The 182,561-nt window shown below is 61.9% G+C and carries 170 protein-coding genes and 1 tRNA gene; 60 read left to right on the forward strand and 111 right to left on the reverse strand.

Annotated elements, in window-relative coordinates; genetic code table 11:
• Positions 1–135: 135 nt before the first annotated feature.
• The 3 genes from C8E00_RS12605 to C8E00_RS12615 form a co-directional block, all read right to left on the reverse strand.
• On the reverse strand, positions 136–1,230 hold the full coding sequence (locus C8E00_RS12605; protein WP_133697878.1) for an AI-2E family transporter: 1,095 nt from the start codon (positions 1,228–1,230) through the stop codon (positions 136–138).
• Positions 1,231–1,374: 144 nt separating this feature from the next.
• Positions 1,375–3,186 (reverse strand): acyl-CoA dehydrogenase C-terminal domain-containing protein, encoded by a 1,812-nt coding sequence (locus C8E00_RS12610; protein ID WP_133697879.1) that lies wholly within the window; start codon positions 3,184–3,186, stop codon positions 1,375–1,377.
• A 149-nt stretch (positions 3,187–3,335) separates the two neighbouring features.
• A complete protein-coding gene (locus C8E00_RS12615) occupies positions 3,336–3,947 on the reverse strand; it encodes a LysE/ArgO family amino acid transporter (RefSeq protein WP_133697880.1) in 612 nt (203 codons plus the stop codon).
• 107 nt (positions 3,948–4,054) lie between these two features.
• On the opposite strand from C8E00_RS12615, the gene C8E00_RS12620 reads away from it, so the two are divergent.
• Positions 4,055–4,963: a LysR family transcriptional regulator ArgP gene (locus C8E00_RS12620; RefSeq protein WP_133697881.1), complete on the forward strand. Its 909-nt coding sequence runs from the start codon at positions 4,055–4,057 to the stop codon at positions 4,961–4,963.
• Positions 4,964–4,984: 21 nt separating this feature from the next.
• Here the strand turns inward: C8E00_RS12620 and C8E00_RS12625 are convergent, their stop codons facing one another.
• From C8E00_RS12625 to C8E00_RS12635, 3 genes are all read right to left on the reverse strand, one after another.
• Positions 4,985–5,290 carry an MTH1187 family thiamine-binding protein gene (locus C8E00_RS12625; protein WP_133697882.1) on the reverse strand — a complete coding sequence of 102 codons (306 nt, stop codon included), beginning with the start codon at positions 5,288–5,290 and terminating at the stop codon, positions 4,985–4,987.
• Positions 5,291–5,404: 114 nt separating this feature from the next.
• Positions 5,405–6,040 (reverse strand): outer membrane lipoprotein periplasmic chaperone LolA, encoded by a 636-nt coding sequence (gene lolA / locus C8E00_RS12630; RefSeq protein ID WP_133697883.1) that lies wholly within the window; start codon positions 6,038–6,040, stop codon positions 5,405–5,407.
• Between the two features lie 134 nt (positions 6,041–6,174).
• Entirely contained in the window at positions 6,175–9,357 is a 3,183-nt protein-coding gene (locus tag C8E00_RS12635; RefSeq protein ID WP_133697884.1) for a DNA translocase FtsK, read from the reverse strand.
• Positions 9,358–9,606: 249 nt separating this feature from the next.
• Between C8E00_RS12635 and aat the strand changes: the two genes are divergently transcribed.
• From aat to infA, 3 genes are all read left to right on the forward strand, one after another.
• The gene (aat, locus tag C8E00_RS12640) at positions 9,607–10,332 is read left to right on the forward strand and encodes a leucyl/phenylalanyl-tRNA--protein transferase (protein WP_133697885.1); all 726 of its coding nucleotides are present in this window, start codon (positions 9,607–9,609) and stop codon (positions 10,330–10,332) included.
• Positions 10,329–11,084, forward strand: a complete 756-nt coding sequence (locus tag C8E00_RS12645) for an arginyltransferase (protein WP_133697886.1) — start codon at positions 10,329–10,331, stop codon at positions 11,082–11,084. Before aat ends, C8E00_RS12645 begins: the two co-directional genes overlap by 4 nt.
• 163 nt (positions 11,085–11,247) lie before the next feature.
• Positions 11,248–11,466, forward strand: coding sequence for a translation initiation factor IF-1 (gene infA / locus C8E00_RS12650; RefSeq protein ID WP_011507732.1), 219 nt, complete (start codon positions 11,248–11,250; stop codon positions 11,464–11,466).
• A 121-nt stretch (positions 11,467–11,587) separates the two neighbouring features.
• Here infA and clpA read toward each other — a convergent pair whose 3' ends face one another.
• Complete coding sequence (gene clpA / locus C8E00_RS12655) at positions 11,588–13,849, reverse strand: ATP-dependent Clp protease ATP-binding subunit ClpA (RefSeq protein WP_133697887.1); 2,262 nt, start codon at positions 13,847–13,849, stop codon at positions 11,588–11,590.
• 111 nt (positions 13,850–13,960) lie between these two features.
• Positions 13,961–14,356, reverse strand: a complete 396-nt coding sequence (clpS, locus tag C8E00_RS12660; RefSeq protein ID WP_133697888.1) for an ATP-dependent Clp protease adapter ClpS — start codon at positions 14,354–14,356, stop codon at positions 13,961–13,963.
• 226 nt (positions 14,357–14,582) lie between these two features.
• Here clpS and C8E00_RS12665 point away from each other — a divergent pair, with 226 nt between their 5' ends.
• The 8 genes from C8E00_RS12665 (at position 14,583) to aceA (ending at position 22,307) form a co-directional block, all read left to right on the forward strand.
• A complete protein-coding gene (locus C8E00_RS12665) occupies positions 14,583–15,176 on the forward strand; it encodes a pseudouridine synthase (RefSeq protein ID WP_133697889.1) in 594 nt (197 codons plus the stop codon).
• Entirely contained in the window at positions 15,173–15,622 is a 450-nt protein-coding gene (locus C8E00_RS12670) for an NUDIX hydrolase (protein ID WP_133697890.1), read from the forward strand. The genes C8E00_RS12665 and C8E00_RS12670 overlap by 4 nt, the downstream gene beginning before the upstream one ends.
• Before the next feature lie 87 nt (positions 15,623–15,709).
• Positions 15,710–16,864 carry a tRNA 2-thiouridine(34) synthase MnmA gene (gene mnmA / locus C8E00_RS12675; RefSeq protein ID WP_133697891.1) on the forward strand — a complete coding sequence of 385 codons (1,155 nt, stop codon included), beginning with the start codon at positions 15,710–15,712 and terminating at the stop codon, positions 16,862–16,864.
• On the forward strand, positions 16,861–17,505 hold the full coding sequence (gene hflD / locus C8E00_RS12680) for a high frequency lysogenization protein HflD (protein ID WP_133697892.1): 645 nt from the start codon (positions 16,861–16,863) through the stop codon (positions 17,503–17,505). The genes mnmA and hflD overlap by 4 nt, the downstream gene beginning before the upstream one ends.
• Positions 17,506–17,550: 45 nt before the next feature.
• The gene (gene purB / locus C8E00_RS12685; RefSeq protein ID WP_133697893.1) at positions 17,551–18,915 is read left to right on the forward strand and encodes an adenylosuccinate lyase; all 1,365 of its coding nucleotides are present in this window, start codon (positions 17,551–17,553) and stop codon (positions 18,913–18,915) included.
• A gap of 183 nt (positions 18,916–19,098) precedes the next feature.
• Entirely contained in the window at positions 19,099–20,292 is a 1,194-nt protein-coding gene (locus C8E00_RS12690; RefSeq protein ID WP_133697894.1) for a cupin domain-containing protein, read from the forward strand.
• Positions 20,279–20,710, forward strand: coding sequence for a GNAT family N-acetyltransferase (locus C8E00_RS12695; protein ID WP_133697895.1), 432 nt, complete (start codon positions 20,279–20,281; stop codon positions 20,708–20,710). The genes C8E00_RS12690 and C8E00_RS12695 overlap by 14 nt, the downstream gene beginning before the upstream one ends.
• A gap of 286 nt (positions 20,711–20,996) precedes the next feature.
• The gene (aceA, locus tag C8E00_RS12700) at positions 20,997–22,307 is read left to right on the forward strand and encodes an isocitrate lyase (RefSeq protein WP_133697896.1); all 1,311 of its coding nucleotides are present in this window, start codon (positions 20,997–20,999) and stop codon (positions 22,305–22,307) included.
• 72 nt (positions 22,308–22,379) lie between these two features.
• On the opposite strand, the gene asd (C8E00_RS12705) is transcribed toward aceA, so the two are convergent.
• The 4 genes from asd (C8E00_RS12705) to leuC form a co-directional block, all read right to left on the reverse strand.
• A complete protein-coding gene (gene asd, locus C8E00_RS12705; protein ID WP_133697897.1) occupies positions 22,380–23,495 on the reverse strand; it encodes an aspartate-semialdehyde dehydrogenase in 1,116 nt (371 codons plus the stop codon).
• A 56-nt stretch (positions 23,496–23,551) separates the two neighbouring features.
• Complete coding sequence (leuB, locus tag C8E00_RS12710; protein WP_133697898.1) at positions 23,552–24,631, reverse strand: 3-isopropylmalate dehydrogenase; 1,080 nt, start codon at positions 24,629–24,631, stop codon at positions 23,552–23,554.
• Between the two features lie 177 nt (positions 24,632–24,808).
• Complete coding sequence (gene leuD / locus C8E00_RS12715) at positions 24,809–25,456, reverse strand: 3-isopropylmalate dehydratase small subunit (protein WP_133697899.1); 648 nt, start codon at positions 25,454–25,456, stop codon at positions 24,809–24,811.
• Positions 25,457–25,458: 2 nt separating this feature from the next.
• The gene (gene leuC, locus C8E00_RS12720) at positions 25,459–26,922 is read right to left on the reverse strand and encodes a 3-isopropylmalate dehydratase large subunit (protein WP_133697900.1); all 1,464 of its coding nucleotides are present in this window, start codon (positions 26,920–26,922) and stop codon (positions 25,459–25,461) included.
• A gap of 208 nt (positions 26,923–27,130) precedes the next feature.
• Between leuC and C8E00_RS12725 the strand changes: the two genes are divergently transcribed.
• The 9 genes from C8E00_RS12725 (at position 27,131) to C8E00_RS12765 (ending at position 37,195) form a co-directional block, all read left to right on the forward strand.
• Positions 27,131–28,024, forward strand: a complete 894-nt coding sequence (locus C8E00_RS12725) for a LysR family transcriptional regulator (RefSeq protein WP_133697901.1) — start codon at positions 27,131–27,133, stop codon at positions 28,022–28,024.
• Between the two features lie 211 nt (positions 28,025–28,235).
• Positions 28,236–29,402: an aromatic ring-hydroxylating oxygenase subunit alpha gene (locus tag C8E00_RS12730; protein ID WP_133697902.1), complete on the forward strand. Its 1,167-nt coding sequence runs from the start codon at positions 28,236–28,238 to the stop codon at positions 29,400–29,402.
• Complete coding sequence (locus C8E00_RS12735; protein WP_133697903.1) at positions 29,399–30,166, forward strand: SDR family NAD(P)-dependent oxidoreductase; 768 nt, start codon at positions 29,399–29,401, stop codon at positions 30,164–30,166. Before C8E00_RS12730 ends, C8E00_RS12735 begins: the two co-directional genes overlap by 4 nt.
• 67 nt (positions 30,167–30,233) lie before the next feature.
• The gene (locus C8E00_RS12740) at positions 30,234–31,193 is read left to right on the forward strand and encodes an ABC transporter substrate-binding protein (RefSeq protein WP_133697904.1); all 960 of its coding nucleotides are present in this window, start codon (positions 30,234–30,236) and stop codon (positions 31,191–31,193) included.
• Positions 31,194–31,222: 29 nt separating this feature from the next.
• Positions 31,223–32,887: a choline dehydrogenase gene (locus tag C8E00_RS12745; protein ID WP_133697905.1), complete on the forward strand. Its 1,665-nt coding sequence runs from the start codon at positions 31,223–31,225 to the stop codon at positions 32,885–32,887.
• 12 nt (positions 32,888–32,899) lie between these two features.
• Positions 32,900–33,853 carry a PDR/VanB family oxidoreductase gene (locus C8E00_RS12750; RefSeq protein ID WP_133697906.1) on the forward strand — a complete coding sequence of 318 codons (954 nt, stop codon included), beginning with the start codon at positions 32,900–32,902 and terminating at the stop codon, positions 33,851–33,853.
• A gap of 51 nt (positions 33,854–33,904) precedes the next feature.
• Entirely contained in the window at positions 33,905–35,419 is a 1,515-nt protein-coding gene (locus tag C8E00_RS12755; protein ID WP_243833192.1) for an aldehyde dehydrogenase, read from the forward strand.
• 35 nt (positions 35,420–35,454) lie between these two features.
• The gene (locus C8E00_RS12760; protein ID WP_133697907.1) at positions 35,455–36,189 is read left to right on the forward strand and encodes a class II aldolase and adducin N-terminal domain-containing protein; all 735 of its coding nucleotides are present in this window, start codon (positions 35,455–35,457) and stop codon (positions 36,187–36,189) included.
• Entirely contained in the window at positions 36,182–37,195 is a 1,014-nt protein-coding gene (locus C8E00_RS12765; RefSeq protein ID WP_133697908.1) for a GlxA family transcriptional regulator, read from the forward strand. Before C8E00_RS12760 ends, C8E00_RS12765 begins: the two co-directional genes overlap by 8 nt.
• Before the next feature lie 12 nt (positions 37,196–37,207).
• Here C8E00_RS12765 and phaC read toward each other — a convergent pair whose 3' ends face one another.
• The 5 genes from phaC to prmB all read right to left on the reverse strand — a co-directional run bounded on the left by phaC (position 37,208) and on the right by prmB (position 42,189).
• Positions 37,208–39,064, reverse strand: coding sequence for a class I poly(R)-hydroxyalkanoic acid synthase (gene phaC / locus C8E00_RS12770; RefSeq protein WP_133697909.1), 1,857 nt, complete (start codon positions 39,062–39,064; stop codon positions 37,208–37,210).
• A 95-nt stretch (positions 39,065–39,159) separates the two neighbouring features.
• A complete protein-coding gene (locus tag C8E00_RS12775) occupies positions 39,160–39,597 on the reverse strand; it encodes a phasin family protein (RefSeq protein ID WP_133697910.1) in 438 nt (145 codons plus the stop codon).
• A 106-nt stretch (positions 39,598–39,703) separates the two neighbouring features.
• The gene (locus C8E00_RS12780; protein ID WP_243833193.1) at positions 39,704–40,099 is read right to left on the reverse strand and encodes a hypothetical protein; all 396 of its coding nucleotides are present in this window, start codon (positions 40,097–40,099) and stop codon (positions 39,704–39,706) included.
• Positions 40,100–40,132: 33 nt separating this feature from the next.
• Complete coding sequence (aroC, locus tag C8E00_RS12785) at positions 40,133–41,218, reverse strand: chorismate synthase (RefSeq protein ID WP_133697911.1); 1,086 nt, start codon at positions 41,216–41,218, stop codon at positions 40,133–40,135.
• 17 nt (positions 41,219–41,235) lie between these two features.
• Positions 41,236–42,189: a 50S ribosomal protein L3 N(5)-glutamine methyltransferase gene (gene prmB, locus C8E00_RS12790; protein ID WP_133697912.1), complete on the reverse strand. Its 954-nt coding sequence runs from the start codon at positions 42,187–42,189 to the stop codon at positions 41,236–41,238.
• 127 nt (positions 42,190–42,316) lie between these two features.
• On the opposite strand from prmB, the gene C8E00_RS12795 reads away from it, so the two are divergent.
• Positions 42,317–42,907, forward strand: a complete 591-nt coding sequence (locus tag C8E00_RS12795) for a Smr/MutS family protein (RefSeq protein ID WP_133697913.1) — start codon at positions 42,317–42,319, stop codon at positions 42,905–42,907.
• 28 nt (positions 42,908–42,935) lie between these two features.
• On the opposite strand, the gene C8E00_RS12800 is transcribed toward C8E00_RS12795, so the two are convergent.
• Positions 42,936–43,973, reverse strand: a complete 1,038-nt coding sequence (locus tag C8E00_RS12800) for a patatin-like phospholipase family protein (RefSeq protein ID WP_133697914.1) — start codon at positions 43,971–43,973, stop codon at positions 42,936–42,938.
• A gap of 14 nt (positions 43,974–43,987) precedes the next feature.
• Entirely contained in the window at positions 43,988–44,869 is an 882-nt protein-coding gene (locus C8E00_RS12805) for an alpha/beta fold hydrolase (protein WP_133697915.1), read from the reverse strand.
• A 274-nt stretch (positions 44,870–45,143) separates the two neighbouring features.
• On the opposite strand from C8E00_RS12805, the gene C8E00_RS12810 reads away from it, so the two are divergent.
• Positions 45,144–46,091, forward strand: a complete 948-nt coding sequence (locus C8E00_RS12810; RefSeq protein WP_133697916.1) for an AEC family transporter — start codon at positions 45,144–45,146, stop codon at positions 46,089–46,091.
• Positions 46,092–46,200: 109 nt separating this feature from the next.
• Positions 46,201–46,728, forward strand: coding sequence for a YgjV family protein (locus C8E00_RS12815; protein WP_133697917.1), 528 nt, complete (start codon positions 46,201–46,203; stop codon positions 46,726–46,728).
• 18 nt (positions 46,729–46,746) lie between these two features.
• Here the strand turns inward: C8E00_RS12815 and C8E00_RS12820 are convergent, their stop codons facing one another.
• The 19 genes from C8E00_RS12820 to C8E00_RS12905 form a co-directional block, all read right to left on the reverse strand.
• On the reverse strand, positions 46,747–48,336 hold the full coding sequence (locus C8E00_RS12820; protein ID WP_133697918.1) for an ABC-F family ATPase: 1,590 nt from the start codon (positions 48,334–48,336) through the stop codon (positions 46,747–46,749).
• A 214-nt stretch (positions 48,337–48,550) separates the two neighbouring features.
• Entirely contained in the window at positions 48,551–50,128 is a 1,578-nt protein-coding gene (locus tag C8E00_RS12825; protein ID WP_133697919.1) for an aldehyde dehydrogenase (NADP(+)), read from the reverse strand.
• 45 nt (positions 50,129–50,173) lie between these two features.
• The gene (locus C8E00_RS12830) at positions 50,174–50,896 is read right to left on the reverse strand and encodes a FadR/GntR family transcriptional regulator (RefSeq protein WP_133697920.1); all 723 of its coding nucleotides are present in this window, start codon (positions 50,894–50,896) and stop codon (positions 50,174–50,176) included.
• A 63-nt stretch (positions 50,897–50,959) separates the two neighbouring features.
• Positions 50,960–52,285 carry an enolase C-terminal domain-like protein gene (locus C8E00_RS12835; protein WP_133697921.1) on the reverse strand — a complete coding sequence of 442 codons (1,326 nt, stop codon included), beginning with the start codon at positions 52,283–52,285 and terminating at the stop codon, positions 50,960–50,962.
• Positions 52,286–52,345: 60 nt separating this feature from the next.
• A complete protein-coding gene (locus C8E00_RS16635; RefSeq protein WP_166638320.1) occupies positions 52,346–52,498 on the reverse strand; it encodes a hypothetical protein in 153 nt (50 codons plus the stop codon).
• Positions 52,499–52,517: 19 nt separating this feature from the next.
• Positions 52,518–53,834 (reverse strand): TRAP transporter large permease, encoded by a 1,317-nt coding sequence (locus C8E00_RS12840; RefSeq protein ID WP_133697922.1) that lies wholly within the window; start codon positions 53,832–53,834, stop codon positions 52,518–52,520.
• Positions 53,834–54,385 carry a TRAP transporter small permease subunit gene (locus C8E00_RS12845; protein WP_133697923.1) on the reverse strand — a complete coding sequence of 184 codons (552 nt, stop codon included), beginning with the start codon at positions 54,383–54,385 and terminating at the stop codon, positions 53,834–53,836. Before C8E00_RS12845 ends, C8E00_RS12840 begins: the two co-directional genes overlap by 1 nt.
• Before the next feature lie 69 nt (positions 54,386–54,454).
• Positions 54,455–55,528: a TRAP transporter substrate-binding protein gene (locus tag C8E00_RS12850; protein WP_133697924.1), complete on the reverse strand. Its 1,074-nt coding sequence runs from the start codon at positions 55,526–55,528 to the stop codon at positions 54,455–54,457.
• Positions 55,529–55,678: 150 nt separating this feature from the next.
• A complete protein-coding gene (locus tag C8E00_RS12855) occupies positions 55,679–57,019 on the reverse strand; it encodes a glucarate dehydratase family protein (protein WP_133697925.1) in 1,341 nt (446 codons plus the stop codon).
• A gap of 19 nt (positions 57,020–57,038) precedes the next feature.
• On the reverse strand, positions 57,039–57,962 hold the full coding sequence (kdgD, locus tag C8E00_RS12860; RefSeq protein ID WP_424948550.1) for a 5-dehydro-4-deoxyglucarate dehydratase: 924 nt from the start codon (positions 57,960–57,962) through the stop codon (positions 57,039–57,041).
• Between the two features lie 180 nt (positions 57,963–58,142).
• Positions 58,143–58,451: an antibiotic biosynthesis monooxygenase family protein gene (locus tag C8E00_RS12865; protein WP_133697926.1), complete on the reverse strand. Its 309-nt coding sequence runs from the start codon at positions 58,449–58,451 to the stop codon at positions 58,143–58,145.
• A gap of 12 nt (positions 58,452–58,463) precedes the next feature.
• On the reverse strand, positions 58,464–58,949 hold the full coding sequence (sixA, locus tag C8E00_RS12870; RefSeq protein WP_133697927.1) for a phosphohistidine phosphatase SixA: 486 nt from the start codon (positions 58,947–58,949) through the stop codon (positions 58,464–58,466).
• Positions 58,950–58,951: 2 nt separating this feature from the next.
• Positions 58,952–60,022 carry an NAD(P)H-dependent glycerol-3-phosphate dehydrogenase gene (locus tag C8E00_RS12875; RefSeq protein WP_133697928.1) on the reverse strand — a complete coding sequence of 357 codons (1,071 nt, stop codon included), beginning with the start codon at positions 60,020–60,022 and terminating at the stop codon, positions 58,952–58,954.
• A gap of 150 nt (positions 60,023–60,172) precedes the next feature.
• The gene (locus C8E00_RS12880) at positions 60,173–61,615 is read right to left on the reverse strand and encodes an NAD(P)(+) transhydrogenase (Re/Si-specific) subunit beta (protein ID WP_133697929.1); all 1,443 of its coding nucleotides are present in this window, start codon (positions 61,613–61,615) and stop codon (positions 60,173–60,175) included.
• An 18-nt stretch (positions 61,616–61,633) separates the two neighbouring features.
• Positions 61,634–63,205 (reverse strand): Re/Si-specific NAD(P)(+) transhydrogenase subunit alpha, encoded by a 1,572-nt coding sequence (locus C8E00_RS12885; protein ID WP_133697930.1) that lies wholly within the window; start codon positions 63,203–63,205, stop codon positions 61,634–61,636.
• Positions 63,206–63,789: 584 nt separating this feature from the next.
• On the reverse strand, positions 63,790–65,253 hold the full coding sequence (locus tag C8E00_RS12890) for a protein adenylyltransferase SelO (protein ID WP_208291935.1): 1,464 nt from the start codon (positions 65,251–65,253) through the stop codon (positions 63,790–63,792).
• 125 nt (positions 65,254–65,378) lie between these two features.
• A complete protein-coding gene (locus C8E00_RS12895) occupies positions 65,379–66,215 on the reverse strand; it encodes a protein bax (RefSeq protein WP_133697932.1) in 837 nt (278 codons plus the stop codon).
• Positions 66,216–66,345: 130 nt separating this feature from the next.
• The gene (gene htpG, locus C8E00_RS12900; RefSeq protein ID WP_133697933.1) at positions 66,346–68,244 is read right to left on the reverse strand and encodes a molecular chaperone HtpG; all 1,899 of its coding nucleotides are present in this window, start codon (positions 68,242–68,244) and stop codon (positions 66,346–66,348) included.
• Between the two features lie 182 nt (positions 68,245–68,426).
• Positions 68,427–68,759, reverse strand: coding sequence for a YkvA family protein (locus C8E00_RS12905; protein ID WP_133697934.1), 333 nt, complete (start codon positions 68,757–68,759; stop codon positions 68,427–68,429).
• Between the two features lie 135 nt (positions 68,760–68,894).
• On the opposite strand from C8E00_RS12905, the gene C8E00_RS12910 reads away from it, so the two are divergent.
• Complete coding sequence (locus C8E00_RS12910; protein WP_133697935.1) at positions 68,895–70,883, forward strand: transglycosylase SLT domain-containing protein; 1,989 nt, start codon at positions 68,895–68,897, stop codon at positions 70,881–70,883.
• A gap of 54 nt (positions 70,884–70,937) precedes the next feature.
• Here C8E00_RS12910 and C8E00_RS12915 read toward each other — a convergent pair whose 3' ends face one another.
• From C8E00_RS12915 to C8E00_RS12925, 3 genes are all read right to left on the reverse strand, one after another.
• Positions 70,938–71,579: a LysE family translocator gene (locus tag C8E00_RS12915; RefSeq protein WP_133697936.1), complete on the reverse strand. Its 642-nt coding sequence runs from the start codon at positions 71,577–71,579 to the stop codon at positions 70,938–70,940.
• An 80-nt stretch (positions 71,580–71,659) separates the two neighbouring features.
• On the reverse strand, positions 71,660–72,235 hold the full coding sequence (locus C8E00_RS12920) for an exopolysaccharide biosynthesis protein (protein WP_133697937.1): 576 nt from the start codon (positions 72,233–72,235) through the stop codon (positions 71,660–71,662).
• A gap of 60 nt (positions 72,236–72,295) precedes the next feature.
• A complete protein-coding gene (locus tag C8E00_RS12925) occupies positions 72,296–72,718 on the reverse strand; it encodes an NINE protein (protein WP_133697938.1) in 423 nt (140 codons plus the stop codon).
• Positions 72,719–73,179: 461 nt separating this feature from the next.
• Here C8E00_RS12925 and C8E00_RS12930 point away from each other — a divergent pair, with 461 nt between their 5' ends.
• Positions 73,180–73,386, forward strand: coding sequence for a cold-shock protein (locus tag C8E00_RS12930; protein ID WP_133697939.1), 207 nt, complete (start codon positions 73,180–73,182; stop codon positions 73,384–73,386).
• Positions 73,387–73,485: 99 nt separating this feature from the next.
• Here C8E00_RS12930 and C8E00_RS12935 read toward each other — a convergent pair whose 3' ends face one another.
• The 4 genes from C8E00_RS12935 to C8E00_RS12950 all read right to left on the reverse strand — a co-directional run bounded on the left by C8E00_RS12935 (position 73,486) and on the right by C8E00_RS12950 (position 76,645).
• Complete coding sequence (locus C8E00_RS12935; protein ID WP_133697940.1) at positions 73,486–73,881, reverse strand: prolipoprotein diacylglyceryl transferase; 396 nt, start codon at positions 73,879–73,881, stop codon at positions 73,486–73,488.
• A 225-nt stretch (positions 73,882–74,106) separates the two neighbouring features.
• Positions 74,107–75,054, reverse strand: a complete 948-nt coding sequence (yegS, locus tag C8E00_RS12940; RefSeq protein ID WP_133697941.1) for a lipid kinase YegS — start codon at positions 75,052–75,054, stop codon at positions 74,107–74,109.
• Between the two features lie 72 nt (positions 75,055–75,126).
• Positions 75,127–75,417, reverse strand: coding sequence for a YciI family protein (locus C8E00_RS12945; RefSeq protein ID WP_133697942.1), 291 nt, complete (start codon positions 75,415–75,417; stop codon positions 75,127–75,129).
• Positions 75,418–75,475: 58 nt separating this feature from the next.
• Positions 75,476–76,645, reverse strand: a complete 1,170-nt coding sequence (locus C8E00_RS12950) for a multidrug effflux MFS transporter (protein ID WP_133697943.1) — start codon at positions 76,643–76,645, stop codon at positions 75,476–75,478.
• A gap of 181 nt (positions 76,646–76,826) precedes the next feature.
• On the opposite strand from C8E00_RS12950, the gene C8E00_RS12955 reads away from it, so the two are divergent.
• Positions 76,827–77,498 (forward strand): hypothetical protein, encoded by a 672-nt coding sequence (locus tag C8E00_RS12955; RefSeq protein WP_133697944.1) that lies wholly within the window; start codon positions 76,827–76,829, stop codon positions 77,496–77,498.
• Between the two features lie 14 nt (positions 77,499–77,512).
• Complete coding sequence (locus tag C8E00_RS12960) at positions 77,513–78,079, forward strand: FlgO family outer membrane protein (protein WP_133697945.1); 567 nt, start codon at positions 77,513–77,515, stop codon at positions 78,077–78,079.
• A gap of 65 nt (positions 78,080–78,144) precedes the next feature.
• Here C8E00_RS12960 and C8E00_RS12965 read toward each other — a convergent pair whose 3' ends face one another.
• Positions 78,145–78,840, reverse strand: a complete 696-nt coding sequence (locus C8E00_RS12965) for an MgtC/SapB family protein (protein WP_133697946.1) — start codon at positions 78,838–78,840, stop codon at positions 78,145–78,147.
• A gap of 110 nt (positions 78,841–78,950) precedes the next feature.
• On the opposite strand from C8E00_RS12965, the gene C8E00_RS12970 reads away from it, so the two are divergent.
• Positions 78,951–79,787 (forward strand): formate/nitrite transporter family protein, encoded by an 837-nt coding sequence (locus C8E00_RS12970; protein WP_133697947.1) that lies wholly within the window; start codon positions 78,951–78,953, stop codon positions 79,785–79,787.
• Between the two features lie 239 nt (positions 79,788–80,026).
• Positions 80,027–81,007 (forward strand): tripartite tricarboxylate transporter substrate binding protein, encoded by a 981-nt coding sequence (locus C8E00_RS12975; RefSeq protein ID WP_133697948.1) that lies wholly within the window; start codon positions 80,027–80,029, stop codon positions 81,005–81,007.
• Between the two features lie 59 nt (positions 81,008–81,066).
• Here C8E00_RS12975 and C8E00_RS12980 read toward each other — a convergent pair whose 3' ends face one another.
• Positions 81,067–82,758 (reverse strand): 2-isopropylmalate synthase, encoded by a 1,692-nt coding sequence (locus C8E00_RS12980; RefSeq protein ID WP_133697949.1) that lies wholly within the window; start codon positions 82,756–82,758, stop codon positions 81,067–81,069.
• Positions 82,759–83,077: 319 nt separating this feature from the next.
• Here C8E00_RS12980 and C8E00_RS12985 point away from each other — a divergent pair, with 319 nt between their 5' ends.
• From C8E00_RS12985 to C8E00_RS12995, 3 genes are all read left to right on the forward strand, one after another.
• Positions 83,078–83,587, forward strand: coding sequence for an Lrp/AsnC family transcriptional regulator (locus C8E00_RS12985; protein WP_133697950.1), 510 nt, complete (start codon positions 83,078–83,080; stop codon positions 83,585–83,587).
• 96 nt (positions 83,588–83,683) lie between these two features.
• Positions 83,684–84,454: an HpcH/HpaI aldolase family protein gene (locus C8E00_RS12990; RefSeq protein ID WP_133697951.1), complete on the forward strand. Its 771-nt coding sequence runs from the start codon at positions 83,684–83,686 to the stop codon at positions 84,452–84,454.
• 59 nt (positions 84,455–84,513) lie between these two features.
• Positions 84,514–85,125 (forward strand): hypothetical protein, encoded by a 612-nt coding sequence (locus tag C8E00_RS12995; RefSeq protein ID WP_133697952.1) that lies wholly within the window; start codon positions 84,514–84,516, stop codon positions 85,123–85,125.
• 52 nt (positions 85,126–85,177) lie between these two features.
• Here the strand turns inward: C8E00_RS12995 and C8E00_RS13000 are convergent, their stop codons facing one another.
• A complete protein-coding gene (locus tag C8E00_RS13000; protein WP_133697953.1) occupies positions 85,178–85,381 on the reverse strand; it encodes a putative motility protein in 204 nt (67 codons plus the stop codon).
• Positions 85,382–85,573: 192 nt separating this feature from the next.
• Entirely contained in the window at positions 85,574–85,843 is a 270-nt protein-coding gene (locus C8E00_RS13005; RefSeq protein WP_133697954.1) for a DUF1127 domain-containing protein, read from the reverse strand.
• A gap of 436 nt (positions 85,844–86,279) precedes the next feature.
• Here C8E00_RS13005 and C8E00_RS13010 point away from each other — a divergent pair, with 436 nt between their 5' ends.
• Complete coding sequence (locus tag C8E00_RS13010; protein ID WP_133697955.1) at positions 86,280–86,573, forward strand: hypothetical protein; 294 nt, start codon at positions 86,280–86,282, stop codon at positions 86,571–86,573.
• A gap of 142 nt (positions 86,574–86,715) precedes the next feature.
• On the opposite strand, the gene pepN is transcribed toward C8E00_RS13010, so the two are convergent.
• The 5 genes from pepN to C8E00_RS13035 form a co-directional block, all read right to left on the reverse strand.
• Positions 86,716–89,355: an aminopeptidase N gene (gene pepN, locus C8E00_RS13015; protein ID WP_133697956.1), complete on the reverse strand. Its 2,640-nt coding sequence runs from the start codon at positions 89,353–89,355 to the stop codon at positions 86,716–86,718.
• Between the two features lie 144 nt (positions 89,356–89,499).
• The gene (locus C8E00_RS13020; protein ID WP_133697957.1) at positions 89,500–89,934 is read right to left on the reverse strand and encodes a YbaN family protein; all 435 of its coding nucleotides are present in this window, start codon (positions 89,932–89,934) and stop codon (positions 89,500–89,502) included.
• A 254-nt stretch (positions 89,935–90,188) separates the two neighbouring features.
• Positions 90,189–91,751 carry an AMP-binding protein gene (locus C8E00_RS13025; protein ID WP_133697958.1) on the reverse strand — a complete coding sequence of 521 codons (1,563 nt, stop codon included), beginning with the start codon at positions 91,749–91,751 and terminating at the stop codon, positions 90,189–90,191.
• 130 nt (positions 91,752–91,881) lie between these two features.
• Positions 91,882–92,367 (reverse strand): YajQ family cyclic di-GMP-binding protein, encoded by a 486-nt coding sequence (locus C8E00_RS13030; RefSeq protein WP_133697959.1) that lies wholly within the window; start codon positions 92,365–92,367, stop codon positions 91,882–91,884.
• Positions 92,368–92,369: 2 nt separating this feature from the next.
• A complete protein-coding gene (locus tag C8E00_RS13035) occupies positions 92,370–92,936 on the reverse strand; it encodes a GNAT family N-acetyltransferase (RefSeq protein WP_133697960.1) in 567 nt (188 codons plus the stop codon).
• A gap of 183 nt (positions 92,937–93,119) precedes the next feature.
• On the opposite strand from C8E00_RS13035, the gene C8E00_RS13040 reads away from it, so the two are divergent.
• The gene (locus tag C8E00_RS13040; protein ID WP_133697961.1) at positions 93,120–94,604 is read left to right on the forward strand and encodes a RimK family protein; all 1,485 of its coding nucleotides are present in this window, start codon (positions 93,120–93,122) and stop codon (positions 94,602–94,604) included.
• Between the two features lie 266 nt (positions 94,605–94,870).
• The gene (locus tag C8E00_RS13045; RefSeq protein ID WP_166638321.1) at positions 94,871–95,236 is read left to right on the forward strand and encodes an EF-hand domain-containing protein; all 366 of its coding nucleotides are present in this window, start codon (positions 94,871–94,873) and stop codon (positions 95,234–95,236) included.
• 152 nt (positions 95,237–95,388) lie between these two features.
• Here the strand turns inward: C8E00_RS13045 and C8E00_RS13050 are convergent, their stop codons facing one another.
• Positions 95,389–96,723 carry an NCS2 family permease gene (locus C8E00_RS13050; protein WP_133697963.1) on the reverse strand — a complete coding sequence of 445 codons (1,335 nt, stop codon included), beginning with the start codon at positions 96,721–96,723 and terminating at the stop codon, positions 95,389–95,391.
• A 163-nt stretch (positions 96,724–96,886) separates the two neighbouring features.
• On the opposite strand from C8E00_RS13050, the gene C8E00_RS13055 reads away from it, so the two are divergent.
• A complete protein-coding gene (locus tag C8E00_RS13055; RefSeq protein WP_133697964.1) occupies positions 96,887–97,717 on the forward strand; it encodes a sulfurtransferase in 831 nt (276 codons plus the stop codon).
• Between the two features lie 147 nt (positions 97,718–97,864).
• Positions 97,865–98,686, forward strand: a complete 822-nt coding sequence (asd, locus tag C8E00_RS13060; RefSeq protein ID WP_166638328.1) for an archaetidylserine decarboxylase — start codon at positions 97,865–97,867, stop codon at positions 98,684–98,686.
• Positions 98,687–98,796: 110 nt separating this feature from the next.
• Here asd (C8E00_RS13060) and epmA read toward each other — a convergent pair whose 3' ends face one another.
• Positions 98,797–99,792: an EF-P lysine aminoacylase EpmA gene (gene epmA / locus C8E00_RS13065; RefSeq protein WP_243833194.1), complete on the reverse strand. Its 996-nt coding sequence runs from the start codon at positions 99,790–99,792 to the stop codon at positions 98,797–98,799.
• A 62-nt stretch (positions 99,793–99,854) separates the two neighbouring features.
• On the reverse strand, positions 99,855–100,421 hold the full coding sequence (gene efp, locus C8E00_RS13070) for an elongation factor P (protein ID WP_133697966.1): 567 nt from the start codon (positions 100,419–100,421) through the stop codon (positions 99,855–99,857).
• Positions 100,422–100,531: 110 nt separating this feature from the next.
• On the opposite strand from efp, the gene epmB reads away from it, so the two are divergent.
• Positions 100,532–101,602 carry an EF-P beta-lysylation protein EpmB gene (epmB, locus tag C8E00_RS13075; RefSeq protein ID WP_133697967.1) on the forward strand — a complete coding sequence of 357 codons (1,071 nt, stop codon included), beginning with the start codon at positions 100,532–100,534 and terminating at the stop codon, positions 101,600–101,602.
• A gap of 13 nt (positions 101,603–101,615) precedes the next feature.
• Here the strand turns inward: epmB and C8E00_RS13080 are convergent, their stop codons facing one another.
• From C8E00_RS13080 to pgi, 12 genes are all read right to left on the reverse strand, one after another.
• Complete coding sequence (locus C8E00_RS13080) at positions 101,616–102,206, reverse strand: DUF4202 domain-containing protein (RefSeq protein ID WP_133697968.1); 591 nt, start codon at positions 102,204–102,206, stop codon at positions 101,616–101,618.
• A 70-nt stretch (positions 102,207–102,276) separates the two neighbouring features.
• Positions 102,277–102,738, reverse strand: a complete 462-nt coding sequence (locus C8E00_RS13085; protein ID WP_133697969.1) for a DUF3465 domain-containing protein — start codon at positions 102,736–102,738, stop codon at positions 102,277–102,279.
• Between the two features lie 7 nt (positions 102,739–102,745).
• Positions 102,746–104,461 (reverse strand): 2-isopropylmalate synthase, encoded by a 1,716-nt coding sequence (leuA, locus tag C8E00_RS13090; protein WP_133697970.1) that lies wholly within the window; start codon positions 104,459–104,461, stop codon positions 102,746–102,748.
• Positions 104,462–104,474: 13 nt separating this feature from the next.
• Complete coding sequence (locus tag C8E00_RS16640; protein ID WP_166638322.1) at positions 104,475–104,648, reverse strand: hypothetical protein; 174 nt, start codon at positions 104,646–104,648, stop codon at positions 104,475–104,477.
• A gap of 174 nt (positions 104,649–104,822) precedes the next feature.
• Positions 104,823–105,173 (reverse strand): protealysin inhibitor emfourin, encoded by a 351-nt coding sequence (locus C8E00_RS13095; RefSeq protein ID WP_133697971.1) that lies wholly within the window; start codon positions 105,171–105,173, stop codon positions 104,823–104,825.
• Positions 105,170–106,213, reverse strand: a complete 1,044-nt coding sequence (locus tag C8E00_RS13100; protein ID WP_133697972.1) for a M4 family metallopeptidase — start codon at positions 106,211–106,213, stop codon at positions 105,170–105,172. The genes C8E00_RS13095 and C8E00_RS13100 overlap by 4 nt, the downstream gene beginning before the upstream one ends.
• Positions 106,214–106,314: 101 nt before the next feature.
• Positions 106,315–108,027, reverse strand: a complete 1,713-nt coding sequence (locus C8E00_RS13105) for an HD domain-containing phosphohydrolase (protein ID WP_133697973.1) — start codon at positions 108,025–108,027, stop codon at positions 106,315–106,317.
• A gap of 116 nt (positions 108,028–108,143) precedes the next feature.
• Positions 108,144–109,370: a phosphoserine phosphatase SerB gene (gene serB, locus C8E00_RS13110; protein WP_133697974.1), complete on the reverse strand. Its 1,227-nt coding sequence runs from the start codon at positions 109,368–109,370 to the stop codon at positions 108,144–108,146.
• 109 nt (positions 109,371–109,479) lie between these two features.
• On the reverse strand, positions 109,480–111,735 hold the full coding sequence (gene parC / locus C8E00_RS13115) for a DNA topoisomerase IV subunit A (RefSeq protein WP_133697975.1): 2,256 nt from the start codon (positions 111,733–111,735) through the stop codon (positions 109,480–109,482).
• Positions 111,736–111,890: 155 nt separating this feature from the next.
• The gene (parE, locus tag C8E00_RS13120; protein ID WP_133697976.1) at positions 111,891–113,771 is read right to left on the reverse strand and encodes a DNA topoisomerase IV subunit B; all 1,881 of its coding nucleotides are present in this window, start codon (positions 113,769–113,771) and stop codon (positions 111,891–111,893) included.
• Between the two features lie 10 nt (positions 113,772–113,781).
• Positions 113,782–114,417, reverse strand: coding sequence for a YqiA/YcfP family alpha/beta fold hydrolase (locus C8E00_RS13125; RefSeq protein WP_243833199.1), 636 nt, complete (start codon positions 114,415–114,417; stop codon positions 113,782–113,784).
• 52 nt (positions 114,418–114,469) lie between these two features.
• Positions 114,470–116,149: a glucose-6-phosphate isomerase gene (pgi, locus tag C8E00_RS13130; protein WP_133697978.1), complete on the reverse strand. Its 1,680-nt coding sequence runs from the start codon at positions 116,147–116,149 to the stop codon at positions 114,470–114,472.
• Positions 116,150–116,289: 140 nt separating this feature from the next.
• Between pgi and cmoA the strand changes: the two genes are divergently transcribed.
• The 3 genes from cmoA (at position 116,290) to C8E00_RS13145 (ending at position 118,876) form a co-directional block, all read left to right on the forward strand.
• The gene (gene cmoA / locus C8E00_RS13135) at positions 116,290–117,033 is read left to right on the forward strand and encodes a carboxy-S-adenosyl-L-methionine synthase CmoA (RefSeq protein WP_133697979.1); all 744 of its coding nucleotides are present in this window, start codon (positions 116,290–116,292) and stop codon (positions 117,031–117,033) included.
• Positions 117,026–118,027 carry a tRNA 5-methoxyuridine(34)/uridine 5-oxyacetic acid(34) synthase CmoB gene (gene cmoB, locus C8E00_RS13140; RefSeq protein ID WP_133697980.1) on the forward strand — a complete coding sequence of 334 codons (1,002 nt, stop codon included), beginning with the start codon at positions 117,026–117,028 and terminating at the stop codon, positions 118,025–118,027. The genes cmoA and cmoB overlap by 8 nt, the downstream gene beginning before the upstream one ends.
• A gap of 63 nt (positions 118,028–118,090) precedes the next feature.
• Entirely contained in the window at positions 118,091–118,876 is a 786-nt protein-coding gene (locus tag C8E00_RS13145; RefSeq protein WP_133697981.1) for an ATP-binding cassette domain-containing protein, read from the forward strand.
• Between the two features lie 2 nt (positions 118,877–118,878).
• On the opposite strand, the gene C8E00_RS13150 is transcribed toward C8E00_RS13145, so the two are convergent.
• The 9 genes from C8E00_RS13150 to C8E00_RS13190 all read right to left on the reverse strand — a co-directional run bounded on the left by C8E00_RS13150 (position 118,879) and on the right by C8E00_RS13190 (position 128,169).
• On the reverse strand, positions 118,879–120,954 hold the full coding sequence (locus C8E00_RS13150; protein WP_133697982.1) for an LTA synthase family protein: 2,076 nt from the start codon (positions 120,952–120,954) through the stop codon (positions 118,879–118,881).
• A 188-nt stretch (positions 120,955–121,142) separates the two neighbouring features.
• A complete protein-coding gene (epsC, locus tag C8E00_RS13155; protein WP_133697983.1) occupies positions 121,143–122,054 on the reverse strand; it encodes a serine O-acetyltransferase EpsC in 912 nt (303 codons plus the stop codon).
• 185 nt (positions 122,055–122,239) lie between these two features.
• Positions 122,240–123,667, reverse strand: coding sequence for a sulfate adenylyltransferase subunit CysN (gene cysN, locus C8E00_RS13160; RefSeq protein WP_133697984.1), 1,428 nt, complete (start codon positions 123,665–123,667; stop codon positions 122,240–122,242).
• A gap of 73 nt (positions 123,668–123,740) precedes the next feature.
• Positions 123,741–124,085: a four helix bundle protein gene (locus C8E00_RS13165; protein ID WP_133697985.1), complete on the reverse strand. Its 345-nt coding sequence runs from the start codon at positions 124,083–124,085 to the stop codon at positions 123,741–123,743.
• Positions 124,086–124,263: 178 nt separating this feature from the next.
• A complete protein-coding gene (gene cysD / locus C8E00_RS13170) occupies positions 124,264–125,181 on the reverse strand; it encodes a sulfate adenylyltransferase subunit CysD (RefSeq protein ID WP_133697986.1) in 918 nt (305 codons plus the stop codon).
• A 377-nt stretch (positions 125,182–125,558) separates the two neighbouring features.
• Positions 125,559–126,281: a metallophosphoesterase gene (locus tag C8E00_RS13175; protein WP_133697987.1), complete on the reverse strand. Its 723-nt coding sequence runs from the start codon at positions 126,279–126,281 to the stop codon at positions 125,559–125,561.
• Positions 126,281–126,727, reverse strand: coding sequence for a DUF1249 domain-containing protein (locus C8E00_RS13180; protein ID WP_133697988.1), 447 nt, complete (start codon positions 126,725–126,727; stop codon positions 126,281–126,283). The genes C8E00_RS13175 and C8E00_RS13180 overlap by 1 nt, the downstream gene beginning before the upstream one ends.
• A 3-nt stretch (positions 126,728–126,730) precedes the next feature.
• Positions 126,731–127,360, reverse strand: coding sequence for an NUDIX domain-containing protein (locus C8E00_RS13185; RefSeq protein ID WP_133697989.1), 630 nt, complete (start codon positions 127,358–127,360; stop codon positions 126,731–126,733).
• A gap of 125 nt (positions 127,361–127,485) precedes the next feature.
• Positions 127,486–128,169 (reverse strand): tetratricopeptide repeat protein, encoded by a 684-nt coding sequence (locus C8E00_RS13190; RefSeq protein ID WP_208291936.1) that lies wholly within the window; start codon positions 128,167–128,169, stop codon positions 127,486–127,488.
• Between the two features lie 198 nt (positions 128,170–128,367).
• Between C8E00_RS13190 and greB the strand changes: the two genes are divergently transcribed.
• Positions 128,368–128,907: a transcription elongation factor GreB gene (gene greB / locus C8E00_RS13195; protein WP_133697990.1), complete on the forward strand. Its 540-nt coding sequence runs from the start codon at positions 128,368–128,370 to the stop codon at positions 128,905–128,907.
• 212 nt (positions 128,908–129,119) lie between these two features.
• On the opposite strand, the gene C8E00_RS13200 is transcribed toward greB, so the two are convergent.
• Both C8E00_RS13200 and C8E00_RS13205 read right to left on the reverse strand, forming a co-directional pair.
• Positions 129,120–130,115, reverse strand: coding sequence for a class I SAM-dependent methyltransferase (locus C8E00_RS13200; protein ID WP_133697991.1), 996 nt, complete (start codon positions 130,113–130,115; stop codon positions 129,120–129,122).
• Positions 130,112–130,879, reverse strand: coding sequence for a methyltransferase domain-containing protein (locus C8E00_RS13205; protein WP_133697992.1), 768 nt, complete (start codon positions 130,877–130,879; stop codon positions 130,112–130,114). Before C8E00_RS13205 ends, C8E00_RS13200 begins: the two co-directional genes overlap by 4 nt.
• 259 nt (positions 130,880–131,138) lie before the next feature.
• Here C8E00_RS13205 and C8E00_RS13210 point away from each other — a divergent pair, with 259 nt between their 5' ends.
• The 5 genes from C8E00_RS13210 to C8E00_RS13230 all read left to right on the forward strand — a co-directional run bounded on the left by C8E00_RS13210 (position 131,139) and on the right by C8E00_RS13230 (position 136,373).
• Positions 131,139–133,646 (forward strand): sensor domain-containing protein, encoded by a 2,508-nt coding sequence (locus C8E00_RS13210; protein ID WP_166638324.1) that lies wholly within the window; start codon positions 131,139–131,141, stop codon positions 133,644–133,646.
• Between the two features lie 15 nt (positions 133,647–133,661).
• Positions 133,662–133,738: transfer RNA gene (locus C8E00_RS13215), tRNA-Arg, on the forward strand.
• 134 nt (positions 133,739–133,872) lie between these two features.
• Positions 133,873–134,388, forward strand: a complete 516-nt coding sequence (locus C8E00_RS13220; protein WP_133697994.1) for a peptidase associated/transthyretin-like domain-containing protein — start codon at positions 133,873–133,875, stop codon at positions 134,386–134,388.
• Positions 134,389–134,547: 159 nt separating this feature from the next.
• Positions 134,548–135,258, forward strand: coding sequence for a DUF2201 family putative metallopeptidase (locus C8E00_RS13225; protein ID WP_166638325.1), 711 nt, complete (start codon positions 134,548–134,550; stop codon positions 135,256–135,258).
• A gap of 80 nt (positions 135,259–135,338) precedes the next feature.
• The gene (locus C8E00_RS13230) at positions 135,339–136,373 is read left to right on the forward strand and encodes a helix-turn-helix transcriptional regulator (RefSeq protein WP_133697996.1); all 1,035 of its coding nucleotides are present in this window, start codon (positions 135,339–135,341) and stop codon (positions 136,371–136,373) included.
• A gap of 142 nt (positions 136,374–136,515) precedes the next feature.
• Here the strand turns inward: C8E00_RS13230 and C8E00_RS13235 are convergent, their stop codons facing one another.
• From C8E00_RS13235 to C8E00_RS13260, 6 genes are all read right to left on the reverse strand, one after another.
• Positions 136,516–137,655: a porin gene (locus C8E00_RS13235; protein ID WP_133697997.1), complete on the reverse strand. Its 1,140-nt coding sequence runs from the start codon at positions 137,653–137,655 to the stop codon at positions 136,516–136,518.
• A gap of 472 nt (positions 137,656–138,127) precedes the next feature.
• Positions 138,128–138,901, reverse strand: coding sequence for a ProQ/FINO family protein (locus tag C8E00_RS13240; protein ID WP_243833195.1), 774 nt, complete (start codon positions 138,899–138,901; stop codon positions 138,128–138,130).
• Positions 138,902–139,042: 141 nt separating this feature from the next.
• Positions 139,043–139,591 (reverse strand): dihydrofolate reductase, encoded by a 549-nt coding sequence (locus tag C8E00_RS13245; protein WP_133697998.1) that lies wholly within the window; start codon positions 139,589–139,591, stop codon positions 139,043–139,045.
• Positions 139,588–140,382 carry a thymidylate synthase gene (locus tag C8E00_RS13250; protein ID WP_133697999.1) on the reverse strand — a complete coding sequence of 265 codons (795 nt, stop codon included), beginning with the start codon at positions 140,380–140,382 and terminating at the stop codon, positions 139,588–139,590. The genes C8E00_RS13245 and C8E00_RS13250 overlap by 4 nt, the downstream gene beginning before the upstream one ends.
• Before the next feature lie 61 nt (positions 140,383–140,443).
• Positions 140,444–141,250: a prolipoprotein diacylglyceryl transferase gene (gene lgt / locus C8E00_RS13255; RefSeq protein WP_133698000.1), complete on the reverse strand. Its 807-nt coding sequence runs from the start codon at positions 141,248–141,250 to the stop codon at positions 140,444–140,446.
• Between the two features lie 85 nt (positions 141,251–141,335).
• Entirely contained in the window at positions 141,336–143,390 is a 2,055-nt protein-coding gene (locus tag C8E00_RS13260; RefSeq protein ID WP_133698001.1) for a response regulator, read from the reverse strand.
• A 151-nt stretch (positions 143,391–143,541) separates the two neighbouring features.
• Here C8E00_RS13260 and C8E00_RS13265 point away from each other — a divergent pair, with 151 nt between their 5' ends.
• The gene (locus C8E00_RS13265) at positions 143,542–144,327 is read left to right on the forward strand and encodes an NRDE family protein (protein ID WP_133698002.1); all 786 of its coding nucleotides are present in this window, start codon (positions 143,542–143,544) and stop codon (positions 144,325–144,327) included.
• A 39-nt stretch (positions 144,328–144,366) separates the two neighbouring features.
• Here C8E00_RS13265 and ptsP read toward each other — a convergent pair whose 3' ends face one another.
• Together ptsP and C8E00_RS13275 are read right to left on the reverse strand one after the other, a co-directional pair.
• The gene (ptsP, locus tag C8E00_RS13270; protein ID WP_133698003.1) at positions 144,367–146,628 is read right to left on the reverse strand and encodes a phosphoenolpyruvate--protein phosphotransferase; all 2,262 of its coding nucleotides are present in this window, start codon (positions 146,626–146,628) and stop codon (positions 144,367–144,369) included.
• Positions 146,629–146,748: 120 nt separating this feature from the next.
• Positions 146,749–147,246, reverse strand: coding sequence for an RNA pyrophosphohydrolase (locus C8E00_RS13275; RefSeq protein ID WP_133698004.1), 498 nt, complete (start codon positions 147,244–147,246; stop codon positions 146,749–146,751).
• 160 nt (positions 147,247–147,406) lie between these two features.
• On the opposite strand from C8E00_RS13275, the gene C8E00_RS13280 reads away from it, so the two are divergent.
• The 3 genes from C8E00_RS13280 (at position 147,407) to C8E00_RS13290 (ending at position 152,580) form a co-directional block, all read left to right on the forward strand.
• On the forward strand, positions 147,407–148,063 hold the full coding sequence (locus C8E00_RS13280; protein WP_133698005.1) for a histidinol-phosphatase: 657 nt from the start codon (positions 147,407–147,409) through the stop codon (positions 148,061–148,063).
• A 204-nt stretch (positions 148,064–148,267) separates the two neighbouring features.
• Positions 148,268–149,779, forward strand: coding sequence for a malate dehydrogenase (quinone) (mqo, locus tag C8E00_RS13285; protein ID WP_243833196.1), 1,512 nt, complete (start codon positions 148,268–148,270; stop codon positions 149,777–149,779).
• Between the two features lie 260 nt (positions 149,780–150,039).
• Positions 150,040–152,580 (forward strand): membrane-bound PQQ-dependent dehydrogenase, glucose/quinate/shikimate family, encoded by a 2,541-nt coding sequence (locus C8E00_RS13290; protein ID WP_243833197.1) that lies wholly within the window; start codon positions 150,040–150,042, stop codon positions 152,578–152,580.
• A gap of 83 nt (positions 152,581–152,663) precedes the next feature.
• On the opposite strand, the gene C8E00_RS13295 is transcribed toward C8E00_RS13290, so the two are convergent.
• The 7 genes from C8E00_RS13295 to nrdR form a co-directional block, all read right to left on the reverse strand.
• Positions 152,664–153,137, reverse strand: coding sequence for a phosphatidylglycerophosphatase A family protein (locus C8E00_RS13295; RefSeq protein ID WP_133698007.1), 474 nt, complete (start codon positions 153,135–153,137; stop codon positions 152,664–152,666).
• On the reverse strand, positions 153,134–154,093 hold the full coding sequence (gene thiL / locus C8E00_RS13300) for a thiamine-phosphate kinase (RefSeq protein WP_133698008.1): 960 nt from the start codon (positions 154,091–154,093) through the stop codon (positions 153,134–153,136). The genes C8E00_RS13295 and thiL overlap by 4 nt, the downstream gene beginning before the upstream one ends.
• A gap of 1 nt (position 154,094) precedes the next feature.
• Complete coding sequence (gene nusB, locus C8E00_RS13305; protein WP_133698009.1) at positions 154,095–154,595, reverse strand: transcription antitermination factor NusB; 501 nt, start codon at positions 154,593–154,595, stop codon at positions 154,095–154,097.
• Positions 154,592–155,074 (reverse strand): 6,7-dimethyl-8-ribityllumazine synthase, encoded by a 483-nt coding sequence (gene ribH, locus C8E00_RS13310; RefSeq protein WP_133698010.1) that lies wholly within the window; start codon positions 155,072–155,074, stop codon positions 154,592–154,594. The genes nusB and ribH overlap by 4 nt, the downstream gene beginning before the upstream one ends.
• Positions 155,075–155,262: 188 nt before the next feature.
• Complete coding sequence (ribBA, locus tag C8E00_RS13315) at positions 155,263–156,423, reverse strand: bifunctional 3,4-dihydroxy-2-butanone-4-phosphate synthase/GTP cyclohydrolase II (protein WP_133698011.1); 1,161 nt, start codon at positions 156,421–156,423, stop codon at positions 155,263–155,265.
• A gap of 187 nt (positions 156,424–156,610) precedes the next feature.
• The gene (ribD, locus tag C8E00_RS13320; RefSeq protein ID WP_133698012.1) at positions 156,611–157,750 is read right to left on the reverse strand and encodes a bifunctional diaminohydroxyphosphoribosylaminopyrimidine deaminase/5-amino-6-(5-phosphoribosylamino)uracil reductase RibD; all 1,140 of its coding nucleotides are present in this window, start codon (positions 157,748–157,750) and stop codon (positions 156,611–156,613) included.
• A gap of 41 nt (positions 157,751–157,791) precedes the next feature.
• On the reverse strand, positions 157,792–158,277 hold the full coding sequence (nrdR, locus tag C8E00_RS13325; RefSeq protein WP_133698040.1) for a transcriptional regulator NrdR: 486 nt from the start codon (positions 158,275–158,277) through the stop codon (positions 157,792–157,794).
• Positions 158,278–158,563: 286 nt separating this feature from the next.
• Between nrdR and C8E00_RS13330 the strand changes: the two genes are divergently transcribed.
• From C8E00_RS13330 to C8E00_RS13340, 3 genes are all read left to right on the forward strand, one after another.
• Positions 158,564–160,375 (forward strand): sugar phosphorylase, encoded by a 1,812-nt coding sequence (locus C8E00_RS13330; protein ID WP_133698013.1) that lies wholly within the window; start codon positions 158,564–158,566, stop codon positions 160,373–160,375.
• A gap of 223 nt (positions 160,376–160,598) precedes the next feature.
• On the forward strand, positions 160,599–160,997 hold the full coding sequence (gene crcB, locus C8E00_RS13335) for a fluoride efflux transporter CrcB (protein ID WP_133698014.1): 399 nt from the start codon (positions 160,599–160,601) through the stop codon (positions 160,995–160,997).
• A complete protein-coding gene (locus C8E00_RS13340) occupies positions 160,994–161,329 on the forward strand; it encodes a DUF190 domain-containing protein (protein WP_133698015.1) in 336 nt (111 codons plus the stop codon). Before crcB ends, C8E00_RS13340 begins: the two co-directional genes overlap by 4 nt.
• Positions 161,330–161,331: 2 nt before the next feature.
• On the opposite strand, the gene C8E00_RS13345 is transcribed toward C8E00_RS13340, so the two are convergent.
• Positions 161,332–161,856 (reverse strand): DsrE family protein, encoded by a 525-nt coding sequence (locus tag C8E00_RS13345; protein WP_133698016.1) that lies wholly within the window; start codon positions 161,854–161,856, stop codon positions 161,332–161,334.
• Between the two features lie 147 nt (positions 161,857–162,003).
• On the opposite strand from C8E00_RS13345, the gene dsbD reads away from it, so the two are divergent.
• Positions 162,004–163,947, forward strand: coding sequence for a protein-disulfide reductase DsbD (dsbD, locus tag C8E00_RS13350; protein ID WP_243833198.1), 1,944 nt, complete (start codon positions 162,004–162,006; stop codon positions 163,945–163,947).
• A 49-nt stretch (positions 163,948–163,996) separates the two neighbouring features.
• On the opposite strand, the gene C8E00_RS13355 is transcribed toward dsbD, so the two are convergent.
• From C8E00_RS13355 to C8E00_RS13380, 6 genes are all read right to left on the reverse strand, one after another.
• Positions 163,997–164,410, reverse strand: a complete 414-nt coding sequence (locus C8E00_RS13355; RefSeq protein WP_133698018.1) for a DUF6691 family protein — start codon at positions 164,408–164,410, stop codon at positions 163,997–163,999.
• Positions 164,407–164,865 carry a YeeE/YedE family protein gene (locus C8E00_RS13360; RefSeq protein ID WP_133698041.1) on the reverse strand — a complete coding sequence of 153 codons (459 nt, stop codon included), beginning with the start codon at positions 164,863–164,865 and terminating at the stop codon, positions 164,407–164,409. The genes C8E00_RS13355 and C8E00_RS13360 overlap by 4 nt, the downstream gene beginning before the upstream one ends.
• Positions 164,866–164,947: 82 nt before the next feature.
• The gene (locus C8E00_RS13365; protein ID WP_133698019.1) at positions 164,948–165,388 is read right to left on the reverse strand and encodes a protein tyrosine phosphatase family protein; all 441 of its coding nucleotides are present in this window, start codon (positions 165,386–165,388) and stop codon (positions 164,948–164,950) included.
• Between the two features lie 41 nt (positions 165,389–165,429).
• Positions 165,430–167,223, reverse strand: a complete 1,794-nt coding sequence (locus C8E00_RS13370) for a SulP family inorganic anion transporter (protein WP_133698020.1) — start codon at positions 167,221–167,223, stop codon at positions 165,430–165,432.
• A gap of 61 nt (positions 167,224–167,284) precedes the next feature.
• Positions 167,285–168,553 carry an NAD(P)/FAD-dependent oxidoreductase gene (locus tag C8E00_RS13375; protein ID WP_133698021.1) on the reverse strand — a complete coding sequence of 423 codons (1,269 nt, stop codon included), beginning with the start codon at positions 168,551–168,553 and terminating at the stop codon, positions 167,285–167,287.
• A gap of 58 nt (positions 168,554–168,611) precedes the next feature.
• Positions 168,612–169,523 carry an MBL fold metallo-hydrolase gene (locus C8E00_RS13380; protein WP_133698042.1) on the reverse strand — a complete coding sequence of 304 codons (912 nt, stop codon included), beginning with the start codon at positions 169,521–169,523 and terminating at the stop codon, positions 168,612–168,614.
• A gap of 345 nt (positions 169,524–169,868) precedes the next feature.
• Here C8E00_RS13380 and C8E00_RS13385 point away from each other — a divergent pair, with 345 nt between their 5' ends.
• From C8E00_RS13385 to C8E00_RS13395, 3 genes are all read left to right on the forward strand, one after another.
• A complete protein-coding gene (locus C8E00_RS13385) occupies positions 169,869–170,627 on the forward strand; it encodes an amino acid ABC transporter substrate-binding protein (RefSeq protein WP_133698022.1) in 759 nt (252 codons plus the stop codon).
• Between the two features lie 61 nt (positions 170,628–170,688).
• A complete protein-coding gene (locus C8E00_RS13390) occupies positions 170,689–171,363 on the forward strand; it encodes an amino acid ABC transporter permease (RefSeq protein WP_075370516.1) in 675 nt (224 codons plus the stop codon).
• Positions 171,360–172,106, forward strand: a complete 747-nt coding sequence (locus tag C8E00_RS13395; RefSeq protein WP_133698023.1) for an amino acid ABC transporter ATP-binding protein — start codon at positions 171,360–171,362, stop codon at positions 172,104–172,106. Before C8E00_RS13390 ends, C8E00_RS13395 begins: the two co-directional genes overlap by 4 nt.
• Positions 172,107–172,121: 15 nt before the next feature.
• Here C8E00_RS13395 and C8E00_RS13400 read toward each other — a convergent pair whose 3' ends face one another.
• The 9 genes from C8E00_RS13400 to C8E00_RS13440 all read right to left on the reverse strand — a co-directional run bounded on the left by C8E00_RS13400 (position 172,122) and on the right by C8E00_RS13440 (position 181,275).
• The gene (locus C8E00_RS13400) at positions 172,122–173,342 is read right to left on the reverse strand and encodes a glycosyltransferase family protein (protein WP_133698024.1); all 1,221 of its coding nucleotides are present in this window, start codon (positions 173,340–173,342) and stop codon (positions 172,122–172,124) included.
• On the reverse strand, positions 173,339–174,226 hold the full coding sequence (locus tag C8E00_RS13405) for an HAD-IIB family hydrolase (protein ID WP_133698025.1): 888 nt from the start codon (positions 174,224–174,226) through the stop codon (positions 173,339–173,341). The genes C8E00_RS13400 and C8E00_RS13405 overlap by 4 nt, the downstream gene beginning before the upstream one ends.
• Before the next feature lie 257 nt (positions 174,227–174,483).
• The gene (locus C8E00_RS13410; RefSeq protein ID WP_133698026.1) at positions 174,484–175,395 is read right to left on the reverse strand and encodes a 2-dehydro-3-deoxygalactonokinase; all 912 of its coding nucleotides are present in this window, start codon (positions 175,393–175,395) and stop codon (positions 174,484–174,486) included.
• Positions 175,392–176,078: a 2-dehydro-3-deoxy-6-phosphogalactonate aldolase gene (locus C8E00_RS13415; RefSeq protein WP_133698027.1), complete on the reverse strand. Its 687-nt coding sequence runs from the start codon at positions 176,076–176,078 to the stop codon at positions 175,392–175,394. The genes C8E00_RS13410 and C8E00_RS13415 overlap by 4 nt, the downstream gene beginning before the upstream one ends.
• A gap of 70 nt (positions 176,079–176,148) precedes the next feature.
• Entirely contained in the window at positions 176,149–177,297 is a 1,149-nt protein-coding gene (gene dgoD, locus C8E00_RS13420; RefSeq protein WP_133698028.1) for a galactonate dehydratase, read from the reverse strand.
• 101 nt (positions 177,298–177,398) lie between these two features.
• Positions 177,399–178,700 (reverse strand): TRAP transporter large permease, encoded by a 1,302-nt coding sequence (locus C8E00_RS13425; protein ID WP_133698029.1) that lies wholly within the window; start codon positions 178,698–178,700, stop codon positions 177,399–177,401.
• Positions 178,701–179,297 (reverse strand): TRAP transporter small permease subunit, encoded by a 597-nt coding sequence (locus C8E00_RS13430; RefSeq protein ID WP_133698030.1) that lies wholly within the window; start codon positions 179,295–179,297, stop codon positions 178,701–178,703.
• Positions 179,298–179,407: 110 nt separating this feature from the next.
• Complete coding sequence (locus tag C8E00_RS13435) at positions 179,408–180,481, reverse strand: TRAP transporter substrate-binding protein (protein ID WP_133698031.1); 1,074 nt, start codon at positions 180,479–180,481, stop codon at positions 179,408–179,410.
• An 11-nt stretch (positions 180,482–180,492) separates the two neighbouring features.
• Complete coding sequence (locus tag C8E00_RS13440) at positions 180,493–181,275, reverse strand: FadR/GntR family transcriptional regulator (RefSeq protein ID WP_133698032.1); 783 nt, start codon at positions 181,273–181,275, stop codon at positions 180,493–180,495.
• Positions 181,276–181,795: 520 nt separating this feature from the next.
• Here C8E00_RS13440 and C8E00_RS13445 point away from each other — a divergent pair.
• The gene (locus tag C8E00_RS13445) at positions 181,796–182,209 is read left to right on the forward strand and encodes a hypothetical protein (RefSeq protein WP_133698033.1); all 414 of its coding nucleotides are present in this window, start codon (positions 181,796–181,798) and stop codon (positions 182,207–182,209) included.
• The last annotated feature ends 352 nt before the right edge of the window (positions 182,210–182,561 follow it).

Here is a 182,561-nt window from a genome sequence, read left to right on the forward strand (position 1 = left end):
GTACCACTTGCCACTTAAACTGGTCGCTGTACTGGTTCCTCATAGAAACACCCCGAAGGTTGGATTGGGTGTCCAACTTTCGGGGTGCAGTTCACAACGCGGGGCGTTGTCCGTTATGCGGGATCTTCCCGCACGCTACTCGTCGTGGGTCGGCTTCGGCGGTATCTCCACATGTCGGCGCCGTGAGCGCTCGGCAGGACTCAACAATTTCGCCAGCCAGCGTGTCTCGGGGTGACTATCCAGGGCGATCTTGAGCGTCATGGTCAACGGCACCGACAGCAGCATGCCGATCGGCCCGAATATCCATCCCCATACCACCAGCGACAAGAACGCTACCAGCGTGGAAAGCCCCATGGTGCGCCCCATCACGCGCGGCTCGATGATATTGCCCATGAGGAAATTGATCGCCAGATAGGCCCCTGCCAGCAATGTCGCCTTGAAGGGTCCGCCCTCCGGCATCGCCAAGGTCAGAAGCACCGCGGGGACGGCAGCCAACGCCGAGCCGATATTGGGAATGTAGTTGAGACAAAACGCCAAGGTTCCCCATAACAGCGCGAAGTCGACGCCAATGACCAGGCATGTGCCCCATACCAGCACCCCAGTGATCAGGCTGATCACCGTCTTGATGGCCAGATAGCGCTTGAGATTGCGACTGAACTCAGTGAAGCGCTGGAGGCTCGGCGCCGGATTGAGCAAGGCGCGCGACACCTTGTTGCGAAATTCCAGCGTCTCGAACAGCATGAAGATCACCAGCAACATGATGACGATACTCTGCGAGAGCAGATTCCCCACACTCCCCAGGAAGACAGGCACCCAGTCGGTCGCCCGGGAAGCATCGAGTAGACGCGATACAGCCTTAGGGTCGATGGAGATTCCCTGCCCCGCCAGCCATTGCAACGCTGTCAAGTAATACGCTTGCAACTGCTCTTGTAGCTTGGGCAAGGCGTCCATGAAGGTCGCGAAACTATTACCGAGCAGCGCGCCCAGCAGGGTCATCAGCACACCGAGTATCAACAGCGTGACCAGCACGGATAGGCGCATGCCCAGGCCACGCTCATGCAGCCAATGCACCGGTGATGTACAGATGACGGCAATGAACAACGACAGCAATATCGGGATCAGCAGGTCGGAGCCAGCCTGCATGCCGCCCACGATGATGACCAAAGACGCGAGCGTCAGCATCAGGTTGAGGGGGAGGTTCTGAGAACCGGGGTCGTGTCCGGGGGACATGGGGCGTTCGCATCCTTGACGAAACCAAACGCCTATTTTGCCTGGCAGGGGAAGATGGCACAAACGTCGCGACACGCCTTGCCAGACGAAAAAGGCGGACCTGGATGGTCCGCCAAGCCCTTCAAATTGACATCCCTGCCACGTTCAAAGATCGAAACCGCGTCCGAAGTCCTCAGCCTGCATCGCCATCAACGTCTCGCTGCCCGCACGTATCATCTCGGCATGCCCGCGAGTACGCGGCAACAGGCGTTGATAGTAGAAACGCGCGGTATCGAGCTTGGCCCGATAGAACGCCGCGTCATCGGGATCGTCGGCCAGCGCCTGTTGCGCCGCCTGCGCCGCGCGCGCCCAAAAGTAGGCCAGCGTCACGTAGCCGGCATACATCAGGTAATCGACGCTCGCGGCACCGACCTCCTCGCGGTCCTGCATGGCCTTCATGCCGACCGCCATGGTGAGATCCCCCCACTCAGCGTTGAGCTTTGCCAAGGGCGTGACGAACTCCGACATGGCATCATCCGCTTCATGGGCCTTGCAGAATTTGTGAATCTGCTTGGTAAAGGGCTTGAGCGCTTCGCCTTGACTCATCAGCACCTTGCGGCCGAGAAGATCCAGGGCCTGAATGCCCGTGGTGCCTTCATACAACCGCGTGATGCGGGCATCGCGCACGTACTGCTCCATGCCCCATTCACGAATGTAACCATGCCCCCCGAAGACCTGCATGCCCTCATTGGTGGCCTCGAAGCCCACCTCAGTAAGAAAGGCCTTGACGATTGGCGTCAGCAAGCCTAACTCGGTTTCGGCCGTTTCCCGTTCAGTCTCGGAGGTCGTGCATTCGACGCTATCCGCGAGCTGCGCGGCATGCAGCACCAGCATGCGTCCACCTTCGACCAGGGCCTTCTGGGTCAGCAGCATGCGCCTTACATCGGGATGCGAGATGATCGGGTCGGCGGGCTTGTCGGTATTTTGTGCCCCGGACAGTGCCCGCATCTGCAGGCGCTCACGGGCATAAGCCAAGGCATTCTGGAAGCTTACCTCCATCAGCCCCAGCCCCTGAATGCCGACACCGATACGCGCCACGTTCATCATGGTGAACATGCAGGCCAGTCCCTTGTGAGGTTCACCGACGAGAAAGCCCCGGGCGCCGTCGAAGTTCATCACGCAGGTAGCGTTGCCATGAATGCCCATCTTGTGCTCCAGGGCGCCACAGCTCACCGCGTTACGCTCGCCGAGGCCCCCCTCGGCGTCGGGCAGGTACTTGGGCACCACGAACAAGGAAATTCCCTTGGTGCCTTCCGGGGCATCGGGCAATTTGGCCAGAACCAGATGCACGATGTTCTCGGCCAGATCATGTTCGCCCGCGGAGATGAAGATCTTGGTACCGGTGACCCGATAACCTTCTTCCCCGTCGGGACGCGCCCGGGTCTTGATCAATCCGAGGTCAGTGCCGCATTGCGGCTCGGTCAGACACATGGACCCCGTCCAGGTACCCTCATTGAGCTTGGTCAGATACTGGGCTTTCTGTGCGTCGCTACCATGGTGGCGAAGCGCATCGGCGGCCCCCTGCGAGAGCCCCGGATACATGCCCCACGCCAGGTTGGTGGCACACACCATCTCGGACAACACCATCCCCAATGATGTCGGCAAGCCTTGCCCATCATAGGCCGGGTCGCCGGACAGACTCGGCCAGCCGCCCTCGACGTACTGTGCATAAGCCTCTTTGAATCCCGGCGGCGTCAGCACCTCGCCACGTTCGAGACGACAGCCCTTCTCATCACCGATCTGGTTGAGCGGCAGCAACACATCGCGCGTGAAACGCGCCCCTTCTTCCAGTATCGCGCTCACCACATCCGGTGTGACATCGTCGGCCTGCGGAAGGCTCGCATAGTGCCGGGGATAGTCGAGGACTTCGTCCATCGCGAAACGCAGATCGCGCAGCGGTGCCTGATAACTGGGCATCTTGAGGCTCCTGAGTGTTACGAGCGAGTGTCTCGGGGAGAGTCAAACATTTGTTTGAAATTAAGCCGCGCTCGGCACCAAGTCAAGCGTTCGTTTTAATCCATGGACATGAACAGAATAGAAAATACCGACGCACGCGAGTGCGCCACTCATGCAGCACCCAAGGGCGTCGTCGCCAACTGCCACGCCACCAGCAGCAAGACAGCGCAGATCGCACCCTCTATGGCTTGCCAATAACGCGGGTCGGCCAAGCGAGGGGCCAACCAAGCGGCACCGCCAACGAGCCCGAAAAACCACGCCAACGACGCCATCGACGCGCCCACGACGAACGCCAGGGGCACCGCCTGCTGCGCGCCGATGGCCCCGAGCATGATCAGCGTGTCCAGATACACATGGGGATTGAGCAATGTCACCGCCAGGGTGGTCATCAAGACGCGCCAGAGGCGGGGCGATGCCTCACCACCGGCCTGCAACGCCACAGGATGGCGAACACGCTGCCAAGCCTGCCACGCTTGCCAACTCAAGAACGCCACCCCAGCCCAGCGCGCCACTTGCATGAGCCCCGTATGCGTGGCAAGCAAGGCCCCAAGCCCCAGCACGCCCACGCCGATCAACACGAGATCACAAAGCGCACAGACAGCCGCCACCCACCACGGATATTCGTTCTTGAGCCCACGCTGCAGCACGAAGGCATTTTGCGCACCGATCGCGATGATCAACCCCGCCCCCACCAGCAGGCCATTGAGCCAAGAGCCCCACATATCCGCCTCTCCCTTTTCAGTCGGGATACGTTGATAAGTGACGCAGAATACGCTTGACTGCAGGAATAAGTTAAATTAATTCAAGGAATGGGTGATAACGTCTACTGATGCTCGACTACAAACTTCTCGAAGCACTCGCCGTCGTGGTCGATCAGGGTGGGTTCGAACGCGGCGCACACCATCTGGGTCTCACCCAATCGGCCGTCTCGCAACGCATCAAGTTACTCGAAGCACGACTCGGCCAGCCGGTGCTGGTGCGCACCCCCAAGCTCGCCCCGACCCCGCTGGGACGTCGATTGCTCAATCACGTGCAGCAGGTGAGATTGCTCGAACACGACCTGCTCGATCAGATTCCCGCGCTTGGCGAACGCGAGCAACGACTGCGGCTGGCCATCAACGCCGACAGCCTCGCCACCTGGTGGTCGCCGACCACGGGCGACTTCTGTCGACGCCAGGGCGTTTTGCTGGACTTGATCGTCGAAGATCAGGATGTCGCGCTCAAGCGCATGCGCGATGGCGAGGTCGCCGGTTGCATCTGCGCCACCCCGCGCCCCGTCCAGGGCGCCCGCGCACACGCCTTGGGCAGCATGCGCTATCGTGCCATCGCCAGCCCTGACTATGTATCACGCCATTTCAACGAGGGGCTGACGCACGACGCCTTGCGCAAGGCGCCCGCCATCGTGTTTGGGCCCGATGACCGACTCCAGCATCGTTACCTGGAGATGCGCGGCTACAAGGAATCGTTTCCGCACCACCTATGTCCGTCCTCTGAAGGCTTCGTCCATCTGGCGCTGGCCGGCATGGGCTACGGCTTGATTCCCGAGCGGCAGGTGAAGCGTGAGCTAAACGAGGGGCGCCTGGTCGATCTCGATGCCGAAAGTTACATCGATGTACCACTTTACTGGCATCACTGGCGTCACGGCGGCGATACCCTGGACGCTTTGACCGGCCATTTGCTCGACATGAGCAGCGCCTGGCTCATGCCGCCCTCGCCAGAGTCTCAGCCACTGCTCTAGACGCGTCTCGAGACCCAAGCATCAGCGCGACTGCAGGTGCTGTTCGACACTGGATACCTTGTCATCCATGTGTTGCTCGCGATCGATGCGTGTGCCCATCTTCAGCGTCGTGGTAATGCGCGGCGCGCCCATCTCGTGCACGCGCTGATGACACGCCTTGACCACCGCCATGACATCGTCCCACGGCCCCTCGATATTGGTGCCGTAAGCATGCATGCGATATTCGAGCCCCGCAGCGTCGATGACACGCTGACAGGCCGCAATGTATTCCCCTACCGAGACGCCCACGCCCAACGGCACGACGCATAGATCGACGATGACATGCATGGCACTTCACTCCTGGATTTGACCGCCTGCCTGGCGCAATCGCCTTCGGCACACGCGCTGAACAAAACGAAACGCCAGGCCACGCTGGCCTGGCGCATCAGTGAGCGACGTCGATCAACCGCCTTCGCGGATGACGTCCGCTCCCTCGGGAATCTCGAAATCGAAACGCGATGCTGCAATATCGCCATTGAGTTCGATATTCTCGAAACCTATAGCAGTCCGTTGTCCGGTGCTATCCGCCATCTGCAAGCCCTGCAGACGCCCTTCCTCGAAAGTGAGCTCGAGACTCTCGAACAGCGTATCGGGGGACGTCGGTATGAGTGTAAAGGTCTCGAGACCGGATGTTTGCCGGCGCGTGACCTCGTAGGTCTCGGTCAAGGCATCGGTACTTCCCGAGAGCAACAACGCTGGCGTATGCGTCACCCGCTTGTCGAGCGGACGAATACTGACCTGCTGTAGATCAGGATCATAAAGGTAAACCTTGTGACCATCTGACACCACGACCTGCTGGTACGGCGCACTGACCTTCCAGTAAAACTTGCCAGGCCGCGACAGCCACATATGACCTTCCACTTTCTGCAGACGCTGGCCGCTGTCGTCGAGAATCTGCTGTTCGAAATCCGCCGAATAGGATTTCACGGGCTCCAGCAAATTCGCCAGGCGAACCGCCGCATCCCCGGGGTTTGCCTGTGCCATCAGCGGCAACGCAAGCGCTACTCCCAGTACCAACGCCAGCTTCAATATCCTCATTACGACTCCTTGTTTACTCGTCCTGCGTTACACGGTGAGACGCTGCCACAGGCAAAAAGTTGCGCCACACAAGCAACGGTCACTGTCTTGACGCTTGACCGGTCCTCGACTTGGCGGGACGCTTCACAACACGCTCAATGATCAGGAGCGGGCGGCGAGGCCAGCACTTCACGCGCACCATTGGTGCCCATCGACGACACCACACCGGCCGCCTCCATCGCCTCGACCAGGCGTGCGGCCCGGTTGTAGCCGATCTTGAAACGACGCTGCACCGCCGAGATCGAGGCACGGCGTGACTCGGTCACGAATTGCACGGCCTCATCGTAGAGCGCGTCGCGCTCGGCGTTATCGCCTTCGCCGCCGTCAGCCTCGAGGCCCGTCAGGGCATCGGCCGAGACACCGCCCGACAGAATCTCATCGACATACTCCGGTTCGCCCCGCCGCTTCCAATCCTCGACGATGCGATGCACTTCGTCATCGTCGACGAAGGCGCCATGCACACGCGTCGGCATGCCGGCCCCGGCTGGCAGATAAAGCATGTCGCCATGACCGAGCAGGTTCTCCGCCCCGCCCTGGTCGAGAATGGTGCGTGAATCGACCCGCGAGGACACCTGAAACGCCATGCGCGTGGGAATATTCGCCTTGATCAGCCCCGTCACCACATCGACCGACGGCCGCTGCGTCGCGAGAATCAAGTGAATCCCTGCCGCACGCGCCTTCTGGGCCAGGCGGGCGATCAACTCTTCGACCTTCTTGCCGACGATCATGAACATATCGGCGAACTCGTCGATCACGACCACGATGTACGGCAGCTTCTCGAGCACCGGGGGCGGCTGATGCATTTCCCAGGGTTGCGGCTCCCAAAGCGGATCGGCGACCTGGGCACCGTGCCGTTCGGCCTCGTCGAGCTTGGCGTTGAAGCCGGCCAGGTTGCGCACACCCATCGCCGCCATCAGCTTGTAGCGCCGCTCCATCTCGGCCACGCACCAGCGCAACGCGTTGGCGGCCTCCTTCATGTCGGTGACCACCGGCGCCAGCAGATGCGGAATGCCATCATAGACCGACAGTTCCAGCATCTTCGGGTCGACCATGATCATGCGCACCTCGTCCGGCGTCGCCTTGAGGAGCATCGAGATGAGCATGGCATTGACGCCCACCGACTTGCCCGACCCCGTGGTACCGGCCACCAGCAGGTGTGGCATCTTGTTGAGATTGGCGACCACCGGATTGCCGCCGATATCCTGGCCCAGCCCCATGGTGAGCGGCGACTCGGCTTGCTGATAGACATCCGAATCGAGTACTTCGCGTAACCGGATCATGGCGCGATTGGGATTGGGAATCTCGATCCCCACCGTGGGGCGCCCGGGTATGATCTCCACCACGCGCACGCTCTTGACCATCAGCGAGCGTGCCAGATCCTTCGACAGGTTGCTGATCTTGGAGACCTTGACCCCGGCGGCGGGCTTGATCTCGAAGCGGGTGATGACCGGCCCCGGCCAGGTATCGACGACCTCGGCCTTGACGCCGTATTCACGCAGCCGCGTCTCCAGCAGCTCGGCCATGTCCGCCAGCTGCTCGTCGGTATAGTTGGGCTTTTGTTCGCCGGTGGGCGTCAACAACCGCAACGTCGGCAATGCCCCTTCGGGCTCGGTCGACGGCACGGTTTCGGGACGCTGGTTTTGCAGGTGCTCCACCGTCCACAACGCCGGCGCCTCGTCATCGGTCACCGGCTCGCTCGGCGACGGCTCGGCAGCAGGCGTGTCGGGCGTTTCTCCGGGAGCATTTTCCACCTGACCTCGCGGCGCTGACGGTGGCGCATCCTCAGGAGATGCCGCCGGCGCATCCGGGATCTCGGGCTCGGGGGGCGCCGCGGCCGGCACCGCTGAGCGCGCTTGCGGCGCGTCGTCGTCCCAGCTGATACGCGGGCGTGGCGCCTCGGGGGGTGTCTCGGGAGCGGGATCCGGCTGCGTAGCGTCCTCGGAAGCCGTCGTCGAAACGTCGTCCGTCTCGTGCGGCGGCGGGGGGGTGGGCGCCACGCCGACATCATCGTCGTCGCGACGGGCCTGGATCCCCCAATCGCCGAGCGGGACGTCGTCATCGTCGTCGGCCGTCAACGGCTCCGGAATGGGATCGGGAATACGTCGCCGCGCCACATCGGCACGCATGTCCGACACAGGTGCCTGCGTAGCGCCTTCGGAACGTTCGGGATCTCGCCGCGCCGGCGATGTATCGGACGTTTCTTCCGCCTGAACAGGGGCGGATGGAGCGGATGCTGCCCGGGGCGCGGTCCGTTGCTCCTCATCGGCGCGCTGATGCGACGTGTAGGCAGCCTCCGGGCGCTTGGCGGAAGGCGTGTACTCGGGAACCTCCCAGGGAATATCGGTCTTGCCGTCATTGCGCCACTTCGAGGTGTCGAGTGCCGGCTCGGCGGTATCCAACGAAGGCGCCACGCGTGGCTCACTGGCGGCGGCATACGCCGGCTCGGCGGCACCCGACAGTTGAGGTGCCCGACGAGATGCGCGCCAGCGCTGCCACCATGAGGCGTGCTTTTCACCGTCCTCTGGCGGCGCATCGTTCTCCGCTTCCGGCGCCTCTTCGTCATCCACCATGTCGTCATCATCGTAGGCGTCACGCCGCTGCGCCTGGCGATGCCGAATACCACGCAATTTGGCGCGGCTCCAGGACAGCAGGCGATACATGCCACGCCCCAGTTCATCCATGACCGCCAGCCAGGTCATGCCGGTAAACAAGGTAAAGCCGCACATGAAGGCGACCAATGACACCAACGTGGTGCCTTGCATATTGAGCAACGGCTTTAGCGCGCCGACCAATCCTTCCCCCAGGATGCCGCCCGCCGCATAAGGCAACTCGCTGTCGGGTTGATAGAAATGCAGTGCACCCAGCGTGGTCGTACTCAAAAGCAGCAGCACCAGGCCACTGGTGCGCACTGAAAGCGCTGTCGGGTCCCAGGCGATGTTGACTTCCCGGGCGCGCAGCATTCGCCAGGCGGCAAAGCCGAACATACCCGGCCACCAAAGGGCGCTGGCACCGAACATTGAGTACAACACGTCCGAGAGCCATGCACCGACGGGCCCCATCCAGTTGTTGATCGATTGATCGGGGCCACTGTGCGACCAGCCCGGATCCCCGGGCGCATAGCTGAACAGCGACAGCAGCAGGAAGACGCAGATAGCAAGCAGCACGATGGCCGCTCCCTCACGCGTCACTCCCTGCAAATGCATCACGACCCGACGTGCTTGCTCCTTGGCCTGGGCCGTCGTTTGTCGGCGTTCGTTGCGTTTTTCGTTGACACTCAAGTGGCTATCCCCCTTGCGCCACGTATGGCGATACCCATGTTGCCGACACCGCCCAATGGACTATTGCGACGCTTTCTGCGTTCGCCATCATACCCACCCCATGCGCTGCGTCACAGGGGGAAAAGCCCTCGCTGCTTGTCGCCGAAAGGCGACGCCATGCGGCCGAGAGGCGAAGCGGGTGGTTATCCATCCCGCCACTGGCGTACGCTGAAAGCCTGTTTTCACGATCATCAGCAGAGACACGTCCCTATGCTGCCTTGGCTGCCTCCTCACCGGGTCGCTTTCCCCCCCGTCGAGCACGCCCTACGCGAGCCCGATGGGCTGCTTGCCGCGGGTGGCGAACTTTCGCCTGACTGGCTGCGTTGTGCTTATCGACACGGCATATTCCCATGGTTCGCGCCCGGCGAACCCATTCTGTGGTGGAGTCCCGACCCGCGCCTCGTACTGTTTCCCGACGAGATCCACGTGCGACGAAGCCTTGCCAAACGCCTGCGCAATGCCGGGTTCACGGTCACCTTCGATCACGCTTTCAGCGCCGTCATCGACGCCTGTGCCACGCTTCGCGAAAAGCATGAAGGAACCTGGATAACCCCGGAGATGCGTCAAGCCTACTGCCGCTTGCATACCGACGGCGACGCCCACTCGGTCGAAGTGTGGCGCGATGGCGACCTGGTCGGTGGGCTCTATGGCATCGGTCTGGGAGGCGTGTTCTTCGGCGAGTCGATGTTCAGCCGCATCGCCGATGCATCGAAGGTCGCCTTGGTACACCTTGCCCGGCATTTGGCGACACACGGTGGGCGCTTGATCGACTGTCAGGTACATACGCCTCATCTGGCCAGTCTTGGCGCACGAAGCATCGCCCGCTCATCGTTCATCGACTATCTTGACCAGTATGCGGAGGCCCCCGTGTCACCGATGCTGTGGTCTTCCGCCAGGTCCGATCATTTCTCAGTCGAAGAGCCAAAGCCAACGTGAGCAGCAACACGCCGTCCCAACTCACGCGCGATCTGCGTTTCTTCCTCACGGTTCCGCATGGATGCAGCTATCTACCGGAGCGCGAGGCGACCACGCTATTTCTGGATCCCCAGGAACAGCCTGGCCAAGGCGTCTACGACGCGCTGTCACTCCTCGGCTTTCGGCGCAGCGGCCGACACCTCTACCGCCCGCATTGCGAAGGGTGCCGAGCCTGCATTTCGGTCCGCATTCCGGTGCAGGAGTTCACGCCTACTCGCACGCAGCGCAAGCTGATGTCGCGCAATGCCGATCTTGAGATACGCATGCGACCGGCGGCCTTCCATGAAGAACACTATGCGCTTTACGCGCGCTACATTCGCACCCGCCATGCCGATGGCGACATGTTCCCCCCCAGCCATGAGCAGTATCGCACCTTCCTGACCCTGGACCATCCCTACGCGCGCTTGATCGAGTTTCGTCTGGAAGGCCAACTGCTTGCCGTGGCAGCGACGGACATGCTGAGCCATGGCGTGTCAGCCATTTATACCTTCTTCGATCCGGGGGCGGAATTCGAGCGTCGCTCTCTCGGCACCTATGCGATTCTCCACCAGATCGAGTTGGCACGCCGCTTCGAACTGCCCCATGTCTACCTTGGCTACTGGATTCGTGAGTGCCGCAAGATGCGCTACAAGCAGGACTTTCAGCCCCTCGAATACCTCGATGGCCGATACTGGCGGCGTCGAATCCCCATGGTCGATACCCCCCTGGCATAATGATCGCCCGATATCATGCACATGATTTTTGCCTTAACACTCGGCATGCGGCAGAATATCGGGCTATCTTCAGAACCGATACCGACTTCGGTCGGTCACTGGCGTCGTCAATCGTGACGCACTTTCGAAGACGCTTTCAACGCAATACGAGGAAACGCCTAATATGGCACGTGAAGACCATATTGAAATGGAAGGGGTCGTGGTCGACACCCTTCCCAACACCATGTTCCGAGTCGAGCTGGAAAACGGCCACGTCGTGACGGCACACATTTCCGGCAAGATGCGCAAAAACTATATCCGCATCCTGACCGGCGACAAAGTCAAGGTCGAGCTGACCCCGTACGATCTGTCCAAGGGGCGTATCGTCTACCGCGCTCGCTGAACATCAAGCACGGCACGCGCCATGTGCTTGCCACTGCTTGCCATCACGGCCATGAAAAACGCCCCGTCATGATGACAGGGCGTGAAGCATGCGACGTTACGGGGGTGCGCTGAGCGGTCGCTCAGGCGACGGCCGCCTCCGTCTCCAGATGCAGTTCGCCTTCCTCGAGAGTGACGTGCACCACGCCTCCGTGTTCGGCAAGATCGCCGAACAGAATCATCTCAGCAAGCGGCTTCTTGAGCTTCTCCTGGATGACACGCCCCATCGGACGCGCGCCCATTTCCGGATCATACCCTTCCTCGGCAAGCCAGGCGCGGGCCGACTCGTCGACATCCAGTTGAACGCGCTTCTCGTCGAGTTGCGCCTGCAATTCGACCAGGAACTTGTCGACCACGTTGCGCACCACCGAAGGTGACAGGCCGTGGAACTGGATGATGCCATCCAGACGGTTGCGGAACTCGGGCGAGAAGGTCTTGCGCAGCACTTCCAGGCCATCCGAGGAGTGGTCCTGTGTCTGGAAACCGATGGAACGACGCGCGATCTGCTCGGCCCCGGCATTCGAGGTCATGATCACGATCACGTGACGGAAATCGGCTTCGCGGCCGTTATTGTCCGTCAGGCGCCCATGGTCCATGACTTGCAGTAGCAGGTTGAACACCTCGGGATGCGCCTTCTCGATCTCGTCGAGCAACAGCACACAATGCGGCTGCTTGGTAATCGCCTCGGTCAGCAGGCCGCCCTGGTCGTATCCCACATAGCCGGGAGGCGCACCGATCAGCCTCGAAACGGTGTGACGTTCCATGTACTCGGACATGTCGAAGCGCACCAGTTCGATGCCCATCAACTGCGACAGTTGGCGCGCCACCTCGGTCTTGCCGACCCCGGTGGGTCCCGAGAACAGGAAACTGCCCACCGGCTTGTCGGGCGACTTCAGACCCGCGCGCGATAGCTTGATCGCCGCCGAGAGGCTGGTAATGGCTTCATCCTGGCCGAACACCAGCATCTTGAGATCACGCTCGAGATTCGACAGCAACGCCCGGTCCGAACTGGAGACGCTCTTCGGCGGGATCCGCGCGATGGACGCCACCACCGCCTCCACCTGATCGACATCGATGGTCGCGACGCGCATTTCCGGCGGCAACAAGCGCTGATGCGCCCCGGCCTCGTCGATCACATCGATGGCCTTGTCCGGCAGGAAACGGTCGTTGATATAACGATCGGCCAGACGAACTGCGCTGTCCAGCGCGCCATCGGTGTACTTGAGCGCATGATGCTCCTCGAAACGCCCTCGCAGCCCCTTGAGGATGCGAATGGTGTCGTCCACCGTCGGTTCGGGCACATCCACTTTCTGGAAGCGCCGTGCCAGGGCACGATCCTTTTCGAAGATGCCACGATATTCCTGGAAGGTGGTCGACCCGATGCAGCGCAACTCGCCCGACGACAGCAACGGCTTGAGCAGGTTGGACGCATCCATGACGCCACCCGAGGCCGCGCCGGCACCGATCACGGTATGAATCTCGTCGATGAACAGGATCGAATTGGGCTGTTTGCGCAACTCCGCCAGCAGTCCCTTGAGCCGCTTCTCGAAGTCACCCCGGTACTTGGTGCCGGCCAGCAGAGTGCCCATGTCCAATGAGTAGACGACGCCATCGCTGATCACCTCGGGAACATCTTCCTCGACGATCCGCTTGGCCAGGCCCTCGGCGATGGCAGTCTTGCCGACGCCGGCCTCGCCTACCAGCAGAGGATTGTTCTTGCGCCGCCGTGCCAGGATCTGAATCACGCGCTCGAGCTCTTGATCGCGACCGATCAATGGATCGATCCTGCCCAGGCGCGCCTGCTCGTTGAGGTTGGTGGCATAGCCGGTCAGCGGATCGGTACTGCCCTCCGATACGCCCTCTTCGGCCTCTTCACTTTCATGCGAGGACGCCGACTGGCCATGTCCGGCCACCTTGGAGATGCCATGCGCGATGTAATTCACCGCATCGACGCGCGCCACATTCTGTTGCTTGAGGAAGTAGACGGCCTGGCTTTCCTGCTCCGAGAAGATCGCGACCAGGACGTTGGCCCCCGTGACTTCCGATTTTCCCGAGGATTGCACGTGGAAGACGGCGCGCTGCAGGACACGCTGGAAGCCCAGCGTGGGCTGCGTTTCGCGATCTTCCTGATCATCAGGAATCAAAGGCGTGGTGGAGTTGATGAAATCCTGCAGATCGGCACGCAGCTTTTCGAGATTGGCGCCGCAGGCTCGCAGCACATCGGCTGCGGAGGCATTGTCCAGCAACGCCAGCAGCAGGTGTTCCACGGTCATGAACTCATGACGCTTGGAGCGCGCCACGGTAAAGGCCGTGTTTAGGGTGAGTTCAAGTTCTTTGCTCAACATGGCAATCCCCTCTTAGCCGCCTATGGCGTCTGTCGGCACTTTCACAATCGGGCACAAACAGAGGTTATGCAAGTGCTACCTTGGACCACGATTTAACGCAGCAGTGCCATCTCAGTCCGCCTCATCGATATCGCACAGTAACGGATGCTCGCATTCGCGTGCGTACTCATTGACTTGATGACATTTGGTTTCCGCGATATCACGGGTAAAGATGCCACAGGTCGCCTTACCATGCGTATGCACGACGAGCATGATCTGTACGGCTTTTTCCCGCTCCAACGCAAAGAAGGTTTGCAGCACCTCGACGACGAACTCCATGGGCGTGAAGTCATCGTTGTGCAGCACCACCTTGTACATCGGCGGCTTGGCCAGCTCAGGGTCCGCCGATTGGACCGATACATCGCCCTCCGGGTCTTCGTGGGGATCCTCGCCGGGCGGTCGCGTCATGCCAAGGATGACCGTCGCGTCAGGCGCTCGAGGTACGAATGGAATTACTGATTCAAACATAGATGGAAATTTCCGTAAGTGCGCGCCGGATGGTCAGTACGATGCGCCCGCAGGGCAACACCGCCTTCTATCTCCGGTGACTTCAATGTGCGGTCGGCGAGGCCTGTATGCAAGGTAAGCGCCATGAAAAAGCCCATGCCTGGCACCGTTAAGTATGGCATCGTGGCCCGAGTGCAGAGTAGGCTTTGAGCCTAGCCGCCGCTTGTCGAAAGGTCCGAAACCGCTCATGAGCTCGCTTTATCTGTTGCACAAACCCTACCAAATGCTCTCGCAGTTCACCGATACGCAAGGTCGGGCAACCCTCGCCAGCGTCATCGATGTGCCTGGCATTTACCCTGCCGGACGGCTCGATTACGACTCGGAGGGCCTGCTCCTGCTGACCGACGACGGCGCCCTGGCGCACCGCATCAGCCATCCGCGCCACAAGCAGCCCAAGACCTACTGGGTACAGGTCGAAGGTACTCCCAAGGATGCGGCCTTGCATGCGCTACGCAGCGGCGTCAGGTTGAAAGACGGTCCGACGCGGCCCGCCCAGGTGCGACGCCTCGAGGCACCCGGCATCGCACCACGTCAACCGCCGGTACGCTACCGCGAGGCCATTCCCACCGCCTGGCTGGAGATCGTCCTCGACGAAGGCCGCAACCGGCAGGTACGCCGCATGACGGCACATGTCGGCCACCCAACGCTGCGTCTGATTCGCGTCGCCATCGGTTCCTGGCGCCTCGGCGATATGGCGCCCGGGACATGGCGCAGGGAAACCCTGCATGCGCCGCGTCGCAAGGCGCCCATGACGACCAGACGCCATCGGAGCCGTCGATGAGTCGCTGGACACCCCATGTCACCGTCGCGAGCGTCGTCGAGCGCGCCGGCCGTTACCTGCTCGTCGAGGAGGACAAGGGCGGCCCGTTCAGCCTCTTCAATCAGCCCGCCGGCCATCTCGAGCCCGGTGAACGCCTGACCCAGGCGGCCGAACGCGAAACTCGCGAGGAGGCCGCCTGGCACATCACGCTGACCGACTACCTGGGGCTGTACGTCTATACGGCACCCGACGATGTGACCTTTCACAGCCATGCCTTCGTGGGCATCCCCCTGGCACACCTGGGGAACGCTCTGGACAGCGGCATCGTCGCCGCCCACTGGCTGACACTCGACGAAATCGAGGCCTTGGAGCGATCACACCGCCTGCGCAGTCCGCTGGTGCTCAAACGCATTCGCGATGCCATGGCCGGGCGGCTGTTTCCACTCGACGTGATTCACGAACGCTGACGCCCCCGAACTCGAAGCACGGAGCCGGTTTCAGGTATAATGCCGCTCCTAACATTCAATCCATCCTCAACCCATTCGAGAGTGACCATGTCTCACGCTACGGAATCCTCCGCTGCGGGGGCCGCGACCGCGTGCAAAGTCATCGTCGGCATGTCGGGCGGTGTCGATTCGTCCGTAACCGCCCTCGCCTTGCTGGAGCAAGGCTACGAGGTCGAAGGCCTGTTCATGAAGAACTGGGACGAGGACGATGGCACCGAGTACTGCACCGCCAAGGACGATCTTGCCGATGCCCAGGCCGTGTGCGACAAGCTCGGTATTCGGCTGCACACCGCGAACTTCGCCGCCGAGTACTGGGACAACGTCTTCGAACATTTTCTCGCCGAGTACCAGGCCGGCCGCACGCCCAACCCGGACATCCTTTGCAATCGCGAGATCAAGTTCAAGGTCTTCCTCGAATACGCCGAAATGCTCGGCGCCGAGAAGATCGCCACCGGACATTATGTGCGCAACGGCGAGCGTAACGGGCGCGTGCGCCTGCTCAAGGGCCTGGATGCCAACAAGGACCAGAGTTACTTCCTGCATGCCGTGCCTGAAGCCGCCATCGCACGCACGCTGTTCCCGGTCGGCGAGATGGAGAAAAGCGAGGTCCGCGCCATTGCCGAGCGCCATGGTCTGGCTACCGCGCGCAAGAAGGATTCCACCGGCATCTGCTTCATAGGCGAGCGGCGCTTCGGCGATTTCCTGAAGCAGTACCTGCCCGCACAGCCAGGCACGATCGAGACGCCCGAGGGCGAGGTCATCGGCGAGCACATGGGGCTGATGTATTACACCCTCGGCCAGCGCCAAGGCCTGGGCATCGGCGGGCTGCCCAATCACCCCGACGCGCCCTGGTACGTGGCCGCCAAGGACCTCGCGCGTAACGTTCTGGTCGCCGTGCAGGGCAAGCATCATCCGTTGTTGTATACCGACAGCCTGCGCACCGAGCCCGTGGAATGGGTCGCCGGCCAACCGCCGGCACCGGAGGCACGTCTTCAGGCCAAGACCCGCTATCGTCAGCAGGACGTCGCCTGCCAGATTCGCGTGCTCGAGGACGGCGGTGTCGACGCCTTTTTCGACGACCCCCAGCGCGCGGTGACGCCAGGCCAATCACTGGTGCTTTACGACGGGGATACCTGCCTGGGCGGTGGCGTCATTCGCCAGACATGGAACCGACACGCGCGCCAAGGAGACAACGCCGCATGACGCCCACCCCGATCCAAAGCGCACCACAACGTGCCGTCGCCCGCCAGACGTTGGCGCTGGCAGGCGTTTTCCAGGCCGCCGCGGTGGTCGATGAACTGGCGCGTACCGGGCAGTGCGACGAACGTGCCTGGAACACGCTGATTCGCGCTACCCTGGACACCAATCCGGAAAGCTTTGCGGCTATCTATGGCGGTCATCACAACAACTTGCGCCTGGGCATCGACACCCTCAGCGCCGTGATGAACCGCCAGCGCAATGACCCCGCCGTGATGCGCTACGGGTTCTCTTTAGTGCTATTGATGCAAAAGCTGCGCAAGGACGATGCCATGCTGGCCTCGCTGGGAGAACGCCTGCAGCGCGTTCAAGGCCAGGCCGAGCACTTCGGCGAGACGCACGAAAACGTGATCGCCAGCCTCGGGCAGCTTTATCAGGACACGCTGTCCACATTTCGTTACCGCATCGTCGTACAAGGCGATCCCAGCCTGCTGCAAAGCCGGATGATGCCCGAGCGCGTGCGTACCGCCTTGTTGACGGGCGTACGCTTCGCCCTGCTCTGGCACCAGCAGGGAGGCCGCCGCTGGAAGTTGCTGTTTCAGCGTCAAGCCATCAAGAAATCTCTGAATGCCCTCGACGACCGCTGACGGTCCTCGCCACGCGATTCGATTCACGACCCGGAAGACGACACCATGGAACTTTCCGCCCTTACCGCTCTATCTCCAGTCGATGGTCGCTATGGCGCCAAGGCTGCCGCCCTGCGCGAACATTTCAGCGAATACGGCCTGATCCGCGCCCGCGTGATCGTCGAAATCCGCTGGCTGGAACGTCTCGCCGCGCATCCGCAGATCGTCGAAGTCCCCCCGCTGTCGGCGCAGGCCACGGCTTTTCTCGGCCAACTGGTGAGCGACTTTTCGGTCGCCGACGCCGAGCGCATCAAGAACATCGAGCGCACCACCAATCATGACGTCAAGGCAGTGGAATACTTCCTCAAGGAGAAGGTCGCCGAGGTTCCCGAGCTGCATGCGATCACCGAATTCATTCATTTCGCCTGCACCAGCGAGGACATCAACAACCTCTCCCACGGCGTGATGCTGCGCGGTGGTCTCGACACCCTATTGCCCACGCTGCGCGAGATCGTCACCGCGGTCGAGCGCCTGGCCCACGAACACGCCGAGCAGCCCATGCTCTCGCGCACCCACGGCCAGACCGCCAGCCCCACCACGCTGGGCAAGGAAATGGCCAACGTGGCCTATCGCCTGCGCCGCCAGCTCAAGCAGATCGAGGCCGCCGAGATTCTCGGCAAGATCAACGGTGCGGTAGGCAACTACAATGCCCACCTCACCACCTATCCGGACATCGACTGGGCCGCCAACGCCCGCACCTTTGTCGAAGGGCTGGGACTGAGTTTCAATCCCTATACCACGCAGATCGAGCCGCATGACTATATCGCCGAGTTGTTCGACGCCATCATGCGTTTCAATACGATTTTGATCGACTTCGATCGCGACGTCTGGGGCTATATCTCGCTGGGCTACTTCAAGCAGAAGACCGTCGAGGGTGAAATCGGTTCCTCGACCATGCCTCACAAGGTCAATCCCATCGACTTCGAGAACTCGGAGGGCAATCTCGGCCTCTCCAACGCCCTGCTCGGCCATCTCGCCGAAAAACTGCCGATTTCCCGCTGGCAGCGCGATCTGACCGACTCCACGGTGCTGCGCAATCTCGGCGTAGGACTGGCATACGGCTTGATCGCCTATCAGGCCACCCTCAAGGGCATCGCCAAGCTGGAGGCCAATCCCGCACGTCTCGACGAGGACCTCGATCAGAACTGGGAAGTCCTCGCCGAGCCGATCCAGACCGTGATGCGCCGCTACGGTATCGAAAAGCCTTATGAAAAGCTCAAGACGCTGACGCGTGGCAAGCGCGTCGACCAGGCCGGGTTCGCGGCCTTCATCGACTCGCTGGAACTGCCCGACGACGTCAAGACCGAGCTCAAGGCACTGACCCCGGCCACCTATATCGGGAATGCCAGCGAGCAAGCTCGCAAGCTATAAGCTATAAGCTGGAAGCTGGAAGCTGGAAGCTGGAAGCTGGAAGCTGGAAGCTGGAAGGCAGCATGAGCTCGCCACCCACGGTGCCAAGCCGTTTCTTCCGGCTTCCAGGCGCGCAGCGCCGCTCTTCAAGCTTCACACATGATCGCGGTTGCCCACTCATCCTTTTCGAGTCCCGAGAGTCTTATGTCGAGCGACACTCCCCTATCGATACTCGGCGGCTTGACCGCCGAGACTTTCCTGCGTGACTACTGGCAGAAAAAACCGCTGCTGGTTCGTGGCGCCTTCCCCGACATCGCGTCGCCGCTTGCCCCCGAGGAACTCGCCGGCCTGGCCTGCGAAGACGGCATCGAGGCCCGGCTCGTCGAAGCCCAGGGTCCCGACAAGCCCTGGCAGGTCAGCCACGGGCCTTTCGATGACGCCACCTTCGCGCGCCTCCCCGACCGGGAGTGGACGCTGTTGGTCCAGGCCGTCGATCACTACGTGCCCGAGGTCGCCGCCCTGCTCGACGCCTTCGATTTCCTGCCGCGCTGGCGCCTCGACGACGTCATGGTCAGTTACGCGCCGCCCGAGGGCAGTGTCGGCCCCCATGTCGACAGCTACGACGTCTTCCTGCTCCAGGGCAGCGGCCAGCGGCGCTGGCAACTCGGCGGCGAGCAGCCCGACGACGCACCCATCGTCTCGGGCGTCGACCTGCGCATGCTCGAACGCTTCGAGGTCACCCCTGGCGAGGACTGGGTACTCGAGCCCGGCGACATGCTGTATCTACCACCGCGTATCGCCCATCACGGGATCAGCCAGAGCGCCGACTGCATGACCTATTCGATCGGCTTCCGCGCGCCCTCAACCGACGAAATCATCACCTCGTTCGCCGACTATCTCGGTGAAATGCAGTCCGAGACCGCGCGCTACACCGACCCGGATCTGCGCCCCATCGAACACGCCGGCCGCGTCGATGACGACGCCATCGCGCGTCTGCGCACCTTGGTGCTGTCGGTAATCGACGATCCGGCGCAGATGACGCAATGGTTCGGACGCGTCATGACCCAACCCAAGTATGCCGATCAGCTTGCGCCCCTCGAGACCCCCACCGGCAGCGATGCCATCACCGAAGGATTGGCGCAGGGAGACTACTTGGCGCGCGCCCTGGGCTCGCGCTTCGCGTTTCACGAGGAGAACGGCCGCGCCACGCTGTTCACGGATGGTGACGGCCATGACTGCCCACCTGGTCTCGCGCGTCTGCTGGCCGATACCACGCCACTGCATGCCACCACGCTGGCATCTCACCTCGACGATCAGGCACTGACGCTCCTCGCCGAGCTGGTCAACCGTGGCAGCCTCCACTGGCAAGACGAGACACCGCAAGATGACGATGCGTGAATGGCATGTCGCCAGTGGCAATTGGGAAACGCTGGGAACGGCTTGCAGTGCGATACGCAAGGTCGTGTTCATCGAGGAGCAACACGTTCCCCAGGCGGAAGAATGGGATGGCCGTGACCCGCAATGCCGACATTTTCTGCTCCATGTGGGAGATCGCGCCATGGGCACGGCGCGCCTGCTGCCGGACGGCCATATCGGGCGCGTCGCGATTCTCGCGGAAGCCCGCGGCCAAGGGCTGGGGCTACGTCTGATGGAAGCCGTGATGGAAGAGGCGCGTCAGCAAGGTCACGACGCCGTGCATCTCGATGCCCAGACCTACGCGATTCCCTTCTACGAACGTCTCGGCTTTGTCGCCCACGGCGAGACCTTCCTCGACGCCAACATTCCCCACCGCCACATGAGCCTGACTTTTCAATAGCTTGTCGTCGCTCGCACTGTCCTTCCCGAAACAGGGCTACAAGACGCCGCTGCATGGCGGCATCTTGTAGTCAAACTACAACGAAATCTGCGCCTAACTACGCATTGTTGCCACGTCTCGTGTGCGTCATATTTTTCGCAAAGCCGACGTTAAAACGGTTGTTCTACCGCAGCGCAATATTCTCGCCATCATGGGCGCCGCAGCGGAAAAGAACTACGTTCGGCTGAACGTGAAATGCCCTATCGGGTACGCCTTCAACGCTCACGATGACCAAGAGGCAAGCGACATGTCCCAGACACGCGAACAGCAAATCGCCGCATTGGAAAAGGATTGGAACGAGAATCCACGCTGGAAGGACGTCATGCGTCCGTACAGCGCCGAGGAAGTCGTAAGGCTTCGTGGTAGCGTCAATGAAGCGCATACGCTCGCCACGATAGGCGCCGAAAAGCTCTGGCGCCTCGTCAACGGCGAGGCTCGCAAAGGCTACGTCAATTGCCTCGGCGCGCTGACCGGCGGCCAGGCCATGCAACAGGTCAAGGCGGGTATCGAGGCGATCTATCTCTCGGGCTGGCAGGTCGCCGCCGACAACAACAGCTACCTATCGATGTACCCCGACCAGTCGCTCTACCCAGTGGACTCGGTGCCCAAGGTCGTCGAGCGCATCAACAACAGCTTCCGCCGTGCGGATCAGATCCAGTGGCAGAAAGGCGCCAACCCCGGCGATACCGACTTCGTCGATTACTTCGCGCCCATCGTCGCCGACGCCGAGGCGGGATTCGGCGGCGTGCTCAACGCCTATGAACTGATGACGGCCATGATCCGTGCCGGTGCCAGTGGCGTGCATTTCGAGGATCAGCTCGCCGCGGTCAAGAAGTGCGGCCACATGGGCGGCAAGGTGCTGGTGCCCACGCAGGAGGCCGTGCAGAAGCTGGTCGCCGCCCGCCTGGCCGCCGACGTCGCGGGCACGCCGACGCTGGTCATCGCGCGCACCGACGCCAATGCCGCCAACCTGATCACCGCCGACGTGGATGATTACGACAAGCCCTTCATCACCGGGGAACGCACCGCCGAAGGCTTCTATCGGGTCAATGCCGGCCTCGATCAGGCCATCTCGCGAGGCCTGGCCTACGCGCCCTTCGCCGACATCATCTGGTGCGAAACCGCCAAGCCGGATCTCGACGAAGCCAGGCGCTTCGCCGAGGCGATCCATCGCGAATATCCGGGGCAACTGCTGGCCTATAACTGCTCGCCGTCCTTCAACTGGAAGAAGAACCTCGACGACGCCGAGATCGCCGGCTTCCAGAAAGCCCTGGCCGAGATGGGCTACACCTACCAGTTCATCACCTTAGCCGGCATTCACAACATGTGGTACAACATGTTCGATCTCGCCCACGCCTACGCCCAAGGCGAAGGCATGAAGCACTACGTCGAGAAGGTCCAGCAGCCGGAATTCGAAGCGGCCGAGCGTGGCTACACCTTCGTCGCCCACCAGCAGGAAGTCGGCACCGGCTACTTCGACGACATGACCAACATCATCCAGGGCGGCGTATCGTCGGTGACCGCGCTCAAGGGCTCCACCGAGGAAGCGCAGTTCTGACACGCCGCACACGCCCCAAACGAGAAGGGCGCCCCATCGGGCGCCCTTCTCGTTACCTGACCGGCGACCCGATCAACGCTGCTCGCGGAGGATACCGAGCATCCGCTTGAGCGGTTCCGCCGCCCCCCACAGCAACTGATCGCCCACCGAGAAGGCGGAGAGATATTCGCCGCCCATGGCCAGCTTGCGCAGGCGCCCGACCGGCACGTCCAGCGTACCGGTCGCCGCGGCCGGCGTCAGGCCGCTCAAGGTGGCATCCTTGTCGTTGGGAATCACCTTCGCCCACTGATTGTGCTTGGCCAGGCGGTCTTCGATCTCGTCGAGCGGCACATCCTGCTTGAGCTTGATGGTGAACGCCTGGCTATGCGAACGCATCGCGCCGATGCGTACGCACAAGCCGTCGATGGGGATCGGCGAATCGCCGGTGGCAAGAATCTTGTTGCTCTCGACTCCGCCTTTCCACTCTTCCTTGCTCTGACCGTTGTCCATCGCCTTGTCGATCCACGGCAACAAACTGCCGGCCAGCGGCTCGCCGAACTGCTCGGTGGGAAAATCAGCGCCGCGCATGGCCTGCGTCACCTGACGGTCGATATCCAGGATCGCGCTGCTCGGATCCGCCAGCGCCGACGACGCCGCACCATGCAAGGCACCCATCTGGGAAAGCAACTCGCGCATGTGCTTGGCCCCAGAGCCCGACGCCGCCTGGTAGGTCATGGACGTCATCCACTCCACCATATTGGCCTCGAACAAGCCGCCCAGCCCCAGCAGCATCAGGCTGACGGTGCAGTTGCCGCCCACGAACGTCTTGCCGCCGTTGGCGAGACTACGCTCGATGACGTGGCGGTTGACCGGGTCGAGCACGATGGTCGCCTCGTCCGCCATGCGCAACGTGCTGGCGGCGTCGATCCAGTAGCCTTGCCAGCCGGCCTCGCGCAGCGGGCGGTAGACGCTTTCCGTATAGTCGCCCCCCTGAGCGGTGACCACCACATCGAGACTCTTGAGGGCCTCCAGATCGCGAGCATCCTTGAGGGGCGGCACTTCGACCCCGATGTCGGGACCGGGCTGGCCGACCTGAGAGGTGGTGAAGAACACCGGTTCGAGGCCCGCGAAATCACCATCCTCGCGCATGCGTTGCATGAGGACAGACCCCACCATTCCCCGCCAACCGACAAAACCGACTCTAAGCATGTGTCGTCCTCCTGAAATCTACGAATGGGCGTATGGCCATGATACGTGAGCCGCGCTCATTGCGCCTGGAATGCCGCCAACACGGCATCGCCCATCGCCTGGGTCGAGACAGGCGTCGTGCCCTCGAAGGCGATATCGGCGGTACGCAGCCCCTGGTCGAGCACCGCCCCCACGGCACGTTCGATGCGCTCGGCGAGCGCCGGCGCCTCGAGGGAGTAGCGCAGCATCATGGCCACGGACAGGATCGTCGCCAACGGGTTGGCGACGCCTTTCCCGGCAATATCCGGCGCGCTGCCGTGACAGGGCTCGTACATGCCCTGACGTTGTTCGTTGAGCGAGGCCGAGGGCAACATGCCGATCGAGCCCGTCAGCATTGCCGCCGCATCGGAGAGGATATCACCGAACATGTTGCCGGTAACGATGACGTCGAACTGCTTCGGCGCGCGTACCAGCTGCATGGCGGCGTTGTCGACGTACATGTGCGACAGCTCGACATCCGGATACGCCGGTGCCAGTCGCTCCATGACCTCGCGCCACAGGATGGTGGCCTCGAGCACGTTGGCCTTGTCCACCGAGCAGAGCTTGCCACCGCGTGCGCGCGCCATCTCGAAGGCCACGCGGCCAATGCGCTCGATTTCGTGCTCGGCGTAGATATAGGTATTGAAGCCGACCTTCTCGCCGTCGCGCTCCTCGATGCCTCGCGGCTGGCCGAAGTAGATGCCGCCGGTGAGCTCGCGCACGATCATGATATCCAGCCCGGCGACGATCTCGGGCTTGAGGCTCGAAGCCGAGGCCAATTGCGGATACAGCAGCGCCGGGCGCAGATTGCCGAACAGGTTGAGGCTCTTGCGCAGCCCGAGGAGCCCTTTCTCCGGACGCTTGGCCAGATCCTCGATCTTGTCCCACTGGGGGCCGCCCACGGCACCCAGCAACACCGCATCGGCGGCCTTGGCGCTCGCCAGCGTCTCGTCGGGCAGCGGCACGCCATGGGCGTCGATGCCCGCGCCGCCGACCAAGCCTTCCTCGACGCTGGCGTCCAGACCCGCCTCGCGGCACGCGTCGAGGATCTTGACCGCCTCGCGGGTGATTTCCGGGCCGATACCGTCGCCCGGCAGAACGAGAATCTTGCGACTCATGGCGTACTCTCTCGCAACTCGACACATCATCATGAATGACGTGATGATTGGTTCGTGGGTGGCCGACGCCGCAACGTCGACCACGGGAAGATGGGCGTTCCCTGCCATCCCGACTCATTGAGCCGGGTCTCCCTGTCGATTGTGTCCAGCGTTGTTGTTATTCAAAGGCCGCCAGCGTCATCCAGCCTGACGGAACAACCACGGCCGCGCCTGACGATGACGTTTTTCGAAGTCATCAATAGCGTCGGCGTCTTTCAACGTCAGGCCGATATCATCCAGCCCTTCGAGCAGGCATTGCTTGCGGAACGCGTCGACCTCGAAGGTAAGTGTCTCACCGCTGGGGGTGATGACTTGCTGGCTTTCGAGATCGACATCCAGACGATAGCCTTCTTCGGCCTCGGCTTCCTGAAATAGCCGATCCACCGTGGCCTCGTCGAACGTGATCAGCAACAGGCCGTTCTTGAAGGCATTGTTGAAGAAGATATCGGCGAAGCTCGGCGCGATGATCACGCGAAACCCGAAGTCTTCCAGTGCCCAGGGGGCATGCTCGCGTGAGCTACCGCAGCCGAAGTTGCGGCGTGCCAGCAATACGCTGGCACCCTGATAACGCGGCTGATTGAGCACGAAATCCGGATTGAGCGGACGCGTGGCGACGTCCTGTCCCGGGTAACCTTCATCCAGATAGCGCAGCTCGTCGAACAGGTTGGGACCGAAGCCGGTACGCTTGATCGACTTCAAGAACTGTTTGGGGATGATCAGGTCGGTATCCACGTTGGCGCGATCCATGGGCGCCACGAGGCCCTGATGGCGATCGAACTTGCGCATGCTCACGCCTCCTGTACTTGGCTGTCATCGTTGGCGGCGCCCTCGGCCCCGAAATCGCGCACATCGACGAAGTGCCCGGCGATGGCGGCGGCGGCCGCCATGGCGGGGCTCACCAGATGCGTGCGGCCGCCGTAGCCCTGGCGACCCTCGAAGTTACGATTGGACGTCGAAGCGCAATGCTCGCCGGTCCCCAGCTTGTCGGCATTCATCGCCAAGCACATGGAACACCCCGGCTCGCGCCATTCGAAGCCCGCCTCGAGGAAGATCTTGTCCAGCCCCTCCTCCTCGGCCTGGCGCTTGACCAGTCCGGAACCGGGCACGACCATCGCCAGCTTGATGGAATCCGCGACCTTACGGCCCTCAGCGACCTTGGCCGCCTCACGCAAGTCTTCGATGCGCGAGTTGGTGCACGAGCCAATGAAGACCTTGTCGAGCTGGATATCGGTGATCTGCTGCCCCGCATGCAGCCCCATGTACTCGAGGGCACGCGAGACGCCGCGCTGCACGGTCTCGTCGCCGGCGGCGGCGGGATCCGGTACCTGTGCGCCGACACCGGCGACCATTTCCGGGCTCGTGCCCCAGGTGACCTGCGGCTCGATCGCGGCGGCGTCGAGTTCGACGATCTTGTCGAACGGGGCATCGTCGTCGGAGACCAGCTCACGCCAGTCGGCGACCGCCGCATCCCAATATTCTTCGCTGGGCGCGAAGGGGCGACGACGCAGATACTCGACCGTGGTCTCGTCCACCGCGACCAGTCCCACGCGCGCGCCGGCCTCGATGGCCATGTTGCAGATGGTCATGCGGCCTTCCATGGACAAATCGCGAATCGCGCTACCGGCAAACTCGATGGCATAGCCTGTGCCACCGGCGGTGCCGATCTTGCCGATCACCGCCAGCACGATGTCCTTCGCCGTCACGCCGAGACCCAGTTCGCCCTCGACGCGTACCTGCATGTTCTTCATCTTGCGCTGAATCAGGCACTGGGTCGCCAGCACGTGCTCGACCTCGGAGGTGCCGATGCCGTGCGCCAGGGCCCCGAAGGCACCGTGCGTAGCGGTGTGCGAATCGCCGCAGACCACCGTCATGCCCGGCTGCGTAGCACCTTGCTCCGGTCCTACCACGTGCACGATGCCCTGACGCGCGTCGTTGATGCGAAATTCCTCGATGCCGAAGCTGGTGCAGTTGTCGTCCAGCGTCTCGACCTGGATGCGCGAGACCGGATCGACGATGCCCGCATTGCCCTCGGAACGCTCCTTGAGCGTGGTCGGCACGTTATGGTCCGGCGTGGCGAGGTTGGTATCCAGTCGCCACGGCTTGCGCCCGGCGAGGCGCAGGCCTTCGAAGGCCTGCGGCGAGGTCACTTCGTGCAACAGGTGACGATCGATATAGATCAACGCCGTGCCGTCGTCGCGTTCCTTTACCAGATGCCGCGACCAAAGCTTGTCGTAAAGAGTCTGGCCTGCCATGGGATCTCCTCCACTCATGCCTCCCCGACCGGGAAGATTGGGCGATGACGCTCTGTGTCGTCTTGCCACATGTCGCTAGCTACGCGCCGCGATAACCGGCGCAACCTTGATGTCCACAAGCCTAAGAGGGCTTATGGATAAAAGCAATTCATGTTATTTATGCTTTGGATTCCAAAATAGAATACATGCCCGATAACAGAGCGCGCTCATGGATACGCAAAGCCTGCAAGCCTTCCTCGCGGTCGCCGATCACGGTTCGTTCTCGCTCGCCGCGGAACAGCTCCACCTGACCCAGCCTGCCGTCAGCAAGCGCATCGCGGGCCTCGAGGGACAGGTCGGCGCACAGCTCTTCGACCGTCTCAACCGCCGCGTGACGCTCACCGAAGCCGGTCGCACCCTGCTACCGCGTGCCCGCCAGATCCTGGTGATGTTCGACGACAGCCGTCGTGCGCTGTCCAACCTCAGCGGCGACATCAGTGGCAGCCTGACCATGGCCACCAGCCATCATGTCGGCCTGCACCGTCTGCCGCCGTTGCTCAAGGCCTATACCCAGGCCTATCCGGACGTACGCATGGACATGCGCTTTCTGGACTCGGAACAAGCCTATCAAGGTGTGCTGGACGGCGACCTGGAGCTCGCCGTGGTCACCCTGGCGCCGGTCCCCGACCCGGCGCTGACGGTGGTGCCGGTGTGGATCGACCAGTTGCGCTTCGTCTGCGGACGCGAGCACGCCCTCGCCGGGCGCGACACGGTCGCGCTGTCGGCACTCTCCGATCACGACGCCGTGCTGCCGGGACATCTGACCTTCACCCGGGGCATCGTGGTGGACACCTTCGCCCGCGACGGCCTGCAGGTGAACGTCTCGCTGTCCACCAATTACCTCGAAACCCTCAAGATGATGGTCGCCATCGGCCTGGGCTGGAGCGTACTGCCCGACACCATGATCGACGACGAGATCGAAGTCATGCCCATCGATCACCGCCCCATCCAGCGTCCACTGGGCTATCTGTTCCACAAGAGCCGTACGCTTTCCAATGCCGCACGAGCCATGCTCGAGATGCTGGATGCCGCCCGGGACACGACGGCCCGGCAATGGATGTGACGCCTCATGTCGTGAAACATCAAGACAACCCATGAGATAGCTAGGGGGCTCGCCTTTTTTCGTCACGCCGATTTGATCGATAGCGACGCAAAAACGCCGTTTATTATCAACCTGATCGTGACGTCGTGTCAGAAAACATCATGTGGGCTGTTCGGCGCCGCCTTAGCCTTGTGCCAGACCAACGACACAAACCGCTTGCATGAGGCAGGACATGACCGACGCGACTCCCCACGCGTGGGCGGAACAGCCCACCGAAACGGCACTGACCCTTCCATCCCGTTATTTCTACGACCCGAAACTCTTCGACGCCGAACGTGACCGCATCTTCATGGGCGCCTGGCATTTCGCCTGTCACGTCAACGAGCTGGCCGAGCCCGGCGCCTTCGTGGTGCGCGATATCTTCGATCAGAGCGTCATCGTGATGCGGGACCGTCAGGGCGAGCTGCACGCCTTTCACAATGTCTGCCAGCACCGTGGCAACCGCCTGCTCGACAAGACGCGCGGCGTGCAGAAGAGCGTCATCCGGTGTGCCTATCATTCCTGGTGCTACGGGCTGGACGGCAGCCTGCGCGCCGCGCCGCGCAGCGATCGGATCGCGGCCTTCAATGTCGACGATTACCACATCCCGCCGGTACGCCTGGAAGTCTTCGCCGGGGGCGTCTACTTCAATCTCGATCCCGACGCGACCGACATGCAGACGCTCTTCCCCGGTGCCGAGGCCGCCATCCGCGAGGCGATTCCAGGCCTGGACGCCATGCAGCTGATCCAAGAAGACGACGTCATCGTCCCGGCCAACTGGAAAGTGATCATGGACAATTCCATCGAAGGCTATCACTTCCAGCTTTCAGGCCCCCACCACGTCGACCTGGCCGCCTTGATCGATTTCGATGGCTACCGCCTGACCCATCACGACAACTGGTGGACCTATGGCGCGCCGCCCAATGCCGATGCCAAGCAGGCATACGGCGTGCCGCTGGACCGCCCGCCCGGCAACGGCGATGGCTTTTTCAACATTGGTATCTGGCCGCATAACACCTTCTATCAGTTCCCGTTCTCGCAGTGCATGGGCACGTTCATGATCATCCCGCTGGATGCCGAGCGCTCGATCCTGCGCTTCGGGTATTACACCCCTCACGACACGCTGCCGGAAGTGACCAGGGCCAGCATGCGCTGGATGAACGAAGAGCTCGGCCCCGAAGACATCGAGCTCAACATCAGCGTGCAGAAAGGTCTGCACTCGCTGGGCTACGATCAGGGCCGCTACATGATCGATGCCGCACGCAGCAATGAAAGCGAGCACCTGGTGCTGCACTTCCACCGGCTGGTGTTCCAGGCCTTGCATGGCGACGCCACCACGCCCCAGGAGGTGCCGTCATGACATTCACCGGACAACGCGTACTGGTGACCGGCGGTGCCCGCGGTATCGGCGCCGCCACGGCACGGCGCTTTCTGGAACAGGGGGCACGCGTCGCCATCGGCGCGCGCCGAGAGGCCTCCGTAGACGCGTTTCGCGATTCGCTGGCGAATACCGACCTTACCACGGCCACGGTGGAAGCCGCCGTCGGCGAGATCGGCCCCCAGGACGAATCCCGGGCAGTCGTGGAAACCGCCGTCGCGCGTCTCGGTGGACTCGACATCCTGGTCAATTGCGCCGGCGTCTTCGAGGAAGTGCCCTTCGAGAAAGTCTCGCAGGAACACTGGGACAGCACCTTCCGCGTCAACGTGGGCGGCACCTTCTTCTGCCTCCAGGCGGCGCTACCGCACCTGGAGGCCAGTGGCGGCAACGTCGTCAATCTGGGCTCGGATGCCGGCTTGATCGGCTTTCCGCCGAGCAGCGTCTACTCCGGCGCCAAGGCCGCCGTGGTCAACCTGACCCGCGCCTTGGCCCTCGAGCTGGCCGGCCGCATACGGATCAACTGCGTGTGCCCGGGCAATGTCGAGACCGACATGATCCAGCACGCCGCCGAGACCAGCGACGATCCACACGCCTACCTGGACGCGGCCCATCGACGTTCGCCCCTGAAGCGCATGGGGCAACCGCAAGAGATCGCCGATGCCGTGCTCTATCTCGCCTCTTCCCAGGCCGGCTTCACGCACGGCGCCATCCTGTCCGTCGACGGTGGCGGCGTGTGCGGCTTTTGAGCTCGCGCACCGCATCTGACGGCAACACAACGACAACACAACGACAACACACCACGAGGAGACTGCCATGACCGCTATCCCCCGACACCGCACCCCGCTGGGCCGCTTGACGTCCACGCTGCTCGGCGTCGCCATGAGCGCGCTACTGCTCGCGCCTTTCGGGATCGCCCAGGCCGAAGACGACATGGTCCGCTTCGGCACGCCGCAATGGCCCGGCGCCACCGTCAAGTCGGAAGTGGCGCGGCAACTGCTGGATACGCTCGGCTATCACACCACCCTGCGGGAAGCCAGCTCGTCGATCATCCTGGAAGCCATGGCGAGCGGCGATCTCGACGTCAACATGGCGCTCTGGCGACCGTCGCAAAGCGGCATGCTCGATCCTCGCCTGGAGGCCGGCGAACTGGTCGAAGTCGTCAAGAACATCGACGGTGCGCGCTTCCAGCTCGCAGTGCCCGAATACGTGTGGGACGCCGGTGTGCACTCGATGGCCGACCTCGCCGAGCACGCGGAACGTTTTGACCGCACCTTCTATGGTATCGAGCCAGGCAACGTCGGCAACGAACTGATGCACAAGGCCATCGTCAACGGCACTTATGGCCTGGATGACTGGCAGGTCGCGGCCTCCAGCGTGACCGGCATGATGTCTCAGGTCGCAAGCGACATTCGTAACGGCCAATGGATCGCGTTCCTGGGCTGGGAACCGCATTGGATGAATGTCGACTTCGACATTCGCTACCTGGAAGACCCCGAGAACCTCTGGGGCGACGCCAGCTCGGTGTCCACGGTGGTCGCCAGCGACTTCGCCGAGCGTCACCCCAACGTCATCGCCTTTCTCGACAACATGCGCGTGCCCATCGAGGTCCAAAACCAATGGGTCTACGCCTATAGCCGTGAGGACCAGCCGCTGAAATCGGTCGCCGCCGACTGGATCCAGTCGCATCCCGAACGGGTCAACACCTGGCTCGAAGGCGTAACCACGGCGGATGGCGAGACCCGCGCGCAAGACGCCTATCAGGCCTCGCGTTGACCTTCCGCCCTCCGCCTCAGGATGCCTGCATGACGACTCAACGAGATTACGACTACATCATCGTCGGGGCGGGATCGGCCGGCTGCGTGCTGGCCGACCGACTCACCGCCGATGGCGAATCCCGGGTGTTGCTGCTCGAAGCCGGCCCCCGCGATCGCTCATGGACCATCGACATGCCGGCCGCCATGGGGGCGGCCATCGATGGACCACGCTTCAACTGGCACTATTGGTCGGGGCCCGAGCCCTACCTCGACGGACGGCGCATCGCCACGCCACGTGGGCGCACGCTGGGCGGCTCGTCGTCGATCAACGGCATGGTGTACATCCGCGGTCACGCCCGCGATTACGATGCCTGGGAAGACGCCGGCTGTCCCGGCTGGGGTTACCGGCACGTCTTGCCCTACTTTCGCCGCGCCGAGACCCACGAACTGGGCGCCGATGCCTACCACGGCGAGACGGGGCCGTTGCATGTCAGTGCCGGACGCCCCGAGGATCCCCTGGCGAAAGCCTTCCTGGCCGCCGGCGAAGAAGCCGGCTACGCCACCAGCGACGACCTCAACGGCTATCGTCAGGAAGGCTTCGGCCGCGTCGATCGCACGACGCGCGCGGGCAGGCGCTGGAGCACCGCGCGTGGCTACCTGGCGCGCGCCGAGACGCGCGCCAACCTGACGGTCATGACCCATGCGCTGGCGCAGCGCGTGCTGATCGGCGAGACCGGTGCCGAAGGCATCGAATATCGCCACGCCGACACGCTGCACCGGGCACGCGCCACCCGCGAGGTCATCCTGGCAGGCGGCGCCATCAACAGCCCCCAGTTGCTGATGCTCTCCGGCATCGGCCCCGACGACGAACTGACCCGCTGGGGCATCCCTCGCGTGCATACGCTCGAGGGCGTGGGCCGCCGCCTCAGCGACCACCCGGACACCGTCGTGGCATATCGCTGTCGCCGGCCGGTCTCGCATGCCCCCTGGACCCACGCTCCCCGCAAGTGGTGGCTGGGCATGCGCTGGTTCCTCGACCGGCGCGGCCTCGCGGCGAGCAACCAGTTCGATGCCGGCGCCTTCATCCGCTCGCGGGCAGGGGTCGAGCATCCCGACATCCAGTTGACGTTCATGTCTCTGGCCATCGCGCCCGGCACCACCGAAAGCCTGCGCGAGCATGCATTCCAGGTGCACATCGACTTGATGCGCCCCACGAGCATGGGCCGCCTGCGCCTCAGGAGCGCGGACCCCGCACAGGCGCCGGAGATCGTCTTCAACTACCTGGCCACCGAGCGCGACCGCGCCGACATGCGCGCGGCCGTGCGTCGCGTCAGGGAACTGATCGAGCAGCCGGCATTCGCGGATTTGCGGGGCGAGGAAATCTCCCCCGGTGCCGACTGCCAGAGCGATGAGGCGCTGGATGCCTGGGCGCGCGCCACCACCGAAACCGGCTATCACGCCGCCGGCACCTGCAAGATGGGGCCGGCCGACGATCCGGAGGCCGTGGTCGACCCCGAGCTTAGCGTGCATGGCATCAATGGTCTGCGCGTGGTCGATGCCTCGATCATGCCTCGCGTGGTCAGCGGCAACACCAATGCGCCGACCGTCATGATCGCCGAAAAGGCCAGCGACATGATCCTCGGCCACGCGCCGCCGGCGCCCTCGGATGCGCCCTTCTGGCTGCATGACGACTGGCAACACCAGCAACGTTGAGGAGGACATGCCATGACCGCGACGCCATTCAAGGTCGTGATCGACAGCCACCAGCGGCTATCGAGCGCTATCTACCAGATCGCGTTGGTCGCCGCCGATGGTGCCGCCCTGCCGCCGGCCCCGGCGGGCGCTCATCTCGAGGTGCGCCTGCCCAATGGCCTGATACGTCACTATTCGCTGCTGGACGACGCGCGTCACGGCCGCTATCGCATCGGCGTGCTGCATGACCCGGCATCCCGCGGGGGCTCCGCCTTTCTGGCCGAGCAGGCAAGCGTCGGTACGCGGCTGCGCGTCTCTGCGCCCCGGGACCGCTTTCCCCTCGCCGACGACCGGCGGCACTACCGGCTGATCGGGGGCGGGATCGGCATCACGCCGCTCGTCGCCATGGCGCGCCAACTCGTCGAGCGGGGCGATGCGGTCGAGGTGCATTATCTGGTACGTCACCGGGACGAGGCGGCGTTCCTCGACGAACTTCGCGCGTTCCTGCCCGCATCGCAGTTGCACCTGCATGCCTCCGCCACGCAGGGAAGGCTCGCCCCGCGTGCGCTGCTGGGCGACTACACGCCGGAGACCGGCGTCTATGCCTGTGGCCCCGAAGGCCTGCTGGACGCCTTGACCGACGCGGCACAGGCGTGGCCCCCGGGCGCACTGCAAATGGAACGCTTCCGCGGCGCATCGCAAGCGCCGGCAGCGCGTACCACGCCTTGTCGGATCGAGCTCGCGCGCAGCGACAAGCAGTTCACGCTCGCCGAGGACGAAACCCTGCTCGACGGTCTGGCGCGCGCCGGTGCGGCGCCGGACAGCCTGTGCTGCGAAGGCGCCTGCGGCACCTGCGGCATCCCCGTGCTCGAAGGCGAGGTCGAGCATCGCGACGTTCTTCAGTCCGATGCCGAAAAAGCCACCAACGACATCATTTACGTCTGCGTTTCGCGCCCCAAGGGGGAGCGCCTGGTGCTCGACCTGTAAGGTCGGCGCGAGCGCTTTCCACGCCCATTCGACAACCGCCAAGGTATGGTCATGTCTTCCACCTCTATGTCTTCCCCTCCCACGCCTCCCACTCACGCCGACTGGCAACACCGTGCCGCCACCCTCTCGCTGGAGGGCGCCGCCTACATCGACGGTCACCGCTATGTGACGCGCCAGGGTGAATCCCTCGCGTCGATCAACCCCATGACGGGCACGTCGCTGACGGCGATCGCGGCCTGCGGCCCGGCGGATATCGACGTCGCGGTCGACGCGGCACGCCGCGCGTTCGAGCTCGGTGCCTGGTCACGTGCCGAGCCGACGACACGCCGCCGGGGCCTGCAGGCGCTCGCCGCGCAGGTGCGCGACCACGCCGAGGAACTGGCCCTGCTCGACAGCCTGGAGGTCGGCAAGTGCATCCACGAAGCCCTGGACGACGTCGAGGAGGCGGCCCTGCTCTTCGACTGGTTCGGCGAGCTCCAGGACAAATGCTACGACCAGCTCGCGCCCAGTCCTAATAACGTACAAGCCACGGTGGCCCACGAGCCCCTCGGCGTCGTCGCCACCGTGGTCCCGTGGAACTTTCCCCTGCATAACGCGGCGGTGAAACTGGCGCCCGCGCTGGCCGCCGGCAACAGCGTGGTGCTCAAGCCCGCCGAGGAGTCGTCGCTCTCCGCGCTGCGCCTGGCGGAACTCGCGACCCAGGCCGGCCTTCCGCCCGGGGTGCTCAATGTCGTACCGGGATACGGACATGTCGCCGGCGAAGCGTTGGGTCGGCATGCGGGTGTCGACGCGCTCGGCTTCACCGGCTCCACCGAAATCGGCAAACGCTTTCTGGTCTACTCGGGCGAATCCAACATGAAACCCGTATGGCTGGAATGCGGCGGCAAGAGTCCGCATCTGGTGTTCGACGATTGCCCCGATCTGGAGGCCGCCGTGGACAACGCCGTGGCCGGTATCTTCACCAACGCCGGCCAGGTCTGCTCGGCGCATTCGCGCCTGTTGCTGCAAGAGGGCATCGCCGAGCGCTTTCTCGAGGCCCTGCAGGCACGTATCGCGACGCTCGTGCCGGGAGACCCGCTCGATCCGGCGACGACGCTCGGCCCGCTCGTCAGCCAGGCACAGTTCGACAAGGTCCGCGACTACCTGGCGGTCGGCAAGCATGAGGCCACCCTGTTGTGCGGCGGCGAGACGCTGCAGGCGGCGGGCGGTGCCTTGTTCGTCGCCCCCACGGTATTCATCGATGTCGAACCGCATCACCGGCTCTTCCAGGAGGAGATTTTCGGTCCCGTGCTCAGCGTGACGCGCTTCAGCGACGAGCGCCAGGGCGTGACATTGGCCAATGCCAGCCAGTATGGTTTGGCAGCGTCCCTGTGGACCGCCGACCTGGGACGCGCCCATCGCCTGTGCGATGCCCTGCAGGCCGGCACCGTGACGGTCAATGGCGTCGATGCCGTCAGCCCGCAGACGCCTTTCGGCGGCATGAAGCAATCCGGCATCGGCCGTGACTACGCGCTGGCCGGCATGCACAAATACATGGCGCTCAAGACGCGCTGGATCCACTATTGATGGCCTCGGTTTCGCCATCGCCACAGGAGCGAGACATGACGACCGCTACCGAGCTTCCCGGTACCCTCCGCGAACAGCTGGCCTGCGCGTTCCGCTGGCTGGCTCGCCTCGACATGCACGAAGGCGTCGCCAATCACTGCAGCCTGGCCACCCAGGCGGACGGCAGGCGCTTTCTGGTCAACCCCGAAGGGCGTCATTTCGCGGAAATGCGTGCCAGCGACCTCGTCGAGGTGGATGCCAGCGCCGCACAACGTCCCGAATCCATCGACCCCACCGCCTGGGCCATTCACGGCGCCATGCACCGCCAGGGCCGCGGCGTGGGGTGCGTGATGCATGCCCACTCGCTCTACGCCACCGCCCTGGCCTGCCTGGAGACACCGGAGCTGCCCCCGGTGGAACAGAACGCCATGCGCTTCTTCGAGCGGGTGCACATCGATACCGGATTCGATGGCATGGGACTCGACGAAGAAGCGGAACGCCTCGGCAAGCTGGCCGGCACGGCACCGATCCTGCTGCTCGGCAATCATGGCGTGGTCGCCACCGGCCACGACGTCGCCGAAGCCTTCGACCACCTCTATTACTTCGAGCGTGCCTGCCGCTCCTATCTGGTGGCCCGTGCCAGCGGCCTTCCCGTGCGTCCTGTCGCGCCCGAAGTCGCACGCAAGACCGCCCAGCAATGGGAAGACTATCTGGCACAAGGCTCGGCGCACATGCACCTTGCCGCCTTGATGCGCCTGCTCGACCGCGACGCCCCCGATTACCGTGATTGACACGCGACGCCCGACGCCCGGGCCGGAGCGCATCGCGATCCTGCTGATGCCGCAGTTTTCCTTTGCCGGTCTGGGGGCGATGCTGGACCCGCTGTTCATCGTCAACTGGCTGACCCAGGAATCGCGCTTCAAGTGGCAGTTGCTGGGCAGCGATGCCACGGTCGCCGCCTCCAACGGCGTCCCCCTGAACGTGGATACCGAGTGGCCGGCACCAGCCGATCTGGACAGCGTGTTCGTCCTCGCCAGTTTCGAGACCAAGACGTATACCGGCGACAAGCGCATCGCCATGTGGCTGCGCCAGTGTGCGGCGGCCGGGGTGGCATTGGGCGGCATCGAGATGGGCAGCGAAGTACTGGCCGCAGCGGGCGTGCTCGACGAGCATCAGGTGGCCGTGCACTGGGATAATCTGGAAGGCTTTCGCGAGCTTTATCCACGCATCCAGGCCACCAGCGACCTCTATCGCATCGCCGGCCAGCGGCTGAGCTGCGCCGGTGGCACCGCCGTGCTCGACATGATGTTCGCCTGGCTCACGCCACGTGTGGAGCCGCCCTACATGGAGGAATTGCGCAATCACTTGCTGGAACGCCGCCAGCGTCGCGACGACAGCGAACAGTTGTCGGCGGCCCCCGAGCACCATGTCGAGACGTCGGCGCAGTTGCGCAAGGTGATTCGCACCATGCGCCGCACCCTGGAAACCCCGCTCTCGGCACCGGCGCTGGCCGCCCTCGTGGGGCTCTCGCCGCGCCAGCTCGAGCGGCGCTTCAAGGCCGAGCTCGGCGTCACGCCGATTCGTTATTACCTGTGGCTGCGTATCAATCGCGCGCATCGACTACTGCAGCAGACCGACCTGAGCGTGGCAGAGGTCGCCAATTGCGCCGGCTTCGGCTCTCTGGAGCATTTCTCCCGTGCCTACCGGCGCTTCTTCGGCTGCGCGCCCAGCGACGACCGCCTGCAGTCGCGAGACGCCCCGGTGGTCCCGGTGCGACTCTTTCCGATCAAGCGCTGAGGGCACTCACCATCATGACGTCGAGGCGTCGTCATCCGCAGGATGGAGACCCAACACTTCGGGAATGGTTTGCCGTACATAGCGGCCCGGCGCGGGTTCGATGGGGACCAACTCGCCATCGCCGGGGTGGCGCGCCGCCACGCTCTTGTCGGGATCGGCGTAGCGGTTGTCGGTCATCCAGGCCTGCCAGTGCGGCCACCAGGAGCCCTCGTTAAAGGTCGCTTCCTCGAGCCAGGCATCGGGGTCGTCGGGGATCTCGTCATGCGTCCAATAACCGTACTTGCGTTTCGCCGGTGGATTGACGATCCCCGCGATGTGCCCGGCCCCCCCCAACACGAAGGTGCTAGGTCCCTTGGGCAGGCGAGCCCCCAGGTAGCTGCTTCGCCATTTGGCGATGTGATCGTCGCGCGCAGAGACGAAGTAGCTCGGTGTCGACACCTTGCGCAGGTCGATCTTGACGCCATCCAGCTCTATGCCGCCGGATTGAGCGAGACGATTCTCGCGATACATGTGACGCAGGTACCAACCGTGCGTGCCTGCCGGCAGGTTGGTGCCATCGCTGTTCCAATACAGCAGGTCGAAGGCTGCCGGCGCCTCACCCTTGAGATAATTGCTGATGTAGAACGACCAGAAAAGGTCGTTCTCACGTAGCAAGTTGAACGAGAAGGCCATGGCACGGCCATCGAGATAGCCGTCACGCGCGAGTTGGCGCTCGATGCCGGCCAGCACCGGCTCACTGAGAAAGACACCGATTTCGCCGGGATCGCTGAAATCCTGCAGCGTCGCCATGTAGGTGACCGAGCGGACCTTGCGTCCGCGCCGGCTGCTGGTCAGATAGGCGACCGTGGTCGCCGCCAGCGTGCCACCGATGCAATAGCTCAACAGGTTGACGGACTTCTCGCCGCAGGCTTGCTCGATGGCTGCCATCGCGGCGATCGGCCCCGACTGCATGTAATCGGCCCAGGTCACATGGCGCTGCTCGGGCCCGGGGTTGCGCCAGGAAATCATGAATACCGTATGGCCCTGCGCCACCAGCCACTTCACCAGCGAGTTATCCGGACGCAAGTCAAGCACGTAATACTTGTTGATCCAGGGGGGGACGATCAACAGTGGCGTCTTGAAGACCTCGTCGGTACTCGGATGATACTGGATCAGCTGCATCAACTCGTTTTCGAAGATCACCTCGCCCGGCGTAATGGCCAGGTTTTCTCCTAGCCGGAAGGCACTTCGATCACTCATCGCCACATTGAGGCCTTCGGCGGAATTGGCCAGATCCTCACGCAGTCGCTTGATCCCCTCGACGAGATTCTGTCCACGCGTTTCGAGGGTCTTGCGTACCACTTCAGGGTTGGTGGAGACGAAGTTGCTCGGCGCCAGCGCATTGACGTATTGCCGCGCGTAGAATTCAAGCTGATGGCGCGTCTCGGGCGTCAAACCGCCCAGATGCGTCAACAACTCGTTGACGGCACGCACGAACAGCAAATACTGCTGCAAGATATAATGATAAAAGGGATGGGAATGCCAGGCATCGTCCCGAAAGCGTCGATCCTCGGGACTCGGCTCGATCACTGCTGGAGGGCGCTCACCCATGAGTTCCCGCAGGGTATTTTGCCACACGCGTAACTGATCCTGGGCCAGACGCATCTGCACGGTATACACCGCCGGCGCATTGACGACCATGGCCTCGGCACCAATACGCAGGCTCTCTTGCATGTCGGCATACACCGACGCGCCAGCGTCGCTGGGCCATAGACGATTGAAGGCCTCTTGCATGAGGGCTTGGTATTGCTCACCGAACGCACTCACCTGGCGCTGCCAGGCGTGCGGGTCACCGAAGACATCCTCGCCCTCTTCAGGCCCTTGCCACATACGTCATCTCCCCCGCATAGCACAACGGTTCACGCCCCTGTGCGCCGTCGGCAGCCGCTATGCTTCGCGACTGCCGGGAGCACGGCACGAGATGTTTACTGTTTGCTGCTACCGCGTGAAGAAGACGATTGGCTATTGCTGCTCGCCGCCTTGGCGGGTTCGGATGCCGCCTTCATGTTTTCTGATGCCTGATCGGCGGCCTGTTGCCCTGTTTCCGACACCATCTCTTCCAGGTCGGCCTTGAACTTCAGGCTGATGTCGGCCATCGCACGGGCGTCTTCGAGCATTTGCTTGGACAGCGAATTCAGCATGTCGGCCTGTTGCGCGGTGAAATCGCGTGCGTCATCGGCGTCCTTGACCTCGGAGGCCGCCCGCATACGCTCCACGCCCAACTGGCTATAGCGCTTCATGGCATCGAGCTGGTATTCGGTCATTCGCTCCATGTTGTCCAGCATCAGACCGTTGAACTTGCGCATGGGCTCGAAAAAGCCACGCGTCTGTTCTGAAAAGGCACCAAACATTTTGTCCTGCATGACGGATTCCTCCTGGAGGATCTAAGGCAAGGCCAGTGCACTTATGCTGCACTGCACAAAGGATAGCCTCCCCCCTCTTGGCTTGCAATTGCCATATGTCAAGACCCTAGGACTTTTTTCGTTTCGAATTGTGTGACTCTGCGCCACCCTGTGCATCGGCCTGGCGCAGCATATCCATCAACATCTGCTGATAATGGCCGAAGCTGGCGACACCCTGTGCCATGCCCTGCTGCTGGAAGGGCTGCATGAGGCTCCAGGGGTCATAGCCCTCCACCCCGGCTTCCATCTGCTGGCGGATGTGGGCCATGAGCTCCTGCTGAAAGGTTTCGACATCCGGCAGCCCCATCGCCTGTCGGAATTCAGCAGGGGTAAGATCGAATTCGACATGTACTTTCATGAGACGCTCCCATTGCTGGCTCCTTTCAGTGTAGCGAGCCTGGCGCAAAACGAGCGTCATCGCTACGAAAAAGCCCGCCTGGGCAAGGCGGGCTACGTGATGCATGACGCTCATCAGGCAAGGGGAACAAGACGGCATTCACCTCAAACGTGGCGTGTCCACCTCGACGCCCGCGTTTTGGGCGCGCTGACGCAAGAAATGATCCATCAAGGTGAGCGCCATCATCGCCTCGGCGATCGGCGTGGCCCGGATCCCCACGCAGGGATCGTGGCGTCCCCTGGTGACCACCTCGACGGCCTCTCCATGCACATCGATCGAGCGTCCGGGCTGGGTAATGCTCGAGGTCGGTTTGAGCGCCAGGTGCGCCACCAGCGTCTGACCGGAGCTGATGCCACCCAACACCCCCCCGGCGTGGTTGGAGAGAAAACCGTGCGGCGTCATCTCATCGCGGTGCTCGCTGCCGCGACTCGCCACCGCCGCAAAGCCGTCACCGATCTCCACGCCCTTGACCGCATTGATGCTCATCAGCCCATGGGCCAGTTCGGCATCCAGGCGATCGAAGACCGGCTCACCAAGCCCCACCGGTACGCCCTCGGCGACGACGGTGATGCGCGCGCCGACGCTGTCCTGATCGCGGCGCAACTGATCCATGAAGGCCTCGAGCTCGGGGACCTTGTCCGGATCGGGGCAGAAGAACGGATTGCTGTCGACCGCTTCCCACTGTTTGAAGTCGATGCCGATGGGACCCAGTTGGCTCATGTAACCGCGCACGCGAATGCCCTGCGATGCCAGAAACTTGCGGGCGATCGCGCCGGCGGCGACGCGCATCGCCGTCTCACGTGCGCTCGAGCGCCCGCCACCGCGATAATCGCGGATGCCGTACTTGTGATGATAGGTGTAGTCGGCGTGCGCCGGCCGAAACTGATCCTTGATCTTCGAATAGTCCTTGGAGCGTTGATCGGTATTTTCGATCAACAGGCCGATCGGCGTGCCGGTGGTCACACCCTCGAACACTCCGGAAAGAATACGCACCTGGTCGGGTTCGCGGCGCTGGGTGGTATGCCGCGAGGTACCCGGGCGGCGCCGATCCAGATCATGCTGCAGGTCCGAGGCGTCGAGCTCGAGCCCCGGCGGGCATCCGTCGACGATGGCCCCCAGCGCTTCGCCGTGGCTCTCGCCGAAGGTCGTGACGGTAAACAATTTGCCAAAGGTATTGCCGGACATTCCGCGCTCCTCAACGATCAGGCAAACGATGCCGCATAGTGGTCGAGCTCGGCGGCGGTCAGCGCGAACACGCCTTCCCCCCCCCGTTCGAACTCGAGCCACAAGAACGGGACTTCGGGAAACGCCGCGTCGAGATGTCGCGCGGAATTGCCCACTTCGACGATCAATACGCCCTCGTCGGTCAAATGCTCACGCGCTTCGCGCAACATGCGGCGCACGATATCCAGACCATCGTCGCCCGCCGCTAGAGCCAGGCTCGGCTCGTGGCGGAACTCGGCCGGCATGCCCGCCAGGTCACGCGCATCCACATAAGGCGGGTTGGAGACGATGATGTCATAGCGCTGACCGGCAACGCCGGCGAACAGATCCGACGTCACCGCGCGCACGCGCTTGCCAACATCGTGATGCACGATGTTGGCCTTGGCCACCGCCAGCGCGTCGGGGCTGATATCCACCAGGTCGACCTCGGCCGTGGGCAGATACAGCGCCGTGGCGATGCCGATGCATCCCGACCCGGCACATAGATCCAGCACCCGCGCCGGCGGCCATTCAGGGAACCAGGCTGCGAAACCGTCCTCGACCAACTCCGCTATCGGCGAGCGCGGGATCAGGACTCGTTCATCGACCTCGAAAGGATGACCGGCGAAGAAGGCCTCACCCAGCAGATACGGCAGTGGTGTGCGCTGCTCGATGCGTTGGCGTACCAGGCTCACGACACGACGACGCTCGATCGGCAACAGGCGGGCATCGAGCACGGCGGGATCGACATCCCAGGGCAGATGCAACGCGCCCAGCACCAGCGCCACGGCCTCGTCCCATGCGCTGGCCGTACCATGTCCGAAATGCAAGCGGTGGGCATTGAATTCACTGGTCGCCCAGCGCAAGCAATCGCGCAGCGACACCAGCCCGTCGGCCAGGGACGCGTCGTCGAGAGTCAGCGTGGAATCGTCGGTCGGTCGGGAAGCGGGCACGATGCGTCCTGTTTAGCGGCTCCATGGAATCGGCGATTGTACCCGGAGCGCGCGCCGGTTCACAGCCGTAGGCAAGTCGCTATACTGGTGCCCTTTCAACCGACCGTGCCGCCTGGGGAGTTTCGTCATGAGCCGACGCCGTGGCCAGCCCGACGACGCAGAGATCAACGTGTTTCGTCAAGCGCTGGAAGACGCCGGTGTGCATCGCCTGCATACCAATCGCGCCGATACCGGGCGTTCGCGCCGCCGCGACGACGAGGGCATGGCGGAGCGCCGTGCCGCCGCCACCAGCGCCAACACTCAGGCCCCCACCAGTCGCACCAGTGATGGGCGCGTCGAGCCGGTGCGTCCCAGCGAGGCACTGGAATTCGCCGTCCCCGATCTCCCCTACCGCACACGGACGCAACTCAAGCGCGGCAATATCGAGTGGGAAGCCGGCCTGGACCTGCACGGCTACACCGTCAGCGAGGCTCGTGAGCAACTCGAAACCTTCCTTCACGACGCCCACGGGCAACGCTGGCGCTGTGTGCTGGTGGTGCATGGCAAGGCACGCACATCGCTGCTCGGCGAGGGCGACGATTACCCGGTCATCAAGAGCCACGTCAATGCATGGCTACGCGAATGGCCTGCCGTGCTGGCCTTCTGCTCGGCACGCGATGCGGACGGCGGCACCGGCGCGGTGTATATCCTGCTCCGCCGGCGCGGCGATGACATATGACCGCCCGCGGACAACGAAGGCGTGAGCCTCAGCGCGGCTTGCGTCGAGGTGTCGTCAAGAGATGGTGCTTGGCATCGCTCACGTCCGCCTCGGTCATGGTCATGTCACGCTTGCCTTCGTAACGATCGATGGCCTGTGCCGCCAGATAGTGACCTAGCTGAATCAGCGCTTCGGCGCGATGGAATTCATAGGCACCGCACACGCTTTTGGGCACCTCGATCAGGATATCGGGAGGATAGCCGGCCACCTTGTATTTGGCTAACGCCGCCTGGGTGATATCGAAGGATGCCAGCATCATGTCGAGCTTGCCCCAGGCGCGCTCGGTCGCCGCTTGCTCGGAAAGTTCATGCTCTTCGCCATCTTCCTGGCCGTTGCCGAACATGTGCTGCACGCGCTCGCGCACGCCGCCCAGCCAGCCACTGAACCCTTGTCCGCGCGACTCCCGCTCGCGTTCCCGCGCCACTTCCTGGGCCGCTTCCTCGGGAGGCAACATTTCCTCGAGCGTCACCTGCCGGGAGGTCTGCGCGGTGGAGTTGACCGCCACGACCAGGTCGGCGTGAACCGCCACGGTGGGAATGATCGGCAACGGGTTGAGCAAACCGCCATCGACGAGAACCTGCCCATCCACATGCACCGGCGTGATGATACCAGGAACCGCGATGGAAGCACGGATCGCACGCAAGAGTGGGCCGCTCTGAAACCAGATTTCCTTCTGCCGATTGAGGTCGGTGGCCACGGTCGTCAGCGGGATGCTCAAGTCTTCGATACGGATATCCCCGATCAGGCTCTCGAGCTTGTTCATCACCTTGCTGGCGCGCATCGCGCCCATCGGGCTCCAGGTCACGTCGACCAGCTTGAGCACATCGAAGTAATCCAGCTGGCACACCCAGTCACGGTACCCATCGAGCTGGCCGGCGGCATAAATCCCCCCCACCAGGGCGCCCATCGAACACCCCGAGATGGCGGCGATCTCGTATCCGCGGGCCACTAGCTCGTCGATCACACCGATATGCGTATAGCCCCGCGCACCACCACTGCCCAGTACCAATGCAACTCGTTTACCCATATCAGCGTTCTCCTTCACACATGACGCCTCGTCGTCTTCTGCGCGTCGCTGACGATGGCCTCGGCCACAGCACCGACGGCGTGCGCCTCGAGGTGAAGATGATGCCCACCGGGCAGCACCACCCGCGTGAGCCGAGCAATGGCGTCACGAGCTTGCTGGGCATAGGCACGTTCGGCCAGGATGCCCTGCTCGCCTTCGATCAACAGCACCGGGGCTTCGATGTTGCTCAGCAGCGACAGCATCTGCTCGGTGGTGAAGCGCACCAGCGAGGGACGTAGCAAGCGACCGTCGGAGCGCAAACGCACGTGGCCATCGTCCTCCTCATCCAGGTTGCGGCGTACCAAGGGCGCGGCCGTCTCGGCATCGATGGGCGTTACGCCACCCGCCACGCGTGCCGCAATGGCGGTGGCCTCGTCGGGATAGCGCGGCACCTTGGAACGCGCGCGTCGGCGCTGGATCAAGCCCATGCGAAGTTGCTTGGTCGTGTCGTCGACCTCGGTGGTCAAGGTACCCAAGCCATCGATCAGCACCAACCACGTGACACGTTCCGGCATTGCGGCCGCTACCAGACACGAAACGGCCGCTCCCATCGAATGGGCCAGTAACGGCGCGCTATCGAGCCCTAGTGCATCGAGCGCGTCCAACACGTCCAGCGTATATTCCCAGATCGGATAGTCGCCGCCGTCGGCGCGCGGCTGCGATCGCCCATGGCCAGGGAAGTCGATGGCGACGATGCGAATCCCCAGACGCTCGACCAGCAACGGTGCCAGGCGCGAAAAGCTCTCGGCATTATCCAACCAGCCATGCAGCGCCAACCACACTGGCGCATCGGGGTCGCCCCAGGCCAGGGCTGCGAGGCGCCCATGGGCCAGACTCAGTGATTCGGGTTCGTGCATGAAGACTCCCACGGTTGATCGGTCGACGGCCCATACGCCACACCGCCGTCTTCATCGGTCAGGGCACCTTTGAAGCGCGGCACTGGGCCTAGCAGGCTAACGGGTTTACCATAAACCTTTTCGTTTCCCAAGCCGACCAAGGAACAAGGAATCCTGCGTGCCAAGATCTCGACCGCCCCGCCCCACTCGCCTGCGCAATACGCTATTCTGGCTCGTCGTCACCGCCGCCATCATCGTGGGCTTCGTCCTCGCCAGACAAGGAAGCTGATCGCCCATGGACCTGCTGGCCGTTTTCTCGCATACGCTGCAAGTCACGCTGCCCGTTTTCGCCATGGTGTTTCTGGGGATCGTCTTCAAACGCATCGGCTGGATCGATGCGCATTTCATCTCCATGGCGTCGGCATTGGTGTTTCGCGCCACCATGCCGACATTGATTTTCCTGAGTATCGTCCGCGCCGATCTGGACGTCGCCCTGCAACCAGGGCTGATCGTCTATTTCCTGGTTTTTTCGGTACTTAGCTTCTTTCTCGCCTGGGGCTGGGCCATCTGGCGTTGTCCCCATGCCGAACGCGGCGTCTTCACGCAAGGAGCTTTCCGCGGTAATTGCGGGATCGTCGGCTTGGCCCTGGCCGCCAACCAATACGGCGATTACGGACTCTCGCTGGGCAGCATCCTGGTCGGCGGCATCATCATCGTCTACAACGTGCTCGCCGCGATCATCCTGGCCTATTACAGCGAAAACACGCGCTCGGGCATCGGCGCAATTCTCAAACATATCGCCAAGAATCCACTCATCCTGAGCGTCTTGCTGGCGATTCCCTTTGCGTATTTCGATATCGACCTGCCTGAATGGCTGCTCACCTCGGGCGACTATTTCGGCGCCATGTCTCTACCGCTGGCCCTGGTCTGCATCGGCGGGACGCTGTCGTTCACGTCCGTTAAACGGAGTAGCAGCCTGGCCCTGGATGCCAGCCTATGGAAGGTCGTATGGCTCCCCCTTATCGGCGTGCTGGGTGCCTTCGCGCTGGGCTATCGCGGACGTGAGCTGGGCATTCTCTTTCTTTTCTTCGGCAGTCCCGGTGCCGCAGCGAGTTTCGTCATGGCCAAGGCCGCACATGCCAATGCCAAGCTCGCCGCCAATATCATCGTCATCACCACCGTCGCCTCTCTGTTCACTCTTAGCGCCGGGGTATTCATACTGAAATTGGTAGGCTGGATCTAAAACCGGCCATTCACTAGGCACCTCGCTCACGGTATTTGTCATGGGTTTGCGGCCCTTGTCGCAAACGGCGATTGAGTGAATATGGCAATGACAAGGAGTCAACCGCGTCATGCTCGACACCTACAGCGCCCTGGCCGGCCAGTTTTTCGGCGTGGTCTCGTTGATACTTTGCCTTCTGGCCTTCTCCAGCAAGCGGGACGAGCGGTTGATGATGCTGTTGCTCTCCGCCAACGTGGCCTTCGCGCTACAGTTCGCGCTCTTCGCGAGCTGGACCGCGGCGGCGTTGACGGTGCTGGTAATCGTACGCATCGCGCTCGCCCGTCGTTATCCGGGCAGCAAGGGCGTCATGGCGGGGGTGCTGGTCGCCAGCGGCGTGGCGGCACTGTTGACCTGGCAAGGGTGGGCGGACGTGCCTGCCATCGTGGCGATGACGGTGGGAACGGTGGGCATGTTCCTGTTTCAGGGTATTGCCATGCGCATCTGCCTGGGACTAGCAGCATTGTCATGGTTCCTTAGCCATGCCCTGGTGGGGTCGGTGGGCGGCATGCTGGCCGAGGCGCTGGTATTCGTTACCAACGCCATCACCATCTATCGGCTGGCCCGTGCCAGGCGTCGCTATCCACAAGCGTTCGACTAACATTGGCAACCGCTGCGTTTACGCGTAGATAGCCTGACTGCGCAGATAATCATCATAACTGCCGCTGAAATCGACGATATCGTCGTCCTTCATCTCGATGATGCGGGTGGCCAAGGAACCGACGAATTCCCGGTCATGGCTGACGAAGATCAAGGTGCCGGGATAGTTTTCCAGCGCCAGGTTGAGCGCTTCTATCGATTCCATATCAAGATGGTTGGTGGGCTCATCCATCACCAGCACGTTGGGTTTCTGCAACGCCAGCTTGCCGAACAGCATCCGCCCCTGTTCGCCGCCGGAGATCACCTTGACCGACTTACCAATGTCATCGTTGGAGAACAGCATGCGGCCCAGCGCACCACGAACGGTCTGCTCGCCTTCCGTGGTCCACTGCTGCATCCATTCGAAAAGCGTCTCACCGCCGTCGAAATCGTCGGCGTGATCCTGGGCGAAGTAGCCCACTTCTGCCGCATCGGTCCATTTCACCTCGCCAGAATCCGGTGCCATGGCACCCACCAGACAATTCAGCAGGGTCGTCTTACCAATCCCGTTGGGCCCGATGATGGCGATTCTCTCTCCCGCTTCGACCTGCAGGCCGAAACGCTCGAACAGCACGTTGTCGTCCCACGCCTTGGAGAGTTTCTCTACATTCAGCGCATGGCGATGGATCTTCTTGTTCTGTTCGAAACGGATGAACGGACTGACACGGGAGGACGGCTTGACCTCCTCGAGCTGAATCTTGTCGATCTTGCGTTGGCGCGAGGTCGCCTGCTTGGCCTTGGACGCATTGGCCGAGAAGCGACTGACGAATTGCTGCAGTTCGGCGATCTCTGCCTTCTTCTTGGCGTTATCGGCATGCAGACGCTCCCGCGCCTGGGTAGCGGCGGTCATATACTCATCATAGTTACCCGGGAACAGCGTCAACTCGCCGTAGTCGAGGTCCGCCATATGGGTGCAGACGCTATTCAAGAAGTGGCGATCGTGCGAAATGATGATCATCGTCGAGCTACGTGAACGCAGAATCTCTTCCAGCCACCGGATCGTGTTGATATCCAGGTGGTTGGTGGGCTCGTCGAGCAGCAGCACGTCGGGATCACTGAACAGCGCCTGGGCCAGCAGCACGCGCAGTTTCCAGCCCGGTGCCACCACGCTCATCGGCTGGGTATGCTGCGCGAGTGGGATGCCGAGACCCAGCAGCAACTCTCCTGCGCGCGCCTCTGCCGTATAGCCGTCGAGTTCGGCGAAGCGCACCTCCAGGTCGGCGACCTTCATGCCATCTTCCTCGGACATCTCGGCCTGCGAATAAATACGCTCACGCTCGGCGGTCACCTCCCACAGCTCAGCGTTGCCCATGATCACGGTGTCGATCACGCGCTCATTCTCGAACGCGAACTGGTCCTGACTCAGCTTACCGAGCCGTGTGGTGGCGTCCTTCATCACTTGGCCGTTGGTCGGTTCCAGGTCGCCCCCCAGAATTTTCATGAAGGTAGACTTGCCGCAACCATTGGCGCCGATCAGGCCATAGCGGTTGCCCTGTCCAAACTTGACGGAGACATTTTCGAATAGCGGCTTGGCGCCGAACTGCATGGTGATGTTGGCGGTAGAAAGCAAAGTCGGGGTTCTCGCGGGAAACGGCGTGAATGAAGCGACGGCGGACCCGGCGTTACGAGCCCCACCCTATGTCGAGGCGGCATTGTACGCGCTGGCAACGATCGGCGTCAGTGCCCTCCCCTAATTACGAACGCTGGTTCGTGATACGCCAGCAAAAAGACCACTCCGAAGAGTGGCCTTGAGTACCTGAACGGTGTCCTATCGACGCTGAGAATCAGCGCTCGCGTTTACCGTCGACCAGACGATCCAGCTTGAACGGGTTGCTCTCCTTGAGTGCTTCCGGCAGCAGAGCGTCGGGCAGGTTCTGGTAGCAGACCGGACGCAAGAAGCGATAGATCGCCGCCGTCCCCACGGACGTCGTGCGCGAGTCCGACGTTGCCGGGAACGGCCCGCCGTGAACCATCGCGTCACATACCTCGACACCAGTCGGCCAGCCGTTGGCCAGAATGCGTCCCGCCTTGCGTTCAAGCGTCGGCAACAACTGGCGCGCCACATCGAGATCGGCGTCATCCATTTGCAGCGTCACTGTCAGTTGGCCTTCAAGATGCTCGGCGACCTTCGCAAGTTCGGCCACATCGGCACATTCGACGACCAACGAGGTGGCGCCAAACACTTCGCCCTGCAACGCCTCGTCACTCAAGAAGTCCTGCGCCGAGGTCACGAACAAGCCGGTTTGGCACTGGTTCGGGCCTTCACCCTTCTCGCCGCGCGCCACTTCTTTAGCCTTACCATTGCTCACCAGCGCACCGACACCGCTCTCGTAGGCTTCATGAATGCCCGGCGTCAGCATGGTTTGCGGCGCGCTGCCCTTGACCGCGTCACCAGCAGCCGAGAGGAACGCATCGAGTTCCGGTCCCTTGATCGCGATGACCAATCCCGGGTTAGTGCAGAACTGGCCCGCGCCCATGTTGAGCGATCCCACGAAGGCCTTGCCCATCTCCTCGCCGCGCGCCTTGAGCGCCGCCGGCAGAGGGAAGACCGGATTGATCGAACTCATCTCGGCATAGAACGGGATCGGCTCAGCGCGCGACTGAGCGGCTTTCCACAAAGCCAGACCGCCGCTGCGCGAGCCGGTGAAGCCAGCCGCCTTGATGCGAGAATCCGTGACCAGGGCGGTGCCCACCTCGCGGCCAGAGCCGAATATCAGCGAGAAGACGCCTTCCGGTAGACTGCACTTCTTGACGGCGGACTGAATCGCGCGCCCCACCAGCTCGCTGGTGCCCGGGTGTGCGGCATGTGCCTTGACGATGACCGGACAGCCTGCCGCCAGAGCGGAGGCGGTGTCGCCACCGGCGACGGAAAACGCGAGTGGGAAATTACTGGCCCCGAACACGACCACCGGCCCCAGACCGATGTGACGCTGGCGCAGGTCGACACGCGGCATCGGGGTCCGTTCAGGTAATGCCGGGTCGACACGGACGTCGAGCCATTCACCGTCACGCACGACGCGAGCGAACATGCGTAGCTGACCGCAGGTACGGCCGCGTTCGCCCTGAATGCGTGCCTGGGGCAGACCTGACTCGGCCACGGCGCGCTCGATAAGCTCGTCACCGATCGCTTCTATTTCATCGGCGACGGTTTCGAGAAACTTGGCACGCGCCTCGAGCGAGGTCTCGCGGTAAGCCTCGAAGGCGCTCCAGGCAAGTGCGCAGGCACGCTCGACGTCCACTTGCGTACCGCCCGGATAAGCCGGTTCCAGTGTCTCGCCCGTAGCCGGGTTGACGGCATCAATCGCAGTCCCGGTGCCATGCACGGCCTGCTGGCCGATCAATAAACTACCTTCCAGTGTCATGATCTACTCCTTGTGCGGATTGAATACGTATATAAGCAATCCCCATCACTCCCGATAGGAGGCATAGGTATTGCTCGCACGGCTCAGATGGTGGCTCATCGCATCGCGTGCCGCATTCGCGTCGCCAGCGATAATCGCCTCGAGAATATCGGCATGCTCATCAGCGACACGCTCCAGATAACGATGCGTCGCCGCTGTATCGAGTTCGACGGAAAGCAGCTTGGCACGGGGGATTGCCCCCAGGTTCAACTGCTCGTATACCGTTGTGAAGGCCGGATTATGCGTGGCTTGCGCCACCGCGAAGTGAAAAGAGAAATCTTCTTCCCGTGCCTGGGACTGATGCTGGAACGCCTCGATGAATCGCGCATGTGCCTGACGAAGCCGCTCGATATCCGCATCGTCCCGCCGTGATGCCGCCAGCGCGGCGGCTTCAGGCTCCAGCGTCAAGCGCAATTCGAGAATTCCCAGGATATCTTCGACCGTGGTCAGGCTGATTCGCTTGGCAGGATACGCTTCCTCCGGTGCGCAGCGGAGCACCCGAGTGCCGATACCGCGCCGCGTCTCGACCAGCCCCAGCGACTTGAGATGCGTAATGGCCTCACGAACGACGGTACGGCTGACGCCGAACATCTCGCACAAGCCATTCTCGGGCGGCAGCTTGTCACCAACGGCAATCTCGCCCGCTGCAATAATCGCCTCGAGCTGCTGAGAGACCTGACGGGACAAGCTCCCTTGCTGGGAGACACGCTTAACGCCAAGTGAGTTCATAGGTCATGGTCATGTGTCGCTTGCATGGGTATTCACTCATTGTTCATTCAACCATTCAACCATTCAACGCACCAATGCGGGTCGCTTGGGGTCGAATTCCCAGCCTGAGATCAAGTATTGCATTGCCATGGCATCATTACGGCTGGTGACATCCAAGTGCTTGTACCTTTCGTGCGCTTCCATCAACTTGCCTTCGTCCAACTCGACGCCGAGCCCCGGCGCGGACGGTACCTTCAGCTTGCCATCGCGAATCAGGAATGGCTCTTTGGTGATACGTTGACCGTCCTGCCAGATCCAGTGCGTATCGATGGCAGTAATCTCTCCTGGGCAGGCCGCCGCTACATGCGTCATCATCGCCAACGAGATATCGAAGTGATTGTTGCTGTGCGACCCCCAGGTCATGCCCCACTCATTGCAAAGCTCGCCGACCATCACCGCGCCCTGCATGGTCCAGAAGTGACAATCGGCGAGGGGAATGTCAACTGAATTCAGCTGCACGGCATACTGTAACTGTTTGAAGTCGGTGGCGATCATGTTGGTCGCGGTGGGCAAGCCGGTGCGCTTCTTGAACTCCGCCATGGTCTCGCGGCCGGAAAACCCACCCTCCTGACCGCAAGGGTCCTCGGCATAGCTGAGCAGATCCTTGATCGGATCCAGCACCCGCACCGCTTCATCGAGCGACCAGGCACCATTGGGGTCCAGGGTCAGCCGCGCCTCGGGAAACGCCTCATGGAGCGCGCGAACGCAGTCGGCTTCTTCCTCCCCGCGCAGCACGCCACCCTTGAGCTTGAAGTCTTTGAAGCCGTAGCGGTCATAGGCGGCCTTGGCCAGATTGGCCACGGCCTCGGGCGTCAATGCCTCCTGGCGCCGTACTTCATCCCAGGCATCCTGCGGATTCTCGGTCTTAGGATAAGGCAGGTCGGTCTTGTCCGGATCACCGAGCAGAAACAGATACCCCAATGCCTCAACTTCGTCGCGCTGGCGACCGTACTGGCCCAGCAGATCCGACACCGGCATACCCAACGCCTGACCGAAGAGGTCTAACAACGCCGACTCGATAGCAGTGATGACATGCACCGCCACCCGCAGATCGAAGGTCTGACGCCCCCTCTCCTCGCGTCCGTTCTTGGCCAACAACAAACGCACGCGATTGAGCGTCTGCTTGACATCGTTGACGCGTGAGCCCTCCACCAGTTCCCGGCACTGCTCCAGCCCCTTGAGAATGCCATCGCTCGAAGGAATCTCGCCCACGCCCTGGTTACCCGCCTCGTCTTCGAGAATGACAATACAACGAATGAACCAAGGCGCATGACCGCCACTCAGGTTGAGAAGAAAGCCATCGTGGCCGGCCACCGGCACAATACGCATGCGTTTGATTGTAGGATGCATGTCCAATTCCTGTCTGAAAATTGATAAATATTGATAGAGCCTTCCCGACGAGTGGAAGATCTATTGAAAAATCACCCAGACAATGATCAGCGCCATTATCAGCCCAACGATCTCGGGCCAGTAACCAAACTTGAATTCATTGACCTCTTCCGGAGAATCGCTGACCGTCAACTCGTCGTCCTGGCGAGTCAGGTTTTCGTCATTGGATTGCATATACTTTCCTTCCCTTCAATCAGTTAAACATCAGGTTAGGTAGCCATAACGCCAGCTGCGGGAAGAAAAGCACCAGCACCATGCCAATCACCTGCAGTGCGATGAACGGCAACACAGCCACAAAAATATGTTGCAACTCGATACCTTTGGGCGCCACGCTCTTCAGGAAAAAACAGGCCGGGCCAAATGGCGGTGACAGATAATAGATCTGGATATTCATCGCGAACAGCACACCGAACCAGACCGGATCGAAGCCCAGACCAACAACCACCGGCGCAAAGATCGGCACGGTAATGAAGATGATTGCAATCCACTCCAAGAATGTGCCCAGCACCATGACAATTGCCATCATGATCGCGATAATAGCCAGCGGATGCATATCGAGGCCTTTCAGGAAATCTGTCAGGAAGCTAACCCCACCGATCAGATTATAAATACCAACCAGACTCACTGCCCCTAGCACCAACCAAATAATAGAACCTACAGTCAGTGCAGTCTGGCGCATGGCATCTCGAATCATGCGATAAGAGAACTGCTTGAGAATAGCCGATACGATCATGGCGCCCACAGCTCCCATGGCAGCTGCTTCGGTAACGGTCGTGATGCCTGTATAGATCATCCCTAGCACCATACCGATCAATAGAAACGGTAGGATAGCCCCTTTCAGATACTTGAGACGCTTATAGAGAGGCAACGCTGTTTCAGGAATATCGTTAATCGGCGCCAATGACGGGTTAAGCTTGCAGCGTATAATTATATAGACAATAAATATGCTGGCCAAGAGAACACCTGGAATGGCGCCTGCGGCAAACAGTTTGGTGATTGATACCTGAGCTGCAAGGCCATAGACAATCATTACTACCGAGGGAGGAATGAGTGTCGCTAGGGCACCGGCAGCACAGATGATACCAATCGATAAATTACGATCATAACCGAGACGTAACATCTGCGGCAGGGCAATCAGGCCGAGCATCACAATCTCACCGCCCATGATCCCACTCATCGCTGCGAGAATAACGGCTACCACGCAAGTTTGGACAGCTACCGAGCCACGAGCACGTCCACCAAGAATGGACATACTATCAAAGAGCGCGTGGGCTATGCCCGATCGTTCTAGCACGTTAGCCATGAACACGAAGAAAGGTACCGCGACTAGCTCGTATTTTTCCAGAACATGATAAACGTTAGAGGCTACCAGGAATAAGCCATTGGTACCGTAGTAGATCAGTGCTGTAACGACTGACACTAAAAGTGTAGTAACACCAAGCGGAATACCAAAAGCCATTAACGCAAGCAATGCTAGAACAATTAATAATGTAACGACTTCGATACCCATTAGTCGGCATCCTTTTCATCATGGATGGCGGACGTCACCAGGTGGTTACGTTCCTCCGCACGGTCTTCAAACCAATGCACGACATTGGCTAACAATTGCAAGACATAAATAAATGCTCCCACTACTAGTGTCGGCTTAAGATAAGCTGGTAGCGGTGAATTGAAAGCACTGCCGCTTCTTTCGATGCCTTGTATTGCATGAACTGCAGGCCCCCAACCAGCCCACACCAACATCGACAGAGCGAAGATGGCGGCTACCAGTGATACCAACTCCATTTTTTTCCATACAGATGCAGGTACCAACAGCTCAACCATGGTAATCGCTATGTGACGCTTGCGCTGGGTAACATAGCCACTTGTCAGCACCCAGCCAGTGGCACATAGCGCCATGACAGTCTCGAATGTCCATAGCGTTGGTGAGTCAAACACATAACGCATAACAACTTCGAGAGCGGACAGCACAATACACGCAAAAAACAAAACGGCACATGCATAACCGATAAAAACACTGACCCGGTCCATACCGGCCGCCAAGCGACTTAAAAAGGACATATAGAAATTCCCCGAATAAGAAGGGCCGTGACAGTCCATACCGTCACGACCACAAGCTAATATAAGACTTTAGCCCTGACCGGAAGATTCATCGCCAGTAGGCTTAGCAGCTTTATCCTTTAGGAGGCCTTTTGACTTCATATACTCCAGGTGAGCGTCCAACGCTTGTTGAGCCAATTTACTTTTCTCACCAAAATTCTCCCATGCACCACGAGCGATCTCACGAAGCTGATCACGCTCGGCCTGCGGCCAATCAATCACCGTGATATCACCTTCGGCCTTGTCGCGTGCCACAAGCTTCTCATCTTGTTGGTGGACGGCATCAGCCAAGTCATTGAATGATTTGTAGAACCATTGATGCAGTGCCTGCTGATCCTCTTGACTCAATGACTCCCATGTATTGCGATTCACCGTAAACTGCTGAGATGACATGGAATGTATACCCGGATAAATCGGATATTTTGCAATGTCGTTGAGGCCGGAAGCGTCATTATTTACGTAAGCTGAGGCATCAGCGGCATCTACCACCCCCTGTTGCAGTGCAGTATAAACTTCAGAAAAAGGAATATTGACTGGTGTGGCCCCGGCACGCCTAAAGACAGCTGCCGCGAGTCCCTCAGGTGAGCGAATTTTCACACCCTGAAGATCTTCAACACTACGAATGGGGACCGCTGAGACCAGCGCCTCACGCTTATAAGGACCGCAACCAACAACCTTTACGCCATCGACTTGGGCATTAATAGCTTTTTGCAGTATCTTCTCGCCACCACCATTTTTGCAAAATCCAAGGAACTGTGAAGGTTTATCATAGCCGGCCACCAGATCTCCCATCAGAGCAAAAACAGGATCTTTACCCGTAAAATAAGCAGGTGCTGTTAAGTCACCATCGAGAAGCCCCATGGAAACGGCACTCATGGTTTCCTTATAGGGAACCACGCTACCAATGGGCATGAGATTTATACTAACATCTCCTCCGGTCATTTTTTTTAGCTTTGGCACCCAATTATCTTGCAAATATTGATAAGCATAATCACCAGAGTTGAAAGATGTCTGCACCTTCAATTCAGTCGCCTGCGCATAAGAGGCCGAGAACATTGCGGCAGAAGCCAAGGAAATGGAATAAACGAGCGTGCGAATTTTCATATTAACCACCTTTACTATTGTCATATTTAATATGGCTTTTACTGCATGAAGCAGCAACCTCAGATGCAAAGAGATCCGACACTTTCCGAACCGCACTTCTACACCTCTTTCTCATCATCGCGCGGCTAGATGCCACACATATGAAGTCTTTTAACGAGTAAGCGCTGGACGCTTTGGATCAAACCTCCAGTCGCGAATCAAATGTTGCATTGCCATAGCGTCATTGCGTCCTCCGACCGGTAGCTTGCGATAGATTGCATGGGCCTGTTCAACCTGTTTCATATCGATTTCAATTCCAAGCCCTGGAGCATCAGTAACGGCGACCTTGCCATCAATGATCTGTGGAGGATTACGAGTCAAACGTGAATCTCCCTCCTGCCACATCCAGTGGGTATCCAGCGCCGTAGTACGACCTACTGCTGCGGCGCCGACCTGAGCAAACATTGCCAGCGAGACATCAAAGTGATTATTGGAGTGTGACCCCCAAGTCATACCGTGATCCTGGCAAAGTTGCGAAACCCGTACCGCGCCAGAGAGGGTCCAGAAATGAGGGTCAGCCAAAGGAATATCTACCGAGCGCAGCATCAGCGCGTGGGCCATCTCACGCCAATTAGTGGCCACCATGTTGGTGGCTACTGGTAAGCCGGTAGCATGCCGAAACTCAGCGAGAATCTCTCTACCTGAAAACCCATGCTCCGCACCGCATGGATCCTCTGCATAGGCAATGACGCCATGCAGGTTGTTGCACAGTTGGATCGCTTCATTAAGCGACCAAGCACCATTAGGATCAATGGTCGTACGTGCATCAGGGAAGGTCTTATGAAGCACAGTGACTGCTTCAGTTTCTTGCTCGCCCGCTAGAACTCCCCCTTTAAGCTTGAAATCTTTGAATCCATAACGATCCTGAGCGGCTTGTGCTTGCTCGACGATACGCTGTGGGGTCATTGCTGCTTCATCTCGCAGACGATACCAATCATGGCCTAGACCTTCAGTCCCACGGCGATAATCCAGAGGTGTATCATGACCATTACCGACGAAGAACAAATAGCCCAATACATCGACACTGTCGCGTAGCTTGCCATTACCCAGCAGCTCTGCCACTGGTACACCTAGAAACTTACCCATGAGGTCGAGTAGCGCTGCCTCGAGCGCGGCAACGGCATTGATACGTAACTCAAAAGTCCAGGAGCCTTTGCCAAAATCCTCAAAGTCAGCGTTGCGACCAGCACACTGTAAAGATGAAACCATTGAACGTAGCTTGCCAATAGACTGGTTAATGACTAGCTCACGTGCTTGCTCAATAGAGTGCTGAATCGTCTCGCCACCCGGCGCCTCCCCCACTCCAATATGGCCGGCGCTATCTTCGAGAATAAGTAGATTACGCGTGAAGTAAGGAGAATGTGCCCCACCAATGTTGAGCAACATACTGTCACGACCGGCGACCGGAATAACTCGCATTCCAGTTATTTTAGGTGTTTCATAAGACAACATCAGCAGTCTCCATAAGCTTTTAGAGGGACCTGGACTGATCGACAAGCGTCTTCAAAATGACCAGCTCGTCATCATCGGGCATCACCAGCGGTTTACGTACATCCCCCGCCGGCATGCCAATGATGTCAGCCCCTGCCTTGATGAGACTGACGGCATAGCCCTTTTTCCGATCACGTAGATCGACGAAGGGAATGAAAAACTCGTTGGTGATTTTCTTTACCGTGGCGCTGTCTCCCGAGCGCAGTGCGCGATAGAACGTGAGTGCCATATCCGGCACGAAGTTGAAGACGGCGGATGAGTAAGTATTGACGCCGATAGAAAGGTACGCTTCGGCAAAAATCTCGGCCGTCGGTACACCACCGACGTAAACAAGACGATCGCCGACGGTCTTGACGATCTTGTTGAGCAATTGCATATCGCCCTTGCCGTCCTTGAGCCCGATCAGGTTAGGGCATTTATCGGCAAGCTGTTGGACCGCCGGCGCTTCCAGCACACCATTGCCACGGTTATAGTAAATGACATTGACCGAGGTGCTGTCACAGATCTGGCGCGCATACTCGACCAACCCTTCTTGCGGGCACTCAGTCAGATAGGGCGGCATCAGCAGAATGCCATCCGCGCCGGCTTCTTCCGCAACACGCGCGAATTCCTTGCCACTTTCGACGCTCAACCCGGCGCTGGCAATGATGGGAACTTGGCCGCCGATGGTTTCGACAGCGGTACGCACGATATCGCCAAATTCAGTGAGCGATAGGTTGAAAAACTCTCCCGTGCCGCCAGCAACGAAGACCGCGGAAACATCATGACTCACGAACCACTCAAGCCGCTTGCGATAGCTTGCCGCATCGAACCGCCCCGCGGCATCGAAGTCGGTCACTGGAAAGGAAAGTAAGCCATCGCCAATCGCCGCGACCGTTTGTTCTTTGGAAAAATGCACCGTCATGTCCCTCGCAACTGTCTTGTTGAACGTGATGACTTGGTTACTTCATGTCATACATCATACAACTGAGACGATAGGCACAGCCGCGATGTCACACAACACCGACATTGGTCGATTAAACCAAGGTCTTAAACTAGAAATAACATTGCCACCATGCATTACCATGATGGCTTATAGGACGGATTATGCTTGGGTGCCCTCGACAATCTCGAATTGCTCGAGACCACCCCCCTCGGAAAAGGCCTCCGCGGGCATGGGGTTAGCATGGGCTTGCTTGAAGTCATCACTGCCCACCCAGGCGCGAAAGGCATCCTGGTCTTCCCATTCCGTCTCGACGAGATAAGGCGTTTGGTTGCCCTGAGGCCGCAATACCCGCATGGCCTTGAAGCCAGGCTGTTTGTCGACCTCGCTGGCGCGTTGCTGGAACCGGCGCTCGAACTCGGCTTCATACCCCGCATTGACGAAAACGCGGTTGATGACGATAAAACTCATTCGTTCTTCTCCTTAGCCAAGCAGTTCACAGGGCGACTGCCACTGGCGTAACGTGGCACAGCCCGCCGCCCAGACATCGGCCTCCAGCGCCGCCACGGTCGCCGTCGGCATCGGTTGAGAAGCCCGTACATCGCCCTCGACCAGACGCCCGACCAGGGCACCGACCAACGGCATGTGGCTAACTAGCAGGCACGGCGTATGCGCGACTTCCTGCTGGAGCCAGTCGAGAAGCGGCTCCAACGGATCGTCCGGGGTGATGATCGGGAGCGTTTCGACCGGGCGCTCCAAGGGCGTCGCCATCCACTGCGCGGTCTGCTGGGCACGTCGATAAGGGCTGGCGACGATCCGCAGTGTCGTTCGTACGTCCCCGGGCAGCATGTCACTCAGCCATGCCGCCATTGCACGCGCTTCCTGCTCGCCATGCTCGGTGAGCGAACGCTCACTATCCGGCCGGCCTGGCGCGGCTTCGCCATGGCGCATGATATAAAGTCTCGACACGCTCACGTCTCCTCTGCACCGGGTTCCATCCGACGCGCCTCGAATACATCCTGACGCGGCAAGATGAACTCTACGTCGCTGCTTTGTTCCTGCTGCATGAGCATCTGTGCCATCTGGCGCGCCGGCACGCCATTGAACAGCACCTGATAAAGCCCTTCAGCCAAGGGCATGTAGATGTCTTCACGGCGCGCCTTTTCGCGTACCAGACTGACCGTGTTGACGCCTTCCGCCACCTGGCCCAATGACTCGATGGCTTCTTCGAGCGTCTTGTCCTCGCCCAGGGCAAAGCCGACGCGGTAATTGCGCGAGAGCTTCGACGAGCAGGTCACGATGAGGTCTCCTACGCCCGCCAACCCGATGAACGTCAACGGATTGGCGCCCAAGGCCACCGCAAATCGGCTCATCTCGGCCAGCGCTCGTGTCATCAGCATGCTACGTGTGTTCTCGCCCATGCCCAGCGCTGCCGCCATACCTGCGGCAATGGCATAGATATTTTTCAGCGCACCGCCCAGTTCGACGCCATAGCGATCGTTGCTGGCATAAACACGAAAATAGTCGCAACCGAGTGCCGATTGTACTCGTGCCCGCGTATAGGGATCGTCGCTGGCGATGACCGTTGCCGTGAGCTGTTTCTGGGCGATTTCCGACGCCAGGTTAGGCCCCGACAGCACACCGATATGCGGAAAACCGGTCTCTTCCTCGAGAATCTGGCTCATCAGCTTGAAGCCTTCTTCACGGATGCCCTTGGTGGTACTGACCAGGATTTGCGACGGATCGAGCCACGCCATAGCCTGACGCACGACGTCTGAAAAAGCGCTCGAGGGAATGGCGATGAAAACCACCTCCGCCGCTCGTAGCACCGCATGCATATCGTCGGACGCAACCACCGAGGGATTGATGGCGTAATCCGGCAAGTAGCGTGGATTGCGATGCTCATGGTTGATCTGCTCGATCAATGCCGGATCACGCAACCACTGGCGCACACGGGCTCCGTTGTCGGCAGCAATGCTGGCGATGGCCGTGCCGAAACTGCCGCCGCCTAGCACGGCGACTTGAAGTCGTTCGTCGGTCATGGAGGTTTCCTGGTGGCCTGCGAAATGACGCCATTGTAACGGACCTGACGCGTCACGCACGCCCGATCATCGCCTGACGGCAAAAGACGACACCGCCCGTGGGCGGTGTCGTCGTGCTACTCGCTACACTGCCGCCAGGCAGCAGGTCGATCAGTCGATCATCGGTAACAGGGCATCGATACTCGACTTGGCGTCGCCGTAAAGCATGCGCGTATTCTCCTTGAAGAACAGCGGATTCTCGATCCCCGAGTAGCCCGTGCCCTGGCCACGCTTGCAGACGAAGACGTGCTTGGCTTCCCAGACCTTGAGCACCGGCATGCCGGCGATGGGGCTGTTGGGATCTTCCTCGGCGGCCGGATTGACGATGTCATTGGAGCCGATCACGATCACCGCATCGGTTTCCGCGAAATCGTCGTTGATCTCGTCCATCTCCAGCACGATGTCGTAAGGCACCTTGGCCTCGGCCAGCAGCACATTCATATGTCCCGGCAGACGCCCCGCCACGGGGTGAATCCCGAAACGCACGGTCTTGCCGGCGGCGCGCAACTTGCGTGTCAATTCGCTGACCGCGTTCTGGGCCTGCGCCACCGCCATGCCGTAGCCGGGCACGATGATCACGCTATCGGCCTCGTTGAGCGTACTGGCCACACCGCCGGTATCGATGGCGACCTGTTCGCCCTCGATCTCCGCAGCCGGCCCTTTGCTGCCACCGAAGCCGCCCAGAATCACGTTGACGAAGTTGCGATTCATCGCCTTGCACATGATGTAGGAGAGGATGGCACCGGACGAGCCCACCAGGGCTCCGGTGACGATCAGCAGGTCATTGGACAGCGTGAAGCCGATGGCCGCCGCTGCCCAACCGGAGTAGCTGTTGAGCATCGAGACCACCACCGGCATGTCGGCGCCACCGATGCCCATGATCAGGTGGTAGCCGACGAAGAACGCCAGCAGCGCCAATAGCAGCAGAGCCCAGAAGCCCGCACCGTTGAGATAGGCGATCGCCAGCAACAGCGACACGATGGCCGCCGCGGCATTCAACAGATGCCCGCCAGGCAACTGCCGCGGCTTGCCATCCACCTTGCCCGCCAGCTTACCGAAGGCGACCACCGAACCGGTAAACGTCACCGCACCGATGAAGACCCCCAGTACCACTTCGACCTGCAGGAAGGTCAGCTCAGCCGGCGTCTTCTCGGCCACCAGCGCGGCGAAAGCCGAAAATCGCTCGCCAGCGTCTCCAGCGAGTTGCGCGGCCATCACCCGGCGACGCTCCAGGTCAGCATTGAAGCCGATGAACACCGCCGCCAGACCGACGAAACTATGCAGCGCCGCGACCAATTGGGGCATCTCGGTCATGTCGACCTTCTTGGCCAGGTAGACGCCGATGCCGGCACCGATCACCATCATCGGGATCATCCACCCATAGCCGCCGACATTGGGGCCGAGCATGGTAAAGATTACTGCCAGTGCCATGCCGACGATGCCATACCAGACGGCACGCTTGGCTTTTTCCTGATTACTCAATCCCCCCAGTGAGAGGATGAACAACACACTTGCCGCCACCGCTGCGGCGGACACCAATCCTTGACTCAACATCGTCTTTTCTCCGCCGCGTTAGGATTTCTGGAACATGGCAAGCATTCGGCGCGTCACCAAGAAGCCACCCACGATATTGATGGTCGCGATCAGTACCGAAATACCGGCCAACAAGCCCACCAGCCAACTTCCCGAGCCGACCTGCAACACCGCACCGAGCACGATGATGCCCGAGATGGCATTGGTGACCGCCATCAGCGGCGTATGCAACGAGTGACTGACGTTCCAGATCACCTGGAAACCGACGAAGCAGGCCAGCACGAAGACAATGAAATGCTGCATGAACGAGGTCGGCGCGACCAGTCCCAGCAAGCCCATCACCGCCCCGCCGACGGCGAGCATGCCCACCTGACGCTTGGTCTGGGCGAGGAAGGCGGCATGCTCGGCCGCCTTCTTCTCTTCCGCAGTCGGCTCCTTGGGTTTCTCCTTGGGCGCCGACTGCCCGATGGCCTTGACCTTGGGCGGCGGCGGCGGAAAGGTGATCTCGCCATGATGGGTCACGATGACCCCGCGAATCACATCGTCTTCCATGTCATGCACGATCACGCCATCCTTCTCCGGCGTCAGGTCGGTGAGCATGTGACGGATGTTGGTGGCATAGAGCAACGAGGCCTGCGTCGCCATGCGCGAGGGGAAATCGGTATAGCCGACCACGACCACGCCGTTATCGGTGACGATACGCTCGTCGGGTACGGTGAGATCGCAGTTGCCGCCTTTCTCGGCCGCCAGGTCGACAATCACCGAGCCCGGTTTCATGGCCTGGACCATGTCCTCGAGCCACAGCTTGGGTGCCGGCTTGCCCGGAATCAGTGCCGTGGTGATGACGATATCCACCTCGGGCGCCTGCTCGCGGAACAGTGCCAGCTGCTTCTCGCGGAACTCGGGACTGGAAGGCGCCGCATAGCCACCGGTGCCCGAGCCATCCTGGCTGTCCTCGAAATCGAGAAACAGGAACTCGGCGCCCATCGACTCGATCTGCTCGGCGACCTCCGGGCGTACGTCGAACGCGCGCACCACCGCGCCCAGGCTGGTCGCAGTGCCGATGGCGGCCAGGCCGGCGACGCCCGCCCCCACCACCAGCACCTTGGCCGGCGGCACCTTGCCCGCGGCCGTGACCTGGCCGGCGAAGAAGCGCCCGAACTGGTTGCCTGCCTCGATCACCGCGCGATAGCCGGCAATGTTGGCCGTGCTCGACAGCGCATCCATCTTCTGGGCCCGCGAGATGCGCGGCACCATGTCCATGGCGATGACCGTGGCACCGGTGGCACGGCAACGCTCGAGCAGCGCCTCGTTCTGCGCCGGCCAGAAAAAGGCGATCAGCGTCAGCCCTTCACGCAAATAGCCGACTTCTGCCTCGCTGGGCTCGCGCACCTTGATGACGACCTCGGCGGTCGTCCATAACGCGTCGGCCCCGTCGACGACCTCGACACCCGCGTCGCGGTACGCATCATCGTCGAAACCGGCCGCCTGCCCGGCGCCCGATTCGATGATGCATTCATGGCCGAGCTTGTGGATGTGCTGAGCACTTTCCGGCGTCAGCGCCACCCGCGCCTCGCCCTGGGCACGCTCCTTGGGAGCCCCTATTTTCATGCCGCACCTCCTCTTTCGTGTCGGATGGCACCTAGCCAAGCATCGCTTGTCGCATATTTCTTGATGTTCATCCTTGACTCCTGGCTCGTCGCATAGAGTTCTTCATCATGAAATCTCGTGTCATACCCAACTCGGGAACATGGTCATCGTAACGACCTTGCCACGCACCGTAATACTGATGCAGCACGTATCAATGAGTCTTGCTTATTTAATGAAAAACATTTTGAAAATCAACATTAAAATCAAAAATATCCATCATAATCATTGAGTTATAGCATCCATAACACAGCTCTTATGCTTCAAGCTGAACGATAACCCGTTGTTTTTATTTTATTTTATGGCAAAAAACATGACCTACTGATTTCCTTATGCAAACCATAAACGATAGGTTATTCACGATTTCACTTAGTTAATGCCAGCGCATATTGAAGGCCTGAAAACCAGCCTTGGGGCCGCGATATTCAATAATCTCGACACCAGACTTCCACGTCCAGAACCTCAAGTGTCTGGCATGCGGGAAGCGCCAGCCCCCAGGCAACGATCGAGCAACGCCCCAAGACACCGTCATGCGACGCCGCGGAATATCATGACGAGCAGGAAAGGCAAATCACCGAGGCTTCCGGCGCCGGGGCAGCCGCCCAACGCGCCATGCCTGGCTGCGGGGAGAACGGGTCGGCGAGCAAGGCCCGAAATTCGGCCAGTGGCGCCATATCGCCTGCTTCCGCCGCCTCGATGACCTGCTGAATGAGGTGCGTGCGCGGGACATAAAGCGGATTAACCGCCTGCATGGCCTCACGCCGCGATGCAGCGTCGCGTGGCTCGTCCTCGAGGCGTTGACGATAGCGCGACAACCAGGCTGCCAGGCCTTCGGCCGGCACCTCGTCATGCAGCCACGCCCCCTCATCGACACTCCATTCGCCCAGCGCACGGAAGGCGCGATGATAGTCAGCACCGACGTCGGCCAGCAGCGTTAGCCAGTCCTGAACCAATTGTGCGTCGCCTTCTTGTACCCGCTCGAGCCCCAGCCGTGCCCGCATCAAGCGCGCATATTCCTGTTGCAGCGTGGGTTCATACTCAGCCAATTGAGCGCGCAACGCGTCTGGATCCACCAGTGGCGTCAGCGACTGCCCCAGCACCGAGAGGTTCCAAAGTCCCACGCCGGGCTGTTGATCGAAGGCGTAACGGCCAGCGGTATCGGTATGATTGGGCACCAGGGTGGGGTCGTAACGATCCATGAAGGCGTAAGGCCCGTAGTCCAGCGTCAACCCCAGGATCGACATGTTGTCGGTGTTCATCACCGCATGCACGAAGCCATAGGCTTGCCAGGCGGCGATCAAGCGTGCCGTCCGCGCGACCGTATCGCCGAACAAGGCCTCCGTCGGCGACTCGCGCTCCGCCAGGGCCGGTCGATGACGCGCGATGACATGGTCGACGAGACCTTGCAAGTCCTCGTTGCGCCGCGCCTGATACAGCCACTCGAAGTGTCCGAAGCGCACGTGACTGGGGGCCAGGCGCAGCAAGGTCGCCCCGGGCTCGACGCGTTCCCGCTGGACCTTTTCATCGTTGGCCGCCAGTGCCAACGCCAGCGTCGTGGGAATGCCCAGGCCCAGCATGGCCTCGCCGGCGAGATATTCACGAATCGTCGAACGCAGCACCGCACGGCCATCGCCGAAACGTGAATACGGTGTTTGTCCGGCGCCCTTGAGATGCAGATCCCAGAAGCCCTCGTCGGTCTCCACCTCGCCCAGCAACAGTCCGCGACCGTCACCCAAGGCAGGGTTATAGACCCCGAACTGATGCCCGGTATACTTCTGCGCCAAAGGCTCCATCCCCGGCAACACGGTTTCGCCCCCCAAAAGCTGACGCAGGGTCTCGCGCGCCTGGGCATCGTGCTCGAAAGACGCAGGATCAAGGCCCAGCGCGCGACAACCGCTCGGGCTGATATCCACCAATCGCGTGTTTTTCCAGCAAGTGGGGCTGACCCGCGTGAAGAAGTCGTCGGGCAGACGCGCCCAGGCGTTATCGAAACGCAGCGAATCGAGCGTCATGGTGACCTCGCGAAGGAGCATATGAATTCACTCTACACGCCCGGCGACGGCGGATAAAAGCGTGCCGGACAACTTGAAACGCCGCCCGCAGGCGACGTCCAAGGACGCATGATGGCAGCGATGTCTCAGGCAGGGCTGTCATCGCCCTCACTGTGCTGACGAATCAAGTCCGCATTGGTACGCAACAATGCCAACAGGACATCGAAATAGTCATCGCTGACGGAGTAGTTATCCAGCGTATGAATTAACGACTTGGCGGTGACGGACTCACCACTGGCGGTCAACGCGGCACGCTTTTGGCGTAACGCTAGATAGGCTTGGTGCGTGTTCAGGTTATGCAGGTAATACTCGACGCTTTCCTGAACGCTGGCAAACTGCTGATAGCGACGTTCACTCCCGGCTTGAGCCAGGCCACAGCCATCACTGAAGCAGCGCAGGCCGAACAAGTTGTTGCCTTGGCGAGCATAGCGCGAGGTCCCCCAGCCCGATTCCTCCACGGCCTGGATGGCGACCATTTCCAGTGGCACGGTGTCGACACGCGAGAGAAGGTACTCAAACGTATTGGGGGTGCCGCACTCGATCTCGTAAGCGGTGCATAGCCGTTGCAGGTGAGCCTGTTCAGCGTCACTCAGCGCGTCCTGCTGTGCACGCGCCTCGAGCAGCCAGTCTCGCTGGGCCTGAATCTCGGCATTTTCGGCTTCGACAAGCGGCACCAGCAGCTCGAAAAAAGCCCTCTTGCGCTCGGGACCCGCCGCATATTGACGCAGGTCCGGCATCTCCGTGATGGGATCCGGCGCGCGCATCTCGACATGACTGTCGCTTGACCGTTCGTCTTGCGCGGGTGACGCGGCATGGGCATTCAACGGTGGTGGCGCCACCGCCACGCCAAAGGCGCCCAATAACACCCCCGCGACACCGCCACGCCATCGCCGGGAAGACAACAAGTGGTGTCGAATCGCCATACGACGACTCCTTGAACATGTAAACGTCAGTCTAGCAACAACGAACGTCCATGTTGAGTCAATATTGCTGCCATCAAAATAAAACGGGCCGGCACATGCGGCCGGCCCGGTAAGCGAACACCAACGCCAATCAGCTGCTCAGGAGCTTGTTGAGACGCTGCACATAGGTGGCGGGATCCTCGAGGTGCCCCCCTTCGGCGATGATCGCTTGATCGAGCAGGACCCGAGCGAGGTCATCGAACCTCGAATCGTCGGCACCTTCAAGCCGTGCGACCAGGCTATGCTCGGGATTGAGCTCGAGGATCGGCTTGACCTCCGGCAGCGGCTGACCGGCCGCTTCCATCAAGCGACGCATCTGATAGCCCATGTCATGTTCCGAGAGCACCACGCAAGCCGGCGAGTCGGTCAAACGGTGCGTGATACGGACTTCCTGCACCTCATCGCCCAGCGCCGTCTTGACGCGCTCGAGCAACGGGGCCTTGGCCTTGGCCGTTTCTTCCTGGGCTTTCTTTTCTTCCTCGTCGGCCATGTCATCGAGGTCGAGGTCGCCCTTGGCGACATCGGCGAAGGACTTGCCATCGTATTCAGTGAGATGGCTCATCAGCCACTCGTCGATACGATCATGCAACAGCAGCACCTCGATGCCCTTCTTGCGGAAGATTTCCAGGTGCGGACTGTGACTGGCCGCATTGAAACCGTCGGCCACCAGGTAGTAGATCTTCTGCTGGCCTTCCTTCATCCGGCTGACATAACCGGCCAGCGACTGATCCTGGGTGGCGCTGTCGGTGTGCGTGGAGGAGAAACGCAGCAATTCGGCGACCTTGTCGCGGTTGGCGAAATCTTCCGCCGGCCCTTCCTTCAGCACATTACCGAAGGCGTTCCAGAACGTCTGATAAGCCTCTTCGTCCTTGGCCAGCTTCTTGAGCATGTCCAACGAGCGCTTGGTCAGTGCGGACTTGAGCTTGTCGACCTGCGGATCTTTCTGTAACAGCTCGCGCGAGATGTTCAGTGACAGATCCTTGGAATCGATCACGCCCTTGATGAAGCGCAGGTACAACGGCAGGAACTGCTCGGCGTCGTCCATGATGAACACACGCTGTGCGTAGAGCTTGAGGCCGCGCACGCCTTCGCGCTGATAAAGGTCGAACGGTGCACGCCCCGGCACATACAGCAGGCTGGTGTATTCGAGCGTGCCTTCGACCTTGTTGTGGCTCCAGGTCAGCGGATCGCTGAAGTCGTGCGCCACATGCTTGTAGAACGCCTTGTACTCGTCGTCGCTGATCTCTTCCTTGGGGCGTACCCACAGCGCGGTCGCCTCGTTGACGGTTTCCCAGGTAACGGTCTCGCTGCCCTCGATCTCGTTGCCTTCTTCATCGTGGGCCTTCTCGACCTTGGGCATGCGCACCGGCACTTCGATATGGTCGGAATAGGTGCGCACCAGATGCTTGAGGCGCTCGGCGTCGGCGAATTCCTTGGCGTCCTCCTTGAGATGCAGGACGATTTCGGTGCCGCGCTCGGGTTTGTCGATATCGGCGATGTCGAACTCACCCTCGCCGCGCGAATGCCATTCCACGCCCTGCTCCTGATCGACCCGGCGCGTACGCACGGTGATTTCGTCGGAAACGATGAAGCCGGAATAGAAACCCACACCGAATTGGCCGATCAGCTTGGCGTCCTTCTGCTTTTCGCCGGACAGCTGCTGGAGGAATTCCGCCGTGCCGCTGCGCGCGATAGTGCCCAGATTCTGGATCACTTCGTCGCGGCTCATGCCGATGCCATTGTCACGCACGGTGACGGTGCCCGCCTCGGCATCGTGCTCGATTTCAACGCGCAACTCGCTGTCATTGCCGTATAGCGCATCGTTGTCCAACGCCTCGTACCGCAACTTGTCGCAGGCATCCGCGGCGTTGGAGATCAGCTCGCGCAGGAAGATCTCCCGATTGGAATATAGGGAGTGAATCATCAACTGCAAGAGCTGTTTGACTTCGGTCTGGAAGCCCAGCGTCTCGGCGTGAGTGGCGGTAGTCATGGTCGAAATTCCCCTGTGGCCATAACGAATGCATGTTAAACGTTGAGAAAGGTGACGACAGATGTCGTCATGCGCACCGATATGGGGGCCGCGCGAGACTTTTCAAGCGCTTGAGGTCACGCATCCGTATGACCCGACCCGACGTTCTCCCTTCAACTCCGCATGGAAATGACACCGCTGTCTCAAGGCGCGGCATCGGGAGGCTCCATGCCCTTCCAACGCCGGTAAGGCGCAAGCGAGCGATCGACACGCGTCAGCAACCAGCCGACGATGAAGACGTCATCGATGACCCCGATGAGCATCAAAACGTCGGGAATGATATCGAACGGCATGATCAGATACGCCAGCGCCACTGCCATCCAGCCACACGCCGCCCAAGGCACGGGGCGATAGCGACCAATGATCACGTCACCTAGCATGGGAACGAACACGCGTAGCGCTCGAGCGATACGCGTCAACGCGCCGCCACGCTGCTTCAACCGTGACCACATGGCCAGTCCTCGCATGAATTTCATGGAATGCCTCCTTGGCAGTGCGTTCTTGCTGGCGTCACCCGGGGTGTCGTTTTTCGGCAACACTACCCAAGGCGGGTTCCCTGAGCGAGGATGATCGCATCATTATTCCGCCAGGCAAGCAAGGAGACAGGCAAGATGCCCGCATCACGATTTCGTCGTCGTGGGATGACATTACTCTCGGCGATAACGCTGAGTCTGGCGCTTCACACCATCGGCGCCCAGGCACAATCCGACATGCAGACGCTGGCGCCCGAGGATCGAGCCATGAAGGACGCCCTCGATGCGGCCCGAGCGCATCGATGGTCACGCATCGATGACGCCGCCATCGACAATCACGTGTTAGCGGGTTATGTGGAATACCATCGCCTTAAATCACGCTTGCCGAATGTCACGGCGGTAGAAGTGCAACGTTATCTGTCACGCTATGCCGACTCCCCCCTGTCCAACTGGATGCGAGGGCAGGCACAGATCGCCTTCGGCCGCGCAGGACGCTTCGATGACGTGCTGGCCATCAGCGATGGCGAACCCCCGGGCACCATTCGCCAATGTTACTACTATACGGCGTTGCTCGACCGTGCCCCCGAGAAAGCGGCCGAGGGGGGACGAGTGCTATGGAACGTCGGCGACTCGCAACCCAGTGAATGTAACCCGCTTTTCGACACCCTGCGTCAACGTGGCGCCATCGACGATAACGATATCTGGACGCGTCTGACGCTTGCCTGGCAGAACGGCGAAAGTCGCCTGGTCGATTACCTGGCCGGTTTCCTCGGTCCCCAATGGCAGACCGGTATCGCGGCACTCGAGCGCCTGCGCAGCAACTACGCCGCCATCACCGACGTGCCCACCCGTATCGGCCCTTCGGGAGAGGGCGCCGGGGCCCTCTTCGCCGCGGCCATGCACAACTTCACGCGCGCCGATACGGAAGCCGCGCTTGAAGCCTGGCGCAAGATCGCCCCGCACCTCACGCTCAGCGAGACCCGACGCCATGCAATAGAGCATGACCTGGCGTTCTATTCCATGGTCCGCGAGATCGACAACAACGCCGGCTGGGTCGACGACGTCCTGCCTGCTCTCGCGGATACCGACTTGTACGAACTGCGCGTCCGCAAGGCATTGGCGTCACGTCACTGGGGCGAGGTCATCGAGTGGATCGATGCCATGCCGCAGGACACGCGGCAAGAGGCACATTGGCAATACTGGCTGGGCCGAGCACTGCAGCAGCGTGGCGATACCCAGGCCGCAGAAAATGCCTGGCGGCTGGCGTCCCAAGAACGTAGCTTCTTTGCTTACGCCGCGGCCGACAGGCTGGGTCGGCCATATGACCTCGACATGAACATGCCTGACTTGACGCCCCTGCAAAAGGAACTGGTCGCCATGCGGCCCGTCGTCAAACGCAGTGAAGCGCTGCGGCGCATTGGCGAACGTGGTCTCGCGCGTAGCGAATGGTTCCATGCCATCAAGCAAGCCAGTGCGACCGAAGCTGCCGCGCTCAACGCCTACGCCCTCGATCAAGGCTGGTTTAATCTCTCCATACATGGCGCGATTATCGCTGAGCAATGGGATGCGCTCGATTGGCGCTTCCCTCCCGCCGCCTACCGGGATGCGTTCACCACCTGGGGCCGGCGCAATGGTGTCGATCCCTACCTGCTGATGGCAATTTCGCGGCGGGAGAGCGCCTTCAACCGACAAGCGGTTTCACCGGTCGGGGCGCGTGGACTCATGCAGTTGATGCCAAGCACCGCCGATCATGTCAGCCGTCAATTGGATATCGATGCGCCGAGCCTCGGTGAACTCTTCGAGCCCACCACCAACATCCGCTTGGGAAGCGCCTATATCCGCGACATGATGGAACGTTATCGGGGCAACCGTATCGCAGCGGCAGCAGCCTACAATGCCGGCCCCGGCCGGGTCGATCGCTGGCTGCGCGATTCGCCCGATGCGTTCGATCTCTTCGTCGAAAGCATTCCCTTCCATGAAACTCGCGCGTACGTGCAGGCCGTGCTGACCTACCGGGTCATTTTCGAGAGCCTGGCCAAGCAAGGCGATACGCAAGGCGTTGCGCTATTGACCCAGGCCGAACGCGAAGGCGCCTACGACGCCACGCTCTTGGCGCGCAATCCCTGACTGCAGGCACCGACGCCCTGGCCTACGGGGCGTCGGTGCATGGCTCAGGCGTGCTCAGGGACGCTGTGTCAGTGCCAACTTGATACCGAAGAGTACCAACACCGTGCCGGTGGCACCTTCCAGCATGCGTGACACCCAACGCTTGGCCAGCCATCTGGCGGCACTCCCGACCATCAACACGATGCCGATCTGCCAGAGATTGGCGATCACGAAGTGAATGCCCGCCAACCACAACGACTTGACCAACGCCGGGTCTCCCGGTGCGATGAACTGAGGCAAAAACGCCATGTAGAACACAACCGTCTTGGGATTGAGCACATTGGAGAGAAAGCCTTCACGCAACGGTATCCAGACGCTTACACGTTCCTTATGAACGCCCATGTCGGCCATCGGCAAGCTGCCGCCGCGGCGCGCACTGGCCAGGCTCCTGACGCCCAACCAGATCAAGTATCCCGCGCCGAGCAGCTTGAGTACGTTAAAGGCCCATGCCGACTGCAGCAGGATCAGCGAGATGCCAAGCGCCGAGACGGTGGCATGCACGAACAGTCCGGAGCAGATGGCCAAGCTGGTCAGTACGCCATCACGCACGCCGCCGCGCGACGTATTGCGAATGACGAGCAGCGTATCCACGCCCGGCGTCAGAGTGAGCAATGTGATCGCAACCAAAAACGACCAGAACTGGGTGTCTAAGAACATAGCTGTTTCCTGAATGGACGCGTGGTACGCCACGCTAGCGCGTGCCCGCTACTCGACCTATTCCGCGGTACCCGGCGCGTCTACCAAAGCCAGACGCCACATAAGGCCATCCCCAGCGTGACCAGCAACCCGATCAAGAGCAACAGGCCATCGTCTGCGGCCATGCCCAGCCCGAGAATCGTGACCGCCAATGCCGGCATCGCCGCCGCGAAAGGGAGCAGTTCCAAGGGAATCATGCTCAACGACAACAGCATGACGATAACCGCCACGAATCGGTACGCGGCGGGTTGTTGCAAGATCGTCAAGCGTTGTGCCAACAACTTGTCGATGCGCACTGTCCAAGGACGCGCCCTTTCAATCGCGCGATGCAACTTGGCATGACTGACTCCCCGTTCGCGGAGTCTTCTCGGCAACCATGGCGATGGCCGTCCACACAACTGCTGCACGGCCACCAACGCGATGAACATGCCACATAATGATGGCACGCCTGGGATGGCCCCCGTGGGTAACAAGGCAATCAACGCCGGCAATGCAATCAAGGGGCCGAAACCACGCGAACGAAACGTCTCGACGACGTCCTGCAGGCGGACGGTCTTGCCGCCATTGGCCTCGTCGAGCGTTTCCAGTAACTCGGTCAAACGGATGCGCGATTCCATGCGCCATGTCTCCTTGGGAACGGCAGCCAACGTCCGTTAACGGTAGTGGGAAGCATGCTGTCAGCCGAACAGGCCACGCTTGGCATGTTTCATCGAGATTTGATCATTAAGCGTCCAGAAATCATACAGAACGCCCAACAAGAACAGCCCACCGGTGACGAGATACAACAACCCGGTCAGCCATTTCCCCATATACATGCGGTGTAGCCCGAAGACGCCCAGAAACGTCAGCAATACCCAGGACACCGTGTAACTGGTCGGCCCCGCCCGGAAACGCATATCCGCCTGACGGTCCATCAGCGGAATCAGGAAGAAGTCGATCAACCAGCCAACGCCCAACAAGCCTAGCGTGAAGAACCAGATCGTACCGGTAATGGGCTTGCCATAGTAGAAACGATGCGAGCCGGTGAAGCCGAATATCCACAGCAGATAGCCTACGACCTTGCTATGTGTATCGTTCGCGGCGACGACGGTATGTGACACGTGACAATCCTCCAAAATGAAGCCAGCGCGACCCGCACCCGTGCCCGGGTGCGCAATCACCATGACAGACCCCCATGTTGCGCCAATGTCGCCGCCGCGCCATTGGCGCTGACCGCGTGGTAGCGCGTACTCGCCGTGCGGCCTTTAGCGTCGACATGATGCTCTCCATCAAGACATCATGCATGACTTACGGCACGCGCACATTGACGTTCTGGACGCCCCCGAGTTTTCGATCTATGGTGCATATGCGGCGCATGATACCGGGAAAAGGCCTTCGGTAAGAAGCTTGACGCCTACTCCAGGCTCATGCATGCTCCGCTGCGTAGGTTTGCAAGTCGAATGTCGTCAGCTGCTAATCGAATTCTCGATGTCCCTTGCGCATTCCCTCCTTGTATTACCCACGTACCATGGTCGCCGATGGGTCGGCCTGCATCACTACTTCGCAAGTTAAGGAATTCGAAATGGCAACTGGCACGGTCAAATGGTTCAACGACACCAAAGGCTACGGCTTCATCTCTCCGGAAGATGGTGGCGATGACCTGTTCGCACACTTCTCCGAGATTCAGGCCGAGGGCTTCAAAACGCTGCAGGATGGCCAAAAAGTGAGCTTTGAGGTCACGCAGGGCAAGAAAGGTCTGCAGGCGTCCAACATCAAGGTGGTCGACTAACGTCGACACCCAGGCGGTCGTGAGACCGGCACCGGACTCCGAACGCATGAGCCCACCGTCAGGTGGGCTCTTTTGTCTGCGTTTCATCCCATTTCAGGATTAATTGGCATTGTCGGCCGCCTTATCCATCTCGTCGGCAGCCTCATCCATTTCTTCAGCCGCCTGGTCGGTCATTTCATCGGCCGCCTGTTGTGCGTCGGTCGCAGCGTCACTCAACTCATCGCCGGCCTGCTCAAGGGCTTGAGCCGTATTTTCCTGGGCGTTGTCGAGTGCTTCCCCCGTCTCGTTCATGGCTTCAGACGTCTCGTCCGCCACGTCACTGCTCATGTCCTGTACTTCATCACTCGCTTCATCAGCGGCTTGCTGGACTTCTTCAACGGCCTGTTCACTATTATCGGCCGCTTCCTGCGCCGTGTCGTCACCACTATCGCAGGCCGCCAGGCCCAGTGCCATCACCAATGCCAAGGCACTCATCATTCCTTGCTTATACGTCATTCTATCACTCCTTGAATCGCTCATCAGCGCCGCAAGACGGCACCTTCCTTGACGCCCATGAGGCTATACAAGGCTCATGGGACGAATGTGGCAAGCCCTGGGGCTGGATGCGCCGCCGACCTCGGCGGGCACATACTCACGACAACGATATGCGGCTTTCTAGCCTGCTTTCCAACTGTCGGCGCCTTGAGACACCTCGCTGCCGATATCGCGTGACAGCATGCGTCAGCTGCCAGCACTCCCATGCGAGAGCAGCATGGAGGACGCAGGCACGGCCAGGGCAAGCGCTCCGGGCACCAACTCGGCACGAAAACGCTTGTGGAAGCACGGCTCGCCGTCGAGATTCAGCGGCAAGGCCGCCTCCCCCTCGAACTCCACCCAAGGTACCTGCAAGTATTCGACGAATTCACCGCTTTCGGGAAGATTTTCGAGTTCGTCGATCAGCTGCTTCATTTCCCTTAGCGACGTGAAATGGCGCACCATGAGCAATTCCATTAACCCGTCATCGACCTTGGCCAACGGCGCCAGCTGCTGACCGCCTCCGGCCTGGCTCCCATTGCCGAGCGCAAGCAAGAACAAGGGAATGTTTCGCTCGCCCTCGGGGAGCCGCAGGCACCCTCGGTAGGGCTGGTAATTCCAGGCCTTGAGCATCCCCATCAGCGAGTAGGCGCCGCCTCCCAAGAGGCGCTTGAGAGGGGCAGGCGTCGAGTTGGTGATCTGGGCGCCGAAGCCACCGGAGGCAAGGTTGATGAAATAATCGCCCCCCAGACTGCCGACATCCACCATATGGGAGGTAGCATCCAGAGCCACGCGTAGCGCCTCCAGAGGCTCTAAAGGCAACTCCAGACCCCGCGCGAAGTCGTTGGCGCTGCCCAGGGGCAGAATGCCCAGGGCGGGACGCACTTCCGGCGCCAATCGCATCAGGCCACCGACGATCTCGTTGACCGTGCCATCACCGCCACCGGCAATGATGCGCTGAATACCCGCTTCACTGGCTTCCCGCGCCAGACGCACACCATCTCCAGCCTCCCAAGTCACCCGTACCGCTAAGTGGTGGCCCTCTTCGCGTACGCGCCCCACCGCCTCACGAACATCCGGTAGCTGGGCGGATTTGCCATTGAGAATCAGCCAAGCATCGCCGTCACGTGCGTCAGGCTGAAGAGCGTCACTCATCGCGTCATTATCCTCGTTCCTTGAGACACAACGGCCTCTCGTCTCGTCATGTGCATCGTGCACCTCCAGGCCTCATATTTCTTTGAGCACCTCGAAACCGCTACCCACCGTCGTCGGCAGGAATTCCTCGACCTGATATTGCGCCACTCCGGCGACGATAAAAGGGTCCTCGTCAAGCCAGGCCGTCAAACGCTCCCGCGAGGTCGCCCGGGCCAGGATGATACCACCGCTCGGCGGCGATTTACGCCCCGAGGCGATGAACACGCCACGCTCGAACCCTTCACGCACCCAGGCCATGTGCGCCATGCGATACGGCTCGACCGTGTCCGGATCGCCCACGTACTCCAATGATACGATGAACATGCCTGCTCCTTGATCTCTTCCCCGGGCACGCCGCTCGGCTACTCGTATCTTTATAAACTCATGCCGCCGGCGCAACTCGCCAGGATAACCACAGCAAAGGTGATACCAGTACGATACCGATCATTGCCAGGGCCCATTGCGGCGCCAACGGCGTCGCCAGCAGTAACGTGGCCAACAACGCACCACCGCCCAGTTGCAAGGCGCCCAGCAAGGCGGCCGCCGTCCCGGCACGCTCCCTGAACGGCTCGAGTGCCAGACTCGAGGCCGCGCCCAACGCCAATGAGAACCCGACGGAGAGCACCCCGATGGGCCCCATGAACCCCAGGGTCGAAAGCGGCAACGCCGTGACGATCAGCGCCTGAAGGATCCCCGAGACGACGATCAGTCCCAGCCCCAGGCGCACGGTCCCGACGCGCCCGAGACGATGGATGATACGGGGAGCAAAGAAAAACGCCATGATGTTGACCAGGGCGTTGGCACCGAACCACCCGCTGAACGCCAGTTCCGAAAGCCCCAGTTGATCCACGAGTATGACCGGCGCGCTCGACACATAGACCAGGATCGCCGACATGATGACGCCGGCCAAGCCGGCAAAATAGACGAAACGAACGCTGGTCAGCACCGGTCGATAGCGGGCCCAGTGATAAAGACGACGCTCGATGACCGTGTCCCGAGGCCGCGTCTCGGCGAAGCACCATGAGGCGGCCACGCCCAGCACCGCCGCAAAGGCGAACATGAACGCGAAGTTGCTGCGCCAACCGAAGGTGACCGCCAGGCTACCGCCAATGACCGGCGCCAACGCCGGGATGATGCACAGCGCACCGTTGAGATAACTGTATAACTTCGCGCCTTGCTCGGCGGTGAAGCAGTCACGGACCGCCGCGAAGGCAACCGTCATCGTCGCGCACGCCCCCAGGCCTTGCAGTACGCGCGAGACATAAAGCGGCCCGAGTGACGTCGCCGTCATGCCCACCAACGCGCCCAGCATGTAGATCACCACACCGCATAATAGCACCGGACGGCGCCCCAAGCGGTCGGTCAAAGGACCGACCATGATCTGTCCCAGGCCCACACTCAACAGCAACAATGTCACGGTGAATTGCAAGCGACTGAAGGGAGCGTCGAACGCTTCAGCCATCACCGTCAACGACGGCAGGTAGATGTCGATCGCCAGTGGCGACAACATCACGCAACCCACCAGCAAGGGAAGCAACCGGGCAACCGACATGGAACCTCCGCAGCAACAAAAGAACGCCACCTTACCCCGTACAGGCCAGGATGCAATACGCTTCCCGTCGCCATGCTACCCCGAGCCTAAAGTTGAACTTCCTGCCGCCGATATCTCCCTTCAGGGCAGCGCGTGAGCCAGTACCTTGTGTCCGCCGATCATTCAACGAACAGGAATCGCCATGTCATTCCGCACCTGGGGAGTCGTGCTAAGCGCCGTCCTATTGGGCGGCTGCTTCGAGGTCAATACCTCGCAGGCCCCCATCGCCACGACCTATCCGATCAGTGAGCAGCAGCGCATGCAGGCCGCGCATCATTGGGAGGTGCTTGCCAAACACGAGGCGCGCGAGATCATTGCCAAGCGCGACTTGTGGGGCAAATCGCTGTATGTCGAGAAGCAGGAGCGGGAAACCGCCTTCAGTCGTGGGTTTCGCTCGCTACTCACCAGCGCGCTGGTACAACAAGGCGCCATCGTCAGCACCGAGCCCGACGCCAGCGCACATGTCACCTTCGACGTGCAGGTCATCCGCCATGAAGGCCGCGGTTTCATACGACCGCCCAGAGGGGCCCTGACAGCGCTGGCCACAGGCATCGCCGTGGCGACCATTCCGTTCAATAACTGGACCGAACCCGCCTTGGGCCTCATTCCCGCCGCCGCGCTGGCCGACACCTTCAGTGGCAGTTGGACGTCCCCTAGCCCGGAGGAAGTCATCATCACGACTCAGGTCAGTCAGTACGATACGCTGCGTTACTCGTCCTCGAACCTGTATTACATCAATGCAGGCGACAGCGAGCATTACGGCGCGTCCCAAACCGGCGATCAGGCCGGCCTACCGCTATCATCCGACTGGTGAGGAGATCGCTCGACATGTCATCCGCCCCATACCGCACCGGGCGCCGTGCATGGCGCCTGCTGACACTGGCCAGCCTGGCGCTGATGCTTTCCGGCTGCAGCCTTCTCCCGAACCAGCAGGCGGCGGCCCCCGAACCCAGCATGCTGATGCGCGTCGACGACGCCGCCGACAAGCTTCTCGCCACCAGCAGCGAGCAACTCGGCAACCAGGCGCCGATCATCGCCACGACCTTCGTCAATGTCGATCAACTCGATCAATCGTCGACACTCGGACGCACACTGTCGGAAATGTTTACGTCGCAGCTCGTCCAGGGCGGCATGAACGTCATCGAGGTCAAGATGCGTGACAGTCTGTACATCGAGCAGGAGACCGGCGAACTGATTCTGTCACGCAACGTGCAACGCCTGAGCGATAACCACGATGCCAAGGCCGTGTTGCTGGGAACTTATGCGCAGGGCGAGAACACGCTCTTCGTCAACGCCCGACTGGTGCGCATCGCGGACCGTCATGTGCTGGGCGCCTCGAGTTTCGAGGTTCCTCTGGACAACGACATCAGGGCCTTGCTGCCATCTACCTGGTAAGCGTGATACGGCAACGTAACGCGCCCGCCGGCACCCAGCCGTCGATACTGGCGGCTTCAGCCTCTTCAATCGCTGGTCGGGGATAATCGAAACTCCCGCAGTGCCGGGTGATGGCGCAGGTCGGCGGCCAGCCGCGGGAGATAATCATGATCATGCGTGCGCAGCATCATGTGATATTCGAACTCGCGGCCTTCGTCGCGTGTGCGGTAGCTGAGACTTTCGATGTGAAATCGGTGCCGGCGCATCAGTTCGTGGACCTCCGGCTCGTCGAGTACCCGCTGACTGTCGAAGCGCAATATGCACCGCGCAAAGATACGGCTCGGCATACGTGACTCGACCAGCCGAAACAACGATAGGGTCAACAATGTCAGCATCGTGGCCGCCACCCCGGGGAGCCAAAAGCCAATGCCATAGAGGATACCTAGCGCCGACGTCATCCAGATCGACGCCGCCGTCGTCAGGCCGTGCACCGTCAACCCTTCCTTGAAAATCACCCCGGCGCCCAGAAAGCCGATGCCGGTCATGATGCCCTGCGCCATGCGCGTGGGATCGGTTCTAATCGTCTCCTCCGGCACTCCGCTGCCCAGCCATTGCCATTGATAGACGGTCACCAGCATCAATAACGCCGAGGCCACACAGACCAGCGCATGCGTGCGAAATCCTGCGGGACGCCCATGAAAGGTACGCTCCAGCCCGATCAGGCTTCCTGCCAGCCAGGCCGACCCCAAGTGCAACAATATCATCCCGGTGTCCACTGACATTCGCCTCTTCCCTCTACTGCGTTTTCGTCTATCGTGTCAGCATAGCGGCTGCCACTGTATCCCACCGAATCCACGGCAGTTTTTCATATTTCGACAGAAGGATTGTGCGCGTGAGCCAGCCCTCCAATCTCACACCACCCTGCCGGGTGGAAGAAGACGAACACGATTTGCATCTCAACGGCGGTCCCCGGCAATCACGCGCGGCAGCCGTCCATGAATCCATCCGCGAAGAAGGCGAAACGGAACTCAAACGCGCCGCGTCGGCATTGCTGTGGTCGGCGATCGCCGCCGGCCTGTCGATGAGCTTCTCCATGCTCGCCAAGGGATTGCTGCACGCACGGCTACCGGATAGCGACATCGGCTACCTGGTCGAGTCGCTGGGCTACACCATCGGGTTTCTCGTCGTGATCCTCGCCCGCCAGCAGCTCTTCACCGAAAATACCGTCACCGCAGTGCTGCCCGTGATGAGCACGCCACGCATCATGCAGTTTCTCAAGTTGCTGAGGCTTTGGGGTATCGTCCTCATCGGTAACCTGATGGGCGTGGCAATCTCCGCGTATGCGATCCTCTATATGCCTTTGTTCGACGCCGAGACTCACCACGCCTTTCTCAGCCTGGGCCATCACATCATGGCGAATACAGGTAGCCAGATGTTCGCCAAGGGCATCGTAGCCGGCTGGATGATCGCCACCATGGTCTGGTTGCTCCCCGCCGCCGGTGGCGCCAAGATCTGGGTCATCCTGATCGTCACCTACCTCGTCGCGCTGGGTGGGTTCACGCATATCATCGTCGGCTCCGCGGAAGTGATGTACCTGATGTTCGCCGGGCAAACCAGTCCAGGGGAATATCTCTTTCATTTCGCCTTGCCGACGCTGGCCGGCAACCTGATCGGCGGCACTTTCATCTTTGCCCTCATCAGCCACGCGCAGGTTCGCAGCGATTCCTGAGTGAGTGCCCGCTTGGCACGCCCGAGCATTCGGCGTGCCAAGCTCATCCATTCGTCTATGCCGTTTGACGCATCCTTACCGACGCAGCACCAACCAGTGCCCAGCCGCGCTTACTGATAAACAAAGGTTATCGACGCTTGGGGTTTCGGAATTAGCGCCGCGCCCGAGTGCCTGTTAAAGCTTAAATGGCTGATACCGCTCACCCGGCTTGACCGGATCGATGACGAGGGACAAGAACAATGGGACACGCCACACCACGCACACCGTATTGGCTTGCCGCGGCACTGGCCATGGGACTCGCCACCCCCGCGCTCGCCGATTACCCCGAGAAACCCATCACGCTGATCGTGCCCTGGGCCGCCGGCGGCGGCACCGACGCCACGGCACGCATTATCGCCAAGGCGCTCGAGGAAGAGCTCGGTGAAACCATCAATGTCGTCAACCGCACGGGCGGTAGCGGTGTCGTCGGGCATACCGCCATCGCGCGCGCCAAGCCGGATGGCTACACGCTCGGCCTCGGTACGGTCGAGATCAACATGATGCACTGGCAGGGCTTGACCGATCTCACCTACCAGGATTTCACCCCGATCGGCCAGATCAACTTCGATGCCGCCAGCCTCAGCGTGGCCGATGACGCCGACTACCAAGGCCTTGGCGATTTGATGACGGCCATCCGCGAAGCCCCGGCGGGCACCTTCACTGCCTCCGGCACCGGTTTGGGCGGTATTTGGCACGTCGCGCTGGGCGGGTTGCTGATGGATCTCGGCATGCCCGCCGACAAGGTTACCTGGGTGCCTAGCCAAGGGGCCGCTCCGGCGATGACCGAACTCGCGGCTGGCGGCGTCGACATCGCCGCCACGTCACTGCCCGAGGCGCGCTCGATGATCGAAGCCGGACGCGTTCGCAGCCTGGGCGTCATGGCCGAACACCCTTTGGAGCGCTTCCCCGATGTTCCGACCGTGGCCTCACAGGTGGACAGTGACTTCACCACCGGCGCCTGGCGCGGGGTCGTCGGCCCTCAAGGCATGCAAGATGCGCTCGTCGCCAAATTGGAAAGCGCCCTGCATGAGGCCTACCAAAGCGAGATGTATCAGTCATTCATGGCCAAACAAGGCTACGGGGTGCAGTGGAAGGACTCAGAGGCCTTCGGCACCTACATGAAAGAAAGCGACGCGCAATTCGGCGAGATCATGAAGGGAATCGGCCTCGCCAAGCAATAAGCGGCAATTCACGAGTCATGACCGCGCTCCCGGTCACGCGGTCATGACTCATGAGCCTGTTACGCCAGGGCCTGTGCCTCGGCCGCCAGCCCCGACGCCGCCCCCTCCTGCCCCGCACGATTGAGCGCGCTCAACACGGCCTTGAGCGACGCACTGACGGTGTCGCCGTCTTCGGCCATGCCACTGATGCGCTGTCCCGCCACATTGAGTTGCACGAAGGCAATCGCCACGGCATCGCTGCCCTCGCCGAGCGCATGCTCGCTGTAATCGACGACGCTCACCGATTGCCCGGTATGCGCCTGCCAAGCGCTCATGAACGCCGAAATGACACCATTGCCTTGCCCGTTCAAACGCACTGTCCGCTCGCCGTCGTTCAGCGATACCATCAAGCATTCGGCGTCGTCACGGTCCAACCGATAACCGTTCAGCGAGAGCGGTTCATGGCGGAAGAAGGTGTCGGTCAGCACGTCGCGAATCCGCTGGCTGGAGAGTTCGCCACTCACCGTCTCGCTCACCGCCTGCACCGCCGGAGCCAGCTCCAGCGCCATCCAGCGCGGCAGGCTGATACCGTAATCGCGCTCGAGCAGGAACGTCATGCCGCCCTTGCCCGACTGGCTGTTGACGCGAATCACCGCCTGGTAGTCGCGCCCGATGTCACGCGGGTCGATCGGCAGATACGCCACCTGCCACGGCTCGTCCGCTTGCTGCTTTCTGAGCGACTTGCGGATGGCGTCCTGGTGGCTGCCGGAAAATGCGGTATAGACCATTTCCCCCACCCAAGGATGGCGTGGATGCATGGGGATACCGGTACATTCCTGCACTACTTCGATGATCTCGTCGGGACGCGACAGATCGAGCTCGGGATCGATACCCTGGCTGTACAGATTCATCGCCAAGGTGACGATGTCCATGTTGCCGGTCCGCTCGCCATTGCCCAGCAACGTGCCTTCGACACGCTCGGCACCGGCCAGCAGGGCGAGCTCGGCGGACGCCACCGCACCGCCGCGGTCATTGTGGGTATGCACCGAGATGATCACGCTGTCACGGCGGCTGATATGCTGGCAGAAATACTCGATCTGATCGGCATGGTGATGCGGCCCTCCGACCTCGACCGTGGTCGGCAGATTGAGAATGCACTTGCTGTCGGGCGTCGGCTGCCAGACATCCATCACCGCCTCGCAGATGGCCAGCGAGAAGTCGATCTCGGTGCTGGAGAAACTCTCGGGCGTGTATTCGAAACGCCACTCGACCTCCGGATAGCGCGCGGCACATGCCTTCACCCAAGTAGCGCCCTGCACCGCGATATCGACGATGCCGGCGCGATCCATCTCGAACACGCGCTCGCGCTGCACGGTCGACGTGGAATTATACAAGTGCACGATGGCCCGCCTGGCGCCGACCAGCGACGCGAAGGTGCGCTCGATCAAATGCTCGCGGCATTGCACCAGCACGGCGATGGTGACGTCGTCGGGGATCTGGTCTTCCTCGATCAGCCAGCGCACGAAATCGTAATCGGGCTGACTGGCTGACGGAAAGCCGACCATGACCTCCTTGATGCCGACCTTGATGATCTGGTGCCACAGCCGCTGCTTCTGTTCGACGCTCATCGGTTCAAGCAGCGCCTGGTTGCCATCGCGCAGGTCCTCGCTGACCCAGGTCGGGGCCGCCACCAGATCACGATCCGGCCACTGACGGTGAAAGGCGGGCACTCGGGGAGCGGGGCGATACTTGCGATGGTCGAAGCGGCTCATGACAGGCGTCCTGCGAAAAATGAAGTGACGGAGCGCTACGATTCGACCGCTCGACCGGCAGGCGGTGACACGACCGAATCGTAGAAAGCGGAGCGTTTCCGGTAAGAAACGGGCACCGGGCCGGATCGGCATGAAGGTGCTGATAGCGCCGGCACTTGTGGTGCCGACGGTCTCGCGGGCCAGCCATCGCGGCGAGCCCATCGCTTGTGGCAATGCACATAGTTTACGTCGTCACACCCCGCAGGGGATTGCAAATTCGACCTTCATTCGCGTCACTTTTGGCATATAATTTTACCAAAACATCGTTAAGAGACATTTCATGCCAAACAGCAACTCCCCGGCCGCCAACGTGACGCTCGATCGCTACGATCGTCAGATACTCGACATTCTGCAACGCCACGGACGCATCAATAATCAGGAGCTGGCCGAACGCATCGGCCTGTCGCCCTCTCCCTGCCTGCGTCGCGTGCGGGCCCTGGAGGACAATGGCATGATCACCGGCTACCGTGCCCTGGTGGACGCCAAACGGTTGGGCCATAGCCTCACGGCGCTCTTGCATATCTCCATGGACCGGCATACACCGGAACGCTTCGCCAACTTCGAAGCCAAGGTCGCGGCACTGCCCCAGGTGCAGGAATGCCTGCTGATCACCGGCCAGGAGGCCGACTATCAGCTCAAGGTCGTGGTCCACGACATGGATGACTACCAGAACCTGCTGCTCAACCAAATCACGCGTATCGAAGGTGTCACCGGGGCGCATTCCAGTTTCGTCCTGCGCCGAGTCCTCGAGCACCGCCCAGTGCCCGCGTATTCGGATGCGCCACACTGACACCGCATATTAGACCCTGGTGCAATGGCTGGTTAACAGAAAGGCTGTTACGTTTTTTGCATGCAATAGTCATCTACCGACAACAGGACATGAGCCATGCAACTGCCCCGCAACCCCTTCAAGGCCTCCCTCACCGGCGATACCCGCTACGGCTGCTGGGCCGGCTTCGCCACTGCTTACGCCACGGAGATCCTCGCGACCACGGGCTTCGACTGGCTCTTGGTCGATGGCGAGCACGCGCCCAATACCGTGCCCACCATCCTCGCGCAGTTGCAGGCGCTGGCGCCCTATGCATGTGCAGCGGTCGTACGTGCCGTCAATCACGATCCGGCACTGATCAAGCAATTGCTCGATATCGGTACCCAGACGCTGATGATCCCCATGGTCGATACCGCCGATCAGGCGGCGCAACTGGTGGCCGCCACGCGTTACCCGCCACAGGGGTTTCGCGGCGTCGGCGGAGGCCTGACGCGCGCCACGCGCTGGGGCGAAGTGGAAGACTACATGGCGACAGCCCATGAAGAACTGTGCCTGATCGTGCAGGTGGAATCTCGCAGCGGGGTAGACAACGCCGAGGCCATCGCCGCCACCCCCGGCGTCGACGCCGTTTTCGTCGGCCCGTTCGATCTATCCACCGACATCGGGCATATCGGCAACCCCCATCACCCCGAGGTCCAGGCGATGATTCGACACACCCTGGACGCCACCCACGCCGCCGGAAAGGCCGCCGGCATTTTGGCGCCCGTCGAGGCGGACGCCAGACGCTATGCCGACTGGGGGTTCGATTTCATCGCCGTGGGCATCGATATCAGCCTGTTGCGACAAGCTGCCAAGGCGACCGTGTCACGCTACAAGGGCGCGGAATAGACTGATACGGTGTGAACGTTCGCTATCATGCAACTCGCTAACAAACTAAGAGTCCGCGCATGAAACGGAAATTCGTCGCGACCGCCATGGTGGCTGCATTGGGAGGCGCCATGACGCTTGCTGCCTGTACGTCCGAACCACGCAAAACACCGTCTCCCCCGACCAACGAAGAAACCACGGACTTCACGCTGTCGCCCTACCCCGTCAGGCTGCGCGCCGATGCCTCGCTCGAGCGTCTCACCGCGCCACAAACGGGGTACTTCGATACCGGCCACTGGCAGATCGCGGACGATGCCCCGGGCGAGCGTCTGATCACGCTGGCATTGCCGGGCTCCAACGACATCACGGCCGCGCACTGGCGCCTGGGTGCGAGCCATGACACTAAAGCGATCGCTCACTGTCTGACACCGCCACCCAATGCCCACCCGCGATCCACCGCGAGCATCGATGGTCATGATGTCCAGGCCTTCACGCTCGACGACGCCGGCATGAGCCACTTTCAACAAATTAGGGGCTACCGCGCCGTGGTCGCCGACACGTGCTATGCCATCGACCTGATCGTCAACGGCACCCGCGGCAACGTCTACGACCCACCTCGCGAGCCGCCTTTCTCCCCCGATCACGCCATGCAGCGCCTGCGCGAGATCAACGCAGGGCTCTCGCTGCCATGAAAATGCCGTGGCCAAAAGGCCACGGCATCGTTTTACCCTAGGCTTGCGGCGCTCAAGCGTAGGTATTGACCTGCGTGCCCACGGTGCCCGTCACGGCCAGCGACTGCTGCGGCGACACGGCCTCCATCAACTGCGACACGTGTGACGCCTGATTGTTGAGCGACTCCTTGAGCAGACTCGCCTGCGCCTGCTGCTCAGCATTGTGCTGTTGCAGCGCCATCGCAGTGCCCACGGCCGCGTTCACGGATGTATCCATGACACTTCCTCCTTGCTATGAATGAATGCGCTTTACGCCCTCATGTTATCGGCTAGGACGCTACAAACTTTCATTGCCGTCGGCCGAAAGCGCACGAATGACGGTTCAGCATGTACCAAGCGCGCCATGAAGGCCACTTCCCTCCACGACAACGACACTGGCCGCGACCGCCTCGGACAGCCGCGGCCACGTCTACGTCAGCGCCTCTCCACAGTGGGGACAGTAATCCGCCCGTGCGCGACGTGCCCCCGGTGGGGGCGTGCCCGTCATCGGCGCGTGGTCATCGTTTTCGAGCTGCAACGCCAGCGGCTCGAGCGGATGCACCACGCCCCCTTCACGGTACAATCCCATGTCGCGCAGCAAACGCGCGTCCAGGTGCGCCAAGTCATCGAATGTCTGACGATCACGGCGGTTCCGAGTCGCCGCTTGCTTCATTCCCCGAAGGATTTCCCTCAATGTCATCACGCGGTCTCCTGATCGAGGCCGAGATCCTGGCGGGAAACACAATCGAGGGGGGTGATCGAGTCTGGCCGCGTTAGGATCCGCGGCCAGTGGAGAGTTCAGTCGATGGCACACGGACAGGCACGGGCTCGCAGGTCATGATTCATGACTGCGCCGCTGTTGCCTGTCCACATGGCTTGCATCGGTGGCATATCGAACTGCCTCTCATTGGGTGAAAGAAGGCTGAATAAGCCTTCACTTATTATTTTTAGACCCCGCGAGACGCGCCGTCAAATCTCAGGACAAAACAAATCGCCCCACTGCCATGGATGTCTGCCCGAGCGGACGCCCCTGCCATCTCGTGCCGTTGCCGCATAGAATGACGGTCCCCGACCATGCCCCTTCATAGCGCATGGAGCGCCAGGCTCATACAAGCACGCTCACAAAAGGATGTGACATGCAGATCGACAGATTCTTCCATTGGCTCGGCGAGTTCCTCGGCGATGCCTTGCGCGTCGTGGTCGACGCACTCTCCACCCTGTTCGCGGGGCTGTGGGTCGCCATCGATCGTTTCTTCGACGGTCTCGCCGGCTCATTGGGCGTCGCCCCCTCGCTCATCAATCTGATCGTGCTGATCATCGGCGTGTGGATGCTTTACCGGGGCATCCGCGCGCTCGCCCGACGTGCCTTCGTCGGCGGTATCCTATGGCTGTTCCTCGGTCTGCTCGTGCTCGGCTGGCTCATCCGCTGAAGCCCTTTCTCTAGAGGACGTTCTCTTGGGCACCGTCCTCTGACATGCTTCGATACAACAGTCCACGCAAAACGTGCCCACGTAAAAACGCCGCTGCCAAGGCAGCGGCGTTTTGCCGTCACGTTCGTGCCACAGTCGGCGATCAGGCCTCGGCCAGTGCCTGCTCGACCATTTCAAAGACGTTGGGCGAGAGCTCCTCGGCACGAATGCGTTCGAGTTCGGCTTTCATCAACGCCTGACGCTGCTCGTCGAAGCGCTGCCAACGGGTCAGCGGGGTGATGATGCGCGCGGCGATCTCGGGATTGAGGCTGTTGAGCTCGATCACCACATCCGCCAGCAGGCGATACCCCTCACCGTCGAGCCGATGGAAGTTGATCCGGTTCTGCGCTGCGAAGGCACCGATCAGCGCGCGCACCTTGTTGGGATTCTTGAGCGAGAACAGCGGATGCGCCATCAGGTATTTGACGCGTTCCAGCACATCCGCCTGCGGGCGTGTGACCTGGATGGTGAACCACTGGTTCATCACCAACGGATCATGCGCCCATTTCTCGCCGAACGCCTTGAGCGCCGGTTCGGCGATGTCACTACGCGAGCTGTGTACCAACATCGTCAAGGCGGCGCGCACATCGGTCATGTTGTCCTCGGCGTCGACCTGTGCCTCGGCCAGTGACACGCCTTCATCGTCCTCGATGCTCATCAGGTATTCGAGCGCCACATTCTTCACCCGACGCCGTGCGATTTGCTCCGGCTCCGGCGCGTAAGGCGCGTCGCTGCGGTGGGCTTCATGAATGGCCAGGAACTCGTCGCGCAGGGCCGTGGCGAGCGACTGCTTGACGAAGACGCGCGCGGCGTGGATGGCATCCACATCGACCATCGGCTGCTGCTCGGCGATGTAGGCTTCCGAGGGCAGCGTCAGCATCTCGGCGAGCACTGCCTTGTCGTCGGTCTCGGTGGTCAACAGACGTCGATAGGCATCGATGACACGACTGTCCATGACCTTTTCAACCCCATTGCGATGCGCCGCAATGAGGTCGTCGAGAGCCAGCATGGTCAGCCGTTGTCCCGCGTCCCAGCGGTTGAAATCGTCCGCGTCGTGGGTCAGCAAAAAGGACAGTTCCTCGCGCGAATACGGATAGCGCAGGTAGACCGGCGCCGAGAAGCCGCGCAGCAGCGATGGCGTCGGCGCCTCGTCGATGTCGGTGAAGACATAGGTCTGTTCGCTGTCGCGCAGGTGCAGCACCGTCTCATGACCCAAGGCCTCGCCATTCAGCGTCAGCGATAGATCTCGTCCGGACTTGGTGCCCACCAGCCCCATGCGCACCGGGATATGCAGCGGCAGTTTCTCCGCCTGACCGGGCGTGGGTGGCGTACGCTGGGAAAGTCGCAAGTGATACTCGCACTTGGCGTAATCGTATTCGCCATGGGCGTCGATCTCCGGGGTGCCGGCTTGCGAATACCAGCGCATGAACTGGCTCAGGTCGAGCCCTGAGACTTCCGCCATGCAATCGACGAAATCCTCGATGGTCACCGCCTGGCCGTCGAAGCGTGCGAAGTACAGATCCGACCCCTGACGGAATGTCTCCCAACCGAGAAGGTGACGCAGCATGCGTACGATCTCGGCCCCCTTCTCGTAAATCGTCAGCGTATAGAAGTTGGAGATCTCGATATAATGGTCGGGACGCACCGGGTGTGCCGTGGGTCCGGCATCTTCGGCGAACTGCGCCGTGCGGAAGAAAGAGACGTCCTCGATGCGCTTGACCGGCGCGGAGTTGGTATCGGCGCTGAAGGTCTGGTCACGGAAGACCGTGAAGCCTTCCTTCAACGAGAGCTGGAACCAATCACGGCAGGTCACGCGGTTACCCGACCAGTTATGGAAATACTCGTGTGCCACGATGCCTTCCACACGCTGGAAGGCCGCGTCGGTGGCGGTCTGTGGATGCGTCAGCACCGCCACCGAGTTGAAGATATTGAGCCCCTTGTTCTCCATGGCGCCCATATTGAAGTCGTTGACGGCGACGATCATGAAGCGGTCGAGATCGTATTCGCGACCGTAGGTCTCTTCATCCCACTGCATGGCGCGCTTGAGCGAGGCCATGGCATGGTCGGTCTTGTCCAGGTTCTCCGGCTCGACCCAGATCTGCAAGGTGACGTCACGCCCGCTCATCGTGGTGAACCGATCCTCGACCTTCTCGAGCTTGCCCGCCACCAGGGCGAACAGATAACTCGGCTTGGGATGCGGGTCTTCCCACGTCACGAAGTGCCGGCCATTCGGCAACTCACCGCTTTCCACCGGATTGCCGTTGGAGAGCAGCACCGGCGCCTCGGTCTTGTCCCCGATCACCGTGGTGGAAAAGGTCGCCATGACGTCCGGGCGGTCGGGGTAGAAGGTGATCCGCCGAAAGCCTTCCGGTTCGCACTGGGTGCAGAACATGCCGCTGGACACATAAAGTCCCTCGAGGGCGGTATTGGCGGCCGGGTCGATCGACACCTCGGTATCCAGCAAAAAGCGCTCCGGCACGCTGGCGATGGTCAGCCCCTCGTCATCGACCTCGTACTCATCGGCCTGCAGCTCCTGCCCATCCACGGCAATGCGCACCAGCGACAGCTTGTCGCCGGCAAAGCGCAGCGGAAGTCCTGCCTCGCGCTCAGGGTGGCGCTCGACATGCAGGCGCGCCGTCACCGTGGTGGCCGAGGGGGCCAGGTCGAATTTCAGCTCGGTATGCGTCACCCGATAGGCGGGCGGCAGGTAATCCTTGAGATAGGTCGCTTGCGGTTCGGACATCGATCGACGCTCCTTGAGATCGGGGCATGCACTCGCCCCCAAGACATCGCCTCGCGCACAAAACGCGAGGGGCATGCCGGGCATTGTACGGCGTCCGATGGAGTCGGCTCAAAAGTGCGGGCTAGACCGCGCCTCGTCTGGTCCTCAGCGGGACTCCTGGCGCTGGCTGGAAGAGGATTCCTCGAAGGATGACAACACCGGGCACCGCCCCGGCGACGGTGTGGGGCGGGTCACGATCCATACCGCGATGCCCGCCAGACCCACGATCAACGCTACTCGCAGCGCGAGTGAATCGACCGTGAAGGCAATCACGCCCATCGAGACAGCCAGCATGGCGCATGCCATCCATTTGGCATGGCGGGGAATGGCGCGTTCGCGTTCCCAGGCGAGAATGGAGGGACCAAAGCGCGGATGACACCGAATCCAGTTGGCGAAACGCGGTGAGCTCTTCGAAGCCGCCCAGACCGCTACCAACATGAAGCACGTCGTCGGCATGACCGGCAAAAACAAACCGACCACCCCCAAAGAGAAGCTGACGCCAGCCAAGCAGATGAACAATAGTTTGCGTATATCGTACATGCGCCGCGCCACCTTGCCTTGATAGAGGGAAACGCCGAGCTTCACGCGAGATCGCTGGCAGGCATGGCGAAGCCCGACGCCACCTCTTTCATTAGAAGCCCGAATAGCGTATCCAGAGAAATCGTCCCTTGCTATCGAGGCGATTATCGCCAAGGACTGGACACGTGCGTTCATTCTAGCGCAAAGCGAGGGGCCAAGACCAAGGCGGCGGCCTCATCGGCTCACGATCACAAGCCTTCCTCCTGCAGTCGGCATCATCCCATCGTCACGTTGGCCTGCTGCGTCGGTGCGCCCTGCACCCCGGATGTTACGCTCTGCACGCGCAGCACGCGACGCAAGACCTTGCCCACTGGCGACTTGGGCAGCTCCTCGATGAAACGATAGCTACGTGGACACTTGAAGCGCGTCAGCCCGGCATCCAGACAATAGCTCCCGAGTTCCCGCTCATCGAGGGCGCTGCGTGCCTTGATGAATGCCGTCACCGCCTGCCCCCATTTTTCGTCGGGAAGACCCACCACCGCCACTTCCTCGATCTGCGGATGCAGCGACAGTACGTTTTCGATTTCCAGCGGACTGATGTTCTCGCCGCCGGAATTGATCAGGTCGTCGACGCGCCCGGTAACGAACAAATCCCCGTCGTCATCGAAATACCCGGTGTCTCCGGTGAAATACCACCCCTCCCTGACGGCTTTGTCATCCGCTTCGGGACACGCCCAGTAGCCTTCGAATGCCTCGTCCCCGCGCATGTCGGCGATGATTTCGCCTTCCGCACCGGGTGACACGCACATCTGCGGTGAGGTGGACCCGATCTTGATTATCCGCAACCGCTGGTTGAGCGCCGCACGTCCCGACGAACCCGGCTTATGGTTGGCATGCTGATCGACGGTCAAGGCATAAAGCTCCGAGCAGCCATACTGGTTGACGAACAGGCTGGGTTGGAAGGCGGCCTCGACGCGCGCGATCAGCCCTGCGCTCATCGGCGCGCCAGCAAAACCGACCTTGTCGATGCTGGCCACCCGATGCCGAGAGAACCCCGGCGCTTCGAGCAGCATGTGATAGAGCGTCGGCACCAGGTTGAGGCTCGTGACGCGCTCACGTTCGATGGCGTCAAGCGTCGCCTCCGGCTCGAACTTGGGGATGCACACGAAGCGTCCGTCGACCATCGCCATCGCCTGCAGCGCGCGTACGCCCGTGGCATGATAAAGCGGCATCACGCCCAGCACGGTCTCGTCATGGCGATACAGGTTCTGAGCCACGTACGCGGCCGTCGCGGCCCGCTCGACACGATGACGACGCGGTACGCCCTTGGGCCTGCCGGTAGTCCCCGAGGTATAGAGCATCATCGAGTAGTCGTCGGGCGTCGCCATCAGTAACGTGTCGCCGGTCGAGCCAAGCATCGAATCAAAGGCAATGGCGCTTGGCGGCATGGCAGTACCGACCACGATCTGCGGTATCCGATGAGCCTCGGCGCACGCCAGCACCGCCTCGGCGGCCGCATCGTCATAGGCGATGACCCCGGCCCCCGAATTCTTCAGATAGTAACGAATATCCAAGGCGGTCGAACGCCAGTTCACTGGTGTAGCAATGATGCCCGCAAACTGGCAGGCCCAGTACAGGGTGGCCATCTGCCAACGGTTATGCATCGCCATCAGCAGTCGATCACCCTTGCCGAGTCCCAGCCATCCGAGGTGACGCGCCACGCTCTGGATGTCCGCATACCACTGCGCGTAGGTCTTGTGCGTCCCGCCATCGCTGATCGCCACGGCATGCGGCCGCCGCTCGACCGTGGCAAGAAAGCCGCGTCCCAGGTCAAACATGTGCATTCCCCCCGTCGCTCGTTATGTTCTGTCGCGGTTGTTATGGCGATAGAATCGAGCGATGAGGGGCGAGCCGCAACGTCGGTCAAACGTTAGGTTGATGGCCATCAAGCCTGGGTGACAAAAGCGCTCAATCGCGAAAGTTCGTGTACTGGAGGGCCAGTTCGGGGCCGGCGTCGCTCTTGAGCAGCGCGATCGCCTGCTGCAGTTCGTCGCGCTTCTTGCCGGTGACGCGGACCTTGTCGCCCTGGATCTGCGCCTGCACCTTGAGCTTGGCCTCCTTCAAGCGCTTGACGATGTCCTTGCACTCCGGCTGTTCGAGCCCCTGCTTGAGCACGACCTCCTGATGCGCCCGCACGCCGCTCGTCACCGCTTCCTTGATGTCCATGCAGCGCGCGTCGATCCCGCGTGCGATCAGCTTGTTGCGCAGCACGTCGAGCATCTGCTTGAGCTGGAAGTCCACCTCGGCCTCGAGCGTCACCGTCTCGCCCTCCAGGGTGAAGCTCGCGGTCACGCCCCGGAAGTCGAAACGGGTCTGGATTTCGCGGTTGGCTTGGTCGACGGCATTGCTGGCTTCATGCTTGTCGAACTCGGAGACGATATCGAAAGACGGCATGTTCACTTCCTCGCTGGGCTTAGATCGGGCGCGATTCTAGCATGCTCCCGGCAGTCTCCGTCCTGGCGTTGCCCGTCTGCCGGCGTGTCCGGTGTCGTCGCATCTCGTCCGGTCGCAGGCAATGCCTTGTCCATCTGCCAGGCCGCGCAGCCATCGACGTAGTACTCTTCCAGCCAGCGCCGCGGCGAGAAGCCCATGCGCCGATACAAGCCCAGTGCCACGCGGTTATCCGCGCGCACCTCCAGTTGCATGCGGGTCAGGCCGCGCCGACTGACCTCGCGCTCGAGCGCTTCGAGGAGCGCACGCCCCACCCCGCCGCCGCGTGCCTCCTGGCTCACGCAGAAGGAATACAGGCGTGCGGTCTGGCTATTACGTCGGAACAAGAGTGTCGCGTACCCCACGGCACGCTCGTTGTCGGTGGACACGGCCACGAGCGTATGGGCATTGGCACGGGCGAGAAGGTAACCCAATTGGCGGCGTGTGAAGCGATCGCCGTCGAAGCACGTCGCCTCGAGTTGACACAGGACATCGAGGTCGGCAACGACGGCGGGCCGCAGCGAGCAAAGCATGCTGAAGTCTCCCTGTTTGCGCGGATTGTGAGTAGCGCCACGACGTCTGTCACGTGCCCTCGCCATGAAATTATTTCAAGATAAGGCTATTGTTTTGCGGGCAGGCCACTGCGCATTCTAGGCGGGTATTCGACAGGGCGAACGACGCCTATCGCCGTTCCTTTTCCCCTACGAGGAAGGTTCATGTCCCGCCTGCGCATCGTCGTCGACCGCCGCGACGACTGGTCCCCCTATTACCCCACCGACGACCTGATCAGTGCCGCCGACTTTCTGGCCCAGGCGTCGACGTCACCGGACAAGACGCGCGACGCGACGCATGTCATCAACCTGTGCCGCAGCCTCGATTACCTGGAAACCGGCTACTACGTCTCGCTGCTGGCCCAGGCCCGCGGCCAACGCGTCCTGCCATCGGTGGAGACGCTCAACCAGCTGTCGCGCAAGGCGCTGGTCGACCTGCAGCTCGAATCCCTCGAGCCGATGATGTGCGATCTTGAAAGACGCGGTGCGCTGACGGGCGAAACGCTGCACCTGACGTTGCTGTTTGGCGAATGCGAGCACGACGGGCTTGGCCGCTTGGCACGACGCCTCTTCGAGCGTCTGCCGTGTCCCTTGCTGGAAGCCAAGTTCCAGAAGCGTCATGGCACATGGCGGCTGACCCGGCTCAAGCCCCTGGCGCTCACGTCCTTGCAGGGCGGCGAGCAGGACCGCTTCGCGGCCGCCCTGAACCGTCACTCGCGCAAGGTCTGGCGCACGCCCAAGGCGCGGCGTCGCTACCGTTTCGACCTGGCGATTCTGATCGATCCGAAGGAGGCGCTGCCGCCCAGCAACAAGAGTGCGCTCAAGCAGTTCATCCGCGCCGGCCGACTGCAAGGCATCGACGTCAGCCTGATCACCCGCAAGGACGAAGGCCGTCTGGCCGAGTTCGATGCGCTATTCATCCGCGAGACCACCCGCCTCGACCATCACACCTATCGCATGGCCAAGCGCGCCGAGCATGAAGGCCTGGTGGTGATCGACGACCCGCAATCGATATTGCGCTGCACCAACAAGGTCTACCTGCATGCCTTGCTCGCGGCACGCGGCGTTCCCGCGCCCGAGGGACTATTGCTCAGCCGCGACGATCTGGCGAATCTGCCGTCCAAGATTGCCGAGCTCGAATTTCCCATGGTGCTCAAGATCCCCGACGGCGCCTTTTCGAAGGGCGTGGTCAAGATCAACTCGCTCGATGAACTCAGGCAGGAGGCCTCGCGTCTGTTCGCCGCGTCCGCCTTGCTGTTGCTGCAGGAGTGGCTGCCTACCGATTTCGACTGGCGGGTCGGCATTCTGGATGGCGAGGTGCTGTTTGCCAGCCGCTATTACATGGCACGCGGGCATTGGCAGATCTACGACCACTCCCGGCAAAAGGTCCGCAGTGGCGGCTTCACCACGCATCCGCCCTCGGAAGTGCCGCAGGCAGTGATCAAGGCCGCGCTGAAGGCGACCCGGCTGATCGGCGACGGCCTCTACGGCGTCGACCTCAAGCAGATCGGCGAGCGCGTCGTGGTCATCGAGGTCAACGACAATCCCAATCTGGATGCCGGGGTCGAGGACGCCCACCTGGGCGCCGCGCTCTATGCGCGGGTGATGGACGTCTTTCTGACACGAATGGCGCGTCAGCCACAGGCATGATGAATCGGCACAAAAGAAATACGTCCTTGCCTGACTATATACCAATACATTCTGCACTTAATTAATCTGAATCAAGAACTTTATATCCTTTAATTACCGACATTACCGACTAACGATACATGCGACTATTTCATCTTCTTATCGGATTTACCCTTTGACACAGCATCTCCTGTCTTCTAAAAATGGGGGTGTCGCTTTCGGAAGAAAGGACACCAAAAGCCGCAATTACTCAATGTCCCAAGGACTTGGAACTAAAGGAGTTTCTCATGCGCAAGGAAATCATCTTCGGTATCGCACTGGCCTTTGCATCCACCAGCGCTTTTGCAGCTTTCAGCGATCAGGATGCCAACGGAAACGGCCAGCTCAGCAAGGATGAGTTCTACGGCACCATGGCCGATCAAGGCACATTCTCGGACTGGGACCTCAACAGCGACGGCCTGATCGACGAAGACGAATTCAACGAACTCGGTTACGACTGGGATTACGCCACCTGGGATGCCAACGATGATGGCTACCTGGATTCAGGCGAATTCTACGACGGCGTCTACACCACTTATGACGCCGACGAAAATGGCCATTGGGACGACGGCGAATGGGATGACGCCGGCGATGCAGGCATCCTCGACGTCTAAACCACAAGCTTGAATGGCAAGAAATCTAAAGGCGGCTTTTACAGCCGCCTTTTTCGTTGCCTGAGTCTATTTTCTATCACACTTTGACTACGCCGCGTGCCTCGAGAATCACAACACGCAACCTTCCCGCTATCCGTTTAGATCGATCTTTTCTACCCTTCGAACAGCAGCAATAGCGAGAGCGCGAACAACACCCACATGGTGGGTTTGATTTCCTGGGTTTTGCCCACCGCCAGCTTGACGACCACGAAGGCCAGGAAACCGAACGCGATGCCATGCGTGATCGAATAGGTAAAGGGAATCAGCACCATGGCCACGAAGGCCGGGATGGCGTCGTCGAACTGGTGCCAATGAATCTTGCGGATGGGGTCCATCATGAACACGCCCACCAGGATCAAGGCCGGTGCCGTGGCGATCGCCGGCACCAGCGATAACAACGGCGACAGGAATAGGAACGGCAGGAACAGCACCGCCACCACCACCGCGACGAGCCCGGTACGACCGCCCTGGCTGATCCCCGCGGCGGATTCCACATAGGCGTTGGCCGGGCTGGTGCCCAGCGGCCCGGAGATGAGCGCGGCGCTGGCATCGACGATCATCGAGCGCCGAATGTTGCGCGGGTTGCCATCGGCATCCTTCAGGTTGCCCGCCTCGGAGACCCCCATGAAGGTGGAAAGCGCGTCGAAAAAAGTCGTGAACAGCAACACGAAGATGAACGGCCAATACGCCACTGACAGCGAGCCCCACAGATCGAGTGCCATCAGGCCGCTGAGATCCGGCATCGAAAAGACGCCGTTGAAGTTGACCAACGTCGGCGTCGCCAGCTCCTCGGGGAAATAGCGGCTGCCATCGCCCCACCAGCGGCCGATCGGCACGCTGGCCAAGGTGGTGAAGACGATGCCCAGAATCAGCGCGCCGGGAACGTTACGCACCACCAGCCAGGCGGTAACCGCGAAGCCGATCAGAAAGGTCACCAGCACCGGGTCGAGCGAAGCCATGCCCACCACCGTGACCGGATTGGGCACGATGAACTGTGCGTTGACCAGCCCGATGGTGGTGATGAAGAGGCCGATGCCGCAGGCGATGGCATAACGCAATTGCGCCGGAATCGCATCGATCACCAGCTGACGCGCATTGAAGGCCGCCAGCAACGCGAAGATCACCCCCGCCCAGAACACGCAGCCCAGCGCGGTCTGCCATTCCATGCCTGCCCCCAGCACCATGGTGTAGGCGAACAACGCGTTGATGCCCATGCCGGGCGCCACCAGGATCGGGTTCTTGGCGTAAAACCCCATCATCACACTACCGAAGAAACTGACCAGCACGGTCGCGGTCAAGGCACTGGAAAAGGGCACGCCGGCATCGCTGAGCACCGCCGGATTGACGACGATGATGTACATCGAAGCCAGAAAGGTCGCGATCCCCGCCAGGATCTCGGTGCGCGGGGTACTCCCCTGAGCCCGGATGCCGAAAAGTCGTTCGAACACGTCGCGTTCTCCACACAGGTTGGGTTGGGATGAGACCTCGCGCAGTATAGCCAATCTCGCCCCTCATGCTCATCCCCGGCCACGCATGGCTGCACAAGGCCGTGTGCTTGTGCCATGCTCTGGTCAGCATTCACGCGCCCAACGTTACCCGTGGGAGAAGACCATGAGTTCCGAAGACAATCTGTTGCCGCTGATCGTCGAGCCCGAGCAGCTCGCCGAGCATCTCGGCGCCCCCGAACTATTGATCGTCGATGTACCGCTCAAGGCCGACAGCTACACCGACGGCCACGTACCCGGCGCGGTGTTCCTCGATCATCGCCGCCTCCTCGTCGGCAGCGGCACGGTACCCAACGACATTCCCGACGAAGAGGCGCTTTCCGCGCTGTTTTCCGAACTCGGTCTGACCCGCGACACGCATGTCGTCGCCTATGACGATGAAGGCGGCGGCTGGGCCGGGCGCCTGCTGTGGACGCTGGAGCTGATCGGCCATACCCGGTATTCCTACCTCAACGGCGGCATCCATGCCTGGCGCGCCGACGGGCAACGCGTCGAACGCGAACCCAGCGCGCCCACGCCCAGCGATTACCAGGCGACGATCCATCATCCCCAGGCTCAGATCCGTCGTGAGGAACTCATCGAGCGTCTGGGTGAGCGTGAACTCGCGGTCTGGGATGCTCGCTCGCCGGACGAATATCGCGGCGAAAAAGGCAAGAACGCCCATATGGGACATATCCCCGGCGCCGTCAATTTCGAATGGACCGACGCCATGGACCCCGAACGCCACCTGCGCCTGCGCGATTACGCCGAACTCGTCGCCGAACTCGAGGCGAAAGGGCTGACCCCGGACATGGAGATCGTCACCCACTGCCAGAGCCACCACCGCAGCGGCTTCACCTGGCTGGTCGGCAAGGCCCTGGGCTTCGAGAAGATGCGCGCCTATCCAGGTTCCTGGCAGGAATGGGGCAACCGAGACGACACACCCATCGAGCGCTGAGCCCCGGTGACTGGACGAGGGAAGCGCGTTCGATCCTCCCGTCGCCGTCAATGAAGTATTGCGACGCCCCGCCGCTGCGACTAAGGTGGCGGGTTCTCTTCCGTTGCCGTGGATACGCCCGTGGATCGCGACGAACTCTTCGCCAGAATGCAGTACCCCCTTCCCCACCACCTGATCTCGCGTGGAGTGGGCAAGCTCGCCGAGAGCCGCACGCCATGGCTCAAGGACTGGGCGATTCGGCGATTCATTCGCACCTTCGATGTCGACATGAGCCAGGCGCTCGACAGCGACCCCGAGGCTTACGCCTGTTTCAACGACTTCTTCACCCGGGCGTTGCGCGCGGATGCCCGGCCCATCGGCGAGGGCGTGGTCTCGCCGGCCGACGGCAAACTCTCGCAGTTCGGCGCCATACGCCAGGACACCCTGGTCCAGGCCAAGGGGCATACCTACTCGCTGAACGCCCTGCTCGGCGGTGACGCCGCCCGCGCCGCGCCGTTCCGGGAGGGCAGCTTCGCCACCGTCTACCTGTCCCCGCGCGACTATCACCGCGTGCACATGCCCGTCACCGGCACCCTGCGCGAAATGGTCTACGTACCGGGGCGGCTGTTCTCGGTCAACAAGGCCACCGCCAGCCACGTGCCGGGGCTCTTCGCCCGCAACGAGCGCCTGGTCTGCCTGTTCGACACCGAACACGGTCCGTTGGCGATGGTGCTGGTCGGCGCGATGATCGTCGCCGCCATCGAAACGGTCTGGGCGGGTCAGGTCACCCCGCTCAGCGGACGTGTCCAGACGACGCGTTTCGACGAGCCCATCGTGATCGAGAAGGGTCAGGAAATGGGTCGCTTCAAGCTCGGCTCCACCGTGGTGATGTGCTTCGGCCACGACGTCGCATTTCGCGATGTCTGCACCGACGGCCTGGTGGTCAGCATGGGCCAGTCCCTCGCTTCCTGTGCGCCTCGACCAGGATAGAATCGCCAGGCAAGGCGAAGCGAGGGCCTTTTAGCCGGGGATGGAAAAGTAGCGCCGGGGAAGGGTTACAGCGCCCCGCTGGGGCTGGCTCCGCCAGGCTGGGCTCGGCGCTAGCAACGCGGCGTGGCAAACGCCATCACCTCCGCCACGCTTTCCTTGCCCAGCGCCAGTTGGATCAAGCGATCCATGCCCAGCGCCACCCCGCTGCCGGAAGGCATGCCGGCCGTGAGCGCCGCGAGCAGATGTCGGTCGATATCGACGTGGGGCTTGCCCAGCGCCTGACGCTGGCGGTTGTCGGCCTCGAAGCGAACGGCCTGCTCGGCGGCATCGGTGAGTTCGTCGTAGCCGTTGGCGAGCTCGAGCCCGGCGAGATAGATCTCGAAGCGCGCCGCGACCTCCATCCCATCCTCGGGATCGCGATGCTTGCGGGCCAGCGCGGCCTGCGAGGCGGGATAATCGATGACGACATCGACACCGCCTCGCCCCAGTTCCGGCTCGATCACCAGGCTCATCAGCAGGTCCAGACACCCATCGCGGTCGGCATCGCGCATGGATAGTTCCCCGATCGTTTCGGCACGCGCACGCAATGCCTCGAGCGGTGCCGTGAACGGATCGAGATCCAGCGCATCGCGGAACAGCTCGCGATAGCGACGACGACGCAAGGGGCCCGGGTCACCCGACAAGACATGACGGATCAGCGCATCGCCTTCGGCGATCAACTCATCCAGCGTGACGCCCGGCCGATACCACTCGAGCATGGTGAACTCGAGGTTATGGCGCCGCCCCGCCTCGCCGTCGCGAAAGCTGCGCGCCAGTTGAAAGATCGGGCCACTGCCCGCCGCCAGTAGCCGCTTCATGTGGAACTCCGGTGAGGTCTGCAGCCAGAGCCGTTCACGCCCACCCGGGGTCGTCGCCTCCAGCGACAGGCTCGCCAGGTGCGGGTCGGTGCTGCCGCCATGCCCCAACACCGGCGTTTCCACCTCCAGCACATCGCGCTCGGCGAAGAAAGCTCGCACCCGCGCCAAGAGCCGCGCCCGCTCGCGCAGCATCGCGATTTCGGCTGAGGGATGCCAGTCACCATCACCCATCCAAGCATCATCACTCATGAGGTTTCTCCATCAAAAACGCCGAGCGATGAGCTCGGCGTTTTCGACCTTCCATGCCCAACTCAGGCGCGGCTGACATATTCCCCTTTGCGGGTGTCGACCTTGAGCACTTCGCCTTCGTTGATGAACAACGGCACACGCACCACCGCGCCGGAGGACAGCGTGGCCGGCTTGGAGCCACCCTGTGCCGTGTCGCCCTTGAGGCCGGGGTCGGTCTCGACCACTTCCAGCTCGATGAAGTTGGGCGGCGAGACGGCAATCGCGTTGTCGTTCCACAATGTCACGGTGTAGACGACCTGTTCCTTGAGCCACTTCTCGACATCGCCGATGGCCTTCTTGTCGACCGCATACTGTTCGAAGGAGCCGTCGGTGCGCATGAAGTGCCACATGTCACCGTCGCTGTAGAGGTACTCCATGTCCAGCTCCAGCACATCCGCACCTTCCAGCGACTCGCCGGACTTGAAGGTCCGGTCCCAGACGCGTCCGGTGATCAAGTTACGTAGTTTGACGCGGCTGAATGCCTGGCCCTTGCCTGGCTTGACGAACTCGTTTTCGAGGATGCTGCACGGATCCCCGTCAAGCATGACTTTCAGACCGCCCTTGAATTCATTGGTAGAATACGTCGCCATGATGCCTCGCTAGTTGCATGCGTCGTAGCGTGCGCTACGCAGATTGCTCGATGCGCCTCGTCATGGGATGACACCACCGCCATCACGAGGCCCATAGGAAATAGCCGCCCATGATAACCCGAACATCCATCGCTTTGCAGAGCGAGAATGCCGAGCACGACGATGGCGCCTCCAAAGGTGCCACGTTGACCCCGCGTCAGCGCTCCCAGGACTGGCAAGCTCAACTGAGCGACGCGGTGCGCGACCCGTACGCGCTGTGTCGGCACCTGGGGCTCGATCCGGCCTGGCTGCCGGGCGCCGAGGAGGGCCATGCCCTGTTTCCGGTACGCGTGCCGCACGCCTATCTATCGCGCATTCGCCATGGCGATCCGGACGACCCCTTGCTGCGCCAGGTGCTGCCCCTCGAACGGGAAAGCGACAGCGTCGCCGGTTTTGTCAGCGATCCACTCGAGGAAGCCGAGCACCGTCCCCGGCCGGGGCTGATCCACAAGTATCGCAACCGGGTGCTGTTGATCGCCAGTCCGGCGTGCGCCATCAACTGCCGCTACTGCTTTCGCCGCCACTTTCCCTACGCCGAGAACTCGCCCTCGCGCGGGCAGTGGGAGACCACGCTCGACTATCTGCGTCAGGATACCTCGATCAACGAGGCCATCTTCTCCGGCGGCGACCCCCTGGCCTCGCCCGACCGTCGCCTGGCCTGGCTGGCCGAACGCCTGGCGGACATACCGCACCTCAAACGCTTGCGCCTGCACACGCGCCTGCCGGTGGTGATTCCCGACCGCGTCGATGGCGCCCTGCTCGACTGGCTGGCCGCCACCCGCCTGCAGACGGTGATGGTGGTACACATCAACCATCCCAACGAGATCGATACGCATGTCGCCGAGGCGATGGCGCGCTTGCGCGGCGCCGGCGTCACCCTGCTCAATCAGAGCGTGCTGCTGCGCGGCATCAACGATGACGTCGAGACGCTCGCCCGGCTCTCAGAGCGGCTTTTCGAGGTCGGCATCCTGCCGTATTACCTGCACGTGCTCGACCCCGTCGAGGGTGCCGCGCATTTCGACGTCCCCGATGCCGAGGCGGTCACGCTGGTCGAGACCCTGCGCACCCGGCTCGCCGGCTTTTTGATGCCGCGCCTGGTGCGCGAGATTCCCGGGGAGGCCAGCAAGACGCCACTGGCCTAGGTTCTCGATGGCCTCACGCCGACAGGGCGCGCGCCACGAGCTCGCGTTCCCGCTCGGGCAGCGTCAGCGCTGATGCCAGCTCGTGTCCGCGCGGCGACATCTTGCGCCAGGTCTTGGCGACGATGCGCACCAGCTTGTCGTCGTCGTGCTCGTGGGCGAAATCGCTGAAATAATGGGCCATGAAGACCAGACAGGCGGTATCCTCGAGCGCCTGGGTGTCCGCATCGCGCTTGAGGTTCTCCTTGCGGATCAAGGCGCCCACATGCTGTACCGCCGCCTCGTCGTATCCCGCCTCGCGCACGATCGTCTCGGCCAACGCCGCCTGGCGCCGCCCCAGATCCCGCCGCCAGGCCAGGTAGCCGGGACGATCCTGCGGGTAGTCGCCGCGCGGCACTTCCCAGCGCCGCAGATGCTGGGCGCGTACCGCCAGTTGCAGCGGTTCCGACGCATGCGGGGCGACACGCGCCAGCCACTCGCTCATGCGCTGGGCGTACAGAAGCTCGGCGGCCACCTCGCCGCTATCGGTCACTTCGCGTCGCGGGTCCTCGGCATGCGCGGCGTCCAGGGCCTCGAGAGCGTGCTGGAAGCGGGAATGCTCGGGCATGTTCGTCTCCTTGCGGTTCATGCATCGCTCCAGCCTACGCCACTGCCGGGCAGGCAGGAAATCGCGACGTTCAGTGATAGCGCCGTCCCTGGTACTCGAGCCACCCGCCGGGATGGTCGCCGCCAGGGTCGTGATGCGTCCAGTGCACGACGCCGCCCTCGGGGTTCCATTCATATTCACCGAAAAAGCCCACCTTGTCCCCGGCTTGCAATCCCTCGAGCCTGGGCGCCAGGTCGATGTTGTGGGCGATGAGCACGGTCTGGCCGCTCGACAGGCGCAGGATGAAGCGCTGATGGCGACTGCCATCGTCGTCGTCCGGCAACAGGCGAATCACCTCGCCGCGTGCCTCGACCTGCAGCCCGCTGCGATGCTCCCGGTAGGCCTCGCGCAGCGTCACGACGCCCGAGCGCGCCCCCTCGCCGGCCGAGGGGGCCGCCCCCGAGGGCGCCAGAACCGCCAGCGCCCCGGCCAGCACGAGTACCGCCACCGCGAACGTCAGGCCGAGGAGGAGCGCGCGGCGACGCATGCCCATGCCGGCCTCAGGACTCGCCGAGCGTCTCGGCGGTGACGTTGGGCGCCGGCGCCTGCTGAGTACGCCAGTGGCGATTCAGCGCGCCGAGTACCGCCTTCATGGAGGCGCTGGTGATGCTCTCGTCGACACCGACCCCGAACACCGGCGTCTGCTCGACGCGCACCTCGACATAGGCCACCGCCTCGGCATCGGCGCCCTGGCCGCGCGAGTGCTCGTGATAGTCGATGATCTCGACGTCCAGTCCATGTGCCGCCAGCGCCTTGATGAAGGCGGCCAGCGGACCGTTGCCCTCGCCGGTGACATGGCGGCGCTCGCCCTGCTCGTCGATCTGGGCGTCGAGGCGTACGCGCGGGCTATCGTCGTCCGAACTCAGGCGATGATTGATCAGCGCATAGGGGTCGCGGCTGGTGAGATATTCGTCCTCGAAGGTGCGATAGATCATCTGGGAGGTGATCTCGCGCCCGGTACGCTCGGCCACCGTCTGCACCACCTGGCTGAACTCGATGGACAGACGACGCGGCAACTCGATGCCGTGCTCCTGCTCCAGCAGGTAGGACACCCCGCCCTTGCCCGACTGGCTGTTGACGCGGATCACCGCCTCGTAGGAACGCCCCACGTCGAGCGGGTCGATAGGCAGATACGGCACGCTCCAAAGGCTGTCGGGATTGTCGCGGCGCTCGGCCATGCCCTTCTTGATGGCATCCTGATGCGAGCCCGAGAACGCCGTGAACACCAGGTCACCGACATACGGGTGGCGAGGATGCACCGGCAACTGGTTGCAGTGCTCCACCTCGCGCATCAGCGGCGTGATGTTGGAAAAGTCGAGCTGCGGATGCACGCCCTGGGTATACATGTTCATCGCCAGGGTGACGATATCCACGTTGCCGGTACGTTCGCCGTTGCCGAACAGCGTGCCTTCCACACGGTCGGCGCCGGCCATCAACGCCAGCTCCGCCGCCGCCACGCCGGTGCCGCGGTCGTTGTGGGGATGGACGCTCACCACCAGGCTATCGCGCCGCGCCACATGACGGCAGAACCACTCGATCTGGTCGGCATAATGATTGGGCGTGGCAATTTCCACCGTCGCCGGCAGGTTGACGATCATCGGCTTGGCCGGTGTCGGTGCATAGACCTCGCTGACGGCATCGACGATATCCACGGCGAAATCCAGCTCGGTCGACGTGAAGAGTTCCGGCGAGTACTGAAAGGTCCAGTCGGTCTTCGGGCGTGCCGCCATCATGTCCTTGATCTGTGTCGTGGCGTCGGTGGCGATCTTGATGCATTCGGCCTTGTCGACGCCGAACACCACGCGCCGAAACACCGGATCGGTGGCGTTGTAGACATGCACGATGGCGCGCTTGACGCCTTCCAGCGCTTCGAAGGTGCGCTCGATGAGATGCGGCCGCGCCTGGGTCAGCACCTGGATGGTCACGTCGTCGGGGATCGCATCGTCCTCGATCAGCTCGCGCACGTAATCGAAGTCGATCTGCGAGGCCGAGGGAAAACCGACCTCGATCTGCTTGAAGCCGGTCTTGACCAGCAGGTCGAAAAACCGCCGCTTGCGTTCGAGGTCCATGGGGTCGATCAGCGCCTGGTTGCCGTCGCGCATGTCCACGCTGCACCACACGGGCGGATGCGTTATCCGCTGCGCCGGCCATTGACGGTCGGGCAGGTCGACGGCCTCGAAGGGGCGATATTTGGTGGAAGGGTCCTGGAGCATCATGGCGTTGCCTCCTTCAGCGATAGGCGTTGTGGAAATCGCCCCGCCCGAACACGACGACGCCCCGCGGCTCGAAGGCGTCGCGGGGCGCGGTGAGGCGGTGAATCGACGCGCGGACGGCATCGCCGGACATGGGCGAACGCACGGAAAAGGCGCGGTAAACATTCGGGGCGGTGGCGGTGTTCGACATGGCGGATTTTTCTTCGTTGGACCGGGGTCACTGTACCGGAAGGGTGACGATGCGCGGGGCATCCCGTCGGCTCATAGGCCGATGGTAAGTCGTAGGTCCAGACGTGGTAGTCGCATGTCGAAAGTCATCATGTGGTTAACTAAACAGCTGCATGCACGGCGTGTCAACCCGACCTTACGTTGCCGGGTCGTCCTCGTCGAGCGCGCTCTCGCCATCGCGCCACAGGCGTACCAGCCAGGCCGGCGCACATGGCTCGTCCAGCCGACGCTGCCAGCAGGCCTCGCCGGTGCGTCGCGAGCTCAGCGTCAACCGAAAGCAGCGACGATCGGCCCCGGTGGTCGACGCCTCGGGAACATTCGCCAGCCTGCTAAGCCACTCGCCGAGCCGGGCGCACTTGTCATCCGAGAGCCGCTCGCACTCGATCTCGCGCGGGGCGGCCAGTCCCGGCAGATAGGCAAAGCCGCCCTCGCGACTGATCGCCAGGCGCATGTCGTGCGACAGCAACGGCACGTCGACGCGGCTCATGAGACGACGCCCACCTCGCGCCAGGCGTCATCCACCGCACGCGCCTCGCGACTTCCCTCTCCATGCTGGCGCCGGGCATGTGCCACGGTGAGTGCCGCGAAAGCCGCGAAATCCGATTCCCGGCTCAGGGCGTCATCGCGCATCGCCGCATACCACACGGGCGCGACGCTCTCCCACGCCGGCGCCTCCAGGGCTACCGCCGCCAGGTAAAAGGCCCGGTTGGGTATGCCGGAGTTGATGTGAACGCCGCCGTTGTCGGCCTGCGTATCGACGAAATCGCGCATGTGGCCCGGTTGCGGATCGCGTCCCAGCACGGGGTCATCGTATGCCGTCCCCGGCGCTGCCATGGAGCGTAGTGCACGGCCTTGCACCCGGTCGGTCAACAGCGCCGCGCCGATGAGCCAATCGGCCGCTTGGGGCGATTCGTCGGCATGGTACTGCTTGACCAGCACCCCGAACACATCGGCCAGCGACTCGTTGAGCGCCCCGGCCTGATCGGCATAGACCAGGCCGACATCGCGCTCGATCACACCGTGAGTCAATTCGTGCGCGACGACTTCCGGCGCCGCCGTGAACCGCCGAAACAGATCGCCATCACCGTCGCCGAAGACCATCTGCGAGCCGTTCCAGAATGCATTGTCGTAATCACGAGCGTAATGCACGGTGCCGATCAACGGCATGCCCTTGGCATCGATGGAGTCGCGCCCGAAGACCTCCCAGTAGAACCGGTAGGTCGCACCCAGCCATTCATAAGCTTCGTCCACCGCTGGATCGCCACTCGCTGGCTGGCCTTCGTCGCGCACCAGGCGCCCCGGCAGCGTCTGCTCATTCTCGGCACTGTGAATCCGGCGGTCGGGTCGCCCGGCGACGGCTCGCGCAGCATCCCGCTGCGGTGCCGACGCGCCACGCTGGCGAAACCAGTGATCGGCCTCGAGCGTCTGCTGGGCACAACGGCGTAGACGTACCGAGCCCTGCGCCGCGACGCGCTCGAGTACGTGAGGCGGCATGAAGCCGCAGGGTGTCGCCACTGTTCTTCCCATGAACCACTCTCCCTGGTCGACTGAGCGTCTTCATCAGCAGTGTGGCTCATATGGCGCCGTCAAGCGCAACGAAACGCCACGCGAGCCAGACCGAATGCTCGCTAAACCGGCGTCAACCGATAGCGCGCGGAATTGACGGTGTCCTTCAATGCCCCCAACTGGTCGAGGTCGGGACCGCTCAGCGGCTGGTCGAGACGCCGCTTGGGACTATGGGTATTAAGCACCACATGCACCGCGTCGGGATTGCCGCGCGCGTCATGATGCTTGACCCATGCCAGGGCGCCGTTGGCGTACAACGCCAGAGAACCGATCGGCGCCACGCCGAAGCGGCGAATATAGCGCTGCACCCAAGTGTTGTCGAAGGCGTCGGCATGCGTGAACAGGTGGCGATAGACATCGCGCTGCGTCCAGGCGGCACGTCCCGGGCGCGGCCGGGTCATGACATCAGCGACATCGACCACCGCCATCATGCGCGCCAGAGTCGGCAGCGACTCGCTCTCGAGCCCAGCAGGATAGCCACTACCGTCGAGACGCTCGTTGGCCATGCCGATCACTTGGGCCGCGACATCCTCATCCAGCCAGCGACACTCGCCGAGACGCTCGCGTATCAATCCGACATGACGATGTAACTGAGTCTGCTCGGCATCGCTCAATGTCTCGTCGCGTAGCAAGCTGTCCGGAAGCAGCCCCTTGCCGAGATCATGAACCAGCGCACAGGCGACCACGGCCTTGAGGCGCTCCGAGGGCAGGCCCCGGGATTGCCCTAAGTCCAGCATGCGCACGGCCACCGCCAGACTGTGCTGAATCAGGCGCGACTCGTCCCGCAGACACGCCACGGCATACAGCAGGGCCTGTCGGTCCTGCTGCCACAACGTCAATAGCGTATCGGTACTGCGTGACAACTGTGTCGAGGCCACCGCCTCGCCACTCTTCAACTGCACCAGTTGCGCATTCAGATAGTCGGCGACCTTCTGCAACCTGACCGCCACGGCACCTCCCGGCTGCGGCTGCGTTTGCCGTTGGCGAGCGGCTTTCTGCTGGGTCTCGCGGGGCGATTGAAACAGTGACGAGGGCTCCAGGGGACGTCCGTCATGCATGGCGCTGCGCGCGCTCTCACGCTCGATCTCTTTCACGCAATACCACACCAGGCGTTCCATGGCCGGCGATAGGTCGGCGAACTCACAACCGGCCTGAGCCTGCGTCCACCCTTCATCGGTGCGCACATGGCGAACGCATGCCGGCAACTCGAAATGGCGCTGATTGGGAAACGCCAGACGAATGCTATCGATCACCTGCTCAGGCTTGAGCGCCGCCGCCGCGGCCAGTGGCAATTCCACCAGGCAGCCGCCCATGGACAGATTGCCGAGCCGTCCCTCGAACGGCGTATCCTCACCCGCCACTCGCAGTGTGACGGCTACCTCCATGCCCGCACGCAAAGAAGCACGAAAGCTGCTGCGCCGATGCAGCAGCGATGCCGCTTGCGGATAATCGCAGACGACTTGCAAGCGCGCGTCGGATTCACGCCACTCTTGCACGTCAAGCGTCTGGGTGGTGATCACTGCGCCGTCGGCCTGTCCCATCAGGTGAAACGGTTCGCCTCGCCGCAAGCGCGGCACGATCTCACGCACGGCCGACACATCCACGCTCAACGCGACGTCCTGTTCGACGTCCATGACCACCACCGGCCACGGCGCGCCATCGCCCGTCTCGAAACACAGGCTTGCACCACCCGGTCGCATTAACGCCTCGATGAGCCCCAGCAGCTCACCTGGATGTGTGACATCTTGGGAAGATACGGAGTCGGATGATGGCATCTGAGTCTCTGTACTGACGAAACGAAAACGAGCACTCCGCTGCGAGGGTGCTCGTGTAAGGGCATGTCATCCATTATCGACGATATCATGCAAGACTTGAATAGTGTCTGGCAGCACTACAGGAGGCGAGCCAACTCATCCTCATGATAGCCCAGCAAGTACAATACGGCGTCCAGCCCCAACGTACTGATCGACTGCCGCGCCTGCTGACGCACCAACGGCTTGGCGCGGAAAGCAATGCCCAGTCCCGCGCTTTCCAGCATCTTGAGGTCGTTGGCCCCGTCGCCCACGGCCACCGTCTGCGCCATGTCCCAGCCTTCGCGACGCGCAATCTCGCCCAATAGCCAGGCCTTGCGATCGGCATCGATGATCGGCTCGCGCACCTCACCGGTGATCTTGCCTTCGTGAATCACCAGCTCATTGGCGTGTATCTCATCGAACCCCAGGCGCGCCTGCAGGTAGCGCGCGAAATAGGTGAAACCCCCGGAAATGATCGCCGTGCGATAGCCCAGGCGCTTGAGATGCGCCATCAAGCGCTCGACGCCATCCATCAGCGGGAGGTTTTCGGCAATCTCGCGCAATACCGACTCATCGAGCCTCTCTAGCTTGGCCATGCGCTCGCGAAAGCTCTGCTTAAAGTCCAGCTCGCCACGCATGGAACGCTCGGTGACAGCGGCCACCTCATCGTAGACACCGTGCCGCCGGGCCAGCTCATCAATCACTTCGGCCTGAATCAGGGTCGAGTCCATGTCGAAGCAGACCAGGCGGCGGTGGCGGCGCCACAGGCTGTCCTCCTGAATGGCAATATCCACACCATGCCGCGCGCCCAGCGCCAATGCCCGTTCACGCAGGTCGGGCAACGCGACCGCCGGGCCGCGCAGGAGGCACTCCACGCAGGCGCCGAAGGATGTTTCCTCTTCCAGCGAGGTCACGCCCGACAGGCGCTGCATGTGTTCGATGCTCAACCCATGCGCCGCCGCCAGTTCACCGAGCTCGGCCAGCATTGTCGTCGGCAGCCGTGGCCCCATCAGCGACACGATCAAGCGCGGCATCTCGGCCTGAGCCTTCAAGTTTTGCCCTCTATCCGCCGCTACCGCCTCGACCTCGACGGCAAGTCCCCGTTGGGCCAGGCCTTTCGCGGCGAGATGCTCGTTCAGTTGCGATGTGAAGGCATTGGCGCCTACCTCAGAATTCACCAGCATCTCGAAGGTAATGTGGCCCAACGCACTGTGCTGGTGAATGTCCACAAGCCGCGCTTGGCATTCCATCAAGGCCGCGCCTAGCGCTGCCAACTGGCCCGGATGGTCGGGACCGCCGGCGCGAATCAATAACCGCTGTGTCATATCACCTCTGGATCTAGATGTAAGAAGAAAGAACGGCGCCACGCGCCTGAAAGCGGGAAGAAAACCACAATATCCCACCTTGCGTCTTTCATCTTCTGCCTTCCTTCTTCTATTTCTCTTCGACCTCTAAGCGGTCGACTTTCTGGAAGCCACGCGACAACTTGCTGCCCCGACGTCCGCGTTCACCGACGTAATAGTCGAGATCGCGGCTCGAGAGCGTCTGCTTGCGTTTACCGGCGTGAACCACCAGCGAAGCGCCGGCGGGCAGCATGGCGAGATCACGCACGAACTCTTCCCGGTTGGCGGCCCGCGCGCCGGGAATATCGATCATCTTGTTGCCCTTGCCCTTGGCCATCACCGGCAACTGCTCGAGCGGGAACACCAGCAGACGCCCCTCGTTGGAGACCACGGCGATGCGCGTATCCTCGCCTTCCGGCACCGCCACCGGCGGCAGCACATTGCACCCCTTGGGCACGCTGAGCGCGGCCTTGCCCGCCTTGCTCTTGCCGATCAGATCGTCGAGCCGGGCGATGAAGCCATAGCCCCCATCCGAGGCCAGCAGGTAACGCGCCTCGGGGACATCGAGCATGACACCGACCATGCGCGCGCCGGCGCCGGGATTGACGCGCCCGGTGATGGGCTCGCCCTGACTGCGCGCCGAGGGCAGATTGTGCGCGGTCAGCGTGTAACTGCGGCCCGCGTCGTCGAGCAGCACCAGCGGCTGATTGGACTTGCCGCGCGCGGCCAGGTGGAAGCGGTCACCCGCCTTGTAGGACAGGCCGGCGGGATCGATCTCGTGCCCCTTGGCGCTGCGAATCCAGCCCTTCTCGGACAACACCACGGTGATCGGGTCGGCCCCGATCAGCTCGACCTCGGAGAGCGCCTTGGCCTCGCCGCGCTCGACCAACGGCGCGCGGCGTGCATCACCGTAATCGTCGGCATCCCGGCGCAATTCACGCTCGATCAGGTCGGTCAAGGCGGCATCGTTGCCCAGCAATTCCTTGAGGCGGTCGCGCTCGGCGAGCAACTCGTCCTGCTCGCCACGAATCTTGAACTCCTCGAGCTTGGCCAGGTGGCGCAGGCGCAATTCGAGAATCGCCTCCGCCTGGCGCTCGCTGAGCCCGAAGGCTTCGATCAACGCCGGCTTGGGCGCATCGTCCTCGCGGATGATGCGGATGACCTCGTCGATGTTGAGATACGCCGTGAGCAGGCCTTCGAGGATGTGCAGGCGATCCTCGACCTTGTTGAGGCGATGCTCGAGCCGCCGCCGGACCGTCGCCCGACGAAAGCGCAGCCATTCATCGAGGATGGCATTCAGCGCCATGACCCGCGGGCGACCGTCCAGCCCAATGACGTTGAGGTTCACGCGCACATTCTTCTCGAGGTCGGTGGTCGCGAACAGATGCGCCATCAGCGCCTCGACATCCACCCGATTGGAACGCGGCACCAGCACCAGCCGGGTGGGCGTCTCATGGGTCGACTCGTCGCGCAGATCCGCCACCATAGGCAGCTTCTTGGCCTGCATCTGCGCGGCGATCTGTTCCAGCACCTTGGCGCCACTGACCTGATAGGGCAGCGCGGTGACCACCACGTTGCCCTCCTCCAGCGTATAGCGCCCGCGCAGCTTCACCGAGCCGCGCCCGCTCTCGTAGAGCTTGGCGAGATCGCTCGGCGGGCTGATGATTTCGGCCTCGGTGGGGAAATCCGGCGCCGGCACGTAAGCCATCAGGTCGCTGACAGTGGCCTCGGGATGGCGCAGCAGATGGCAGGTCGCGTCCACGACTTCGCGCACGTTATGCGGCGGAATGTCGGTAGCCATGCCCACCGCGATACCGGTCGCGCCATTGAGCAGCACGTGCGGCAGACGCGCGGGCAGCACGGCCGGCTCGTCGAGGGTGCCATCGAAGTTGGGCGTCCAGTCGACCGTGCCCTGGCCGAGCTCGGAGAGCAGCACTTCGGAGAATTTCGACAGTCGCGCCTCGGTGTAGCGCATCGCCGCGAACGACTTGGGATCGTCGGGGCTGCCCCAGTTGCCCTGGCCGTCGATCAGCGGATAGCGATAGCTGAACGACTGCGCCATCAGCACCATCGCCTCGTAACAGGCGCTGTCGCCATGCGGGTGGAACTTGCCCAACACGTCGCCGACGGTACGTGCCGACTTCTTGTACTTGGCGCTCGCCGTCAGCGACAACTCGCGCATGGCATAGACGATACGGCGCTGCACCGGCTTCATGCCATCGCCGATATGCGGCAGCGCCCGGTCGAGAATCACGTACATCGAATAATCGAGGTACGCCTTCTCGGTGTATTCCTTGAGGGAGAGACGTTCGACGTCGCCCTCCTCCACATGGATGTCCATGGTCATAGCAAAGTGACCTTTTTCACGATCGTGGCATCGTCAAGGGCCGTGCCCTCTTCAACCTCTGTGATGAGCTGGAAGCTCAAAGCTGGAAGGGCCCCAGGCAAGGGCTCCCTCTTCCAGCTTCAAACTTACCGCTTAAACCTCCCGGCGGAGCCGGGTCATACCTCGATATCGGCGAGGTTGCCGTAGTCCTCGAGCCAGTTCTTGCGGTCGCCGGCGCGCTTTTTCGCCAGCAGCATGTCCATCATCTCGCGGGTGCCGTCATCCGCCGCGAGAGTCAACTGCACCAGGCGGCGCGTATCGGCGGCCATGGTGGTTTCACGCAATTGAAGCGGGCTCATTTCGCCAAGGCCTTTGAAGCGCTGCACGTTGGGGGTGCCGCGTTTGCCTTCCAGACGCTTCAGGATGGCAGCCTTCTCGCTTTCGTCGAGGGCATAGTGCACTTCTTTGCCCAGGTCGATGCGATACAGCGGCGGCATGGCCACGAACACGTGCCCGGCATCCACCAGCGCGGGGAAGTGACGCACGAACAACGCGCACAGCAAGGTCGCGATGTGCAGGCCGTCGGAGTCGGCGTCGGCGAGGATGCAGATCTTGTGATAACGCAGCTTGGTGAGATCGTCACTGCCGGGGTCCATGCCGATGGCCACGGCGATGTCGTGGACCTCCTGGGAGCTGTAGATATCGTGCGCCTCGACCTCCCAGGTATTGAGGATCTTGCCGCGCAGCGGCAGGATCGCCTGCGTCTCGCGATCGCGCGCCTGCTTGGCACTGCCGCCGGCACTGTCGCCCTCGACCAGAAACAGCTCGGACGCCGCCGGGTCCTGCCCCGCACAGTCGGCGAGCTTGCCCGGCAAGGCGGGACCGGAGGTCACTTTCTTGCGGGCGACCTTCTTGGCGCTCTTCTGACGCCGCTGCGCGGCATTGATCACCAGCTCGGCGAGGGCCTCGGCCTGGTCGACATGGTGATTGAGCCACAGCGAGAAGGCATCCTTGACCACGCCGGAGACGAAGCCCGCCACCACGCGCGAGGAGAGTCGCTCCTTGGTCTGGCCCGCAAACTGAGGATCGAGCAGCTTCACCGAGAGCACGAACGAGACGCGCTCCCACAGGTCGTCGCCGGTCAGCTTGACCCCGCGCGGCAACAGGCTGCGGTATTCGCAGAATTCACGCAGCGCGTCGAGCAGCCCGGAGCGCAGACCGTTGACGTGCGTGCCGCCGAGCGGCGTGGGGATCAGATTGACGTAGGATTCCTGCAGCAACTCACCGCCTTCCGGCAGCCACTGGATGGCCCAGTCGACGCCCTGATCGTCGTCCTCGAAGTGACCGAGAAACGGCGAGGAAGGCAACGTCTCGACATCGTCGGTGGCCTGGGCCAGGTAGTCGCGCAACCCATCCGCGTACTGCCAGACGCTCTCGGTACCATCGGCCTCGGTCAGCGTGACCTCGAGTCCGGGGCAGAGAACCGCCTTGGCGCGCAGCAAGTGCTTGAGACGCGGCAACGCCAGCCTGGGGCTATCGAAATAGCTCTCGTCCGGCCAGAACCGTACCACCGTTCCCTTGGCCTTCTTGGGGCAGCTGCCGATGACGGCGAGGTCTTCCACCTTGTCGCCGTGGGCGAACGCCATGCCATGCCGGTCGCCGTCGCGACAGACCTCGATTTCCAGGCGCCGGGACAGGGCGTTGACCACCGACACCCCGACTCCGTGCAGGCCGCCCGAGAAGCGATAGCTCGACTGCGAGAACTTCCCGCCCGCGTGCAGCCGGGTCAGAATCAGCTCGACGCCGGAGACCCCATGCTCGGGGTGCATGTCGATGGGCATGCCACGCCCGTCATCGGAGACCTCGATGCCGCCGTCATCATGCAGGCGCACGCGGATGTGGCTCGCGTGGCCGGCCAGCGCCTCGTCGACGCTGTTGTCGATGACCTCCTGGGCGAGGTGATTGGGGCGACTGGTATCGGTGTACATTCCGGGGCGCTTGCGCACCGGATCGAGTCCCGACAGGACCTCGATGGAACTGGCACTGTATTGCGTCATGCGTTGTCCATTATGTGGATTCGTCAGAGCGCGTTGGCGATCGTGGGGGTAGCGTCCACCCCCCGTGCGCGAAAATGGCCGGCAGATAATCGGCCAGCGCGCTGAAGCCGTGGTCGCCGCCGGGATGCACGAGCATCGAGGCACCGGCATAAAAAGCCAGCGCATCACGGCAATCCAGCGTTTCGTCGGCGCTGCCCAGCAGCACGCGATAGCGTCGCGGGTCAATGACACCGCTCGGGGTCATCGCCTCGAGCGCGGCGCCGTGTTGCGCGTCGATGGTGAAACGTTCATGGGTGTAGGGGTTCTCGAACGCCGCTCCCTCCCATTGCGCCACCAGGCGCGCCGGCCGCACCGCAGGATTGATCAACACCGCACGTAATCCGGCGCGTTCGGCCAGACAGGTGGCCAGGAACCCGCCCATCGAGCTGCCGATCAGCAAGGTGTCCTCGCCCAGTGCACGCAATTCGCGCTCGGCGCAGGCCAAGGCTTGATCGGGGCGGTGCGGCAATTGCGGCGTAACGCACCGAGGTGCCCCCCCTCCTTCGCTGGCCAGACGCTCGCAGCTGGCCGCGATCAGCTGCGCCTTGGGCGACGCCGCGCCGCTGTTGAAACCGTGCAGATAAAGAATGTCGGTCACGGACGTCATAGTCGCCACGGGCGTCACCAGCATACCGCAAAAACTGTACAAACAACCAGCCTCATGTCGCGTCCTGCGCCTGCCAGACGACATCGAGCAACCCACGACTGGAATCGTCCAGCGCCTCGGCGCCACGCCGCGACGCCAGAATCTGCTCGGTTTCGGTGGCGATCTGCTTGCCCAGCTCCACGCCCCACTGGTCGAAGGGATTGATGTCCCAGATCGTGGCCTGCACGAACACCTTGTGCTCGTAGAGCGCGATCAACGACCCCAGCGTGCGCGGCGTCAGGCGGTCGAGCAGCAACGTGGTCGAGGGCTGGTTGCCGCGATAGCGCTTGTGGCTGGGACGCGGGGCATCGCTGGGCAAGGCCTCGTCGCCCAGCATCAAGACCCGCGACTGGGCGATGCAGTTGGCCAGCGTCAAGCGGTGCTGGGCCTTGAGGTGGGCGCGCGTGGCGGGGTCTTCCACCCGATCGTAACGACGTACCGGCGCGATGAAATCGCACTCCACCGCCTGGGTCCCCTGGTGCAGCAGCTGATAGAAGGCATGTTGCGCATTGGGGCCAAGCTGTCCCCATAGTACCGGACAGGTGGAATACGGCGTGATCTCGCCGTCATTGGTGACCGACTTGCCGTTGGATTCCATCTCCAGCTGTTCGAGATAGCTGGCGAAATACTCGAGCCGGCCATCGTAGGGCAGAATCGAATGCGCACGCACGTCGAGGAAGTTCACGTTCCAGATCCCCGCCAGCGCCAGCAGCACCGGCAAGTTGTCTTCTAGGGGCGTGTCGCGGAAATGACGGTCCATCTCGTGGGCCCCCGCCAGCAGCTCGCGGAAGTTTTCCATCCCCACCGCCAGGGCGATGGGCAACCCGATGGCGCCCCACAGCGAATAACGCCCGCCGACCCATTCCCAGAAGCGCAGTTGATGACGCGGATCGATACCCCACTCGCTCATCTTCTCGGGCTTGGCCGAGACACCGACGAAATGCTGGCGCATCACCAGCTCGCCCATCTCGGTGTCCTGACCGCCGTCGGCCAGGCGCGTCATCAACCAGTCGCGCGCGGTCGAAGCGTTGGACAGCGTGTCGATGGTGGTAAACGACTTCGACGACAGCACGAACAGCGTCGTGGCGGGATTGAAGCGAGTCAAGTAATCGGCGAGCTGCGAGCCGTCCATGGTCGAGGCGAAATGAATATCGACCTGGTGCACGTCGCGTGGCCGGTAATCGGCCAGCGCATGGGTGACCATCAGCGGCCCCAGGTCGGAGCCGCCCACGCCGAGATTCACCACATCGGTGATCGGTCGCCCCGTGGCACCGCGCCATTGTCCCGCGTGACATTTTTCGACCATCGCCTGCATGCGCGCCAGCGTGTCATGCACGTCGGGCACGACGTCCTCGCCTTCGACCACCAGACGGGCCTCCGGCGGCAAGCGCAGCGCGGTATGCAGTGCCGGACGATCTTCGGACAGGTTGACGCGCTCACCGTTCTGCAAGCGCGCAATGGCGCGCTCGAGGTCCGCCTCGCGGGCCAGTTCGAGCAGCATCGCCAGCGTCTCGTCACGCCAGCGATGCTTGGACAGGTCCAACGTCAGCCCTGCGCCGCGTCGGGTGAAACGCGCATGACGACCGGAATGCTCGGTGAACAGGCTCGTTAGATGCACGTCGCGCATGTCGGCGGCATGCGCGACGAGCCTTTGCCAGGCCGGCGAATGGTGGATCATGGTTGACTGGCTCATGAAGCGTACTCTCCTTGACAAGCTCGCTGACGGCCCGCTGATGCCGCAGAGGCCCCTGCGGATGCAGAGCCATGACGCGGCGCGTACAATACTGCCACTTCCTGTGGCCTCGGCCACGCCTCGACACGATTGACTGGCTCATGAGTGACGCATCTTACCGTGACGCGATCTTTTCGACACCCCTCGACCGGGTGGCCAACTTTTCCTTCGACGAACAGGTCGTGGCCTGCTTCCCCGACATGATTCGCCGTTCGGTGCCCGGCTATGGCCAGATCCTCGGCATGCTGGGCCTGATCGCCGAACGTCATCTGCGTTTCGGCGCCCACGTCTATGATCTGGGCTGCTCGCTGGGCGCCGTGAGTCTGGCGCTCGCCGGCCGCTTGCCACCGGAGGCCTTCACCCTGACCGGCGTCGACCTGTCGCCGACGATGGTCGCCCGGGCGCGTGAAACGCTCGGCGAGGAATGCCCCGATCATCGCATCGATATCGTCGAGGGCGATATCCGCCATGTCGACTATCAACCCGCCGGCATGATCGTGCTCAACTTCACGTTGCAGTTCCTGCCCCCGGAAGACCGGCGAGCGGTCATCGAGCGCCTGTACGCCGCCCTCGAGCCCGGCGGCGTGCTGGTGCTTTCCGAGAAGATCGTGCTGCCCGACGAGCAGGAAAACGCCTGGCTGGTGGAACGCTACCACGATTTCAAGCGCGCCAACGGCTACAGCGACATGGAAATCAGCCAGAAGCGTACCGCCCTGGAAAACGTGCTGGTGCCGGACACCCTCGACGCACACCACGAGCGCCTGCACGAGGCCGGCTTCACCCGTGTCAGCACCTGGTTTCAGTATCTCAATTTCGCTTCAATGGTCGCGTTCAAGGATGCCTGATCGCTCTCTGCCCCCTGCCCAGCGTGCCCTGTTCGATGCCTTGCTCGATCACGGCCTGAGCGAATGGGTCGCCCGCCTGCCCGCGCAACTCGCCGCTGGCCTGGACCGCAAGCGCTTCGGCGACCTGGCCGCCTGGGAAAAGGCCGTCGCCAAACTGCCCACGCTGCCCGAGGCACGTGATGTCGCGCTCGACAGCGACAGCGTGCGTGTCGATCTCGCACTCACCGAGAGTCAACAGCGTCAGTGCGAGAACCTGTTGCGCAAGTTGATGCCCTGGCGCAAGGGACCCTACACCCTGGGCGGCATCCATATCGATACCGAATGGCGCTCGGACTGGAAATGGCAGCGTGTCGCACCGCACCTGTCACCACTCGAAGGACGCCGCGTGCTGGATGTCGGCGGCGGCAATGGCTACCACGCTTGGCGCATGGCCGGGGCCGGCGCAGCGTTGGTGCTGGTTATCGACCCCTCGCCACGCTTCTATTATCAATTTCAGGCGGTGCGTCATTTCGTGGGTGATGCCGACGCATGGCGCACGCATTTCCTGCCCGTCGGTATCGAGGACGTTCCCCCGCAACTCGACGCGTTCGACACTACCTTCTCGATGGGGGTGCTCTACCACCGCCCCTCTCCCCTGGAGCACCTGATGCAGCTCCGCGATACCCTGCGCCCGGGGGGCGAGCTCGTCCTCGAGACGCTGGTGGTCGAAGGCGACGCGAATACGGTCTTCATGCCCGGCGAACGCTATGCCGCCATGCCCAACGTGTATTTCCTGCCCTCATCAAAGGCGCTTGCGCACTGGCTACGACGCTGTGGCTTCGAGGACGTCCGTGTCGTCGACGAGGCCCCGACATCGCTGGAAGAACAGCGCAGCACCGAGTGGATGAGCTTCCACTCACTGGCCGACTTTCTCGATCCCGAGGATGCGACGCTGACCCGGGAAGGCTATCCGGCACCACGACGGGCCGTTCTGGTGGCACGCAAGCCAGCGTGACTTGCGCTTCTTCGGCACGCGAACGATAATACTTATCATTATCGATGTCGTAGGAGACTCATCATGCTGTCGCTCTTCAACACGGCCTTGGATGAGGCGCCACGCCTGGTGCCGTTCAGCGGCCGCCTGGTGCCCGGCGAATTGCTCGGTATCTGCGGACCGCATGGCGCCGGCAAGAGCACCTTGATCGGCTTGCTCGCCGGCCTCTACCGCCCCACGCGGGGCAGTATCTGCCTCGACGGACAGCCGCTGCACTGCTGGCCCAGCACCTATCGTGCCCAGCGCATCGCGCATGTCCTCGCGCCGCCGCAAAACATGGCCGATTGGCGCATACGCGACCTGATCGGACTGGGCCTGCTGGAGGGATGCTCGCGCGTCACGCAACACGGTGCCTCATCACCGCCCTGCCTGCCGCTGGCGGTGGAGACGGCACTCAAGGCGCTCGATCTGCAAGCCATGAGCGACCGCCCTCTGGGGACACTCGATCCCGCGAATGCTCAGCGCGCGATGATCGCACGGGCGCTGTGCCAAGTCTCGGCGGCCCCCCACTGTCCCTGTCGCCAGCGCCGTGACAACGGTATCCTGCTGCTCGATCTCGAGCCTCTCGCCCCCGATGAAGAGCAGCGGCTCTTGGTCGACCTGAGCGCCGTTTCCCGGCGCCATCGCCTGTGCATCGTGCCGGTCGTCAGTCAATGCGATGCCAGCCTCGCATGCTGCGACCGCGTGTGGTGGATGGATGCCGGCACACGCTGCGCCGACCTGTCGCCCTCGGTGCGCCATGTGCTGAAGGTGCAGGTAACGCCGGAGCCGGAGACATCACATCCCAAGGCGCAGGATGCCAGGCCTTGACGTCAATCGGCGGCGCCCGCGTCGGCCTGCAGGGCCTCACGCCGTATGCGCCAGTCTTCCAGCGCCATACGCGCCCGTGCGCGCTGCGTCTGCTCCTCGAGGGCTCGCGAGGGAGACGCCACCGACTGCAACGCGTCGCCCGACCAGCGGTAATAAGTCGGGTCGGCGAGACGCGTGGCAGCGCCAGCGTCGCTGACCATGACACCTCGTCCACCATCCTGGCGATTGAATGTCAGTGCCATCGGCGCTGCTTGTGGCGTGTACAGATCGCGCCCCATCCACGGCACCTGAGCATTGGACAGTGAATGCGCCCATAGCGTCGGGAAGATATCCCGATGGCTGGTCCAGTCGTCGACCTGCGCCTCGCCACCATTTCGGTAGGCCGGTGGAATCCACATCAGAATCGGCACGCCGAATTGATCGAACAGATCATGTCCATCGGGGTACTGAATGAGCGAGCGCGTATTGTGATCACCGGTGGCCGCGAACAGCGTATGGTCCATCAATCCATCGGCTTCGAGATGATTCAGGAAGCGCCCCATACTGTCATTGGCGTATTGATAGGTTTCGAGAATCGAGGTGCCCAACTCCGTCGAGACGGCCAGTTCATCGCCAAGACGCGAGACATTCAGGGGGGCGGGATCGTAATGCTCGGGAATCCGGTAAGGCGGGTGATTGGTGATCGAGAGCATCACCAGCATCAGCTTCTCGTCGTTGGCCTCGGCTTGCTGTAGAAGCTCCTCGGCGTAACGAAACATCCACTCGTCATAGAGCCCCCAGGTGCTGCCTTTGGCCGCGGGGAAGCGCTCACGGATCGCGCTTTCGCCCAATACATCATCGAAACCTTGGCGCATCAGCGCATCGTCAAGATCACGCCACTGCGTCGAACCTGCGGTCAGAAAGACGGTGTGATAGCCCGCCCGTTCATACGGCAGCACCGTCGACGTCGAATACTGACGATAGCCATAGCGACTTTGCGTCAATGGACTGATCGGCGTGTCGAAGAGGAGACCTTCCAGGGAAGGATGCGTTCCGTTTCCCGACGACAAGGCATGCGGAAAAAAATCCGCCTTTTCCTTCACCCAGGGACGCAAGCGGCCCAGTAGATCGTTATACTCGGCATCGTCGAAATCCAACGGATGACGTCCCCAGCTTTCCATCACACTCAGTACGACATGTGGCGGTTCCTCTTTTGCTATGGGAAGCGTGGGGGTCGTTTCGATCATGTGGTCGAGAACCGCCTGTGGGCTATTAGCCTGTGGCCAACCCAGTGCCTCTGCCGCCGCCATCGGGGAGCTGAAGCCGTAACGCGCCAGCCCCGACTGCGGATCGTCACCGATCCGGTTGGCCTGACGCTCCTTCCAGGCCAGATAAAGCGCTTCGGGGCCGCTGGGCACCAGGTCGTTGACGAAGGCATTCGCCGACACCGACATATGCATCTCGCGCAATGGAAACGTCCCCAGAGTGCCGCGCCCCAATCCGATCAATGCCACCCAGGATGCGATCACCACCAGCGTGGCACGACGCCATCCCAGTCGACGCCGGGCATGCCGACGGCCGCGCCGCATCAGGGCAATCTGGGTTCCCGTCATGCCGATCAAGGCGATCAACAAGGGAATAAAAGGATAATCGCTCCAGATCGTCTCCAGCACCGCCTGGGTGTCGTCTTCGAACAGCCCGAAGATCAGCGAATTGATCGGCCCCTGATAAAAATTGAAAAAGAAATGATTGATCAACGCCAGAAGATTGACCAAGACCATGATCGCGATGGCCCAGACCAGCCACAAGCGACGCCAGCCGGCCAGAAGGATGCGCGGGAAGGGGAGCAACGCCGTGGCCACTATCAGCCATGGCCCCAGCAAGACCGCCATGATCTTGGCATCGAAACGCATCCCCATCCAGAAGGCTTGCCATATCTCGCCGGTGGGGACGTCCAGGGTTGAAGGTGCATTCAATTGCCACAGCAGAACACGCATCAAGGTCAGGCTTGCCACACCGACCAACCCAAGGCGCCAGAGCTGGCGGTTCAATTCGCGCCAATGCTGCCAACGCGATAGCGTCACGGAATCGTTATACATTTGTCATCTCAATCTGGTAAGCGCGCACACTATACCGATATTGAGACTCGCTGACGATATGTTAGCGGACTAACGGGGGCGTCAAAAAGGGAAGCGGGAAGCGACGCATCGGCGCAGTGAACGGGGACCCACGAACGACGACGCGCGGCCGAAGCCGCGCGTCGCGATACCCGTCTGCCCCTGCCGTATCACGGGCAGGGACCGCTTTGCAGGTTGGCCTGCGTCACGTTGCTGCCCGGCTCCACGTCGCGTGTCAGCCAGACATTGCCGCCGATGATCGAGCCCTTGCCGATGGTGATCCGCCCGAGGATCGTGGCCCCAGCGTAGATGACCACGTCGTCTTCGACGATGGGATGGCGCGGCAGGCCTTTTTCGAGGTGGCCACGCTCGTCCGCCGGAAAGCGCTTGGCCCCCAGTGTCACCGCCTGATAAAGACGCACGTTGTTGCCGATGATTGCGGTTTCGCCGATGACCACGCCCGTCCCGTGATCGATGAAGAACCCCTCGCCGACCGTGGCTCCCGGGTGGATATCGATGCCCGTATCCGAATGCGCGATTTCCGCGATCATCCGCGCCAGCAACGAAAGATCCTCCTGGTAGAAGTAGTTGGCGATACGGTGATGGATGACCGCATGCACCCCCGGATAGCACAGCAGCACCTCATCGACGCTACGCGCTGCCGGATCACCATGATAGGCCGCCATCACATCGGCATCGAGGCGGCGGCGCAGCTCAGGCAAGTCGGCTGCGAACCCCTGCACGATGGCCACCGCGCGCGCCTCGGTATCGCTGGCATCCTGCCCCAATTGCCGGGCGATGTACTTAAGCTCCAGGCACACCTCGTGGCATAACGCATTGAGGGTGGCATCCAGCGTGTGACCGACGTAGAAGTCTTCGCTCTCGCGACGCAGGTCACTGGGCCCGAGGCGCATCGGAAACAACGCCCCGATCAAGTCGTCGGTAATGGCGCGAATGGCACTCCGCGACGGCAGTTCACGACAACCACGCTCGCGCGAACGTCCATGACGCTCGCGCCAGGTTTCGCGGGTAGCTTTCAACTGCGTCACGATTTCCTCAAGCTGCCAATCGACGTTATGCATACCTCACCGTGTCCTCAATGAATGCGAGTGACTCATGATAAGCCGCCTCATGATCGAGTGCGACCTCGATACCGCGTACTTTCGTCGCGCGACGCCTGTCTGATGGCACTTCCCCCACCCCCCGATGCAAAATACCCTTTCCCGCATGACGAGAAAGGGCATCAAATAGGCCGGGCGGACGACTATCAGCGTCCCAGCAGCGTGCGCACGTCTTTTGCTTCCCAATGCGGGAAATGCTTACGGATCAAGGCATTGAATTCGACCTCGAAGGCTTGCCAATCCACCTCGCCAGTGCCCGTACCGGTCCCTTCGGCGGCACCACGCACCATGCCCGCGCCCACGGTCACGTTGGTCAGCCGGTCGATGACGATGAAGCTGCCGGTGCCGGGGCTCACGCGGTAGTCGTCCACCGGGAGCGTACCGGCGACCTCGACACGGCAACGGCCGATGGCGTTGAGCCCCAGATTCTCGGCGGCGTGGTGCTCGAGCGTGTTGACGTCAATCTGGTAGTCGATCCGGCTGATCTTGCCCGCCAGGTCCCGCGTGGCGAGCTTGAGGTCGTACAGCCGTCCGGGCTCCAGCGCGGTATCGTGCATCCACACGATGTCCGCCTCGAAGGCGTCGGCCAGCGGCACCTCGGCGTCGGCGGCCACCAGCCAGTCGCCCCGCGAGATATCGATCTCGTCGTCGAGCGTGACGGTAATCGCCTGCCCCGGATACGCCACCTCGAGATCGCCGTCGAAAGTGACGAGGCGCGCCACCGTGGAGCGCTTGCCGGAGGGCAGCACCTTGACCGCCTGACCCGGCCGCAGGATGCCGGCCTCGAGCGTGCCGCAGTAGCCGCGGAAGTCGAGGTGCGGGCGGTTGACGTACTGCACCGGCAACCGCAGATCCGTGAGGTTCTGATCGTGGGTGACCTCGACGGTCTCGAGCAGTTCGAGCAGCGCCGGCCCCTCGTACCAGCTCATGGCCTCGCTCTTGTTGACGACATTGTCGCCTTCCAGCGCGGACAGCGGCACGAAGTGGATGTCCGGGGCATTGAGCTTGGCGGCGAAGTCGCGGTACTCGGCGACGATCTCGTCGAAGCGTGCCTGGGAATAATCGACCAGGTCCATCTTGTTGACCGCGATCACCAGGTGCTGGATGCCTAGCAGATCGGCGATGAAGCTGTGCCGCCGGGTCTGGGTCTGCACGCCGTGGCGGGCGTCGATGAGGATCACCGCGAGGCTGGCCGTGGACGCACCGGTGGCCATGTTGCGGGTGTACTGCTCGTGCCCGGGAGTGTCGGCGATGATGAACTTGCGCTTGTCGGTGGAGAAGTACCGATAGGCGACATCGATGGTGATGCCCTGCTCGCGCTCGGACTGCAGGCCGTCGACGAGCAGTGCCAGGTCGACCTGGTCGCCGGTGGTGCCGCTGGTCTTGGAAGCCTGGGTGATCGCCGCCAGCTGATCCTCGTAGATCATCTTGGAATCGTGCAGCAGGCGTCCGATCAGGGTCGACTTGCCGTCGTCGACGCTCCCGCAGGTGATGAAGCGCAAGAGATCCTTGTTTTCATGCTCGTGCAGGTAGGACTCGATATCCTCGGCGATCAAATTCGATTGGTGTGACATACCCATTCCCATAGCTGAAAGCTGGAAGCTAGAAGCTGGAAGAACCCCCAACCCCACGTAGCTTCCTGCCGATTCATTCGTTAGCAAGCTTGCCGATCAGCCCCGAAAGCATGGCGGCAACCTCATGTGTTTCCTGTAACCACCGGTTCCCGCACGCTTTATCGATGTAGCCAATGTCGATACCGATGTAGATTTGTGTTCTGAGCTCAGCGCATGAGCCCTTCGCAATCAGGAGAAAGTGACGCTTGTCCTTAGGTGTTCCTCGCGTCATCCCTTCTGCAATGTTGCTGGGTACCGAAAGCCCGGATCGCGTAATCTGATCCTTGAAACCGAAGTCCCGCAGGTCGCGCATCGACTTATAAAGCTCTGCCGACAGCCTGGCAGAACGCTTCCAAACCTGAAGTTTTTCGAAGTCCATAAGATGTCTATTTGCTTTTTCTTCTAACTTCCCGAACAAGCTTGAAGAGCGCCGCTGCGCGGCTGGAAGCTTGAAGCTGGAAGAGACCCCAAAGTCAAAACCACGCCCCAATGGCAGGAGCTAGTGGTTTTTCTTCCAGCTTCTAGCTTCCGACTTCCGGCTCTTCTGAGCCTTCGGCTCAGAAGTACCCCTCCCGCTTCTTGCGTTCCATGGACCCCGCCTGATCCTTGTCGATGGTGCGGCCGGAGCGTTCGCTGGTCTTGGTCAGCAGCATTTCCTGGATGATCTCGGGCAGCGTGTCGGCTTTCGATTCCACGGCGCCGGTGAGCGGGTAGCAGCCCAGGGTGCGGAAGCGGACCCATTTCTCTTCGGGAACCTCGCCTTCTTCCAGCGGCATGCGCTCGTCGTCGACCATGATCCAGGTGCCGTCGCGCTCGACCACCGGACGCGGGGCGGCGTAATACAGCGGGACGATGGGGATCGATTCCAGATAGATGTACTGCCAGATATCCAGCTCGGTCCAGTTGGAGAGCGGGAAGACGCGGATCGACTCGCCCTTGTTGATCTTGCCGTTGTAGATGTTCCACAACTCCGGACGCTGGTTCTTGGGGTCCCAGCGGTGGTGCTTGTCGCGGAAGGAGTAGACGCGCTCCTTGGCGCGGGAGGCTTCTTCGTCGCGGCGCGCGCCGCCGAAGGCCGCATCGAAGCCATGCTTGTCCAGCGCCTGCTTGAGCGCCTGGGTCTTCATGATGTCGGTATGCTTGGCACTGCCGTGATCGAACGGGTTGATGCCCGCCTCGACGCCTTCCTGGTTGATGTGCTCGATCAACTCCATGCCCACCTCGGACGCCATGCGATCACGAAACTCGATCATCTCGCGGAACTTCCAGGTGGTGTTGACGTGCATCAACGGAAACGGCGGCGTGCCGGGGTAAAACGCCTTGCGCGCCAGATGCAGCATCACCGACGAATCCTTGCCGATGGAATACAGCATCACCGGGTTGGCGAATTCGGCGGCCACCTCGCGGATGATACGGATCGACTCCGCCTCAAGCTGCTTGAGATGGGTCTGGCGTTCGGGAGTTATCTCAGACATCTGAAAACCTTGGTTGTTAGAAACGGGTGTTGAGGCGATTTGAAAGCCAGAGATGGAAGAAGTAAGACGTAAGACATAAGAGGGAAGACGTAAGAAGGAAGAAAACACAACTGCAACCCCTCGATACCTTGGCCTTGATCTTGGGGTTTCTTCCCTCTTCTAGCTTCCAGCCGCGAAGCGGCGCTCTTCCACCTTTGTTCAAAATCCCCACACCAGCGGTACGAGCCCGATGACGATGCTGCCGACCAACAGGCTCATGGCCCGTTACTCTACGCGTCATGGCGCTCACGGTACCCAGTGACACACGATAACGTCAAAGAATTAAGAAATATCTTTTAAGTACGAATAGGAATAAAAATTGGCTATGACGGCTACGCTCAAAGGTCGACGCGCTCGACCCAGGTCGACAACCGCTGCCCCACCAGATCGACTACCCGAAAGCCGGGGCGAGAGGCTTCGTCGAGCGTGAAATCATGTTGCCGAGGAAGAAACTGATCGGCCGTCGCGGGGCAGCCATAAACGGCAATGTCGCCATGGCGTGCCGCAAAAGCCTGATGAATATGTCCGCACAGCACCGCCCGCACCTGAGCATAGGCAGCCAGCGTCTGCCATAGCGCTTCGCGGTCCGCCAGCCCCAGCGCATCCATCCACGCCGAGCCGACCGACAGGGGTGGGTGGTGCATGGCCAGCAGCGTAGGACGATCATCCTCTTCGAGGCGCACGGCCAGGTCCTGCAAGGCGGCTTGGCCCAGCTCTCCCCCAGCCTGGCCGGGTATGCGGGAATCCAGCAACAACAGGCGCCACTCGCCAAGGTCGAGTTCGTCGTGGAAAGGATGCAACTCCTCCATGAACGCCGGATGGTCATGATTGCCGGTCATCCAGAACCAGGGGCATTGGAATTCAGTGAAGGTCTCGAAGGCATGGCGATACGCGGCCGGGGATTCGTCGTGGCCGATATCGCCGGTCACCAGCACGATGTCAGGGCGCAATTGCTGCGCTTGAGCGACGACGGCACGCAACTGGCGTAGCGGATAGCCAATGCGCGAGCGTGCCTCGGGATTGGCGCAGAGATGGCAATCGCTGATCTGGATCAGGCGCATCAAGGCAGCTCCGGCATGTCCGCGGTCAGTCCGTGGGCCAAGCCATGCTCCAGCCACTCCCCCAGGAACCGATTGAGCTGGAGCTTTTCATCGGGCTGATGCATGCGGGCATTGGGATAGCGATAGCGACCATGGAAATGCCGCTGGCGCTGGAAGTCGGTGACTTCCGCCATGCGTGCATCGTGATACAGATGCACGCGCATGCGCGGCGACTCGATGATGCCGTCCAATACGCCACTCTGCGACACTCGACAAATGGTGGTGTAAGGCGCGCATTCGAGCACTTCCAGCCATAGCGAGCCGTAGCGGTGATGCTCGCCGGCCAGGGCGACCTCACGAGTGTCACCGGCCTCCATGTCACCGAGCAGGCGACTCAGGCGCAGGTAATTGGCCGTGCATTCGCCCTGCAGGGACTTGAGGTCGTTGACATAGGCTGTTTTCGCCATCCTCTACCTCCTTGCCCGTAGTGAGGCGCGCTCACGCACCAACCAGTTCAAGGCGATCAAGGACATCGCGTTGTCGATGACGCCTTGCTCGAGCAGTGCCCACGTCTGAGCAAAGGACAGCACGTGGACCTGAATGTCTTCATGCTCGCTCTCGAGTCCGTGCACGCCACCCACGCCGTCGCTATCCACCAGTCCACAGAACAAGGTGACCCGCTCCGTGCACGCGCCGGGGCTCGGATAGTACGTATAGAGCTCGATCAACTCGCCGATATCGCACCCGGCTTCTTCTTGCGCCTCACGACGGGCGACCTCGGCGGTGGTTTCACCTGCGTCGACCAACCCGGCCACAGGCTCCAATTTCCAGGGACTGCGCGGATCGTCCAGTGCGCCGGCACGTATCTGCTCGACGTGCACCACACCATCGCGCTGCGGATCGTAAAGCAGCACACCAACCGCATCGTGGCGCACATGGACTTCGCGGATGACTCGCTCGCTCCATCGGCCATCGAAACGACGATGCCGGTAATGACGCCGCTCGAGACTGAAAAATCCCGTCTGCAACGTTTCATCGAAGCGTTCTTCGACCGATTCATGCGCATAACGCGGCGTGTAGGGGGAGAACTGTTCGGCCATGACGCCTCCTGACAGTAAAACCGCACACGAGGCGACAGGCGCCAAGGCGCGTCGTCCCGATACACGGCACAATGCGCCTCATTATCCCGACGCAGCATGGCAATGCCAACCGCGCCGGGCATCATCTATGACAATTCGTCCAATAGCCGTCGCGCTTTCTCGCGCAACGCCTGGTCAGAATCACGCCCCTTGCGGGCTTGGCCGTTCACGGCCTGCTGCGCGTGGCGACGGGCCTCGGCAAGGCGTCCCTCGTCGCGAAGATAGGTGGCATAGAAATAATGCGTGTCGATGCCTTGGGGGCGAATTTTCAGTGCGCGTCGCAGCAGTTCACCGGCCTTGTCGTCGTCACCGAACGATATCGGCCAGCCCGGCGCACGATCGTAAAGCGCTCCCAGCGTCACATAGGCGGCGCCGTCATCGCCGCGCGGATCGAGCGCGATGGCATGTTCCAGCGCCTTGCGTGCGCGCGTCGCCAGATCCAATGCCCCCAGGCCACCCTTCGCCTTGGCGTAGGAGGCAAGGATCACGCCCTTGGCCGTCAACACATGCGGATCGTCGGGATGCGCACCGGCGAGCGCATCGGCTTCCTGTGCCAGGCTTGCCAGCGCCTTTTCCTGTGCCGCGCCCTGCATCCCGTACTCGACGTTTCCCCATCGCGACATCAGTGGATACACAGCGACAGACGCGGCGTCGGCCCACGCCAGAGCGCTACTGAACGTGCCGATCAACACGGCGCACAAGACCACATGAAGACGTGCCGATATGAAACGGTATCGACGGTTGGTTCCCGCGACTTGACGATGCTGCATGACAACCTCCTGGCGTGCTGCGCCGTTGCGATAGTAGGCATGTTCACTCGCCCTGAAATGTAACGAACGTTTGAATCAACCGCTAAGTCGATTCGTCGTAGGGCAAGGCATCGTCTCGACGAGCCGTGCAATGGGCAGCGGGGTTGGCGTGCCGGCAAGGCTTGCGTAGGGTAAGCATTCCACGCTCTGGAGGTAGGCATGAAAGGCCGCAACATGACCCGCTGGCGCGACCCCGCCAAGGACCCGCGCCAGGAAAAGAAGAGTCCGCTGATCACGGCACAGGGCTATGCTCGGCTCAAGGGCATCCATGAGCATCTTTCCCGTGTCAAACGTCCCGCGCTGTCCGCCAAGGTCGGCGAAGCCGCCGCTCAGGGAGACCGCAGCGAAAACGCCGATTACACCTACAACAAGAAAGAACTCAACCGTGTCATCGCGCGCATTCGCTATCTCGGCAAGCGCCTGGACGAGGTGCAGGTCGTCGACCGTCTGCCCGCCGACACCTCACGGGTATACTTTGGCGCCTATGTCACGCTCGAGGATGAAGACGGCGAGGAACTGGCGATTCGCATCGTCGGCCACGACGAAACCGACACCGACAGGCATTGGGTCAGCGTCGATGCCCCGCTCGCCCGCGCCTTGCTCGGCAAGGGACTCGACGAGGACGTTACCGTCAACGCCCCGGCCGGCGACACCACCTATGTCATCACGGATATCGCCTACGCCGATCCCGATGCCTGACAACGCCCTTCACCGCCGAGTGCTGCAACCGCCTCGACATCCATGCTTTCAGCGTTTTGAAAGATGCGCTAAGAGGGTGTTTACAAAAGGGCTGCACTCGACAATCCAGCGTTAAAATCGGCCTCAAAATACTCATTTACCCCACGTAAACTCCGTTATTTCAGCCAATTTTGCCTTGTCTTGACTTCGCTCGCCTGTTTTGTAAACGCCCTCTAACGCTTGATGGCGCGATAAACCCGGAACCGCCGGTCGTCTGCGAGGGTCGTGACGTCACCGAAGGTGTCTGCCAACACACGGGGATACGGCAAGAAGGCGTTGGCGACCAGAATCAGGCTGCCACCCCGCACCAGCTTGTCGGGTGCCTCGCGTATCAAGCGCGCCGCCGGACCGTAGTCGACGGCACGCTCCTGGTGGAAAGGTGGGTTACTGACGATCGCGTCGAATGGCCCCGTCACGTCGCCGAAGACATCGCTCTGCCACACGTTCCCCGCCACCCGGTTGGCCTCTAGCGTGCGGCGCGTCGCGGCCACCGCGAAGGCGTTGCTATCCACCGCCGAGACGCTTGCACCTCGTATCCCCAGCCAGGCAGCGAGAATGCCATCACCAGATCCCATATCGAGCAGATGACGCCCCGCCGGGTCACCGAGCGCGCCGGGCAATGTCTCGAGCAGCAAGCGCGTGCCGTCGTCGAGCTTGCCATGACCGAATACGCCGGGATGGCTCGCCACGTTGAGCCCCGCGGCCTCGAACGTGGTCCAGGCCGCGTCCGGTGACAGCGACAGCGGCGCCGTACGCGTGGCATACAACGTGCAACGTCGCGCATTATCCACCTTGCGGCACCCAAGCCCCAGTGCCGCCAACGACTTGAGCACACGCTTGACCCCGCCCTGGTGCTCGCCGACGACCTGCAACGGCGTCCCCTCGGGAAGCGCGGCACACAGCGCCAGCAACCACCACTCGCCCAACGCATGCGTCTTGGGCCAGAACAGCACCGCGCCGGGCACCGGCGCGGTCAACGTCGGTGCCAGCTCAGCATGCACGGGACGTCCGCGCGCGCGCCAGGCGTGGCAAATCGCGGCATCGGCACTCCACACACTGCCGCCCACGGTGTTGAGCCATGCGTCGTGAGGCGGCGCGACCCACAACCAGTCGCGGTACGTCTCCGACTGACGCTCGAGCAATTGACAAGGGGGCGTCTCGGCGCTCATGACGCGGTCTCCGGTTTGAAGAGTGTATAATGCAGGTAACGACCCAGCCGCCAGTGGGGGTCTTGCCGACAATGACGGCACTCGAGCTCGAGGAGCTTATCGAGCGAGACATCGCGATCGGCTAGATAGTCATGAAAGATACGCACGCCGGTGACCGAGACCAACGATAGTCCTGCCTCCGCGCTCCATGCACGCACCTGGGCATCGGTGAGCGGGGAGATTGGCGTCAGGCGCTGGCGTTTGCCGAGCCCTTCCAGCCGATCGTCGAGTGCCTTATCCAGATTGCCTTTGATCACGTTGGAGAACCGCAATGCATCGCGGTTGAAGACCATCAGCGACAGATACCCGCCCGGCGCCAGCAATGTGGCGAGTTGCGTGAAGGCAGCCTCCGGGGCCGCCAACCACTCCAGAACCGCATGGCATACGATCAGCCCCCAAGGTCCCGGTGCGCGTTCCGGCAATGCCTGCCAAGGGGCATCGACGGGCGTGACAGCCAGGCCACTTATGTTCGCGATGGCACGCTCGCGCATGTCCCGCGAGGGCTCGACCATGGTCACCGCATGGCCGCGCTGCGCCAGCCACATGCTCATTTGGCCCAGACCGGCGCCCACATCCAATGCAGGACGCCCATCGGTGGGCAGTTCGTGCGATAACACGTGCTCCAGCACCGCCAGACGAATCGTTCCTCGCGGCGTCCCGTAGAGGCCACGTTCAAACTTGTCGGCCAGGCCGTCGAAAATACGATCGTGGGTGACCAATGACATCCCCTATCTATCCAGCTTTTTCTAAAATGTCGGCGATTGAAGACACTTTTCCGCCCAAAGCCTGGCACTGGAATGTAAAAAAGGGATAGTCTAGCGGTGCTGGGCGTACGCCTCCAGCGCATACCATACGGGGCTTTCATGCAAGACATATGGCATTGGCCCGACACGCATGATGTCACTCGACCGTGCTCCGTCCGAGTGGCCAGTAAAACAGTGCCATCCCCACGCCTCGCGTGGCTGTCGTAGAGGACACGAAACCTTGGCCCCACATACCTTGCCTCAGTCACTGTTCGAGTTGCTGGAAGTGCCAGGCACTGCACTCACGATTGCCGATGGCGACCAGCCCGGCTGCCCCTTGGTATTCGTCAACGAAGGTTTCGAGCAACTCACCGGCTTTACGCGCGAAGAGGTCCTGGGGCGCTCCTGCCGCTTACTGCAGACAGGTGACCCGGGGTCAGAGGCCAACCGTCGCTTGCAACACGCCATCAATGAACGCACGCCGCTGACGCTGACCCTGGAAAACCGCCGCAAGGACGGCACGCGCTTCGACAGCGAACTGATACTGGCGCCGTTGTACAATCAAGAGGGGCATTGCTACCTGATCAGCGTGCAGCGCGACATCGATAAGCCGCATCGATCACGCCCTCGGTGGCGCATCCAGGGGGATCTCCTCGAACAGCTCAGTGCCCAGGCACCCGGCGTGCTGTTTCAATATCGGCAGTGGCCCAACGGACAGAGCGGCTTCCCCTACATCAGCCCCCGGCTGGCCGACTATTGCGGCATCGACCGCGATGCGCTGCAACAAGACCCCGAGACGCTACTGGCACGGATCAATCCGCAGGACCGACAGCAGATGCGTGACGCATTCGAATGCGCCACCACATCGCTCAGGCTTTGGCAAAGCAGCTTTCGTTATGACCACCCCACCCGTGGGCAACGCTGGCTGGAATGCGCCGCCATGCCCACACGACTGGCCAACGGGGGCATGCTATGGCATGGCTATCTCACCGATATCACCGCGCGCAAGCTCGCCATGGAGCGCCTGACGCTGGCCGAGGCAGTGTTCGACAGCACCCATGACGGCATCCTGGTGACCGATGCCGAAAAGCGCATCATCGACGTCAACCCCGCCTTCACGCAATTGACGGGATATAGTGCCGAGGAAGCCGTGGGACGCACGCCCCATCTGCTGTCTTCGGGAAAACACGATGCGCAGTTCTATGCCAGTTTGTTTACCACCGTGCACCAACAAGGGTACTGGACAGGCGATATCTGGAGTGTCCGCAAGGATGGCCGTCAGCTCATCGAGAACGTCACCATCTCGGCGATCCACGACGTCCATGGCACCATCACGCATTACATTGCCGTGTTTCGCGACATCACTCAGAAACATCTGAGACAGGCACGCCTCGAACGGCGCGCCATCTACGATCCGCTCACCAGCCTGTTCAATCGCGAGCATTTCGGGGGAGCGCTGGAAAACCTGCTATCCGGACTTTCCTACACCGGCATCGGCGTCGCCGTGTTGTTCATCGACCTCGATGACTTCAAGCCGGTCAACGATACCTACGGCCACGCCACGGGCGATGAAGCGCTGGTGATCATCGCTCAGCGGCTCAAGCAGCAGACACGCAGCACCGACCTTGTCGCCAGACTGGGGGGCGACGAGTTCGTCATTGCACTGGCGGGCATGCGCAGCGCGGAAAAAGCCGAAAAGGTCGCGTGCAAGATCCTCGACGACTTGATCAGTCCCATCAACCTGCGCAGCGGACACAGCATCACGCTCTCCGCCTCGGTGGGGGTCGCCTATACCGAGGATAGCCAGTATGCCGCGAATGCGCTGATCGCCGCCGCCGACAGCGCGATGTACGAAGCCAAGGGACAAGGCAAGAACCGCGTCGCGATGAGCAAGCGTCACCCGCGAGATGGATACGACCTCTACACGCGCTTGCAGAGCGCCCTGGAGCAGGAAGAGTTAGCGCTGTTCTATCAGCCCATCCTGTCGCTGGCCGATGAGTGCATCGTGAGCTTCGAAGCGCTGGTGCGCTGGCATCACCCCGACCAGGGCCTGCTCGAGCCTCACCATTTCATCGATATCGTCAATCACTCGTCGCTGGAGCATGCCTACAGCACCTGGCTCGTACATCAGGCCGCGCGCACCGCGCAACGCTTTCAAGCCTGCCACATGGCCGTTACCGTCAGCATCAACGTCACCCGCGATCAGGTCGAATCCGGCCAGCTCGCCGACGACATGGCGCAAGCACGCCAGCACCATGAACTCGTCTCGCCGTTTCTCAATGTGGAAGTCGTGGAAACCACCCAGTTTCATGACATCGACCTGGCCTATAACCAGCTCCAGCATGCGCGACGCCTGGGCGCCCAGATCGCCCTCGACGATTTCGGCTCCGGCATCTCGTCATTGACCTACGCCAGCCAGCTGCCCATCGATATCGTCAAGATCGATCAGGCCGTCATTCGCCATCTTGTCGAGAGGCCCCAACAGCGCCGTTTCGTCAGCGGTATCATCGATATGGCGCATGCCATGCAACGCACCGTTCTCGCCGAAGGCGTCGAAACGCCCGAGCAACTCGATGTGCTGCGCCATCTGGGCTGTGACATGGCGCAAGGCTTTCTGATCGGCCATCCCATGCCACAGGAAGAACTCGAAGCATACTACCTGGTCGGCAAGACGCCACCGCGCTATCCGCTGGCCAATCCCAACCCGACGCATGGCACGGGTTTATCCCGAGCCCCGGGACGCTTATAATGCTCACCCCGCTCCGCCCCTATAGCTCAGCTGGATAGAGCGTCCCCCTCCTAAGGGGAAGGTCTCAGGTTCGAATCCTGATGGGGGCGCCATCATGCCTTGCGCGCCTTCCAAAGCGACATTAATTCGAATTTTTATTATAAAATATTGCTAATATTTCGCCAATTGCGTAATATCCCGCCGCCTCTCAAGGCTAATTAAAATTCGATTTACGCAAGGGAACATCATGAATCTAAAAATGACTGCCGCAGCTATCTGCGCAGCGGGTATGGTGTCGCTGTCTGGTTGCGCCAGTATCGTCGGTGACAAGGACCAGCAAGTAACGATCAACAGTACGCCTTCCCAGGCACAGGTTGTGATCACCGACGAGACAAATAAAGACATCTTCCAGGGCGAAACGCCGACGACCGTCACGCTCAAAAAAGCGGATGGCTCTTATTTCGGAGGCAAGCACTATAGCGTCACGCTTCGTAAAGATGGCTATGAATCACGCACCATTGCCATCTCCAGTTCGCCCAATGGCTGGTATATCGGTGGCAACCTCGTCTTCGGTGGCCTCATTGGCTGGTTGATCGTAGATCCGCTGACAGGCGCCATGTACACGCTCAGCCCCAATGAGATCCATCCTACCTTGGGAGAGAGCGTCGCCCAGCGTGAGGGGGCTCAGGAACTAAACCTGGTACTGATCAAGGACGTTCCCGACGAGTTGCGCAGCAACATGCAGCTCCTGGGACAAATTTAAGCTGCATCGGGGCCGCGCGCTCGCGGCCCCGATAGCGCCTTTATCCCCAGACAGATGCCTTTTCCTGATAGCAAGCGGCTGCCAATTCCCAATGCGACATCTGTTGTCGCTACTTCCCTCGATACTTCTTGCATACCTCAACGTGCACAGGAGTTCGCTATGAGCAAGGGAGTGGTGACGCCGCTGGCGTCGTACGCCGCACGCCAACAAGCCAATACCGTGAGGCTGAAAGAAGAGCAGCTCGCGTCATGGGTGGCGGATCGTGAACACTGGCACGATAGCTGCCCGTTGAATGCCGATCTCGCCGATAGCCTCACGCTCGTTCCCGTCATCGATGATCGGGTCGTGACAGCCACTACCGACGGGCGCTGCATCTATTTCGATGCACGCTTCAGTGCAACACTGGAAGCAGCGCATCGCCGTTATCTGCAAGCGCATCTGGTCTGGCACTGCGCCTTGGGCTACCTGCTTCCGCCCCCGTCTTCCCGCACTATGTGGCACCTGGCTTGGGACCATGAAATCAACAGCCTGCTACTACAGCAGGGGTATATGCTACCGACCTCGGCGGTACTGTTTTTCTCGAAGATCCCCCACCCCGCTCACGAAGTCCATGACTGGCTACTCACTCACCCTGCACTGGAACAGGAAGCCACGACCGACCGGCTGCACGCAGAATGCCGCGTTCACGCCCCGACATCACGGACACGTCTCGACCCGGATTTCACGCCAACACCGCCGGACAGCAGACTCATCGAGACATGGCGCTCTCATACCCGAATGCTCGCCCTGGATTACCAGTGGACGCACCACCTTCCCCTGCCTATCGCGACCCGCATGAAACACCTGGCGTCATTCAATATGGCGGACTAAATACCCGAATCTTCTAAAGCAACGTCCAGTCGTGCCGATAACCCTTATGTAATAAAACGTAACCATTCTTCGAGGACCTCATGGCTCACGTTCGCGATACGCTATTTCGCTATCTGACTCTATTGCAGCTAATCCCGCGTAGTCCGGGCCGCATCTCAACCCCCGTACTGCTGGAAAAGCTTCGCGAACGCGGCTTCATGGTCGATACTCGCTCGCTGCAACGCGACCTGCGTGACAAATTGGCGTTGCATTTCCCTTTGATCTGCGACGATACCCAAAAGCCCTTTCGCTGGTATTTCGACCGTCAGTTTCAAAGCAGCCTCCCGGCGCTGGATTTACCCAGCGCCCTCACATTCGTTCTCGCCGAAGAATATCTCAAGGGCATTCTGCCACCCGTCGTCCTGGGACAGCTCTCCCCACAATTCGCCGACGCCCATCGTCTACTCGACGACCTGGAAGGCAACAGCTTGAGCCAGTGGAGGAAACGAGTGCGGGCCATTCCCAACGGCAAAGCCCTGCTCCCCGCCTCCGTCGACGCCTCCATATGGCAATGCGTGACGCATGCCTTGCTGGAAAACAAGGCCATCGACGTATGCTATCTCTCGCGCAGTCGTGAGGAGCACAAGGCCATGGTTCTGCATCCCCAGGGGCTCGTCAGCCGTCACAGCGTCACTTATGTGGTGGCGACCGTAGGGGAATACAGCGACCTGCGTCAGTTTGCACTCCACCGGATACATCGAGCGACCCTCAGTCAGGTGCCGTGGCGAGAAACGCCAGCGTTCGATATCGATGCCTATATCGCGGATGGCGCCTTCGGTTACCGGCAATCGTGCGAGGCTATCCACCTGCTTGCCAATGTCGCCCCGCAGGTCGCCTGGCTACTCGCCGAGACACCGCTGGCAAGCAAGCAGACACTGACGCCACTGCCGCATAGTGATTGGCAACGGCTCAGCGTCGAATTACACGACGACCAGCAAACCTTGTGGTGGCTGAAAGGAATGGGCGCCAACGTCGAGGTTCTGGAACCCAGTGCCTGGCGCGACGAGATACGCGACGATGCCCGCCGTATCCTGGCGCAGTCATCCTCGGCGACGGCCACGAATCAAGCGACGTAGCATTCGCCACCTTACGGCACCCTGAGGCGACAAACGTCCGCCACGGCTCTCATCGACTATTGAAGACCCATTAAAAAGCCGGCTCATGATGAGCCGGCTTCGTTTTATTCGCGACCGTCAAGATCGCTGGGGCATCGACAGCTTAGAAGCTGTAGACGGCACCCACGGCCACGCCGTCATCCGCATCTTGCTGTTTATCATACCAAGCAGCTTCGACGAAGGTATACATGGCCGGCGAGATGTTGTAAGTGGCGCCCAGCACGATCTCGTTGCGAGAATCGACGTTATCGCCAATTTGCGCTTCGTCAGAGAGCGTATCGGCGAGATCGCCGCCACCCACGTCGACGTACTGGTAGGAACCGTAGATGTCACCCATGCCATAGCCGTAACGCGCGCCCAGCGCATAACGGTTCTCATCGGGGAGATAGTCGGTATTGCCGGATTCGTAACGCTCGTATTTGGCAGCGAGACGCAGTGCTTCCATGGTGTACTGGAACGTCACACCAAACTGGTCGCCAGCATCGAAGTCATCACCAGCCTGCGGACCGCCAGAATAGGTGCTACCAGTGATTTCGCCGTCGTAGTTATCGAGGTTGTCATAGACACCTGCGACGGAGAAAGAACCAACAGTGTACTTGGCACCACCAAAGAATGCGGCGTTACCAGAACTTGAGACGTTTTCACCTACGGGATTACCCTCGTCGTCGAAACCGCCTTCAGCATCACCTTTGTACTGTGCACCCACCGCAAACTGCAGGCCACCGAAGACAGGTGACATGTACTGAATCTTGTCGCCTTCACGATCGGTGTCAGAATTCTGCGTATTTACACCGTCGTCCCCAGCAATCAGCGAGTTGCTGTCAGTGACGTCGAAGTATTCGTTGTTGGAGATCGGATCCTGGACCCAGTCGTCGATCAGCGCATCCCAGGAACCCACGCGGGCATCACCGAAGTTGCCCTTCAGGCCCAGATACGCTTGGTCGCCGGAACTGAGACCACCCTCAGACTTTTCTTCATCGGCTGTATGTTCGAACTCGGCCTTGAAGTAGCCCATCAGCCCCGGGTTGATGACATGCTGACCCTTGAAGCCGACCGTCGAGCCGTTGTCGAACAGCTCGTCTTCGGTATCACTACCGGTGTCGATTGATTTGTAGGCAATCTGGATATTGCCGTAGATATCGAGCTGAGTGCCGTCTTCGTTGTAAACAGTGGCCGCCTGGGCAGCACCTGCTGTAGCACCGATGGCGCCGGCAACGGCAGTCGCTAGGAGTGTCTTTTTCATCGCGATAGGTTCCTTAACTAGCTTACTGTTCGATCGTGTCTGCAAATGCAGTCGGCTTTCGACCCGATTATTTCTCGAGATGCCCTGGGCAATGTCGAGACGAGTTCATAAAGCCTTGTTGTTATCCAATGCTCGCAGGGAAACCTTATACCGGTCTTTTGGATAACGCAACAAGAAAAAAACACTGTTTTCCTTCCGCGCTTCCTGACGATCCGGTCAAGGTCACCTCTCCCGCCAGCCGGCCTTGAAAGGCCTGATGCCACTTTACGCCGCCAATATGACATTGGCGTGACGCCTGAGGCACTTCTCATCTTTACGACTCAGGCGATGGCTGGCAAGGGGCTAGCGTGTCGAGCGGGCGTATTTTGCTACAAAAGTCGTATGCCATTGATCATGACCTTGCGACACACGTGGCGTCACGACACGAAAAAAGGGGCCGTTGCCCCTTTTTTCCAATACGTGCATTGCAGTGTCATCGACCGTGCTTGGCGAGTAACTGACTCAACTTGCGTTCCAGCTGCTCGGATTCCTTGCGCTCGTTATGCTGCTTCTGCTGTTTTTTCTGCTTCCTGGTGAGCTCATCGAGCTGTTTGCGGGCGTGGCGCGCCTCGCTCTCGGTCACGGCGCCCGCCGACTGACCGTCGAGATCCACCCGCATGACGCCCGCACGCACCGCCTTGAGATAGCGCGGCAGATGCACGTAGCAGGCCAGGGCACGACGCACGAGCTTCTCCGGCCAGGGTTCACGTGCCACCAAGTCGAGATGAATGCCCGTCTTGAGCGGTTGCGTATGGCCCTTGAAGAAGGTTTCCGGATAGCGCCGGTACCACTGCGCCAGCAGCGCCTGAGGCGACGGCGGCTCATGTTCCGCCCCCAGCGCCAGGTGTGCCTGATGAGCCTCGCCCCCCGCGTCGCCCGTGGTATTGCTTTGATCGCCCAGCGGGGAGGCAGGGGCGGAAGATGCATGCGCTTCTGCGGCCTCTCCCGCCGACCGACGCGGGCCACGAAACGCGATGGGGCCCAGCCCTCTGGCTTTCGCGCCGGCGTCGGGCAGCTCCGCCTGGGCGACGGGTGTTGCGGCGGCGTCGGGCTCCAGCTCGGCAAGCGCCAGGAGGCGCTCACGCAGGGCGCGGTTTTCCGACTCGAGCGCCGCGACCTGTCCACGAGCCGCCTCGAGCTCGGCACGGCAAGCCTCGGCCTGATGTTCCAATGCCCTGAACAGGGCGTCTGCGTGGTCGGTCAGCAAGGCGTGCACTCCCTGATTGCCTTGAACGAACGCTGGGCCTCGAATCGTCTGCGTAGCGATATATGACATCGACACGGTAGACAGGCCCGGCCCATGCGGGCTACCGAGTAAGTCTGTGCCAGCTTCGCCGTGCTGGCAACCTCACCGACGCGCGTACTGCACGAACGCGTAGTCGGGCTTGCCGTCGCCACCCTGTCCCGGCACACGCTGGGTTTCCTGCCACTGCGTGGCATCGAACGCCGGGAACCAGGCATCGCCATGCACCGATACATCGACCTCGGTCAGGTAAAGCCGCGTCGCGCACGGCAAGGCTGCCGCGAAGATCTCGCCACCACCGATCACACAGATGTCCTCGACGCCCTCGATGATAGCCTGGCTATCGGCCACTTCCAGGGCGCTGGCCAGGTCATGACACACCTGAAGCCCGTCGTGGGCCTTGTCATGGAGATAGCCACGATCGCGCGTGACGACGATGTTCAAGCGCCCAGGAAGCGGCCGGCCAATGGACTCGAAGGTCTTGCGCCCCATGACCAGCGGCTTGCCCATGGTCACGGCCTTGAAGAACTTGAGGTCCTCCGGCAAGTGCCAGGGGAGCGCGTTGTCGACGCCGATGACCCGGTCGCGCGACATCGCCGCCACCAGGGCGATGGGCACCACGGTATCGACACGGGTGTGCGTCGGCTCGCTCATACGGCCACCTCTGCCTTGATGTGTGGATGCGGATCGTAGTCTTCGATGGCGATGTCATCGAAGGTGAAGGCGAAGACATCGTCCACCTCGGGATTGAGTACCAATCGTGGGCGCGCACGCGGCGTACGACTCAACTGCAGGCGCGCCTGATCGAGGTGATTGAGATAAAGATGCGCATCGCCCAGGGTATGAATGAACTCGCCCGGTGCCAGGTCGCACGCTTGCGCGATCATGTGCGTGAGCAGCGCATAGCTGGCGATGTTGAACGGCACCCCGAGGAAGATATCGGCGCTGCGCTGATACAGCTGGCAGGACAACCGTCCCTCGGCGACATAGAACTGGAACAGGGCATGGCACGGCGGCAATGCCATCTCGTCGACCAGTGCCGGGTTCCAGGCGGAGACGATCAGCCGGCGGGAATCGGGATTGCGCTTGATCTGCTCGACGACATTGGCGATCTGATCGACATGCCCGCCGTCCGGGCGCGGCCAACTGCGCCACTGATAGCCGTACACCGGCCCCAGCTCGCCCTCTTCGTCGGCCCAGGCGTCCCAAATGCGAACGCGATGTTCCTTGAGATAGGCAATATTGGTATCACCGCGCAGGAACCACAGCAGCTCATGAATGATCGAGCGCAGGTGGAGCTTCTTGGTGGTCACCAATGGAAAGCCATCGGCCAGGTCGAAGCGCATTTGATGGCCGAAGACGCTGCGCGTCCCGGTCCCCGTGCGGTCGCTTTTTTCCACGCCATTGTCGAGCACATGGCGCATCAGATCGAGATAAGGCTGCATGTCATCCGAACATTGAACGATGAAGGCGCAGCAACGCCGCGCCGGGATTGGATACCTGCGCTCACGCCGTCGGCGACGTTGCACGCGCATCGTCGATTGGCTGGCGACGCGACCAGACAAGCAAGGCGATGCCGGCCAACGCCATGGGGACCGTCAGCAATTGGCCCATGGTCAGCCAGTCGAAGGCGATGAAACCCAACTGCGGGTCGGGCCGGCGCACGAACTCCACCGAGAAGCGAAACACCGCGTAAAGCAACAGGAACAGGCCGGATATCATACCACGCCGACGCGGCCGGCTAGAGACCCACCACAGCACCACGAACATCACGACGCCTTCCAGCACGAACTCATAAAGCGGTGAGGGATGACGCCCCTCGGGCCCCAGTCCGGGATACACCAGCGCCCAGGGAACGTCGGTCACGCGCCCGGGCAGCTCGTGATTGATGAAGTTGCCGATACGGCCGGCGCCGAGACCGATCGGTACCATCGGCGCCACGAAATCGGTCAGTTGGAAGAACGCCAAGCGATGCTTGCGCGCGAACAACCAGGCGGCGATCAGAACGCCGATCAAGCCGCCGTGAAAGCTCATGCCGCCGTCCCATACCTGGAAAATCCATAGCGGATCGGCCATCAGGCGCTCGAAGCCGTAGAAGATCGCATACCCCACGCGCCCACCGAGGACGACCCCCAGCGCCCCATAGAACAGCAAATCCCCTATATCATCGGCCTTGAGACCGATACGCGCGGCGCGCTTGCGCCCCAGCCACCATACCGCCAAGAAGCCAATCACATACATCAGCCCGTACCAATGCACCTTGAGGGGACCCAAGGAAATGGCGATGGGATCGATATCGGGATAACTGAGCATGCGCTCTCCTTGCATACGTTCGGGTCGGCGTGGGCTCGACACCTTACGACAGCGGCCGCCGAGCGGCAACGATGCTCGGTCTCGGCTACTGTTTGGGCCTTACGCCTGCGCCTATCCAGCGATGCACCACGGCGACCAGATCGCTTGGCCGGTAAGGCTTGGCCAGGTAGTCATCCATGCCCGCCTGCAGAAAGGCTTCTTGATCGGCGTCGGTCACATTGGCGGTCAATGCCACCAGCACGCTGGTATGCCGTCTCGCCAGCCGACGCTCCAAGCGCCGCCAACGACGACTGGTTTCCAGGCCGTCGAGGCTGGGCATATAAATGTCCATGAATACCAACGCGAATGCTCGGTGCTCGGCCAGCGCCAGCGCCTCTTCGCCATTCGTCGCAGTCTCGACATGATACCCCTGGCGTTCGAGCACGCCACAGGCCAACAACGTATTGACGGGACCGTCGTCGACGACGAGTACCCAGGGGCTGGCATCGCCTTGGTGTGCATCGGACGCCGGCTTTCCCTCCGACAAGGTGTCGAGCAACAGCATGACGTCTTCCAGGCGTTGACGCAGCGCTTCCCATTGCGGTGGAGGATGAGGCGTACCGGCGTCGGAGGGCATGCGCAACCGTTGCACGCAGGCGTCGAGTTCCTGGCGCAGATGCGCCAGATATCCCGTCTTGAGACGCGCATCCTCACGCGCCTGATCACGCGCAAGGCGCTCACGATGCAAGGTTTCGCTCACTTGGGTCTGATCGATCAACGCCCAGACGGAATATTCGCCCTGCACGGCCAGACACTCAAGGCGATATTCGCGCGCCCCCCCTGCAGCGTCGGTGAGCCGCACCCGCCGTCGTTCATCATCGATGAGCCGGGGGTTCAGCCACTCAGCCAGCAGCACATCGCGTCGCGCTTCGGGACGCTCACCGAGCAACCGCGCCAAGATGGCATTCAGGGTGACGATGGCATCGCCGTGGGTCAGCAAGGCGGGTAACTGCAGCATGTTGAGCCATGCCGGCAGGTCCCACGCCTGATTCGGTGCGCGGCCACCCAATGGCGGCTCGAGACGCGTCAACAGCGCATTCAAGGTGGCCGGCGAGACATCACTGACGTCCGGCACATCGTCCTGCGTTCGAGGAAGCCAGCCGGCGAGCCTGCCCAGCGCCGCCTGCCAGGCATCCTGCTCACGCTGCAGCCGCCAGTAAAGAACGGTGACGAAGCCTGCGAAGATCAGCACATTCCCCAGAATCAAACCGATGCTCAGCCAGGGCAACGCTGTCTGCCAGGCACTGTCGTCGGGCAGGCTCAGGCGACTCACCAGCCGCCAACCGGTCCCCGGGAGCGTGTCCCAGATCAATGCGCGGCGCCCTTCCTCCAGCCATTGCATGCCATAGCGCCCCGCCGCGTCCGGCAGCACGCGGGGCGCATCGTCACGCATCAAGGCATGCCCGGCGTCATCGACCAGCCAGTGCTCTCCGGTGTTGCCCGTTTCATCATGCAGCAACCGCTTGAGTCGTGGCTGGGATATCGCCATCCCTACCCGCGCGAGATAACGCTCGTTCCACACGACATCATGGGTGGCGACCAGCCGTTCCGGTGGCGTTTGCGCGCCGCTCCACCACGTCACCTTCTCCGCATCGGTGGACGTGCGCGCACGTTGATAAGGCGGGAGGTCGCTGTCGATATCGTCCTGCCCTTCAGGAACGCTGAAAGCACGCATGCCCACCGGCAGGATGAAGAGCCGGGTGACCAGGGCATCCATGCCATAGTAGTCGTCCAGCAGTCGCGTCAGGAGTCGCTGGGTATCGTCGTGCGACAGCACGGCCGGCAGCCCCGGGGACGCCTCCGACAAGGTCGAGGCATTCTCGGCCATCGATTGAAGAATGCGGCGCGAGCCACGCGCCAGCATCAAGAGATGCTGTTGCTGGGAGGTCAGACGCGCATCCAATTGACGTGCATAGACACTGTGCGACGCCTGCAAGCGAGCCAGCGCGTTTTCCGATTCGCGACGGTCGCTGGCTTGCCAAATCAAGGCCCCTGCGCCGAGGCACACCAACGTAAAACCCACCTCGGCCAGCAACAACGGCCACAATAATGCCTTCCAGCGCGAACGCTGGCGGCTCGATGAAGTCGCGGCTTTGTGCATTCCCTACCCTGCTCGTGACAATCCAGCGAGTGTACGCGCTCGCTTACCGGCTGTCATGACAGGTGCGGGACCGGGTGCGAGACGTTAGGCTGGCGTAATATGCCTGCGCGGTGGCAGGTCAACGCTGACTATTCGATGAGAGACACATGGCATGTGCTTGATCGTCTTCGACTGGCGCCCGGGCAGCGACATCCCCCTGCGCCTGGCTGCAAACCGTGATGAGATTCACGCCCGCCCGACACAAGCGCTGGCCCCTTGGCCGGACGCCCCCAGCATTGTCGGCGGTCGTGATCTGCGTGCCGGTGGCACATGGTTGGCGGCCTCGCAAACGGGCCGCCTCGCAGCAGTGACCAACGTCCGCGATGCACACGCCGCCGCACCGCCCTCACCGCCCAGCCGCGGTGCGCTGCCCTACCAGGTGCTGGCACACGCCGCCCCCCTCGACTGGCTCGAGGCCCTCGCGACGCATGAGGCACGCCGCTATGCCGGGTTCAATCTGCTCTATTGCGACGGTTCCATGCTGATGCATGTTCACCACGGCCCGACAGGGACAACACTCACTCAGGTTTCCCCCGGCGTGCATGGCCTTTCCAACGCCACCCTGGACACATCCTGGCCGAAGGTGGTCCGCGCCCGTGACGGCTTCGAGCGCGCACTGACGCAAACCCCATGGCAGAGAACTGCCCTGGCGCTGATGAACGATACCCAGTCGGCGCCGACATCAGAGCTTCCGGATACGGGCGTGGGCCTGGAAATGGAACGCTTTCTGGCGCCGATCTTCATTCGTGGAGAGCGCTACGGCACGCGCGCCACGACGCTCGTGGAATGGCGGCCCACCCGCATCGAATTGCAGGAATCGCGCTTCGGCCCGAACGGCGTCGGGCATGGGAGCCGCCGGCATTCACTCAGCCTGACGGAAAGCAGCAGTCTTCCTTGACGCGCCCTGCCTGCCATGTGCAGCGCACTCCGACAGGGATCAATCGTCGGGGGGCAGCAAATGGGCCAGCTTCCACTCGCCCATGCGCCGGCGCAAGTGCGCCCGCACCGCCGCCGTGGTAGGCAGCGCCAAGGTTTCGTCGAGCAGCGTTCGCGCGTCGGCAAGAGACACACGCCGGATCGCCGCACGCACGCGGGACAGGCTGGGCGCATTCATGGATAACGCCTCGAAGCCCATGCCCAGCAGCAGCAGGGCGCCGGCGGGGTCGCCGGCCAGCTCGCCGCATACCGACGCCGGGACCTGCAAGCGTCGCGACTCGCTGGCGAGATGTGACAAGGCCCCCAGCACGGCAGGGTGACAGGCATCGTAGAGGCTCGCCACGCGCGGATTGTTGCGATCCACGGCCAGCAGATACTGGGTGAGGTCGTTGCTACCCACCGAGAAGAAATCGACGCGAGCGGCCAACGCATCGAGCTGATAAAGCGTTGCCGGCACCTCGATCATCACCCCGACCCGAGGGCGCGCCAGCTTGACGCCTTCCTCGGCCAGCTCCCGCTGGGCCCGGTCGATGAGCTTGAGCGCGGTATCGACTTCTTCGATGCTCGAAATCATCGGCAACAGGATGCAAAGATTATCGAGTCCCACCGAGGCACGCAGCATGGCGCGCAACTGGACCATGAGCACTTCCGGATGATCGAGCGTCACGCGGATCCCGCGCCATCCTAGAAAGGGGTTGGCCTCGTCGATGGGAAAGTACGGCAGATCCTTGTCACCGCCGATGTCCAGCGTGCGCATCACCACCGGGAGCGGGGCGAAACTGTCGAGTTGATCGTGGTAAAGCCGTGTTTGCTCCTGTTCGCTGGGAAAGCGCTCGTTCATCATGAACGGCACTTCGGTGCGGTAAAGGCCGACACCACTGACCCGCGACTTGAGCGACGCCACCGCTTCCACGGCCAGCCCGGTGTTGACCATCAAGGGCATGTGGTAACCGTCGGAGGTTTCGCTGGGGCGGTCCTGTTCATGCTCGAGCACCTCGCTGAGCGCGCGCTCCTCGGCGATCAAGGTCTCGTAATGGTGCTTGCGTTCGGTGTCAGGGCGCACGAACAGCCGACCTCGATGGCCATCGAGAATCGCCTGAGCACCGTTGAGTCTCGGCAAGGGTAAATCGACCATGCCCAGCACGGTGGGAATCCCCATCGCGCGCGCCAGAATGGCCACATGCGAGGTACTCGAACCGCGAATCGACACCAGGCCCACCAGCTTGTCACGTGGCACCTCGCCCAGTGACGCGGCACTCAACTCATCACCGATGAGGATGGTCTGCTCGGGGAACGTCTCCGGTGTGCGCGGGCTGTCTTCCTGCAAATGGGAGAGCACGCGCCGCCCCAGATCGCGAATATCCGCAGCGCGCTCGCGCAAGTAGTTATCATCGACGCGCTCGAGATACTGGACATGACGCTTGACCACATCGGCCAGCGCGCCGGGCGCCCACTGCCCTTCGCGGATGCGTTTCTCGACCTCCTGGCCCAACGCTTCGTCGCCCAACATTTGCTGGTAGACATCGAACAGCGCCACTTCCTGCGCCGAGATACGCTTGACCAGGCGTGCCGCCGCGACACCGATTTCCTTGCGCACGTTGGCGATTGCTTCATGCAGACGCGCGATTTCGGCCTCGATATCGGTGGGAATCAAATCGGGGACGCTAGTGAGATCCGCCGGTGGTGTCAGCACCACCAACTCCCCCATGGTCATACCCGGTGACGCCGCGATGCCCGAGAAAACCGCCTGTCCATCGGCCTCCGTCGGGCGCGTCAGTGTGCCCGTGGCCATGGCATGCGCCAGGACGCCGGCCAACTGCGCCGCCATGGTAATCAGAAACGCCTCATCCCCTTCATCGAAACGCCGCATGGCCTGCTGCTGCACGACCAGCACCCCGAGCATGCGACGCTGATGAATGATGGGTACGCCGAGGAAGCTCGAGAAACGCTCTTCGCCGGTCTCGGCGAAGTAGCGAAAATACGGATGCGAGGGCGCATCTTCGAGGTTGAGCGGCTCTTCCCGCTCTCCCACCAGTCCCACCAGCCCCTCGCCCAGCGGCATGCTGACCTGCCCTACTGCCGCCGTGCGCAGGCCCAGGGTATCCATGAGCACCAGACGCTCGCGCTCGACATCGAACAGATAGATGGAGCACACGTCGGTGCGCATGGCCTTGCGAATGCGACGCACCATGGTCGCCAGCGCGGCTTCGAGACTGCGTGCGCCGTTGACTTCCTGGATGATGCGTCGGAGAACGTCGAGCATGGGCATTTCTTCTTGTTGTCGTCACGACTCGCGTGCGACGGTTTATCTCAAAGCGAACGCAGGGGACAGATGCATCCCCTGCCCATATCGGCCCTCAGGCCACGATACGCAAAGCGGCCCTTAGCAAGGCCCCTCTTCATTCGCCAAGCGGTGAACGCGTGGCGCCAATTCGCGCAGGGCGCGGCGATAGACTTCGCGTTTGAAGGGCACGACCTGCCCGAGTGGATACCAGTAACTCACCCAGCGCCAGCCATCGAATTCAGGCTTGGGCGTGGAATCCACACAAACCCGGCTATCCCGACACCGAATCTTGAGCAGGAACCACTTCTGTTTCTGACCGATGCATACCGGCCTTGAATGCGTTCTCACCATGCGTCGTGGGAGACGGTAGCGCAGCCATCCGCGCGTACAGGCCAGGATCTCGACATCCTCCGGCGTCAGGCCGATCTCTTCCTCGAGTTCCCGATACAGTGCCTGTTCCGGTGTCTCATGCGCCTTGATCCCTCCTTGCGGAAATTGCCACGCATTCTGTCCCACACGACGCGCCCAGAGCAGCTGTCCGCTGCGGTTGGCAATGATGATGCCAACGTTGGGCCTGAAGCCGTCAGCGTCGATCACGGACATCACCTTAATGAATCTTCGTTACGGTCATTCTTCCACAAAGCCAGAAAGCGCATCAATACGCCTTGTGGTGGGCAACATTCGGTAACTCTGCGATAATCCACTTCCCATTAGCGGTCATTCCCCCGTTCACCCTGCACGATGCAAGGAGTCCTCCTTGAGCCTGGCGATCTTCGATCTCGACAATACCCTACTGGACCTCGACAGCGATCATGCCTGGGGCGAGTTCCTCATCGAGCAAGGCGCCGTCGATGAGACGACCTATCGCAACGCCAACGAACGCTTCTACCAAGATTACCAGAGCGGCCAGCTCGACATCATGGCGTATCTGGCCCTGGCGCTTAAGCCACTGGCCAAGAATACTCCGGAGCAACTGGCCGCCTGGCATCAACAATTCATGGCCAGCAAGATCGAGCCACACATTCTGACGCGTGGCGAAGAGTTGCTCGCTCGCCATCGTGCCAAGGGTGACCGGCTATTGATCATTACCGCCACCAACCGCTTCATCACCGGTCCCATCGCCGAGCGCCTGGGCGTGGACGACCTGATTGCCGTCGAACCCGAGGTCGACGCCGGCCGCTACACGGGACGCGTGGTGGGCACGCCGAGCTTTCGCGAAGGCAAGGTGACACGCCTGGAGACTTGGCTCGCCGAGGAAGACGCCACCCTCGACGGCGCCTGGTTCTACAGCGACTCGCACAATGATCTGCCGCTTCTCGAACGTGTCGATCACCCGGTGGCCGTCGACCCCGACGACACCCTGCGTGAAACCGCCACGCAGCGCGGATGGCGCATTCTCAGCTTGCGCGGTTGATCCCGGCGACGGGTTATCGGTCGCCATAGGGATCCCTTATAGCTATGTCACTAGTCATAATGTCGAGCTTGGGAAGGCAGTATTTCCACCTCAAAAGCGTTATAATGCAACGCATAATTCCATCGCGCCGGTCGCAGCTCGAGACGCCGCTCGTCGGCTGACCGACGCACCTTCTCAAGGGCTATGTGAATGATTGGCACGCATATGGATGAGTCAGTAGACATCGTACTCGTGGGCGCGGGCGTGATGAGCGCCACGCTCGCGACACTGCTTCACGAACTGGAGCCGGAGGCACGCATCGAAATCATCGAGCGCCTCGATACCACGGCCAGTGAAAGCTCATTTGCCTGGAACAACGCCGGCACCGGCCATGCCGGCTTGTGCGAACTCAACTATACGCCCCGCGCCGAGGACGGTTCGATCGTCCTCGACAAGGCCATCCATACCAACACCCTGTTCGAGGAGTCCAAGCAGTTCTGGAGCTACCTGGTCGAAAAGGGCAATCTCGGCGATCCGGCACGCTTTGTGCACCCGGTACCGCACATGAGCTTCGTGCGCGGCGCAGACGACGTCCGCTTCCTGCGCGATCGTTACCACGCCATGCGCGAGCATCCCTGTTTCGAAGGCATGGAATATACCGAGGATCGCAGCGTCATCGGTCAGTGGGCGCCGTTGCTGCTCGACGGCCGCGAAGGCGATGAACCACTCGCCGCAACCCGCGTTACCGATGGCACCGATGTCGACTTCGGCGCCTTGACTCGTCAGCTCCTCGACCGGCTCGAGGAAGAACCCGATGAGCAGGTACGCATCACCACGGGCCAGACGGTCGAGGATCTGGATCGCAACGACGACGGCAGCTGGACCCTCAAGATCGAAGGCAAGGACAACACCAAGCGCACCCTGCGTGCAGGTTTCGTGTTCCTGGGCGCCGGCGGTGCCTCACTGCATTTGCTTCAGAAGAGCGGCATTCCCGAAGGCAAGGGCTACGCAGGCTTCCCGGTCAGCGGCCAATGGCTGCGCTGCGACAAGCCCGAGATCGTCTCGCGGCACAACGCCAAGGTCTACAGCAAAGCGCCCATCGGCGCGCCCCCGATGTCCGTGCCCCACCTGGACACGCGCAACGTCGACGGCACTCCCTCGCTGCTATTCGGGCCCTTCGCCGGCTTCACCACCAAGTTTCTGAAGACCGGCTCGATGATGGATCTGGCCCGGTCCGTGCGCTCTTCCAATTTGAGCCCCATGCTCTCAGTGGCACGCGACAACTTCAGCCTGGTCAAGTACCTGATCGACCAGGTACGGCTCTCCCACGAGCAACGGGTGGATGAACTACGCACCTTTTATCCCACGGCCAAAACCGAAGACTGGCGCCTCGAGATCGCCGGCCAACGCGTTCAGGTCATCAAGAAGGACCCGGAAAAAGGCGGCATACTGCAGTTCGGCACCGAGGTGGTAGCCGCCAGCGACGGTTCGCTCGCGGCACTGCTCGGCGCCTCGCCAGGCGCCTCCACCGCCACCTCGATCATGCTCAACCTCGTCGCGCAATGCTTTCCCGAGAAATGCGCCAGCGACACCTGGCAACGACGCCTGCAAGAACTCGTGCCCGCACGCGCCGACAGCCTGGCCGATCACGGCGAACTGCTGCGTGACGTACGCCGCCGCACGCACACCACGCTCAAACTCGCCGACACCCAACCCGCGACGGCGCCAGTGGCCTAGACCTCCAGGATCGAGCTGCCGTCAACAGTCAATCCCCGCACCGTTCAGCGAATCAGTTGCTAAACGGTGCGGGGTAATTTTTTGTATCGACATAACGATACGTTTCTCTTGGCTTGCCCAAACTACCTTCTTGCCACATTCATCTCTTTCTCTCAGTACCCCCGCATTTGCATTCTTGTGCCTAGAAGACAACACTTATTTAACCGTCTAAGGATTAATACAGACGGGAGTTCATCACTCGTCACAGCAGGAGGCAGATTGTGGCAACTTCAAACTCCTCATCCAACGCTGGCGCCTTATTTGCTCGCTTGATCGGCGCCATCGTGGCTCTCTCAGGGCTCGCGCTCACGGGCGGCGGCCTCTATCTAGCAATACTCGGCGGCTCCTGGTACTACCTGATTGCTGGTATCGCCATGCTCGTTTCAGGCATTCAACTGATTCGCCGACGCATGTCCGGCGCCTGGATTTTTGCACTGGTATTGCTTGGTACTGTCATCTGGAGTGCCTGGGAATCCGGACTCAACTATTGGCGCTGGATACCGCGTCTGGACTTAGTGTTGATCCTCTCCATTCTGGTCGCACTGGTAACACCGGCACTTCATCAAGGATTATCACGCCGGGCCGGGGTTTCATCGGCGGGCGTTCTGTTTCTCGCGCTGGTCATCGCCGGCGCACTCGCGTTCGTTCCCGGTCGCGGCTATGAAAAGCTGGAAAGCGTGCCTGATGTAGCCTCTGCCAATGCTTTTGTCACCGACGTGGGTAGCAAACAAATGTCCGATGCCCCGGCCGCCAAGAATTGGGCGGCCTACGGTGGCGATGATGCCGCTACACGTTACTCGCAACTCGATCAAATCACGCCCAACAACGTCGACGAGCTACAGGTCGCTTGGCATTACCATACGGGGGACGTGGTCAAAGAGAAGTGGGGAACGGAGAACACCCCGCTCAAGGTCGGTGATGATCTCTATGTGTGCACCGGCCACGACATTCTAATTTCCCTGGATGCCGCCACTGGCGAGGAAAACTGGCGCTACGATCCGCAAGTACCCGACAAGGCCATTCCCTACACGGCCGCATGTCGAGGCGTCACCTATTATCGTGTGCCGCAAGACCGCCTGAAGGAGGCCTCATCGGCCGCAACCCCGGCTGAGAGCGAGCACAGTACAGCGCCGAGCGACGCTGCCACTACGACAAGCGATACTGAACAAACGGTGGCCGACACCAGCGATATCGCCTGCCGCGAACGCATTATCGTCGGCACGTTGGATGCGCGCCTAATCGAGGTCGACGCACAAACCGGCAAGCCCTGCAGCAGCTTCGGTCAGCACGGTCAGGTCGACATTACCAGGCACATGGGGCCGACACCGCCAGGCTATGTCGCCATCGATACCGCACCCGTGGTAGTTCGCAACGTACTCGTGACCGGGCACCAGGTGCTCGACGGACAAAGCGCCAGTGAGCCTTCCGGGGTCATCAAGGGCTACGACGTCGTCACCGGCGAACTACTGTGGGCCTGGGATCCAGCCAAGCCAGAGCAGAGCAAGCCGTTGACCGGTGACGCCATCTACAAGCGTGGCTCTCCCAACATGTGGACCACGGCCATCGGCGATAGCCAATTGGGCATGGTGTATCTACCGATGGGCAACGCCTTGCCCGACTACTGGAGCAGCAACCGCAATAAGGCGGAAAAAACCTATTCAAGCGGTATCGTCGCACTCAACGTGGAGACCGGCCTGCCTGCCTGGCACTTCCAGTCGGCGCACAACGATGTCTGGGACTACGACCTCGGTGCCCAGCCGACGCTGATCGATTTCCCTACCGATCATGGCAAGGTGCCGGCACTCATCCTGCCAACCAAGCAAGCCGAAATCTATGTTCTCAACCGCAAGACCGGCAAGCCACTGGGCGGCGGCGTGGAAGAGCGCCCCGTGCCTCAAGGAGGCGTAGAGCCCACGCAACGCTCGCCGACCCAGCCGTTCTCGCGCTACGCCAACCTGCGCTTCCCGCCGCTCACACCGCGCGACACTTGGGGCATGAGTCCTTTCGATCAGCTCTACTGCCGCATCCAGTTCCAACGCGCCCGATATGATGGCCCCTACACGCCGCCAATGGCGAACCAGCCCTATATTCAATATCCCAGCTATAACGGTGGCTCCGACTGGGGCAGCGTGGCCATCGATCCCACGCGCGGCGTCATCATCGCCAATTACAACAACATGGCCATGTACAACCAATTGGTGCCACGTGCCAGAGTGAAGGCGCTGGGCTGGAGCACTCGAATCGAGAAGAACCAGGGCGCGACCTCCGTGGAAGGCGCCGGAGCACCACAGGTCGGCGCTCCCTTCGGCGTCGATATCAACGCCGGTTGGCGCAACCCCTATACTGGCCTGCTCTGCACTCAGCCGCCCTATGGCGGCATTCGCGCCATCGACCTGGCCAGTGGCGAGACGCTATGGGATCGTCCGTTGGGAACGGCACGTGCCAATGGCCCTTGGGGTATCGAGTCTCACCTGCCAATCAATATCGGCACCCCCAATAACGGTGGTTCCGTGGTCACCGCCGGGGGCCTTGTATTCATCGCTGCAGCGACCGATAACCTGTTTCGTGCCCTCGATATTGAGACCGGCAAGACGGTCTGGAGCGCGCCATTGCCCGCTGGTGGCCAAGCCAACCCCATCGTCTACAAAGCCAATGGCCGCGAGTACGTCATGATTCGCGCCTCCGGTCATCACTTCATGCACACCCCCAAGGGCGACTCGGTCATCGCCTATGCACTGCCCCGACAGGATGATGATTCCTAATCGCTAATAGCGCGTAAACAACAACGTCCCGGTCAAGGCCGGGACGTTTTGTATCATGAGCTCACGGCAGCGCGCACACCACGTCAGTGCAACCAGAACCACAGGTGCATGGTGCTCCAGGCATACACGCCTGCGAGCACATCATCGAACATGATCCCGAAGCCGCCCGCCACGCGGCGGTCCACCCAGCGAATCGGCCAGGGTTTGATGATGTCGAACGCACGAAACACCACGAACCCCCATAACGCCGCCTCCCATGAAAAAGGCACCGCCGACATGGTCAGCCAATAGCCCACGAACTCATCCCAGACAATACCCGAATGATCGTGGACGCCAAGGTCACGCGAGGTCTTTTCACACAGCCAGATACCCAGCAGCGAGGCGATGCCCACCAACCCCAGATACCAGTCGAGGGGAAGCCCCGACAACAACCAATAAAAGGGAATCGCGGCCAGCGTGCCAAAGGTTCCCGGCGCGAAGGGAATGGCCCCACTGCCCAGGCCGAATGCCAGGAAATGAGTCGGACGGCGCCAGACGCTGCGCGGTGAGCGATTCATGGTCCGTCCCCGGTGAAATGCTGCCATCCGGTGACGTGCAGTGTCGCCGGAACCCCTTGGATGCCCGACTCGGCAACGACATGCCCGATGTCGGTCAACATGACATCGTATTCGGCACACCGCCGCCGAGCCTCTTCCCAGGCCGTGTCCGGCACGCTGACCAGCAGCTGATAATCGTCGCCGCCGTTGAGCGCGGCATGCAAGGCAGCCTCGCTGCCCAGCGTCATTTCCAGTGTCGGCGCCAACGGAATACGGGTCATGTCGAGATTGGCGCCCACGCCCGAAGAGCGACATAGATGCCCGAGATCGGCCAGCAACCCATCGGAGACATCCAGCGCCGCCGAGGCCAGACCCCGCAACGCCAGACCGGCTTGAAGCTGTGGCATGGGCTTCAAGTAGGCAGCCAGTAACGGATCCTCGAGGTCATGACCACCGGCCTGCCACATGCGCAGACCGCCGTGGCCGCCCCCCAGCGTTCCGGTCACCGCCAGACGCTCGCCCGGTACCGCGCCGGTTCGTCGCAAGGCCTGACCAGCGGGCACCTCGCCGATCACCGTGACAGCGACGGACAACGGACCGCGTGTGACGTCACCGCCCATCAAGGGCGTCGCGGTGCGCCGCCCGAGGTCGCGAAAACCATGGGCGAAACGTTCCAGCCAGTCGGGCTCGGCGTGCGAGAGCGTCAGCGCCATCAGGCAGCCCCGGGGACGCGCCCCCATCGCCGCCAGATCGGAAAGTGCGACGGCCAGCGCGCGATGTCCGATGGCCTCGGGCGGTGCATCGCCGGGAAAGTGCACGTCGACCACCGAGGTATCCACGCTCACGGCGAGCTCGGCTCCTGCAGCCGGACTCAGCAGCGCACAGTCATCACCCGGGCCCAACGCGATACCGGCCATCGAAGCAGTGTTATCGGGCGGCGCAAAATAGCGCGCGATGATGTCGAATTCACCCAACATGTCAGCGACGGCGCGCAGCGACCTCGGCTCCCCGCAAGCGGCTCGCCAGCTTGTCGAGAATACCGTTGACGTATTTGTGGCCATCGGTGGCCCCGAACCCCTTGGCCAACTCGATGCCCTCGTTGATCACTACCCGGTACGGCACCTCGAGACGATACTTGAGCTCATAGGCGCCCAACCGCAGGATCGCCAACTCGATGCGGTCGAGATCCTCGAGGCGACGATCGAGCAGCGGCGCGATGGTCTTGTCGATGGCTTCGCGATCGCCCGCCACGTTGTGCAGCAATTCATGAAACAGCGCCAGATCGGCGATCCCCATGACCTTGTGCCAGTTCTCGTGATCCTCGAGATCCTCATCGGCGATCTGCGCGCGAAACTCCGACTCCACCGCCGTGATCGACTTGCCGGTCATCTGCCATTGGTAGAGTCCCTGCACCGCCAGCTCACGCGCCGCGCGGCGCGCCTCCTGGGCCGGGGTCGCCTCACGGGGTGATTGACTCATGCCTCCCCTCCCATACGCTTGAACAGCGAGACCATTTCCATGGCTGCCATGGCCGCCTCGGCGCCCTTGTTACCCGCTTTGGTACCGGCACGCTCGATGGCCTGGTCGATGGAATCGACGGTCAACACCCCGTTGGCGATAGGGGTTTCCAGTTCCAGCTGCAGGCTGCTCATGGCACTGTTGCAATTACCCGCCACATAATCGAAATGCGGCGTTCCCCCGCGAATCACCGCCCCCAGGGCGATAACGGCATGAGGCTGAAGCACGCGCACGGCGCGTTTGACGGCCAATGGCAGCTCCCAAGCGCCGGGGACATGGATGATATCGACGTTTTCTTCGTCCACACCATGACGAACGAGGCTATCCACCGCCCCTTCCACCAGGCTATCGACCACATGATGATTGAAGCGGCCCACGACGATGACATAACGGCCATCGACATCGGTGTAGCCACCCTCGACTTGAGAGATCGGTTGCATTGTCAAATCCCGGGTCTGAATGCGCGACATTTCGCGCACGATATATCAGCTGTGTCAGTGCATGCCAGTAAAGCGATCACTTACTTCAACATAGCGCATGGTATCACCACCGCCGAGAAGCGCTTTTCTTCACCGGCACGCGCGGCCGCCGGCGCCCCTGTGGCCCGACGGTCGGATACATGAAAGACTTATTCTACCGGCTGGTCGCTCTCGGGGGTATCGCCACCCACGCGTTCGACGACCTCGAGATCGAAGCCGGACAGGGCGGAAAATTTCCATGGCGAACTCAACAGGCGCATCTGCCCGACGCCCAGTTGACGCAGAATCTGCGATCCAGTGCCGATGGTCAGATAGTTACCGGCGCCATCGGAGGCACTGGAACGCGGCGTCGGCTTGCGCGACAGCAGCACGTCGAGCTGATCCTTGAGATCGAGACGCGGTCGCCCATCGTCAAGCAGCACGAAGACCCCGGCCTCGGCGTCGGCAATCTGGGCCAAGGCGCTGGAAGCACTCCAACTATGGCTTTCCGGCTTGCTCAGCATCAGCAGATCACGCAACGTATCGGCGATATGCACGCGCACCGTGGTCGGTGTCTCTTTATATGGCGTGCCTTTTACCAACGCCAGATGATGGGCGTTCTGAATCCGATCGCGGAAGACATGCAACGTCAACTCACCGAACGCGGTGTCGACGAGCGTGCGTTCGACTTCCTCGACCGTGCGCTCGTGATGAATACGGTAATGGATCAGGTCGGCGATGGTGCCGATCTTGATGCCGTGCTCGGCGGCGAAACGCTCCAGGTCATCGCGGCGCGCCATGCTGCCATCATCGTTCATGACTTCGCAGATCACGCCGCTGGCTTCGAAACCGGCCATGGCCGCCAGATCGCATGCCGCCTCTGTATGCCCCGCACGCCGCAGCACACCGCCCGGCTCGGCCATCAGCGGGAAGATATGCCCGGGCTGGACGATATCCGCCGCAACGGCATCGCGTGCCGCAGCGGCGCGCACGGTGAGCGCCCGATCGGAAGCGGAAATGCCGGTGGAGACGCCGCGAGCGGCCTCTATGGAAACGGTGAACTTGGTACCGAAGCCGGAACCGTTGTCGCGTACCATCAACGGCAATTCGAGACGCTCGCAGCGCTCACGGGTCATCGGCAGACAAATCAAGCCCCGTGCGTGACGAGCCATGAAATTGATATGCTCGGCCTCGACGCACTCGGCGGCCATGATGATATCGCCTTCGTTCTCGCGATCTTCATCGTCCATGAGTATGACCATCTTGCCCTGACGAATGTCTTCGACAATGGCTTCGATGGAGGCCAGGCCCTGTTTGGGTGAAAGCGCCATGATGTCTCCGATGCTCGTCTCGCACGCCGATTCGGTCTAATCGTCGGCGCCGTCATAATGATGTGTCGTGGTGTCACGACGCAGGCGTCGTCGCTCTTCGACACCCGGCAAAGTCGGCGCCCAGAGTACCTGCAAGCGCGCTCGTGCGCCAGTGGCAACATCCAGGCGGGCAACGAATCGCCTATCGTCAGCCACGGTGCTTGCCGGGCAGCGGGCGTGCCACGATCCGCCAGTCGCGACCCACGGCGCGGATATCGTCGATTTGCAAGGGGCGCTGCTGCGCCATGCATTCGAGCCCCGGCAAAGCGAACAAGGGGCGCGCCTCGCCGCCGAGCAATGTCGGTGCCACGAACAGCTGCATCTCATCGATGGCCTCGAGATCGAGCATGGCACCGGCCAGCGTCGCGCCGGTTTCAAGAAGCACCTCATTGCATTGCTCTCGCGCCGCCAAATGCGCCAGCAAGGCGCGTAGATCGACGCGCCCTTCGGCCGCCTCGGGCAGAACGAGCACCTCGGCCCCGGCCTGTTCCAATGTCGCGCGGCGTGCCTCATCCGACGAGACGGTCGCCACCAGGGTACGCCCTGGCTCGCGCAAACAGGCCGCCGCCGCCGGCAAGCGCAGCCGCGAGTCCACCACCACACGCAAGGGCTGGCGGCGGGCGATGACCTCGCCATCCTCGCGCCCGAGCTGGTCGGCGCGCACGGTGAGCCGCGAGTTGTCGAAAATCACCGAATCGACGCCGGTCATCACCGCGCACGAGCGTGCTCGCAAGCGCTGCACCTCGGTACGTGCACTCCCCCCGGTGATCCACTGCGACTCACCACTGGCCATGGCGGTACGACCGTCCAGGCTCATCGCCATCTTCAAGCGCACGAAGGGCACGCCATCGCGCATGCGCTTGACGAAGCCGACGTTGAGCGCCTCCGCGTCGGCAGCCAGGCATCCGACCTCCACCTCGATGCCCGCCTCACGCAACATCGCCACGCCCCGCCCGGCTACCTGCGGATTGGGGTCGCCCATGGCGACCACGACACGCTGCACGCCGGCGTCGATCAGTGCCTGCGCGCAGGGCGGCGTGCGGCCATGGTGGGAACAGGGCTCCAGTGTCACGTAGACGGTGGCGCCTGCGGCGGCGTCGCCCGCCTCGCGCAAGGCATGTACCTCGGCATGCGGGCCGCCGGCATAGGCATGATAGCCCTCGCCGACGATCAGCCCCGCATTGACCACGACACAGCCGACACGCGGATTGGGATGGGTGGTGTAACAGCCATGGCGCGCCAACTGCAGCGCACGCGCCATACAGGCTTCGGAGGACGGCGGCGTCATCAACTCTCCTGGGTCATTGACGAGGGCCTCGGCAGGCCGCATCAGTGCTTGTCGGCATCATCCGGCGAGAAGCTGGGTTCCTGCGCCAGACGATCGATCTCGGCACGGAACTCGTCCAGATCCTGGAAACGGCGATAGACGGAGGCAAACCGGATGTAGGCGACTTGATCGAGCCGCTTGAGCGAGCGCATGACTTCCTCGCCGATCTCGAGCGCTTCGAGTTCGCGCTCGCCCCGTGCGCGAAGACGCTGACGAATGCGTTCGACCGCCGCCTCGATGGACTCGGCGCTGACCGGGCGTTTCTCCAGCGCCCTTAGCATACCGGCACGCAACTTGCGTTCATCGAAGGTTTCCCGCGAGCCATCGCCCTTGATGACGCGCGGCATGACCAGCTCTGCGGTCTCGTAGGTGGTAAAGCGTTCGCCACAGTCATTGCACTGGCGACGCCGACGCACCTGGTCTCCCTCGGCCACGAGGCGCGAGTCGGTCACCTTGGTGTCGTACTTTCCACAAAAGGGGCAGTGCATCGTGGCGTGTCCGCGGTTGAATATCGAGAATAAAGCGTTGTCATTGAGATTGCCGAACATTGTAGCCTTCCCCACGCCGCGCGGAAACTCGCTTGCACGGTATCGTCAGGCCAACCAAGCTCATGAGGCGGCGTGCGCTCACACGTGCAGGCACACGTCCCCGGAAGCGCGCGGGAGATGAGCCAATGGGCATCATTGCATGACGAAGCGACGATGTCCTGTCGCGCATGGCACGACTTCTGCACCTCTCAGGCCTGCGAGCCACCGATTCTCACGAGGACCATCGATGCCCCAGCCTATCCCCCCAGCCCCACAGACCGAACTCGATGAAGCCGCTTTCACCACGCGCGCCAGGGCACGCCTGAACGAGATCTACGGCCCGCGCGCCGATGAAGTACTACGCCGATTGCTGCGGCTCGTCTCGCACCAGCGTGGTGCCATCCCCGAACGTCCGCGTCCATCATGGAGCGAGCGCGATCAATGGCTGATCACCTACGGCGACCTCCTGCTCGACGGCGAACGTCCCCCGCTGCAAGTGCTCGACGAATTTATGGAAACGCGCCTCGCGGACACCTTCAGCGGCGTTCACGTGCTGCCGTTCTTCCCCTGGAGCAGCGACGACGGGTTCTCGGTCATTCATTACCGCGAAGTCAATCCGGCATTGGGCGACTGGGAAGACATCCGTCGCCTGGCCCGCCACGGCGACCTGATGGTCGATCTGGTGATCAACCATGTTTCGCGGGAATCGCTGTGGTTCGTCGACTACCTCGCGGGCACGCAGCCGGGCCGCGACTATTTCATTGAAATGGATCCCGCCACCGATCTATCGGACGTCACGCGCCCCCGCAATTCGCCGCTGCTGGTCCCGGTCTCCACGCGACGCGGCACGCGTTATCTGTGGGCCACCTTCTCCGACGACCAGATCGATCTCAACTTCGCCAATCCCGATGTGCTCATCGAATTCATCGGCATCATGCTCTACTACGTGACGCAAGGCGCGCGCATCATCCGCCTCGACGCCATCGCCTATCTGTGGAAGAAAGTCGGCACCGCCTGCATTCACCTGCCGGAAACGCATGCCGTGGTGCGCCTGCTGCGCGCCGTCCTCGATCACCTTGCCCCCGGTACGCTGCTGATCACCGAAACCAATGTCCCCCACCGCGAGAACATGAGCTATTTCGGCCTCGAACGGCTGGAGAACGCGTCGCCGGACGCGCAGCCCGACGAGGCACACATGATCTATCAGTTCACCTTGCCGCCGCTGCTGGTGCACACCCTGACCAGCGGCGATGCCACGGCGCTGGAGGCCTGGGCGCGCAGCCTGCCCTCACTGCCGCCGGGATGCACCTACTTCAACTTCACCGCCAGCCACGACGGCATCGGCGTGCGCGCTCTGGAAGGCCTGCTGCCGCCCCACGAGATCGAGGCGATGCTCGAACTCATGCATCGTTTCGGGGGCTACGTGAGCATGAAAGCCAACGCCGATGGCAAGGACTCCCCCTACGAAGTCAACATCACCTATTTCGACGCCCTGCGCGGCACACGGCGAGGCGCCGACCCCTGGCAGGTGGAGCGCTTTTTGTGCAGCCAGCACCTGATGCTGGCCCTGCAAGGCATCCCCGGCATCTACTTCCACTGCCTGACCGCCACGCTCAACGACCATGAAGGGGTCGAGCGCAGCGGCCAGTTGCGTACCATCAATCGGCGCCGCTGGCAGAAGGAAGAACTCGATGAATTGCTCGACAGCCGCAATACGCCCACGCGCGAGGTCTTTTTGGCCTTGCGCCGACGCCTCAAGTTGCGGGCCCAGGAGCCCTGCTTCCATCCCCAGGCGGCACAACGCGTCGTGACCACGCCGCCGACACTGTTCGCGGTGCAACGCGGCCCGCTCGCCGATGGTCGCCGTCTGCTCGCCATCTACAACGTCACCGACAAGCGCCAGCCGCTGGAGGTGGACGAACTGGACGAAGACGGCTGGTACGACCTGCTGGCCGACGCACCCTGGGACGGCTCGGCACCACGCGAGTTGCGCCCCTACCGCAGCCTCTGGCTGGTGCAGCGCCCCGGCGGGCTTGCCGACGCGACAGGCGCTGGGTAAAGTGGATGACGGAGATGGCATTCCTCCCGTCGCCGAGCCCCGCCATGTGCGGTGCCACCGCGACAAACCGCCTGGCGTGCTCCAAGGCCATGACGTCTCGCCCCCGCCAGCGCTAATGATGCCTGCCAACGCACCCGAGGTGCGTCGTGCGCAGGCATCCGTTATTCCGTCTTTCGGCACGTCACACCTCGTTCATTCATTCTCGACAGGAATGTGAACACTCATGTGGCTTTCCCTCGTGGCGATCGGTGCCGGCGCCGCCCTCGGCGCCAACCTGCGCTGGCTACTCGGTATGTGGCTCAATGCACTCTTCCCTGCCCTGCCCCCCGGCACACTGGCGGCCAACTGGCTGGGCGCCTGGTTGATCGGCATCGCCATTGCCTTGTTCGCCCAGCTACCACAGCTGTCACCGGAATGGCGCCTGTTCGTGGTGACCGGCTTTCTCGGTGCGCTGACGACCTTCTCGACGTTTTCCGCCGAAATGTTCAGCAACCTGCAGGCCGGACGATACGTCATGGCGTTGACGGGCATCGCCGTGCATGTCGCGGGATCGCTGGCCATGACCGGCCTGGGCATCGCCACCTTCGGCGCCCTCAAACAGATGGGAGGTATCATCAAATGAACGCATGGCAACAGGGTGACGAAGTCACCTTCATGGCACCGCAGTCACGCCGACACCACGGCAAGCCGGTGATCGATGCCGTGGCGGAATGCGCCAAGGGGCTGGGCATCACCCGCATGACGCAGCGCACGGACAGTGAGGGTACCGGCGCCAACGGCCGCACGCACTCGGCACATTTCTTCGAACTGGCGGACCAGCCCGTCGAGCTCGCGTTCGTGCTGGAAAAGACGCTGGCCGACCGCTTGATCGAAGAGGTCGATCGGGCAGGTATCGACGTTTTCGTGCTGCGTCGCGACGTCAGCTACGCGCAACTGGGCGACGAACGACGCTGACGCTACACCGTCACCAGCGCGAAGCCGGCATTCTGCAGCGCAATGCCCACCGTCATGCCTGACTGCGCCCATTCGACATCGGCCAGTGCGGCCATGTCGGCGAAGCCTTGGCCATGCCATGCCTGCAGGCAGGCCATGACCACCACGCCCTCGCGTTGCAAGGCCTCGATCAGGGCACGGTTGGGGTTGCCCACATCGGCGGGCAGGCCGTGATGACGCCCGAAGGCGGTGTCTTCGAGCAGGCAGGGCGTGGCCGCGCCCGAGGCGACCACGACCATGTGGCGACGCTCGACGGGCACCTCGGCTGCGGCGAACAGGTTCACCGCACGCACCGCACGCAGCAGGCCGGCATTCGCCGAGGTCGTCTGCGCGCTGGGCGTCGTCCACTGAAACAGCGCCCGATAAGTTCCCCATGCCAGTGGTAGCCATTGGCTCAGCTCGCCCCCAGAAGGTGGCGCGGCATCGATGGGCGGTGGTGTATCGCTCGGCATCTGCCGCGAGATCCAGGTGTCCCAGCGTGTCGTCATGGTAGCGCCCTCCCGACCGTGATGCCCCTACTTCAGCGCGTCAGCGCACACTTGGCAAGCCTCGCGCGCCGTCAGACGGAAACGTTTAATGCTCGGCTAATCCCATCCCGTTACCCTATGCCCATGACGTCACTGGCATGGAACCTCATGATTCAAGAATTACGCTGGTCACCCCGTCCCGCTCACGCCCTGCACCGATGGTTCGTTATCGTGTTGGGGGCCATCACGCTGATCGTGACGCTTCCCGCACAGGCCGACTCGCCCTTCGCCTCGCAGGACGAGTTCCTGTCCGCCGAGCAGGCGTTCTCGCTCTCGCTGTCGCACAAGAACGACAAGCTCGTCGCGCAATGGGACATCGCTCCCGGTTACTATCTTTATCGCAAGCGTTTTCAGGTCGCGACCGAGGAGGGAGCGGTAACGCCCGACCTGCCCGAAGGCGAGACGATCGAGGACGAGTACTTCGGTCGCTCCGAGATCTATCGCTACGCCGTCACGTTGCGCGCCGTGCTGGGCGATGCCGATAGAGTGACCCTGACCTGGCAAGGCTGCGCCGACGCCGGGCTCTGCTATCCACCGCAGCGCCAGACATTCGACGCCGAGTCGCTCGAGCCGCTGGGCCCGGCCAGCGTCGCCGGCGATGCCGCCGTCACCGACTCACCCACCGACGCGAGCGCACGCGATACCCACGGGACACGCGCCACGAGCGTCCCTGACAGTCGCCAGAACGAGCGCCAGGTGGCGGCTTCGACCCAGGGCGAGGACCAGCGCCTCGCGGCGCAGCTGGCCGATGCGCGACTCGGCTGGGTGATCGCGGCCTTCTTCGGCATGGGACTGCTGCTGACCTTCACACCCTGCGTGCTGCCCATGGTGCCGATCCTTTCCAGCCTCATCGTCGGTGCCACCCGCGACGGCCGACCACGCATGCGCGACGGTGCCATGCTCTCGCTCGCCTACATCCTGCCCATGGCGACGACCTATGCGGGACTTGGCGTCGCGGCGGCACTCGCCGGCGCCAACCTGCAAATGCTCTTCCAGGCTCCTGCCTTCATCGTCAGCTTCGCCGCGCTCTTCGTCCTGCTGGCCCTGGCGATGTTCGGCGCCTTCGAGCTGGCGTTGCCCGGCAGACTGCAGACACGACTCGACGCCTGGATGACGCGTCAACGCGGTGGGCGGCTGGGTGGCGCGGCCGTGATGGGCGTGCTCTCGGCCCTGCTGGTCGGCCCCTGCATGACCGCACCGCTGGCCGGCGCCCTTCTCTACATCGCCGACAGCGGCGACGCCTGGCAGGGCGGGCTGGCCCTGTGGTCACTGGGGCTGGGCATGGGCGCCCCCTTGCTCGCGGTGGGCCTGCTCGGGCCGCGCATCCTGCCTCGTCCCGGCCCGTGGATGAATCGCGTGCGCATCGTGTTCGGCTTCGTTTTGCTGGGCATGGCGATATGGTTCGCGGCACGCGTGCTGCCCCCCGCCCTCGAACTGGCGGCGTGGGGCGCCCTGCTCGTTGGTCTGGCGCAGGCCGCCTGGCAGGCCGCACGCACGCTGCGCGATGCCCTCGCGCCCCTGAGCCGCAGCATCGCCATACTGTTGGCCCTGTGGGGCGTCCTGATGATCGTCGGCGCGGCCAGTGGCCAGCACGATCCATTGCGCCCCCTGGCGGGCTTCACCGGGAACGGCGACGCTTCAACTTCCGCCGAGGCATCGTCGCCGCTGGCCTTCGAGACCGTCGCCGACCAGGCCGCACTCGATACCCGCCTGGACCAGGCACGTGCGCAACAGCGCTGGACGCTGGTGGAGTTCACCGCCGACTGGTGCATCAGTTGCGAGATCATCGCGGACAACGTCTTCGGTGACGCGCGCGTGCAAGCGGCACTGGACGACGTGCAACGCCTGCGCATCGACGTCACCGACAACGACGCCGAGGACCGCGCCATCATGCAGGCGCTGGGCGTCGTCGGCCCGCCCACCCTGTTGCTCTACGGCCCCGACGGCATCGAGCGTCGAGAAAGCCGCATCATCGGCGAATTGAGCGCCGAGGAATTCCTCGAGCGCCTGGCCGCCGCACGCACGGCGACCGCGTCGGCGAAAGAGGCATGATGTCTCTTTATCATGTCTCGGTCACCCGTGCATTCATGCACCAAGTCGTTCATTGACTCGGGCGTATTCGCCGCGACAGCCACCAGCCCGCTATCATGGCGACCAGAAACGCCGCCAGCGGCCAGCTGAGTCCCGGAAGCGAGGCGACGGCCGGCCCCGGGCAATAGCCGGAGAGCCCCCAGCCGATGCCGAAGAGCGCCGCACCGCCCAGCAGACGGGTATAGAGGTCACGGCGGGTGGGCTGTTGAAACCGGGATTCGAACAGCGGCGTTTGGCGTCGCCAGACCAGCCGGTAACCGATGAACGTGGTGATAACCGCACCACCCAGCACGAAGACCAGGGTCGGATCCCAGTCGCCGGCCACGTCGAGGAAGCCGATGACCCGTGCCGGATCGGTCATGCCGCTGATCGCCAGCCCGAGCCCGAACAGCAGTCCTGCCAGATATCCCGCCAGCGCTTTCATGCCGAGCCCCCCAGCAGGTGCCGCGCGACGAATACCGTCAGCATGGCGACCAGCACGAAGACGAGCGTCGCGGCCATCGACCGGAGCGAAAGCCGCGCCAGCCCGCAGACTCCGTGCCCGCTGGTGCAGCCACTGCCCAGCCCCGTGCCCAATCCGACCAGCAGGCCGGCCACCAGCATCGTCGTCAGCCCGCTCGCCGGAGCACCGATCGTCGCCCCGCTGTCGCCTGCCACATTGCCCCAGTCCAGGCCGGACAGCATCAACAGCCCCGGTCCGGAGACGAGGCCCAGCAGGAACGCCAATCGCCAGGGCCTGTCCCCGCCGCGCTCGAAAATCAGACCGGAAAGAATGCCGCTGATCCCGGCGATGCGTCCCAGCAGCCCCATCAGGAAAGTGGCGGAAAGTCCGATCAAGACGCCGCCCAGCAACCCCTGCAACGCACTCATCGTTTCCATCTCGTGTCCCATTGCCATTGCCATTGCCAGTGTCGCAATCGGCAGTTGCCGAATACTCGGCCGCGCCGACGTCACATACTGATCAGCTCCTTCGGGCCGCCTGGCTTGCCTGCCGTTCGAGACGCTCACGCAGGGGCTCAAGATCATAACCGGCGGATTGTGCAGCCTCGATGAGTTCAGGAACGGGGCGATGCACTGCCTGCGACAAAGCCCAAAGGTGAGTAACGCGCTTGCCCGAGCGGCAAAATCCAAGAACCGGCTCAGGCGATTCACCCAGGATACGGCCGAACTCATCGATATCACCCTGCGCATACTCACCCGGCTTGACCGGGATCTGATGCCAGACCATGCCCAATGATTCTGCCTTGCTTTTCAGCGCATCCGGATCCGGCTGATCCTCACTTTCGCCCCGTGGACGATTGGAAAGGATCGTGCGAAATCCCTGAGCTGCCAGTTGCTCAAGCTCATCGAGTTGGGGCTGCGCAGTAACGCTCAATCGACTATCAAGTGATTTGATATCCATGATTTCCTCGTCTTGCTCGTTTGGTGGTAACGTTGATGTCTTCAACCGGCAGTTACCGAACGCCCGGGCATCGGCGATTCGATACTTGGATGGCTCAGCGGCGCCGAGCCGCGGCCATGCAGCTCGCACCAGGCATCGAAGGTGCTCAGAAAAACCCGGCCATTGAGCGTTTCGAGCAGTTCGGCACGACTCAACCGATCCATCACCGGCCCTTTCACTTCGGCCAGGTGCAATCCGATATGTCTATCCCGTAGGCGCCGATTGAGCGCTTCGAGACTCGCCAGTGCCGTCGCGTCGATGACATTGATCGCCTGGCAGGCCAGCACTAGATCCCGCGGCGGTGGATCGCGCGTGACCACCGCCGTGATCAGATCCTCCAGGTGGCGAACGTTGGCAAAATAAAGGCTCTCGTCGACACGCAGAATGGCGACACTGGCGTCGGTTTCCACGGCATGGCGACGGACGTTGCGAAAATGCTCGGTGCCGGGGATGCGGCCGACTTCCGCGCTGTGCGGCCGGCTGGTGCCATACAGATGCAACGCCAGCGACATGGCGACACCGACCAGGATGCCCATGTCCACGCCCAGCATCAGTGTCGCCAACGCGGTCGCCGACATAGCGATGCCCTCGCCACGGGCATAGCGCCAGACACGCTTGAATGCCGCCACATCGACCAGCGACACGGTGGCGATGACGATGGTCGCCGCCAGCGTTGCCATCGGCAATTGTCGCAGCCAGGGCGACAGCAACAGCATGGCCAAGGCGATGCCCACGGCGGTGAACGCACTGGAGGCCGGGGTGCGGGCACCGGCATCGAAGTTGACCACGGAACGGGAGAAGCCGCCGGTGATCGGCATGCCGCCGGTGAACGAAGCTGCCAGGTTGGCTCCGCCCAGCCCGATCAGTTCCTGGTCCGGGTCGACGCGCTCGCCGCGGCGCACCGCCAGCGCCTGCGCCACCGACACCGACTCCACGTAGCCGACGATGCTGATCAGCACCGCCGAACCGATCAGCGATCGCCACAGCGCCGGCTCCCAGTCGGGCAGGGTCAACGGCGGCAGACCGGCGGGAATTTCGCCGATGACGGCGACCCCATTACCGAGCCATCCCGCCGCACCGGCCACCAACGTCGCCAGCACGATGGTGGCGATGGGCGCCAACTTGACCAGCACGCCCGCCACGCTGGCCGGTACTCGGCAGCGTTCCAACGCGGATTGACCCCACCGCCGTACCCACCACAACACCAGAAGCGAGCCCAGCCCGATGCTCATCGTCGGTGGACTGACATCTTCCAGCACAGAAGGTAGCTGAGACACCAGGGCCGGCAGTGTCGAGCCCGACAGATCGACTCCAAGCAGCTGTTTGAGCTGGCTCGCCGCGATCAGCACGCCCGAGGCGCTGACGAAACCAGTCATCACCGGGTGACTCAAGAAGTTGACCAGAAAGCCCAACCGACAGAGCCCCATGATCAGCAGAATGCCGCCGGAAAGCAGCGCCAGTACCAAGGCCGCGGCGATATAGTCCTGCGATCCCGATTCGGCTACCTGCGACAAGGCCGATGCCGTCATCAACGAGACGACCGCCATCGGTCCCACCGACAACGTCGTGCTGGTCCCCAACAGCGTGTAGACCACCAGCGGCACGAGGCTCGCGTACAACCCCACCACCGGGGGGAGTCCCGCCAGCATCGCGTAGGCCAGTGCCTGCGGAATCAGCATCAGCGCCACAATGACCGCCGCCAGCAGATCCTCGCCCAGCCACTTGCCGTTGTAGCGCCGCCCCCAGTCGAGAACCGGCAACCAGCGTGCCAACCCGACCCTGTGCTGCTGATTCATGGTTGATCAGCCTCGTTCTCCGAACCGTTTCGTGAACTATGATTCATGCAAGGTGCAGCGTTCAGAAGCGGCGCTGCGGTGTGGCCAGCCACTCATGCCCCTTGAGCATCAGGTGCCAGTAGATGAAAGGGAGCTGCTGGGCCTTGATGTTCCAGCCGAGCTTGGTCGGTCTTGTCGCCTGGTTGATCCATGAAGGAAAGGTCGGCTGCAACTGGCCACCGTAACCGAACTCCGCCAGCACCACGCGGCCGCGTTCGACCGTCAACGGGCAGGCGCCATACCCTGGGTAGCCGGAGGGCATCGGCTTGCCATCGAGTGACGCGACCAGATTGTCCGCCACTACCGGGGCCTGCTTGCGCACGGCGGCGGCCGTCTTGGCGTTGCCGGTGCCGCTGGCATCGCCGAGACCGAAGACATCGCTGAAGCGGTTGTGCTGGAGGGTATCGGCATCGAGGTCGAGCCACCCCGCCTCGTTGGCCAGCGGCGATTCGCGTACCAGCCGCGGAGCGCGCTGCGGCGGCACGACGTGAAGCATGTCGAAATCGGTCTCGATCTCTTCGCTACCGTCCTCGCTCGTGACGCGGAAACGGGCTTTCTGGGCCGGGCCGTCCACGGCAACGAGGTTCTGCTGGAACTGCTTGTGGATGCCGTAGCGCTGCACGTAATCATCCAGCGCCGGCACGAAATCCGAAACGCCGAACATCACACCACCGGCATTGTGGAAGTGAACGTCGATATTGTTCAGAACGCCCTGCTTCTCCCACTCATAGCAGGAGAGATACATCGCCTTCTGTGGCGCACCGGCACACTTGATCGGCATCGGCGGCTGGGTGAAAAGCGCCTTGCCGCCACGCATCGACTGAACCAGCGACCAGGTATAAGGCGCCAGATCGAAACGGTAGTTCGACGTCACGCCATTCTTGCCCAGCGTCTCCTCGAGGCCATCGATCGCCTGCCAGTCGATCTCGAGTCCTGGCGCGACTACCAGTGCCCGGTAGCCGAGTGCTGAACCGTCGCCCAGCATGACCTGACGGGACTCCGGTAATAGCCGATCCGCCGCAGTCTGATGCCAGGTCACGAAGCTCGGCATCACCGAGCGCATCGAACGCCGGGTCTGCTCCGGGGTGAATATGCCCCCGCCGACCAGCGTCCAACCGGGCTGGTAGAAGTGATCCTGCGCGGGCTCGACGATGGCGATATCGAGATCTGAACGGCGTTTGTGCAGACTCGCGGCGACCGCGATGCCGCCCGCCCCACCGCCAATGATGACGATGTCATGGCGTTTGTCGTTCTCGGTCTTCGTTTCGTCCACGACTGTCGATTCGCTCATGACTCACTCCCGTTGGTCGATTCGGCGCCGCGCGGCATGGCCTGACGACGGCGCCTTCTCACTCCCATGCCGCGCCTTCTAGGGCATCGAGCGGGAATTTCAGATAGCGCTTGCCGTTGTTCTCCGGCTCGGGAAGCCGCCCGCCGAGGATATTGACCTGCAGCGCGTGCAGGATCAGCTTCGGCATGGGCAGTTCGCTGTCGCGACGATTGCGCAGCGCGACGTACTCGGCTTCGCTGCTATCGCTCAAGCGATGCTTGTTAGTCTCGCGCTGCTCGCGCACGGTGCTTTCCCACTGCGGTTCACGCCCATCGGGCATGTAGTCGTGACCGGTGAACAGGCGCGTCTCGTCGGGCAGCGCCAGGATCGCCTGAATCGAGTGCCACAACTGATGCGCGCTGCCACCGGGAAAGTCGGCACGGGCGGTGCCGAAATCGGGCTGGAACAGGGTGTCGTGAACGAAGGCGGCGTCGCCGATCACGTAGGTGATCGAGGCCAGCGTATGGCCCGGGGAGTGCATCACGCGGCACTCGATCTCGCCCAGCCTGAAGGTATCCCCTTCATCGAACAGTCGATCCCACTGGCTACCGTCGTCCTTCAGGTCCGGCCAGTTGTAGATGTCTTTCCACAACGCCTGCACCTGGGTCACCGGCCCGCCGATAGCGGTAGGCGCGCCGGTTTTTTCATGCAGGTAACGGGCGGCGGAAAAGTGATCCGCGTGCGGGTGGGTATCCAGAATCCAATCGATCTCGAGCCCTTCGCGTTTTACATAGGCAAGAATCGCATCCGCCTGGCGCGTCGCTGTCGCACCGGATTTCTCATCGAAATCGAGCACCGGATCGATGATCGCGCAGTGCCGCGTGGCCGGGTCGCTGACGACATACTGAATGCTGAAGGTACGGGGATCGAAAAAGCCTGCGACGTCCGGCTGACCAGCTTGATGCGCACGTGATAAAGCAAAGGTCTTCATTGCGTCCATATCGCCTCCCTGGTGCGTGAATATTATAAACAGGATAACGCATTTAATGTTCTAACGTTATATCTTTTTTTCATATTAAGGCCCGGCACATGTTGCGTCGCTATAAACGCCAGCCATAAGCACCGACATGGCCCCGGAACGTAGCTGCCAATTCTTGAGATGGGCGTATCGGACGCCCGGCATGGGGGATGTAAAAAAACAAAAAGGAATATAAAATGTTGCTATTATTCTCTATCGTACTATTTAAGCTAGACTCATCGCTGTATGACGCGTCGCCTTGGCGGCCCTCGCATGCTGCAGCGCTGCCCTATCCGCCTTATTCGTTAGGAGCCGACCATGACACTGAGCCAAATCGCCAAATTTGCCCTGACCGGGCTGGCCTTGGGTGCGTTCGCCGCAACCGCGCATGCCGATACCCTGCGTGTCGGCATGTCGGGTGGTTATTACCCCTTCACCTTCGTCGAGCAGGATGAGCTGAAAGGCTTCGAGGTCGATGTCATGAACGCCGTGGGCGAGCAGATCGGTGAAGATATAAAGTTCGTCACCGCGAGTTTCTCGGGACTCGCGGGCATGCTGGATTCCGGGCGTATCGACACCATCGCCAATCAGATCACCATCACCCCCGAGCGCCAGGCCAAGTACGCTTTCACGCAACCCTATGTGTATGACGGGGCACAGGTCGTGGTGCGCGAGGGCAACGACGCCATTCAAGGCGTCGAGGACCTCAAGGGCAAGACCGTGGCGGTCAACCTGGGCTCCAACTATGAGCAATTGCTGCGCGAGCTACCCTACGCCGACCAGATCGACATCAAGACCTACGACTCCAATATCGAACAGGACGTCGCCCTGGGCCGCGCCGATGCCTTCATCATGGACCGGGTCAGCGCCACTCAGGTGATCAAGGACAAGCCTTTGCCGTTGCAGCTCGCCGGCAAGCCGTTCTCGCGTATCGAAAACGCCTTGCCCTTCCGTGATGACAAAGCCGGACGCGCCCTGCGCGATCGTGTCGATGAGGCCCTCGCCGAGCTGCGCGAGAACGGCACCCTGACGCAAATTTCCGAGAAGTGGTTCGGTACCGATATCACCCAACCCTGATGCCATACTCCATGCCACGGCCGAGACACGCCTCGGCCGTGTGCTCTCAGGCGACCCGATCATGCACGTTCTCGATCTCGACTACATGCTGGGGCTTCTGCCCATTCTGCTGAGCTACCTGCCGTTGACGCTGGAAATGGCCGCCGCCGGGATGGTCGCAGCGCTGATACTCGCCTGCCTGCTGGCCGTGGTGCGCGTGCAGCGCATGCCGGGGCTCAACGCTCTGGCCATGCTGTTCATTTCCTTCTTTCGTGGCACGCCGCTGTTGGTGCAACTGTTCCTGTTCTATTACGGCTTGCCGCAGGTACTCACCTTCCTCGTCGCCATCAATGGCATCACCGCCACCATTCTCGGGCTGACCCTGCACTTCTCGGCCTACATGGCGGAATCGATCCGCGCCGCCATCGTCGGCGTCGACCGCAGTCAGACCGAGGCGGCGCTGTCCATCGGCATGACCCAGGGGCAGCTCATGCGGCGCATCGTGCTTCCCCAGGCGACGCGCGTGGCCACACCCACGCTGATGAACTATTTCATCGACATGATCAAGGCCACGTCCCTGGCATTCACGCTGGGCGTCACGGAGCTGATGGGCGCGACACAGAAAGAGGCGGCGAGCAGCTTTCTCTATTTCGAGGCGTTCCTGATGGTGGCGATCATCTACTGGATCGTGGTGGAAATCTTGTCCTGGCTGCAGCGGCGGATGGAAAAACGTCTCAATCGGGCCTATCAACGATGATCGCACTCAACGGCATTACCAAGCGCTTCGGCGCGCATACCGTCTTCGATAACATCGACCTCGAGCTGGAACAGGGCGAGATCATCGTCATCATCGGCCCCTCGGGGACAGGCAAGTCGACGCTATTGCGTTGCATCAATTACCTGGAGGCGCCCGACGCCGGGCGCCTCACGGTGGGCGATCTCAGCCTCGATGCCAGGCATGCCACGCGCCGGGAGATCCTCGCGCTACGCCGGCGCACGGCGTTCGTATTCCAGAACTATGCGCTGTTCGCCAACAAGACGGCGCTGGACAACATCTGCGAGGGCATGATCGTCGTCGATGGTTTGCCCAAGGCCCAGGCGCATGCCCGGGGTCGCGAGATTCTCGAACGCATCGGTCTCGCCGACAAGGCGGACGCCTACCCGGCATCGCTCTCCGGTGGCCAGCAGCAGCGCGTGGGCATCGGGCGCGCCATGGCCGCCAAGGCGGAGGTCATCCTCTTCGACGAGCCCACTTCGGCACTCGACCCGGAGTGGGTCGACGAAGTGCTGGCCCTGATGAAGCAGCTCGCCCTGGAGCGCCAGACCATGATCGTGGTCAGCCACGAGATGCAATTCGCCCGCGAGGTGGCCGACCGCGTGGTCTTCATGGACGACGGCCGCATCATCGAACAAGGCCCGCCCGACGAGCTTTTCACCAATCCCCAGGACGAACGCACGCAGCGTTTTTTGCGCAAGGTGCTGGCCCACAACCCGGCCTGAGGCATGCCTCGTGGGTCAGACCTGGCCCTGATTGTCCAGCTCCACGGCCTCGTACATGCGCTCCTTGAGGTCGTGGATCGCCGCTCCCACGCGGTTCCAGCTGGGAATGAAGGGCTTGTCGCGGGGCGATTCGAGAAACGAGGCCCCCGCTTCGAGGATATTCGCGGTGAACAGCTCCACCGCCTGTTCCTCGCTGTGACGATCGAGCGACAAACCGTTCATGCGCGCGTCGTTGTCGTAGGCCTCGATCAGATCCAGCGCGGTGCGATAGTAGGTTGCCTTGATGGTGCGGAAAGTCTCGGAGTGGATGGGCACGCCCAGCGTCGCCAGCTTGCGGAACATGGCCTTGGCGATGTCCAGGCTCATGCGGTTGAGGCCGCCGCTGGGGTCATCCTGCGAGACGGGCTGATGCTTGTGATCGTAGGCATCGGCGATATCCACCTGGCACAGCCGCTTGGTCGAATGGTTGCGGTGAACCTCCGACAGCACGCCGATCTCCAGCCCCCAGTCGCTGGGAATGCGGATGCCGTCGAGCACATCGGCGCGCATCGAGAACTCACCCGAGAGCGGGTAACGATAGCTGTCCAGATACTCCAGGTACGGCAAGGGGCCGAAGACCATCTTCAGCGCGCGAATCAGTGGCGTCACCATCAAGCGCGCGACGCGCCCGTTGAGCTTGCCGTCGGCCACCCGCGAGTAATAGCCCTTGCAGAACTCGTAGTTGAACTGCGGATTGGCGACGGGGTACAGCAGACGCGCCAGCATGCCCCGATCATAGGTCACGATGTCGCAATCGTGCAGCGCCACCGCCGAGGTGCGCGCGGAGGCCAGCACGTAACCGCTGCAATACCAGACATTACGCCCCTTGCCGGGCTCCTGCGGTGCCAGATCGAGCGCTTTCAACTCGGCATCCAGCGCCGATAGACGCGGCCCATCGTTCCACAGGATGCGATGATGCTGCGGCAGGCGCGAGAAGAATTCGCGGGCACGCAGGAACTGGTCACGATCGGCTCGGTCCAGCCCGATCACGACCTCCGAGAGGTACGGCACCTGCGCCAGCTCGTCGACGATGTTGGACAACGCCGGCCCCTCGAGTTCGGAGAATAACGAGGGAAGGATCAGCCCCATCGGGCGGCGCCGGGAAAATCGCAGCAGATCGGCTTCCAATGCTTCCACCGGGCGCTGGGTGAGGTTATGGAAGGTGGTGACGATACCGTTCTGGTAGAAATCGCTCATCGTGACGTCCTCGCCTTGTTTGTGTTGTCCATGGATGACGTCTCCATGCAGGTCTGCCACCAATCGGCAATGCCTTCCGCCCAGCCTTCAGGCCCGGTCTGCCGAGTACGATAGAGCGCCACCTTTGGCGCAACATCTATCACCGCTGCGTGCTTACCGCGCACCAGAATCGGATGATCGACGGCTTCGAGTAGACTGACATCGTTGGGACCGTCGCCCAGCCCCACACTGGCGGGCCGTGTGCCACGCAACGCCGCGTAGCGGTCGATCAACCAACGCACCGACTGACCTTTATCCACCGCCCCCATGACATGCCAGAAACGCCCGCCCCGGGTCAGGCGCAGGCCATCGCTTTCCAGAGCGTGACGAAAGCGTTCCAAGGCCGACTCGTCGTCGTCCCACAGCAAGGGCTCACTGCCTTCGCGGGCCAACGCCTGGCGCGCCTTGTCGGCACTCAACGCGGTCAATTCGCAGACCGTGTCGAGCGATAGGTCGCCCATGCCGCGAAAGCGCACGTCCAGACGCTCGCGCAATACCGCCAGGCGGCGCCGGATGAAGCCAATGTCGAGTGACGGGGTCTTGACGATCAATCCATCCGGCGCGCTGGGGTCGCGATCCAGACGCGCATGTTGCCAGCGCGCGGGAAGGCCGATCACCGCGCCGTTCTCGGCAATGAACGGCGTCGCCGTCAAGCCCAACTCGTCGCGAAGGGACAGCAGTTCCTCGCGGGTCTTGCTGGTGGTGGGGATCACCGTGACATCGGCCTCGGCGAGTCGGGACAACCAGGCGGCGGCGGGCTGCCACGTATAACTGTCGTGGTCGAGTAGCGTGCCATCCAGATCGGTGAACACTAGCCACGGCGTCTGCGAAACCGACTGCGTCATGAGTCTTCTCCCTTGGCACCGCCTCACATGGTCGGGAACGCGCCACACGACCGTCGTGCACGGTCATGCTGAACGGCACGCTTACGATGAAGGTAGCACGGATCATGCCATCCCCGGCCACAAACCCGCGTATCAAGGACACGGTGCGCGCCGTCACGGTGCATGACGATGGGCGGGACCCCAAAACGCCCCACCGTAGCGCATCTCGTGCACTACGATGGGGCGTAACAGGCAAGGGGCATGATCGGCCGCCCGGGTTACCGGGCGTGATGCTGCTCGGCTATCACCGCCAATCCGGCGAGCGTCGCCGCGTCGCTATCCAGCGGTGTGACCTCGAGACCGGCCGCTTCCAGTGCCAGCGTATAAGGACGCCGTAGAGCCTCGGCGCCGATCAACAGCAAGCGCTCGAGATCGGGGCGCGCGACGCGCATGGCGCGCACTTCCTCACCGATCAACACTCCGGAAATGAAGCTCCCCACTTGCTCGGCGGCCAGGCCGCGATAGAGATGCCGGCTGCGCGCCTCGAACAGCGCATGCAGCACGCCGTCCGCGCCCTGAGCACGCGCCAGCCCCTGGCGAAAGGCATCTTCATCGAACGGCGCCTCATCCCGGGCGGGCTCGCCCGGCAAGGTGTGAAAGCGCACCGCATGATAGAGCTCGCCGGTCATCAGGGTGGTGAAAGCGGTCAGGCGGTTATCCTGCAGTCGCGCCCACTTGCTATGCGTGCCCGGCAGGCAACAATCGGCGTGGGGGGTACCCGACAACGCAAGCGCGCCGAAGGCCTGGACTTCTTCACCGCGCATGACATCGCAATGAGCCTCATCGACGTGTTTCACGCCCGGCACGATCCAGGCGTTTTCCAGCCCCGGCGCGGCCACGACATGGGCGGCGAGATCGCGACCCGAGACCGGTAAGTCGAGCTGCGGCGCTTCACTCCAGCCACGCTTGGAGCCGACCATCCCCGACAGGTAGACCGGCACACGACCGCCCTCGCGCCAATCGCCAACCTGCGCCTGACAGTAATGCGGGAACTCGGCGGTCTCCAGCGTCTTGAGACCCGCCTCGCTGCGCCGCGACTCGAGACAATGACCGCTTTGCCGGTCGACGAGAAACGCTCGGAAATTACTGGTCCCCCAATCGATGACGATCAGCCGTCCCTTGGCGCTCATTGATCGCCCTCGTGCTCGAACAATTCGGTCATGGTGTAAAGCTCTTCGAGCCGCCGCCACTCGGCGACGAGCTCGCGCGCAACCTCGCCTACCTCGGCAGCACTGCGCCCAGGCCGGTAAAGATTGCTGCCGAAACCGAAGCCGCGGATGCCCACACCATGCCAATCGGACATGTTGCTCTTGTCGATGCCGCCGACCGCGAACACCGGCAAATCGGTCGGCAGGATCGCGCTGATATCCTTGAAGTAGCCGGTGCCCAGGCGCCCAGCCGGGAAAAGCTTGAGCGCCGTGGCACCGGCACGCACCGCGCTCAGCGCCTCACTCGGCGTCATGCAGCCGACCAGCGGCGCCAGGCCCTGCTCGACGCCGGCGCGAATCACCTCGGGATCGCTGTTGGGCGTGACCATCAACGGTGCGTTCAGACGTGCCAGCTCGGCCGTGTCGTCGGCGTCCAGCACCGTGCCGGCGCCCACCAGCACATGCTCAGGGCAACGTGACGCCACTTTCTCGATGCTTTTCCACGGCATGGGAGAATTGAGGGGGATCTCGATCAGACGAAACCCCGCATCGACCAGCGCATCGAAGACCTTGTCGATCTCCTCGGGGCGGATACCGCGTAGAATCGCCACCAATGGCAACTCTTTGAGTGCCGCATCGAGCGCGGCGCGTTGTGTCTCGTTCATAAAGCCTCCTGTACCGCACCTCATAGAGCGTACCGTCGGGAACAGGTTCCCTCACGCCACACCCGGTAGGTCACCACTCGGCGATGGAGCCATCCTCATGCCTCCACACCGGGTTGCGCCAGCGGTGGCCGACCTTGGCGCGCTCCTCGACGAAGGCTTCGTCGATCTCCACCCCGAGCCCGGGGCCCTCGGGAATCGCGCAGAAGCCATCGGTGATGGTCAACGCCGACTTGTCGACCAGGTAATCCAGTACATCGTTGTCACGATTGTAGTGGATGCCCATGCTCTGCTCTTGGATGAAGGCGTTGTGATTCACCGCATCCACGTGCAGCGACGCGGCCAGCGTCAGCGGCCCCAGCGGGCAATGCGGGGCCAGTGCGACATCGTGGCACGACGCCAGCGAGGCGATCTTCATGCCCTCGCTGATACCGCCGCAGTGCGAGAGGTCGGGCTGGACGATATCCACCATGCCCTCGGCCAGCAGGTCGCGGAATTGGTAGCGCGTATGCAACCGTTCTCCGGTGGCAATGGGGTAGCCCAGTCCGGTGGCGATATGCTTGAGGCTCGGCAGATGCTCGGGCAGCACCGGTTCCTCGACGAACATCGGGTGATAGGGCTCCAGCTCGCGCATCAGCACCTTGGCCATGGGACGATGCACGCGCCCGTGAAAGTCGATGGCGATCCCCACGTCCGGGCCCACCACCTCGCGCGCCTCGGCAACCCGCGCCACGGCTTCGTCGATCTTGCGGTGCGAATCGACGATCTGCATTTCCGGCGTGCCATTCATCTTGAACGCCGTGAAGCCCTTGTCGACCAAGGCCTTGGCGCCGGCGCCCACGTCGCTGGGTCGATCACCGCCGGTCCAGGCGTACATGCGCATCTTGTCGCGCACCTTGCCGCCCAGCAACTGATGTACCGGTACCCCCAGGTCGCGGCCCTTGAGGTCCCACAGGGCCTGGTCGATCCCGGCGATGGCACTCATCAGGATAGGACCGCCACGATAGAAGCCCGCACGGTACATCGTGTCCCAAAGGTATTCGATACGGTGCGGGTCCTGACCGACGAGATAGTCGGCCAGTTCATGCACCGCCGCCTCGACGGTCGCCGCACGGCCTTCCACCACCGGCTCGCCCCAGCCGTAGCATCCTTCATCGGTCTCGATCTTGAGGAACAGCCAGCGTGGTGGAACTTGCCAGGTTTTCAACTTGGTTATTTTCAAGGTATCACCTGTCCAGAATTTTTGGTTGCGGTCATGGGAGAGAGCTCATGCTCACTACCAACTTGCAGCAGCTCGGCAGCGAACTCCCTCCCACAAGTGCCTTACACCGGCCACATGGCGACACTCGGCCAAATCAACAGCACAGCCAGCATGCAAATCTGAATGGCGATGAACGGTAACAACGCCACGAAGATATCCTTGAGACTGATACTTGGCGGTGCCACCCCTTTCAGATAGAAGGCGGCCGGGCCGAACGGCGGCGACAGGAAGGACACCTGCATATTCACTGCAAACAGAATACCGAACCAGATCGGGCTGTAGCCGAGCTGTTCAACGATGGGCACGAAGATCGGCAGCGTCAGCATGGCCACCCCGATCCAATCGAGGAACATGCCCAGCACCATCAGGATCGCCATCATGACCAGCATGATCACGATCGGCGCCACATCCAGCCCCAGAATCACCTGCGAAATAAAGCGGTTACCCCCCATCAGGTTATAAACCCCGACCAGGGTGGCGGCGCCGATACCGATCCAGATGATCATGCCGCAGGTCATCAGCGTTTGGCTGAGACTTCCATGCAACGTCTTGAGCGTGAGCTCACCACGCAAGAGCACCGCCAGCAAGACGCCAAACACGCCCATCGCTGCCGCTTCCGTGACCGAGGCGACACCGCCATAGATCGACCCCAGCACCATGAACGCGATCAGCCCCGGCACGATGATCGCCTTCAGGGCCTGCCACTTATTGGCAAACGTTTCGGCGCGATCGGCTTCCGTCAGCGGTGGCCCCAGCTTGGGATTTCTCAGGCAGCGCACCAGTACATAGGCGATATAGCTACCCATCAATAGAATGGCGGGCGTGATGGCGGCCGTGAACAGATCGGCGATCGATTGGCTGGCCATCAGGCCATAAATGATCAGCACGATCGACGGCGGCATCATGGTGCCCAGGGAGCCCCCCGCACAGACCACCCCGATCGACAGGTGTTTGTCGTACCCCAGGCGGAGCATCTGCGGTAACGCGAGGATGCCCAGCAAAACGATCTCGCCGCCGATGATGCCTGACAACGCGGCGAGGAAAAATGCCACCACCACGGTCTGGATCGCCACCCCACCGGGCAGCCGTCCGGCAAACACGCGCATGGCGTTGAACAGATCCTTGGCGATCCCCGATCGGTCAAGTAACGAAGCCATCAAGACGAACATCGGCACCGCGACCAGCGCATATTCCGTCACGAAGCCATAGACGCGGGTCGTCACCAATGGCAGCGCCATGGGACCGAACCAACCGAAGGTAAAGACCAGTGCCACCAGCCCTGTAATAAAGGCCAAGGGAAGCCCGGTGACCAGCAAGGCGAAGATCGCCCCGACCATTAACAATGTTCCGTCGGCGATACTCATTTAAGCAGCTCCCAGATCGTCAGACGGTTGGGCGGGCTTGCCGCGCACAGATTGATATAAATGAATCAACGACTGAATGCACATGACGATCAGAGCAATCATGATGATGGTCTTGACATAGGCCGGAAACGGCGGGTTCCAGGAAGTGCCAGACCGCTCCAGATCCCATTCGCCCATAGGATTGTGCGTGGCCGTCCAGGACATGGTGAAAGCGGCATAGCTCATGCCCAGACAGAACAGGAACGTCACCAGATCATTGAAACGGTCGAGCCATAACTTGAACCGCGGGCCGACGCTATCGTAAAGCACACGCACACGAATATGCTTGTTGCTTGCCAGCGCCGCCGGGCCGCTCAGCGAGAAAGTCACCGCCACCAGCATGACCACCGTCTCATGCACCCAGGAAGTGGGTGAGTCGAAGCCATAGCGCATGATGACTTCATAGACACTGATCGCCATGGCAATGAACACCAGCCAGGCCACGCGACGCGCAACCCACACGACGCCACGGTCGAAAGTGCTGCGCACCGCGACGCTCTGATCCTGCTCGCCTTCCGGCGTTTCAGGCGGCGTGCTGCTTGAAGATTGGGAAGACATGAGATTCCTCTACACGCTAGATGACACTCATCGCACACTCGCAACGTCGACGAGGCCCGCAGGCCTCGTCGCGTTGACGATGGCCCCGATGAGGGGCCCAAGCGCCTGCGTTATGATTGTGAATCGGTGGATGCTTGTTGATCGGCGCTGCCGCCATCCTCGGCTTTCAGCAAGTTATGGTTTTCCAGGTAGCTGACCACAGAGTTATAGAATTCCTGGGTGATTTCGTTCTTGTCAGCCCAGTCCTTCCATTCTTTCTTGGCGATGGCACGGAACTTGGCACGTTCCTCGGCAGGTAGATCGATGACATGAATGTTGGGATCCTTGCGCGCCTCGCGCACGGCTTCCAGGTCACGGGTCTTGAGTTGGCCGACCATCTTGTAGGCCATTGCATCGACAGACGTGCTCAAGATCGCTTTCAAATCACCAGGCAGGCTATTCCAGATTTCATTGTTGATCGATACCGCCACCATCGGCAGCGAGTGAAACCCGGGATACAGCGGATAATTGGCGAACTCATGCAGCCCCTGCGACTGATTGGTCGCAAACACGGTGTAGTCCGCCGCGTCGATCACACCCTTTTCCAGTGAGGTGTAAACCTCGGATCCCGGTAGATTGACCGGCGTCGCGCCCGCCTTTTCGAAGACGTTGTAGACCATCCCTTCCGGTGCACGCAGCTTCAGACCTTGCATGTCCTCGACCGAATGGATCGGCTTGGACGAAGGCAGTGACTCCAGCCCCGTGGCCGCTGCCCCGATCAGGTGTACGCCATACGGCTCGGCCAGCTTGTTGTAAATCTCTTCGCCGCCGCCGTTGTTCATGTAATCCAGGAAGTTGTAGGGATCGCTCCAAGCCCCCACCAGGTTACCGATCATGCCGAAGGCCGGATTCTGGCCCGTGAAATAGCTCGGATCGGTCAGGTGGCCCTGCAGGATGCCGGATTTGACTGCCTGCAGTGTCTGATTGGCCTGCACCACGGCGCCTACCGGCAAGATTTCGATCGAGATACGGCCATCGGACATCTTCTCGACGTTCTCGGCCCATTGCTCCTTCATTTCGAACTGCGGCTCACCGGCGGTTTCCGACGTTTGAAATGTCCATTCATACTCGGCGGCCTGAACGGAAAAGGCACTCGCTGCCAGAACGGCAGCGGTGAGCGTCTTGAGCGGAGTGCGTGACATCATTTCGTCATCCTCTAGTCGCTTGTTGTAAGTGGTTCGAGAACAGCAAGTTCATGAATCAGACCAGAAAGGCCCAGATCCCATGCGGTGCGATCAAGCACCGCCAACGCCGCCGCAGCGGCTTGCTCGGGTTGACGCAATCGGATCGCCTCCATCACGCGACGGTGACGCTCCATGCTGTCGTTGAGTTCCTCCGCACTATGATTGGAGCGTTCCACCACCAGCGAGATGGCGGGACGCAGCACATGGCTCAACTGCGCCCAGATCAAGTTGTGCGAGGCGTTAAATATCGCCTCGTGAAACGCCACGTCATATTCGTCGTGCGTGGTGCCTTGCCAACGCAGGTCTTCCTGCGCCAGCGCATTGATCATGCCTTCATAGGCGGTTTCGATTGCCAATAAATCCACCGCCGTCGCGTTCTCGGCAGCCAACCGCGCAACGAAAGGTTCCACCGCCACGCGGAACGCGAAGATCTCGCGTTGAATGCGTGGATTAGGTTCAGCGTAGCGCGCCATCCAATCGGTGACACGCGGATTGAGCATGTGCCATTGCGTCAGCTCACGCACCCGGGTCCCCTGCCCGGAAACACGCACCAAAAGCCCCGCCGAGACCAGCTCCTGCAACGCACTGCGGCCCTTGCTGCGACTGACCCCAAACTGCTTGCAGAGATCCACCTCGCGCGGGATCAGGTCCCCCGGCGCATAGCGTCCGCTGAAAATCGCTTCAGCCAGCGCCTCTGTGAGATCGACACGCGTCGCTGAATCGGAAGTTGTTGTCTCTGAAAACGCCGAGGGCATGCCTGGCTCCCGCCATGTAAAACAAACCGAACTCTATGTCTGATATAGAATCGCCTATTTGCGCCCTGATGGCTTTTAGACATTAGTTTCATCCGCCATGTCGCCACCGTGCCCCATGGCGGCTCGACGGGCTTTCCGCCATCGAGGTCATCGCCAGCCAGCCTAGTGGGCTACCAACAAAAAGGGCCATGCCCCTGAAGGACATGGCCCATACTTTCCTGACGCCGCATGCGGCATCAGGCAGTCACTAGATATTAGCGCTCATACGGTGCGAGACGAGCTCCCCTTGTAGCGGCTCATCTGCGCCTCCAGGAGATTGGCTTGGGTCACACCTCCAATTGTCCGAGGGCACCAGATGAACAACCTACCGAGAGATCACGTCTAAGTCTGGATCCGATGAGACGGTGGAACGCATGAAATAGGATCGCCATCACCCTCTTTTCGGCCTTTAGGAAAAATGGCCCCTATCAATAGAATTAGCTATTATTCATATTTCATGCACCAAAAAACAGGTAGCAAAATGAGCATTTCCGGTATTAGTAACTCGAATTCACTAGCTTTTCTTGGTGAAGTTCGTTCCGCCAAAGAAACGCTTCAAGCTCAAAAACTATCATCATCACAGTCCCAGGCATTGGATAAAGCAACCACCCCTTCTATTTCCGGAGCCGAGGCAGACAACACCTCCAATAACTTATACGCGGAAATTTCTGTAAATGATAAGATTGTCGCTAAGATATGGGAGTCTGGCTTGACAAAACTGCCTAACAGCCATGCTAGCCTTGCCAGTGAGCTATCCCAATCCGGCACCGGCATCCAGACAGCTCAGGAGCGAGCCGAGCAGATAGCTAAAGCCTTGGGTGGAAAAATCGATTATGCAAATCAGCCAAGCTCATATTCTTTCTCTGAGTCCCTAGCTAACTTACTTTCTAGCTGATAGGCATCAACTATAACAACTTTCTAGCCACCACATTTTGATGAACATGCTGAAGAACCCCACCATGACAAACGAATGTCGGCAGCGTTTAAGCGCCAACTGCAAATCGGTGGGTGACTGAGAAGACGCCATGTAACGACTCGCTTGGATATGAAGGATGAGGAAATTCAAGACAATGATATCGTCGGTGCTAGCTCGCGTGACCGACGATTATGAAAGCCTTTTAAAGTAACATATAATAAAATTTTTTAAAAGAGTCTTGGCCGCAAATTCTGAGTGCAACACCTGACCAAACCGGTAAGGTGTTGACCCCATGTCATATTCTGAACTCTGCATCGAAGAACGTGCCACG

Origin of the sequence: Chromohalobacter marismortui, from assembly GCF_004364315.1 — a bacterium.
GTDB lineage: Bacteria > Pseudomonadota > Gammaproteobacteria > Pseudomonadales > Halomonadaceae > Chromohalobacter > Chromohalobacter marismortui.

Bases quoted from the DNA above. Each gene is read 5' to 3' on its own strand.
- C8E00_RS12995 (WP_133697952.1), top strand. From the start codon at position 84,514: ATGAAACGGAAATTCGTCGCGACCGCCATGGTGGCTGCATTGGGAGGC.
- hflD (WP_133697892.1), top strand. From the start codon at position 16,861: ATGACGCCCACCCCGATCCAAAGCGCACCACAACGTGCCGTCGCCCGC.
- C8E00_RS12780 (WP_243833193.1), bottom strand. From the start codon at position 40,099: ATGCATCACGTAGCCCGCCTTGCCCAGGCGGGCTTTTTCGTAGCGATG.
- C8E00_RS13370 (WP_133698020.1), bottom strand. From the start codon at position 167,223: ATGAATCAGCAGCACAGGGTCGGGTTGGCACGCTGGTTGCCGGTTCTC.
- C8E00_RS13030 (WP_133697959.1), bottom strand. From the start codon at position 92,367: ATGCCGTCTTTCGATATCGTCTCCGAGTTCGACAAGCATGAAGCCAGC.
- purB (WP_133697893.1), top strand. From the start codon at position 17,551: ATGGAACTTTCCGCCCTTACCGCTCTATCTCCAGTCGATGGTCGCTAT.
- C8E00_RS12795 (WP_133697913.1), top strand. From the start codon at position 42,317: ATGAGCCGACGCCGTGGCCAGCCCGACGACGCAGAGATCAACGTGTTT.
- C8E00_RS12810 (WP_133697916.1), top strand. From the start codon at position 45,144: ATGGACCTGCTGGCCGTTTTCTCGCATACGCTGCAAGTCACGCTGCCC.
- aceA (WP_133697896.1), top strand. From the start codon at position 20,997: ATGTCCCAGACACGCGAACAGCAAATCGCCGCATTGGAAAAGGATTGG.
- C8E00_RS12885 (WP_133697930.1), bottom strand. From the start codon at position 63,205: ATGAAAATAGGGGCTCCCAAGGAGCGTGCCCAGGGCGAGGCGCGGGTG.
- pepN (WP_133697956.1), bottom strand. From the start codon at position 89,355: ATGTCCGAACCGCAAGCGACCTATCTCAAGGATTACCTGCCGCCCGCC.
- C8E00_RS13000 (WP_133697953.1), bottom strand. From the start codon at position 85,381: ATGGATACATCCGTGAACGCGGCCGTGGGCACTGCGATGGCGCTGCAA.
- leuB (WP_133697898.1), bottom strand. From the start codon at position 24,631: ATGAGTCGCAAGATTCTCGTTCTGCCGGGCGACGGTATCGGCCCGGAA.
- C8E00_RS12695 (WP_133697895.1), top strand. From the start codon at position 20,279: ATGACGATGCGTGAATGGCATGTCGCCAGTGGCAATTGGGAAACGCTG.
- leuD (WP_133697899.1), bottom strand. From the start codon at position 25,456: ATGCGCAAGTTCGATCGCCATCAGGGCCTCGTGGCGCCCATGGATCGC.
- lgt (WP_133698000.1), bottom strand. From the start codon at position 141,250: ATGCTCAGTTATCCCGATATCGATCCCATCGCCATTTCCTTGGGTCCC.
- C8E00_RS13330 (WP_133698013.1), top strand. From the start codon at position 158,564: ATGCCCCAGCCTATCCCCCCAGCCCCACAGACCGAACTCGATGAAGCC.
- htpG (WP_133697933.1), bottom strand. From the start codon at position 68,244: ATGACTACCGCCACTCACGCCGAGACGCTGGGCTTCCAGACCGAAGTC.
- dsbD (WP_243833198.1), top strand. From the start codon at position 162,004: ATGATTCAAGAATTACGCTGGTCACCCCGTCCCGCTCACGCCCTGCAC.
- C8E00_RS13435 (WP_133698031.1), bottom strand. From the start codon at position 180,481: ATGATGTCACGCACTCCGCTCAAGACGCTCACCGCTGCCGTTCTGGCA.
- C8E00_RS12935 (WP_133697940.1), bottom strand. From the start codon at position 73,881: ATGACGTATAAGCAAGGAATGATGAGTGCCTTGGCATTGGTGATGGCA.
- C8E00_RS12965 (WP_133697946.1), bottom strand. From the start codon at position 78,840: ATGTCAGTGGACACCGGGATGATATTGTTGCACTTGGGGTCGGCCTGG.
- C8E00_RS13150 (WP_133697982.1), bottom strand. From the start codon at position 120,954: ATGTATAACGATTCCGTGACGCTATCGCGTTGGCAGCATTGGCGCGAA.
- C8E00_RS13230 (WP_133697996.1), top strand. From the start codon at position 135,339: ATGGCTCACGTTCGCGATACGCTATTTCGCTATCTGACTCTATTGCAG.
- C8E00_RS12920 (WP_133697937.1), bottom strand. From the start codon at position 72,235: ATGGAATCGCGCATCCGTTTGACCGAGTTACTGGAAACGCTCGACGAG.
- thiL (WP_133698008.1), bottom strand. From the start codon at position 154,093: ATGTTGGGTGAATTCGACATCATCGCGCGCTATTTTGCGCCGCCCGAT.
- C8E00_RS13145 (WP_133697981.1), top strand. From the start codon at position 118,091: ATGCTGTCGCTCTTCAACACGGCCTTGGATGAGGCGCCACGCCTGGTG.
- clpA (WP_133697887.1), bottom strand. From the start codon at position 13,849: ATGTTGAGCAAAGAACTTGAACTCACCCTAAACACGGCCTTTACCGTG.
- C8E00_RS13035 (WP_133697960.1), bottom strand. From the start codon at position 92,936: ATGCTTTGCTCGCTGCGGCCCGCCGTCGTTGCCGACCTCGATGTCCTG.
- C8E00_RS13345 (WP_133698016.1), bottom strand. From the start codon at position 161,856: ATGACGACACGCTGGGACACCTGGATCTCGCGGCAGATGCCGAGCGAT.
- ribD (WP_133698012.1), bottom strand. From the start codon at position 157,750: ATGACGCCGCCGTCCTCCGAAGCCTGTATGGCGCGTGCGCTGCAGTTG.
- C8E00_RS13005 (WP_133697954.1), bottom strand. From the start codon at position 85,843: ATGACATTGAGGGAAATCCTTCGGGGAATGAAGCAAGCGGCGACTCGG.
- C8E00_RS12840 (WP_133697922.1), bottom strand. From the start codon at position 53,834: ATGGGTATCGAAGTCGTTACATTATTAATTGTTCTAGCATTGCTTGCG.
- C8E00_RS12930 (WP_133697939.1), top strand. From the start codon at position 73,180: ATGGCAACTGGCACGGTCAAATGGTTCAACGACACCAAAGGCTACGGC.
- C8E00_RS13415 (WP_133698027.1), bottom strand. From the start codon at position 176,078: ATGAACGAGACACAACGCGCCGCGCTCGATGCGGCACTCAAAGAGTTG.
- clpS (WP_133697888.1), bottom strand. From the start codon at position 14,356: ATGTTTGAATCAGTAATTCCATTCGTACCTCGAGCGCCTGACGCGACG.
- C8E00_RS13365 (WP_133698019.1), bottom strand. From the start codon at position 165,388: ATGGATATCAAATCACTTGATAGTCGATTGAGCGTTACTGCGCAGCCC.
- C8E00_RS13380 (WP_133698042.1), bottom strand. From the start codon at position 169,523: ATGAAGACCTTTGCTTTATCACGTGCGCATCAAGCTGGTCAGCCGGAC.
- kdgD (WP_424948550.1), bottom strand. From the start codon at position 57,962: ATGACGGTGCATTTTTCCAAAGAACAAACGGTCGCGGCGATTGGCGAT.
- aroC (WP_133697911.1), bottom strand. From the start codon at position 41,218: ATGTCCGGCAATACCTTTGGCAAATTGTTTACCGTCACGACCTTCGGC.
- C8E00_RS12880 (WP_133697929.1), bottom strand. From the start codon at position 61,615: ATGTTGAGTCAAGGATTGGTGTCCGCCGCAGCGGTGGCGGCAAGTGTG.
- C8E00_RS13390 (WP_075370516.1), top strand. From the start codon at position 170,689: ATGCACGTTCTCGATCTCGACTACATGCTGGGGCTTCTGCCCATTCTG.
- C8E00_RS13105 (WP_133697973.1), bottom strand. From the start codon at position 108,027: ATGCCATCATCCGACTCCGTATCTTCCCAAGATGTCACACATCCAGGT.
- C8E00_RS12835 (WP_133697921.1), bottom strand. From the start codon at position 52,285: ATGCATCCTACAATCAAACGCATGCGTATTGTGCCGGTGGCCGGCCAC.
- C8E00_RS13385 (WP_133698022.1), top strand. From the start codon at position 169,869: ATGACACTGAGCCAAATCGCCAAATTTGCCCTGACCGGGCTGGCCTTG.
- C8E00_RS13045 (WP_166638321.1), top strand. From the start codon at position 94,871: ATGCGCAAGGAAATCATCTTCGGTATCGCACTGGCCTTTGCATCCACC.
- phaC (WP_133697909.1), bottom strand. From the start codon at position 39,064: ATGTGGCAAGGGCCTGAAGAGGGCGAGGATGTCTTCGGTGACCCGCAC.
- C8E00_RS12665 (WP_133697889.1), top strand. From the start codon at position 14,583: ATGAGCTCGCTTTATCTGTTGCACAAACCCTACCAAATGCTCTCGCAG.
- C8E00_RS13340 (WP_133698015.1), top strand. From the start codon at position 160,994: ATGAACGCATGGCAACAGGGTGACGAAGTCACCTTCATGGCACCGCAG.
- cmoB (WP_133697980.1), top strand. From the start codon at position 117,026: ATGCCTGATCGCTCTCTGCCCCCTGCCCAGCGTGCCCTGTTCGATGCC.
- C8E00_RS13395 (WP_133698023.1), top strand. From the start codon at position 171,360: ATGATCGCACTCAACGGCATTACCAAGCGCTTCGGCGCGCATACCGTC.
- cysD (WP_133697986.1), bottom strand. From the start codon at position 125,181: ATGTCTGAGATAACTCCCGAACGCCAGACCCATCTCAAGCAGCTTGAG.
- C8E00_RS13010 (WP_133697955.1), top strand. From the start codon at position 86,280: ATGCAGATCGACAGATTCTTCCATTGGCTCGGCGAGTTCCTCGGCGAT.
- efp (WP_133697966.1), bottom strand. From the start codon at position 100,421: ATGGCGACGTATTCTACCAATGAATTCAAGGGCGGTCTGAAAGTCATG.
- greB (WP_133697990.1), top strand. From the start codon at position 128,368: ATGAAAGGCCGCAACATGACCCGCTGGCGCGACCCCGCCAAGGACCCG.
- C8E00_RS12865 (WP_133697926.1), bottom strand. From the start codon at position 58,451: ATGAGTTTTATCGTCATCAACCGCGTTTTCGTCAATGCGGGGTATGAA.
- C8E00_RS12690 (WP_133697894.1), top strand. From the start codon at position 19,099: ATGTCGAGCGACACTCCCCTATCGATACTCGGCGGCTTGACCGCCGAG.
- C8E00_RS12745 (WP_133697905.1), top strand. From the start codon at position 31,223: ATGACGACTCAACGAGATTACGACTACATCATCGTCGGGGCGGGATCG.
- C8E00_RS13190 (WP_208291936.1), bottom strand. From the start codon at position 128,169: ATGCAGCATCGTCAAGTCGCGGGAACCAACCGTCGATACCGTTTCATA.
- C8E00_RS12950 (WP_133697943.1), bottom strand. From the start codon at position 76,645: ATGTCGGTTGCCCGGTTGCTTCCCTTGCTGGTGGGTTGCGTGATGTTG.
- C8E00_RS12605 (WP_133697878.1), bottom strand. From the start codon at position 1,230: ATGTCCCCCGGACACGACCCCGGTTCTCAGAACCTCCCCCTCAACCTG.
- C8E00_RS12800 (WP_133697914.1), bottom strand. From the start codon at position 43,973: ATGGGTAAACGAGTTGCATTGGTACTGGGCAGTGGTGGTGCGCGGGGC.
- lolA (WP_133697883.1), bottom strand. From the start codon at position 6,040: ATGAGGATATTGAAGCTGGCGTTGGTACTGGGAGTAGCGCTTGCGTTG.
- C8E00_RS12625 (WP_133697882.1), bottom strand. From the start codon at position 5,290: ATGCATGTCATCGTCGATCTATGCGTCGTGCCGTTGGGCGTGGGCGTC.
- C8E00_RS13260 (WP_133698001.1), bottom strand. From the start codon at position 143,390: ATGCACAAAGCCGCGACTTCATCGAGCCGCCAGCGTTCGCGCTGGAAG.
- C8E00_RS16635 (WP_166638320.1), bottom strand. From the start codon at position 52,498: ATGCAATCCAATGACGAAAACCTGACTCGCCAGGACGACGAGTTGACG.
- C8E00_RS12740 (WP_133697904.1), top strand. From the start codon at position 30,234: ATGACCGCTATCCCCCGACACCGCACCCCGCTGGGCCGCTTGACGTCC.
- C8E00_RS12670 (WP_133697890.1), top strand. From the start codon at position 15,173: ATGAGTCGCTGGACACCCCATGTCACCGTCGCGAGCGTCGTCGAGCGC.
- C8E00_RS13175 (WP_133697987.1), bottom strand. From the start codon at position 126,281: ATGCGCCTGATCCAGATCAGCGATTGCCATCTCTGCGCCAATCCCGAG.
- C8E00_RS13225 (WP_166638325.1), top strand. From the start codon at position 134,548: ATGAGCAAGGGAGTGGTGACGCCGCTGGCGTCGTACGCCGCACGCCAA.
- ribH (WP_133698010.1), bottom strand. From the start codon at position 155,074: ATGCAACCGATCTCTCAAGTCGAGGGTGGCTACACCGATGTCGATGGC.
- C8E00_RS13205 (WP_133697992.1), bottom strand. From the start codon at position 130,879: ATGTCATTGGTCACCCACGATCGTATTTTCGACGGCCTGGCCGACAAG.
- infA (WP_011507732.1), top strand. From the start codon at position 11,248: ATGGCACGTGAAGACCATATTGAAATGGAAGGGGTCGTGGTCGACACC.
- C8E00_RS12805 (WP_133697915.1), bottom strand. From the start codon at position 44,869: ATGCACGAACCCGAATCACTGAGTCTGGCCCATGGGCGCCTCGCAGCC.
- C8E00_RS13430 (WP_133698030.1), bottom strand. From the start codon at position 179,297: ATGTCTTCCCAATCTTCAAGCAGCACGCCGCCTGAAACGCCGGAAGGC.
- C8E00_RS12960 (WP_133697945.1), top strand. From the start codon at position 77,513: ATGTCATCCGCCCCATACCGCACCGGGCGCCGTGCATGGCGCCTGCTG.
- asd (WP_133697897.1), bottom strand. From the start codon at position 23,495: ATGCTTAGAGTCGGTTTTGTCGGTTGGCGGGGAATGGTGGGGTCTGTC.
- C8E00_RS13055 (WP_133697964.1), top strand. From the start codon at position 96,887: ATGAGTTCCGAAGACAATCTGTTGCCGCTGATCGTCGAGCCCGAGCAG.
- nusB (WP_133698009.1), bottom strand. From the start codon at position 154,595: ATGAGTCAATCACCCCGTGAGGCGACCCCGGCCCAGGAGGCGCGCCGC.
- C8E00_RS13080 (WP_133697968.1), bottom strand. From the start codon at position 102,206: ATGCCCGAGCATTCCCGCTTCCAGCACGCTCTCGAGGCCCTGGACGCC.
- leuC (WP_133697900.1), bottom strand. From the start codon at position 26,922: ATGGCAGGCCAGACTCTTTACGACAAGCTTTGGTCGCGGCATCTGGTA.
- C8E00_RS13440 (WP_133698032.1), bottom strand. From the start codon at position 181,275: ATGCCCTCGGCGTTTTCAGAGACAACAACTTCCGATTCAGCGACGCGT.
- C8E00_RS12905 (WP_133697934.1), bottom strand. From the start codon at position 68,759: ATGAAATTCATGCGAGGACTGGCCATGTGGTCACGGTTGAAGCAGCGT.
- C8E00_RS13100 (WP_133697972.1), bottom strand. From the start codon at position 106,213: ATGGGAAGAACAGTGGCGACACCCTGCGGCTTCATGCCGCCTCACGTA.
- C8E00_RS13185 (WP_133697989.1), bottom strand. From the start codon at position 127,360: ATGGCCGAACAGTTCTCCCCCTACACGCCGCGTTATGCGCATGAATCG.
- C8E00_RS13425 (WP_133698029.1), bottom strand. From the start codon at position 178,700: ATGAGTATCGCCGACGGAACATTGTTAATGGTCGGGGCGATCTTCGCC.
- C8E00_RS13235 (WP_133697997.1), bottom strand. From the start codon at position 137,655: ATGAAAAAGACACTCCTAGCGACTGCCGTTGCCGGCGCCATCGGTGCT.
- C8E00_RS12615 (WP_133697880.1), bottom strand. From the start codon at position 3,947: ATGTGGGGCTCTTGGCTCAATGGCCTGCTGGTGGGGGCGGGGTTGATC.
- C8E00_RS13265 (WP_133698002.1), top strand. From the start codon at position 143,542: ATGTGCTTGATCGTCTTCGACTGGCGCCCGGGCAGCGACATCCCCCTG.
- ptsP (WP_133698003.1), bottom strand. From the start codon at position 146,628: ATGCTCGACGTTCTCCGACGCATCATCCAGGAAGTCAACGGCGCACGC.
- C8E00_RS13125 (WP_243833199.1), bottom strand. From the start codon at position 114,417: ATGACGTCCGTGACCGACATTCTTTATCTGCACGGTTTCAACAGCGGC.
- C8E00_RS13025 (WP_133697958.1), bottom strand. From the start codon at position 91,751: ATGTTTGACCTGGGACGCGGCTTTCTTGCCACGGTCGAGCGGCGGCCG.
- C8E00_RS13400 (WP_133698024.1), bottom strand. From the start codon at position 173,342: ATGAGCGATTTCTACCAGAACGGTATCGTCACCACCTTCCATAACCTC.
- C8E00_RS12775 (WP_133697910.1), bottom strand. From the start codon at position 39,597: ATGCAGGACAAAATGTTTGGTGCCTTTTCAGAACAGACGCGTGGCTTT.
- C8E00_RS13200 (WP_133697991.1), bottom strand. From the start codon at position 130,115: ATGAGCGCCGAGACGCCCCCTTGTCAATTGCTCGAGCGTCAGTCGGAG.
- nrdR (WP_133698040.1), bottom strand. From the start codon at position 158,277: ATGCACTGCCCCTTTTGTGGAAAGTACGACACCAAGGTGACCGACTCG.
- C8E00_RS13085 (WP_133697969.1), bottom strand. From the start codon at position 102,738: ATGGGCATGCGTCGCCGCGCGCTCCTCCTCGGCCTGACGTTCGCGGTG.
- C8E00_RS12890 (WP_208291935.1), bottom strand. From the start codon at position 65,253: ATGACGCTCGATTCGCTGCGTTTCGATAACGCCTGGGCGCGTCTGCCC.
- parE (WP_133697976.1), bottom strand. From the start codon at position 113,771: ATGACGCAATACAGTGCCAGTTCCATCGAGGTCCTGTCGGGACTCGAT.
- C8E00_RS12755 (WP_243833192.1), top strand. From the start codon at position 33,905: ATGTCTTCCACCTCTATGTCTTCCCCTCCCACGCCTCCCACTCACGCC.
- C8E00_RS12980 (WP_133697949.1), bottom strand. From the start codon at position 82,758: ATGAGCCGCTTCGACCATCGCAAGTATCGCCCCGCTCCCCGAGTGCCC.
- C8E00_RS12955 (WP_133697944.1), top strand. From the start codon at position 76,827: ATGTCATTCCGCACCTGGGGAGTCGTGCTAAGCGCCGTCCTATTGGGC.
- serB (WP_133697974.1), bottom strand. From the start codon at position 109,370: ATGACACAGCGGTTATTGATTCGCGCCGGCGGTCCCGACCATCCGGGC.
- C8E00_RS12815 (WP_133697917.1), top strand. From the start codon at position 46,201: ATGCTCGACACCTACAGCGCCCTGGCCGGCCAGTTTTTCGGCGTGGTC.
- C8E00_RS13095 (WP_133697971.1), bottom strand. From the start codon at position 105,173: ATGAGCCGCGTCGACGTGCCGTTGCTGTCGCACGACATGCGCCTGGCG.
- C8E00_RS12845 (WP_133697923.1), bottom strand. From the start codon at position 54,385: ATGTCCTTTTTAAGTCGCTTGGCGGCCGGTATGGACCGGGTCAGTGTT.
- C8E00_RS12825 (WP_133697919.1), bottom strand. From the start codon at position 50,128: ATGACACTGGAAGGTAGTTTATTGATCGGCCAGCAGGCCGTGCATGGC.
- parC (WP_133697975.1), bottom strand. From the start codon at position 111,735: ATGACCATGGACATCCATGTGGAGGAGGGCGACGTCGAACGTCTCTCC.
- C8E00_RS13295 (WP_133698007.1), bottom strand. From the start codon at position 153,137: ATGAATCGCTCACCGCGCAGCGTCTGGCGCCGTCCGACTCATTTCCTG.
- C8E00_RS12875 (WP_133697928.1), bottom strand. From the start codon at position 60,022: ATGACCGACGAACGACTTCAAGTCGCCGTGCTAGGCGGCGGCAGTTTC.
- mnmA (WP_133697891.1), top strand. From the start codon at position 15,710: ATGTCTCACGCTACGGAATCCTCCGCTGCGGGGGCCGCGACCGCGTGC.
- cysN (WP_133697984.1), bottom strand. From the start codon at position 123,667: ATGTCACACCAATCGAATTTGATCGCCGAGGATATCGAGTCCTACCTG.
- C8E00_RS13220 (WP_133697994.1), top strand. From the start codon at position 133,873: ATGAATCTAAAAATGACTGCCGCAGCTATCTGCGCAGCGGGTATGGTG.
- asd (WP_166638328.1), top strand. From the start codon at position 97,865: ATGCAGTACCCCCTTCCCCACCACCTGATCTCGCGTGGAGTGGGCAAG.
- C8E00_RS13360 (WP_133698041.1), bottom strand. From the start codon at position 164,865: ATGGAAACGATGAGTGCGTTGCAGGGGTTGCTGGGCGGCGTCTTGATC.
- C8E00_RS12990 (WP_133697951.1), top strand. From the start codon at position 83,684: ATGCAACTGCCCCGCAACCCCTTCAAGGCCTCCCTCACCGGCGATACC.
- C8E00_RS12620 (WP_133697881.1), top strand. From the start codon at position 4,055: ATGCTCGACTACAAACTTCTCGAAGCACTCGCCGTCGTGGTCGATCAG.
- C8E00_RS12750 (WP_133697906.1), top strand. From the start codon at position 32,900: ATGACCGCGACGCCATTCAAGGTCGTGATCGACAGCCACCAGCGGCTA.
- cmoA (WP_133697979.1), top strand. From the start codon at position 116,290: ATGAGTGACGCATCTTACCGTGACGCGATCTTTTCGACACCCCTCGAC.
- aat (WP_133697885.1), top strand. From the start codon at position 9,607: ATGCTGCCTTGGCTGCCTCCTCACCGGGTCGCTTTCCCCCCCGTCGAG.
- C8E00_RS12610 (WP_133697879.1), bottom strand. From the start codon at position 3,186: ATGCCCAGTTATCAGGCACCGCTGCGCGATCTGCGTTTCGCGATGGAC.
- C8E00_RS12945 (WP_133697942.1), bottom strand. From the start codon at position 75,417: ATGTTCATCGTATCATTGGAGTACGTGGGCGATCCGGACACGGTCGAG.
- C8E00_RS12850 (WP_133697924.1), bottom strand. From the start codon at position 55,528: ATGAAAATTCGCACGCTCGTTTATTCCATTTCCTTGGCTTCTGCCGCA.
- mqo (WP_243833196.1), top strand. From the start codon at position 148,268: ATGGATGAGTCAGTAGACATCGTACTCGTGGGCGCGGGCGTGATGAGC.
- crcB (WP_133698014.1), top strand. From the start codon at position 160,599: ATGTGGCTTTCCCTCGTGGCGATCGGTGCCGGCGCCGCCCTCGGCGCC.
- C8E00_RS13180 (WP_133697988.1), bottom strand. From the start codon at position 126,727: ATGGCGAAAACAGCCTATGTCAACGACCTCAAGTCCCTGCAGGGCGAA.
- leuA (WP_133697970.1), bottom strand. From the start codon at position 104,461: ATGATGCTCCAGGACCCTTCCACCAAATATCGCCCCTTCGAGGCCGTC.
- C8E00_RS13405 (WP_133698025.1), bottom strand. From the start codon at position 174,226: ATGACGCAGTCGGTTTCGCAGACGCCGTGGCTAGTGTTCACCGATCTG.
- epsC (WP_133697983.1), bottom strand. From the start codon at position 122,054: ATGCATAACGTCGATTGGCAGCTTGAGGAAATCGTGACGCAGTTGAAA.
- C8E00_RS13245 (WP_133697998.1), bottom strand. From the start codon at position 139,591: ATGAGCGAGCCGACGCACACCCGTGTCGATACCGTGGTGCCCATCGCC.
- C8E00_RS13445 (WP_133698033.1), top strand. From the start codon at position 181,796: ATGAGCATTTCCGGTATTAGTAACTCGAATTCACTAGCTTTTCTTGGT.
- C8E00_RS13020 (WP_133697957.1), bottom strand. From the start codon at position 89,934: ATGTACGATATACGCAAACTATTGTTCATCTGCTTGGCTGGCGTCAGC.
- epmB (WP_133697967.1), top strand. From the start codon at position 100,532: ATGATAACCCGAACATCCATCGCTTTGCAGAGCGAGAATGCCGAGCAC.
- C8E00_RS12830 (WP_133697920.1), bottom strand. From the start codon at position 50,896: ATGAACTCACTTGGCGTTAAGCGTGTCTCCCAGCAAGGGAGCTTGTCC.
- C8E00_RS12855 (WP_133697925.1), bottom strand. From the start codon at position 57,019: ATGTTGTCTTATGAAACACCTAAAATAACTGGAATGCGAGTTATTCCG.
- C8E00_RS13355 (WP_133698018.1), bottom strand. From the start codon at position 164,410: ATGAAAGCGCTGGCGGGATATCTGGCAGGACTGCTGTTCGGGCTCGGG.
- C8E00_RS13250 (WP_133697999.1), bottom strand. From the start codon at position 140,382: ATGCAGCCTTATCTCGATCTGATGCGCCATGTGCTCGACAATGGCGTG.
- C8E00_RS12725 (WP_133697901.1), top strand. From the start codon at position 27,131: ATGGATACGCAAAGCCTGCAAGCCTTCCTCGCGGTCGCCGATCACGGT.
- C8E00_RS16640 (WP_166638322.1), bottom strand. From the start codon at position 104,648: ATGTCGAACACCGCCACCGCCCCGAATGTTTACCGCGCCTTTTCCGTG.
- C8E00_RS12735 (WP_133697903.1), top strand. From the start codon at position 29,399: ATGACATTCACCGGACAACGCGTACTGGTGACCGGCGGTGCCCGCGGT.
- C8E00_RS12895 (WP_133697932.1), bottom strand. From the start codon at position 66,215: ATGGCGATTCGACACCACTTGTTGTCTTCCCGGCGATGGCGTGGCGGT.
- C8E00_RS12760 (WP_133697907.1), top strand. From the start codon at position 35,455: ATGACGACCGCTACCGAGCTTCCCGGTACCCTCCGCGAACAGCTGGCC.
- C8E00_RS13410 (WP_133698026.1), bottom strand. From the start codon at position 175,395: ATGAGCGCCAAGGGACGGCTGATCGTCATCGATTGGGGGACCAGTAAT.
- epmA (WP_243833194.1), bottom strand. From the start codon at position 99,792: ATGAGTGATGATGCTTGGATGGGTGATGGTGACTGGCATCCCTCAGCC.
- C8E00_RS13375 (WP_133698021.1), bottom strand. From the start codon at position 168,553: ATGAGCGAATCGACAGTCGTGGACGAAACGAAGACCGAGAACGACAAA.
- C8E00_RS13165 (WP_133697985.1), bottom strand. From the start codon at position 124,085: ATGGACTTCGAAAAACTTCAGGTTTGGAAGCGTTCTGCCAGGCTGTCG.
- C8E00_RS12985 (WP_133697950.1), top strand. From the start codon at position 83,078: ATGCCAAACAGCAACTCCCCGGCCGCCAACGTGACGCTCGATCGCTAC.
- C8E00_RS12975 (WP_133697948.1), top strand. From the start codon at position 80,027: ATGGGACACGCCACACCACGCACACCGTATTGGCTTGCCGCGGCACTG.
- pgi (WP_133697978.1), bottom strand. From the start codon at position 116,149: ATGAGCCAGTCAACCATGATCCACCATTCGCCGGCCTGGCAAAGGCTC.
- ribBA (WP_133698011.1), bottom strand. From the start codon at position 156,423: ATGGCGCTTTCACCCAAACAGGGCCTGGCCTCCATCGAAGCCATTGTC.
- C8E00_RS13040 (WP_133697961.1), top strand. From the start codon at position 93,120: ATGTCCCGCCTGCGCATCGTCGTCGACCGCCGCGACGACTGGTCCCCC.
- C8E00_RS12910 (WP_133697935.1), top strand. From the start codon at position 68,895: ATGCCCGCATCACGATTTCGTCGTCGTGGGATGACATTACTCTCGGCG.
- yegS (WP_133697941.1), bottom strand. From the start codon at position 75,054: ATGAGTGACGCTCTTCAGCCTGACGCACGTGACGGCGATGCTTGGCTG.
- C8E00_RS12915 (WP_133697936.1), bottom strand. From the start codon at position 71,579: ATGTTCTTAGACACCCAGTTCTGGTCGTTTTTGGTTGCGATCACATTG.
- C8E00_RS12730 (WP_133697902.1), top strand. From the start codon at position 28,236: ATGACCGACGCGACTCCCCACGCGTGGGCGGAACAGCCCACCGAAACG.